Genomic DNA, 230,686 nt, shown 5'->3' on the forward strand with positions numbered 1-230,686 from the left:
GTGATCGCGCCCGATGGCGATGCGGTGACCCGCTGGTGGGCACAGCAGGGGCTGCACGCCGGTCTCTCCGACAGCATGGCATCCGGCGACGCGTCGAAGCGCGCGGTGATCTTCGAATGCGTCGGACGGCCGGGCATGCTCACCGCGCTGGCGGAGGGTGGTCCGGTGGGCGCGACGATCGTCGTCGTCGGCGTCTGCATGGAGGTGGACGCGATCGAACCCGCGCTGATGATCCAGAAGGCGATCCAGCTACGCTTCGTCTTCGCCTATTCGGCGGAGGAGTTCCAGACTGCGTTCGACATGATCGTCGCCGCACCCGATGCATTGACGCCGATGGTGACGGGGGAGGTGACGATCGCCCATATCGACGACGCCTTTGCCAGCCTGACGGCGGGCGGCGAACAGATCAAGATGATGGTCCGCCCCGCCTGACGGGAGCGGGACGCAAGAGGAGAGCGACATGCGCGAGGCATTGCAATTCTACATCGACGGCCGCTGGGTCGCCCCCAACGGATCGAGCGTCATCGACGTGATCGACCCCGCCGACGCCAGCGTCGCGGGCCGTGTCGCGCTGGGCGACGCCAGCGATGTCGACGCCGCGGTGATGGCGGCGCGGCGCGCGTTCGACAGCTTCTCGCGCACCAGCGTGCGCGAGCGTGCCGAGCTGCTGGATGCGATCATCGCCGCCTATACCAGGCGCGGTGGCGACCTGGCCGAGGCGGTGACCGCGGAAATGGGCGCGCCCGCCTGGCTGGCGAGCGGCGCGCAGGTGCCGATCGGCATCGCGCACCTTCAGGTCGCGCGGCAATTGCTCGACGATTACGACTTCACCGAGGTCCGCGGCGCCACGCTGCTGGCGAAGGAGCCGGTCGGCGTCTGCGGCTTCATCACGCCGTGGAACTGGCCGCTCAATCAGATCGCGTGCAAGGTCGCGCCCGCACTCGCGGTCGGCTGCACCATGGTGCTGAAACCGTCCGAGGTCGCGCCCTTCACCGGCCATATCTTCGCGGAGATCATGGCGGAGGCGGGCGTTCCCGCGGGCGTGTTCAACCTCGTTCACGGCGACGGCCCCGGCGTCGGTGCGGCGCTGTCGTCGCATCCGCAGGTCGACATGGTCAGCTTCACCGGGTCGACCCGCGCCGGTGTCGAGGTGGCGCGCGCCGCCGCGCCCACCGTCAAGCGCGTGCATCAGGAGCTGGGCGGCAAGTCCGCGAATATCGTGCTGCCGTCGGCCGACCTGCGCGCCGCGGTCGCGGGCGGGGTGGACGCGATGATGGTCAATTCCGGCCAGTCGTGCAACGCGCCCTCGCGTATGCTGCTCCCCGCCGCGCAGATGGCGGAGGCGAAGACGATCGCCGCGGAGGCCGCCGCCGGCAACACCGTCGGCACGCCGTCGAGCAACGCGAAGCTGGGGCCGGTGGTCAGCGAGCTGCAGTGGGACAAGATCCAGCGGTTGATCCAGGCAGGCATCGACGAGGGCGCGACATTGGTCGCGGGCGGCACCGGACGGCCCGAGGGGCTGGACGATGGCTATTACGTCAAGCCGACCGTCTTCGCCGACGTCACCAACGACATGACGATCGCGCGCGAGGAGATCTTCGGCCCCGTGCTGACGATGCTCGCCTATGACGATGTCGAACAGGCGATCACGGTCGCCAACGATACCGTTTATGGCCTTGCCGCTTATGTCCAGGGCGATCTGGAGGAGGCGCGGCAGGTCGCGTCGCGGCTGCGCGCCGGGCAGGTGTATCTCAACTATCCGGAGCTGGACATGACCGCGCCGTTCGGCGGCTACAAGCAATCGGGCAACGGCCGCGAATGGGGGGCGCACGCCTTCGGCGAGTTCCTGGAGGTGAAGGCGGTGATGGGCTACGCGCCCGCGGGGAAGTAACGCCATGGCCGCGACGCTGATCGACCTGTTGGCGTCCGCCGTCGCGGCCGATCCGGATGCGCCCGCGATCCTGTACCGCGACCAATGCCTGACCTTCGCCGATCTCGACCGGCGCAGCGCAAGGTTCGCGGGCGCGCTGCGCGGCGCCGGCATCGCGCCCGGCGAGCGCATGTTCCTGTGCCTTCAGAACGTGCCGGAGTTCGTCGTCGCACTGCTCGGCGCCGCGCGGGCGGGGGTGGTGACGGTGCCGCTCAACCCGATGTACCGGGCGGCGGAGATCGAGAAGCTCGCCGCCGACTGCACCCCGCGCGCGATCGTGTGCGAGGTGGGGCATGCGGAGGGCGTGCTGCCCGACCTGCACCGCTTCACGGTGGGGGAGGGCGGCACCTTCGACACGGACGGTGCCGCCGGTGCGGATACGCCCGCCGACCCGCTGATGCTGGTCTATACCTCGGGCACCACCGGCAAGCCCAAGGGCGCGGTGATCGAGCATCGCCACCTGCTGGCCGGCGCGGCCTTCTACCGCGAGGCGGCGGCGCTGCGTCCCGGCGCGCCGATCCTGGGCGCCGCGCCTTTGTTCCACGTCACCGGGATCAGCGGCCACATCGGCGCCGCGCTCGCCGCGCGCGCGCCGCTGATCCTGTGCCACCGTTTCCAGCCCGAGGTGGTCCTCGACGCGATCGAGCGGCACCGCCCCGTCTTCACCGTCGCCGCGATCACCGCGCTGTCGGCGCTGATCGACGCGCCCGCCTTCGCACCGGCGCGCGTGGCGAGCCTGACCACGATCTTCTCCGGCGGCGCGCCCGTCGCGCCCGCGATGCGCGAGCGCGTGCGTGCCGCGACCGGCGTGACCTTGCGCAACGTCTATGGCCTGACCGAGACCGTGGCGCCGGTCACCGCCTGCCCGCCCGAACCGCTCGCCCCGGTCGATGCGGGCACCGGTGCGCTGTCGGTCGGCCAGGCCGTGGCCGGCGTGCGACTGCGCGTGGTCGATGACGATGGTCGCGACTGCGCCGCCGGCGAACCCGGCGAAATCGTCGTCAGCGGCCCCAGCGTCGTCGCCGGTTACTGGCAGGCGCCGGACGCGACCGCGGAATCGATGCGCCCCGATGGCTTCCGCACCGGCGACGTCGGCGTGCTGGACGACGACGGCTGGCTGTTCCTGGTCGACCGCAAGAAGGACATGATCGTCGCATCGGGCTTCAAGGTCTGGCCGCGCGAGGTGGAGGACGTGCTCTACACCCACCCCGCAGTGCGCGAGGCGGCGGTGATCGGCGTGCCCGACGATTATCGCGGCGAGACGGTGAAGGCGGTGGTCAGCCTGCGCGCGGGTGCCACGCTGACCGGGGACGAACTGGTCGCCTTCTGCCGCGAACGACTGGCGGCGTACAAGGCGCCGCGGATCGTCCGGATCATGGACGCGCTGCCGACGACCGCGACCGGCAAGATCCTGCGCCGGGCCTTGCGCGACTGACGCGGGTTACGGGTTTCCGTCCATCGCCGTTCGGCGGCCACCCCCTTAGTCGTCGAGCATCGAACCGGATCATCGGTCATTCTTGGGAGGGGAAGGATGAAGTCGCACTATCTCGTCGGTGCCGCACTGACGCTCGTGCTGTCGGCCGCCACGTCGGCGCAGGCCCAGACCGCCACGGAGGCGAGCGCCACCGAGGCGACCGCCACCGGCGTCCCCACGCAGGCCGAACCCGCCCCGGAGCCGTCGTCGACGCAGGCCGGCGACATCATCGTCACCGCGCAGCGCCGCTCGGAATCGCTCCAGAAGGTGCCGATCGCGATCTCCGCCATCTCGCAGGACGATCTCGCCAAGCGCGGCATCGTCAACACCGCGCAGCTGACTGGCACCGTGCCGTCGCTGCAGGTCAACAGCCCCTATGGCGATGCGCAGCCGAACTTCACGATCCGCGGCATCGGCGTCGCCAACGAGCATAATCCCAACCAGGCCTCGCCGGTCGGCGTCTATTTCGACGATGCCTATATCGCCGCGCGTGCGGAACACGGACTGCAACTCTATGATCTGGAGCGGATCGAGGTGCTGCGCGGGCCGCAGGGCACGCTCTACGGGCGCAACACCACCGGCGGCACGATCAATTTCATCTCGCGGCGCCCCGATCTGTCGGGATCGAGCGGCAATATCCAGGCCGGCTACGCCAATTACAACACCTTCACCGCGCAGGGCGCGGCGGAAACCACGCTGAAGGAGGGCGTCGCGGGGCTGCGCGTGTCGTTCAACTATGCGCATGGCGACGGCTACATCAACAATCGCGCCGCGGGCGAACCCGACATGAACTCCACCGATATGCTGGCGGCGCGCGCGATCCTGCGCGTGCAGGCCAGCGACCGGCTGGAGGTGACGGTGAAGGGCACCTACGGCCGCTCCAACCCGACGCAGGCGGCGGTGTTCAACCTCGGCACCGGCACCAACGGCTACAATCCGGTGCTTCAGACCAGCCGCGCGGCCAAGAACCTCGGCTTCTTCGAGGCCGACAGCCAGCGCGTCGGGCGCAGCTTCGTCGAGGCATATGGCAGCGAGCTGATCCTGAAGTACGACCTGACCGACACGGTCCAGCTCACCTCGCTCACCTCCTACGATCACCTGAAGCAGGCGTTCACGCAGGAAGGGACCGGGCTGCAATCGCCGGTGTTCCGCCAGCCGCTCGACACGCTGTACGGCAACGTGTTCGACATGTTCAATCAGGAGCTGCGCGCCGCTTATTCGAACGACCGCACCAACGTGCAGGCGGGCGTCTATTACGGTTACGACAAGGATGCCTCGAACAGCTATTACTGGCTGCTCGACGGGGCCGCGATGGTGCGTCAGAAATACGACCAGATCCGCCGCTCCTACGCCGCCTTCGCGCAGGGCGACCAGAAGTTCGGCGATCATGTCTCGATCACGCTGGGCCTGCGCTACACCTCGGACAAGGGTCGCTACCAGAATTACGCCTCCTATGCGGTGCCGCAGAGCCTGTTCACCGGCACGCGCGACACCGGCAAGTTCCCGCCGGCGCAGGGCACCTATTTCCTGGGCGGCTATGATGCCGCCACCGGGCAGTTCGTGTCCGGCCCGACGCTGAAGCTGGACAGCAACGCGGTCACCGGGCGCGCCGCGATCAACTATACGTTCGACACCGGGCAGATCGTCTATGCCAGCTACAGCCGCGGCTATCGCGCCGCCGCCTTCTGCGGCCAATGCTTCTTCGGTCCGGTCAACACGACGCAGCCCGAAAAGGTCGACGCCTATGAGATCGGCGCCAAGGGGCGGACGCTGGACGACATGCTGTCGCTGTCGGTCGCGGCGTTCTGGATGAATTACCGCAACCAGCAGATCAACGAGACGATCGGCGCGCAGACCATCCTGCGCAACGTCGACAAGAGCCGCATCCGCGGCGTCGAGATCGAGGGCACGCTGACGCCGACGACCGACCTGCGCATCAACGCCTCGGCCTCGTTCCTCGACGCCAAATATCAGGCGTTGCAGCTCAGCGCGGGCGACCTGACCGGGCGGCGGCTGCCCTATGCGCCGCGCTTCTCCGCCACCGGATCGCTCGACTGGACGCTGGCGCGGTTCGGCGATGCGAAGGTCGTGTTCACGCCGTCGTTCGTCCACACCGGGCTGGTCTATTTCACCCCGTACAATCGCGTCGCGGGCAACGGCAATCTGCGGCAGGACGCCAATACGAAGGTCAACCTGCAACTCGGCTACGAGACGCCCAGATACACCGTGCGCGGCTGGGTGACCAACCTGACCAATCAGAAGACGTTCGCCGACGGCCTCGATCTGCGCGCCTCTTTCGGCTACGATTATCTCGTGCAGGCACCCCCGCGGACCTATGGCGGGACGGTGGCCTATCGCTTCTGAGGGGAGGGGGCATGACCGGCGCATTCCGGCATATCGCGACCAACGGCATCACCCTGCGCGCGCGGGTCGCGGGCGAGGGGCCGCTGGTGGTGCTGGTCCACGGCTTTCCCGAAAGCTGGGCGGCGTGGCGGCATCAGATCGCGCCGATCGCCGCGGCGGGGTTCAAGGTCTGCGCGATCGACTGCCGCGGCTATGGCGGCAGCGATCGGCCCCCGGAGGTGACCGATTACGACCTCGAACAGATGATGCGCGACATCGTCGGCGTCATCGATGCGGAGAATGGCGGCGAGCCGGCGATCCTGATCGGGCACGATTGGGGCGCGTACCTCGTCTGGCACACCGCGCTGGTCCATGCCGACAAGGTGCGCGCGGTCGCCACGCTGTCGGTGCCGTTCTTCGGCGTGTCCGAGGTCACGCTGCTTGATGCGGTGAAGCCGGTCTATGCCGATCAGGGCCGCTTCTTCTACCAGGATTATTTCCAGCCGGTCGGCGTTGCGGAGGCGGAGGCCGAGGCGGACCTGAACCAGTTCGTCCGCCGCTTCTATTTCTGGCTGGCGGGCGAGGCACCGGATGGGCTGGGCGAGGATCGGCTGGCGGGATCGCGGCTGCTCGACGGCCTGCCCAACCCCGATCCCTTTCCGGCGTGGATGGGCGAGGAGGACATCCGCTATCTGGTCGACGAGTTCGCGCGCAGCGGGCTGTACGGCCCGATCAACCGCTATCGCAACTGGCAGCGCGACATCGACTTCCTGACGCCGTGGCGCGGGCAGAGCATCCGGCAACCGGCGTTCTTCATCGGCGGCACGCGCGACATCGTGCTGACGATGCTGCCCGGCGTCGACATGCTGGCGGCGATGAAGGCGCTGGTGCCGAACCTGTCGGGTACGCTGATGCTGGAAGGCTGCGGCCACTGGACCCAGCAGGAGCGCCCGCACGAGGTGACCGGCGCGCTGGTCGGGTGGCTGAAGAGCCTGAGGGCAGGTGGGGTGATGTGATCTTTAAGCCCCTCCCCTTCAGGGGAGGGGTTTGGGGTGGGGGGAGCCTCGCAGAGAGGGGCGCCTTTGACTGCCCCACCCCTACCCCTCCCCTGAAGGGGAGGGGCTTCTCGTCAGGCCGTCAGAACTTCACCCCCACCGTCACGCCGTAGCTCCGCGGCGCACCCAGCGCGAGATAATCCTGATCGAAGCTCGCCCGCAGGTCCAGGCCATAGACGTAATACTTCTGCTGGAACAGGTTCTTGGCCCACAGGCTGCCATAGACGCCATTGTCCATCTGCACCGCCAGCGTCGCATTGGCGAGCCAATAGCCCTTCTGCTGCTGCCGCGCGTTGCCGAACGTGTCGGTGGTCGACGACGGCCCGCCGTTGAACGGTGAGAACCATTGCTGCCCGGTATAGGCGGCGGTCGGGCTGAAGGTGATCTTGCCGCGGTTCATCTGCGCCACGGTCCAGTCGAACCCGCCGGTGAAGGTGAAGTTGGGCGCAAACGGCAGGCGGTTGCCGTCCAGCCCCACGCCCGACAGCGTCAGCCCGTCATAGGAGGTGTGCAGCAGGCCGATCGACGCATTGGCGGTCAGGCGATCGCCGAGGACCGCGGTCCCCTCGACCTCCACCCCGTACAGCGTCGAGCGCGGCGCGTTGCGCAGCAGCGCGACCGCGCCGACCACTTCCTGCAACTGCTGGTTGCGATAGCGATAGTAGAAACCCGCCATGTTCAGCCGCAGCCGCCGGTCGAGCAGCTCGCTCTTGATGCCCGCTTCATAGGCGTCGACCGTCTCGGGTTCGACGATCGTGACCGTCGCATTGCCGAGATAACCGCCGCCGTTGACCGCGCCGGCGCGATAGCCGCGGCTGTACGAGGCATAGCCCAGCACGCGCGTGTCGAACTGGTAGTTCAGCCCGATCCGCCCGGTCAGCGCCTTGAAGTCGCGCGCGCGGCTCAGCTTCGAATTGGGATTGTACGGGCCGAAACCATCGGGCGCATCGGCCGGGTTGCCGACCGAATTGAGCACCGGGTTGCCGTCATAATCCAGGATGTTGGCATTGCCGTTATAGTAACGCAGCGAGTCCCAGGTGTAGCGCAGCCCTAGCGTGACCGACAGCTTCGACGTCAGGTCGTAGTCGCCCTGCCCGAACACCGCGATCGAGCGGCGCGTCTGGCTGAAGCGATTGTCGACGCCGAAGCCGCTGTTGGGGAAGTTGAACGGGACGGCGCTGCGCAGAAACTGGAACAGCGTGAAGGTGTTGAACACATCGACCCGGTCCCAGCCGTAATAGCCGCCGATGATCGCCTTCACCCCGCCGCCATCGTAATTGAGGCGGACTTCCTGGTTCACCTGCTTGAAATCGTCGCGATAGAAGACGTCGAGCGCGTCGACCGGGCTGTGCGTCCCCTCCTGATCGATGCGGCGCTTGCCGCTGTCATAGGTGGTGAGCGTCGACAGCGTCACGCGATCCGACAGTTCCTTCGCCACCGTCAGCAATACGCCGCGGGATTCGACCAGATAGCGGCCGATGTGGAAGGAATTGATCTCGTAGAAGCCCAGTTTGTCGTCGGCGCGCGAATAGCCGGTCACCTGGTTGCGCCCGCCCGGGCCGGTGCCGAAGGTGTTGATCCCGCCGGCATAGGGGTTGGCGCGGCCGTAATAGCCCTTCAGGAACACGGTCAGCGTCGAATCCGGCTTCCACAGCAGCGACACGCGACCGCCGATACTGTCCTCCGACTGCGCATCGGGCTGGCCGGGGAAGATGTTGCGGACATAGCCGTCCGAATTGACGTAGTCGAACGCGCCGCGGATCGCGAGCGTGCCCGGATCGACGACCAGGTTCACCACTGCCTGCGCGCTCTTGCGGTCGCGATTGCCATAGCCGACCTCGGCATAGCCGCCGTTGGCGTTCAGGTCGGGGCGCTTGGTGATGAAGTTGATCGCGCCCGCGGTGGTGTTGCGCCCGTACAGCGTGCCCTGCGGTCCGCGCAGCACCTCGACCCGCTCCAGATCGTACAGCTGCATGCCGTGGCTGGAGCGCGAGCTCATGTACGCGTCGTCGACATAGACGCCGATCGGCGAGGCGGTGTTGGCGTTATATTCGTTGGCGATCGAGATACCACGCAGCGCAAAATTGGGCTGCGCCTTGCCGAACGGGGCCGCGATCTGAAGGTTGGGAACCGCCTGCGCCAGGTCCGACGCCTCGAACACGCCACGATCCGCCAGCGCATCGCCGCCGATCGCGGTGATCGCCAGCGGGGTCGCCTGCGCGCTTTCGGAGCGGCGCTGCGCGGTGACGACGATGTCCTGCAACGTCGTGGTGCCCGCATCCTCCTGCGTCGGCGCCGCAGCGGTCTGTGCCATCGCCGGCGCGGCCACGAACAGGCAGCCGGCAGCACTGCCGGCGAGCAATATCGCCTTCATTCTCATCCTCCCCTGGACCCGGATCTGGCTCCGGTATCGCGCGACATGTGGTGCAGCAGGGCCGCCGCGGTCCAATCGGCGTTGACCGCGGATCGATAGCGCGCGGCGATGAATGCGCGGGCAACCTCGATTGGACGCTGTGCCGCCGCGCACTAGCGTTCGTGGCGATGGCGAGTTCGCGAAACGGACCGTCGGGAGAGGAACGAGCGATATGACCCAGACCATCACCGCCCTGCCGCGGCCCGACACGGTGACGCCGGAATGGTTGGCCGCGCGGCTCGGCCCCGGCGTCGCGATCGAGGCGCTGTCGATGCAGCCGGTCGGCACCGGGCAATTGGGCGACACCGCGCGCTTCACCCCCACCTACGCCGCCGGCTCCACACCCGGACCCGCGACGATCATCGGCAAGTTCGCCGCGGCCGATCCGGACAGCCGCGCGGTGGCGGCGGCATGGCGGCTGTACGAGCGCGAGGTCGGCTTCTATCGCCACCTCGCGGCAGATGCGGGCGTCACGACGCCGCGGTGCCACGGCGCGGAGTTCGATGCGGACAGCAACGAATTCGTGCTGCTGCTGGAGGATTGCGCGCCGGCGCGGGCCGGCGACCAGTTCGCGGGCCTCACCCCCAACGAGGCGTCACGCGTGATGCGCGAGGCGGCGCGGCTGCACGCCGCCTTCTGGGATCGCGGCGACGATCCTGCGCTGCAATGGCTCTACACGGGTCCGCTGGCGCAGCCCTTCTACGACGCGGGCGTGCTGCGCGGGGCGTGGCCCGCGTTCCGCGATCGTTATGCCGACCAATTGACCGACGACATGGTGACGGTCTGCGACCGCTTCGCCGAGCGCTACGAACGCTATAGTGCGCTGCTCGACCGGCCGCGCTGCGTCACCCATAACGACTATCGTCCCGACAACATGCTGTTCGGCGACGACGGCAGCCTGCGCGTGGTCGATTGGCAGTCGGCGGCGCTGGGGCACAATGCGGTCGACGTCGCCTATCTGATCGGCGGCGCCTTCTCGCCCGCGGATCGGCGTGCGGCGGAGGGGGCGTTGCTGGATACGTATATGGAGGCGCTGCGCGAGGCGGGGGTGACGGGCTATGGCCGCGCCGAGCTGGACGCGGACTATCGCCACTTCTCGTTTGCGGGGATCAACGTCGCGGTCGGCGCGGCGATGATGGTCAAGCGGACGGAGCGCGGCGACCGGATGTTCCTTACGATGCTGGATCGCCATGTGTCGCATGTGCTGGACACGAGGGCGCTGGGGATATTGTAGGACGGTTCAACCATCGCCTGTCACCCCGGCCTTGAGCCGGGGTCCCGCTTCTTCTGCCACGTTTCGATAGAAGCGGGACCCCGGATCAAGTCCGGGGTGACGCGGCGGGATCAGCGACAACGCTCCATCGCCTCCAGCGCCAGCGCCACCAGCCGCGGGTACGCCGCCGCGCGCTCGCGCGCATGGGCGGAATTGGCGGTGCCGCGGATCGCGCGGCCCTTGATGCCGTGGAAGATCGCCGCCAGCCGGAAGAAGTTGAACGCGATATAGAAATCCCAGTCCGGGATGCCGTCGCGCCCCGTCCGCGCGCAATAGGCGGCGACGTATTCGGTCTCGGTCGGCAACCCCAGCGCGACCGGATCCGCCCCGCCCAGCCCGGCGACGATATCGGGCGGCATCCGGTACATGGTGGCGTGATAGGCGAAGTCCGACAGCGGGTTGCCCAATGTCGACAATTCCCAGTCCAGCACCGCCAGCACCTGGGGGCGGCTGGGGTGGAAGATCATGTTGTCGCAGCGGAAATCGCCATGGACGATCGCGGTTTCGTCGCCGTCCGGGATCGCACCCGGCAGCCATGCGATCAGCGCGTCCATCCCCGCATCGCGCCCGGCGTCGGCGTCGTCCAGATATTGCCGCGTCCAGCGTGCGATCTGGCGGGCGAAGAAATTGCCCGGCTTGCCGTAATCCGAGAGGCCGACCGCGCCCGGATCGACCCGGTGCAACGCCGCGATCGTCGCATTCATCGCGTCGAAATAGGCGGCGCGCTCCTCGCGCGGTACGTCGCCGAACGTCGCGTCCCAAAAGATGCGCCCGTCGACCAGCGCCATCACGTAGAAGGCGGTGCCGATCACATCATCGTCGTCGCACACGCCCAGCACCGGCGGCACCGGGACCGGGGTGGGCGCCAGCGCGGTCAGTACGCGCGCCTCGCGCAGCACGTCGTGCGCGCCCTTCACCAGCTCGCCCGCGGGCTTGCGGCGCAGGACGTAGCGCGCGTGCGCTGTGGTCAGGCGATAGGTCGGGTTGCTCTGCCCGCCCTTGAACTGCTCGACGGTCAGCGGGCCGGAAAAGCCCGCGACGTTGTCGGTCATCCACCGCGCCAGCGCCGCCTCGTCGAAGCGGGTGCGGACCGCGGACGCGCCTTCGTTGGCGCCGGTGTCCGCCGTCATCGCGGCGCCATGCGGATCGCGCCGTCGAGGCGCACCGTCTCGCCGTTCAGCATCGGGTTGGTGACGATGCTTTCGACCATCTGCGCATATTCGTCGGGATCGCCCAGCCGGCTGGGGAAGGGCACCTGCTGGCCGAGCGAATCCTGCGCTTCCTGCGGCAGCGAGGCGAGCAGCGGGGTCAGGAACAGCCCCGGCGCGATCGTCATCACGCGGATGCCGTGGCGCGCGAACTCGCGCGCGATCGGCAGCGTCATGCCGACCACGCCGCCCTTGGACGCGGCATAGGCCGCCTGTCCGATCTGCCCGTCGAACGCCGCGACGCTGGCGGTGTTGACGATCACGCCGCGCTCCTCGCGCCCGATCACATCGGCATCGTGGATGCGCGCGGCGAATTTCGACAGCATGTTGAACGTGCCGATCAAATTGATCTTCACGATCTTCGTGAAATCGGCGAGCGGGATCGCCTTGCCGTCGCGCCCGATCACCTTGGCGGGCGGGCCGATGCCGGCGCAATTGACCAGGATGCGCGCCTTGCCGTTGACCGCCTCGGCCTCGCCGATCGCCTGCTCCACGGCGTTTTCATCGGTGACGTCGACGCGGAAGAAGCTGCCGCCGATCGCGGCGGCGTGCTGCGCGCCCAGTTCCGCGTTCAGGTCGAAGATCGCGACCTTCGCGCCCGCCGCCGCCAGCCGTGCGGCGGTGGCGCCGCCCAGTCCCGATGCGCCGCCGGTGACGATGGCGGCCAAACCTTCGATCTTCATGTTGTTCCTCTCTTGTGTTTCTTCATCTTCCGTTCGCCCTGAGGAGCCGTTGAGCGAAGTCGAAACGGCGTCTCGAAGGGCGCTTGTGCTTCGAGACGAAGCTCCGGCAAGGTCAGCCTCTCCTCAGCACGAACGGAGGTGGGGTTGTTGTCGATCGGCGTCACAGCGCCCGCGCGATCACCATCCGCTGGATGTCCGACGTGCCCTCATAGATCTGGCAGACGCGCACGTCGCGCGCGATCCGCGCCAGCCCATATTCCTCCAGATAGCCATAGCCGCCCAGCGTCTGGATCGCGCCGGAGACGATCGCCTCCGCGGCCTCCGACGCGAACAGCTTCGCCATCGACGCCTGCGTCAGACACGGCTCGCCCGCGTCCTTCATCGCCGCGGCGTGGAGCACCATCTGCCGCGCCGCCTCCAGCTTCGTCCACAGGTCCGCCAGGCGATGCCCGACCGCCTGATGCTCGATCAGCGGCTTGCCGAAGCTGTCGCGCTCCTTGGCATAGGCCGCGGCGATCTCCAGCGCGGCCTGCGCCATGCCGACCGCCTGCGCCGCGATGCCGATCCGCCCCGCCTCCAGATTGGACAGCGCCAGCTTGTAGCCGCCGCCCTCCGCGCCGAAGCGCAGGTCATCCTCCAGATACACGTCGTCGAAGCGGATCGCGCAGGTGTCCGACGCGGACTGCCCCATCTTGTGCTCGACCTTGTCGACCGAATAGCCGGGGCGGTCGGTGGGGACGATGAAACCGGTCAGCCCGCGCTTGCCCGACGCGGGATCGCTCACCGCATAGACGATCGCGAGGCTGGCGATCTTGCCCGAGGTGATGAACTGCTTGGCGCCCGTCAGCCGCCAGCCGGTCCCGTCGCGCACCGCGCGGGTGCGGATCGCCGACGCGTCCGACCCCGCATTCGCCTCGGTCAGTGCGAAGGCGCCGATCGCACGCCCCGCGATCAGGTCGGGCAGGAAGCGCGCCTGCTGCGCGTCCGTCCCGGTCTTCAGCAGCCCGCCGACGATCAGGCTGTTCTGGATGCTGACGATCGTCGACAGCGCGCCGTCCGCCGCCGCCAGCTCGATCAGCGCCAGCGCATAGGCGACATAGTCCATCCCCGCGCCACCGATCTCGGCCGGCGCAGTCATCCCCCACAGCCCCATCTCGCCCATTTCGGCGAACAATTCGGGCGGGAAACCCTTCGCCGCCTCATGCGCGGCGGCGTGCGGGCGGATGCGCTCCTGTGCAAAGGCGCGGATATGGTCGCGGATCGCGCTCTGGTCGTCGGTCAGTCTCATCGTGCCTCCCGGGCGGGCCAATAGGTGTCGCGGACCAGCCGCTTGAGCAGCTTGCCCGTGGGGTGACGCGGCAGTTCGCGCAGGAAATCGATCTGCCGCGGTTGCTTGATCCGCCCGATCCGCCCCTGCAGGAAGCGAGTCAACTCCTCCGCCAGCGCCGGCCCGGCATCGTCCCAGTCGGCGGGCTGGACCACCGCCACCACGCGCTCGCCCATCTCCGCGTCGGGCGCGCCGATCACCGCCACGTCCGCCACCTTGGGGTGGGTGATGATCGCATCCTCGATCTCCTGCGGGTAGATGTTCACCCCGCCGGATATGATCATGAAACTCTGCCGGTCGGTAAGGTACAGATATCCGTCATCGTCGACATGGCCGACATCGCCCAAGGTGGTCCAGCCGAGCGGATGGCGGCTGGCGGCGGTCTTCTCGGAATCGTTGTGATATTCGAAGGTCGGCCCGTCCGCGAAGTAGATCGCGCCGGTCTTCCCCGGGGGCAGCGGGGCGCCGCCCTCGTCGACGATGCGGATCGTACCCCATTTGGCGCGCCCGACCGATCCGGGGTGGGTCAGCCAGTCGTCGGGGCCGATCGCGGTCAGGCCGTTGCCCTCCGTCCCGGCGTAAAATTCGTGGATGATCGGGCCGAACCACGCCATCATCGCTTGTTTCACCTCGACCGGGCAGGGCGCGGCGGCGTGCCACACGGTCCGCAGCGACGACAGGTCGTAGCGCGCACGCACCTCCTCGGGCAGCTTCAGCATGCGGATGAAGTGCGTCGGGACGAATTGCGCGTGGGTGACGCGATGCCGCTCGATCAGCGCCAGCACCTCTTCCGCGTCGAACTTCTCCATTACGATCACGGTGCCGCCCAGCTTCTGCACCGCCATGCACCAGCGCAGCGGCGCGGAATGATAGAGCGGAGCCGGGGACAGGAAGACGCTGTCCGCGCCCAGGCCATAGCTGTCGCGCCCGAAATCGGTCAGCGGGTTGCTCTGGTCGAGCGACCCCTCGGGCAGCGCGGGGCGGATGCCCTTGGGGCGGCCGGTGGTGCCCGACGAATAGAGCATGTCGGTGCCCGGAGTCTCGTCCGCGATCGGCGTCGCGGGAAAGGCGCTGCGCTCGCCCACGAAGTCGCGCTCGCCCGGCGCGAAGATGGCGAGGCTGTCGCTCTTCAACGCGTCGGCGACCGGCGCGGAGGCGATCAGGACGCGCGACCCCGAATCCGCGACGATGAACGCCACCTCCGGCGGCGCGAGCCGGGTCGAGATACAGGTGAAATACAGCCCCGCGCGCTGCGCCGCCCATACGATCTCGAAGAAGCGCGCGTCATTTTTCAGCATCAGCGCGACACCGTCGCCGCGTGTCAGCCCAAGCGCGCGGAGCAGGTGCGCGCCCTGGTTGGCGCGTTCGTCGAGCTGGCGATAGGTGATCGCCTCGCCCGAGGTCGCCATCCGATAGGCGATCGTGTCCGGCGTGGTGCGGGCATGGATCGACGGATGCATCAGTGCTGCCGCCTGCAAGGATCGCGCTCGGCCGTCATCGTCGTTCCTCTCTCCACCGTCGGCGTCGTTCCACCGATGCCGTCCGCTAGAAAGTCGGGGGTGGGGAAGTCCAATCGAAGTTCGCGCCGGATTGATCGACGATGTTACTTAATGCCGCTCAGGCGGCGCACGCGGCCCCGGCGGCGCGTGCCGCCTGCCAGCGCTGCGCGAAGGCGAAGAACTGGCGCGCTGCGCGGTTGGCGCCGGTGCCCAGCACGACCGCGAAGTCGAGGAAGAAGTCCATCCCCTCGACCGGACGCGACACCAGTCCCGGGGGCAGCGGGAACCAGCCGATCCCGACCGCGCACATCGCGTGGCGGTCGGCATAGCGCTCGACCGCCAGCGCATTGCCCTCCGCCGGGATCACTGCGTCCGCACCGCATCCGGCGAAGAACGCCTCGATCGGATCGGTCACCGCGCTGCCATGCTCGTGGTTCAGCATCGCGATCCGCTCGCCATGCAGCGCGACGCGCGGGACGATGTCGAGCGCGGCGAGCGGCGACGCGCGCGGCACCAGCAGCGCCATCGGCTGGCGTCGCAGCACGACGCGCTCCAGCACCTCCGGATATTGCGTTTCGTTGTAGATCGTCGTCGCGCTCGCGTCCGGCCCCTGCCACGGCGCGCTGATGCCCAGCAGGACCGAGACGTCGAGCCGGTCGTGGAGCAGGTCGGGGATCTGCGCGCTCTGCAGCCGGTTGTCGAACGAGAAGTCGATCTGCGGATAGTCGGCGGAAAAGGCGTCGAGCAGCGCGATGCGTTCCGGGATGTCCATCGTGTACATCGCCGCGCCCAGCCGGAACTGCGTGCGCCCGGCCACCTGCATCGCCTCCACCTCGTGGCGCAGCACCTCCGATTGCGCCAGCAGCGTGTCGACCAGCGGCAGCAGCCGCGTGCCGCAGGCGGTCAGCGTGATGCTGCGCGTGGTGCGATGGAACAGCGGCTGGCCGATCGCCTGTTCCAGCTCCTTCAGCTGGCCCGACACGGTCGGTTGCGTCAGGTTCAGCCGTTCCGCCGCGCGCGTCACCGATCCCTCGGCGGCGATCGCGGCGAAGCTGCGCAACAGGCGCAGTTCCGGATGAAACATGGCTTCCCCTCCCGCCCGGCCGATGATCCGCCGTGCGACGGACGATAGCATAATGCCGCGCACCGTCCATTGCGCGCGCCGATCAATGGCGGCGGGGTTCCGATTGGTGGCCGCGCACGCGCCATGGCACGCTGCCCGATATCGCCGATGCAAAGCGGCGCGAGGGAGAGGTGAATGAACGCCATCGCGGATATCGCGACACGACCGCGGCTGCTGGATCGCCTGGATCAGATCGATGCCGGCTGGCTGACCGCGGTGCTGCACCAGTCCGGCCATGCCGATGCCGATGTCGTCGGTTTCGCGGTCACCCCGATCGGCGCGGGCAACGTCAGCGATACGGTGCGCGTCGACCTGACCCACCGCCATCCGGGCAGCGCACCGCGCTCGCTGGTGTGCAAGTTCCGCTGTTCGGGCGAGCAGGCGCATGCGCACGGCATCAGCAGCGGTTCCTATTATCGCGAGACCGGCAGCTTTCCGGTCATCGCGGGGTCGTGCCGCACCCCGCGGCTGCACTGGGTCGCGGGCGGGCACGACAATATCAACCTTGTCATGGAGGACCTGTCGCGCTCGACCCGGGCCGGTGACCAGATCGCGGGCTGCGGCCCGGACGATGCGCGCGCGGTGGTGACCGAACTGGCGAAGCTGCACCGCACCTTCTACCCGATGCCGATTGCCGCCGCGCCCGACTGGGCGATGACCATGGCGGCGACCGCGGATTACTGGTCGGACGCGATCGACCGCGCGCTGCCGCTGATCCGCGAACACGCAGGCGTGCAGCTGACCGCGCAGGAAATGGCGACCGTCGCGGCGATCGGTGCCGCGGCGCACCGCTGGTACACGCTGCCGGTGGCGCGCGCGACGCTGACCCATGGCGATCCGCGGGTCGACAACATCCTGTTCCTCGATCGCGAGGACCGCACGGTCGAGGCGGTGCTGATCGACTGGCAGATGACCGGATGGCGCAACCCGATGCACGACGTCGGCTATTTCCTGTCGGGCAGCGTCACGGTCGAGGATCGCCGTGCGCACGAACGCGACCTGCTGGCGCACTACGCCGCGGTGTTCGGCGATGGCTATCCGCCGGAGCAGATCACGCGCGACTATCGCGTCCAGTTGCTCAGCGGGCTGGTGACGACGACCGCCGCCTATGCGCTGCTGCCGCTGACCGATGCGGTGCAGGCGCTGCTGCTGGCGCTGATCCGGCGCAACCTGGCGGCTGCGATCGACTGGGATTCGATCGCCGCGATCGATGAATGACCCCGCAATACCGATTGGACGGTCGGCGGCCCGCCCCGCATCGTCGCGCACGGAGAGGAGAATAGCGTGAACCAGACGCTGACGACCAACATCGACGAGGTCATCGTCGATCCGAAGACCTATGGTGACGAGCACAGCTATCACGACGCCTTCCGCTGGCTGCGCGCGAACGATCCCGTCCATTACGCGACGCCCGAACATTACCGCCCGTTCTGGGCGGTGACGCGCCACGCCGACATCATGGCGGTGGAGATCAACGCAAAGAACTTCCTCAACGACCCGCGCCAGTTCCTGGTGACCGCGAAGGACGAGGACCTGCTGTTCGAACAGACCGGCAGCCGCAAGTTCGCCGAGAATCTGGTCGCGATGGACGATCCCAAGCACAAGGCGTTCCGTGCCCTGACCTCCGCCTGGTTCGGTGCCAAGAGCCTGAAGAGCCTGGAGGACGACATCACCGCGCTGGCGCGTGAGACGGTCGACAAGATGATCGACATGGGCGGCGAATGCGATTTCGCCGCCGAGATCGCGGCATGGTTCCCGCTGCGCACGATCATGATCGTGCTGGGCGTCCCGCGCGAGGATGAGCCGCTGATGCTGCATCTGTCGCAGAAGCTGTTCGGCGCGGTCGGCGGCGTGGAGGGAATGGCCGGGATGGTCGACGCCTTCAATGCGTTCAACGACTATTTCAGTAAGATCACCGATGATCGCCGCGCCAATCCGCGCAACGACGTCGCGTCGATCCTGGCCAATGCCACGATCGACGGCGCGCCGATCGGCGAGGCGGAGCGCAATGCCTATTACCTGATCGTCGCGGCGGCGGGGCACGACACCACTAGCTCCTCCATCTCGGGCGGGCTGCTGGCGCTGATCCAGAATCCGGCGGAGATGGCGAAGCTGCGCGCGGACCCTGCGCTTACGGCCAAGGCGGTGGACGAGTTCATCCGCTGGACCACGCCGGTGAAGCACTTCTTCCGCACCGCGGTGGAGGATTGCGAGGTCGGCGGGAAGCAGATCCGCGCCGGCGACAATCTGATGATGTGCTACCCCTCGGGCAATCGCGACGAGAGCGCGTTCGATGCGCCGTTCGACTTCCGCGTCGATCGCCCCGATGCGCGCAAGCATCTCGCCTTCGGCTATGGCCCGCACACCTGCCTCGGCAATGCGCTCGCCAAGCTGGAGATCCGCATCCTCTATACCGAGATGCTGCGCCGGATCGACGATTTCCAACTGGCGGGCGATCCCAAATGGGTCGAGGCGAGCTTCGTCTCGGGGCTGAAGAGCCTGCCGATCCGCTATCGCGCGACCGGCGCATGACGCCGGCGCGCCGCCTGGCCGAGCGGTTCGGCGATCCGGTCGCGATGCGCGCGCTCTATGCGCCCGACGTGGTGTGGCTGATCTCCGCCTCGCTCGGCGTGCCGCGGCTGGAGGGGGTGGAGGCGGTCGGCGCGTTCAACACGCAGGTGTGGACCGAGCATCATCGCCCCGACTGCACCGTCACCATCCTGGACGAGGCCGGTGACGAGGGGGCCAGCGCGGTGCGTTTCACCTATCGCGCCTGGTCGCATTTCGCGAACGACTGGTACGAGAATGACTATACGCTGTTCGTGCGCGCCGATGCGGGCGGCATCCGCCATGTCGCGGAGGGGTTCGACACCGCGCTGACGATCGACTTCCTCGCCGGCCGCGCGCCGGGCGCGGGCTGGGCCGCGATCGGCGGCGAGGCCGGCGACCGCGTCGGCGCGCTGGGACGTGAGGACTGACGCGGGGACGCCGGCGGTCGGTCGATCCTATGCGGAGGGACGCGCCGTCGGCACATGGCGGCGCAGTTCGTCCGACAGCGCGCGCAGCGACACCGGCTTGGCCAGGAAGCTGTCCGCGCCCGCCCTCAGCGTGGTGGTCACCGTCTGGTGGTCCGGCAGCGCGGAGATCGCGACGACGGGTATCTGCCGCGTGCGATCGTCGGTGCGCATCAGCGCGATGATCTCGCGCCCGTCGGCGTCGGGCAGGTAGATGTCGATAAGGACCAGCACCGGTTGCAGCGTGGCGAGCAGGTTCATCGCCTCGCGCCCCTTGCCGGTCGTCACCGCCCTGATCCCGTTGGCGCGGGCGATCTCCGCGAACAGCTTGGCGTGCAGCGGTTGATCCTCGACGATCAGGAGCAGCGCATCCGAGAATGGTGACATATCAACGATGTACCGCGACACATCGACCTTGTCACAAGGGGATCGCGTGATGCAGATCAGGTCCCCCGCGTCGTGCGCGATCGATCAGCACCCGCATCGTGCCCATGATGAGCCGGATGTTCACCGGCTTGCGGCATCGTTCCACCGCCGCGAAGCGATCCGGGATCGCGGCCTCGTCATAGCCGGTGGTGAACACGGTGGGCACGCCGCGGCGCACCAGCCGGTCGGCGACGGGGAAGGCCAGCTGCCCGCCCAGGTTCACGTCGAGGATCGCGCCGTCGATCGGCGCGTCGGAGCCGATCAGCGCGAGCGCGTCGGACACCGACCCCGCCGGCCCCACGACGATCGCGCCGACCTCTTCCAGTTCCATCCGCAGTTCGTCGGCGAGCAGATATTCGTCCTCGACGATCAGGATGTGTCGTTCGCGCAGCAAGGGGTCAGCCATGGTCGCTCGTCGCCTGCGGGGTGATCGATACCGGGATGGAGATGGTGCAATGCACGCCGTCGTGCCCCAGCGTGTAGGAGGTGACGGCGCCGAGCTGATAGGGTAGCGCGCGCTCGATCAGCTCGCGGCCCTGCCCGGTGCCCAGCGGCGCCGCGCCCGCCGCCGGCATCGCCACGCCGGTCTCGCGCCAGTCGATGTCGAGCCAGCGCCGCCCGTCGCGCTCGCGCGGGTCGAGCGACCAGCTGATCGCCAGCCGCCCTGCGGCCTGCCCCAGCGCGCCATATTTCATCGCATTGGTGGCCAGTTCGTGGATCGCCATCGCCAGCGTCTGGACCGTCGAGGAGCGCAGCCGCACGCCATCGGGGCCGTCGAGCGTCACGCGGTCGGCGCTGCCGTCCATCGCCGACAATTCGGTCCGGATCAGCTCGTCGAACGTCACCCGGTCATGCTCGCGCAGCCGCGAGAGCAGGCTCTGCACGCGCGACAAGGCCTCCAGCCGGTCGCGGAAGCGCGCGCGAAAGTCGACCAGATCGGCGCTCTGCCGCGCGGTCTTTTCCGCCATCGAGCGGACCACCCCCATCAGGTTCAGCGTGCGATGCTGAAGTTCGGCCACCAGCACCTTCTGCCGTTCTTCCGACTCCCGCCGGTCCGTCATGTCGGTCATCGCGCCGATCATGCGCAGCGGCTGCCCGTCCTCGTCGTAGAAGAAACGGCCGCGCCCGGCGAGCCAGCGGACGGCACCATCGGGATGGACGACGCGGAACTCGCAGCCATATTCCTCATGCCGGTCCATCGCATCGCGCAGCGCGGCGACCGTCCGCGCGCGATCGTCCGGATGCAGGCGCGCTTCCCATGTCTCGTAGCTGGGCGTCACCTCGTCGACGCGATACCCCTCCATGCGGAAATGTTCGTCCGACCAGTGCAATTCACCGGTCGCGACGTTCCAGTCCCACAGGCCGAGCTGCCCCACCTCCACCGCGCTGCGCAGCCGCTCCTCGCTCTGGGTGACGCGTTCCTCGGCGAGACGGTCGGCGGTGACGTCCTGACCGATCCCGCCGATCATCACCACCCGCCCGGTGGGATCGAGGATCGGGAAGTCGGTGTCGCGCAGCCAGCGGATCTGGCCGTCCGACGGCCGGCGGATGCGATAGTCGAACGTGCGGTGCTCGCCCGCGGCGACACGGCGGATGGCGTCGCTCGCCCGTGCGCGGTCCTCCGGGACGATCAGGTCGAGCCAGCTGCGATAATTGTCCCCCGACACCGCCTCCTCGCGCGTCAGGCCGTAGATGCGCTCGAATGCCGGGGTCAGATATTGCCATTGCAGCGTCGCGGGATCGCGCATCCACAGGATGTCGTGCGAGGCGTCGCCGAACTGGCGCAGCCGTTCCTCGCCCACGCGCAGCGCCTCCACGCTCCGCTTCAGTGCGTCGATGTCGCTGACGACGCCGACCTGGCCGATGACGGCACCCTGCGCGTCGCGGATCGGGGTGGCCGACACCACCGTCCAGACCTCGCGGCCCGTATCGTCGGTGTACAGCATCTCGATCCCGGGGACGACGGTGTCGCCGCGCAGCGCACGCGCGCCGGGAAAGTCGGACGGCGCGATCGGTGTTCCGTCCGCGTCCCAGGCGCGCCAGCGCCAGCGCCGGTTGGCGTCGCGCGACGGGATCACGCCGCTGGGCAGGAAGCGGGTCAGCTCCGCATTGGTCAGGATCGTGCGCCCGTTTTCGTCGGCGACATGCACGCCGACCGACAGCGCGGCGAACACCGCCTCCAGCCGCGCCTCGCTATCGCGCAGCGCGGCCAGCGTCATGTTGCGCTCGCGCGCCGCCATGACGAACGCGGTGGTCTCGAACGCGGTGCCGAGCACCCCCATGATCGCGCCGTCGTCGCCGCGCAGCGGACTGAACGCCAGGTCGAAGCAGGCGTCGGCGGTCGCGCCGCCGGGCAGCGCGCGCAGGGGCACGCCCTGGCAGACGCCCGCCTGCCCCGTCCATGCGCGGTCGACCTGTGCCGCGATGGCGTCGCTCCCGTCGAACCACGCAGCGGAATAGCGCCGGCCCAGCTCGTCCGACCGGCCGCGCAGCAGCGGCTCATAGGCATCGTTGTAGAGCGTCAGCAGGTCCGCGCCCCAGCTCAACGACATCGGCAGCGGATGGTCGAGCATCGTCGCCGTCGCGGTGCGCAGGACGGCGGGCCAGTCCGCGAGCGCGCCCAGCGGCGTCGCCGCCCAGTCGTGCGCACGAATCCGCGCTGCCATGGGCGTATCATGCGCCAGCCACGATGGGGGAGGCGATCGAACCATGCGCCATCATGACGCCGATAGGGCCGCCGCGTCTCTCACCCTTGTTACGAAGATCGATGCCATCGCACCCCCGGATCGGTCAGGGCCGCTATGGACGTATCGCGCGATCCGGGTCATTACGCTTAAGATCATGACAAAGAGGACGAATGTGGACGGGCAGGATGCCAGTGCCGGCGCCGCGCGCGCGATGGCGGAACGGCTCGCCGCGCACGACTGGCCGGCGACGCCGCTCGGGCCGCGCGACGGCTGGCCGCAGAGCCTGCGCACCGCCGTCGACCTGATGATGGCGTCTGGCCATGCGATGTGCCTGGCCTGGGGGGCGGAGCGCACCTTCCTCTACAACGACGCTTACGCCCCGATGCTGGGCGAGCGGCACCCGGCGGCGTTCGGGGCGCGCTTCGAGCATGTCTGGGCCGACATCTGGGCGGACATCGCCCCGCTGGTCGCGGCGACGTTCCGCGGCGAGACGTCCACGTTCCAGAACATGCCGCTGGAGATGACGCGCAACGGCTATCCCGAGGAAACCTGGTGGAGCTTCTCCTATTCGCCGGTGCGCGACGAGGCGGGCGCGGTCGCGGGCCTCCTCAACGTCACGCTGGAGACGACCGGCAGCGTGCTGGCGGAGCGCGAGCGCGACGCCGCGGTGCGGGCTCTCAGCCGAGCCGAGGCGAAGTGGCGCCGCGTGTTCGAGACGCTGGAGGAAGGCTTCATCCTGGGCGAGGTGGTCCGCGACGCCACCGGGCGGATCGTCGACTGGCGCTATGATGCGGTCAACGACGCCTGGTACGATCTGGTCGGCATCGCGCGGGGCGGCGCGATCGGGCGCACGATCCGCGAGGTCTTCCCCGGGATCGAGGAGGAATGGGTGCGCGAGGCCGCACAGGTCGTGGAGACGGGGGGCTCGGTCCGCTTCACGCGACAGGTGGGCGTGCTGGGACGCTGGTACGACGGGGTCGTGCAGGAGGCGGGCGAGGATCGCTTCACGATCATCTTCACCGAGGTGACCGAGCGCGTCCTGCGCGAGCGGCGTCAGGCCGCGATCATCGACCTCGCCGACCGGCTACAGGACGAGACATTGGTCGAGGGCATGACGCTCGCCGCCAGCGGGGCGCTGGGCCGCGCGCTGGAGGCGCAGCTGGTGGGCTATGGCGATGTCGATGGCGTGGCCGAAACCATCACGGTCGAGCGCGACTGGACCAGCGACGGGGGCGTGTCGCTGCGCGGCACGTTCCGCTTCCGCGACTTCGGCAGCTATGTCGACGATCTGGCGGCGGGCACGACCGTCGTCGTCGACGATTGCCGGCGCGACGCGCGGACCTGCGACCATGCCGTCGCGCTGGAGGCGCGCGGCGCGCGCGCCTTCGTCAACGTGCCGGTGATCGAGCGCGGCGCGTTCGTGGCGATGCTGTTCGTCTGCTGCGCGCAGCCGCGTGGCTGGAGCGAGGGGGAACTGCATTTCATCCGCGACGTCGCCTATCGGCTGCGCGCCGCGGTGGAGCGGCTGCGCGCGGTCGAGCAGCAGGAGATCCTCAACGGCGAACTGTCGCATCGCATCAAGAACACGCTGAGCGTGGTGCAGGCGATCGCGATCCAGACGCTGGCGGGCAAGGCATCCGACGCCGCGGTGGCGGAATTCGGCAGCCGGCTGAAGGCGCTGTCGTCGGCGCACGACGTGCTGCTGACGCGCAGCTGGTCCGCCGCGATGCTGCACGAGGTCGCGCGCGCGGCGCTGGCCAGCTTCGCCGGCGACCGCCTGCGGATCGACGGGCCGGACCTGTGGATCAGCTCGCGCGCGGCGATGTCGCTGTCGCTCCTGCTCCACGAACTCGCGACCAATGCGGTGAAATATGGCGCGCTGGGCGCGGCGCAGGGGCAGGTCGCGCTCACCTGGTCGGTGCGCGACGGCCGCCTCGACATACGCTGGGCGGAGCAGGGCGGCCCGGCGGCACACGAACCCACCGCACGCGGGTTCGGCTCCCGCATCATCCGCATGGGCCTGATCGGATCAGGAGACGTTAAGCAGCGTTATGCTAGCGAAGGACTGACGGTCGAGATGAGCGCTCCCCTGGATCAGCTGCAACAGGCCTGACGCGCTAGAGAACGACGGGATAATGGGTCAGTCACAACCGATAACACGCCTGCCGGTGCTGATCGTCGAGGACGAGCCGGTGCTGCGCATCGACGCGATCGACATGGTCGAGCGCGCCGGGTTCGAGGCGGTCGAGGCGATGGGCGTCGACGATGCGATCGCGATCCTGGAACGGCGCATCGACATCCGCATCGTCTATATGGACCTCGACATGCCGCGCGGCGTGAAGGGGATCGAGATCGCCGCCGCGATCCGCAACCGCTGGCCCCCGATCGAGATCGTCCTGACCGCGGCCAGCTTCGCCGCGGAGGACCTCGACCTGCCGGTGCGGTCGGAATTCTATGCCAAGCCGATCCGGCACGCGGAGGTGATCGCCGCGATGCGCCGGATGGCGGGGCATGTGCCGGGCTAAGTCCCCATCGTGCTCCTGCGCAGGCAGGAGCCCAGGGTTGTCGGCCCGATCAGACGTTGTCCTGGCGGACCCTGGGCTCCGGCCTTCGCCGGAGCACAAGGCAGTCGTGCACCGTCCGCCATCGTTGCAACGGTCCCTCGCTGAAGCCCCGGTGGTAACGACAGGTCGAGGCCCGCTATCCGGTCACCGCGCGATATCGATGCAGATCTTGCCGAAATGCGCGCCGCTCTCCTGATGGCGGAAGGCGTCGGCCAGCTGCTCCAGCGCGAAGCTGCGGTCGATCACGGGGCGCAGCCCGTTGGCGTCGATCGCGGCGATCAGGTCGATCTGGTCGCGGCGCGATCCGACGCTGACGCCCTGCAATCTTCCCTGCTTGCCCATCAGCTTGGCGGTGGGAATCTCCCCCGACACCCCGGTCAGCACGCCGATCAGCGCGATATGCCCGCCGATGCCGATCGCGTCGATCGACTGGGGCAGGGTGCCCGGCCCGCCGATTTCCACCACATGGTCGACCCCGCCGCATATCTGATAGGCAACGCGGCCCCAGTCGGGGGTGGTGCGATAGTTGATGACATGGTCGGCGCCCAAGTCGGTCAGCCGCTCCAGCTTCGCGTCGGAGGAGGAGGTGGCGATGACGCGTGCGCCCATCGCCTTGGCATATTGCAGCGCGAACACGGAGACGCCGCCGCTGCCCTGTACCAGCACGGTCTGCCCGGCGATGGTCGGGCCGTCGGGCACCAGCGCGCGCCACGCGGTGACCCCGGCGCAGGTGATCGTCGCCGCCTCCGCATGCGAATAGCCCCGGGGTGCGCGGGTGAACCAGTCCGCCGGGGTGACGACGACCTCGCGCGCATAGCCGTCGATCCCGTCGCCGGGGACGCGGCGGAAATTCGCCTCCGGCAGCGCGCCGGCCAGCCAGCGCGTGTGGAAGATCGACACCACCCGGTCGCCGGCCGCGAATTCCGTCACCCCGTCGCCGACCGCGATCACCTCGCCCGCGCCGTCCGACATGGGGATGCGGCCGTCCTCCACCGGGATGGTGCCGTTGACGACCAGATAGTCGTGGAAGTTGAGCGAGCTGGCGTGCAGGCGCACCGCGATCTCCCCCGCGGCGGGGGGCGGCGCCTCCGGCAGGTCGACCGGCGTCAGCGTGTCGAGCGTGGCGGGGGTACGAACGGTCATGGCGCGCATCGGTCGGGCATCCTCTCGCAAGCGGTCGACGGCAAACTCCGCCAGCCGATCCTCCCGCGCATCCTGCCACGGGGTTGGCGGTGGCGACAATGGACTCGGCACGGCGGCTCGGGTGATGTTACAATGTAACATAACTGGAGTATCGGATCGTTGACCATCGGGGATTGCGCATGACGCCGGTCGAGTGGGCGGGTGCGTCGCCGGAGGATCATCCTGCCATGGCCGGGCATGTCCGGGAGGGCCGGCGCCTCGACGTGTTGCACGGCATCGCCGTGGCGGGGGTGAACCTGGCGATCTGGCAACGGCCCGGCCGGCATCCCGCGATCGACCGCGCGATGCTGGAGGAGGTCGACGATGTCGCGATCGAGGCGGAAGTGGCGCATCTGGCCGCCGATCTGCCGCCGGCGCTGGCGGCGTGCGGCTATGCGGCGCGCGACGCGCAGGCGCTGGCGGCGGACATCGCGCTGCTGGCCCAGCCGCTGGCCTCCGCGGTGGCGGTGACGCGCGTGGCAATCCGGCTCGACGTCGTCGAGACCGATGCCTGCCGCCGCTTCCATGCCGATTACGTCCAGGCGCGGCTGATCTGCACCTATGTCGGGCCGGGTACGCAATGGCTCGACGACGCGGACGCGGTGCGGCTCGCCGCCGGGGCGGACCCGGCGGCGCTGGCGGTTCGGCACATCGCGACCGGCGACGCGGCGATTTTCAAGGGGCGGCTGTGGGCGCCCGACGCGCCGATCGTGCATCGCTCGCCGCCGATCGCCGCCAGCGGCGACCATCGTCTGTTGCTGGTCATCGATCCCGCACCGCCAGAGCCGATCGCGCACGCCTGACCCGCGGCCCCTCGGCGGTCCCCTCCTGCATTGCCCGATCATGCAACGTCATCGCATGACTGATGAAAAACATTCACACGCGAGAGAGTGAGTGTTGACAGGGCATCGGTTTGACGTCAGACAGCATCAGCGCCGACGCTCGATCGGCGGCATGCAGGAGGGGTTATGAAGGTCGGTCTGTTCGCGTCCGTGGCATCGGTGGCACTCGTGGCGGCCTGTCCCGCCCTCGCGCAGGACGTTTCCCGGCAGGCGCCGTCGGACGGCCCGCAGACGAATGTCGAGGATCTCGACCCCGCGTCCCAGTCGCAGGACATCCTGGTCACCGCCACCCGCCGCGCCGAGCGGATCCAGGACGTGCCGATCAGCGTCAGCGCCTTCCAGCAGGAGGAGCTGACCGAAAAGGGCATCGTCGGGTTCGAGGGGATCGCGCGCGAGACGCCGGGCGTCGTGCTCAACCGCCCGACGCAGAATTTCAACAACTTCACCGCGCGCGGTATCGCCACCAACGGCTATAACGCCAACCTGCAAAGCTCGGTCGCGGTCTATATCGACGAGCTGCCCGTCTCGACGATCGGCAACACGACCGTCGTCGACCCGAACCTGTTCGACGTCGAGCGTGTCGAGTTCCTGCGCGGGCCGCAGGGGACGCTGTTCGGCTCCGGCTCGCTGTCGGGCGCGATGCGCATCCTGACCAAGAGCCCGAACCTCACCAATTTCGACAGCTCGGCGCTGGTCGACCTGGGGCTGACGGGATCGGACAGCTTCCGCCAGCGCTACAATCTGATGCTCAACCTGCCGATCGTCAGCGACAAGCTCGCGGTGCGCGCGGTCGGTTTCTACCGCAACGAGGAAGGGTATCTCGACAACGTCGGCACGGGCGTGCGCAATTCCAACACGCTGGTCGACTGGGGCGGGCGCATCGTCGCGCTGTGGAAGCCGGTCGACCGCCTGTCGGTCAAGCTGCTCGCCAGCTACGAGGACAGCGATCCGAAGGATTCCTCGCTCACCAGCCCGTCGCTGGGACGCGAGAAGCGCATCTCCGACCAGCCCGACCGATTCACCGGCAAGCAGACGATCCTGAACGCGACGATCGATTATGAGTTCGACTTCGCGAAGCTGACCAGTTCCTCGACCTTCTCCGATTTCGACCAGCGCTTCTGGCTCGACCTCGCCGGCACGTTCGCGCCGGGCAGTTTCGCCGGCGCGCCGATCGCCTTCGGTCTGGATGCCAATGCCTATGACAAGGTCTTCGTGCAGGAGACGCGGCTGGTGTCGTCGCTCGACGGCCCGCTCCAGTTCGCGGTCGGCGGCTTCTATCTCCACCGCCGTCGCGACACCGATTTCCTGTATCGCTCGAATCCCGCCTTCCTGGCGGCGCGCAACATCACCGGGCTGCCCGACCAATATTACCAGAAGCAGTTCACCTATCAGATCAACGAGGAACTGGCCGCGTTCGGCGAGCTGACCTACCGCTTCTCCGATCGCTTCTGGCTGACCGGCGGGATGCGCTACGGCCGCATCTCGGCGCAGGGCTTCACCAAGCCGGGCGGCTATCTCGCGACCGCGCCGTCGTTCGCCAACCTCAACTATCTGCAGGTCGCGCTGGCCGGGCTGCGCGGGCCGACGGGTGCGTATTTGCCGGTCAACTTCACCCAGTTCACGCCCTATGCGGCGGTCACCGGGGTGAAGGCGACGGGGCAGAAGCCGCAGTGGAAGGCGAGCGCGTCGTTCAAGCCCAACGAGACGCTGACGACCTATGCCACCTTCTCCACCGGCTTCCGCGCGCCGATCGTCAATGCCTTCGCCGGGCGCGCCAGCGTGGTCGACCAGAACGACATCATCATCCCCAACGGCGCGTCGTCGGACGACCTGAAAAGCTACGAGATCGGCGCCAAGGGCCGCTGGCTCGACGGCTTGGTGACGATCAACCTGGCGGCGTATTACATCGACTGGAGCAACATCCAGGCGCAGGCCAACCGCGTCTCGGACTCGGTGCAGTTCGCGACCAACATCGGCGCCGCGGTCAGCAAGGGGTTCGAGGTCGAAATGGGGGTGATCCCCGCGCGCGACGTCTTCCTTGGCCTCAACGCCGCGTATAACGACAGCAAGATCACGCGCCTGACCGCGGCGGAGGCGGCGATTTCCGGCGCGGTGCCGGGCCACCGCCTGTCCGCGCCGCGGCTGCAGGGCTCGGTCTATGCCAGCTACGGCATGGATCTGGGCGGCGGTGCCAAGGGCAATCTGGCGGTCAACGCGCAATATATCGGATCGTACAACAGCTCGTTCCCGAACACGCCGGGGCTGCCGAACGTCCGCCTGTCGACCTTCGGCCAGACCGACGAATATGTGAACGTCAACACCACCTTCGGCGTCAAGAAGGGGCGCTGGAGCGGGCAGCTCTACGTCGAGAACGTGTTCGACGACCATTCGGTGATCTACATCCACCCGGAGGCGTTCCTGGTCAGCCGCTTCGGCACGCTGCGCCCGCGCACCATCGGCATCCGCCTCGGCTTCGGGATCTGACGATGGCCAGCGCTACCCCGCTCGACGCACCCGCCACACGGCGCCCCGGCGTCGTGCTGGCGGTGCTGACCTTCGTCTATATCCTCAACTTCCTCGACCGCCAGCTGATCGGGATCGTCGCCAAGCCGATCCAGGATTCGCTCGGCATCAGCGACGGGCAATTGGGGCTGATCGGCGGGCTGTATTTCGCGATGTTCTATTGCTTCATCGCGATCCCGGTCGGCTGGCTGGCGGACCGCACCAGCCGCGTCGGCGTGCTGTCGCTGGCGTGTGCGATCTGGAGCGGGGCGACGGTCGCGTGCGGGCTGGCGGGCAATTACGCGCAACTGGTCGTCGCGCGCATGACGGTGGGGTTCGGCGAGGCGGGCGGGGTGCCGCCCTCCTATGCGATCATCACCGATACCTATCCGCCGGGGCGGCGCGCGGCGGCGTTCGGCATCTTCAACCTGGGGCCGGCGGTGGGTGCCGCGATCGGGGTCGCGTTCGGCGCATTGATCGCGCAGCATTTCGGCTGGCGGATGCCGTTCATCGTCATCGGCGCGGTCGGCGTGGTCACCGCCGTGCTGCTGCGCCTGTTCCTGCGCGAACCGGCGCGTGGCGCCACCGATGACGGCGCGACCCTGCCGGTCGAGAAAGCGCGCTTCTGGCCCACCGTGGCGATGTTCTTCGCCAATCCGGTGCTGATGCTCGCCGCATTGGGCAGCGGGGCGACGCAATTCGTCACCTACGGCCTCGGCAATTTCGCGGTGCTGTTCCTGATGCGCGAGAAGGGGATGGTGCTGGGCCAGATCGCGGTCTGGTATGCATTGGTCCTCGCGATCGGGATGGGCGGGGGCATGATCGTCTCCGGCCGCGTCATCGACCGCATGACGCGGCGCTCGCGCACCGGCTATGCGACCGCGCCGGCCGCGTCGCTGGCGATCGCCATGCCCTTCTACCTCGCCTTCGTCTGGGCGCCGACATGGCCGCTGGCGCTGCTGCTGCTGTCGGTGGTGATGGTGTTCAACTATTTCTACCTCTCCGCCTCGGTCGCGCTGGTGCAGGAGGAGGTGCGCCCCGACCAGCGCGTGCTGTCGGGCGCGCTGCTGCTGCTGGTGATGAACTTCATCGGGCTGGGGCTGGGGCCGACCTGGGTCGGGTTCGCCAGCGACCTGTTCAAGGCGCAGGGCGACGCGCACGCGCTCCAGACCGCGCTCTACACCCTCACCCCCTTCTATCTGGTGGCGATCGCGCTGTTCCTGGTGCTGGCGCGCCGCCTTCGCCGTGAAACGCAGGTACTCGTATGACACTCCGTCTCCTCGCCGCGTTGATGCTCGCCACCCCCGCACTGGCCGAACCCGTCGTCGTGCGCGCGCCGGCCGGTGCGGTCGAGGGCCGTACCGAGGGCGCGTTGCGCGTCTTCCGCGGTATCCCCTATGCCCAGCCGCCGGTGGGGGCGCTGCGCTGGAAGCCGCCGGTGGCGTTGCCGGCGTGGCAGGGCGTGCGCGCCGCCACCGCCTTCGGCAATGCCTGCGTCCAGCCGCGCGGGCCGGCGGGGATCTATACCGATCCGCCCGCATCGATGGGCGAGGATTGCCTGACGCTCAACGTCTGGGCACCGCGCGACGCGCGCAAGCTGCCGGTGATCGTCTGGATCCACGGCGGCGCGCTGGTCAGCGGGTTCGGCCATGCCGCGATGTACGACGGTGCGAAGCTGGCGCAGCGCGGCGCGATCGTGGTGTCGATCAACTACCGCCTCGGCGTGCTCGGCTATCTCGCGCATCCGTCGCTCAGTGCCGAGGCACCCGATGGCGTGTCGGGCAATTACGGATTGCAGGATCAGGTCGCGGCGCTGCGCTGGGTGCGCGACAATGCCGCCGCGTTCGGCGGCGACCCCGCCAACGTCACGATCGCGGGCGAGTCCGCGGGGGCGCTCAGCGTCATGTACCTGATGGCCAGCCCGCCGGCGCGCGGGCTGTTCCACAAGGCGATCGCACAGAGCGCCTATATGGTGACCACGCCCGAGCTGAAGCAGCCGCGCCACGGCCTGCCGGCGGCCGAAGCCGCGGGCACGCAGGTGATGACCGCGCTGGGCGCGCGCGATCTGGCCGCCCTGCGCGCGATGGACGCGACCGCGCTGACCGAGGGCGCGGCGGGGAAGGGCTATGGCCCGTGGGGCAATGTCGACGGCAAATGGCTGACGCGCCAGCTGGTCGACACATGGGATCGCGGCGAGCAGGCGCCGGTCCCGGTGCTGGCCGGCTTCAACGCGGGCGAGATCCGCTCGCTGCGGATGCTGCTGCCGCCGAAACCCGCCAGCCGCGAGGCATATGAACAGGCGATCCGCGCGCGTTACCTCGATCTCGCCGATGCGTTCCTGCGGCTCTATCCCGCGCGCGACATGGGCGAATCCGCGCTCGCGACGACGCGTGACGCGCTCTACGGCTGGACCTCGACGCGGCTGGCGATCGGCCAGACCGCGATCGGGCGCCCGGCCTATCTCTACCTCTTCGACCACGGCTATCCGGCGGCCGACGACAATGGCCTCCACGCCTTCCACGCGTCGGAGATTCCCTATGTCTTCGGCACCGCCACGCGGCTGCCCGCGCTGTGGCCCAGGGTGCCGGATACGGTCGCCGAGCGCCGTCTCGCCACCGCGATGGGCGATTACTGGGTGTCGTTCGCGCGCGACGGCGCGCCGCGCGCCCCGGGGCAGCCCGACTGGCCTGTCTATGGCCGCGAGGCGCATCACATGACCTTCGCCGCCACGCCGCAGCCGGGCACGCGGCTGTTCCCTGGCATGTTCGCGCTGCACGAGGCGGCGATGTGCCGCCGCCGCGCCGCGGGCGACCAGCCGTGGAACTGGAACACCGGCACCGCCTCCCCGGTGCTCGCCAAGGCGGATGGCTGCCGATGATCGACGGGACGATGCAGGATTATCCGCTGACGCTGGACCGCTTCCTGCACCACGCCGCCACCTGGCATCCGCAGGCCGAGGTGGTGACCGCGCGCGACGGCGGGATCGACCGCATCGGCTATGCCGCGCTGGAACGGCGGGCGCGCCGCGTGTCGGGCGTCCTCGCCGACCTCGGCGTGCGCACCGGCGATCGCGTCGCGACGCTGGCATGGAACACGCAGGCGCATGTCGAGACATGGTATGCGGTGATGGGGATGGGCGCGGTCTGCCACACCCTCAACCCGCGGCTGACCGCGGCGCAACTCGGCGACATGGCGGTGCAGTCGGGCGCGGTCGTGCTGATCGCCAGCGCCGACCTGCTCCCGTTGGCGCGCGACGTTGCCGCCCGTGCGCCCGCCATCCGCCGCGTGCTGACGATCGACGGCGACGGAGCGGATGCGCTGGAGCCGCTGCTCGCCGAGGCGCGCAGCGACGTTGCATGGGGCGATGTTGCCGAAACCGCCCCCTCCGGCCTGTGCTTCACCTCCGGCACCACCGGCGCGCCCAAGGGCGTGACCTACACCCATCGCTCCAGCTTCCTCCACACGCTGCGCATCCTCCAGGCCGATGTGATGGCCTTCACCGCCGATGATGCGGTGCTGGCGGTGGTGCCGATGTTCCATGCCAACGCCTGGGGTCTTCCCTTCGCGATCCCCGCGGTCGGCGGGCGGCTGGTGCTGCCCGGGCGGCAGACCGATGGCGCCAGCCTCGCGCGGCTGATTGAGGCCGCGGGGGTCACCGTCGGCGTCGGCGTCCCCACCGTCTGGCTCGGGTTGGTCGAGCATCTGGAGGCGACCGGCGTGCACCTGCCGACGCTGCGGCGCATCATCGTCGGCGGTGCGCCGATGGCGCCCGCGCTGATGGCGCGGCTGGAGGAGCGGCTGGGCGTCACCGTCCAGACCAGCTGGGGCATGACCGAACTGTCGCCGTCGGGCACCGTCGCGCGTCCCGGCGACCCGGCGCGCCACGCCGCCTCCTCGGGCAAGCCCGCGATCGGCGTCGACCTGCTGCTGACTGATGCCGCGGGCGTGGCACTGCCCGAACAGCGCGGGCCGGAGGGACACCTCCGTGTCCGCGGCGCGGCGGTGGTGGAGCGCTACTTCGGGCAGGACGCGACCGCGCTCGATCCCGCCGGCTGGTTCGTCACCGGCGACCTCGCGCGGATCGACCGCGACGGCAACCTCGTCATCACCGGCCGCGCCAAGGATCTCATCAAGTCGGGCGGCGAGTGGATCAACCCGGCCGAGATCGAGGCGATCGTCGGCGCGCTGCCGCAGGTCGCGCAGGCCGCGGTGATCGGGCGCAGCGACGTCAAATGGGGCGAGCGTCCGATCCTGCTGGTCGAACTGCGCGATGGCGACGCGACCGACGACGACATCCTCGCGCCGCTGCGCGGGCGCGTCGCGCCGTGGTGGGTGCCCGATGCGGTGGTGCGCCTGCCCGCCATGCCGCTCGCCGCGACGGGCAAGATCGACAAGATTCGCTTGCGGGCCGATCATGGAGGCGCTTGACGTGGCGCGGGGCGACCTCGCGCCCCGTCAGAGGATCGTCGTGACCGCTACTCCTGCCCGCAAGCGCCGCACCTCCACCAAGGCCGAGCAGCGTGCCGAGACGATGGAGCAGATCCTGGACGAGGCGGAATATCTCTTCTCCAAGCACGGCCTCCACGGCGTCACGCTGAAGGACGTGGCCAAGCGCGTCGGCGTCCACCACACGCTGATGAACTATTATTTCACCGACAAGAAGACGCTGTTCGACGCCGTCTTCGCGCGCCGCGCGGTGGTCACCAGCGAGCGGCGGATGAAGGCGCTCGACGATTACGACGCCGCGACCGACGGCCGTCCCACGGTGGAGGGCGCGCTCCACGCCTTCCTCGATACCGACCTCGACCTGTATATCGAGGGGGGCGAGGGCTGGAAGAATTACGGCGCGCTCGGCGCGCTCGTCGCCAACACGCCCGAATGGGGCGCGGAGCTGATGGACGAGCATTTCGATCCGGTCGTGCTGCGGCTGATCGAGTTGCTCAAGAAGGCGCTGCCCGACTGCGTGCCGCAGGACATCTATTGGGGCTATCACTTCGTCACCGGCGCGCTGATGGTCACGCTGGCGCGCACCGGCCGGATCGACAAATTGTCGCACGGCCTGTGCCGCTCGGACGATTTCGCCGCGGTGAAGGCGCGGATGGCGACCTTCATGGCGGCCGGCTTCCGTCAGGTGTGCGGCGCTCCCTGACGTCCCTTTGTCCATTTAACTCACTCACTACATAGCGAATGAAAGGAAAGCGGCATGTCGGTTGAAGGGCGGATCGCGATCGTCACGGGGGCAGGCGGCGGGCTGGGGCGTGACCATGCGCTGTATCTTGCGGGCAAGGGCGCGCGCGTCGTCGTCAACGACCTCGATCTCGCCGCCGCCGAACGGGTGGCCGCCGAGATCGCGACGCGCGGCGGTCACGCGCTGGCGGTCGGCGGATCGGTGACCGAGGAGGACGCCGCCGCGGCGATGGTGCAGCAGGCACTCGACAGCTGGGGTCGCGTCGACATCCTGGTCAACAATGCCGACATCCTGCGCGACAAGAGCTTCGCCAAGATGACGATCGCCGACTTCCGGCTGGTCGTCGACGTCCACCTGATGGGCGCCGCGATCATGACCAAGGCGGTGTGGGACACGATGCGCGCGCAGAACCACGGCCGCATCGTGATGACGACCTCCTCCTCGGGGCTGTACGGCAATTTCGGGCAGGCGAACTATGGCGCGGCCAAGATGGCGCTCGTCGGGCTGATGCAGACGCTGGCGATCGAGGGCGAGAAATACGGCATCCGCGTCAACTGCCTCGCCCCCACCGCGGCGACGCAGATGACGCACGGCGTGCTGCCCGACGCCAGCCTCGCCGCGCTCGACCCCGCGCTGGTCAGCCCCGGGCTGCTCGCGCTGGTCGGCGAGGACGCGCCGACGCGCGCGATCCTGTGCGCGGGCGCGGGCCATTTCGCGGCCGCGCATGTGACGCTGACGGAAGGGGTGCAGATCGACGAGGGCGGCGACGCCGGCGAGGAGCTCGCCGCGCGCTGGGCGCAGGTGGTGGACCGGCGCGACGAGATCGTCCCCGCCTATGGCTTCGTTCAGGCCGAGCGCGAGGTGGCGAGCGCGCTCGCGCGGTCGACGCTGGCCGCCTGACCGCGCGTCCCCGCCCGCGCGGTATCGTCACGCGGGCAGGGGCGTCGCCCGCCGCCGGGTGACATGCAGCGCGACGACGATCGCGATCGCGGCCGCCATCAGCGTCATCGCGGTCGCCACCGCGCCGCGCATGTCGCCGTCCCCGACCGCCAGCGAGGCGAGGAACGGCCCCGTGCTGCACCCTAGCAACGCCGCGCCGGAGCCGAGCGCCGCCGCGCGCCGCGTCGGGTCCGCCGCGATCGCCAGCGGGGTGAAGAAGGGGGCGGCCAGCATCCACAGGAAGCCGAACAGCGTCGACACCCCCAGGAACAGCGGCGCGGGCGGGCGCATCGCATAGACCGCCATCAGCGCGACCATCGCCGCCAGCGCCGTCGCCAGCATCGGGAACCATCGCACCCTTCCGGCAAGCCATGTGGCGAGCGCCCCGCCCGCCACCTGCGCCGCCAGCGACAGCGAGAAAGCGAGGTCGGCGACGCCCGCTTCATGCCCCGCCTGCCGCGACACCGGCTCCAGATAGATCCATAGCGCGAGAATGCCGGCGTTGAAGCAGAAGGCGGCCCCCAGCGCCACCAGCCCGCGCGGCGCCGGCCATCCCGCCGGCGCGTCCGGTGCGACCGGCAGCGCGGCGAAGCGGCGCGGCACCATCGTTCCCGCCATCGCGGTCAGCCCTCCCAGCGTGGCGAGCGCCACGAAGCCGTCGTCTGCGCCGCGCGCGGCGATGCCCCAGGCGCCCAGCATCGCCAGCATCGTCAATTGTGCCGCCCCCTGCGTGGTCAGGTAGATCGCCGCCCAGCGCTCCGGCCGCGGCAGGCGCACGATCAGCGCGGTCATCAGCCACACGAGCGCGCCGCTGGGCAGGCCATTCGCCGCCCGCACCGCGACCAGCGACCATCCGGCCAGCATCGGCGTGGCGGCATTCAGCAGCGCCATCGCCACGCCGCAGCCGATCGCGAGCGGACGCAGGTGGCGACCGCCCATGATCGCCCCCGTCGCCCCCGCGCCGATCCCCATCGCCAGCAATTCGGCCGTTCCCGCCTGACCCAGTTGCGACGCGCTCAACCGCCCGGACTGGTGGAGCAGCCCCAGCAGGAGCGGCCCGACCCCCGCGAACATGATCCCCGCCACGCCGGCGAACAGCGTGGCGGCGACCTCGCGCCGCGTCGGTGCGGGCACGTAAGCGCGATCCATGATGGTCGACATCCCTCCCTTCGCGCGGGTCACCGGCCCACCGTCGCGACGATACGCGGCTTCCATCGCGAAATATAGCTATTACTATTATTGTGAACCGTTCCTCTCCGCCGCGTCGCGGTGCGGTCCTGCGACGGGCTGGTTGAAGCACGCGCTTGCCGATACAGGGCGGGTGTGAGGATCGCGATCATCGATACCAGTCGCACCCGCGCGGCGATCATCGCGGAGGGCCTGCGCGAGGCGGGTCTGGACGATCAGGTGGTGATCGATCCCGCCGGTCCGCTGGCCCGCCAGATCGAGGCGTGCGCGCCGGAAGTCGTTCTCATCAACCTGGAAAATCCCAGCCGCGACCTGCTGGAGGATTTCTTCGCCATGTCGCGCGCGCTCGACCGCCCGATCGCGATGTTCGTCGATCAGTCGGATGCCGAATCGGCGCTCGCCGCGGTAGATGCCGGCGTCTCCGCCTATGTCGTCGACGGGCTGGCGAAACAGCGGATCAAGCCGGTGCTGGACGTCGCGATCCGCCGCTTCCAGGCGTTCTCGCGGTTGCAGGCGGAGCTGGCGGAGGCGCGCACCGCATTGGTCGATCGCCAGACGATCGACAAGGCCAAGGCGATCCTGATGCGCCGCCGCGGCATCGACGAACCCGCCGCCTATGCGCTGCTGCGCGGCCATGCGATGCAGTCCAACCGCCGCATCGCCGAGGTGGCGGAGGCGATCGTGACCAGCGACGCGCTGATGGGGGACCTGCCATGAGCATCGAGACCATGCGCATCGGCTTCCTGCCGCTGGTCGACGCCGCGCTGCCGATCCTGGCGCGCGAACTGGGCTTCGCGGAGGAGCAGGGTCTGGCGCTCGATCTGGTGCGCGACGTCACCTGGGCGACGGTGCGCGACCGCCTGCTGTACGGCCATACCGATGCCGCGCACATGGTGGCGCCGCTCGCCATCGCCACCGCGCTGGGGCACGACCGGCCCGCGACCGCGATGGCGGTGCCGTTCGTGCTGGGGCTGAACGGCAATGCCATCACCTTCTCGATCGCGCTGGGCGAGGCGTGCGGGCTGGGCGATGCGCTGGGCGATCCTCACGCGGTCGGCGCGGCGCTGCGCGCGGTGGCGGTGGCGCGGCGCGACGCCGGGCGGCGGCTGCGCTTCGGCGTGGTGCATCGCTATTCCAGCCACAATTACATGCTGCGCTACTGGCTCGCCGGGGTCGGCATCCGCCCGGACGCGGATGTCGAGATCGTCGTCACCAGCCCGCCGTTCGCCGCCGATGCGCTGGCGGCGGGCGAGGTCGACGGCATCTGCGTGGGTGAGCCGTGGAATTCGATCGCGGTCGATCGCGGCGTGGGGCGCATCGCGCTCGCCACCGCGCAGATCTGGCGCCGCGGGGTGGAGAAGGTGCTGGCGATGCGCGCCGGGGTGGCCGACGAACGCCGCGACGCCACGCTGCGGCTGATCCGCGCGCTCCATGCCGCGGCGGCGCATTTCGTCCGTCCCGACACGGTCGAGGACAGCGCGGCGATCCTCGCGCGCCCGGCCTATCTGGATGCGCCGGTCGATGCGATCCTGCGCGCGATCACCGATCGCATCCGCGTGGTGCCGGGCGGCGATCCGGTTCATTATCCCGACTTCATGTTCCAGTATCGCGAGGCGGCGAACTTCCCGTGGCGCAGCCAGGCGGCGTGGCTCTACGCGCAGATGGCGCGCTGGGATGGTCGCGGCCATGACGCCGCGGCGGCGGCGGTCGCGGCGGCGACCTTCCGCCCCGACCTGTACCGCGCCGCGCTGGCCGGCTCGGGCGCGCCGCTGCCGGGCGCCAGCTCCAAGCTGGAGGGCGCGCTGGGCGAGCCGATCGGCGCCGGCTCGACGCAAGGGCGGCTGGTGCTGGGCAACGACCGCTTCTTCGACGGACGCGCCTTCGACCCGGACGATATCCCGGGGTATCTGGCGGGGCTGCCGTAACACGTCCTTTGTCCCGTTCACTTTCGTCATGCCGGACTTGTTCCGGGGTCCAGGGTTCCGCGCGCCGTTCGATAGTGAGGAGCGCGGAATCCTGGACCCCGGGACAAGCCCGGGGTGACGTCTCTTAGTCCACCCTGCCATGCTGCACCTGCGAAACCCTCTTGCGCTGCGGCGGCGAATCAGGCACCTTGATGATCGTCCGGCAATGGCGTCGGGCACGAGATAGCAGCGACACGCCTTTCCAGCGCCGGGAGGGTCCTCGCTGACGGAGCGCCGGCATCGCCGGCATCCGAACAGGCAACGAAGCCGCCAGGACGCACCCGTCGAGGGTCGCCGTCCTGGCGGCTTTTTTCATTTCCGGCTCCAGGGAGGCAGGAATGGCGACGGCATTCTGGGATGAGACCAAGGACAATTCCGACGGCTTCTGGCGTAGCGGGCACACGCCCACGCTGATCGCGGCCTTCCTCTATTTCGACCTCGCCTTCATGGTGTGGGTGCTGCTGGGGCCGCTGGCGCCGGAGATCGCGAAGACGCTGGCGCTCAGCCCCGCGCAAAAGGGGCTGATGGTCGCGGTGCCGACGCTGGCGGGCGCGGTGCTGCGCGTGGTCAACGGCCTGCTGGTCGACCGCATCGGCCCGAAGCGCGCCGGTGCGATCAGCCAGATCGTCGTCATCGCCGGCCTCGCCACCGCCTGGACCTTCGGGGTGACCAGCTTCGCGGGGACGCTGGTGCTGGGCGTGGTGCTGGGCTTCGCCGGGGCCAGCTTCGCGATCGCGCTGCCGCTCGCCAGCCGCTGGTATCCGCCGGAGCATCAGGGCAAGGCGATGGGGCTGGCGGGCATGGGCAATTCGGGCACCGTGCTGGCGGCGCTGTTCGCGCCCGCGCTGGCCAAGATGTTCGGCTGGAACGCGGTGCTCGGGCTCGCCTGCCTGCCGCTGACGGTCGTCTTCCTGGCCTATATGGCGATGGCGAAGGATGCGCCGAACGCGCCCGCGCCGAAGCGGCTGGCGGAATATCTCGCGCCGCTGCGGCAGGCGGATGCCTGGTGGCTGATGGCCTTCTACGCGGTTACCTTCGGCGGGTTCGTCGGGCTGGCGGCCAGCCTGCCGATCTATTTCACTGACCGCTTCGGGCTGTCGACGATCCACGCCGGCTATGCCACCGCGGCCTGCGTGTTCGCCGGGTCGCTGGTGCGCCCGATGGGCGGCGCGCTGGCCGACAAGGTGGGCGGGGTGAAGGCGCTGATGGCGGTGTTCCTGCTCGCCGCGGTCGCGCTCGCCGGGGTCGCCAGCGTCGGCACCATGCCCGCCGCGCTCGCCTTGTTCGTCATCGCGATGCTGGCGCTGGGCGTCGGCAACGGCTCGGTGTTCCAGCTCGTGCCGCAGCGGTTCGCCGCGGAGATCGGCGTGATGACCGGGCTGGTCGGCATGGCGGGCGGCGTCGGCGGTTTCTACCTCGCCTCGTCGCTGGGCCTCGCCAAGCAATGGACCGGCAGCTTCGCGCCGGGCTTCCTGATCTTCGCCGCCCTCGCGCTGGTCGCGCTGGCGGGGCTGACGCTGGTCAAGGCGGGCTGGCGGGCGCGCTGGGGCACCGCGGACGGCGTGCGGATCTGATCCTGGGGGATATGGCGATGAAGCACGAACTCATCGAAGCGCCCCGTGCCGACACGCGCGAGCATCTGGTCGTCATCGGCAATGGCATGGCCGGGTGCCGCGCGGTCGAGGAGCTGCTGGCGCGCGACGCGGGCCGCTACCGCATTACCATCGTCGGTGCGGAACCGCTGGTGAACTACAACCGCATCATGCTCTCGCCGGTGCTGGCGGGCGAGAAGACCTTCGCCGAGATCGTCATCAACGGCGAGGATTGGTACGCGGACAACGGCATCACGCTGCTGAGCGGCGATGCGGCGATCGCGATCGACCGCGCGGCGCGGACGGTGACCAGCCGCAGCGGGCTGGTGCTGGAGTACGACCGGCTGCTGATCGCGACCGGTTCCGATCCGTTCATCATCCCGGTGCCGGGCCGGGATCTGCCGGGCGTCATCAGCTTCCGCGACATGAAGGACGTCGATGCCATGCTCGCGGCCGCGGATCGCGGCGGCAGCGCGGTGGTGATCGGCGGCGGGCTGCTCGGGCTGGAGGCGGCGCATGGCCTGTCGCTGCGCGGCATGACGGTCACCGTGCTGCACATCATGCCGACGCTGATGGAGCGGCAGCTGGACGAAGCCGCCGGCTGGCTGCTCAAGACCGCGCTGGAGGCGCGCGGCCAGACGATCCTGACCGGCGCTGACACCGCGGCGATCGTCGGCGACGGCCGGGTGGAGGCGGTCCACCTGAAGGACGGCACCGTGATCCCCGCCGACCTCGTCGTGATGGCGGTCGGCATCCGCCCGTCGGTGGCGCTGGCGCGCGACGCGGGGCTGGACGTGGGGCGCGGCATCAAGGTCGACGATCACATGGTCACATCCGACCCGCGCGTGCTGGCGGTGGGCGAATGCGTCGAGCATGACGGGCAGGTCTATGGCCTCGTCGCGCCCTTGTGGGACATGTGCCGGTCGCTCGCCGACGGGCTGGTGGATGCGCCGAGCGGCTATCGCCCCGCGCCGACCTCGACCAAGCTGAAGGTCGCCGGGCTCGACGTCTTCTCCGCCGGCGATTTCTCCGGCGGCGAGGGGGCGGAGGACATCGTGCTGCGCGACGCCAGTCGCGGCATCTACAAGCGCGTCGTGGTCAGGGACGACCGCATCGTCGGCGCGGTGCTGTACGGCGATACCGCGGACGGCAACTGGTATTTCGACCTGCTGAAGAAGGGCGAGAGCGTCGCCGACATCCGCGATGCGCTGATCTTCGGCCAGGCGTTCGCCGCGGGAGACGCCCTCGCGGACCCTAAGGCGGCCGTTGCGGCGCTCTCGGACGATGCCGAGATCTGCGGCTGCAACGGCGTCAGCAAGGGCAAGGTGCTGGCCTGCATCGACGGCGGCGCGCACAGCCTCGACGCGGTGCGCAGCGGGTGCAAGGCATCGGCGAGCTGCGGGTCGTGCACCGGCATCGTCGAATCGCTGCTCGCGCTCCGCCTCGGCGCGGAGGTGGAGGCGGGGCCAAGGACGATGTGCCAATGCACCACCTTCGGTCACGACGACATCCGCCGCGAGATCGTCGCGCAAGGGATGCGCTCGATCCCCGAGGTGATGCAGAAGCTGCACTGGTCGACCCCGGACGGCTGTTCGTCGTGCCGGCCCGCGCTCAACTATTACCTGCTCTGCGCACTGCCCGGCGACTATAAGGACGACCAGCAGAGCCGCTTCGTCAACGAGCGGATGCACGCCAACATCCAGAAGGACGGCACCTATTCGGTCGTGCCGCGGATGTGGGGCGGGCTGACCAGCCCCAAGGAGCTGCGCGCGATCGCCGATGTGGTCGAGAAGTTCAACGCGCCGATGGTCAAGGTCACCGGTGGCCAGCGGCTCGACATCTTCGGCATCCGCAAGGAGGACCTGCCCGCGGTCTGGGCGGATCTCAACGCCGCCGGGATGGTCAGCGGCCACGCTTATGGCAAGTCGCTGCGCACCGTGAAGACCTGCGTCGGCAGCGAATGGTGCCGCTTCGGCACGCAGGATTCGACCGGGCTGGGCGTGAAGATCGAGCGCGCGACCTGGGGGTCGTGGATGCCGCACAAGTTCAAGATCGCGGTCAGCGGCTGCCCGCGCAATTGCGCGGAGGCGACGATCAAGGACTTCGGCGTGGTGTGCGTCGACTCGGGCTACGAACTGCACGTCGGCGGCAATGGCGGGATCAAGGTCCGCGCCACCGACCTGCTGTGCAAGGTCGCGACCGAGGCGGAGGCGATGGAGATGTGCGCCGCCTTCATCCAGCTCTACCGCGAGGAGGCGCGCTATCTGGAGCGCACCGCGCCGTGGATCGAGCGCGTCGGTCTTGCCTACGTCCAGTCGCGGCTGCTGCCCGACGCGGACGCGCGCGCAGACCTCGCGGCGCGCTTCTGGTTTTCGCAGCGCTTCATGCAGGACGATCCCTGGGCGGCGCGTGCCGCAGGCGACGAACGCGAGCATCACGCGCCGATGGCGCGGTTCACCCCGGTGGAGGAAATGGCATGATGGGAGAATGGCTCGATATCGGCTGGGTTGACGAGATCCCCGTCCGTGGCAGCCGCACGGTGCAGGTCGATGGCGGCGACGATATCGCGGTGTTCCGCACCGGCGAAGGCACGGTCTTCGCGCTGCGCGACCGCTGCCCGCACAAGCACGGGCGATTGTCGCAGGGCATCGTCCACGGCGGTGCGGTGGCGTGTCCGCTCCACAATTGGCGCATCTCGCTCTCGACCGGCGAGGCGCTGGGTGAGGATCGCGGCTGTACCCCGACGGTGCCGGTGAAGGTCAGCGGCGGGCGCGTGCTGATCTGCCGCGCCGGCGTGCTGAGGGCGGCGGCGTGAGGCGTGGTGGAAGCCCTCTCCCCTGTGGGGAGAGGGTTTGGGTGAGGGGCCGGTGTCTCACCGAGACCGACCTCTCTGCGAGCCCCCGACCCCTCACCCAACCCTCTCCCCAAGGGGGAGAGGGCTAAGTGGCGATCAAGACCACCTGCGCCTATTGCGGCGTCGGCTGCGGCATCCTCGCCATCCCCACCGGCGAGCGCAGCGTCCGCATCGAAGGCGATCCCGATCACCCCGCCAACCGCGGCCGGCTCTGTTCGAAGGGCACGCATCTGGGCGAAACGGTGGGGCTGGAGGGGCGCCTGCTCCACCCGATGATCGGCAAGCGCCGTGCCACCTGGGACAAGGCACTCGACCTCGTCGCCCGGCGCTTCCGCGACACGATCGCGCGGCATGGCCCGGGCAGCGTCGCCTTCTACGTCTCCGGCCAGTTGCTGACCGAGGATTATTACGTCGCCAACAAGCTGATGAAGGGCTTCATCGGCTCGGCCAATATCGACACCAATTCGCGGCTGTGCATGTCGAGCGCGGTCGCCGGCCATAATCGCGCGTTCGGCGAGGACGTGGTGCCCGCCAGCTACGACGATCTCGACGCCGCCGACCTGATCGTCCTCGTCGGATCGAACACCGCCTGGTGTCACCCGATCGTCTATCAGCGGATCCGCGCGCGCTGCGACGCCGGGGCGAAGCTGGTCGTGATCGACCCGCGCCGCACCGAAACCGCGGACGAAGCCGACCTCCATCTCGCGATCCGTCCCGGCAGCGACGTCGCGCTGATGAACGGCCTGCTCGCCTGGTGCCGCGATGCGGGCGTGCTCGACGCCGCCTTCCTCGCCGATCATGTGTCGGTGCCGCACGGCTTCTGGGATCTGGAGGGCTGCGATCTGTGGTCGGTCGCGCGCACCTGCGACGTGGCGGTGGCCGACCTGCGCCGCTTCTACGAATTGTTCGCCGCCACCCCGCGCACGGTCACGATGTTCAGTCAGGGCATCAATCAGTCGCTGGTGGGCACCGATCAGGTCAATGCGATCCTCAACGTCCATCTCGCCACCGGGCGCATCGGCAAGCGCGGCGCGCAGCCCTTCTCGATCACCGGACAGCCCAATGCGATGGGCGGGCGCGAGGTCGGCGGGCTTGCCTCCACCCTCGCCGCGCACATGGACTTCGCAGCCGAGCACCGCGCGCGCGTCCAGCGCTTCTGGGCCGCGCCCACGATCGCGGAGAAGCCGGGGCTGAAGGCGGTCGACCTGTTCCGCGAACTCGGCAACGGCCGCATCAAGGCGCTATGGGTGATGGCGACCAACCCCGCCGTCTCGATGCCCGACGCGGGCCGCGTGCGCGCGGCGCTGGCGGATTGCCCGTTCGTGGTGGTCAGCGACGTGATGGAGGCGACCGATACCGGCGCCTTCGCGCACGTCCGCCTGCCCGCCGCCGCCTGGGGCGAGAAGGACGGCACCGTTACCAATTCCGATCGCACGATCAGCCGCCAGCGCGCGATCTTCCCCCTGCCGGGCGAGGCGATGCCCGACTGGTGGATCGTCGCGCAGGTCGCGCGGCGCATGGGGTGGAAGGGCGCCTTCGCCTATGACCGACCCGCCGACATCTGGCGCGAGCATGTCCGCCTGTCCGCCTATCAGAACGATGGCGCGCGGCTGTTCTCGCTCGCCGGCCATGCGCGCGGCGGCAATGCCGATTATGACGCGATGGCGCCGTTCCGCTGGGGTGGGGAGGCCTTCGCCGACGGCCGCTTCCCGACCGCGGACGGCCGTGCGCGGCTGGTGCCGGTGGTGCAGAAGGCGTTGCCCGCACCGCTGCGCGACTGGCCGCTGACGCTCAACACCGGCCGCTATCGCGACCATTGGCACACGATGACCCGTACCGGCCTCGCGCCGAAGCTGGCACACCATCGCGAGGAGCCGCTGGTCGAGGTCCATCCCGACGATGCCGGGCGGCTCGGCATCGTCGACGGCGCGCTGGCGCGGGTGACGACGCCGCAGGGCGACAGCCTGTACCGCGCCCGCGTGACCGACGCGCAGCGCAGCGGCGAACTGTTCGTGCCGATCCACTGGACCGATCGTACCGCGTCGGGCGGACGCACCGGGCTGTTGCCGCGCCCGTTGGTCGATCCGATCTCCGGGCAGCCGGGGTTCAAGTCGACCCCCGCCGCGATCGCCGCGGTGGCGACGCGCTGGCGCGGATTCCTGATCGTCGCAGGCGAGCCGGCGCACCGCCCCGATTGCCTGTGGGCGACCCGCGTCGCGGTGCCCGCGGGCACCTTGTGGGAACTGGCCGGCGACGGCGATGCCGCGGCGCTGGAAGCGGCGCTGCCCGCCGGCGAGCGCGTCGAGGCGATTGATCGCGCGCGCGGCACGCGGCGCATCGCGGTGCTGGCGGACGGACGCCTCGTTGCGGCGTTGTTCGTGACCGAAAGCGGAGAACTGCCGACGCGTGACTGGCTGATCGCCCAATTGAGCGAGGCGCAGGCCGCACCGACCGTCCTCGCCGGCCGCGCCCCGGGAGTGCAGGCCGATCGTGGCGCGATCGTCTGCGTGTGCTTCGATCTGGGCGTGCGCACGATCGTCGCCGCGATCCGCGACCGCCGGCTGGCCGATGTGGCCGCGATCGGCGCGGCGATCGGCGCCGGCACCAATTGCGGCTCCTGCCGCCCCGCGCTCGCGCGCCTGCTTGCCGAGGAGAAGAACGATGCCGCATGACGATTTTCCCGCCGGCACGGTGTGGCTGGTCGGCGCAGGGCCGGGCGATCCCGAGCTGCTGACGCGCAAGGCGGCGCGGCTGATCGAGAGCGCCGACGTGGTCTTCTACGACGCGTTGGTCGGTCCCGGCGTGCTCGACCTGATCCCGCCAGGCATTGAGCGCGTCAGCGTCGGCAAGCGTTCGGGCCGGCACTCGAAGGATCAGGGCACGATCGACGCGCTGATCGTCGCCGCTGCGCTGGAGGGGCGGCGGGTGGTCCGGCTGAAGGGCGGCGACCCCGCGATCTTCGGGCGCACCGCGGAGGAGGTCGCCGCCTGCCGCACGGTGGGGGTGCCCGTGCGCATCTGCGCCGGGGTCACCGCCGCGACCGCCGCCGCGGCGTCGGCGGGCACCGCGCTGACGTTGCGCGGCGCGGCGCGGCGGCTGGTGCTGATGACCGCGCATGCCCGCGACGATCAGCCGCTCGACCTCGATGCGGCGATGCTGGCGGACGCGGACGCGACGGTGGCGATCTACATGGGCCGCACCGCGGCGGCATCGGTCGCGCAGCAATTGATCGCGGCGGGGCGTGCGTCCGATACGCCGGTGCTGGTCGTGGTCAACGCCTCGCTGCCCAACGAACGGCTGATCCGGGGCCGGCTGTCGGCGCTCGCCTTCCTCGTGGAAACCGTGGGCGATCGCGACCCGACGCTGCTGCTGATCGGCGAGGCGGTGCGCCAGCGCGATCCGCACGTCGTGCGTGCGCTGCCGCACCGGGCGGTGTCGCCGGCCTGACATAGGCCAACCTAACATAGGATTGCCTCGCGCCGCGGCGGGCGCCACCATTGCCGGCCGTCATCTGCCGAGGTGCCTTCATGTCCGCTCCGATCGATTCCATCCTCATCGTCGGCGGCGGCACCGCGGGCTGGATGACGGCGGCGGCGCTCGCCCATGCGCTGCCGCGCGGCTGTACGATCACGCTGATCGAATCGGAGGAGATCGGCACCGTCGGCGTCGGCGAGGCGACGATCCCGCCGATCCGGTTGTTCAACGACACGCTTGGCATCGCCGAGGCGGATTTCCTGCGCGCCACCCGGGGCAGCTACAAGCTGGGGATCGAGTTCGTCGGCTGGGGACGTCCCGACGCGCGCTACTTCCACCCGTTCGGCACGTTCGGACGGCCGTTCGATCTGGTGGCGGTGCATCAGCACTGGCTGGCGGCGCGCGCGCAGGGCAGCGCGGTGCCGCTCGACGATCTGTCGATGGCCTGGGGGGCGGCGAAGCGCGGACGGTTCGCCGCCCCGCTCGCCGATCCGCGCAGCGTCGCCTCCACCTTCGACTATGCCTATCATTTCGACGCCGGCCTCTATGCGCGGTTCTTGCGCGACTATGCCGAGGCACGCGGCGTCATCCGGGTCGAGGGGCGCATCGCCGGGGCGGAACGCGACGCGCAGGGCGGCGATGTCGCGGACGTGGTGCTGGTCGACGGGCGGCGGTTCGGCGCCGATCTGTTCGTCGATTGCTCCGGGTTCCGCGGGCTGCTGATCGAGGGCGCGCTCGCCACCGGCTATGAGGACTGGACGCACTGGCTGCCGTGCGACCGCGCCGTGGCGGCGCCCAGCGAAACCGACGATGACGGGCTGACGCCGTTCACGCGCTCGACCGTGCGCGCGGCGGGCTGGCAATGGCGCATCCCGCTCCAGCACCGCACCGGCAACGGCTATGTCTATTCCAGCGCTCATGTGTCCGATGACGAGGCTTCCGCCACGCTTGTCGCCAACATCCGCGGGGTACGGTTGGGCGATCCGCGCGTGCTGCGCTTCGTCACCGGGCGGCGGCGGCTGTTCTGGAACCGCAACGTGGTCGCGATCGGGCTGGCGAGCGGGTTCATGGAGCCGCTCGAATCCACCTCGATCCACCTGATCCAGGCCGGCATCGCCAAATTGCTGGCCTTCTTCCCCTCGAAGACGCCCGATCCGCTCGCCGTGGCGGAGTATAATCGCGTCGCCACCGCGGAATTCGAGCGGATCCGCGACTTCCTGATCCTGCACTACAAGCTGAACGCGGGGCGCGAGGAACCGATGTGGCGCGCCTGCGCGGCGATGGACGTGCCTGACTCGCTGGCGGTGAAGATCGAGCATTTCCGCCGCGCCGGCCGCCTGATCCAGCGCGAGAACGATCTGTTCGGCGCGGCGAGCTGGCTCGCGGTGCATGTGGGGCAGGGCAACCTGCCGCAGGACGGGGATCCGCTGCTGGCGCACAACGGCGACACGGGCGCGAGTCGCCAGTTCGTCGAGCGGCTGGCCGCGGCGATCGCCGGCATGGCCGATTCGATGCCGCGCCATGCCGAATGGATCGCGCAGATCGGCGGCGTGCACCGCTGAGACACACCGTGGCGCTCAATTACAATCGTTTGCAATTGGTGTTGCAAACGATTGCGAAGGGGCGTAGGTGGCGGCTCGGGCATCCCTTCGACCGGGAGCCGGGAGGAGAGGATGATGAGGGTGAATTCGATCCATATGCGCGCTTCGGTGTCGGTGCTGGCCATGGCACTGGCGGCGCTGCCCGCTGCGGCGCAGACCAGCGATCCGGCGGCGCAGGCATCCACCGCGCAGCCGGCGGCGACCGGCGCCGACACCACGTCGCAGCCGGGCGACATTCCCGATGCGGCGCAGCAGTCCGACGACATCGTCGTGACCGCGACCTCGGGCGAGCGCTCGCGCTTCCGCAGCTCGATCTCGGTCAGCCAGATCAGCCAGGAATCAATCCAGAACTTCACCCCGCGGTCCGAGGCGGAAGTGCTGCGCAACATCCCCGGCCTCCAGCCCAGCGACACCGCGGGGCCGGGCGGCAACGCCAATATCGGCGTGCGCGGTATCCCGGTGTCGACCGGCGGTTCCGAATATGTCGCGTTGCAGGAGGACGGCCTGCCGACCGTGCTGTTCGGCGACATCAACTTCGGCAACAACGATTACTGGCTGCGCTTCGACCAGAACGTGCAGCGGGTCGAGGCGGTGCGCGGCGGTTCCGCCTCCACCTTCGCCAGCCAGGCGCCGGGCGCGGTCATCAACTATATCAGCAAGACCGGCGACCAGGAAGGCGGGCAGGTCGCCTATTCCAACGGCCTGGGCTATCGCGAGCATCGCGTCGACTTCGACTATGGCGCGCCGATCAGTGACACGCTGCGCTTCCACGTCGGCGGCTATGCGCGCAACGGCGGCGGGTTGACCAACGAGCGCTTCAACATCCTGCGCGGTTACCAGATCAAGGCGAACATCACGAAGGACTTCGCCGACAATCGCGGTTTCGTGCGGCTCTATTTCAAGCGGCTGGACGAACAGGCGCCGACCAACACGACGACGCCGTCGCTGGCGACGCTGGACGGCAACAAGGTGACCGGCTTCGCGCCGCTGCCGACCTTCGACGGCCGCGACGGTTCGGCCTATTCGATCTACAATCGCGCGTTCCAGTATCTGGGCTTCGATGGCAATGTGCGCAGCGCCGAGGTGCAGGGCATCCATCCGCGCGTCACCGGCCTGGGCGCGCAGGTCCATTACGAACTGGGCGACTCGCTGACGATCGACGATGTCGCGCGCTATCAGTGGATCAGCGGCAACTTCACGACGCAGTTCATCAACGTCCTGCCGCTGAACGGCACCGGCGGGCTGATCGGATCGACCGTGAACGGGCAGACGGTCGGTTCCGTCCGCTACGCCGCCGGTCCGAAGCTGGGGCAGGCGTACACCGGCACCTATGTGAACAACAATCCGAACATCAATACGTTGATGAAGAACATGGACAATTTCGCGAACAACCTGTCGCTGACGGGCAAGTTCGACGCGGCTGGCGGGCGTGCCACGGTGACCGCGGGCTGGTTCGTGATGCGCCAGAACATCGTCCAGGACTGGCACGTCAACCGCCAGTTCAGCGAGCTGAGCGGCGAGAATGCTGCACCGCTCGACCTGTTCTCCACCACCGGCACGCAGCTGACCGCGGCGGGGCAGGCGGGGTTCAACGACAATTGGGGCAGCTGCTGCGCACGCCGCGTCGACCTGACCTACACCGACAATGCGCCGTTCCTTCAGGTCGGCTATGAAACCGGCGGGCTGAACCTCGACGCGTCGGTGCGCTACGACATCGTCCATGGCGAGGGCACTGCGCAGGGCGGCGTCGCTGGGCCGAACACCGTCGTGCGCGACGCGCTGGGCAGCGCGTCGATCCCGTCGCTGGTGCTCAACCCCACGGTCGAGCGGATCGACTATACCGATCGCTACGTCAGCTGGTCGGCGGGCGCGCTCTATGCCTTCAGCAACAGCACCAGCGCGTTCGCCCGCGTCAGCCGCGGTGGCCGTTTCAACGCCGACCGGCGCGTCCTGTCGGGCAATTTCAACGCCGACGGTTCGCTCAACAGCCAGGGGCAGGCGACCTCGGTCAACTATCTCAACCAGCAGGAAGTCGGGCTGAAGCAGCGCGGCGGCGTGTTCGGCGGGTCCTATTCGGTCGAGATCACCGGCTTCCGCTCAACGTTGACGGAAAACAACTACGACTTCACCCGGATCAACAATCCGGCGCCGAACAACAACCCGAACATCTCCAACGGCTATCGCTCGCTGGGTATCGAGTTTTCGGCGCGGGTGACCGCGGGCAACTTCCACCTTGCGGCCGACGCCACCTATGCCGACTCGAAGATCACCAGCAGCGCGACCTCGGCGCTGGTGGGCAAGAAGCCGGGCGGGCTGCCCGATTTCCTGTTCGTGGTGTCGCCGTCCTACGACGCGGGCGTGGCCGCGTTCGGCGTCAGCGTGAACGGGCAGACCAGCACCAAGACCGACGACTTCAACCTCTACACGGTGAAGGGCTCGACCTTCGTCAACGGCTTCGTGACGGTGCGCCCGATGGAGCGGCTGGAGCTGGGGCTGAACGTCAACAACCTGTTCGACAAGCTGGGCTTCCGTGGCGGCGGGTCGCTGAACCCGATCCTGTCGTCGACCAGCGCGGTGTTCAACAACACGGCATTGTACGGGCGGACGGTGACCGGCTCGATCCGGTATCGCTTCTAGGTTCCTCCCCGGGGGGCGGGGCGGACGGGGTCGCGGGAAACCGCGGCCTCGTTTTTTTTGTGTGTTGGGCAGGGGAGCAGACACAAAAAAAGCCCCTCCCCTTCAGGGGAGGGGTTGGGGGGTGGAGGGAGCCTCGCAGAGAGTAACGCCTTTGACTGCCCCACCCCAACCCCTCCCCTGAAGGGGAGGGGCTTCTTCTCTTTTGCCCTACTTCACCGCCTCAAACACGAACGCCGTCCCCACGTAATCGCCCTTCAACGGCGCGCGCAGTCCGCGTTCCATCCAATATGCCCCGCTCGCCTGCACCGGGACGCCGTCGGGCAGCTTGCCGCCGCCCAGCACCGAAACGCGATACGTCCGCTTCGCATCCAACCCCTCCGCGCGGATCGCGGCGGGATTGTCGCGCCACATCGACGCGTGCAGCATCTGGAACAGCACGCCCTGCGCGCCGTCCTGCGCCACGTACATCGTCGCGGCGGTGGCGTCGTCGCCCTGCGGCGGCGCGATGCGGTACAGCCGGCCGCGCTGCACGGTCCGGCGGATCGTCTTGTACGCCGCGACCCATTTGCGCGCGGTCGCAACATCCGCGTCGCCCCAATGGTCGAGGTTGGCACCGATCCCCAGGCTGCCCTGCATCGACGACAGGAAGCGATAGTCGAGCGAGGTGACGCGCGTGTTCGCCCAATTGGGGCTGTCGGTCACCCACGCCATCATCACCGCGGGCGCGTAGGCGCGGGTGAAGCCGTCCTGGATGATGAGCCGGTCGGCGGGATCGGTATTGTCCGACGGCCACACCTGATCGCTGTAGCGCAGGATGCCCAGATCGATGCGCCCGCCGCCGCCCGAGCACGCCTCGATCTCCAGCGTCGGATGGCGTCGCCGCAACTCGGCGAGAATATGGTACAGGTTGCGGACGTAATCGACATAGACGCGCTGCTGGTCCTCGACCGGCATCTCCGGCCAGCCCGCCTCGGTCCAGTTGCGGTTATAGTCCCACTTCAGGAAGGCGATGTCGTTCTCGCTCACCAGCTTGTCGAGCACGGTCAGCAGATGGTCGCGCACGTCGGTGCGCGCGAGGTTCAGCACCATCTGGTTGCGCCCCTCGGTCCGCGGGCGATCGGGGAAGTTGAGGACCCAGTCGGGGTGCGCGCGGTACAGGTCGCTGTCGGCGTTGACCATCTCGGGCTCGACCCACAGGCCGAAATCCATCCCCAGCGCCTTTACGCGATCGATCAGCGGCTTGAGGCCATTGGGGAATTTGCGCGGGTTGACGGTCCAGTCGCCCAGCCCCGCCTTGTCGCTGTCGCGCGCGCCGAACCAGCCGTCGTCGACCACGAAGCGTTCGACGCCGATCGCCGCCGCCTTCTGCGCCAGCGCGGCCTGTCCGGCCTCGGTCACGTTGAACGCGGTCGCTTCCCAGCTGTTGTAGAGCACCGGGCGCAGCTTCGCGCGCTCGCCGTCCGGCAGGATGCGGCGCATCTGGAAGTCGTGGAACCGGCGCGATGCGCCGCCTATCCCGTCGCCGGCGAATCCGGCGTAGAACACCGGCGTGTCGAGCGTCTCACCGGGTTTGAGCGACCAGGAGAAGTCGTAGCTGTTGTACCCGCCCGCGATGCGCACGCGGCCGAGGTTGTCCTGCCCCACGCTGATCCGGAACGATCCCGACCAGGCGAGCGCGCCGTACCAGACCGGGCCGGATTCCTCGCTCGTCTTGCCCTCGCGCGCGATCGCGAACCAGGGATTGTTGCCGTGCCCGGTCGAGCCGCGGCGGCTTTCCAGCACCGTCAGCGCGGGCGTGACCGGCACGTCCTTCTGCGTCCATTCCGCGGCGTGGCGGCCGGTCAGATAGTGGAGCCGGTAATCGTCGCCGACCGGCAGCGTGAAGACCGCGGCGGCGATCTGGTCGACGCGCACCGGGCGCGTGTCGCCGTTGCGCACCGTGGCGGAGCGGCCGATCACGCCCGTCTCCGGGTCCATCGTATAGCGCAGCGTCACCGTCAGCGGGCGGCGGATATCGGCCAGTTCGACCACCAGCGTCTCGCCCTCGACGTGGTGCGCGCGATATTTCAGCACCAGGTCGCGGTTGCCGTCGGCGAAGACGGTCTTGATACCGGGTTCGCTGACCAGCCCTTCGCCCTGGCCGGGATATTCCTGTGGCGTGACCGATCCGGCAGGATCGAAGCCGGACAGTTCGCCCGGTGCCTTCACCATCACCGGTTCGTTCGCCCGGGCCGGATCGACCGCGACCAGCGCATCGTCGGCGCCGAGCGGGGCGCCCCAGTAGAGCGGCTGGAGATAGCCCTTGTCGTCGACGCCCAGCGCATAGGTCACGCCGTTGCCGTCGAGGCGGAAGACCTTCGACCCCGCGGGGGCGGTCACCTTTGCGTCCACGATACTACTCCACGAAGCGCCGGCCAGCGCGGCGGCGATGATCCAGTTGCGGGGCATGTCGGGCCTTTCAGGCGGCGCGGGTCAGGGTATCCGTCGCTGCTACGATCGTCGCACGGTCGCCGTCCAGTTCGACGCGGAACAGTGGTGCCGCGGTGCCGCCGAAATGCGCGCGGCGATAGGGTGCGCCCGTGGCGGGATCCCCGCCCTGCAACCCCCAGTAATCGACGAAGCTGATGACCTCGCCCTCGCCGGTGACCCACCAGCAATAGGCCTGGAACGGCTCGCCCGCCGGATTGCCCGCGACCAGCCCGCTGCCGTTGAGCGGGCGCCACGGGCCGTCGATCGTCTCCGCGACCATGCCGTACAGGCCGGTCGGCGCGCCGATGCCGGGGGCGAAGCGCTTCGCCTGGGTCGACCAGAAGAGATAGAGGAGCCCGCCGTGTGCGACGATGTGCGGGCGTTCCAGCTCGCTGTTGACGCCGGTGGCGTCGATCACGCGCGCGCCGATGTGCCATTCGTTGCCGTCGCGCGTCGCGATGCCGATCACGCCGTCATGGATATCGGCAACGTCGCCGCCCGATCCGGTGAACAGGATATGCTCGCGCCCGGTCGCGGGATCGTACCAATAGCCGGGGTCGCGGAACCCCTTGATGCGGTCGTCGACCGGCGCGGGCTGATCGGCGTGGCGATAGAGGGCGCCATCCGCGCGCGCGGTCTCGACCGGCGGGGTCCAGTCGCCGACGCGGCCGTCCGCGAAGCGGCCGGTGGTGACGAACAGCCGCTGCTCGAAGGTGCGCGGCTGCCCCGCGCGCCCGGCGGCGGTGAAGTGCATCGTCAGCGTGGTGCCGTCCGCGTCAAGCACTGCCGTGCCCGACCATTCGCGGCTGCCCGGTGCGAAACCATCGGGGAAGGCGGCGCCATGGTGCCGCCAACCGTCGCTGCCACGGCTGTAGAGGTGGATGCGCGCGGCATCGTGGCGCCATTCGGGATCGTCGCGGCGGTCGACCGCCAGGAAGAACCAATATTGCCGCCCGTCCACGACGACGGTGCGGCCGGCGCGATCGGCGATCGGCCACATGTCCCACACGTCGCGCTGCGGATCGATCGCGACGACGTCGGCAGGGGCGAATTCCGGTAGATGGGCCTCGGCCTGTCGTGCCGCACCGCGTGCGTCGTCGATGGTCCAGAATGTCACGCGTTCACCTCCATCGGCCCCGCGCCTGCGGCGGCCCGTGCGATCATATGGTCGGGGGCACCGCCGTCGGGGGTGCGATAGTCGCGCGCGATCGCGGCGGCGATCGCCGCCACCCGGTCGGCGGGGGGCGACCGCGACGATCGCACCGCCGAAGCCGCCGCCGGTCATCCGCGCACCGCCGCGCCCGTCCGCCAGCGTCGCGATCGCGGACTGCGCGATCGCCACCAGCGCGTCGATCGCGGGGACGGTGATGCGGAAATCGTCGCGCATCGACGCATGGCTCTGCGCCATCAACCTGCCCAGCTCGATCAGGTCGCCGCGCCGTAGCGCCTCGGCCGCGGCCAGCACGCGCGCATTTTCGGTGACGACGTGGCGTGCGCGCGCCGCGACCTCGTCCGGCATCGCGGTGGCACGGACGCGGTCCGCGTCGGCATCGCGCAGCTTGGCGACCCCGATCGCGGCGGCGGCCTCCTCGCATTCCGCGCGGCGGCGGTTGTAATGCCCCTCCACCAGCCCGCGCGACACGCCCGAATGGACGATCAGGATCGCGGCATCGGCGGGCAGGGGAACCGGCGTGGTCGACAGGTCGCGGCAGTCGATCAGCAGCGCCGCGTCCGCCACGCTGGCGGCCGACGCGAGCTGATCCATCACCCCGCACTTCATGCCGACGAAGTCGTTCTCCGCGCGCTGTGCCTGTACCGCGACGGTCGCGGCATCGACGGGCAGTCCCGCCGCCGCCAGCATCGCATGGCCCACCGCCACCTCCAGCGAGGCGGAGGAGGACAGCCCCGCGCCACGCGGAATGTCGCCGACGATCGCCATGTCGACGCCGGTCAGCGCGACGCCGTCGCCCGCCAGCGTCGCGATCATGCCGCGGACATAGTCGCGCCACCCGCCCTCGGCATGATGCGCGATGTCGGACAGCGCGAAGGCATCGTGTTCGGCGCCATATTCCAGCGCCACCGCGCGCACCTGCGCATCGTCGCGGCGCGCCCAGGCGATCCGCGTCTCCACGTCGAGCGCGCAGGGCAGCACGAAGCCGTCGTTGTAATCGGTATGCTCGCCGATCAGGTTGACGCGGCCGGGGGCGCGCACCACGCCATCGGGGTCGCGGTCGAACGCGGCGCGGAAACCCGCCAGCAGCCGCCGGGTCATGTCGTTCATGCTCTCACCGCTTTCGCTGCGCGCAGCCGTTCGGCGGCCTGTTCCGGGGTCAGGTCGCGCTGCGGCTCGCCCAGCATCTCGAACCCCACCATAAACTTGCGCACCGTCGCGGAGCGCAGCAGCGGGGGATAGACGTGCGCGTGGAGCCGCCAGCCGGTCGTATCGGCGCTGCCGTGCGGCGCACCGTGCCAACCGAACGAATAGGGGAAGCTGGTGTCGAACAGATCGTCGTAGCGCGTCATCAACCGTCCCAGCAGTTGCGCCAGCGCGGTCCGCGCCGCGTCCGACAGATCTTCCATCCGCGTGACGGGATCGCGTGCGATGATCAGCGTCTCGAACGGCCAGGCCGCCCACCACGGCACGATCGCCAGCCAGTGATCGTTCGCCTCCACCTGCCGCGGGCCGTCCGCTTCCGCCGCGGCGACCGCGTCGAGCAATGTCGCGCCCCGCGCCGCCTGCCACGCGCGCTGGTGCCTATCCTCGCGCGCGACATGGTCGGGGACGAAGTCGCCGGCCCATATTTGTCCGTGCGGATGCGGGCTGGAACAGCCCATCATCTCGCCCTTGTTCTCGAAGATCGCGACATGCGCCCAGCGCGCGCCCAGTTCCGCCGATTGCGCGCACCAGGTGTCGATCACGGCGCGCCGTTCCGCATCGCTCAGTTCGGGCAGAGTGCGCGCGTGGTCGGGCGAGAAGCAGATCACGCGCGCCTCGCCGCGTGCCGGCGCCGCGGGGAACAGCGTGGCGTCGTCGGGCGCGGGCGTTTCCGGCAGCAGCGCGGCGAAATCGTTCGCGAAGACGAAGGTGCCGTCGTAATCGGGGTTGCGCACGCCATTGGCGCGGACGTTGCCGGGGCACAGGTAGCAGCCCGGATCGTGCGCCAGCCGCGTCGGGGCGGCCAGCGTGGCCTGCGCGCCCTGCCACGGTCGCCTGGCGCGGTGCGGCGACACCAGCACCCATTCGCCGGTCAGCAAATTCTGGCGGCGGTGCGGATGGTCCGCGGCGTCGAACGCCATCGCCTCAGCCGTCATCGCGCGTCGCACCCACCGGCAGCCCCGCGGCATTGCGCTCGCGCACCCAGAAGACCGCGGCCGCGGCGCCGAACATCAGCACCCCGCACAGAGTCAGCACGTTGCGCGGGTCGCCCCCCATCAGCGACGTGTAGGCGAGCGGCAGGGTGGCCGCGAACAACAGCATCGGGATGACGATCATCATGTTGAAAATGCCCATGTACACTCCGGTCCGCTCGGGCGGGATCGCGCCGGCGAGGATGACATAGGGATTTCCCATGATGCTCGCCCAGCCGATGCCGATGCCGGCCGCTGGAAGGAACAACATCCACTTTTCCGTCACATGCGGCAGGATCAGCATGCCGGTGCCGGCCAGGACGAGGCAGGCGGCGTGGAGCGGGGCGGCGCCGATGCGCCGGGCCAGCGGCACCATCGCGAAGGCGGCGACGAACGCGACCGCATTGTACCAGGCCGCCATCTCGCCATTGGTCAGCACCGCCGAGTGGAAGCCGGACGAGGTCGCGTCCGCGGTGCCGTACACCGACCGCCCGATGGCGTAGATGACATAGGCCCAATAGGCCGCCATCGCATACCATTGGAACAGGCTCATCAACGCCAGCTTGCGCATGGCCAGCGGCATGTCGCGGATTGCGGACGCGATCTCGCGCACCGCCGCGCCCAGCCCCTTGGGCTCGCCCGCGATGCGGGTGCGCTCCTCCAGTGTCAGCGGCAGTTCGGGAACGCGCAGGATCGAATAGAGGATCGTCCCGAACGACAGCACCGCGCCGACCATGAACGCGACGCGGGCGGTATAGGGGATGTTGTGCGCGTCGACCCAATCCTGGTTCATCCCCGCCCAGACCAGCAGCGAAGGGGTGAGGAAGGCGAGCATCTGCGCCAGCCCGGTGAACGCCGATTGCGTCAGGAAGCCGATCTGGTGCTGGTCCTCGTTGAGCCGGTCGGAGACATAGGCGCGATACGGCTCCATCGTGATGTTGTTGCCCGCGTCGAGCAACCACAGCAGCGATACCGCCATCAGGATCGAATGGCTGAGCGGCATGAAGAACAGCCCCAGCGCGCACAGCACCGCACCGGCGAGGAAATAGGGCGTGCGCCGCCCGAACCGCGAGTCCGTGCGGTCGGACCAGGCGCCGATCAGCGGCTGTACCAGCAGCCCGGTCATCGGCCCCGCCAGCTGGAGCAGCGGCAGCGATGCCTCCGACGCGCCGAGATAGCTGTAGATCGGGGTCATGTTCCCCTGTTGCAGCCCGAAACTGAACTGCAGGCCGAGGAAGCCGAGGTTCATTTCCAGAATGCGGATGGTCGACAGGCGAGGCTTGGACTCCGGAAACCGCATCGAACGCCCTCTCCGATGGCCCGATGTGCATTCGATCGCAGGCCTTTCACGACCTGTACAATCGATTGCAAAGACAGGCAAGGGGGCGCGGCGCACGCGTTCGACGTGTCGCTTCGGCACCATGCGCACCGATGTTACAGTGATGACGGCGGGCATTGCGCAAGATCATCGGTGTGGCGCACAAGTCCTGCGGCGCTCGCGATGGCAAGATGAAGCGAAGATGAAATCCCGGTGCCGCGCGATGTCACCGAAGTGTCACCGCCACGCCGCCGAATCGCTTTAACGGCCCCCTCACAGCCATACGGCCACCAAGGGGACCATCTGAAATGACTTTCCGTTCGAGCGTGCGCGCGCGCCTTCTCGCGGGCTTCGCGGCGACTCTCGTACCCGTCGCCGCGCACGCCGCGCCGACGTCGCCCGACGCGACGCCGGTCGCCGCCGCCGATGCGCCTGCCGCAACCCCGGCCGATGCCCCCGCGGCCGAGGGCGAGCAGATGGCCGACATCGTCGTCACCGCGACGCGCCGCGAAACGAACCTGCAGCAGACCCCGGTCGCGATCAGCGTGCTCGGCGCGCCCGCGCTGGTCGATCGCCACGTCCAGAGCCTGTACGATCTCGCTGACGGCGGCGTGCCCAGCTTGCGTGTCGCCACGTTCGAGGCGCGCCAGAGCGCGCTGACGGTCGGTATCCGCGGTATCGTGCCGCTCGACGCGAACCAGCCGGCGCGCGAACAGGGCGTCGGCATCTATGTCGACGGCGTCTATCTCGGCCGCCAGCACGGCCTGAACGCCGCGCTGTTCGACGTCGAGCGGATCGAGGTGCTGAAGGGGCCGCAGGGCACGCTGTTCGGCCGCAATACCGAGGGCGGCGCGCTCAACATCGTCACCAAGGCGCCGTCGGGCAAGTTCGAGGGCCGCGTGCGCGCCGGGATCGGCAATTACGGCGCGTACAATGGCGAGCTGCACCTCGACCTGCCGGAATATCATAACTTCAGCGTCAAGCTGGACGGCGTGATCCAGTATCAGGGCGCGACCACCAAGAACCCGCTCGCGGGCCAGACCGGCTGGAACTATTTCGACCGCCAGGGCGGTCGCGCCGCGGTGCGCTGGGCGCCGACCGACGCGCTGACGAACGACTTCTCCTACGATTACGGGCAGGACAAGAACTCGCCGTTCTACAGCCAGTTGCTCAACTACAATCCCAATGGCTGCGTCGCGGGTGCGCAATCGGCCGCGCCCGCCTGCTACCTGCCGGGCAGCGCGTACACCACGCTGACCGGCAATGTGAAGGCGCTGATGCCCGGCGTCGTCGTCAACGGCAACAGCCGCATGAAGGTCGCCGACATCGGCGTGCCGCAGCAGCCCAGCATTGACCAGACGCACGGCTTCACCAACATCCTGAAGTACAAGCTGTCGCCCGAGGTCGAGCTGCGCTCGATCACTGCATGGCGCGGCGTGGATGCGACGCAATGGGACAATTCGGGCGGTGCGCACCGCGTGCCGGTCTATAACCCGGGCAATGTCGTCATCAACGGTACGCCTTATAACGGCGCGCTGTTCAGCCGCTACTCGCTCGCCGACCTGCGCCAGCGCCAGTTCAGCCAGGAATTCCAGGCGGTCGGCACCGTCGACCGGCTGGATTATGTCGCCGGCCTGTTCTACTTCAACGAACACGTCAGCGACGATGCGGCGACGCCCAACTCCAACTTCTACAATGCGGCGACCGGCCAGATCAGCGTGGTCGATCCGTGCGCGACCATCACCACCGGCTTCACCGTCGTGAATGGGCTGCCGGTCGGCGGCACCACCTCGCCCGCCGGGTCGCAGCCAGGCTGCCGCTCGATCGACCGCGCCTCCGCGGTCGTGTCGAAGAGCTACGCCGCCTATGGCCAGGTGACGTGGAACGCGACCGACGCGCTCCACCTGACCGCCGGGGGCCGCTATACCCATGACAAGAAGCGCGGCGCACTGCTGTTCTCGCGCAACGTCAATTACGTGACCAATCCCACCGCGGCGGCGGCGAACGGGTACAAGCCGCTCGACGCCAGCTGGGATCGCTTCAACCCGATGGTGACGCTGGCCTATGACTTCACCAGCGATGTCCACGGCTATGTGAAGTACGCCACCGGCTATCGCGCTGGCGGCGCCAGCTCGCGCACGTCCAACTATCAGGCGTTCAACCCGGAGGACGTGAAGTCCTACGAAGTCGGGCTGAAGACGCAATTCTGGGATCGCCGCGTGCGGCTGAACCTGGCGGGCTATATCATGGACCGCAAGGACAGCCAGGTCGACATCAGCTCGATCCAGACGACCGCGACCGGCAATTTCAACAATCTGGTCACGATCAATGCGCCGGGCACCACCAAGATCCGCGGGATCGAGGCCGAGCTGACCGTACAGCCGGTCGAGAACCTGACGCTCAACGCCTCCTACGCCTATACCTACACCCGCATCCCGCCGGTGCTCATCACCAACAGCGTCACCAGCGCGGCGGGCGTGACCACCAGCACGCAGGTGCTGCAGAACTTCTACATCGTCTTCACGCCGCGCAACGCGGCGACCGGATCGGTCGATTACGCGCTGCCGGTGGGCAACGACAGCAAGCTGCGCTTCCACCTCGACGCCAATTACGCGCAGGCGACGCAGGCGTTCGACCAGTTCGCGACCAAGGCGGACGCGTCGTTCATCGTCAACGGCCGCATCGCGCTGGGCGATATCGCGCTGGGTGACGGCGTGCAGAAGATGACGGTCGCGCTGTGGGGCCGCAACCTGTTCGACACGCAGTATATCTTCCGCCGCGATCCGTCGAACAGCCTGCCCGGTGCGCCGACCACCAACGTGACCTCGGGCAGCATCAACAACGTGCTGGGCGATTACGGCAACTTCAACGCGCCGCGTACCTACGGCGTCGAGGCGCTGGTCAACTTCTAAGAGGAAGGACGAGCGCGGCCGACAGCCCCGGCCGCGCATCGTCCAGGTCGAGCGTGCCGCCGTGCAGCGCGGCGATCGCGTCGACCAGTGGCAGGCCCAGCCCGTGCCCCGGGCGGTTGCGACTGACGTCGAGCCGCCCGAACCGGCGCCGCGCGGTGGCATGATGCTCCGGCGCGATGCCGGGGCCGGTATCGCGCACGCACAGCCGCACGCGGTCGGCGGTGCGCTCCACCGACAGCGTCACCCGCGTGCCGGGCGGGGTGTGGTGGAGCGCGTTCTCGACCAGATTGAGCGCGGCCTGGCTCAGCAGCTGGCGATCGCCGGCGATGGTCGCCGGTTCGGTCCGCTCCAGCGTCAGGCGATGACCGCTGTCGCGCGCCACCTCGCCCAGCGTCTCGACCACCTCCGCCGCGAGCGCGGCGAGATCGACGGCGCGGAAAGCGGCGCGGCGGTCGCCGGTGTCGATCTCCGCGATGCGCAGGATCGCGGTGAAGATCGCCAGCAGCTCGTCGCACTGCGCCAGCGCCGCCTCCAGCTCCGCGCCCGGCGTCCGCGCGGCGGCCACCGCCAGCCGGCTGCGCAACCGGGCGAGCGGGGTGCGCAGGTCGTGCGCGACGTCGCTGCCGACATGGCGCAACCCCTCCACCAGCGTCGCGATCCGGTCGAGCATCCGGTTGAACGTGGCGGCCTGTTCCGCGAACACGCCGCCGTGCGGCGCCACCGGCACGCGGCGCGACAGGTCGCCGTCGATGATCGCCAGCGCGGTGGTGCGCACCTCCTCGATCCGGCGGCGCACGACGAGGCCGAAGGCGGCGATGCCCGCCAGCGCGATCGCGGCGATCACCCCGAAACCCATGAGGTAGTTGCGTACCCGGATCGCGGCGAAGCCGTCGATCGGCTCCGTCTCCGCGACGATCACCAGCGACATGCCGCCGCCGACGTCGCGCGACTGCGCGCGGCCTGCGCTCAGCCCGGCGATGCGATCGGTGCGCGTGATGGCGGAAAAGCCGGTCGGGACCGGGCGCGACAGCGCGACGTTGCCGCCGAGCCGCCGCCCGCGCGCATCGCGCAACTCGAACCCGATGTCGCCGCTGTCGCGCTGGCGCGAGAACGCCGCGATCCGCGTCAGGATGGTCGCGGCGTCGCCCGGGCGCACCTCCTCCAGCAGCGCATCGCCGACGCCGTCAATGCGGCGATCGACCAAGGTCGCGATCGCGCGGCGCGACGCATCGAACATGGCATAGCCGGTCAGCGCGGTGACCAGCGCGAACGCCGCCAGGAACAGCGCGGTCAGCGTCCGCAGCCGCATCGCGTCACCCGGCCAGCATATAGCCGACGCCGCGCTTGGTCGTGATCGGATCCGCCTCGCCCCCGGCGGTCAGCTTGCGGCGCAGCAGCCGGACCTGCACGTCGACGATATTGGTCGCCGGTTCGAAGTCATAGCCCCAGACCCGCTCGATCAGCATGGCGCGGGTGACGAAGCTGCCGGCGTGGCGCGCCAGTTCCGCCAGCAGCTTGAATTCCAGATTGGCGAGGTCGAGCGGGCGCTGCCCGCGCCACGCGCGATATTGCCCCGGACTGACCACGATATCGCCCGCACGCACCGTATCGCCGTCCGCCCCGGTCCAGCCGCGCGCGCGGATCAACGCGCGCAGCCGGGCGTCGATCTCGATCGCGGCGGCCGGCTTGACGACATAATCGTCCGCGCCGGCATCCAGCCCGCCCACCTTGTCGGTGGCCAGCCCCAGCGCGGTCAGCATCAGCACCGGCAGGTGATGCCCGCGCTCGCGCAGCCGGCGCACCACGGTGGGGCCGTCGAGCACCGGCAGCATCGAGTCGAGCACCACCGCATCGAATGCGCGCGCATCGACCGCGGTCAGCGCCTCCGGTCCGGAGGCGGCGACGGTGACGTCGTGCGACAGCGCGGCCAGTTCCACCTGCAAGGCGGTGGCATAGTCGCGGTCGTCCTCCACGATCAGCAGGTCCATCGGCCGCTCCGTCCTCGATCGATGCGCGTGTCGGTTACAGGATGAAATGGTCGCCCGCGGCGCGCACCGTCACCTCGCCGATCGATACGCCCCATGGCTGGTCGATCGCATGGAGTACGGCGTCCGCGATATGCTCCGGGGCGAGCGACTGATAGTCCATCTGTTCGGCATCCAGCTTTTCGGGCGCGACCGATCCGTCGCCCATCGCCCCGGCCAGCTCGCCATAGGCCTGCATGTTATAGCCCAGGATGCCGACCACCGCGGCGGGGTTGATGACGCCGGCGCCCAGCCCGGTGGCGGGCACGCCGGTGGGCTTCACCGTCGTCACCTTGATCTTGCCGCGCGTCTCCAGCCGGAACGATTCCGACAGGAAGTTCACCGCCGCCTTGCTGGCGCCATAGGCCGCGGCGCCGATGACGGGGAAATTGCCGTAGATCGAGGAGATGTTGACGATCTGCCCGCGCCCCGCCGCGATCATCGGGTCATAGGCGGCGACCATGCCGTTCAGCACGCCCTTGATGTTGATGTCGATGCACTTCAGCCACGCGGCATGCGCGGTCGGATGGTCGGAGAAGAAGGCCAGCGGCATGATGCCGGCATTGTTGACCATCACGTCGATGCGGCCGTGTGCGGCGACGCTGGCCTGCACCAGTGCCGCGACCTGCTCCGGCTGGGTTACGTCCGCCGCCAGCGCCTGTGCGGTGCCGCCCGCCGCGACGATCGCATCTGCGGTCGCCTGCGCCGCCGCCGCGTCGATATCGCCGCAAGTGACCAGCGCGCCGCGCGCCGCCGCCTTCTGCGCCACCAGCCGGCCGAAGCCGCCGCCCGCACCCGTGATGACGATGGCCTTGCCGCTAACGTGATCGGTCATTCCGTCTCTCCTCTTTCGGCGCCAGCGTTGCCGCGCGGGGGCGGGCAGGGCAAGCGCGATCAGCCGGCGGTCACCTCGAACGCCCCGGTCGCGATCGCATCGGTGCCGGCGCTCACCCGCACGTCGAATGCACCCGGTTCGATCGCCCAGCGTCCGTCCGCCGCGACCAGCGCGAGATCGTCGCCGGCGATCGTCAGCGTCAGCAGCGCCTCCGCGCCCGGCGCCAGCGTGACGCGATCGAACGCCTTCATCTGCGTCACCGGGCGCGTGCGGCTGGCGACGCGATCGTGCAGGTCGACGCGGACCAGCGCGGTGCCGCGGCGCGCGCCGATGTTGGTCACGCGCACCGTCACCGGCACCACCGCGCCGCTCGCGACGCGCGCCGGCACGCTGAGGTCGGACAGGCGGAAGCGGGTGTAGCCCAGCCCCGATCCGAACGGATAGAGCGCGGCGTCAGGCGCGTCGCGCCAGTGGCTGCGCCCCGGTGCCATCGGCGCGTCCGCCGGGGCGGGGCGGCCCGTCGCGCGATGGTCGTAGGACCAGGGTTGCTGCCCGGTGGCGAACGGGAAGCTGACCGGCAGCCGCCCGGTCGGCTCGACGCGTCCGAACAGGATGTCGGCGACGGCATGGCCGGTCTGTTCACCCAGGAACCAGGTGGCGAGCAGCGCCGGCGCGTCGCGCACCGCCCCCTCCAGCGCCAGTGCACGGCCGTGGCGCAGCAGCACCACGACCGGCCTGCCTGCTGCCGTCACCGCTTCCGCCAGCCGCTGTTGCGCCGCCGGCACCGTGATCGACACGCGGCTGTTGCCCTCGCCCGACATGTCACCGCCCTCGCCGATCGCGAGCAGGACGACGTCCGCGCGCCGCGCCGCGGCGACCGCGCGGTCGATACCGCCGGGCAGGTCGGCGTCGACCGCGCATCCCGGCTCCACCTCCAGCGATCGCGCGTCCGCCATCGCGGCGCGCAGCCCGGTGGCGAGGTCGACGCCGGCTCGCGCATCGCCCGCGAACGACCATGGCCCGTTGAGGTGCGCGGTGTCGGCGCCGAACGGCCCGATCAGCGCGATGCGCCGCCCCGCGCGCGGCAGCGGCAGCAGGTCGCCATCGTTGCGCAGCAGCACGATCGCGCGCGTCGCGACCTCGCGCGCCAGTGCCTTGATCGACGGGGTGGCGGTGGCGCGCGTCTCCATCCGCGGATCGAGCGAGCGATACGGATCGTCGAACAGCCCGAGTGCGTCCTTCAGCGCGAGGACGCGGCGCACCGCCTGGTCGACGGCCTCGATCGGGACGCGCCCGTCGCGCACCAGCGCGGGCAGGTGGCGGACGTACAGTCCGCTCTGCATCGACATGTCGATCCCGGCGAGCAGGGCGAGCCGCGCGGCATCCGCCTCGTCCGCCGCGACACCGTGCGCGATCAGCTCGCGATCGGCGTCGTAATCGGACACGCACACCCCCGCGAACCCCAGGTCGCCGCGCAGCACGTCGGTCAGCAGGTGGCGGTTGGCGGTGACCGGCACGCCGTTGAAATCGGTGAACGAGGCGATCGTCGCACCCGCCCCCGCGGCGAAGGCGGCGCTGAACGGCGGCAGGAACGTCTCGCGCAATTCCGCGTCGCTCATGTCGACCGCGGCATATTCCATGCCGCCGCGCACCGCGCCATAGCCGGCGAAATGCTTCGGCGTGGCGAGCAGCGCGTCGGCACGGCGCAGGTCGGCGCCCTGGAACCCGCGCACCCGCGCCGCGGCGAGGCGGCGGTTGAGCAGCACGTCCTCGCCCGCGCCCTCCGCCACGCGGCCCCAGCGCTGGTCGCGCGCCACGTCGACCACCGGCGCGAAGGTCCAGTGGATGCCGCCCGCGGTCGTCTCGCGCGCCACGGCGCGCGCGGCGCGTTCCGACAGAGCGGGGTCGAAGGCCGCCGCCTCCGCCAGCGGGATCGGGAAGATGGTACGACAGCCGTGGATGACGTCCGCGGCGAAGACCAGCGGGATGCGCAGCCGGCTCGCCAGCGCGGCCTCCTGCGCCCGGCGCGCGCCCGCGACGCCATAGCCGTTGAACAGCATGCCGATGCGCCCGGCGCGGATATCGTCCAGCATCGTCGCCGCGCCGCGCGCATCGACGACCGGATTGAACACCGCGCCGACCGGGCGCACCTCGTCGTTGAAGCAGCTGAGCTGCCCGGCCTTCTCCTCCAGCGTCATCGCCGCGACCAGCGCGTCGATCCGCACCGTCGCCGCCGCGGTCCGGGGCAGCGCGACCCCCGCCGACAACCATGCGGCGGCGCGGAGGAGGTCGCGGCGCCGTAGCGTCTGTTGCGCGTCAGTCACACTGTGTCCTCATCCGCACGCGTCCTCCGAATGATATATTGCGATAACCATCTTCATTGGTCTAGCGCGCCGCCATTCGCCCCAGGGGAAATGCGGGGTCGAGAGTCGTGAGTAACAGGGAGAGGACCATGTCGATCGTCAACCGCTTCAGCGCGCGTGCGCTGCTGCTGACCGGGGCGGCGCTGCTGCCGACGATGGCCGTCGCACAGACCGTCGCCAGCGATGCCGATGCCGGACAGAATGCGCCATCGGCGCAGACCGACGAGTCGCAGGACGTCATCGTCGTGACCGGGCAGACCACGCGCGACCGTCCGCTGATCACCTCGTCCGCCGACATCACCTATGCCACGCGCGAGGATATCGACCGCCGCGCGCCGCGCTCGACCGCGGACATGCTGGAGCTGGTGCCCGGCATCTTCGTCGAGGCGACCGCGGGCGAGGCGTCGAACAACTATTCCGTGCGCGGCCTTCAGGGCGGCGGGCAGCGCTTCGTCCAGCTCGAAGAGGACGGCATGCCGATCCTGTACGGCGGCGGCGGTGCGGACTTCTTCTTCCAGCAGGACCTGACGATCGACCGGCTGGAAGCGGTGAAGGGGGGTTCGTCGGGCGTGCTGACCGTCAACGGCGCGGGCGCGACGATCAACTTCATCTCCAAGCGGCCGAACTTCAAGGAATTCGAGGGCGCGGTGCGCCTGACCGGGATGAATTACGGGCTGAAGCGCGCCGATTTCTACTATTCGGCCCCGCTCAGCGAGAACCTGGCGTTCAACTTCGGCGGCTATGTGCAGAGCAGCCCCGGGGTGCGCCGCAATCCGTTCGATTACGCCGGCTATCGTATAAAGGGCTCGCTGGAATATCGCCTTCCGTCGGGCGGCTCGATCCGCCTGTCCGGCCGCCGCGGCGATATCGAGACGGCCTATTACGCCTCCTCGCCCTATCGTTTCCAGAACGGCGAGCCGACCAGCATCCCCGGTTTCGACATCCAGCGCGACAATATCGGCGGCGACGCGTTCAGCTCGATCAACGTGCCGGTGTCGACCTATGTCTCGCCCACCGGCTATCGCCCGTTCCGCTATCGCGACGGCATCCGCTCCTTCTACAATCAGGCGCGGCTCGACATCGACCTGCCGGTGTCGGACGCGATCACGTTGTTCGCGCGTGGCCGCTACATCGACTATACCTATGACTTCAACGGCCTGTTCCCCGGATCGGGCACCGGCAACGCAGGGCTGGCCAGCGCGGTCAACTACCTGACGCCGGGGGCGAATTCGCCGATAAACAGCCTGTTGACGCTGGGCCAGGCGGCGTTCCCGACCGCGACGCGCTTCGGCATCCGCAACATCCGCACCGGGCAGGTCATCGGGTCGAACGAGACCGCCACGCTCAACGCGCTGAACGGCAACGGCTTCCTTCAGCGTACCACGCTGAACCACGATCGTGTCGACGGGCGCGATCTGGGAATCAACGCGGGCGGCCGCTGGGAGTTCGAATCGGGTTCGATCAAGAACTCGCTGACGCTCGGCGCGATGTATTACAATGTGAAGCGCAACCAGGACCAGTCGGCCACCGCCAGCGTCGTCAACGACGTGCGCAACAACAGCGATGTCTATGACATCGTGGCGCTGAACGGTGCCAATGGTGTCATCGGTTCGCTGACCGACAGCGGGCTGGTGTCCTATGGCGACTGGGGCAACGGCATCCGCGAGCGCAAGGACGAGACGATCTCGCTCTATGCCAACGACGAAATCGCGTTCGGCAACCTGCGCATCGACGGCGGCATCCGCTGGGAGCAGGACAGCGCGGTCGCGCTCGACGGCCGCAATGCGGCGGCGGCCGATGCGTCGCGTCGCATCGTCGCGGCGAACGGCGGGTTTGAGCAGCTGGTGCCGGTCGGGCAGGGCGGCGTGCTGACCACGGTCGGCTCGACTTTCGCCGGTCAGTTCGACGTGCGGCGTCGCAAGCAGGACAAGATCGCCTGGACGGTCGGTGCCAACTATCTGATCACCCCCAGCCTGTCGGTCTATGGCCGTTATGCGGACGGGTTCCAGACGAACAACGTCGACCCGATCACCACGATCAAGCTGTACGAAGCGGGCGTGCGCTATCAATATGCGCGCATCTTCAGCGGGTCGGTGACGGTGTTCCGCACCAACTTCGACGATCAGAACTACAATTTCGCCAATCCCGACAATCCGACGCAGCAGCAGAACATCAACGCCGACCTGCGCACCAAGGGTATCGAGATCGACGTCATGGTGCGGCCGATCCGCTGGTTCTCGGTCGATTTCCAGGGCGTGTTCCAGGATCCGAAGCTGGTCAACCTGCAGATCGACGGCACCACCCAGTCGCGCTACGCGGGCAATCGTCCGGAGCGTACCCCGGCGCAGCTGTGGACGGTCACCCCGGCGATCACGTTGCCCAACGGACTGGGCGAGATCTTCGGCCGGTACAAGTTCATCGGCCAGATCTTCGCCGATGCCGGCAACGGCGTCGCGCTGCCCAGCTATGGCGTGACGAGCGCGGGCGTGAACCTGAACATCACGCCGACGCTGCAGGTCAGCTTCAATGCGGAGAACATCTTCAACGTCGTCGGCCTGACCGAGGGCAATCCGCGGCAGGGGCAGACGCAGGCGATCACCGACGGCTATTTCTACGCCCGTGGCATCGTCGGCCCGACCTATGGCGGATCGGTGACCTTCCGCTTCTGATCGGATCGGCTACAGTAAGGACAGGGGGCGTCGTGACCGGGAACGGTCGCGGCGCCCCCGTTCGTTAACGGCACTTCGTCGAAGGAGACGGCAATGACGAACATGGCGCGCATGATGCTGGGCGCGGCGCTGGTGACGGCGGCCGGCGTGGCGGTGGCGCAACGCGCGGTTCCCGCACCCGCGCCCGAGCTGGCGTACCAGCTGACCGAGGGGCAGAATCTCAACGCCTTCGTGCGCGACGGCACAGTGGCGGCGCACCTGCTGCTGCGCAACGGCACCGATCCGCGCATCCTGGTCGCCTTCCCCGCGGGCAACAGTGGCGCGGGCGAGTGGTTCGAGAGGCTCGATCGCCCCGCGACATGGCGGCTGGAACAGGCGCCGCGCGCGCTGACGCTGCCCGAGCCGGATGGTGCGGCGGGCCGCATGCTCCATGGCATCGTCGCGGAAGCGAGCATCGACGCGCCCGCGCTGCGGCTGCACAAGACGGTGCTGTCTTCGATCCGCTTCCTGCGCGACTATCAATCGGTCGGGCGCGTGCCGGAGGGGATCGAGCCGACGCTGGTCGTCGCCAGCCGGACGATCGGCGCGTATCGCAAGCGGCTGGACGGCGCACCGGGCTATTATCTCAAGCTGGAGGTGACCGGCGGCACGTTCGACGGAGTGACGATCCGCCCCGGGGCGGACGGGCGCATCCGGCTGCGCATCACCGCGGCGACCGGCGAGACCCCGCTGACCGGCCTGGCGACGCGCGACCTGCTCAACGATCGCGCCGCGAACGATCCCGCGGCGCGCGATGCGCTGCGCTTCCTCAGCTATCGTGAGAAATTCCTGGCGGGGTCGTGGCGGTTCCAGACCTATTTCGGGCGCGACACGCTGATGTCGGTGCGGCTGCTGATGCCGGTGTTGCAGCCGCGCGCGATCGAGGCGGGGCTGGGATCGGTGCTGGCGCGGCTCGATCATCGGGGCGATGTCGCGCATGAGGAAGGCATCGGCGAATTCGCGGTAGTCGACCGGCGCCAGCATGGCGGCAGCGGCGATGCGGCGGTGCTCGATTATGCGATGATCGACGACGATTACATGCTGGCGCCGGTCGCCGCGACCTATCTGCTCGACCATGCGGATCGCGCCACGGCGCGCCGCTTCCTGGCGCAGACGATGACGAGCGAGGGCATGCCCGGCACCGTCGAACCCGCGGGCAGGGCATTGGTGCGCAACCTGCGCTATGTCGTCGCCACCGCGCAGCCGTTCGCCCAAGCGCCCGCATTCGATCGGCTGGTCGCGATCAAGTCCGGCCGGCTGACCGGTCAGTGGCGCGACAGCGAGGAGGGGTTGGGGCGCGGACGATACGCCTATGACGTCAATGCGGTGTTCGTTCCGGCGGCGCTCGACGCCGCGGCACGGATGCTGCGCGCCGGGCTGCTCGACGCCTATCTGACGCCGCAGGACCGCGCGACGCTGGCGCAGGCGGGGGGGATGGCGCGGGTGTGGCGCGAGCGGGCGCCGGCGCTGTTCCGCGTCGACATCCCCGCCGCGCAGGCGAGCGCGCGGGTGCGCGACTATGCCCGCACGCTGAAGATCCCCGCGGAGCCGGCGCTGGCGTCGCTGGGCACGGCGCCGCTTACCTTCCATGCGCTGTCGCTCGATGCGCGCGGCATGGCGGTGCCGATCGTCAATTCGGACGAGGGCTTCGCGCTGATGTTTGCCGATCCGTCGCCCGCGGAACTGGAAACCTATGTCACCGCGGCGATGCGGCCGTTTCCCGCGGGGCTGATGACCGGCATCGGGATGCTGGTGGCCAATGCGGCGCAGGCGGATGCGACCGCGCAAGGCCGCTTCACCCCGGCGGCCTATCACGGCGCGGTGGTCTGGTCATGGCAGCAGGCGCTGTTCGCCGCGGGGCTGGAGCGCCAGCTGGCGCGGCGCGATCTGCCTGCCTCGACCCGCACGGTGCTGACGCGCGCGCAGGCGACGCTGTGGCGCGCGATCCAGGCGACCCGCGCGACGCAGAGTTCCGAACTGTGGTCCTGGGCGTTCGAGGGCGGTCGCTACAAGGTCGTCGCCTTCGGTGCGGGCAAGCAGGACGTGGACGAATCCAATGCGGCACAGCTGTGGAGCACGGTGTATCTGGCGGTGCAGCCGCCCAAATGAGGTGGCCTCGCCGATCGTCATGCCGGATCTGATCCGGCATCCATCGTTCCGCGCACGCTGACTCGGTTGCGGGCGCGGTGAGATGGACCCCGGGTCAAGCCCGGGGTGACGGGATGAGGTGGCACTTCAATCCAGCGACAGAAACGCCGTCACCGTCAGCCGCCCGCGCGCGGGATCGTCGCTCAGCACCGCATCCGGCGCGATCGCGCCGCTGTGGAGCAGCGCGCTGCGGTAGATGACGGCCCGGTTGGGGCGTGCCGCCACCAGCGCGATCCGCTCGAACAGCGGTGTCGAATCCGCGACATAGGTCGCGGGCGGATCCCCGTCGCGGCGCAGTTCGGCGTTGAGCGTCGCCAGATAGGCGGGCGCGCGCGCCGCATCGACCGTCTCATAGCCCGTCGCGCGATGGCGGAAGAAGGCGGTGCCGTCGCCCTCGCCCAGATAATGGACCAGCGCGATGCGCGCCGGGTCGGTCGCGTCGACATGCGGCAGGCGCTGGGTGACGCTCAGCCGGTCCGGCGGCGTCGTCACGATCGAGAAGCTGGCGTCGAGCAGCGACACGCCGCCGCGCTGGTCGAACACGCCCGCCAGTACCGCGGTCAGCGCCGGGCGCACCGCCGCGAAATAGTCGGGCGGCAGCGCGGCGCGCAGGCCGGGATAATGGTGGCGCCCCGGTGCGAAGCGCGCGGTCGCGGCGGCCGCCCGCAGCGCGGCGGGATCGGGGTGGAAGCCGTCGACGATCGCGATCGGCTGCGCCTCCGCACCGATGCGGCGCGCCGACAGATCGGGCGCGGTCACCCCCCGCCCCGTCACCCTGCGCCGATCAGCTGTGCCAGCGCATCGTCGTGCATCGGCAGCGTGGGGGCGGCGCGTGCGATGACGTCGGCGATCTGCTGCACCTGCGCGCGGTTGGTGTCGGCGTCGAGCGCGTCGGCGAGCGGGTTGTAGCCGCTGGCGACGACGCCCTGGCCGTTGAGCACCGCCAGCCAGCTCGCCTCGCGGAACAGTTCGTCGCCATCGAGGATCAGCCGGCCCGACCGGCGATACTGCGCCTCGCGCGCGACCAGCGTTTCCGGCAGCGGCATCGTGCGGCAATGCCGCCACAACGGCTCCTCGCGCCCGCTGGTGGCGTGATAATGGAGGATCAGGAAGTCCTTCACCCCGTCCATGTCGCGCGCGAACAGCTGGTTGAAGCGGTCGGCCAGCGCGGGATCGACGTCGCGATCGGGGAATAGCGTCAGCAGCTTCGCGATCCCGCTCTGGATCAGGTGGATGCTGGTCGATTCCAGCGGCTCCAGGAATCCGGACGACAGCCCGATCGCGACCACGTTGCCGCGCCACGGCCGCCGCCGGGTGCCCGCGACGAAGCGCAGGGTGCGCGGTTCCGCCAGCGTCTCGCCATCCAGATTGGCGAGCAGCGTCGCGGTCGCCTCGTCCTCGCTCAGATAGGCGCTGGAGAAGACATAGCCGTTGCCGGTGCGGTGCTGCAGCGGGATACGCCACTGCCACCCCGCGGCGCGTGCGGTCGATCGCGTATAGGGCGTGGTCGCCGCCACGCGCGCGCACGGCACCGCCACCGCGCGGTCGCACGGCAGCCAGTGCGACCAGTCCTCCAGCGCCTCGCCCATCGCGCCGTCGATCAGCAGCGCGCGGAACCCGGAGCAGTCGACGAACAACTCGCCGGCCAGCCGCTCGCCCCGCTCGGTGGTCAGCGCGGTGACCCGGCCGCTTTCGCCGTCGCGCTCGACATCGCGCAATCTCCCCTCGACCCGGATGACGCCATTGGCCTCCGCCAGCCGCCGCAGGTAGCGCGCGTAGAGCCCGGCATCGAAATGATAGGCATAGCCCAGCGTCGACAGGATCGAGCGCGCATCGCCGACCGGCTTGGCGAAGCGCCCCTCGGCCGCCAGCCGCGCCGCAAGCGACAGCGCCGACAGCGCGACGTCGCTGCCCTCCGCCTGCGCCTTCAGCCAGCGATGGTGGAAGGCGACGCCGGGCAAGGCCGCGCCATAGTGGCCGAAGGGGTGGAAGTAGCGGTGGCCGGGCCGCGTCCAGTCGACGAACTCGATCCCCAGCTTGAACGTCGCCTTCGTCTCGCGCAGGAAGTCGCGCTCGTCGAGGCCGATCAGCTCGTTGAACCAGTGGATCGTGGGGATCGTCGCCTCGCCCACGCCGACGGTGCCGATCTCGTCCGATTCCAGCAGCGTGATCGCCACCGTGCGGCCGAAGCTGCGCGACAGCGCCGCCGCGGTCATCCAGCCCGCGGTGCCCCCTCCCAGGATGACGATGCGCTCGACGCGTCCGTTGCGGTCCATGCCCGTCCCATAGCGTGCGCCGCGCGGGGCCGCCACCCGCGGATCGGGCCGCAGCCTCTGCCGGGGCGATCCGCGCAATCGGCAGGATATGTCCCACGGATCGCCGCATCCATCGTATCGCATCGGGCGAAGCGGTTATTCCTATGCGTGTCCACTCTTGTCGCGGAGCTACCGATGGCGGGTCTCAGGCCGAAATACATCTCGTTCGATTGCTACGGCACGCTCATCAACTTCGAAATGGCTCCCGCGGCCGAGCGGGTCTATGGCGGCGAGCGTGTCGGCGCGGAGCTGATGCCCGCGTTCAAGGCGAGCTTCTCCGCCTATCGGCTGGACGAGGTGCTGGGCGCGTGGAAGCCGTATCGCGACGTGGTGGAGGGCGCGCTGCGCCGCACCTGCGCCAAGCATGGCGTCGAATATCGCGACAGCGACGTCGAGCGCATCTATGCCGAGGTGCCGACGTGGAACCCGCACCCGGACGTGGTCGAACCGCTGAAGCGCGTCGCGGCGGAATATCCGCTGGTCATCCTGTCCAATTCGATGGTCGACCTGATCCCGCACAGCGTCGCGCGGCTGGAGGCGCCATTCCACGCCGTCTATACCGCCGACGAAGCGCAGGCGTACAAGCCGCGGATGCAGGCGTTCGAATATATGCTCGACCGGCTGGGCGCCGCCCCGGAGGACATGCTCCACGTCTCCTCCAGCTTCCGCTACGACCAGATGACCGCGCATGACATGGGCATCCGCAAGAAGGCGTTCGTCAACCGCGGGCACGAGCCGCTGAACGCGTATTACGAGGTGCACGAGATCCCCAGCATCGCGGGTCTGCCGGGGCTGGTCGGGCTGTGAGCGCGGTCGCGGAGGCGGTGCGCGTCACGGGCGAGACGCTGCGCTCGGTCATCGACCTGCGCGCCTTCGCGGCGGATGCCGATGCGGGCGTGGCGACGGCCGAGGGCGGCGATGCATGGTTCGCGGCACGGCGCGTGCTGCCGTTCGACGGCGCGGTCACCGTCGCGGTGATGACGCTGGAGGGGCAGGGGCGGGCGACCGTCCCGGCCGACGAGTTCGTCTTCGTCCTGTCGGGGGCGCTGGCGCTGGACGGCGTGACGCTCGCCGCGGATCGCGGCGCGATGGTGCCGCAGGGCGTGACGGTCGACTGGACCGCCGCGGCGGGCACGTGCGCGATCGTGGTGCGCTACAATGGTCCGGGCGGCGGTGCCGACCGGATCGTGCCGGTCGATCTCGACGCGGACCTGTCGCCGTCCAACCCGCCGGCGGCGAACGTGCTGCAATCCGCGGTGCCGTCGTGCCGCAACCACACCGATTACCGGACGCCCAATGGCGAGTTTTCGTGCGGCGTGTGGGATTCGACGCCCTATCGGCGTTGCCACATCGACTATCCGCATGCCGAGATGATGCACCTGATCGCGGGATCGGTGACGTTCGAGGACGATGAAGGCGCGCGTCGTACCTATCGTCAGGGCGACCTGTTCCTCGTCCTGCCGGGCGCGCGCTGCTCCTGGCTGTCGGAGGAGGATTGCGCGAAGCTGTGGGTGATCTACCGCCCGGTGGGGTGATCGGCGCGGCATTCGCTCGATACACCCCGTCATGCCGGAGTTGATCCGGCATCCAGGGTTCCGCGCCCGTACCACGGTTACTCTTGCTTGGACCTGGACCCCGGATCAAGTCCGGGGTGACGGCGACTGTGGGGCTCGTGCTGCCCGCACCGATCGTTCCTACGCCTGGACCAATTCATCCTCCGTGCGGTGGCACAGCACGCTGTTGCCCGCCGCCAGCGTGCGCAGCGGCGGCGGAAGGGTGTCGCAGCGGCCCGCGATCGCGACCGGGCAGCGCGGCAGGAAGCGGCACAGCTCCGTTCCGGGCGCGCTGGCGGCAAGGGGGGCGTCGCGCCGCGCGGTCTCGTCCGCCAGCCAGCCGCGGCGCATCTCCGGCACCGAGGCGATCAGCAGGTCGGTATAGGGGTGATAGGGCGCGGCGGCATAGGTCGCGCACGCGCCATGTTCGACGCGCGTGCCCTTGTAGAGGACCACGATCTCGTCGCACAGCGCCTTCACCGTCGCGATGTCGTGGCTGATGAAGAGATAGGCCAGCCCCAGGTCGCGGCGCAGCTCCGCCAGCAGGTCCAGGATCGCGCCGCGCACCACCGTGTCGAGCGCGGAGGTGACCTCGTCGCACAGGATCACGTCCGGTTCGGCGGCCAGCGCGCGCGCCAGATTGACGCGCTGCTTCTGCCCGCCCGACAGTTCGTCGCAGCGGCGGTGCGCGGCGGCGGCGGGCAGGCGCGTCAGGTCCAGCAGTTCGGCGACGCGGCGATCGACGGCCGCGCCGCGCATCCCGTGGTAGAAGCGCAGCACGCGCCCCAATATGTCGTGGACGCTATGCGCGGGGTTCAACGCGACATCGGCGTTCTGGAACACGATCTGGACGCGACGCAGCTGGTCGCGCGTGCGACCCGCGATCGTGGGTGCCAGCGTCTCCCCGTCCAGCGCGACGCGGCCCGCGGTCGGCGCCAGCAGCCCGGCGACGACCCGCGCGACGGTCGACTTGCCCGATCCCGACTCGCCGATCACCCCGACAGCCGCGCCGCGCGCGATCGACAGCGTCACGTCGCTCAGCACCGGGTTGGCGGGGCGACCCGTGCGATCGACCGGGCCATAGCCGGCGACGACGCCCTCGATCGTCAGCAGCGGCGCGGCGCCGGGCGGCGGCTTGGCGGCGGAGACGACCGGGTGCGCGGCGGACATCAGCATCCGCGTATAATCGTCGGTCGGGGCGGCGATCAGCGTTTTGGCGCTGTTCTGCTCGCGCACGCGGCCGCGTTGCAGCACCAGGATATGGTCCGCCACCTGCGCCACCACCGCCAGATCGTGCGACACATAGACGCCGGTCGCGCCCTCCTGTCGGAAGACGCGGCGGAACGCCTGTAACACCTCCACCTGCGTCGTGACGTCGAGCGCGGTGGTGGGTTCGTCGAAGATGACGAGGTCGGGGCGGGTGATGAGCGCCATCGCCGCCATCAACCGCTGGAGCTGCCCGCCCGACAGTTCGTGCGGGTAGCGCGCGCCGATCGTCTCCGGCGTGGGCAGCGCCAGCGCGCGGAACAGCGCGATGGCCCGCTCGCGTGCGGCCTCCGCACTGGCGGTGCGGTGGATCAGCGCCGGCTCGATCACCTGATCGATGATGCGCCGCGACGGGTTGAACGCCGCCGCGGCGCTTTGCGCGACATAGGCGATGCGGTGGCCGCGCTGGCTGGCCAGCGTCGGGGCGCCGTCCAGCGTGGCGTCACCGACGCGGACCCTTCCCGACAGGGCCGCCCCGCCGCGGGCATAGCCCATCAGCGACAATGCGATCGTGGTCTTGCCCGATCCGGACTCGCCGATCAGCGCCAGCACCTCGCCGCGCGGGATGGCGAAGGACACGTCGTCGACGATGCGCAGCGGCTGGCCGTCGGGGCCGCGCACGGTGACGCACAGGCCCGCCACCTCGACATGGGGGGCGGCGGTCATCGCGCCTTCCCCTGCGTCGCGGCGTCGATCAGCAGGTTGACCCCCACCGTCAGGCTGGCGATCGCGATCGCGGGCACCAGGATCGCCGGCGCGCCCTCGCCCAGCCCTGAGACATTCTCGCGTACCAGTGAGCCGAGATCGGCATCGGGCGGCTGGAGCCCGAGGCCGAGGAAGCTGAGCCCCGACAGCAGCAGCACGATGAAGACGAAGCGCAGCCCGATATCCGCCATCAGCGGGCGGATCATGTTGGGCAGCATCTCCACCAGCGCCAGATGCACGCGGCCCTCGCCGCGCGCGCGCGCCACCTCGACATAGTCGAGCCGCGCCAGCCCCACCGCCAGCGAGCGCGCGATGCGGAAATTGCCGGGAACATAGGTGATCGCGACGATCATCGTCAGCAGCACGAGCGAGGAGCCGAACGCGGCGACCAGCACCAGCGCGAAGATCTTCGACGGGATCGAGATCAGCGTGTCCATCGCGCGCGACAGCAGTTCGTCCAGCCAGCGCGGGGCGACCGCGGCGGTCAGCGCCAGCCCGGTGCCCAGCGACGCCGCGATCGCGACCGCGACCGCGGACAGGCCGACGGTGAAGCGCGCGCCCATCAGCAGCCGGCTGAGCACGTCGCGGCCCAGAAAGTCGCTGCCGAACCAGAAACGCGCGCTCATCCCCGCGAACACCTCCTCGCTGACGAAGGCGCCGGGCGCATAAGGCGCGAGCAGCGGCCCGACGAGCGCGATCGCGATCCAGAAAAGGACGAGCGCCAGCCCGACCTTGCCTGATACCGGCAGGCGGCGCGCGGCGCGCAGAAGCGTCGTGGCCCTCATCCGTGGCGCAGCCGGGGGTTGGCGAGGATCGCGATCGTGTCCGCGGCCAGCACCAGCAGCAGATAGGTCGCGCAGAAGATCATCGCGCACGCCTGCAGCAGCGGCATGTCGCGCGACGTGACGGCATTGACCATCAGGCTGGCGAGACCGGGATAGCTGAAGATCGTCTCCACGATGATCGCACCTCCGAACAGGTTGGACAGGCTGAGCGCCATCGCGTTGACGATGGGGCCGATGGCGTTGGGCAGGACGTGGCGGACGATCAGCCGCGCCGGGCGCACGCCCTTCAGCCGCGCCATCTCGACATAGGGGCGGTCCAGCTCGGCGATGATCGCGGCGCGGATCATCCGGCCCAGTTGCGCGATCACGCCGATGCCCAGCACCAGCACCGGCATCGCATAGGCGCGCAGGAACTCGGCCGGGGTGGGATCCTGCGGCACCAGCGCGATCGAGGGCAGCCACAGCAGCTTCACCGACAGCACCAGCACCGCGATCGTCGCGACCAGGAATTCCGGCAGCGCGACCATCGACAGCGTCAGCACATTGAGCGCACGGTCCAGCCGGCGCCCGCGCGCGATCGCCGAGGCGACCCCGATCAGGAAGGCAAACGGCACCGCGAACAGCGTCGCCAGCGCGGCGAGCGTCAGCGTGTTGGGCAGGCGCTCGGAGATGATCGCGGCCACCGGCTTGTTCGCGACCATCGACACGCCCGGATCGCCCGTCACGATCCCGCCTAGCCAGCGGACGTAGCGGACCGGCCCGGGTTGATCCAACCCCATCTGGTGGCGCAGCGCCGCGACCTGATCCGCGGTGGCGCCCTGGCCCAGCGCCTCCTGCGCCGCATCGCCCGGCAGCAGCCCGCTGATCGTGAAGATGACGACCGACACCAGCAGCAGCGTGACGAACGCCAGCCCGACTCGCTTCGCGATCAGCCGCACCGCGCCGTTCATGCGTCCCACCAGGCGTATTCGCCGAAATTGTACGCCATCAGCCCGCCCAGCGGGATCGAGAACATGCCCCGCAACCGGCGGTCGAACCCGTCCAGCAGGCTGATGAAGACGGGGATGCCGACCCCGCCATGCTGGTGGACCAGCCATTGCATGTCGCCGTAGATCGCCTTGCGCCGCGCCATGTCGGTGGTGTGCCGCGCTTCCAGCAGCAGCCGGTCGAAGCGCGCGTCCTTCCACCCGCTTTCGTTCTGCACCGCGCCGGACTGGAAGAAGAGGCTGAACATCAGGTCGGTGGTCGGGCGCTGGTTCAGATTGCCGAAGGTCAGCGGGTGGCGCATCCAGTGCGTCGACCAATAGCCGTCGCTGGGCACGCGGTTGATCGCGAGGTTCAGCCCGATGCGCGCGGCATGTTCCTGCAGGATCGATCCCATGTCGACCGATCCGTTGGCGGCGGGCGAGACATAGACCGGCAGGCGCGCGTTAAGCAGCCCCGACCGCTTCAGCAGGAAGCGCGCGCGGTCGGGATCGAACTTGCGCTGCGGAATGTCGGGATTGTGGTTGGGATCGTAGGGCGAGATCGGCTGGTCGTTGGCGACGGTGGCAAAGCCGCGGAACAGCGCGCGCTTGATCAGCTCGCGATCGAGCAGATACTTCATCGCCAACGCGAAATCGGCGTTGCCGGTGGTCGGATGGTCGCGGCGCATCACCAGATCGGTGAACAGCCCCGATTTCGTTTCCATGACGGCGTGCCGGGGAGAGGCGCGCACGCGCTTGACCGAGCCGGGGTTGACCGCCAGCACCGCCTGCACGTCCCCCGACAGCAGCGCGTTGACGCGCGACAGCTCGTCGGGGATCGCGATCAACTCGATCTCGTCGAGATAGGGGCGGCCCGGCTTCCAGTAATCGGGGTTGCGGCGCACCACGGTGCGGATGCCCGGCGCGAAGGCGCGCAGCGTGAACGGGCCGGTGCCGTTGGCGGTGGAGAAGTCGCGCCGCCCGTTCTCCACGATCAGGAAATGCGAGTCCGCCAGGATGACCGGCAGGTCGGGATTGGCGCCGGTCAGCCGCAGCTCCAGGTCGAGCGGGCCGGTACGACGTGCCGCGGCGAACTGTTCCGCCACCGCCTTCACCTTCGATCCGGTGGCGGCGTCGCGGTGGCGCATCAGCGAATAGACGACGTCGCCGGCATCCAGCGCCTTGCCGTTATGGAAATGGACGCCGCGGCGCAGCCGGATGTGCCACGTCACATTGTCGCGCGTCGCGATCCGCTCCGCGAGGCCGGGACGCGCGTGCAATTGCGCGTCATATTGCGTCAGCCCGCTATAGAGCATGAAATGCCGCATATAGTCGGTCGAGGTGTTGCCCTTGGCCGGGTCCAGCGTGTCGGCGGTGGAGGCGGTGACGCCCGCGACGCGGATCCGCCCGCCGGTGCGCGGGCGCGCGACGATGGCGTCCGCCGCACCCGCGCCGAATCCCGCCGCCAGCCCGCCCAGCAGGGTGCGTCTGGAGATGTCGGCGGAAATCACATCGATCATCGCGGCCCCTTCGTCCTCCCGATCGAGATTACCGCACCATGACACACCTGCCTGCCAATTCGATGCACCGCCACGGAAGACTGCGGTGGTTGCGTCGTCGTTGCCCGGCAGATTCTGCGGTGGCCGTGCCGGGCGGGTGCCTCAGCGCACCCAATCCTGATATTTGTAGTAGGCGCCGACGAACGGCAGGAACCACGGCGTGCCGAAATAGCCCGGTATCGCGTTCCAGTCGCCGCGATCGGCGAGCGGGTTCAGGTCGGCCCGCCCGTCCAGCACCTCCGCCATGATCGATCCCATATAGGTCGCCATCTGCGTGCCGTGGCCGCTATAGCCCATCGAATAGAAGACGCCGTCGCGCTCGCCCGCGTGCGGCAGCCGGTCCTGCGTCATGTCGACCAGGCCACCCCAGCAATAATCGATGCGGGTATCGGCCAGTTCGGGGAAGACCGAGATCATCGACTGGCGCAGGATCGCGCCGCTCTTCGCGTCCGAACGCGGGTCGGTGGAGGAGGAGAAGCGCGCGCGCCCGCCGAACAACAGGCGGTTGCCGGGCAGGGTACGGAAATAGGTGACGAAGTTGCGCGTGTCGGTGGTGTTGCGGCGATGCGGCGTCAGCCGGTCGAGCAGCTCCTGCGGCAACGGCTCGGTCGCGATCAGGAAGGCGCCGACCGGGATCAGCCGGCGGCGGAACCAGCCGAGCGGGCCGACCCGCGACGTGCCGGTGGCGAGCAGCACCTGGTTGGCGCGCACGCTGCCGTGCGGGGTCGTCACCTCGTGCACGGTGCCGCCGACGCGCGTCAGCTTGGTCAGCGGATTGTCCTGATAGATGCGCGCGCCATGGCGGGCGGCGGCCTCCGCCAGCCCTTGACCGTACTGGCCCATGTGCATGCTGGCGCTGCGCGGATAGATCATGCCGCCGAAATAGCGGTCGGACCCGATCTCCGTGCGCAGTTCCGATCGCGGTAGCATCCGCGTTTCCGGGTCGACGCTCTTCGCCAGCAGGGCCTGCGAGCGCGCGATCTTGTCGTAATGTTCGGGCCTGGCGGCGACCTTCAGCTTGCCGACGCGCTGGAAGTGGCAGTCGATCCCTTCCTCGGTGACGATCGATTCGACCTTGTCGACCGCGGCGTTGAAGGCGCGGTACAGCGTCGCCGCGCGCGCCTCGCCCATCGCGGCGACCATGCCGTGATAATCCTGCGCGAAGCCGTTGTTGCACATGCCGCCGTTGCGCCCGGATGCGGCACCCGCGACGCGATCGGCCTCCAGCAGGACGACGCTGGCGCCCTTCTTCGCCAGTGCCAGCGCCGCCGACAGCCCGGTGAAGCCGCCGCCGACGATGGCGACGTCGGCCACCCCCTCCGGTCCGCCGGGCATCGCGTTGGCAAAGGGCGTCGCGGTGTCGAGCCAGTAGGAGTGCATCTTCATCGGATCAGCCTTCGTCGGTCGGTGCGGCGGCGATCGCGTCGATCTCGACCAGATAGCCGTAATGGAGTTCGGGCACCGGAACGACGGTGCGCGCGGGGCGATGGTCGCCCATCACCTCGGCATAGACGGCGTTGAACCGCGGCCAGTTCTCGACGCCGACGATATAGGCGGTGACCTTGACGATCCCCTCCGGCCCGGCACCGCCGGCGCGGACGGCGGCGAGCATGTTGGCCAGCGCCTGGCGCACCTGATCCTCGAACGGCCGCTCGGCGGTGTGCGAGCCGTCGGGGCGGATGCCCAATTGGCCCGCGGTGAAGATCAGGCCGCCGCCGCGCGCGACATGGCGATAGTGGCCGCCGGGCGGCGAGAGATCGTGCGCCATGCCGTTCACCACCCCCGGATACGCGGCAGGATCGCGGCGACGCGCGTGCCGCCGTCGTCCAGCACATGATAGCGGTCGTGCTGCGCGCTGGTGGCGCAGGCGTGATTGGGCAGGATGCGCACGCGCGACCCCACCGGCAGGTCGGGCAGGGTGGCGCCGCTGCCCGGACGCACCGTCAGGATGCCATGTTCCTGGCTGGCATCGCCGACGATCAGGTCGGGAAAGGGCGTGCCGTCCATCGCACAGACCAGGCCATAGCCCTGATCGACGGGATGCTTCTGCGTCCCCCGGTCGCGCGACATCGCCATCCAGCCGGCGTCGGTCAGGATCCAGCCCTTGTCGGCGCGATGCCCGATCACGGTCGCCAGCACCGACACCGCGATATCGTCCAGCGTGCAGACGCCGATGCCGCGCATGACGAGGTCGAAGAACATGAACACGCCCGCGCGCACCTCGGTCACGCCGGTCAGGTCGCGCGCGAAATGCGCGGTCGGGGTGGAGCCGACGCTGACCACGGGGCAGGCATGGCCGGCATCGCGCAACAGCCCGGCCGCGGCGACCGCGGCGGCACGCTCCGCCTCCGCCATCTCCGGCAGGCCGACGCCGCCGCGCGCGTTGTACGATTCGCCGGCATGGGTCAGCACGCCCAGCAGCGCGACGCCGCCGGCGCGGAGCCGGTCGGCGATCGCGACGATCGTCGCGTCATGCGGCAGCAGCCCGCCGCGATGCCCGTCGCAGTCGATCTCGATCAGCACGCCGGGCATCGCCGCCCCGTCCGCCGCCGCATCGGCCAGCGCGTGCGCCTGCTCGATCGAGTCGATCAGCACCCCCAGCGACACGCCGCGCGCCACGAGCGCGCGGGCGCGCGCGATCTTCTCCGGCGCGAGGCCGACCGCATAGGTGATGTCGGTGATGCCGCCGTCGGCGAAATATTCCGCCTCCGCCAGCGTGGATACCGTGATCGGGCCGGTGCCGTCCGGGAACAGCCGGCGCGCGAGGTCGATCGACTTGGCGGTCTTCACATGCGGGCGGAACGACACCCCCAGCGCGTCGAGATGACGGCGCAGCCGCGCGACGTTGCGGTCGAACGTCGCCAGGTCCAGCAGCAGCGCCGGCGTCTCGATGCCGGTCAGCGGGGTGGCGGCGGTCATCAGAAATACTTCAGCCAGGCGATGTCGCGGCGGCGGCGCTTCAGCCGCGAGAACCAGGCGGTCGGCACGTACAGCGGCACCAGCAATGCCACGTACCAGACGAAGATCCAGTTGTAATTGTCGATGCCGACATAGGTGCCGTGGTTCGGCCCCCAGATGGCGAGCGCGCTGTGATAGAAGACGCGCAGCACCGCGAGGTGGAAGATGTAGAAGAACATCGGTGCCCCGCCGAACACCGCCAGCGCGGCGATCAGCCGCGAGCGGTCGATCCGCTCGAACAGCGCCAGCAGCAGCGCGCCACCCCCCAATGTCGGCATCAGGAACAGCAGCGAGGCGGGATATTTGGTCAGCGAGATGAAGCTGAGCAGCGTGCGGACGGGATCGCCCGCGACCACGAACCACGGCTTGTCGCCATAGACGTTCAGCAGCCGCAGCGCGACGAACCCGGCGATCAGCGCGACGCCCAGCGTCACCAGCCGCCGCTCGCGCACCGCGGCGTCGACGTCGGCGCGGAACCACGCGCCGATGCCATAGCCCAGCATCATCACCCCCATCCAGGGCAGGATCGGATAGGTCGTCTTCGCCACGAAGCCGAGCGGCAGCGCGAACGTGTCGCGCTGATGCAGCATCGCCCAGAGCGGGAACAGCGTGTCGTCGGACGTCAGCCGGATCGGATCGAGCAGGTTGTGCAGGCACACCAGCGCCAGCCCGACCGCGATCAGCGCGGGGCGCGGCAGGTGGCGCAACCCCGCCAGCGCGATCATGCACAGCCCGATGCACCAGATCACCTGCAGCCAGAAGGTCGGCTGCGGCACGATCCCCCAATAGAGCGGCGACAGCAGGAACAGCTCCATCGCCATCAGGATCAGCCCGCGCTTCACCAGGAAGGCGGTGGTCTCTTCCGCCGAATGGCTGACGCTGAACAGATAGGCGCCGAGGCCGGTGAGCGCGACGAAGATCGGCGCGCAGAAGCTGGCGGCGAAGCGCGCGAAGCCCAGCGCGGGCAGGATCGTGCGCGCATCGACCGGATCGGCCACGGGGACGTACACGAACCACGTCTCGCGCAGATGGTCGAGCAGCATCAGCACCATGACGAAGCCGCGCAGCGCGTCGATATTCTGCAACCGGGTGCGCGCCGCGGGTGTCGCGCGCGGCGGTGCGACGCCGGCCGCGATCGGCCCGGATGCGATCGAGACACTTCCCCCCATATGGCCCTCGCTTGTTGTCGGTATGCTGGTATCGGTCATCTTGATCCCATCGATCCAGCGACATGTATCGACTTTGAATCGGATCGTGCGCCGCCGTGCCGTGTCATCCACGCGTCACGGAACAAGATTCCGCTTCCTCCGCGGCGGCATGATCGGCGCTGTCCGTACACGCAAACGGCATCATCCGCGCCTGCCAACCCGTTCTTCGCAACGGTCTTTCGATGGGCTGGGCTAGACAGGCAGGACGACATGCCCGCACGCCCGTGCCGGTGTCGAACAGGGGGGTGCGATGCGCGTCGACGGCATGACCTGCGTCTATATCGACGGCCGGTGGGAGGAGCGCGCCGGTGCGGCGATGCTGCCCGTGGTCGATCCGGCGACCGAGGCGACGATCGGCGCGATCGCCGCCGGCACCGCGGCGGACGTCGATCAGGCGGTGATGGCGGCGCGGCGCGCGTTCGAGCCGTTCGCGGCCACGCCGGTGGCGGAGCGGCGCGCGCTGCTGGTGCGGATGCTGGACCTGCTGGAGGCGCGGGCGGAGGTGTTCGCGCAGGCACTGTCGGTCGAGATGGGGGCGCCGATCGCGTTCGCGCGCGCGTCGCAGGTGCCGTTCGCGATCGCGCACGTCCGCGCCGCGATCGAGGTGCTGGAACGTTACGACTTCGTGCGCGAGGAGGCCGGCTATGCGGTGGCGAAGGAGCCGATCGGCGTCTGCGCGCTGATCACGCCATGGAACTGGCCATTGTACCAGATCACCGCCAAGGTCGGTCCGGCGATCGCCGCCGGCTGCACCGTCGTGTTGAAGCCGAGCGAGCTGTCGCCGCTCAGCGGTCTGCTGTTCGCGCAGCTGATGCACGATGCCGGCACGCCCGCGGGCGTGTTCAACCTGGTCAACGGCACGGGCGAGGTGGTCGGCGCGGCGCTGTCGTCGCACCCGGAGGTCGACATGATCTCGATCACCGGATCGACCCGCGCCGGTGTGCTGGTGGCGCAGGCCGGCGCGGTCACGGTCAAGCGCGTGGTGCAGGAACTGGGCGGCAAATCGCCCAACGTCTTCCTCGACGATGCCGATTTCGCGACCGCGGTGGCGAAGGGGGTGCAGTCCGGCATGCGCAACACCGGCCAGTCGTGCAGTGCGCCGACGCGGATGCTGGTGCCGGCGCACCGGCTGGCGGAGGTCGAGGAGCTGGCGGCGGCGGCGGCGACCGCCTTCGTCGTCGGCGATCCGCGCGACGAGGCGACGACGATGGGGCCGATCGCCAATGCTGCGCAACATACCCGCGTGCTCGCGATGATCGCCGCGGGCGCGGCGGACGGTGCGAAGCTGGTGTGCGGCGGCGCGACCCGGCCCGACGGCGTCGATCGCGGGTTCTACGTCCGCCCGACGATCTTCTCCGCGGTGACGCCCGAGATGCGCATCGCGCGCGAGGAGATCTTCGGCCCGGTCCTCTGCATCATGCCCTATCGCGACGAGGAGGAGGCGATCGCGATCGCCAACGACACGCCTTATGGGCTGGGCGCGCACGTCCAGTCGGGCGATCTGGCGCGCGCGCGCCGCGTGGCGCGCCGCATCCGCGCGGGCCAGGTGCACATCAACTATCCCGCCTGGACCGCGCACGCGCCGTTCGGGGGATACAAGACGTCGGGCAACGGGCGCGAATACGGCGTCCACGGTTTCGAGGAGTATCTCGAAACCAAGGCCATCCTCGGTTACTGACCCTCTTCGTCCCGGAGCGCTGATCCATGCCCGCACCCCTCGACCGCATCACGTCGTCGCCGCTGCTGCCGCATGCGGCGGATGTCGTCGTCGTGGGGGGCGGCATCATCGGCTGCTTCACCGCTTATTATCTGGCGAAGCGCGGGCTGACGGTCGCGCTGCTGGAAAAGGGCGTGATCGCGGGTGAGCAATCGAGCCGCAACTGGGGCTGGTGCCGCCAGCAGAACCGCGACGCGCGCGAGCTGCCGATGGCGACCAAGGCGATCGAATTGTGGGAGCAGTTCGCCGCCGACACCGGCGAGGATACCGGGTTCAACCGCTGCGGCCTCGTCTATTTCAGCAACGACGAGGCGGAGCTGGATACATGGGCGCGCTGGGGCGAGTTCGCGCGGGGCGAGGGGGGTGACGACGTTCATGCTCTCCGCGGCGGAAGCGGCGGAGAAGGGCCGCTCGACCGGGCGCCAGTGGAAGGGCGGGGTGCATTCGCCGACCGACGGCACCGCCGATCCGTCGCGCGCCGCGCCCGCGGTGGCGCGCGCGATCATGAAGCTGGGCGGCACCGTGATGCAGAATTGCGCGGTGCGCGGGCTGGAAACGGAAGGCGGGCGCGTATCCGGCGTGGTGACCGAGCGCGGCACGATCCGGACCCCCGTCGTGGTGCTGGCGAACGGTGCCTGGGCGTCGTCCTTCTGCCACCAATATGGCATCCGCTTCCCGCAGGCGACGATCCGCCAGACCGCGATTCAGGTCGGATCGGGCGACAATAGCGCGATCCCGCCCGCGCTCTACACCTCCAACGTGGCGATGACGCGCCGCGCCAACGGCCAGTATGCGCTGGCGATCAGCGGGTCGGGCAAGGTCGATCCGACCCCGCAATTCCTGCGCTTCTCGCCGCAATTCCTGCCGATGTTCCTGCGGCGCTGGCGCAAGCTGTCGCCGGGCGGGTTGCAGGGGCTGACCAGCGGGCACGAGACGCTGTCGCGCTGGCGGCTCGACCGGCCGACCCCGATGGAGCGCACCCGTATCCTCGACCCGCAACCGGATGCGGCGGCGGTCAAGCGCACGTTCGCCCGCGCGGCGGAACTGATCCCGGAACTGGGGCGCCGTCCGATCGTGGCGAGCTGGGCCGGGTTCGTCGACAGCACACCCGATGGCGTGCCCGGGATCGGCGCGATCGACAGCCTGCCCGGACTGATCCTGGCGGCGGGGTTCAGCGGGCACGGCTTCGGCATCGGCCCGGGGGCGGGGCATCTGATCGCCGACCTGGCGAGCGGGGCCACGCCGATCTTCGACCCCAAGCCCTATCACCCCGACCGGTTCCGCGCCTCCGCCTGGGGCAAGGTGGCGGAATTCTGACCGCGGCGGCGACAACCGATTGTTCACGGCCTTGCCGTATAAGTACCGGATCATGAACGGAAACCCCGCATTTCCGCACGCGATCGACCTCGCCGTGGCGGCCCCCACGCGGCTGGTGGCGCGCCATGTGAGCGAGATGCTGTCCGACCGCCACCGGCGCTGGAAGGACCTGCTCGGGACCGATCCGCTGACCGCCTTCATCATGGGCGTCGTGATCGGTGCGGGGATGCAGCATCATCCCTATCGCGCGCCCGGCGGCGGCCGCTGGATCCCGATCGAGGCGGGCGCGACGCTCGGCCGGGCGGTCAGCGGCAGCGCGGTGGCGCAATCGATGCATGTTCCGCTCACCACGGTGCGGCGCCACGCCGCCGACCTGATCGCGGCGGGGCTGCTGGAGCGGCGCCCCGGTGGCTTCGTCGCGGCGCCGGCGTTCTTTCGCGATCCGCGGGTGCCGGCGTTCGCGTGCGATGGCGTCGCCACGCTGGCGCGGATGCTGGAGGCGCTGGCGGCGGCGGGCTATGCGCCGGCACGGCGCTGGCCGCGCGAGGTGCTGGACGTCGTGCCCGCGGGCGTGGTCGAGCGCCTGCTCCTGACCTTCGCCTTGCGCGCGCTGGAGACGTTCACCACGCAATATGACGGCTTCCAGTCCGGGCTGATCGTCGCCATGATCGTGGAGATGAACGTCCGCCCCGTCACCCGCGACTCGCTGCTGTCGGCGCGCTACGCCGATGTGCCGCCGCCCGATGCGCTGCGCGTGCCGGTGTCGATCCGCGCCCTGGCGCAGGCGCTGGATCTGCCGTTCGAGACCGCGCGGCGCCGCGTCGCGATGCTGATGCAGGCGGGGGACGGTGGTGCGCAGCGCGCGCGGCGTGATCGTGCCCGCGTCGGTGTTGTCGAGCGACCTGTATGCCGCGAACAACCGCCGCATGATGGCGCATTTCGAGCATCTGCTGCACCAATTGTCCGCGCTCGCGCGCCCGACATCGCGCGCTGCGTGAGGCCGGCGGCGGGCGACGACGCGCCGGTCACGCGGATCGGCGGGCAGCGCACGTTGTTCGTGATGGCGACCGAGCATGAATATGGCGCACATCTGCGGGCGCGATGCCGCCCGCTGGTGACCGGCGTCGGCCCGATCGAGGCGGCGGCGGCCACCGCAATGTGCCTCGCGCGGCTGGAGGGTCAGGGTGCGCTGCCCGATCGCATCGTGTCGCTGGGCTCCGCCGGATCGCGCCGCTGCCGTCTGGGTGAGGTCTATCAGGTCGCGAGCGTGTCGTGGCGCGATATGGACGCGTCCGCGCTGGGTTTCGCGAAGGGCGTGACGCCGTTTTCGGACCATCCCGCGCGCCTGCCGCTGGCGACGCCGCTGCCCGACGTGCCGATCGCGACGCTGTCGACCGGCGCCGACATCGTCACGGGCGCGCGATACGATGCGATCGACGCCGATCTGGTCGATATGGAGACGTTCGCGGTGGTGCGCGCGGCGGCGCGCTTCGGCGTCCCCGTCATCGGATGGCGCGGCGTGTCGGACGGCCCGGACGAGCTGGACGGTCTGTCGGGCTGGACCGCGCTGCTGGCGGTGCTGGACGAGCGGCTGGCGGCGGCGGTGGATGCGCTGGCGACGTTGTGACGCTGCCTCCTTGACGCCACGCGGGACGCGGACCACGCTTCCGGCCATGACGATCCTCTCCCGGCTGGCGCGCCTCGCGCCGATCCCGCTCGCACTCGCCGCCCCCGTCGCCGCGCAGCAGACGCCCACCATGCTCAACGAGCAGGTGAACGAATATGACTGGGTGCGCCCGCAGGCGGATTTCGTCCGCCGCACGGTCATGATCCCGATGCGCGACGGCAAGAAGCTGTACACCGTCATCGTCTTCAGGAAGGGGACGCACGACGCGCCGATCCTGCTGACGCGCACCCCTTATGATGCCGATGCCAATACCAGCCGCAAGCGCAGCCAGAGACTAAGCGAGATCGTCCGCGTCGGCGACGTGCCCTTCGTCGAGGACGGCTATATCCGCGTCTATCAGGACGTGCGCGGGCAGCATAAGTCGGAGGGCGATTACGTCATGAACCGCCCGCTGCGCGGGCCGCTCAATGCGACGAAGGTCGATCACGCCACCGATGCCTATGACACGATCGACTGGCTGGTGAAGAACGTGAAGGAGAGCAACGGCCGCGTCGGCGTGACCGGTGTGTCCTATGACGGCTTCACCACGCTGATGGCGATGATCGACCCGCATCCCGCGCTGAAGGCGGCGGTGCCGTCCAGCCCGATGGTCGACGGCTGGATCGGCGACGACTGGTTCCACAATGGCGCGTTCCGTACCTTCGGCTTCGACTATGACGTGGAGCAGACGGTGGAGAAGGGCGCGGGCGAGGTGCCCAAGGGGACGGGCGACGATTACGCCGCCTATCTCGCCGGCGGATCGGCCTATGATTATGCCAATGCCTATGGGCTGACCGCGCTGCCGGTGGTGCGCAAGGTGCTGGAGCACCCCGCCTATGATAGCTGGTGGCAGGGTCAGGCGGTCGACAAATTGCTGGGCGCGCGCACGCTGACGGTGCCGACGATGCTGGTGGTCGGGCAATGGGACCAGGAGGACAGCTATGGCGCGCCCGCGGTCTATCGCGCGCTGACGCAGTCCAAGCGCGACAATGCGCCGGTCAGCCTGGTGATCGGCCCCTGGTTCCACGGCCAGAACATGAGCGACGGACGCCAGCTGGGCTCGCTGAAGTTCGAGGGCGATACCGGCGCGCAGTTCCGCGACCGGCTGATGAAACCGTTCCTCGATTGCCGGCTGAAGACGATCGCACCGCCGCCGTGCGCGCCTGCGGGCGTGTTCACCTATGCGACCGGCGCCAACCGCTGGGAAACGTCGTCGACCTGGCCCGCGGGCACGCCGACGCCGCTGTACCTGGCGGGCGGATCGTCGCTGACGTGGACGAAGCCCGCAGCGGGCAGCGACAGCTATGTCGCCGATCCCGCCAAGCCGGTGCCGATGCTGCCGCGCCCGATCAAGATGTCGGGCGACGAATGGCGCACCTGGCTGGTGCGCGACCAGCGCTTCGTCGACGGGCGCACCGACGTGCTGAGCTATACCACCCCGGTGCTGGACAAGGCGGTCCACATCAAGGGCGCGCCGCGGGTCGACCTGCACGCCGCGACGACGGGGCGCGACGGCGATTTCGTGGTCAAGCTGATCGACGTCTATCCGGAGGAAAATACCGCCGATCCGGCGATGGCGGGGTATCAGCTGGGAGTGGGGATCGAGATCTTCCGCGGGCGCTACGTCAACGGTTTCGCGACTCCGGCACCGCTGGAGCCGGGCAAGACCTATGCCTTCGGCTGGTCGCTGCCCAATGCGGACCATGTGTTCAAGCCGGGGCACCGCATCATGGTGCAGGTGCAGTCGTCGCTGTTCCCGCTGTACGACCGCAATCCGCAATCATGGGTGCCCTCGATCATGTCGGCTAGGCCGGGGGATTATGTGAAGGCGACGCAGACGGTGCGCTGGGGCGGCGATGCGGCGAGCGCGGTGTGGCTGCCGGTGGTGGGGGATTGAGGGTGATGTAAAAAGCCCCTCCCCTTCAGGGGAGGGGTTGGGGTGGGGCAGTCAAAGGCCACGAACGCTGGTCTCGGTGAGACCTCCCCCACCCCCAACCCCTCCCCTGAAGGGGAGGGGCTTGATCGCTCACACCGGCGCTTCGATCTCGAACCGCACTCCTTCCGGCGGGTAGGCGATCGCGGCGCTGCCATCGACATGGTGCGCCAGCACGCGCGCGATCATCCGCGTGCCGAAGCCGGTGCGCGTCGGTGCGGTGACGGCGGGGCCGCCGCTTTCGACCCAGACGAAGCGGAAGCGGCGTTCCGCCTCGCTGCCGGTCAGCGACCAGCGGATCGTCACCCGCCCCTCCGCCACCGACAGCGCGCCATATTTGATCGCGTTGGTGGCCAGTTCGTACAGCGCCATCGACAGCGCCAGCGTCAGGTCCGGTGACAGCCGTACCGACGGGCCTTCGCTGGTGAAGCGGCGGCCGTTGCGGTCGATGAAGGGGGCCAGCACGCGATCGACGATGTCGCCGATCGCCGCGCCCTCCAGTTCGTCCTGCACCAGCAGTTCGTGCGCGGTGCCCAGGCTGGCGATCCGTCCGGCCACCGTGCGGCGCGCGTCGTCGATCGAGGCGGCGTCGCGCAGCGTCTGCCCCACCACCGCGCCGACCGTCGCCAGCGTGTTCTTCACCCGATGCGTCAGCTCGCGTGCCAGCACCGCGCGATGCTCCTCGGCGAACTTGCGGCCGGAGATATCGGCGGAAAAGCCCGACATCATCAGCGGCGTGCCATCGGCGCGATATTGCATCCCGCCCTGCACATGGACCCAGCGCTGCTCGCCCGACGTGGTCAGGATGCGATATTCGATGTCATAGGGCGCGCCGCCGTCCAGCGTCGCCGCGACCGCCGCCTGCTGGCGCGGCAGGTCGTCGGGATGGATGCACCCGATCAGCTCGGCATAGGTGAACGGCCGGTCGTGCGGGCGGCCGAAGATCGCCTTGCATCCTTCCGATGCGGTCAGCGTCTGTGCCGCCGGATCGAACGACCAGGTGCCCAGCCCGCCCGCGGCCAGCGCCATGGCCAGCCGTGCCTCGCGTTCCATCAGCGCGGCCTCGCGATCGGCCAGCTCCGCCTCCAGCGTGGCGCGATCCTGCTGCAGCTTCGCCACACGATGCCGCTCGATCGTGACGTCCAGCTGCGACGCGACGAACCAGCGCAGCGCGCCCGCGGGATCGAACACCGGCGCCACCATCAGCCGGTTCCAGAACGGCGTGCCGTCGCGGCGGTGGTTGAGCAGGTCGATCTCGATCCGCTCGCGCCGCCGGATCGCCTCGCGCAACTGGGCGACATCCGCCGCCGCCGTCAGCGGCCCCTGCATGAAGCGGCAGTTGCGCCCCAGCACCTCGGCCGCGGCGAACCCGGTCAGCCGCTCGAACGCGGCATTGACGTAGATCAGCGGATTGTCCGGCAGCGTCGGATCGCTGACCACCATCGGCGTGATGCTGCGGTCGAACGCGGCCAGGATCGGATCGCTGGCGTCCAGCCGGGCGGCGAAGCCCGCGATCGCCGCGCGCACGGCGGCGGGCGGTTCGATCGGCCGTATCGGCGCATCGGGAAGCGGCTGGCGGTCCAAGGCAGCGCCAGCCTAGCCTGCGCCGCCCGGCCCGACAATGTACCGGAAGCGTACCGAACGCCTAGCCGGCATTGGCCTCGCGGAAGCGTGCGGTGCGTGCGGCGCGGTCCGCCATCGCGAGCCATGCGGCCTCCGACCGGCGGCAGCGTTCGCGGACATGGGTCAAGGTCGCGGCATCAGCATCGCGCGCGCACGACGCGGCCTGTTCGCGGTAATAATCTTCCATCACCAGTCTCCCCTCTTGATGTCAGCCGATCCGGTCGACCATCCGCTGCGCCGCGGTGGCGGGATCGGCGCGGCATTGAAATGTCGGGATCGGCTCGAATGGCGCGCGGCGCACATCGATGCGCCCGGCATCGCCGCTGGATGTCTCGCTGATGTCGTCGGGCATGAAGGTCCGGGCGCTGGAGTGAGGCGTCAGCTGCAAAGCCCCGGCCGATGGTCGTAACGGATGTTAAAGGAATAGGTTCCGGCGCATGGCCACGTCACATCGTTGTCACATCGTTCCGGGCGGAGGCGCCATGTCGTAGGCGTGCCCCACCTCCGCCGCGACGAAGCGCGCGGGCGCCACCCCCGCCGCCGCGAGTGCCGCGGCCAGCGCCTCGCGCGGCGCCTCGCGCGCCTCGTCGGTCAGCTGGAACGTGCCCCAGTGGATGCCCAGCGCGCGCGCCGCGCCGACATCGCGGAAGAGGCGCACCGCCTCCTCGGGATTGACGTGCTGCGCCTTCATCAGCGCGCGCGGTTCATAGGCGCCGATCGGGATCAGCGCGACGTCGGGCGCGCCCAGCCGCTCGCGCACCGCGGCGAAGATGCGCCCGTCGCCATAGCCGGTGTCGCCGACGAACCAGACCGATCCCGCCGGCGTCTCCAGCCAATGCCCGCCCCACAGCATCATCCGCGCGTCGCTGGGCCAGCGGTTGGACCAGTGGTACGCCGGGGTCAGCGTCGTCGCGACCCCGTCCGCCAACACGATACGATCCCACCAGTCGCCCGCGATGCAGCGTGCGCCCGGCACGCCCGTGCGCACGATCGTGTCGTTGCCCAGCGGCATGACCATCAACGGCGCGTCGCGCGCATGGAGACGGCGCAGCGTCGCGATGTCGAGATGGTCGTAATGGCCGTGGCTCAGCACCACCGCGTCGATCGGCGGCAGGTCGTCGAACACGATGCCCGGCGCGGTCGCGCGTTTCGGACCGGCTAGGCGGAACGGGCTGGCGCGCGGCGACCAGACCGGATCCGTCAGGATGTTGACGCCGGCCGCCTGCACCAGCAGCGACGCATGGCCCACCATCGTGACGCGGACCCCCGCCACCCGCGCTTCCGGCGTCGCGGGCACGACGGGCACCGACGCCGGCCAGCGCGCCGCATCGCCCGACAGCTTCCACTTCAGCACCGCGCCCAGCGACAGGTTGCCCGCGGGCGGCAGGCCGGGGTTGAAGAAGCGGGTCCCGTCGAAATGGTCGCTCGCTGGCCCCTGATAGTAACGGTTGCGCGTCATCCGCTATCTTTCGCGCCCGATCGCGACAGCGGCAAGTCCGCGCACGTCGACCCGCGCCTTCAATCGCGCCGCCAGCAGTGCGGTACCGCTCACCTTGCGCTGAACGAACAGCGTCTCGACATGCGGGACGTGCCAGGTCGCGCGGTCGGCGATCATCGCCTTCGCCTCCTCGCGCACCACCGGCACGAAGGCGCGGTCGCCGAAGTCGAACGGTCCGGGGCGGTGGAGCGCAGCGTCGATCGCGGCGACGATGCGGTCGATCGCGGGGCGATGCGCCGCCGCGGCGGCGGCGCCGAGGAAGCCCGTTTCCACCGCGATGTTGCGGATGCGGTCGCGGTCGCGCGCCAGCCCGGCCTCGATCAGCCGGCGATAGGCGGCGGCGGTGTCCGCCGGCACCGCACGCGTCGCGCCGAAATCGAGCAGCACCAGCGCGCCCGTATCCGGTTGCCAGCGGTAGTTGGCGAAATTGGGATCGGTCTGCATCACGCCGAAGTCGAACAGTTCGCGCAGGACCAGCGTCACCAAGGCGGTGATCGCGGTATCGCGCGTCTCCTGCCCGGCGTCCGCCAGCGTCTCGATCGGCCGGCCGGGGACGAATTCCATCGCCAGCACGCGGCGGGTGGTCAGCGCCTCCTCCAGCGCGGGGACGACATAGCGCGCATCGCCCGCCAGCCGCGCGCGATAGCCGCGCAATTGCTCGCCCTCGCGGACGTAATCCGCCTCCTCCGCCAGCTGGCGCTTCGCCTCGGCGAGCAGCGGCGCGAGGTCGAGCGACGGCGGCACTACGCCGGAGACGCGCAGCAGCGTCGCGACATTGTCGACGTCGGACGCGATGCTGTCGGCGACGCCGGGATATTGCACCTTGATCGCCAGCACGCGTCCGTCGGGTAGGGTGGCGCGATGCACCTGCCCGATCGAGGCGGCGGCGATCGGCGATGCCTCGAAATGGCGGAAGCGGCGGCGCCAGTCGCTGCCCCATTCCTGCCGCAGCACGCGGTCCAGCTGCTGCGGCGGCATCCGATACGCCTGGTCGCGCAGCCGCGCGAGGATCGCGGACAGATCGGCGGGCAGCATGTCGCCGGCATCCATCGAGATCATCTGACCCAGTTTCATCGCGGCGCCGCGCAGGTGCGACAGCCGATCGGCGACGCGCGCGGCATTAGCCGGCGTCAGCACCAGATCGCCGATCCGCGGGCGCTCCCCGGCGGCCAGCCGGCGCGCGCCCTCCGCCAGCATCCCGCCCGCCACGCCGCCCGCCAGCCGCCCGAACCCGCCCAGCCGCGCCAGCCGCCCGCTGGGCACCGCACGGTGGCGGACGCCGCGGTCGGGCGGGGCGGGATCGTCGTCGTCGTGCATGACCGCGACAGCGCGGCAGCGCCGCCGCGGTTCCCGCACCGGGGGGGGCTGCATCGTTGCGGCGCGGGCCGATTTTCGCCACGCTGGCGCGATGAGCCGGCGCAGGACGATCCAGGCGACGCTGATCGTCATCGCGGCGCTGGTGGTGCTGGGGGCGGCGCTGTACGGCGCGCAGCGCGTCGCCACCGCGCGTGCGATCGACGGCGTGTCGCAGCGCGCGCGCGCGTCCGCGATCCTGCTCGCCTCCAGCTTCCGGCGCGAGCTGGACAAGTTCCGGCTGGTGCCGGTCGTGCTGGCCGACGATCGCGAGGCGCGCGATGCGCTGGCGACGCGCGATCCGGCGCGGCTGGCGGCGCTGAACCGCAAGCTGGAGGTGCTGAGCACGCAGACCGGCGCCGCCAACGTCTATCTGCTCGATGCGCAGGGGCGCGCGGTGGCGACCAGCAACTGGCGCCGGCCGGAAAGCTTCCTGGGCGACGATTACGCCTATCGCGGCTATTATCGCGATGCGATCCGCACCGGCGTGGCGCAGCAGTTCGCGCTGGGGCAGCGCAGCCGCATGCCGGGGCTGTATATCAGCAAGCGCGTCGACGACGGCGCCGGGCGCGCGCTGGGCGTCTTCGTGGTCAAGGTGGATTTCCGGTCGCTGGAGCGCGAATGGCGGCGGACCGCCGATGCCGCCTTCGTCACCGATGCGCGCGGCATCATCCTGGTGACCGCACAGCCGGCGTGGCGCTTCCAGACGATCCGCCCGCTGTCGTCGCGCGAGCGCGAGCAGGCGCGCCGCTCGCTGGAATATGGCGCGGTGGCGCTGGCGGAAAATCCGCTGTTCGCCCATGGTGCGGTGGCGGCGACAGGACGCGCCGCTTTCGTCGAGGCGGTGGAGCCGATCCGCGGCTGGCGCGTGCATGTGCTGGTGCCGACCGCGGCGGCGGTCGCGGGCGCGCTGGCGGTGGCGCGGCTGGCGCTGGCGATCCTGGCGATGGCCGCGGTGGGCCTGTACCTGCTGTGGCGCTGGCGGCGGCGGCGCGAGGCGGCGCGGGTCGCCGCGGCGGCGAATGCGCGGCTTGCCGCGCTGCGCCACCAATTGGTGCAGGCCAACAAGCTGGCGACGCTGGGGCAGGTGACCTCGGGCGTGGGGCATGAGATCAACCAGCCGGTCGCCGCGATCGCCGCCTATGCGCACAATGCGCGCCTGTTGATCGAGCGCGGCCGCGCAGAGGAGGCGACCGAGGCGATCGCGCATATCGTCGCGCTGACGCAGCGGATCGGCGTCATCACGCGCGAGCTGCGCGGGTTCGCGCGGCGCGCCTCCGGCACGGTCGAGCCGGTCGCGGTGGCGGAGGTGTTCGACGGCGTGCGCCTGCTGCTGCGCGACCGGTTGCAGGCGCTGAGGGCGACGTTCATGACCGCGGGCGCGGAGGCCGCGGTGCGCGGCGAGCGGGTGCGATTGGAGCAGGTGATGGTCAATCTGGTGCAGAATGCGCTCGACGCGGGCGCGCGCACCGTCACCGCCACGGTGGATGCGCGCGGGGATCGCGTGCGCATCACCGTCGCGGACGATGGCCCCGGGATCGATCCGGCGATGCGCGACGCGCTGTTCCAGCCGTTCCGCACGTCGAAGGCGGACGGACTGGGGCTGGGGCTGGTCATCGCGCACGATATCGTCGCGGATCTGGGCGGGACATTGTCGCTGGGTGAGGCTGCAATGGGAGCGACGTTCGTCATCGACCTGGAGCGTGCGGCATGAGCGACGTGCTGCTGGTCGACGACGACGACGACCTGCGCCGCGCGACCGCGCAGAGCCTGGACCTCGCCGGCCATGCGGTGATCGCGGTCCCCAACGCAGCGGCGGCGCTGCGCGAGGTGGAGAAGGGGTTCGACGGCGTCGTCGTCACCGACATCCGCATGCCGGGTATGGACGGGCTGGCGCTGCTGGCGCGGCTGAGCGCGAGCGATCCCGACCTGCCGGTCATCCTGATCTCCGGCCATGCCGACGTGCGCACCGCGGTGGCCGCGCTGCGGCAGGGGGCGTGCGACGTGCTGGAAAAGCCGTTCGTGGTCGATCAGCTGATCGCCTCGATCGATCGCGCGTTGGAGCGTCGCCGGCTGATCGCGGAGAACCAGCGGCTGCGCGCGGTGCCGTCCGATCCCGACGACGGGCCGCTTCTGGGCCGCTCCCCCGCGATCGAGCAGCTGCGCCGCGCGATCGCGCAGGTCGCGCCGCTTGCCGTCGACGTGCTGGTCCAGGGGGAGACGGGAACGGGCAAGGGGGTGGTGGCGCAGATGCTGCACGCGCGCTCGCGGCGGCGCGGTGCGCTGGTGACGATCGACGGCGGCGTCTTGCCGGCGGGATTGTCGGGGGGACTGGCGGAGGCGGAGCTGCTGGGCGCGGTGGCGGGCGCATTGCCGGGCGGCGCGATGCCGCGCACCGGCCGCATCGAGCAGGCGCACCGCGGCACGCTGTTCCTCGACGATGTCGATGCGATGGCGGAGCCGGTCCAGCTGACGCTCCAGCGCGTGCTGGAACGGCGCGAGGTGGTGCCGCTGGGCGCGAGCGCGGCGCGCGCGGTCGACCTGCGCGTGGTGGCGGCGGCAACCGCGGACGTCGAGCAGCTGGCCGCGGCAGGCCGGTTCCGCGCCTCGCTCTATTACCGGCTGAACGGCGTGACGCTGCGCCTGCCGCCGCTGCGCGAGCGGCGCGAGGATGTGGTGCCGCTGTTCCGCGCCTTCGTGCTGCGCGCGGCGGCGCGGATGGGGGTGGCGCCGCCGCCGCTCCATCCCGCCGCGTTCCGCCGGCTGGAGCGGCACGACTGGCCCGGCAACGTGCGCGAGCTGATGCGCTTTGCGGAGAACGTCACTTTGGGGCTGGTCGGCGACGATCCGCAGCAGGGGGCGGAGGGGGGCACGACCGACCTGAAGCAGCGCGTCGACGCGTTCGAGGCGCAGGCGATTGAGGAGGCGCTGGCCGCCGCCGGCGGCGACGCGACGCGCGCCTGCGCGGCACTGGGGCTGCCGCGCAAGACCTTCTATTACAAGGTACAGCGGCTGGGGATCGACCTGGGACGGTTTCGCACCTGAAAAGCCCCTCCCCTTCAGGGGAGGGGTTGGGGTGGGGCAGTCAAAGGCGGCACTCTCTGCGAGGCATCCCCCACCCCCAACCCCTCCCCTGAAGGGGAGGGGCTTATATATACCGCCGCCGCCTTACATTACGGAATCAGCACCACCTTCACGCAATCGCCGCGCGCTTGCGCCGCGATCGCGGCGTTGATGTCCGCCAGCGGGAAGGTCTGCACCAGCCGGTCGAACGGAAACCGCCCGGCGCGGTGCGCGGCGATCAGTTCGGGGATGAACGCCTGCGGGTCGCTGTCGCCTTCCATGATCCCGATCACGCGCTGGCCATAGGTGATCATGCCGGCGATGTTGATCGACAGCGTCTCGTCCGCACGATGCGGGACGCCGACCAGCCCCAGCATCCCGCGCGGCGCCAGCGCGGCGAGCGCGGCCTCGATCGCGGGGACGCGCCCGCTGGTGTCGAACGCATAATCGGTGCCGCCGGGCAGGATCGCGCGGATCGCCTCCGTGACGTTACCGGCGTTGGGATCGATCACATGCGTCGCGCCCAGTTCCATCGCCAGCGCGCGCCGCGCCGCGACCGGCTCGACCAGGATGATCGTGGCGCAGTCGCGCAGCACCGCGCCCATCACCGCCGCCAGTCCGACCGGGCCGCCGCCCAGGATCGCGATCGAGGAACCGGCGTGGCACGCCAGCGAGCGCATCACCCCGCCCGCGCCGGTCTGAAACCCGCAGCCCAGCGGCCCGAGGATCGCCAGCGGCGCGTCCTCGTCGGTCACCTTCACGACATTGCGCGCGCGCACGATCGTGTGCGCCGCGAAGCTGGATTGGCCGAAGAAATGCGACGAAATCGCCTCGTCGCCGTTGGCAAACGCCTTCGATCCGTCCTCCAGCCGCATCCCGGCATAGTTGAGCGGCGGGAAATCGCGGCAATAGCTCGGCAGATGCTCGGCACAGCGCTCGCAATGGCCGCAGCTGGAGAAGCCCAGCACGACGCGGTCGCCCACCGCCAGCCTCTCGACACCCTCGCCGACCGCCTCGATCGTGCCGGCGCCCTCATGCCCCAGCACCGCGGGCAGCGGATAGGGCGCGAACTGGTCGCGGAAGATGAGGTCGGTGTGGCACAGCCCCACGCCCGCGATCCGCACGCGCACCTCGCCCGCGCGCGGCGCGTCCACCTCCACCGTCTCGATCGAAAAGTCGCCTTCGGGCTGACGGGCGACGGCGGCGGTGGTCTGCATGATCGGGATTCTCCTATTGGATCGTCTGGCGCCAGCCGCTCGGCGTCTGGCCGGTGTATTGGCGGAACGCGCGGGTGAAATGGCTCTGGCTGGTGAAGCCCATCTGGTCGGCGATCGCGGCGATCGACATGTCCGACGCGCCCAGCAGCTCCTGCGCGCGGTCCAGCCGCGCCTTCATCACATATTGGTGCGGGGTGGTGCCGGTCGCCTTCTTGAACACGCGGCAGAAGTGCGACGGGGTCAGCTCCGCCTGCCGCGCCAGCGCGTCCAGGCTGTGGTCGTCCTCCGGATGCGCCAGGATCTCGTTCATGATCTGGTGGATGCGATAGGCGGAGGTGTCGGCGCTGGGGATCGCGGTCTCCGCCACCGGCACGCTGCCCCGCAGCGTATGCGCGCGCAGCGCGTCGAGCAGCGTGCCGATGTACGACACCCGCTCGTCGGTCGGCGCGGCATACAGCTCGCCCAGGATCTGACGGGTGAGCGCGATGCCCAGCGGATCGGCGAAGGCGAAGCGCATCGCGCGGAACTGGTCGACCGCGCTCTGTTGCGTCAGCTCGGCGAGCGGCACGGACACGGTCACGACGTCCAGCTCGCCCTCGATCCGCCAACCGGTGCTGACGTCCGCGGGCACGATCGTGGCGCAGCCGGGGACCGAGCGCACGCTGCTCCAGTGATCGGCCTGCCACAATCGCGTGTCCGGCTTGCCGCCGACATGGACGACGAAGACCGGGTCGACCAGCGCGGGCAGTTCGTAGCTGCCGATGAACTGGCGCCAGCGCGCGAACTGCCATGCGCCGATGTTGACGCTGCGATCCGGCCCGCGTCCCAGCGTGCGGGTGATGATCGTCTCGTTCGTGGGCACGGCGTGCACCTCCCTCTCCTCAGGCAGGTGTATCACGCCGCGCGGACAAGTCGAACGCGCGCATCCTCAGAATGCCACGCGGATCGACCCGCCATAGGTGCGTGGGGTGGAGGGCACCAGGAAGTTGTAGGGGAAGCCTGCGCCGCGCAGATCGAGGCCATAGGCATAGGTGCGCGCGTTGAAGAGGTTGTTGGCGAACGCCTTGAAGGTGAAGCGCCCCGTCGTCAGCGCCGCGGTCAGGTTCACCTTGGCATAGCCTTCCTGTTGCAGCTCGCTGTTCTGCTGCGCCGATCCGGCGACATTGGTGGTGTTGAAGGGCGAGAAATACTGGCGCGAGAAATAGGCGACGCTGGGCGAGACGGTGAGGCCGTTGCTGCCGTCCCTGAACAGGGTCAGGTCCACGCCGCCCTGCGCGGTGAAGCGCGGCGCGAAGGGCAGGTCGTTGCCGTTCAGCACCGTATTCTGGAGCGTCAGTTCCTTGTACGTGGCGTGGAGATAGCCCGCCGCCGCGGTCAGTGTGATCGCCGGCGCCACGCGCAGCCGCGCCTCGCCCTCCGCGCCATAGACCTCCGCCTTGGGCGCATTGACCAGGAACGACACCGGGCCGGGGCGCGTGTCCTGCACCTGCTGGTTGGTATAGTCGTAGTAGAAGCCCGCGGCGGTCAGCGTCAGCGCATTGTCGAAATAGCGGCCCTTCAGCCCGACCTCATAGGCGTTGACCCGTTCCGGCGCGATATAGTTGATCCCGGCCGACGAGGTATAGCCGCCGCCGTTGAACGCGCCCGAGCGATAGCCGCGGTTGTAGCTGGCATAGACCAACGTCCCGCCATCGAACGTATAGCTGAGCGACACCCGGCCGGTCAGCGCATTGTTGCGCCCGTCGAGCGCGAAGCGCGCATTGGGATCGTAGGCGCAGGTGCCCGGCACGCCCGCGCACGGCACGGTGGTGGCGAGCGGGGTCTGCGCACCGCCGACGTCGCCCGCGAACAGATAGGCATAGCCATCGCTATACCGGCTGCGATCCCAGGTGTAGCGCGCGCCGAGCGTCAGCGTGAGCTTGTCGGTGAGGCTGTAGTCGCCCTGTGCGAAGACCGCATAGGAGCGCCGCGTCTGGCGATAATGCTGGAAGAAGCCGCCGTTGACGCCCGCCCCCAGTGCCGAGCCGATGTTGAAGGTGTTGTCGGTGGTGACCTGGTCCCAGCCGTAGAAGCCGCCGCCGACCAGCTTCAGCCGGTCGCCGTCATAGTTGAAGCGCGCTTCCTCGCTGAACTGCTGGAAGCTGGATCGCCAGTTGATGTCGAGCACGTCGAGCGGGGAGCCGTCCGCGGCCTGTTGCAGGTTCTGCGCCCCGCCGTCGCGCGAGGTGATCGAGGTGAAGGTCAGCGTCGGCGACAGCTCGTAGGCGATCGTAGCGGAGGCGCCATAGGCCTCGGTACGGTTCAGCCCGACGCGATTCTCGTTGGTCTGGAAGAAGTCGAGCCCGGTGCGGAACGGCTGGAGCCCGTGGACCGCCGCCTGCGTGCCGCGGTCGCGCCCGCCATAGACCTTCAGCTTGACGTCGAGCGGGCCGTCGTTGGGGCGGATGCGCAGCACCGCGCGGCCTTGCAGCGTGTCCTGCGAATTGGGGTCGCGTCCGCCCGCGAAGACATTGTCGATCTGCCCGTCGCCATGCGCGTAATTGCCCGAGATCCGCAGCCCGAGCTGGTTCTCGACCATCGTCGTCTCGATCGCGGCCTGTGCGGTCCAGGTGTTGAAATTGCCGTAGCCGCCCTCGGCATAGCCGCTGTTGCCGCTGAGCGTCGGCGACTTGGTGATGAAGTTGATCGCGCCGCCGGTGGTGTTGCGGCCGAACAGCGTCCCCTGCGGCCCGCGCAACACCTCGACCCGCTCCAGGTCGAACAGGCCCATGCCGTGCGCGGTGCGGCTGGCGAGGTAGATGTCGTCGATATAGACGCCGACCGGCGACGCCTGGTTGGAATTATATTCGTTCGCCACGGAGATGCCGCGCAGCGAGAAATTGGGCTGCGTGTTGCCATAGGGGCTGCTGATCTGGAGGTTGGGCACCGCGGCGGCGAGGTTCGCCGAATTGGTGATGCCCTTCGTCGCCAGCGTGTTGCCCGCGATCGCGGACACCGCGATCGGCACCGACAGCACCGATTGCTCGCGCCGCTGCGCGGTGACGACGATGTCGCCGTCCACATTGCCGCCGGTTGCGGTGTCCTGCGCCTGCGCGGTGGCGGTCACGGGCGCGACGGTGGCGTCGGGGGAGCGGGCCGTAGCGGGGCGTGGATCCGCGGACTGGGCACGGGCCAGCGCAGGACATGTCAACGAAACCCCTGCCAGCAGGACGGCGGTGATCCTGGCGCTCATGGCCCTCTCCTTTGTTCAGAGGCGCTGTCCGGCCTCTTTCACGATCGCTCTAGACCAGCGGTCCGCGTCCACCCTTGCATCGCCTTGCCCCGCTTTTTGTCATTTCTTGCGCTGGATCCGCCGTGCGCGCCGCGGCGTGACGACGCGGTGCGCGGGGTAAGTCGTTGTTTGTTCGGTGATCGGCCCATAATGCGGCGAACCGTTGGCAAAGGACGGGAAGTCGTGCCGCGATCGACACCGATGTCATGGAAGATGTCATCGTCACACGTCATAACAATGTTGGCGGTGACCTTGCCGCCCGGGGGTGGGGACCTTTTCCGATGATCGCTTTGCTCGCGGCGCAGGCTGTTGCCGCGTCCGTTCCGATGACCATCGTGCCGAAACATGCGGCCACGTTCAGCGAGAATTTCGTCACTTGGGACGCCGGGCCGGACCGCGATGCGAAGACATGGCCGCTGCACCGCTGGCGCACGATCGAGAAGGCCGGGTCGACCACCATGTTCGGCAATGCGACGCTGGCGACCGAGGGCGCATTCCGTCGCCTGCCGCACTATCTGGCGATCACCGCCTTCAAGGGTGCCGATGGCGCGTGGCGCAGCGGCTATGCCTCGACCCGGTTCAGCTTCGCGCAGCTGCGCGGCTATTTCGAGTTCGACGCCAACGTGCCGGTCTGTACCAAGGGCGCCTGGCCCGCGCTGTGGCTGTTGCCTGCCGAGGCGGCGACGATGTGGCCCTATCACGGCGAGATCGACGTGCTGGAGGCGGTGGGCGACGGCAAGGTGTATCAGAGCCTGCACAGCGGCACGTATCGCAAGGGCGGCATGAGCTATCCGACGCGCGTCGCCTGCCAGCGCGGGTGGCACACCTATGGCGTGCTGTGGCGCAAGGACACGATCAGCTTCTACATCGACCGCAAGCTGACCAAGTCGGTCGTCACCCCGCCCGATTACACGCGGCCGATGTACATCATCTTCAACCTCGCTATGGGCGGCAGCTGGGCCGGGCAGCCCAAGGTCACCCGCGAGCAGATGTTCGTCCGCCGCATCACGGCGTGGCCGGAGCAGTAAGGGAATACCACCCCGGCCGCGGGGTCAGCCGGTGACGTCCACCGGCCGGGTCGCGACGATCGTCGGCCGTCCGGCGGCGAGGTCGCGCGCGGCGAGGCCGAATGCCTTGAAATGATCGGACGTCATGTGCGCCTGCACCGCAGCCTGATCGGCATATAGTTCGTTGAAGACGTAGCGGCGTTCGCCGTCGGTCTCGCGCCACAGGTCGTAGTGGAGCACGCCCGGATCCGCGCGCGACGCCGCGACGCAGGTGCGCGCCGCTGCCTCGAAGGCCTCTTCCTGGCCCTCCTTGACCGTCACAAAGGCGATGACTTTCACGGACATATGGCTCTCCTCGTCGTTTGCTCCGCTGTGATCGGTCGCGCGGGCCGACGCAAGCGTGCGAGATAGTTTCATTTCATACTATCTTGCGCTATCCTCGATGCATGGCCTCCGACCTCACCACGCCGCCTGAAGGCGCCGCTGCCGACTGGACGATCCCGCAGGGCTGGGACCGCTACACGCCCGAGGAGCACGCGACCTGGGACACGTTGTTCGAGCGGCAGGCACGGCTGCTGCCCGGCCGCGTCACGCCCGAGTTCCTGGAGGGGCTGGACGTGCTGCGGCTGTCGAAGCCGGGCATCCCCGATTTCGCGGAATTGTCCGACCGGCTGATGGCGGCGACCGGGTGGCAGGTGGTGGCGGTGCCGGGGCTGGTGCCGGACGAGGTGTTCTTCGACCATCTCGCCAACCGCCGCTTCGTGTCGGGCAATTTCATCCGCCGCCCCGACCAGCTCGACTATCTGGAGGAGCCGGACGTCTTCCACGACGTGTTCGGCCATGTCCCGCTGCTGACCAACCCGGTGTTCGCTGATTACATGCAGGCCTATGGCCGCGGCGGGCAGCGGGCGGCGGCGATGGGCGCGATCGAGCGATTGTCGCGGCTTTACTGGTACACGGTCGAATTCGGGCTGGTGCGCTCGGGCGACGCGCTGAAGCTGTACGGCGCGGGGATCGTGTCGTCCTATACCGAATCCGTCTTCGCGCTGGAGGATCCGTCGCCCAACCGGCTGGGGTTCGACCTGCAACGCGTGATGCGGACGAAGTACCGGATCGACGATTTCCAGCAGAATTATTTCGTCATCGACAGTTTCGACGACCTGCTCGACCAGACGCTCAACACCGATTTCGCGCCGCTCTATGCGGCGATGGCGGATCAGTCCGATATCGAGATCGAGACGATCCTGCCCGACGACCGCGTCTATACCCGCGGCACGCAGGCGCGGGTCAGGGCGTAATCCCCGTCACCCCGGCGCCGGGCCGGGTGACGGACGCCCCCCTTGTGCAACCCCGCCGCACCGATCATCGTCGGACATAGAAAAGAGGGGATCTTCCATGACACGCCGCCTGCTCCTGCTGCCGTCGCTGCTCGCGCTCGCCGCCGCGCAAGCGCCCGCCCCCGCACCCGCGACCGACAAGATGCTCGCCACCACCGCGCTGACGCCGGCCGATCCCGCCGCGGTCAACGCCCTGTGCGACGCCTATCTGTCGCGCGTCGCCGCGCTGCGCACCGCGCTGGAGAAGGAGACGGGCAAGGCGACGCTCGCCGACTTCCGCCGGTTCGACGATATCGCCGCGCTGCTGGGTGCGGCGCAGGGCGACAGCAATCTGATCGCGGAGGTCGCCGCGGACGAGCCGCGGCGCGAGGCGGGGCGCACCTGCCAGACCCGCGCGACCGAGGCGGCGACCGGCGTGCAGCTGTCGCGCCCTGTCTATGATCGATTGAAGGCGGTGCCGCTTGCCGGGGCGGATGCGGAGACGGTCCATGTCGTCCGCCGCACGCTCGCCGATTTCGATCGCGCCGGCGTGTCGCGCGACGCGGCGACGCGCACGCAGGTCGCCGCGCTCAACAAGCGCATCTCCGAACTGGAGGTGCGGCTGGAGGCGAACATCGCCAACGGCCGCCGCACGGTGAAGGCGGACCCGGGCGAGCTGGGCGGGCTGCCCGCCGACTTCGTCGCCGCGCACAAGCCCGGCGCGGACGGAAAGGTGGAGCTGTCGACCGACTATCCCGATTACATGCCGGTGATGAGCTATGCGACCAGCGACGCGCTGCGCCGCCGGCTGTTCGAGGCGTTCCAGAACCGCGCCTGGCCGCAGAACGATGTGGTGATGACCGAGCTGTTCACCACGCGCGACCGGCTGGCGAAGCTGCTGGGGCGCCCGAACTACGCCACCGTCGCACTGGAGAACAAGATGGTGGACACGCCCGCGAAGGCGGCGGCGTTCATCGACCGGGGCGTGACCGCGGGTGACCGCTACGCCCGGCGCGACCTGGGCAAGCTGGTCGACCGGCTGCGCAAGGATCAGCCCGGCGCCACCGATATCGCGCAATGGCAGACCGGCTATTACGGGCAGCTGGTCCGCAAGGAGCAATATGCGGTCGACCCGCAGCAGGTGCGCCAGTATTTCGCCTATGACGACGTGCGCGACGGGGTGCTCCAGCTCACCCGCGACCTGATGCAGGTGGAGATCCGGCCGTGGAAGACCGCGACCTGGGATCCCTCGGTCGAGGCCTATGAGATGCTGGACGGCGGGCAGGTGATCGGCCGCTTCTATTTCGACACGCATCCGCGCCCGGGCAAGTACAGCCATGCCAATGTCGTGCCGCTGCGTGCCGGGGTGGCGGGGCGCGTCATCCCCATGGCGGCGCTGGTCACCAACTTCCCCGCGGGCGACCACAGCACCGGCCTGATGGAGCATCGCGACGTGGAGACGTTCCTCCACGAATACGGCCACCTGATCCATGTCCTGCTGTCGGGCAAGGTGCAGTACGCCTCGTCCAACATGGGCAATATCGAATGGGACTTCATCGAGGCCCCGTCGCAGATGCTGGAGAATTTCGTCTGGGATTACGACACGCTGGCGCGGTTCGCGAAGGACGCGAAGGGTAACGTCATCCCGCGCGATCTGGTCGCGCGGATGAACCGCGCGCGCTATTTCGGCGAGGCCTTGGGCGACCGGCGCCAGTTCGGCTTCTCCAATGCGTCGCTCGGCTTCCATCTCGGCCCGCCGCAGCCCGATCTGACCGCGCAATATGTGACGCTGGTGGACCGCTACGCGCTGCCGCCGACGCCCGCTGGCGTGCATCCGCAGGCGGGGTTCGGGCATCTCGGCGGTTATTCGGCCTATTATCACACCTATATGTGGTCGAAGACGATCGCGCTGGACCTGTGGACGCGGTTCGAGCGCGAGGGGCTGCGCAACCCCGCGGTGGCACGCGCCTATCGCGAGGAGGTGCTGGCGCCCGGCGCGTCGAAGCCCGCGGCGACGCTGGTGCAGGATTTCCTGGGCCGTCCGCTGTCGCTCGACGCCTATACCGCACGCCTCGCCAAGGGGCAGTAGGAACGCGCGCGCCGGCGATGCGTCCCCTCCGTCCAGTTCGATGGGAGCATGACATGACCTATCCCGATACCCGGCTGTTCATCGCCGGGGTGTGGCGTGACGCCACCGACGGCCGCACGATCGCGGTGCGCAATCCCGCGACCGGCGAGGAGATCGGCCGCGTCGCGCATGCCGGGCGCGACGACCTCGACGCCGCGCTGGCGGCGAGCGAGCGCGGCTTCGCGACGTGGCGCGACATGACGCCGGCGGCGCGCAGCAAGGTCATGCGCGGGGCCGCCGCGCTGATGCGCGAGCGCGCGGGCGACATCGCCGGGCTGCTGACGCGCGAACAGGGCAAGCCGCTGGCGGAGGCGAAGGGTGAGGCGATGGCCGCCGCCGACATCATCGAATGGTTCGCGGAGGAAGGCTTCCGCGTCTATGGCCGGCTGGTCCCGCACCGTAGCAATCCGGCGGTGCGGCAGATGGTGGTGAAGGACCCGGTCGGTCCCACCGCCGCGTTCACGCCGTGGAACTTCCCGATCAACCAGGTGGTGCGCAAGATCGGCGCCGGGCTGGCGGCGGGCTGCTCGATGATCGTCAAGGCGCCCGAGGAGACGCCGGCCAGCCCGGCCGAGCTGATCCGCGCGTTTCAGGATGCCGGGCTGCCAGAGGGGGTGCTGGGCCTCGTCTATGGCGATCCGGCGGAGATTTCGGAATATCTGATCGCCAGCCCGATCATCCGCAAGATCACCTTCACCGGCTCCACGCCCGTAGGCAAATTGCTCGCCGCGCAGGCGGGCAAGTATATGAAGCGCGTGTCGATGGAGCTGGGCGGGCACGCGCCGGTGATCGTGTGCGAGGATGCCGATATCGAGCTGGCGGTGAAGAGCGTCGGCGGCGCCAAGTTCCGCAATGCCGGACAGGTGTGCATCTCGCCCACCCGCTTCCTGGTCCACAACAGCGTCAAAGCGCGCTTCGCCGAGGCGTTCGCGGCGCTGGCGCAGGGATTGAAGGTGGGCGACGGCAGCGCGGAGGGCACGCAGATGGGGCCGCTCGCCAACCCCCGCCGGCTCGACGCGATGAAGGCGTTCCACGAAGACGCCGTGGCGCAGGGCGCGACCGTGCTGACCGGCGGCGCGCGGATCGGCGAGGCGGGCAATTTCTGGCAGCCGACCGTGCTGACCGACGTGCCCTTGTCGGCGAAGCTGTTCAACGAGGAGCCGTTCGGCCCGGTCGCGGGCATCCGCGGGTTCGACGTGCTGGACGAAGCGATCGCGGAGGCGAACCGGCTGTCCTACGGGCTGGCGGCCTATGCCTTCACCGCCTCGCTGAAGAATGCGGACCTGCTGGCGCGGCGGGTCGAGGCGGGGATGCTGTGGGTCAACACACCCGCGGCGGGCAGCGCGGAGCTGCCGTTCGGAGGGATCAAGGATTCCGGCTATGGCACCGAAGGCGGGCCGGAGGCGCTGGAGGCGTATCTGAATACGAGAGCAGTGGTGGTGGCGAACGTGTGAGACGAACAAAGCCCCTCCCCTTCAGGGGAGGGGTTGGGGTGGGGGGTGTCTCATCGAGACCGGCACATGCGGCTCTTGACTGCCCCACCCCCAACCCCTCCCCTGAAGGGGAGGGGCTATTAGTCCGCCGCCACCGCTCCCTGCGGCGCGCTCGGCCGGCGGCAGATCCACACCAGCACGATCAGCCCTGCCGACAGCCATGCCGACAGCCGGAACAGGTCGGTCGACGCCAGCAGATACGCCTGCCCGACCATCTGCCGCGTCACCGCGCCCGCCGCCTGCGTCGCGTTCAGCCCCAGCCGCTGCATCTGCTCCGTTGCCATCTGATATGGCACGCCCTGTCCCACCGCATCCGCCAGCCGCGTCTGGTGCAGCGCCTCGCGCCGGTCCCAGGCGGTGGTGATGATCGACGCGGCGAAGCTGCCCGCAACGATGCGGCAGAAGTTGGAGATGCCCGTCGCCGAGGGCAGCCGCTCCGGCGGGAGCTTGTCGAGCGAGATGGTGAGCATCGACAGGAAGAAGGTGCTCATCGACACGCCCTGCACCAGGAGCGGCAGCACGAAGTCGGAGAAGCTCGCCTGCGTCGTATAGCCCGACCGCATCCAATAGCTGATCGCGAAGCCCGCGAACGCGATCGTCGCCAGGATGCGCGCGTCGATCTTCCCCGACAGCCGCGCCACGAACGGTGTCAGCACCACCGCCACCAGCCCGCTGGGCGCGGCGACCAGCCCTGCCCAGGTCGCGGTATAGCCGAGCTGCGTCTGCAGCCACAGAGGCAGGATCAGGATGTTGGCGAAGAACACCGCATAGCCGAGCGAGAAGGCGAGGTTGCCGATCACGAAATTGCGCCGCGCGAACAAGGTGAGGTCGACCGTCGGATTGGCGTCGGTCAATTCCCAGATCACCCAGGCGACGAACCCGACCAGCGCGACGAGCGCCAGCACGACGATCGTGGGATCGTTGAACCAGTCGGCGTTCTTCCCGAGATCGAGCATGATCTGGAGCGCCCCGATCCAGACGACCAGCAATCCGAGCCCGATCGTGTCGATCGGCAGCTTCATCGTCGGCGTCTCGCGATCCGACAGGTTCGTCCAGCACACGAACGCGGTCAGGATGCCGAAGGGCACGTTGATCAGGAAGATCCACGACCAATGGTAGTTGTCGGAGATATAGCCGCCCAGGATCGGCCCCATGATCGGCGCGACCAGCGTCGTCATCGACCAGATGCCCAGCGCCGTGCCGCGCTTGTCGGGCGGGAAGATCGCGATCAGCAGCGCCTGGCTGCCGGGCATCATCGGCCCCGATACCGCGCCCTGCAATACGCGGAAGGCGATCAGCGACGGCAGGTTCCACGCCACGCCGCACAGGAACGAGGCGAGCGTGAACAGCGCGACGGACGTGCAGAACACGCGCACCACCCCGAACCGCCGCATCAGCCACCCGGTCAGCGGCACCGCGACGCCGTTGGCGACCGCGAAGGCGGTGATGATCCACGTCGAATTGTCGCTGGAGACACCCAGATTGCCCGCGATCGTCGGCAGCGACACGTTGGCGATCGTGGTGTCGAGCACCATCATGAACGTGCCGAGCGCGAGCGCGAACGCGGTGAGGCCGAGCTTCGCGCCGGAAAGCGGGGGCGGGGCGGGGGGAGCGGCCACTTACCTGGTCCCGTCACCCCGGACTTGATCCGGGGTCCCGCTCTTACGCACGGGTCGAGAGGAAGCGGGACCCCGGCTCAAGGCCGGGGTGACGGGAAGGGAACACCCCCTCACCGGTTCGCCGCCACGATCTGGCGGATGCGCGCCTCCACCTCCGGCGTCGTCCCCACCGTCGCGTCGCCGCGGTAGGGCGCTGCCGCGATCTGCGCCAGCCGACCGCCGTTCAGGTCCGCGGTGTCCACCGTCGCCTTCACCGACAGCCCGACGCGCAGCGGGTTGGTGCGCAGCTCCTGCGGGTTCAGCGCGATGCGCACCGGCACGCGCTGGACGATCTTGATCCAGTTGCCGCTGGCGTTCTGCGGCGGCAGCAGCGCGAAGGCATTGCCGCTGCCCGCGCCGACGCCCACCACGCGTCCGTGATAGACGACGTCGTCGCCATAGACGTCCGCCACCACCGTCGCGGCCTGGCCGATGCGCAGATCCTTCAGTTGCGTCTCGCGGAAGTTGGCGTCCACCCACAGCCGGTCGAGCGGCACGATCGCCATCAGCGGGGTGCCGGCGGCGATCTGCTGTCCGACCTGCACCGTGCGCTGCGCCACCACGCCCGCGATCGGCGCGATGACGTGCATGTGCCCGCGCACGATCGCGGCGCGCCGATACGCCGCCTTGGCTGCCATCACCGCGGGGTTGGTGTCGACATCGGTGCCCTGCACCGTCGCCTGCGCCTGGCGGCGCTGCTCCTGCGCCAGCCGCAGGTTGGCGGTCGCGACCTTCACCGCGTCGGCGGCGTGATCGAGTTCCTCGCCCGAGACGGCGCCCTGCGCGGCGGCGCCGCGGCGGCGCGCATAATCGTCGCGCGCGCGCGCCAGTTCGGCCTGCGCCTGGACGATGCCGGCATCCGACTGGCCGACCCGCGTGAAGTCCGCGCGCGTCGCGCGCACCGCACGCGCCAGCTCCGCCTCCGCCGAGGCCAGGTTGACGTCGGCGGTGGTGGGGTCGAGGTCGATCAGCGGCTGACCCGCCTTCACCGCCTGCGTATTGTCGGCATGGAGCGCCAGCACCGTGCCCGGATCGCGCGCGGTGATCGCCACCACGTCACCCGCGACATAGGCGTCGTCGGTCTCCTCCTCCGGCTTGGCCAGCAGGAAGTGGAACACCGCCCAGACGATCAGCGCGACCACGACGACCAGGCCCAGCACCAGCAGCGCGCGCTTGCGCGTCTGCGGCTTGCCCGTCGGCGCGGGGGTGGGGGAAGGAGCGGGCTCGGCAGCGGTATCGGTCATCGGGCGGGTTCCTGAACGGGAGCGAAGCCGCCGCCCAAGGCGGTCGCGAGTTGGGCGCGCGCGGTCAGCGCGTCGATCGAGAGGCTGGCGGCGGCAAGCTCCGCGTCGAGCAGCCGGACGTCGTTGTCGACCAGATCGAGCCGGCTGTTGAGCCCGGCGGCGACGCGCACGCCGTTCAGCCGGTTGGTCTCCGCGAAGCCGCGCACCACCGCGGCCTGCTGCGTGCGGGCGGCGTCGGCGGCACGCACGCGCGCGATGCCGTCCGCTGCCTCGCGCGCGGCGCCCACCACGGCCTCGTTATAGCTGGCGGTGGCGACGTCGAGCGCGGCGGTGGCGCCGGCCAGATCGGCCTTGCGCCGGCCGGCGTCGAACAGCGGCAGATGGATCGCCGCGCCGCCGCCCGCGGTGCCGGAGTCGAGATCGAGGAAATTGCCGATCCCGACCGCCTGCAGCCCGATCAGCGCCGACAGGTTGATGTTGGGATAGAAAGCGCGCCGCGCCACCTGCCGCCCCGCCGCCGCCGCCGCGACCCGGGCCTGCGCCGCGGCCACGTCGGCGCGGCGCGCGAGCAGGTCGGCGGGCAGCACCGCGGGCACCGGCAGCGCGGCGTCGACCGGCAGCCGCGTCGGCCGGATCGCGGCGGCATAGTCGCTGCCACGCCCGGCGAGCGCCGCCAGCGCATTGACCGCCAGCGCGCGTGCCGCCTGCGCCTGGATCAGCGCCCCCTTCGCCTGCGCCAGCAGCGTGTTCGCCGCCTCGACGTCGATACGGCTCGCCAGCCGGTTGCGCTCGCGCACCCGCACCAGCCCCAGCGACTGTTCGCGCGTCGCGATCGTGCGCGTCGCGATTGCCGCGCGGCGCTCGGCGCGTGCCACCTCGGCATAGCTCTGCACCACCGCGCCCGCGAGCATCAGCCGCGCCGCCGCGGCATCATATTCCGCCGCGCGCGCCTGCGCCGCCGCGCTGGCGATCGCCGCCTTCTGCCGGCCGAACAGGTCGAGGTTCCACGCCAGCCCGGCCTGCCCGGTGCCCAGTACGCGGACGGTGCCGCCGAAGGGGGGCGGGATGGTGTAATTGCCCGACAGCCGCGCCGCCTGCACCTGCGCATCCAGCGCCACATCGGGCGACAGTTCCGCATCCTGTCGCGCCAGCGCCGCCTGCGCCTGCCGCACGCGCGCCGCGGCCATGTCGAGCGAGGGATTGCCCGCCAGCGCATCCGCCACCACGCGGTCGAGCTGCGGATCGCCGATCGCGGTCCACCAATCGGGCGCCAGCGCGACCGACGGCCCCGCCAGCGCCAGATCGGCCGCGCCCTTCGACGCGACCGACGGCGGGGAAGCGGGGATCGCGCACGCGCCGACCAGCAGCGCGGCGGCCAGCGACGGGATCGCGCGCGACGACATCGCAGGGATCATGCGCATGCGGGGCTCGCCTCCAGCGTGGTGCGCAGCCGTTGCAGCTGCGTGATGAACGTCGCGATCTCCTCGTGCGGCCAATCCGCGAACCAGCCGTTCCAGCAGTCGATCACCTTCAGGCGGCAGCGCATCGCCACCGCCTCGCCCTCTTCGGTCAGCGACAGGTTGATGACGCGGCGGTCGCTGTCGTCGCGGTCGCGGCGCACCAGCCCGCGCGCCTCCAGCACGTCGATCATCCGCGTCATCGCACCCTTGTCGTGCGCCATGTCGCGCGCCAGCGCGGCGCAGGTGGGCGCGCGGCCGAAATAGATGCTGACCAGCGCCGACCATTGCACGCAGGTCAGCCCCTCGTCCGCAAAGGCGCGATCCAGCTGGGCATGGCACAACTGGTTGCACGCGCGGATCAGATAGCCCGCGGATGTGTCCGGATAGAGGTTGGTCGAGTCGTAGAAGCCCATATATCGTTGCATTGGCAATCATTGCATCGGCAGTCAATCGGGCTTTCCGTTCAGCTTGCGGGCGGGGTGGCGCCCGCTATGCTCGCGCGCATCACATGTTTTCGGAGTATCCCCGCTTGGCGTATCGTTCGTTTCTGGCGACCGGCTCCGCGCTGGCCGTGCTGACCGCGCTCGTTCCCGCAACGCCCGCCGCGGCCGAGGCGAGCAGAGCCGCGCTGCCCGCGGCCGCCCCGGTCGCCGACCTCGTAAAGGCGGTCGACATCCCGTATCAGCAATTCACGCTGGCGAACGGCCTGCGCGTGATCGTCCACACCGACCGCAAGGCGCCGATCGTCGCGGTCAGCGTGTGGTACGACGTCGGGTCGAAGCACGAACCGAAGGGCAAGACCGGCTTCGCGCACCTGTTCGAGCATCTGATGTTCAACGGCAGCGAGAATGCGCCCGGCGACTTCTTCGAACCGCTGGAGCAGGTCGGCGCGACCGATTCCAACGGCACCACCAGCTTCGACCGCACCAACTATTTCGAGACGGTGCCGACCGCGGCGCTCGACCGTGCGCTGTTCCTCGAATCCGATCGCATGGGCTATCTGACCGGCGCGATCACGCAGCGCACGCTCGACGTCCAGCGCGGCGTCGTCCAGAACGAGAAGCGTCAGGGCGATAACCAGCCCTATGGCCTGCGCCGCTACAAGCTGGTCGAGGGGCTGTTCCCTGCCGACCATCCCTATGGCCACACCACGATCGGCTCGATGGCGGACCTCGACGCAGCCAGCCTGGCGGACGTGAAGGACTGGTTCCGCAGCCACTACGGCCCGAACAATGCGGTGCTGGTGCTGGCGGGCGACATCGATCTGGCCACCGCGCGCGCCAAGGTGGAGCAATATTTCGGCGCCATCCCCGCCGGGCCGAAGAGCGTGGCGCCGCCCGCGCCGATCCCTGCATCGCTGCCCGGTGCGGCGAGCGAGGTGATGAAGGACCGCGTCGCCGCCACCATGGTGATGAAGGCGTGGACGGTGCCGGGGATCAACGACAAGGATGCCGCCGCGCTGGACGTCGCCGCCGGCGTGCTGGGCGGGCTCGCCAGTTCGCGCTTCGACAATGTGCTGGTGAAGGGCGAGAAGCTGGCGGTGCAGGCGTCCGCCGCCAACCAGTCGATGGCGCAGCTGGGCATGTTCCAGATCCTGGCGATCGTGCGCCCGGGGGTCGATCCGGCCATGGTGTCGAAGAAGATCGACGCGATGATCGCCGATTTCGTGCGCACCGGCCCGACCGCGGACGAGGTGAAACGCTATGTCACCAGCAGCGTCGCGGACCGCATCCAGGGGCTGGAATCGGTCGGCGGCTTCGGTGGCAAGGCGGTCGCGCTGGCGGAGGGCGCGCTCTATTCGGACGATCCCGCGCATTACAAGAAGGAGCTGACCGCGCTCGCCGCGCAGACGCCCGCCAGCGTCAGGGCCGCCGCGGCGAAGTGGCTGACGCGTCCCGCCTATCAGCTGTCGATCGTCCCCGGCGCGCGCGACGCCTATGCCGAGGCGCAGGTGCCGCCGCAGAAGGACGTGCCCGCCGAGGAGGCGCCCGCGGCGAAGGGCACGCGCGGCGCGATCCCCGGTGTCGATCAGGTCGCCGATCTGGCGTTTCCCGCGGTGCAGCGCGCGCAGCTGTCGAACGGGATCGAGCTGGTCTATGCGCAGCGCACCACCGTGCCGGTGACGCAGGCGGTGCTGAGCTTCGACGCGGGCATCGCCGCCGACGTCGACGGCCGGCTGGGCACCGAGCAGCTGACGCTGGCGATGCTGGACGAAGGGACCGCGACGCTGACGTCGATCGCGCTGGCCGAGGCGAAGGAGCGGCTGGGCGCGGAGATCGACACCGGCAACAGCCAGGACCGCACCACGCTGTCGCTGCGCGTGCCCAGCGCCAACCTCGCCGCAGGGGTCGCGCTCTGGTCCGACATCGCCCGCAACCCCGCCTTCCCGGAGGCCGAGCTGGCGCGCGTCAAGACGCAGCAGTTGACCCAGATCGCGCAGGAGCTGACCAACCCCAACGGCCTGGCGCAGCGCGTGCTGCCGCGGCTGATCTCGCCGGGAACGCCCTATGCCAAGGCGCAGGGGTCGGGCGATCCGAAGGCGGTGGCGGCGTTGAACCGCGCCGATCTGGTCGCGTTCCAGCGGGCGTGGCTGCGCCCCGACAAGGCGAAGGTGTTCGTCGTCTCCGACCGTCCGCTCGCCGAGGTGCGCGCGGTGCTCGACCGGCAGCTGGGCGACTGGCGCGCGACCGGCGCGCCGGGGGTGAAGTCCTTCCCCGCGACGGTCGCCTCGGCGTCGCCGCGGATCGTCCTGATCGACCGTCCCGACAGCCCGCAGTCGCTGATCCAGGGCGGGATGCAGACCGGACTGAAGGGCACCGACGACCTCCTGCCGGTGCAGGTGGCGAACGACGCGCTGGGGCAGAGCTTCCTTGGCCGGCTCAACATGGACCTGCGCGAGCAGAAGCACTGGTCCTATGGCGTCGGCGGCAATTTCAGCCGCAACGCCTTTGCCGCGCCCTATGTCGTCTCCGCACCGGTGCAGGCCGACCAGACCGGGCCGAGCCTGACCGCACTGCGCAGCGGGATCGCCGATTACCTGACGACGAAGCCGATGACGCAGGCGGAGTTCGACCGCGCGGTCAATGCCGGCACGCGCTCGCTGTCGGGCAATTTCGAGACCTCGGGCGATGTCCTGTCGGCGATGCAGGCCAACGACCTCTATCGCCGTCCGGACGATTATTACGCCACGATCACCACGCGCTATCGCGCGCTGACGTTGCCGCAGGTGCAGGCCGCGCTCGACCGCGCGATCGATCCCGCCAAAATGGCCTGGGTGGTGGTCGGCGAGGCGGCGAAGGTGAAGCCGCAGCTTGACTCGCTGGGGCTGCCGGTCGAGGTCATTCCCGCCGCCCAGGTGGCCGGCGCGCCCGCGGCATCGACCACGGGCGCCCGGTGAAGGGCACAGCGAAGGAGAGCAGCATGGCCGGAGTGGACGGAAGCTACGATTGCACGGTGAAGTCGCCGCTGGGCGACCAGAACCTGAAGCTGACGGTGACGTCGAACGGCGACGCGTTCACCGGCCAGGCGTCGGGTGCGATGGGCGCCAGTGACGTATCGGGCAAGGTCGACGGCAACACGCTGTCGTGGAAGCAGCAGATGACCTCGCCGATGCCGATGACGCTGGACATCACCGCGACGGTGGACGGCGACAGCATCAGCGGCAACGTCGGTGCCGGCGCCTTCGGCAGCTTCCCGCTGACGGGCACGCGCACCGCCTGATCGGCGCGGCTGCGGGCCGGGAGATACGGCGCGGGTGGCGGACGTCACCCGCGCCGTTCTTGTGAGCAGGATGTGGCCACCTCGCCCAGCAGCGAAGGTTACGCGCGCTGAGCAATGACGAAGCGGAGCACTGGAAAAAAGGTTGTTCGCGCGAACCTCTGCGACGGGTGGAGGAATGTCGACTCCGCCTACCGCCCCAGCCGCGTCACATGCCCCATCTTGCGGCCGTCGCGCGTCTCACGCTTGCCGTAGAGGTGGAGGTAGGCGCCGGGTTCCGCGACGATCTCCGGCCAGCGCTCCCATTCGGCACCGATCAGATTCTCCATCTCGACCCGCGGCGCGGTCAGCGCGGTGTCGCCCAGCGGCAGGCCGCAGATGGCGCGGACGTGGTTGGCGAATTGCGAGGTCGCCGCGCCCTCGATCGTCCAATGGCCCGAATTGTGGACGCGCGGCGCCATCTCGTTGAACACGGGACCGTCGGCACCCGCGAAATACTCGCACGTCAGCACGCCGACATGGCCCAGCGCGTCGGCGATGCGGCCGGTCAGCGCCGCCGCCTCGGTCCATTGCGCGGCGATCTCCGCGGGCGCAGGCAGCGTCGAACGGTGGAGGATCGCGTCGCGATGCTCGTTCCACGGCGGCGGATAGCTGGTCATCGTGCCGTCGCGACCCCGGACCAGCACGATCGAGAATTCGTGGCTGAAGTCGACGAACGCCTCCAGCACCGCGGGCGTGCCGATCGCCTCGAATGCGGCATCCGCATCGGCCGCGCTCGCCAGCCGCATCTGCCCCTTGCCGTCATAGCCGAAGCGCGTCGTCTTGAGCACCGCCGGGCAGCCGATCGCGGCCACCGCCGCGTCCAGTTCCGCGCGCGTGTTCACCGCCCGCCAGCGCGCCGGACGCCCGCCGACCTGCTCGACGAAGGCCTTCTCACGCACGCGATCCTGCGCCACCTCTAGGCTGAGCGGGGAGGGGTGGACGGGCACGCGCTCCGCCAGCCAGCGCACCGGCGCCGCGTCGATATTCTCGAATTCGTAGGTGACGACGTCGCATTGCGCGGCGAAATCCGCCAGCACGACCTTGTTGTGGTAATCGGCCCGCGTCAGCGAGGAAGCGGTCTGCGCCGCAACGCTCTCGCGATCGGGCGCCAGCACATGCGTGCGATAGCCCAGGTCCGCCGCCGCGCTGGCGATCATCCGGCCCAGTTGCCCGCCGCCCAGGATGCCGATCGTGCTGCCCGGCGCCAGCATCGTCGTCATGCCGGCTCGGTCGCGACGCCGTCGGTCTGGCGTGCGCGCCACGCCTGCACGCGCTGCGACAGATCGGCATCGCCCAGCGCCAGGATCGCGGCGGCGAGCAGCGCGGCGTTGATCGCCCCCGCCTTGCCGATCGCCAGTGTGCCGACCGGGATGCCGCCGGGCATCTGCACGATCGACAACAGGCTATCCATGCCCTTCAGCGCCTTGGATTCGACTGGCACGCCCAGCACCGGCAGGTGCGTCATCGACGCGGTCATCCCGGGCAGGTGCGCCGCCCCGCCCGCGCCCGCGATGATGACCTGGAGGCCGCGCTCAGCCGCACCCGCCGCATAATCGTACAGCCGCTGCGGGGTGCGGTGCGCGGACACCACCTTCGTCTCGTGCGCGACGTCGAGCGCGTCGAGCGTCTCGGCGGCATGGCGCATCGTTTCCCAGTCGGAGGTGGACCCCATGATGATGCCGACGCGCGCCATCGCGTGCGGTTAGCGGGGCCGGCGGGGCAGGGCAACAGGCTTTACGGCGCTATCGATAGCCGTCCCACACCCTGACCGAGCGCACCCGCATCGTCGCCGATGTGGTCGTGGCGGGTGGCTCCCCCGGCCAGGAGCCGCCGACGGTCAGGTTCAGGATCATGAACATCGGCTCGGTATAGTCCGCTGGCGTCGCGGCTTGCCCTACCAGCGCGCGGTCGTAGTAGAAGCCGATCCGGTCGGGCCGCCACAGGATGCCATAGGCGTGGAAGCCGCGCTCGCACGACGGTTTTGTGATGGCGTGGGTTTCCTCCTTTCGGCCGGACGCCTTGCTGACCGTGCTCCAGTAGAGCTTGCCGTCGCCGATCGCCTCGGGCGCATCGATCTCGCCATGCAGCGGCCATCCCAGCGTCGTTGGCAGCAGCCAGAAGGCGGGCCACATCCCCTTTTCGCAGACGGGGATGTCCATCACCGCCTCGAAATAGCCGTGGCGCTGCGCGAAGCTGAACTTCGTGGTCAGCAATCCGCTGGTCCAGCTGCGCCCGAACAACGCGGGTGCCAGTGCAGCGGGTGCCTTGCGCGCGGTGATCGTCAAACCGTCTGCGGACGTGCTGAACGGATCGATCCCGAGCGGTTTCTTGCCGCCGACGCCCGCATAGTTGCGGTCGACGGCCAGCGTGGTGCGGCTGAGCGCGCGATTGTCCGCCGCGTCCGGTCCGCCATATCCGTTGACGGTGCGCCAGCGATGCGGTCGCGCCGGGCGCGTCTGGTCGGTGCCCGCGTCCAGCGACCGGAACTCCTCCTCGAACGTCATCTTGCCGAGCGACGCGGCGGCGATCCGGGGCGGCAGCGCGCCACTCGGCAGCGGGCGGGCCGCGGCGGCCTGCGGGTGATCGGCCGGCGGGACGAGCGCCAGCAGCGCTGCCGCGACGGGAAGCGCCAGCGCCGCGGTGCCGATCAGGAGGGTGGGGCGTCCCGGGAACATGGCCATATCCTTCCGTTTGAGGGGGACGGGCGCCATGGCGCTTTAAAGGGCGACAGATCGCGCGCCCGATGGTGAGGCCTCATCTGGAAACGTCGGTGAAACGTACCGGCGCCGCCACCGTGTCGGCTGCACATCCGCATCATGCGGCTTGATGGCGTAGCATAACAGCGCGAACGTGATCGGTCCATAAGCGTAGAACGGCCCGAATAGCGTCTCCCCGAAGGCACGGATGATGAGGCTTAGCAACAGCGTCGCGGCGAAAGCGGTCGCGATCCCGCCGTCGAACAGTGCGCGCCACAGCGATGCGACCGTCCCGATCGCGATCGTCGCGACCAGCAGCGCCAGTCCGACATAGCCGGTGTCGACCTGTGCCTCCAGGAACGATTGGTGCAGGCTGAAGGTGCGCGCGTCGACAAGTTGCTGGCTGCGCAACATGCCGATTGCGCCGGGCGAGTAGCTCATCCACTGGTATTTGTAGCCCCAGCCGAACCAGGGCCGCTCCTGTGCCCATTCGCGCGCGACCTCCCACAGATAGGTGCGCCCGGTCAGCGTCTGGTCCTTGCCGAAGGTCGTGAACACCTCGTCCTGCGCGTAGGCGATGATGGCGGGTGCCGCGACGATCCCCGCGGCGGCGATCAGCAGGATCAGCAGGATGATCGGCAGCCGCGCCCGGACCGGCAGCCAGTTGATAGTCAGGAACGCCAGCAGGAACAGCGGCATGACGCCCGATAGAAGTATAAAAGTCGCGGCACGGGTGGTGGAGATGATGAACAATGCCATGGGGATTGTTGCCAGCGCCACCAAGCGCGAAGGCCAAGCCTGCTCGCGAGCGAAGAGAACGGCAATGCCAGCGAACAGAGCTAAATTCGCACACGCGGCCATGGCGTTCTTGCTTCCTGTCAGGCCGACCAGCACCGGCCCCTTCGTCGACGGCCCCATCTTGCCAGACAGGATGGAGAACATGCAGATCGCGGCAGAGGAGAGAAGCAGTACCACGAGAAAACGCCGCAGGTCCACGGCAAGATAGACAAGATAGGCACTTAATACGGTAATGATGAGCTGGATTGAATAGTAGAACGTAATTCTTGATCCGTCGGACCACAGCGTCGACAGAAGGCAAAATACCGGGAAGATGGTGAGCCAGATCGTGCGACCTGCGGTGGCAAGTTTCTCACGCATCAGGACCATCATGAGCACGCAGCAACCGAGTACGCCCACCGGCACCACCGCTCCCAGCGCCTGCGCGAGCTCCAGCCCCAGAATGACGGTCGACAGGCAGAACAGGATCGCTGCGGACAGATCCGAGCCGATGGGTGCCACGCGCCGATACGATGCCGTGTGGTGCAAATCCCCGGAGTTGATGGCCATGATACCTTGTCTGCTATGAGCGCGACGCTCAAGTCCATGTCGAAGGATCGCATGCCCGGCCGAGCGGTTCAAGGGCGGTCCAAGTTTGTGTGGGGCTTGCAAAGAGTACCATCTCGCTACGCACAGAACGCACTTTCGCCCTATGCCCCCTCTGCCGTCGGGCCACGCCGCCTATTTCAGGACCCCGGCGTTCATCGCCATACCGTCCATATATCCGGCTGATGAGTCGTCGGCAGTTACGTCATCGACATCCGCCGATGCTGCCAGCCTACGCCTCCGGTAGGAGGTCTGTGGTTGGCCGGGGATTAACTAGTACCGTCCATATGTCCTTTAATTGCCACGGATAAAAGCTCCCCAAGCAATCCTCGGGAGTTCGTCGTGGCAGTCAATTACGTTAACGCTCTGGGCGTCACGCTTGCCCAGTCCGGCAAGACCGTCAAAGGATTCATGGGTACGTCGGGCAGCGACAACCTGATCGGCACGGTCGGCAACGACGCCTTCCGCAGCTTGGGCGGCGGCGACACCCTCACCGGTGGTAAGGGGGACGACACCTATTACCTTTCGAGCAGCAACGACGTCGTTGTCGAGAAGTCGGGTGAGGGCATCGACACCGTCTATGCCGAGCAGAAGTATGTGCTGGGCGCGCATGTCGAGAACCTCGTCCTGTCGAGCCAGACCGCCTGGTACGGCGGCGGCAACGACCTCGACAACATCATGACCGCCAAGTTCGACAACCAGCAGCTGGACGGCGGCAAGGGCAACGACGTCTTGGTCAGCGAGGCCAAGTACACGACCTTCATCGTCGGCAAGGGCAACGGCAGCGACGTCATCTATGGCTTCGACAGCACCGACAAGATCCGCCTCGACGGCTACGGCTTCTCCAGCTTCGACGCCGTTCGCAAGGTCGCGTCGCAGGTGGGCAGCGACACCGTCCTGTCGCTCGGCGGTGGCGAGACGCTGACGCTGCGCGACACCAAGGTCGCCAGCCTGGCCGCGGCGAACTTCGTCACGACCAAGGACATGTCGGGGCTGAAAGCGACGTTCAGCGACGAATTCGATGCGCTGAGCCTCTACAACAAGGGCGGCACCTGGCGGACCGAATATGGTCACGGTGGTGCGGGTTCGCTCGCCAGCCGCACGAACAACGACGAAATCCAGATCTACATGGATGCCGACTATGCCGGCACCGGCAAGAAGGCGCTGGGCGTCAACCCCTTCTCGATCGACAACGGCATCCTGACGATCACCGCCGCGCCAACGACGGAAGCCGCGAAGGCGGCGCTGGGTGGCGCGCAATACACTTCGGGCCTGCTGACGACCAAATTCTCGTTCACGCAGCAGTACGGCTATTTCGAGATCAAGGCGCAGATGCCCGAGCAGAAGGGTTTCTGGCCGGCGTTCTGGCTGCTGCCCAACGACAACAGCTGGCCGCCCGAGCTCGACGTCTTCGAACAGCTGAGCAAGGATCCGACGACCCTGTTCATGTCCAACCACGGCGTGGACGCGAACGGCAAGCACGTCACGACCAGCGACAAGATCAACGTCGATACCACCCAGTGGCACACCTATGGTGTCGATTGGGGTCCCGACAAGCTGACCTATTACATCGACGGCATCGCCGTCGCGACCCAGGACACGCCCCTCGCGATGAAGGGCAAGGACATGTACATGCTCGTCAACCTGGCGGTGGGCGGTGCATGGGGCGGCAACCCCGATGCCGGCACGGTCGAGGAGATGAAGGTCGACTATGTCCGCGCCTTCGCGACGGAGAACACGCTGTCCAGCACCGTCAACGGTGTGAAGACCGTGTACACGCCGGGTTCGTCCGCGCCGTCGGTAACGCCGACCACGACGACCCCCGTGACCACGACGCCGACCACGACGACGCCTGTGACCACGACGCCGACCACCACGACGCCTGTGACCACGACGCCGACCACCACGACGCCTGTGACGACCCCCGTCGTCACCACGCCGACCACCACCGTGTCCACCCCGACGCCCAGCGCGCCGGTCACGCCCGTGTCGAAGCTGACCGGGACGGCCGCGGTCGACTTCCTGACGGCGAAGGCGGACAATTCGGAGCTGTACGGCTTGGGTGGCGACGACGTGCTGCGCGGCGGCAGCTATGCCGTCAAGATGTACGGCGGGGCGGGCAACGACACCTATTACGTTACCTCTGCGTCGCAGATCGTCGTGGAGAATGCCAATGAGGGCACTGACAAGGTCGTGTCGACGATCAGCTATACGCTGGGCGCGAACCTGGAGACGCTGGTGCTGGACGGTTCGGCCAACATCAACGGCACCGGCAACAACCTGGGCAACAAGCTGATCGGCAACACCGGCGACAACGTCCTGACCGGCGGTACCGGGGCGGACTGGCTGGATGGTGGCGCCGGCGGACGCGACACGCTGATCGGTGGGGCGGGCAACGACACCTATATCGTCAATCGCGCCGGCACCATCCTGATCGAGAAGGCGGGTGAGGGCTACGACAGCGTCCGTTCGACGATCAGCTGGACGCTGGGCGACAATTTCGAGGCACTGGCGCTGGACGGCAACGCCAACATCGACGCCACCGGCAACGCGCTCGACAATCGCCTGGTCGGCAACGCCGGCAACAACGTCATCTCCGGTGGCGCGGGCAACGATGTGCTCGATGGCGGTAGCGGCGGGCTGGACGTGCTGATCGGCGGGACCGGCAACGACCTCTATATTGTCACCCGTACCAATATCCTGCTGGTCGAGAAGGCGGGTGAGGGCACGGATTCGGTGCAGAGCACGGTCAGCTGGACGCTGGGGGACAATTTCGAGAACCTGTCGCTTGCCGGCACCGCCAATATCAACGGCACCGGCAACGCGCTCGACAACCGTATCATGGGCAATGCCGGCAACAACGTCATCACCGGTGGCGCGGGCAACGACACGCTGATCGGCGGCGGCGGCACCGACACGTTCGTGTTCGGTCGCAACTTCGGCAAGGACATCATCACCGACTACAACACCAACGACGTGCTGCAGTTCTCGGGCTTCAGCAAGGCGGCGATGAAGATCGTGCAGAGCGGCGCCAATACCGTGATCGACTTCGGCGGTGCCGACACGATCACGCTGTGGAACACGCAGGCCAGCGACGTGCAGGCGCACGGCCACTTCATCTTCTGATCGCGGCCATCGCGCGATCGACCGATCAGGGAGGCGGCACCGGGAACGGTGCCGCCTTTCCTGCTTTGGGTGGGACGGGGATCGGGGCGGGGACTGGCCTTGCGATCGGCGCTCGCCTAAGGCGCGCATGGCTCGGGGGAATGTCGGCGATGTCGGGACTAGCGGAAGACGCGGCCGTGGTGCGGCCGGCAGTGTCGATCCTGATCGTGGCCCGCAACACCGGGCCGTATATCGGCGACGCGATCCTCTCCGCGCGGCGGCAGACGCGGCGCGATATCGAGATCGTCGTGGTCGACGATGCCTCCACCGACGATACGCGCGCGATCGCGGAGCGCCATGCCGCGGAGGATGCGCGCGTCCGTGTGCTGGACGGACCGCGCGCGGGGCTCGCCGCGATCCGCAACGCCAGCCTGGCCGCGGCGCGCGGCCGCTGGGCGGCGATCCTCGACAGCGACGACCTGCTCCATCCCTCGCATGTCGAGCGGCTGGTCGCCGCGGCGGAGCGGACCGGGGCCGAACTCGTCGCCGCCAACATGGTCTCCTTCTCGATCGAGGAGGGCGTCACCCGCACATCGCTGTTCGCGGATACCCCGGACTGGCGGCAGGAGCGCGGCATCGATCTGGCGGCGTTCGTGCGCAGCAACGGGGTGGCGGCCGGCGGGGTGTCGACCGGCTATCTGAAGCCACTGTTCGCGATGGATTTCCTGCGCACGCACGGGCTGGAATACGACCTGCGGCTGCGCATCGGGGAGGATTACGATCTGGTCGCGCGCGCGCTGGCGAAGGGCGCGCGCTACATCTTCCTGCCGCGGCCGACCTATTTCTATCGCCGCCATGCGGCATCCACGTCGCATCGCACCAGCCTCCGCGATCTGGACGCGCTGATGGCGGCGTCCGATGCGCTGCCGCGGCTGACGCGCGATCCGGACGTGCTGGCGGCGGTGGCGCGGCGCACCGCGGGCATCGCCAGCGCGCAGGCGCACGGGCGCGCGGTGGAGGCGCTCAAGGCGCGCGCGCCGCTTGCGGCCTTGCGCGCGCTGGGGGCGGATGTCGGCGGCTGGACGCTGCTGGCGCGCTCGATCGTCGAGGGCGGAACGCGCCGGCTGTCGCGCGGCGCCGGCGGCCACGGCACGGTCGATGCGACCCCCGCGGTGCTGGCGATCGGCGACGGTGCGCCGGACCTGCCGGGGCAGCGCGTGATCGCGCGCGCCGCGCCGGCCGACGATGCCGCCCGCGCGGCGCTGGCGGACGGGCTGCCGCCGCTGGAGCGGATCGTCGTCACCGCGCCGGCGACGCTCGACGATGCCGGCTATGCGATGGCGCCCGCGGTCGATCGCGTCGCGGGATCGGACCGCTGATGGCGACCGTCCCGGCCTCGCCCGCTCCCGGCGCGCGCGGCGCGGTTTTCTGGTCCACGGTCAACGGCGGTGCCTCGGTGCTGTTGCCGTTCATCGTCTTCGCGCTGTTCGCACGGCTGATGTCGCCCGCCGACCTGTCGCTGGCAATGGTCGCGGTGGCGATGCTGGAACTGCTGAAGGTCATCGGGCCGCAGGGCGTGTACGACGTCGTGCTGGCCTATCCGGAGGAGGACCGGCGACATTATCGTACTGCTGGCGCGCTGTTCCTGCTGGGCGGCATCGTCACCGCTATGGTCTTCGCGGGCGCGGTGCTGGCGTCGGGACGGTTCCTCGACCATCCGCTGCCCCCGGTGCTGTTGATCCTGATCGGCAAGGTCGTGTTCGACTATGCCATCCTCCAGCCGCAGGCGATCCTGGTCCGGCGCGGCGCGATGCGGCGGCTGGGGTCGCGCGGGCTGGCGGCGGGCGTCGTCGCGGGCGCGATCGGGCTGGGCGTCGCGCTGGTCGCGACGCCGATGACGGGGCTGGCGATCTATTATGTCGCGCAATCGTTCGTGCTGTTCGCGATGACCGCAATGGGGACGGGCGCGTGGCTGGCGCCCGCGTTCGACGCGACCGCCGCGCGCGAGATGGCGTCGCAGGCGACCCGCGCCTCGGGCGTGCGGCTGTCGGCGGGGGTCAGCAACTATTTCGACCAGATCCTGCTGAGCGCGATGGCCGCCCCGGCGCAGGTCGGGCCGTACAATCTGGGCAAGCGGCTGGAGGTGGTGGTCATCACCATGTCCAGCTCGTTCAGCCAGTTGTTGTTCCAGCCCACCTTTGCGCGCGCCGGGCATGACGAGCGGCTGCATCTGGTGGCGCGCGGCCTGTCGACGATCACGCTGATCTGCGGTTTGCCGGTGGCGCTGTTCGCGGCCTTCCACCGCGACCTCGTGCCGCTGCTGTTCGGTCCGCAGTGGCGCGCCGCGGCGGGGGTGGTCGCGCTGCTCGCCGTCAACGGGTTCATCCGTGCGCTGGGCGGGGTGGCGGGCGCGCTGATGACGGTGACGCAGCGTAACGGGCGGCTGCTGGCGCTGTCCGCCTTCGCCGCGGTGAGCAACATGGCGCTGATCGCGCTGTTCGCCGCATGGGGCGTCATCTGGGCCGCGGCGGCGATCGTGCTGCGCAACCTGATGCAGACGATCGCGACGCTGGCCCTGACCAGCGAGCTGGCGGGGCATGTCCCCGCGCTGCTGATCCGGCGCGTGCTGCTGCCGATCGCGGTGACGACGGCGGTCGCGCTGGGGGCGGAGGCGGTCGCGCGCCTGCTGGTGAGCGATCCGGTGCCGCTGGTACGCCTCGCGATCATCGCGATCAGCGGCGCGCTGGGCGGCGTCGCGGGGCTGCTGATCGTGCGGCGGCAGATGTGACTGCGGCCATGTCCTGATCCGGCACATCGTATCTTTTTGCGTAGGTTCAGGATTTGTTGCGACTCTTCGGGCATCGGCACATGACGATCGCAAGGGGGTAAGGGCGATGGACGAATCGTTCGGTGGTTGGCAGCAGCGCCAGATTCGCGGCGTCGTCACCGCCGCACCGACCGGCAGTCCGCTGTCGGTCCGCATCGCCGACCGCCTCCTCGCCGCGCTGCTGCTGGTCTTCTTCCTGCCGCTGATGGTCGCGGTGGCGCTGGTGGTGATGGTGACCGATCCCGGCCCGGTGATCTTCGGCCATGTCCGCGTCGGGCGCAGCGGCCGGTCGTTCCGCTGCCTGAAGTTCCGCTCGATGGTGGTCGATGCGGAGTCGCGGTTGCAGGCGGTGCTGGCCAGCGACCCCGCGTTGCAGGCAGCGTGGGATCGCGACCACAAGCTGCCCAGCGATCCGCGCATCACGCCGATCGGCCGCTTCCTGCGCGCCTCCAGCCTCGATGAGCTGCCGCAGCTGATCAACGTGCTGCGCGGCGAGATGAGCCTGGTGGGGCCGCGCCCGATCTCCTCCTCGGAGGTGCCGCGCTACGGCCGCTATATCGTCGATTACTATCACACCACGCCGGGGCTGACCGGATTGTGGCAGATCAGCGGGCGCAACGACGTCAGCTATCGCCGCCGCGTCGCGCTCGACGTCGCGTTCAGCCGCTCGCAGAGCCTGTCGCTCTACCTGCGCATCCTGGTGATGACCGTGCCGGCGGTGTTGCTGGCGCGCGGTTCCTATTGAGCATGACGACACGCGTCGCGGTGATCGGCCGATAGACGCGGACGAACCGGCGGATGGCCGCGCGGGACGTCGACCTGTATCAGGGCACCGGGACGCACCATCGGGGAAATGGCGTGAAGATCGCATATCTGGTCCATGACGTGAACGACGCCGCGGTGCGCCGGCGCGTGGCGCTGTTCGAGGGCGCGGGCCATGACGTGACCGTGGGCGGGTTCCACCGCGATGCGCAGGTGCCCGCGCGGATCGGCGACGCGCCGGTCACCGCGCTGGGCCGGACCCAGGACGGTGCGCTCGCCAAGCGTGCGCTGAGCGTACTGCGTCACGCCGCGCTGACGGGGCGGGTCGCGCGGCTGACGCGCGATGCCGACACGATCGTCGCGCGCAACCTGGAAACGCTGGTGCTGGCGCAACGCGCGCGGCGACGCGGGCAGCGCGTGGTGTACGAATGCCTCGACATCCACCGCCTGCTGCTGGGCAACGGCCGGGCCAGCGCCGCGCTGCACGCGATCGAGCGCTGGGCGCTGCGCGACGTGGCGCTGACCGTGGTCAGCGCGCCGGCGTTTCGCGACGCCTATTTCCGCGACCGGCTGGGCTATGACGGCGAGGTCATGCTGGTCGAGAACCTCGTGCCCCGTGGTGAGGATGCGGCCACGGCGGTGATCGACCCGCCACCGCCGCCGCCCTGGGTGATCGGCTGGTTCGGGATGCTGCGCTGCCGCCGCAGCTTCGACCTGCTGAGCGAGCTGGCGCGGCGCGCCGACGGGCGGATCGAGGTGGTGATCGCCGGTCGCCCCTCGACTGATCTGTTCGAGGATTTCGCGGCGATGGCGCAGGCCGCGCCGCACGTCACCTTCCTGGGCGGCTATACCGCCGACGACCTGCCGCGGCTGTTCGGCCAGATCCACTTCATCTGGGCGATCGATTATTTCGAGGAGGGGCTGAACTCCACCTGGCTGCTGCCCAACCGTTTGTACGAGGGCGTCGCGCATGGTGCGGTGCCGCTGGCGCTGCGCCACGTGGCGACCGGCGAGTGGCTTGCCGCGCACGACGCGGGGGTGTTGCTCGACGATCCCGCGCGCGACCTGCCGGCGCTGATCGCCGGGCTGGACCGCGCGGGGTATCAGCGGCTGCGCGACAAGGTGGCGGCAATCCCGGCGGAGGCGATGACGATGACCCCGTCACAGGCGCGCGCGATCGCCGACCAGATCGTGGGCGCGGCCGGGAGGGCGCGCGCATGAACGACGTGCTGATCGTGATCCCGTGCCTGAACGAGGAAGCGCATCTGCCCGACCTGGTCGCCGGGCTGGTGGCCGATAGTGGAGGCGCGCTGATCGTCGTCGCCGATGGCGGCAGCACCGATCGCAGCCGGCAGATCGTCGCCGATATCGCCGCGCGCCACCCGCAGGTCGTGCTGCTCGACAATCCGAAGCGGATTCAGAGCGCGGGCGTCAATCTGGCGGTGCGGACGCATGGCGCGGGGCGGCGCTGGCTGGTGCGGGTCGATGCGCATTGCGGCTATCCGCGCGACTATGTCGCCGGGCTGCTGGCGGCGGCACGCGCGCAGGATGCGACATCGGTCGTGGTGCCCATGGTCACCGCGGCGCAGGGATGTTTCCAGCAGGCCGCCGCGGCGGCGCAGAATTCGGTGCTGGGCAATGGCGGATCGGCGCATCGCCGGCTGACCTCGGGGCAATGGGTCGACCATGGCCACCACGCGCTGTTCGACCTCGCGCTCTACACGCGCGTCGGCGGCTATGACGAAGGCTTCTCGCATAACGAGGATGCGGAACTCGACCAGCGTCTGATGGCGGCGGGCGGGCGCATCTGGCTGGAGCCGTCGCTGGCGCTCACCTACTGGCCGCGCACCGCGGCGGGGCCGCTGTTCCGCCAGTATCGCGGCTATGGCCGCGGGCGCGCGCTCAACCTGCTACGCCATCGCACGCGCATCAAGCTGCGCCAGGCGGTGCCGATCGTCGTGGCACCCGCGGTGGCGGCGGCGGCGCTGGGCGTGGTGCTGGCGATCGTCGCAACGCCCTGGGCGCTGCTGCTGGCCTTGCCCGCACTGGGCTGGGCTGGTCTGTGCCTCGCTTATGGCGCTTTGCTGGGGTGGCGCGCGAAATCGGCGTGCGTCGCAGGTGCCGGCTGGGCGGCGATGGTGATGCACGTCGCCTGGTCGCTGGGGTTCGTCGGCGTCCATCTGACCGGCACGAAGCCGGGGGCGCCGCCACAGGGCTGGGGCACATGATTCGACAATTGCACGGCATCCAGTATCTGCGCGCGGTCGCCGCCGGCGCGGTCGTCGTCTATCATGCCGCGCAGCGGACCGGCACGCGGTTCACCGTGGGGGAGGCGGGGGTCGACCTGTTCTTCGTCATCAGCGGGTTCCTGATGATCGCGATCACCAGCCCGCAGACGCGACCGCTCGGCTTCCTGCGCGACCGCATCAAGCGGATCGTGCCGGCCTATTGGATCGCCACCTCGGTGTTCCTGGCGGGCGCGTTGCTGGGCCTGTTTCCCCATGCGCGGCCGGACTGGATGCACATCGTTGCCTCCTATCTCTTCATCCCGCATCGCGCGGCCGGCAGCGAGGCGATCTGGCCGCTGCTGGTGCCGGGCTGGACGCTGAATTTCGAGATGTTCTTCTACGCCCTGTTCGCGATGACGCTCGCGGTGCCGCGAGTGTGGCAATTGCCCGTGCTCACCGTGCTGCTGGCGGGATGCGGGCTGATCGGCGGGCTGGTCCGGCCGCAGGACGCGTTCGGCGCCTTCTACACCCAGCCGATCCTGCTGGAGTTCGTCGCGGGCGCATGGCTCGGCTGGTATTGGAAGCGGTACGGCGCACCGCCCGGCGGAGCGGCGGCGATCGCGCTGGCGATCGTGCTGTACGTGGCGGCGTGGTGGATCGACGACCACGGCCTGCGCGTGCTGACCTATGGCGTGCCCGCATTGCTGCTGTTCGCCGGCATGCTGGGGCTGGAACATCGCGAGGGCGGCATCCGGCATATCCCCGTGCTGCATCGGCTGGGCGACGCCAGCTACGCCATCTATCTGTGGCACACGATGATCCTGGCGGTGGTCGTGAAGGCGGGGCGCATCCTGGGAGTGCCGGTGCCCGCGATCTTCGTACTGGGTGTGGCGGCCAGCCTCGCCGGCGGGGTCGCCGCCTGGTGGCTGGTCGAGCGCCCGATCAACGCGCTGTTCAAGCGCCGCCGCACGCGGCTGGGGGTGCCGATCCCGGGGATGTAGGGGCATCTGGCCGGCAGGCGGCGCGAGAGCGCCGCCGCGCACCCTTACGGCTTGGTCACCGGATCGGGTGCGGGCAGCGGCATGGTCGCGCCGATCGCCTGCTGCGCGCCGGCATCGCGCACCGGGCGGTCGCGGGTCAGATTGCCGGTGGTGACGTTGTCGAGCGCCACCAGCACCGGGGTCAGGAGCGGGATATCCCCCTTGCGCCGCACGCGGTCGTAATGATCCTGATCGTCATAGCCGGTCAGCCCCGGCACGATCTGCGGCCCTTCCAGCAGCCCCGCCGCCGCCAGCAGCCCGGCGCGCGCCAGATACTCGCTCGCGATCGTCAGATTGTAGCTGTTGCGCACCGTCAGCAGGTCGCGCGCCAAGTTGAGGACGTCCAGCGTGCTGCGGTCGCCCGCCTTCTGCTGGATCAGCGCACCGTCATAGGCGCGCTGCGCGGCGTCGATCGCGATGCGATAATTGGCGAGCGAGGTGCGCGTCGCGGCCAGCTGCTCCCATGCCGCGCCCACCGCCTGACGCGTGTCGCGATAGGTCTGGTCCAGCAGGCGCCAGTCGGCCTGGTTCGCCTCCTCCGCCTGGCCCACCCGCGAGCGGCGCAGCCCGGAATCGATGATCGGCTGCGTCACCACCACCTGGCCGATCAGCTGCGTGGTGCGCAGCTGGTCGGTATAGGGCGACACGCTGCCATAGCTGGCGGTGCCGCGCAGGTCGACGCGCGGCCCCATCTCCGCGCGGGCCGCCGCGACCGCGGCGCGCGAGATCTTCTCGCGCGATTGCGCGGCGCGGACGAGGCCGCTGTTCGCCTCCGCAAAGGCATAGGCGCCGTCGAGCGAGTTGAACGTGATGTTGAGCAGGTCGGGCTGTTGCAGCTCCCCCGGGGGGGCACCGACGCGCTGCAGGAACAGCTTCTGCGAGATGCCCAGCTGCCCCTCGGCCTGCAGCAGGTCGGCCTGGCCCAGCTGGACGCGGGTGCGCGTCTGGTCGAGATCGGTCAGCGTCAGGTCGCGCACCTCGAACCGGGTCTGGTTCTCGTCCAGCTGGCGGTTGAGCAGCGCCAGATTCTCGCGCGCGATCGTCACCGATGCGGCATCGCGCAGCACCGCGACATAGGCGGTGACGACGTCGTTCATCACCTGCGCCTCGGTCACGCGCAGCGCGTCGCGCTGGAATTGCGCGGTGGCGACCGCGCCGGCGGCGGCGGCGGCGTTGCGGCCGAAGGTCCAGACCGGCTGCGACAGCACCGCCTGCGCCGTGCTGGCCCAGCCGTCGATGCCCAGGAAGGTGCCGGGGATCACCTCCTGCCGGGTGCGGGTGAAGGTATAGGCGCCGGTCGCGCCCAGCGACGGCCCGAACGCGGAGCGTGCGGCGGGCACGCCGAAGTCGCTGGACCGCGCCTGCGCCCGTGCCTGGAGCAGCTCCGGATTGGTACGATAGGCGAGCGTGATCGCCTCTGTCAGCGTGCGCACCGGGGCGATCGCGGGGGCGGGGAGCGGCGCCTTTTTGTCATAGGGCAGGCCGGAGATGCGGCCGCCGAAATCGGGCGCGTAGCTGGGCGCAGGCCGCCCCGGCAGCCCGGTGACCGGCGGACCGACGACGACGGGAACCGCCGCGGTGCTGCGCGCGGTGACGGCGGGGGTGGTCGCGGTATCGGCCGGCGCGGCGGCGGGCTGTTGCGCGGCGCGCGTGCCGGGCGTCGGCCGCGTGACCTGCGCCGCGATCGGCGTCATCGCGCCCGCGGCGCTCCCCAGCAGCAATGCCGCCTTCACCCACACCCGTGTCATCGTGTCTTGTCCCCCTGCCGATTCTCGCCGGCGTTTGAGAGCGGCCATACCATGACGATCGGGTAGTCGGACATGGTTAATGCTCCCCTACCAGCCGCGCGCGATGCGTCGTCACCAGCGCGGTCAGCCACTCGCGAAAGGCGCGCACCCGGCGCAGCCGGCGCGTGTCGCGGTGCGTCACCAGCCAGAAGGCGCGCGTGATCGCGACCTCCGGCATCACGCGGACCAGCGCCGCATCCGCGCCGGCGATGAAGTGCGGCAGCACGCCGACCCCGGCCCCTGACGCCACCAGCCGCGCCTGCGCATGGATGCTGGAACTGCGCAGCGTCGGCGCCAGCGCGGGGTCGACCTCGTGCAGATAGCGCAGCTCGGGCGCGTAGAGCAGGTCGGGGATATAGCCGATCAGGCGATGGTCGCGCGCCAGCGTCGCGCGGGTCGGCTCGCCATGGCGCGCGACATAGTCGCGGCTGGCATAGAGGTGGAGGCGGCGAGCTTGGCGGCGACGACCGGCCCCTGCCGCGGGCGGGCGAGCAGTACCGCGCAATCCGCCTCGCGCTTCGACGGGCTGAGGAAGCCGTTGCTGGCGACCAGATCCACCGTCACCGCGGGGTGACGGGTGGCGAAATCGTGCAGATGCTCGGCGATCAGCCAGGTGCCGAACCCTTCGGACACGCTGACCCGCAGCAGCCCGGACACTTCCTCGCGGTCGCCTGCGGGATCGGCGATCCGTTCGGCGGCGCGCCCCATCGCCTCGACCTGCGCCAGCAGCGCCTCGCCCGCCTCGGTCAGCACCTGCCCCTCGCGCGTCTGCTCGAACAGGGTGCGTCCCAGCCGCGCCTCCAGCCGGCGCAGGCGCCGCCCGATCGTGGTCGCGTCCACCCCCATCGTCGCGGCGGCGCGCGCGAGCTGTCCCGCCCGCGCGACGGCGAGGAAATCCTGCAGGTCGTTCCAGGGCAAGGGTTGCATCATCGCAGGCAACGGTTGCAGATTCGCCGCTTGCGGGCAATCGATCCAGCGCGCAGAGCCGCTGTAACCATTGGAGAGCGATGCGATGCGGACGATCGAGCATGTCGTGGCGGGCGGAGCGGCCGGCGCGGGGACGCGCCACGGCGACGTCTATGATCCCAACAGCGGACAGGTGCAGGCGCGCGTGACGCTGGGCACGCAGGCCGATCTCGACCGCGCGGTCGCCGCGGCACAGGCGGCGCAGCCGGCCTGGGCGGCGACCAACCCGCAGCGGCGCGCGCGCGTCATGTTCCGCTTCAAGGAACTGGTCGAGGCGAACATGGAGGAGCTGGCGCACACGCTCTCCTCCGAACATGGCAAGGTGATCGCCGATGCGAAGGGCGACATCCAGCGCGGGCTGGAGGTGATCGAATTCGCCTGCGGCATCCCGCATGTGCTGAAGGGCGAATATACGCAGGGCGCCGGGCCGGGGATCGACGTCTATTCGATGCGCCAGCCGATCGGCATCGGTGCGGGCATCACCCCGTTCAACTTCCCCGCGATGATCCCGATGTGGATGTTCGGCGTCGCGATCGCGTGCGGCAACGCCTTCATCCTGAAGCCCAGCGAGCGCGACCCCTCGGTCCCGGTGCGCCTCGCCGAACTGATGCGCGAGGCGGGGCTGCCCGAGGGCGTGTTGCAGGTCGTCCATGGCGACAAGGAGATGGTGGACGCGATCCTCGACCATCCTGCCATCGCCGGCGTCAGCTTCGTCGGTTCCTCCGACATCGCGCATTACGTCTATCGCCGCGGCGTCGAGGCGGGGAAGCGCGTGCAGGCGATGGGCGGGGCGAAGAACCACGGCATCGTCATGCCCGACGCCGATCTGGATCAGGTGGTCGCCGATCTGTCGGGCGCGGCCTTCGGTTCGGCGGGCGAGCGCTGCATGGCGCTGCCGGTGGTCGTGCCGGTCGGCGAACAGACCGCGGACCGGCTGCGCGAGAAGCTGATCCCCGCGATCGCCGCATTGCGCGTCGGCGTGTCGACCGATGCGGAGGCGCATTACGGCCCGGTGGTCAACGCCGCGCACAAGCAGCGGGTGGAGAACTGGATCCAGACCGGGGTGGACGAGGGCGCCGAGCTGGTCGTCGACGGTCGCGGTTTCACGTTGCAGGGGCATGAGCAGGGCTTCTTCATCGGCCCGACGCTGTTCGATCGCGTCACGCCGGCGATGAGCGCGTACAAGGAGGAGATCTTCGGCCCCGTGCTCCAGATCGTCCGCGCGCCCGATTTCGAAACCGCGCTGCGGCTGCCGAGCGAGCATCAATATGGCAATGGCGTCGCCATCTTCACCCGCAACGGCCATGCCGCGCGCGAGTTCGCGGCGCGCGTCAACGTCGGCATGGTCGGCATCAACGTGCCGATCCCGGTGCCGGTCGCCTATCACACCTTCGGCGGGTGGAAGCGCAGCGCGTTCGGCGACACCAACCAGCACGGCATGGAGGGCGTGAAGTTCTGGACCAAGGTGAAGACCGTTACGCAGCGCTGGCCCGATGGCGCCGCGGGCGGTGAGGCCGCCAACGCCTTCGTCATCCCGACCATGGGGTAGGCCGGTCGTGCGACACGTCACCCCGGACTTGATCCGGGGTCCATGGTTCCGCACACGCGGCTGCGCGAAGCGTCTGCGGAACGATGGATGCCGGGTCCAGCCCGGCATGACGGAGTGAGAAGGATGACGATGACCCTGCGCCGCCTGATCCTGGCCATCGCGATGCTCCTCGCCGCGTCATCCGCCACGGCGGAGGGAAAGCGCATCGCGCTCACCTTCGACGACGTGCCGCGGGCGCGCGGCCCGCTGTTCACCCCGGACGAGCGCACCCGCCGGCTGATCGCGCAATTGCGGCGCGCGAAGGTCGCGCAGGCGGCGTTCTTCGTGAACCCCGGCTCGCTCGCGAGGCCCGACGGCGTCGGCGGCGAGCGGCGCATCGCCGCCTATGTCGCCGCGGGGCACGTCATCGGCGACCACAGCTTCTCGCACCCCGCGCTCGGCAAGATCGGCGCTACGGCCTTTCTCGCCGATATCGACCGCAGCGAGGCGTGGCTGAAGGGGCGGCCCGGCTATCGCCCGTGGTTCCGCTTCCCGTTCCTCGATGAAGGCGGGCAGGACCGCGCGATGCGCGATACGGTGCGCGCGGGGCTGGCGCGGCGCGGGCTGGCCAACGCCTATGTCACGGTCGACGGCGCCGACTGGAACATGGAGGACCAGCTGCGTCAGGCGGTGCAGGCGGGCAAGTCCGTCGACCGTCGCGCGCTGCGCGACCTCTATGTCGAGACGATGGTCCGCTCGGCCGATTTCAGCGACGCGCTGGCGCGGCGCGTGACGGGGCGCTCGCCCGCGCATGTCGTGCTGCTCCACGAAACCGATCTCGCCGCGCTGTACGTCGCCGATCTGGTGGCGGCGCTGCGCCGCGACGGCTGGACGATCGTGACCGCCGATGCCGCCTATCGCGATGCGCTCGCCACCGCGCCCGCACCCGATGCGCCCGATGCGAGGGGCAGCCGCATCGAAATGATCGCGCTGGAGAAAGGCGTGCCGCCCCCACGTTCCTATGAGCGCAACGACACGCGGCTGGCGAACCGGTTGTTCGCCACGCGCGTCCTGCACGAGAAGGAGGCGCCATGACGCGCGTGATGATGGTGGCGGTCGCTGCTGCGATGCTGGCGGCCTGTTCGGGCAGCGACCCGGCCGATTACAACCGCGTCGACGTGCCGGAGAAGGAGGCGCGCGCGCAGGCTGCGATCGATGCCGCGGCGGCGCAGAACGGCACCGCGACCACCGCGCGGCTGGGCGTGCCGGTGGCGACGCCGACGCCCACCGCGGCGCGCGACCGCGCCTTCCCGGTCGATTTCCGCGGCTATTGGGGCGCCATCGACGATGATTGCGAGCTGGCGAACACCGCCGCCACCGGGCGCATCGACGTCGACGGCGACACCGTCCGCTTCTACGAATCGAAGGCGCGCGTGCAGTCGCTGCGCCTGTCCTCCCCCGCCGCGCTGACCGTCGACCTGCGCTTCAGCGGCGAGGGGCAGACGTGGCGCGCGACCGAGGCCTGGCTGCTGGAGAATGGCGGTACCACGCTGCTGCGCACCCGGCCCGCGGCGGGAACGCAGCCCGCCGTCGCCACCCGCTACAAGCGCTGCTGAGCGCCGACACAGGACCATGGAATGACCGACCAGTTCGATTTGACCGACGATCAGCGCGAGATTCAGGAGCTGGCGCGCCGCTTCACCGCGGATCGCATCACGCCCTTCGCCGCGGAATGGGACGAGAAGCACATCTTCCCGCGCGACACGATCAAGGCCGCGGCCGAGCTGGGTTTCGCCGCGATCTACGTCAGCGAGGAGAGCGGCGGCATCAATCTCGGCCGGCTGGAGGCGGCGCTGATCATGGAGGCGATGGCCTATGGTTGCCCCACGACCAGCGCGTTCATCTCGATCCACAATATGGCGAGCTGGATGATTGACCGCTTCGGCAGCGCGGAGCTGAAGGCGCGCTACCTGCCCGATCTGGTCACGATGGAGCGGATCGCGAGCTATTGCCTGACCGAGCCGGGCAGCGGGTCGGACGCCGCGGCGCTGAAGACCAGCGCGCGGCTGGATGGCGACCATTATGTCGTCAACGGCACCAAGCAGTTCATCTCCGGTGCGGGCGAGAACGAGGTCTATGTCACGATGGTGCGCACCGGGGCGGAGGGACCGAAGGGCATCTCCTGCCTGGTGATCGACAAGGACATGCCCGGCGTGTCGTTCGGCGCGAACGAGCGCAAGCTGGGCTGGCACGCGCAGCCGACGCGGCAGGTGATCTTCGACAACGTCCGCGTGCCGGTGGCCAACCGGGTGGGGCAGGAGGGCGAGGGCTTCCGCTTCGCGATGATGGGGCTGGACGGCGGGCGACTCAATATCGGCGCGTGCTCGCTGGGCGGCGCGCAGCGCTGCCTGGACGAGGCGATCGTCTATACCAAGGACCGCCAGCAGTTCGGCAAGCCGGTGGCCGATTTCCAGAACACGCAGTTCATGCTGGCCGATATGGACACCGAGCTACAGGCGGCGCGCTATCTGTTGTACGTCGCCGCGGCCAAGGTGACCGCGAACGCGCCAGACAAGACGCGCTTCGCCGCAATGGCGAAGCGGCTGGCGACCGATACGGGGAGCAGCGTGGTCGACCGCGCGCTCCAGCTGCACGGCGGCTACGGCTATCTGATGGACTATCCGGTCGAACGCTTCTGGCGCGACCTGCGCGTGCATTCGATCCTGGAGGGGACGAACCAGGTGATGCGGATGATCGTCGGCCGCGAACTGGTGCGGCAGTGACGAACACGGCTCCCTCTCCCCTGCTGGCAGGGGAGAGGGTTGCGCAGACTTGGCAGCCTGCTGCCTAGTCGTAGCTGGGTGAGGGGTGAGCGATCGCATCGCGATCGCGCGAGCCTTCGGCTCGCTCCACCCCTCACCCAACCTTCGCTAGGCGGCGGTGCCGCCAAGCTGCGGTATCCCTCTCCCCTCCGTGCGGAGGGGAGAGGGCGGGAGAGAATATGGAAGACCTCATCATCACCACGGACGGCGCGGTCGGGCGCATCCGGCTGAACCGCCCCAAGGCGATCCACGCGCTCAACACCGCGATGTGCGCGGGCGTGCTCGACGCGCTGGAGGCTTGGCGCGAGGATGCGGCGATCCGCTGCGTCGTGATCGATCATGCCGAGGGCCGGGGCTTCTGCGCCGGCGGCGACATCCGCATGCTGGCCGACAGCGGCGCGACGGACGGGGCGGAGGCGCGCGCCTTCTTCCACACCGAATATCGCATGAACCACCGGCTGTTCACCTATGCCAAGGACACGGTCGCGTTCATGGACGGGATCACGATGGGCGGCGGCGTCGGGATCAGCCAGCCGTGCCGCTATCGCGTCGCGACCGAAAACACGAAGCTGGCGATGCCGGAGACGGGGATCGGGCTGTTCCCCGATGTCGGCGGCGGCTGGTATCTGTCGCGGCTGCCGGGGCGGATCGGCCAGTATCTGGCGCTGACCGGGCACCGGCTGGACGGTGCGGAGACGCATGCGCTGGGGCTGGCGACGCATTATTTGCCCGCCGACCGGGTCGAGGAAGCGAAGACGCGGCTGGCGCAGACGCCCGACGATGTCGCGGGCGTGCTGGACGCGCTGGCGGTCGCGCCCGGGGCGGCGGCGCTGCTGGCGCATCGTGCGGACATCGACCGGCTGTTCGCCTCCGACCGGCTGGAGGAGGTGTTCGCCGCGCTGGAGGCGGACGCGTCCGACTTCGCGCGCGACACGCTGTCGACGCTGAAGACCAAGTCGCCGCAGACGATGAAGGTCAGCCTGAAGCTGCTGCTCGACGGGCGCACCATGCCGACGTTCGAGGACGAGATGCGGCAGGAATATGCGGTCGGCGCGCGCGTGGTGCAGCGCCACGATTTCCTGGAGGGCGTGCGCGCGGTGATCGTCGACAAGGACAATGCCCCGCGCTGGGATCCCGCGACCCCCGAGGGGGTGAGCGATCATGTGATCGACCAGATCTTCGCGCCGCTGCCCGATGCGGAGGCGTGGACGCCTTACTAACCGTCACCCCAGCGAACGCTGGGGTCTGGTGCCACGAGGGTCGCGCTCGCGGCCGGAGACCCCAGCCTTCGCTGGGGTGACAACAGGGGAGAACACGATGGCCGAATACGAAACGATCCTGGTCGAACAGCGCGGCGCGGTCACGCTGGTGACGCTCAACCGCCCGCAGGCGCTCAACGCGCTCAATTCGCAGGTGCTCGCCGACCTGCTCGCCGCCTTCGCCGCGTTCGATGCCGACGCGTCGCAGGGCTGCGCGGTGCTGACCGGCAGCGAGAAGGCGTTCGCGGCGGGCGCGGACATCAAGGAGATGTCGGCGCAGGGCTTCGCCGACATGTACGGCAGCAACTTCTTCGGCGGGTATGAGACGCTGACGCGCACGCGCAAGCCGATCATCGCCGCCGTCGCGGGCTATGCGCTGGGCGGCGGGTGCGAGCTGGCGATGATGTGCGACTTCATCCTGGCGGCGGACACGGCCAAGTTCGGCCAGCCGGAGATCAAGCTGGCGGTATCGCCCGGGATGGGCGGGTCGCAGCGGCTGGCGCGCGCGGTCGGCAAGGCCAAGGCGATGGAGATGTGCCTGACCGGCCGCATGATGGACGCCGCCGAGGCGGAGCGCGCCGGCCTCGTCAGCCGCGTGATCCCCGCCGCGAATCTGATCGAGGAGGCGGTGACGACCGCGGCGACGATCGCAGGCATGGCGCCGCTGGCGACGATCGCGAACAAGGAGATGGTCAACGTCGCGTTCGAGACGGGCCTCGCACAGGGCGTCCAGTTCGAGCGCCGGCTGTTCAACGGCCTGTTCGGCACCGCCGACCAGAAGGAGGGCATGGCCGCCTTCGTCGAGAAGCGCGCCGGGCAGTGGACGGGGAAATAGCCCTCGTCGCCCCTGCGCAGGCAGGAGCCTATGTCTGTTGACAGGGCCGCGGCGCCTGACACGAACGCGCCGTGGTCGAGGCGGCGTCCGGGTGGACGATACAGCAATAGGCTCCTGCCTTCGCAGGAGCGACAGGAGAGCATCATGGCACGCGTCGGGTTCATCGGGCTGGGCAACATGGGCGGCGGGATGGCCGCCAACCTCGCGAAGAAGGGGCATGACGTCCGTGCCTTCGACCTGTCGGCGGACGCGCTGGAGCGGGCGAAGGCGGCCGGCTGCCTGACCGTCGCCTCCGCGGCGGAGGCGGTGGAGGGGGCGGAAGCGGTCGTCACGATGCTGCCGGCGGGGCGCCATGTGGAGCAGGTCTATGCCGAGAGTCTCGGCGGTGCGGCGCCGTCCACCATCCTGATCGACTGTTCGACGATCGACGTCGCCACCGCGCGGCGGCTGGCGGACGATGCCGCCGCGCGCGGGGTGGCGGCGGTCGACGCGCCGGTCAGCGGCGGGATCGCGGCGGCGGAGGCGGGTACGCTGACCTTCATGGTCGGCGGCAGCGCGGAATCGTTCGAGCGCGCGAAGCCGTTCCTGGAGGACATGGGCAAGGCGGTGATCCATGCCGGCGCCAGCGGTGCGGGACAGGCGGCCAAATTGTGCAACAACCTGATCCTCGGCTCCACCATGATCGCGACGTGCGAGGCGTTCGTGCTGGCGCAGCGGCTGGGGCTCGATCCGCAGACCTTCTTCGACATCTCGGGCCAGGCGACCGGACAGAGCTGGTCGATGACCAGCTATTGCCCGGTGCCCGGCGTCGGCCCGGCCTCGCCCGCCGATCGCGACTATCAGGGCGGGTTCGCCGGCGCGCTGATGCTCAAGGACCTGAACCTCGCGCTGGCCGCGGCGCAGGACGTCGATGCGCAGGTGCCGATGGGGACGCGCGCACGCGAGCTGTACCAGGCGTTCGCGGATGCCGGGCAGGGCGGGCTGGATTTCTCGGGCATCATCCGGATGCTGGACGGAAAGGCCGGCTGACAGGACATCCGTTCGCTCTGAGAGGCTGAGCCTGTCGAAGCCTTGTCTCGAAGGGGAGGCGCATGTGCTTCGAGATGGCGCTTCGACAGGCTCAGCGCCTCCTCAGCATGAACGGGGGTCAAGGATGCCCCGTTCACCCCTTGCCACCCGTCCCGAACCGGCCTTATCCTGATCAACAGGAGAGGGCATCGTCACAGCGAGCCCCGGAAAAGGGATGAGACGGATGCCCAGCCTGACAGCGGGAACCACGGCGCGTGGCCCGGGCAAGCCGCGCAAGCGCGACGGGCGGCATTCGGGCGACGTGCTGCTCGACACCGCCAGCGCGCTGATGATCGAGCGCAATTCGATCAACTTCACCTTCGCCGAGATCGCCGCGCGCGCCGGGCTCAACTCCGCGCTGATCCACTATCGCTTCGGCGGCAAGGCGGGGTTGTTCCGCGCGCTGATCGACCGCGACGTCGGTGGCACCTTTCCGACGTTGGACGAACTGGTCGCCGCCGACCTGCCCGCGGAGGAGAAGCTGACGCGGCATATCCAGGCGATCATCAAGGTCTATTTCGAACATCCCTATCTCAACCGCCTGATCGCAGCGCTGTCGCAGGAGGTGGACGGGGAGGGTGCGCGCTTCATCTCCGAGCGCGTGGTGCAGCCGCTGGCGCGCGCGCAAGGCGCCATCCTGGCGCAGGGCGAGGCGGAGGGGGTGTTCCGCCGCATCGACCCGATGCTGTTCTATTTCTCGCTGATCGGCGCGTGCGACCATCTGTTCCAGGCGCGCTATGCGCTGAAATGGGCGTTCGGGGTGGCGGACATCGACGATGCGTTGCGCCGCGACTATGCTCGCCACGTCATCGCGCTGCTGCTCGACAGCGTGCGGGCAACCCGCTGAGCGAAAGGGAAATGGTGGGTCCGCCGGGGCTCGAACCCGGGACCTCTCGATTAAAAGTCGCTTGCTCTACCGACTGAGCTACGGACCCTCACCACGTCCAGCGCGGCCTATTGATCGGGCGGGCGCGGGTCAACCGGGCATGGAGGTGGCGCACGCGCAACCCGGTCACCGGATCGCGCCAGCCGGGCGCCACCGCGACCAGCGGCGACAGCACGAACGCGCGGGTGCGGAACGCTGCGTGCGGGACGGTCAGTACCCGCGACTCGATCCGCCCGCCGCTCCACAACACGATGTCGAGGTCGATCACCCGCGTCCCCCAGCGCCGCCCGGCGCGTCGCCCGAACGCGCGTTCGATCGCCTTCAGCCGCGCCAGCAGTGCGCGCGGGCGTTCGTCGCTCTCGACGATCGCGACCGCATTGGCGAAGCGGCGGATCGACGGGCCGAGCGGCGGCGTGTCGAGGATCGGCGAGGCGCGTCCCCCCAGCAGGGCAAGCGCGGCGCGCACCTCGTCGCGCGGGGCGCCATGCCGCCCGCGCCGGTTGCCGCCGACCGCGACCGCATAGGTTGAAATGGCCATCGCGCGCCCGAATATCGCAGCCCCATGGATTTCGCACCCTCCCCTATCCCCGATACCGAACCGCCGCGCGACTGCCCGTTGTGCCCGCGGCTGGTCGGTGTCCGTCACGCGCTGCGCGCCGAGCATCCCGACTGGTGGAACGCGCCGGTCAACGCCTTCGGCGACCCCGATGCCTGGCTCGCGATTGTCGGCCTCGCACCGGGCAAGCACGGCGCCAACCGCACCGGGCGGCCGTTCACCGGCGACTATTCGGGCGACCTGCTGTTCGGCACATTGGCCAAATACGGGCTGGCGGAGGGGGCGTATGACGCGCGACCGGAGGATTCGCTGCGGCTGACCGGTGCAGTCATCATCAACGCGGTCAAATGCCTGCCGCCGGAGAACAAGCCGACGACCGAGGAGATCCACCATTGCCGTCCCTTCCTGGCGGGGCAGGCGGCGGCGCTGCCCAACGCGCGCGTGTTCGTGGCGCTGGGACAGATCGCACACCAGTCGATCGTCAAGGTACTGGGCGGGCGGCTGCCCAAGGCGCGGTTCGGGCATCTGGCGGAGCATCGCATGCCCGACGGGCGGGTGCTGATCGATAGCTATCATTGCAGCCGCTACAACCAGAACACCGGCCGGCTGACGCAGGAGATGTTCGAGGCGGTCTTCGCGCGGGCGTTGGAGGTACGGGGGGAGGTGCGCGACCCGTCACCCCGGACCTGATCCGGGGTCCCGCTTCTTTCGGGACGTGGGGAGTAAGCGGGACCCCGGGTCAAGCCCGGGGTGACGACCGAGGTATCAGATATCCTGGACCAGTCGGCCGTAGAGTTCAGGACGGCGATCCCGGAAGAAGCCGAAGGCGGCGCGGTGGCGCTTGACGCGGTCCAGGTCGAGCGTGGCGGTGATGACGCCTTCCTCCTCGCGGTCCAGCTCCGCCAGCACGTCGCCGCGTTCGTCGACGATGAAGCTGGTGCCGTAGAAGGTCTGGCCGTGCTCGGTGCCGACGCGATTGGCGGCGATCACCGGCACCACGTTCGACACCGCATGCCCCACCATCGCGCGCCGCCACAGCCGCGCGGTGTCGAGCGAGGTGTCGTGCGGCTCGCTGCCGATCGCGGTGGGATAGAACAGCAGTTCCGCCCCCATCAGCATCATCGCGCGCGCGGTTTCCGGATACCATTGGTCCCAGCAGACGCCGACGCCCAGCGGGATGCGGTCCGGCCCCTTCCACACCTTGAACCCGGTATTGCCGGGGCGGAAGTAGAATTTCTCCTCGTAACCGGGGCCGTCGGGGATGTGGCTCTTGCGATAGATGCCCTGGATCTCGCCATCGGGGCCGATCATCGCCAGCGAATTGTAATGATGCGGCCCGTCCAGCTCGAAGAAGCTGGTGGGGATCCACACCTTCAGCGCCTCCGCCAGCGCCTGCATCGCCAGCACCGCCTTGTGCTCGCCCGCCGGCGCGGCGTTGGCGAACAGCGATTCGTCCTCGACGCGGCAGAAATATTCGCCCTCGAACAATTCGGGCGGCAGGATCACCTGCGCGCCGCGCGCATGCGCCTCGCGCACGGCGTCGGACACCTTGGCGATGTTCGCGTCGATGTCGGCGGAAAAGGCGAGCTGGAGCGCGGCGACGGTGATCTGGGTCATGCGCGCGCAGATAGAGGGGGGACGGCGTGGGGGGAAGGGGCCGTATCCCAAACCTCCGTTCGTGCTGAGGAGGCATTGAGCTTGTCGAAATGCCGTCTCGAAGCACATGCCCTTCGAGACGAGGCTTCGACGAGCTCAGCCTCTCCTCAGGGCGAACGGATGCTGGATCAGAACGCCCGCCCCGGCAGCGTCGGCACCACCAGCGGTGGGCGCACGCGGCGCGCCAGCTGGAACGACACCCCGATCACCGCGGCATGGTTCATGTTCGCGCGCCCGTTCACCGCGCGCTGGCGCTGGTTGAGATAGCCGAATTCCATCGCCACGTCCTCGCGCAGCGGCACCTGGAGCCCCAGGAAGGTCCACAGATCGTCATAGCCCTTGCGCGCGCCCCAATCGGCCTTGCTCAGGTTCCAGTACAATTCGGTCGAGGCGACCGCGGTCGGGCCGGCGCCCGGTTCCTTGCCCAGCGGCAGCGCGAACAGGATCTGCTGCGCGACGCGGACGTTCCATTGCTGCCCGGTCGAGCGCTTGCGCTCCTCCAGCCGGGTCTGCATCCGCACGCCGACCTTGCCGAGATTGCCGATGCGATAGCCGAATTGCTGAAAGAAACGGTCCTCGTGCAGCCCGAAGATGCGCGCGCCGTCGATATAGGCGTAGAGATAGCCGCCCGACGCGATCAGATTGTCGTTGACGCGATAGGAGATGACCGGCGGGATGATCGTGATCGGGGCGGTCGCGGCATTGGGGGTCGACCATCGCGGTTGGATATCCATCGTCGCGAACACATTGTCGCCCAGCGGCGCGGTGACCTGGACACTGCCCCAGATCTGTCCGCCGTGATTGATCTCGTCGGCATGTGCCGCGACCGGAAAAAGCAGCGCGGCGAGGAGGGCATAACGCAACATACAGGTCATCCGATCAGCAGCCCGGCCAGCGCCGCGGACATCAAATTGGCGAGGCTCCCCGCCGCCAGCGCGCGCAGTCCCAGCCGCGCGATCGTCGGGCGCTGATTGGGGGCGAGGCTGCCGGTGACCGCCATCTGGATCGCGATCGAGGAGAAATTGGCGAAGCCGCAGAGCGCAAACGTGACGACCGCGATCGTGCGCGGCGACAGGTTCGCCGCCTGCTTGCCGAGGTCGATATAGGCGACGAATTCGTTGAGCACGATCTTCTCGCCGAACAGCCCGCCGGCGATCCCCGCCTCGTTCCACGGCACGTTGAGCAGGAACATGACCGGCTGGAAGAGATAGCCCAGCAGCCCCTGGAAGCTGAGCCCGGGCAGACCGACCAGCCCGCCCAGCCCGCCCAGCAGCCCGTTGGCGAGCGCCACCAGCGCGACGAACGCCAGCACCATCGCGCCGACCGCGACCGCCAGCTTCACGCCGGTCTGCGCACCTTGCGCCGCGGCCATGATGAGATTGGCGGGCTTCTCCTCGTCATGCGTCGCCTCCGGCAACGGCTCGCCGGGTGTGCCCTCCGGCAGCAAGGCGGCGGGGCCGCGCCCGCTGACGCGCGATTCGGCCAGTGCGATCTGGCGCTCCTCGTCGGGCAGGTCGCCGAGCGGCAGTTCGCCCTCGGGCGGCAGGACGCGATCGGGCATGACGATCTTCGCCATCAGGATGCCGCCGGGCGCCGCCATGAAGCTGGCCGCGAGCAGATAGTCGATGCTGATCCCCATCGAGGCATAGGCCGCCAGGATCGTGCCGGCGACCCCCGCCATCCCGCTGGTCATCACCGTGAACAGCTGCGCCGGGGTCAGCCCCGCCAGATACGGCCGGATGACGAGCGGCGATTCGCTCTGCCCGACGAAGATGTTGGCGGCGGCGCACAGGCTCTCCACCTTCGATACGCCGATCACCTTCTCGATCGCGCCGCCGACCCAGCGCACGACGCGCTGCATCACGCCCAGATAATAGAGGATCGACACCAGGCTGGCGAAGAAGATGATGACCGGCAGCGCCGCGATCGCGAAGCTCTGCCCGCCGACGTCGGGCGCGGCGAGGCGGCCGAACAGGAACTCGGTCCCGCGCTGCGAATAGCCCAGCAATGCCGCGACCCCCGCCCGACGCACCCGCGAGCGCCGCACGCCCCGGCCCCCAATAGAGGACGATGACCGCGATCAGGATCTGCAACGCAAAGGCGCTGCCGACCACGCGCAGGCGGATCGCACGCCGATCGGCGGACAGCAGCACCGCGAGCAGCAGGATGACGACGATGCCCGCCAGGCCGATGAGGATTCTCTGCATTCTTCCGTGCGTTCCGCGTGGTGCCTGTCACGCGGCCCCCCGCGCGGAGGCGCACCTTTACACGCGTGTACGGGGCTGGCCAGCCCCTGTGCGGTTCCACTTGCGCGGCCTTGCTCGTCGCGACCGTCCGTCACCCCGGCCTTGAGCCGGGGTCCCGCTTCTTCTCCACCGTCACCGGAAAAAGCGGGATCCCGGGTCAAGCCCGGGGTGACGGGCGTGACGGACATGGCGCACCTTGCCCGCCGCGCCCGCGTTCCGCTATCGAAGCGCATGGAAACGACCCCGTCCGCCCCGCTCATCCCGCGTTCGCTGTTCGCGTTCGCGATCTTTTATGGCGGGATGGTGTGCATCGCGGGCGTGCTGGGCAACAAGCAGGTGTCGCTGGGGCCGATCTCCGCGCTGGGGCCGCTGGTGGGGTTGCCGCCGCTGGCGGTGGAGGCGGGGATCTTCGCCTTCCTGCTGCTGGTGGTCACGTCCAGCGCGGTCGCGGAACTGCACGGGCCTAGGGTGGCGGGGCGACTGGTGCTGATCGGGTTCGTGCCGCTGCTGATCTCGATGGCGCTGACGCTGATCGTGCTGGTGCTGCCGCCCGCGGCGGAGATGAGCGCGGTCCATCTCGCCGCCTTCAACCAGATGATGGGGGCGACGCCGTGGATCTGGGCCGGCGGGATCGTCGCCTATGGCGTGTCGCAGACGCTGAACGTCACGATCTTCTCGTGGTTGAAGGGGCGCGAGGGCGGGCGCCTGCTGTGGTTTCGTGCCGCGACCGCCAGCGCGCTCAGCCAGATCGTCGATTCGGTGCTGTTCATCTCGATCGCGTTCGGCCTGTCGGCGGTGGGATGGCTGATGGCGGGGCAGATGCTGGCCAAGGTGGTGCTGTCGATCGCGCTGGTGCCGCCGCTGATCTACGTGATGGTCGCGCTCGGGCGACGACTGGACGCCTGACCGCCCACGTCGCTATGGCGCAGGCCATGAGCGATCCTACCGTGACCCCCGCGCTGAAGGCCGAGACGCTGGTCGAGGCGCTGCCGTATCTCCAACGCTACGCCGGGGCGACCTTCGTCGTGAAATACGGCGGCCATGCGATGGGCGATCCCGAGGCGCAGGCCGATTTCGCCGAGGACGTCGTGCTGCTCAAGGCGGTCGGGATCAACCCGGTCGTGGTCCATGGCGGCGGGCCGCAGATCGGGCGGATGCTGAAGCGGCTGGGCGTCGAGTCGCGCTTCGTCGACGGGCTGCGCGTGACGGATGCGGAAACCGCACAGATCGCGGAGATGGTCCTCGCCGGTTCGATCAACAAGGAGATCGTCAGCTGGATCGGGCGCGCGGGCGGGCGGGCGGTCGGCATCTCGGGCAAGGACGGCGGGCTGGTGCAGGCGGAGAAGGTCGGGCGGTCCGACCCCGATCCGCTGCAGGGCATCGAGCGCAAGGTCGACCTGGGCTTCGTCGGCGAGCCGGTCGCGGTCGACCGCCGCATCATCGACACGCTGAGCGCGGACGGCATCATCCCGGTGATCGCGCCGATCGGGATCGGCGCGGACGGCCATACCTACAACATCAACGCCGATACCATGGCGGGCGCGATCGCCGCCGCGCTGGGGGCCAAGCGCTTCTTCCTGCTCACCGACGTGGCCGGCGTGCTCGACAAGCAGGGACAGTTGATGAGCGACCTGAACCCCGCCGCGGTGAAGGCGCTGCGCGAGGACGGCACGATCAGCGGGGGCATGATCCCCAAGCTGGAGACGTGCGTCGCCGCGGTGGAGGCGGGGGTGGACGCCGCGGTGGTGCTGGACGGCCGCGTGCCGCATGCGATGCTGCTGGAGATCTTCACGAAGCGCGGTGCGGGGACGCTGATCCGGCGGGGGTGACGTCGCGACCGTCATCCCAGCGAAAGCTGGGATCTCGCGATGGGACACGCACCGACAGCCGCGGGAAGACCCCAGCCTTCGCTGGGGTGACGGATGTGGGTGGCGAGGCGGTTCCCTCCTGGTCCAAGGTGCCCTATATCCACCACACACCCTTTCGGAGACGCGCCGCGTGCTGTTGCTGACCATCATCCAGATCCTGCAGGTGATCTTTCAGGTCGTCCGCTGGGTCATCCTGATCCAGTTCGTGCTGTCGCTGCTGATCGTGTTCAACATCATCAACACGTCCAGCCCCTTCATCCGCTCGCTGCACGACGGGCTGGATCGGCTGACGGAGCCGCTCTACCGCCCGATCCGCCGCTTCCTGCCCACCAGCAACGGGATCGACTTCGCGCCGATGGTGGTCCTGCTGCTGCTGGTGATCTTCAACATCATCCTGAACAATATCGCCGCGAGCATCATGGCGGGCGGCGCGCTCTGACCGCGTGGCGGGAAACCGCCGACGGGCTGACGATCGCGGTGCGCGCGACGCCGCGCGGCGGGCGTGACGCGCTGCTGGCGGGGACGGACGAGCATTTCCTCGCCCGCCTTTCCGCCGCGCCGGTCGACGGGGCCGCGAACGAAGCGCTGGTGGCGCTGATCGCCCGCCATTTCGGGGTGCCCAGGCGCGCGGTGACGCTGATCGCGGGGCAGCGCGCGCGCACGAAGCGGCTGACGATCGCGGGCGACGCCGCAACGCTGGCGAATATCGCCGCTTCGCTCTATGGCGCAGCGCCATGACGGCAGCGATCATCGACGGAAAGGCCTTCGCGGCCGGGTTGCGCACGCGCGTGGGTGCGGCGGCGGCAGGATTCACGGCGCAGACCGGGCGCAAGCCGGGGCTGGCGGTGGTGCTGGTGGGGGAGGATCCCGCCAGCGCGGTCTATGTCCGCTCCAAGGGCAAGGCGACCGTCGCGGCGGGGATGGAGAGCATCGAGCATCGCCTGCCCGCCGACACGACGCAGGATGCGCTGGTCGCACTGGTCGATCGCCTGAACGAGGATGACGCGGTCGACGGCATCCTGGTCCAGCTGCCGCTGCCCAGGCATATCGACGAACAGGCGGTGCTGATCCGCATCGATCCCGACAAGGACGTCGACGGCTTTCACCCGGTCAACGCCGGGCGGCTGGCGACGGGGATGGACGGGCTGGTGCCGTGCACCCCGCTGGGCTGCGTGATGCTGCTGAAGGACCGTCACCCCTCGCTGTCGGGGATGGAAGCCGTGGTGATCGGCCGTTCCAACATCGTCGGCAAGCCGATGGCGCAGCTGCTGCTGAAGGAAAGCTGCACCGTCACCACGGTGCACAGCCGCACCCGCGACGTCGCCGGTCACGTGCGGCGCGCCGATATCGTTGTGGCGGCGGTCGGTATTCCCGAGTTCGTGAGACCGGATTGGATCAAGCCGGGAGCCACCGTTATCGATGTCGGTATCAACCGCACGGAAGACGGGCTGGTCGGCGACGTTCATCCGGGAGCCGCCGAGGTCGCGGGCGCGATCACCCCGGTGCCGGGCGGCGTCGGGCCGATGACAATCGCGGTGCTGATGCGCAATACGCTGGTCGCCGCGCATCGCCGCGCGGGATTGCCGGCGCCGGAGGGGCTGTGATCGAACTGTTCGTCTCGGCCTTCGTCACCTTCTTCGTGGTGATCGACCCGCCGGGCTGCGCGCCGATCTTCGCCGGGCTGACCGCGGGCGCCAGCGCCGCGCACCGCCGCGCGATGGCGATCCGCGCGGTGATGGTCGCGGCCGGCATCCTGCTGACCTTCGCCTTCATCGGCGAGCCGCTACTGCACGGGCTGGGGATCGAGCTGGCCAGCTTCCGCATCGCGGGTGGCATCATGCTGTTCGTGATCGCGCTGGAGATGGTGTTCGAGAAGCGCACCCAGCGGCGCGAGGATCGCGCATCGAAGATCTCGCCGGAGGAGGCGGACGACGTCTCGATCTTCCCGATGGCGATGCCGATGATCGCAGGACCGGGATCGATCGCGACGGTCATGCTGCTGATGGCGCGCGCGCACGGCATCACCAATTCGGCGGTGGTGATGGCGGCGCTGGGCGCGAACCTGCTGCTGATGCTGGTCGCGCTGCTGGCGGCGGGGCCGCTGATGCGCGTGCTAGGCGCGAAGATCGAGGCGGTCATCACGCGGCTGCTCGGCGTGCTGCTGGCGGCGCTGGCGGTGCAGTTCGTGATCGACGGCGTGGTCGAGCAGTTGAAGTAGGGGTGTCACCCTCACCCTTCCGGCGCTGCGCGCCTCCCTCCCTCTCCCGCCGGGAGAGGGAAGGGGCCCATCGGCAAAGCCGATGGGAAGGGTGAGGGCGACTTTCTACTCCACCCGAAACGCCCGGAACGGCGACCCCTTCACCAGCGGCACCGGCACCAGCCAGTCGAACGTCTTCCCCCGCGCCAGCTGGCTGTAGAATCCCGCCGGTGCCTTGGCGCGGTAATTGGTCGATTCCGCCATATTGGGGCACACCAGCAGGATCGTCGCGCCGTGCCGCTTCATGATCGCGCGCGCCTCCGCCGGAGAGCGTTCGAACGCGTGATGCACGTCCAGGATCGCATCGCCGTTGCGGTGATACGGCCCCGCGATCGCATCGTGGTGCGTCAGCGTGATGAGCCGGGGGCCGAGGTCGACGAAGGTGAACATCGTCTGCGCCGGCAGGCGGTTGAGCGGCGCCATCGCCGGGATCGTCAGGCAGCGCCCGGTGGCGCGGTTGACGCGCTGCACATAGGGTTTGGGCGAGTCGATCCGGAACCAGTCGATCGCCAGTTGCGCGAACGATCCCGACAGCACGACGAAGGCGGCGATCGCGGCGAACCCCTTGGCGAAGCGGTGGCGCGGCGCGAGCAGCCACGGCACCAGCATCCACGCCAGCGCCGCCGCACCGGGGATCGCGAGCAGCTGCGCCGCCGGCCCCGCGCGCGCCTGCCACAACAGCATCAACCCCGCGAACGCGCCGAACAGCGCGACGCACGCCCAGCCCAGCACGCGCTGGTCGGCGCGCGCGCGCCACGTCGCCAGCATCGCGCCGATGAGGCCGATCAGCGGCAGCGTGACGATCGGCAGCGCGACGCGCAGCGGGTGTTTGTAGATCGGCTTCGCCTCGCGCACGTTCGCGAGCCAGGTCGCATAGAGTTCGGGCGAGACCTGTTCCGGCCGCCCGAGGCATTGCGGGAAGGCGAGCGCGAAGAACGCCGCCAGCGCGGCGCCCGCCGCCACGGTCAGCGCCAGCCGCACCCCGGCGTGCCGCGGCGACCACAAGGCCAGCGCCAGCAGCAGCGCGCCCGCCAGCACCATCGTCGACAGCCACACCGGCGTCAGCGCGTCGCACCGCAGCACGCGGTTGGCGTAGGAGGTGAAGCCGGCATAGCCCGCCGCGGTGCCGCCGCCCAGCGCCAGCGCATAGGCCATCAGCCGCGGGCGCTCCGCCACGTCCCACACCCAGGACAGCGCGATGATCCCCCCCGCCATCGCGGCATAGGGCAGCATCTCCAGCCCGATCGTGAACGACACCGCGGTCGCCACGCCGACCAGCGCGCCGCCACGCGCACGCGCCGGGTCGCACAATCCCGCCACCGTCACCGCCAGCATCGCCAGCTGCCACCCGTGGTGGTCGATCCGGTCGGGCATGAACATGCCCAGGCACACGGTGGTGGCGAGGAACAGCGCGATGCCCAACGGCCAGGCGAGCGGCGCGACCAGCCGGCGGATCGTCGCCCCCAGCGCCACCAGCGCGACCGCCATCGGCAGCATCGGCGCGATGCCGCACGCCAGCCGCTCCGCCTGCGCCACCCCGACGATCGGGCGCAGCAGCACGATCAGCGCGGCGATCGGCAGGTCGACCAGCCGCGACCAGTGGATGTCGAACCCCGCGGGCGGGTTCAGCCGGTAATTGCGCAGGTCGAACCAGCCCTGTCCCGCCAGCCACGCGCGCACCTGCATCAGCCGCATATTGTCGTCGGTATCGCCCAGCGACAGCCATTGGATCGCGGTCCACCGCTTCCACAGATACCAGACCATGATGACCGCCCAGGCGTAGAGCGTCAGGCGGATCCAGCGGCGGTCGAGCATCTGCGCCGCGCGCGTCAGCAGGGGGTCGGTCAAAAGGCTTCCTTCACCGGCGCCGCCCTATTAGAGGCGCCTTCGCGGCGGCGTGCTTACGCCTCGCCACGCAAAGGGCAAGGTCTTGGCAGCGGCACGTTTCCCCTCCTTCGTCAGCGCGGCGCGTCGGGAGACGTTCTGGCAATTGGTCCGCTTCGGCGTGACCGGAGGGGCGATGACCGCTTTCTATGCCGCGATCTACTGGCCGCTCGCCACCTATGTCATGAACCCCAATCTGGCGGTGGTGATCGCGTTCCTGGCCGCGACCACGCTGGGGCGGTTCGCGCACGGCGCGGTCAGTTTCCGCGGCTATGGCACGCGCAATGCGCGGACCGCGCGCCGATTCTTCCTTGTCCAGCTGTTCGGGTTCGTGCTTCAGCAGGGTTTCACCTGGGTGCTGGTCACCGGCCCCTTCTTTCACGGCCCGACATGGTGGCCGCTGGTCCCCGCCGTCTCGGTGGTGCCGCTGCTCACCTTCTGGCTGCAACGCAATTGGGTTTTTCGATAGATTATGGACCGCCGCGTCTATGACCGCATGGCCGAGCATGATTTCACCCATTGGTGGTATCGCGCGCGCCGCGACATCCTGTCCGACTATCTGACGCGCTATGCCGCGCTGCCCGCGGACGCCTCGATCCTGGAGATCGGGTGCGGCACCGGGCACAATCTGCCGATGCTGGCGCAGTTCGGCACCGTCGACGCGATCGAGATCGATCCCGCGGCGCGTGCCATCGCCGGCCAGCGGCTGGGGCGCCCGGTGGGCGAGGCGCCGCTGCCCGCGCTGCCCGGCGTGCCGCGCGGCAGCTACGACCTGATCGCGGTCCTCGACGTGGTGGAGCATATCGAGGACGATGTCGCCGCACTGGCGGCGATGCGCGACTGCCTGGCGCCGGGCGGCAAGGTGCTGATCGCGGTGCCCGCGCATCAGTGGATGTGGAGCGCGCACGACGTCGTCAACCACCACCACCGGCGCTATTCGAAGGCCGGGCTGGTGAAGGCGATCCGCGCCGCCGGGCTGAAGGAGCGCGAGCTGACCTACTTCAACTCGCTGCTGTTCCCGCTGGCCGCCGCGGCGCGCGTGGCGGGGCGCGTGACGGGCCGCGACGACAGCGACGATTCGCCCCCGGCCGCGCCGGTCAACGCGCTGTTCGAGCGCATCTTCCGCGTGGAGCGGCATCTGGTCGGGCGCGTGCCGATGCCGATCGGCGTGTCGATCCTGACGCTGGCGGAGCGGGCCTGATCTTTTCAAGCCCCTCCCCTTCAGGGGAGGGGTTGGGGGTGGGGGGTGGGGGTGCCTCGCAGAGAGTGCCGCCTTTGACTGCCCCACCCCAACCCCTCCCCTGAGGGGGAGGGGCTTTTTTGAGCTATTCCCCGATCAGATGCAGCACCACCTGCCGCCGGTGCGGCGCGGCACGGTGTTCGAACAGGTACACGCCCTGCCACGTCCCCAGCACCATTCGCGCGTCCGCCACAGGGATCGACAGCGACACGGCGGTCAGTGCGGTCTTCAGATGCGCGGGCATATCGTCAGGCCCTTCGTCATCATGTTCGTAATCGCGCGACTCGGGGGCAAGCCGCGCGAAATAGCGCTCCAGATCGCGGCGCACCGCCGGCGCGGCATTCTCGTTGATGAGGAGCGAGGCGGAGGTGTGGCGGCAGAAGACCGTCAGCAGCCCCGTGGCGATCCCCTGCGCCGCCAGCCAGCGTGCCGTCTCGTCGGTGATCTCGACCAGCCCCGCCCCATGCGTCGCGATCGTCAGCACGGTCTGCGCCTGCCGCATCAGAACAGCCGCCCGCCGTTCGGCACCGCGACGCCGGGCGTCACCAGCACCACCTTGCCGTCCATGTCGGGAAAGCCGAGCGTCAACACCTGCGACATGAACCGGCCGATCTGGCGCGGGGGGAAGTTGACCACCGCCGCCACCTGCCGCCCGACCAGATCCGCGCAGGTGTAATGTTCGGTGATCTGCGCCGACGACCGCTTCATGCCCAGCGTCGCGCCGAAGTCGATCGTCAGCTTGTAGGCGGGCTTGCGCGCCTCCGGGAACGGCTCCGCGGCGACGATCGTGCCGACACGCACGTCGACCTTCAGGAAATCGTCGAACGCGATCTCCGGCGCGGCGCCCGAGTCTGCCTCGTGCGTGACGTGCATCAGAAGTCCGGATTCTCGTAGTAATTGGGCGGTTCGATCCCGCTGATCCGCTCGGCCAGCAGCGGGCGGAAGCTGCGCCGGCTCTTGAACGCCGAATACCACGCCTTGGTATGCGTATGTCCGGTCCAGTCGATCCCGCCCAGATAGTCCGCGACCGAAATCTGCGCCGCCGCGGCGAGGTCGGCGAGGCTGATCGTCGGCCCGGCGATCCATTTGCGATGATCGAGCAGGAAATCGATATAGTCGAGGTGCCCGACCGCGCTCTTCATCGCCTCGCGCAGCCGCGACGCGTCGGGGGTGGTGCGGTGGACGATGCGCTTCATCATCCGCTCGTCGAGCAGCGGCTGCGTCACGTCGCGGTGGAAATGCGTGTCGAACCACGCCACCAGCCGGCGGATCTCGGCGCGATTGGCGGCGGTGCCGTTGATCATCGCCGCGCGCTCGACCGTCTCCTCGAAATATTCGCAGATCGCCATCGAATCGACCAGCACCACGCCGCGCTCGTGATCGGTCATCACCGGGGTCTGCCCGGCGGGATTCATGTCGACGAAGGCGTCGCGGCGTTCCCATGGATTCTCGCGAACCAGTTGATAGCCCACGTCCTTTTCATTGAGGAGCGTGCGCAGCTTGCGCGTGAAGGGACACAGCGGGAACTGATAGAGCTGCCACATAAGCCGACGCTGTTAGGCGCAAAGGGCAGGGTGGGGGAAGCGGCTTCGTCGGGCGGGTGCCACTTCCCGGCTCTCGACTTTCCAGCCAGTTGCTGTATTAAGGCAGCATGGCAGCGCTCAGCAGCGACGACTCCCCCGTCTATCTCCGTCTGCGCGGAACCATCGCGGCGGCGATCCTGCGCGGCGACTATGGCGCGGGCGACCAGCTGCCCTCGGTCCGCGCGCTCGCCGCGGAGCATGGCGCCAACCCGCTGACCGTCGCCAAGGCGTATCAGAGCTTTCAGGACGACGGCTATGTCGAGGTCCGGCGCGGCGTCGGCATGTTCGTGCTGGCGGGTGCGGCGGAGCGGCTGCGTGATGCGGAGCGGGCGGATTTCGTGGCACAGCAATGGCCGCGCATCCGCGAGCGGATCGACCTGCTGGGGCTCGATGCGGCGGACCTGCTGGAACGCCGCCCCGCCTGACGCTATGCTGCGGCGGATGATGCGCCGTCTGTTCCCGCTCGCCCCCGTTCTCGCGCTGGCCGCCTGCCAGCAGCAGCCCCAGGCACCGGCGGCCACGCCGACCCCCACACCCGCCGCCTCGCCCTCGCCGACCGCCACGCCGGCCCCCGTGCTGGCGCGCTACGTCGGCAGCTATCCCAGCGACACGGTGGGCGCGACCAGCTTCCTCGCCGATCCGGCGGTGCGCGACGCGGTGGCCTCTGCGGTGTCCGACCCGGCGGTGCGCGAGCGCGTGCTGGATGCGGAGGCGACCGCCACCCCGGTCGCGCTGGTCGAGGGGCGGGTGCTGTCCTACGCCTGCGAACCGCACAATTGCGGCCCGCACAATTGGGCGATCTCGGTCACGCCGGACGCGAAGACCGCGGCGGTCTGCTATTACGATCAGGATGCGCAGGTGGCGCGCTGGTATCCGGAGGGTGCAGGCCCGAACCCGGAGGGCGGCTGCCCGTCGGGGGACTGAATTCCTGCGCGTCACCCCGCGCTTGACCCGGGGTGACGGAGGGAGGCTCGACAACCGCCTCGGCAAACCCGACACTCCGCGCGACCAACGGGAGAGGGCGTTCATGATCCGCGTGCATCATCTGGAACAGTCGCGGTCGTTCCGCGTGCTGTGGCTGCTGGAGGAACTCGGCCTCCCCTACGAACTGGTCGAATACAGCCGCGACCCCAAAACCCGGCTCGCCCCGCCCGAACTGGAACGCGTCAACGCGCTCGGCAAGTCGCCGGTAATCGAGGATGGCGCGGTCACGCTGATCGAATCCGGCGCGATCATCGATTATCTGATCCGGCGGCGCGGCGGCGGGCGGTTCGCGCCGGACCCCGCCACCGCCGACTATGACCGCTACCAGATGTGGCTGCATTATGCGGAAGGCTCAGCGATGCTGCCGGTGATGCTCAACCTCTACGTCACCACCCGCGGCGGGGAGACGCCGCCGCTGCGCGCGCGGATCAACGACGAACTGGTGCGCCATCGCGACTATATCGCCGCCGCGCTGGCCGATGGCGGTTATCTGGTCGGGCCGGCGCCGACCGGTGCCGACGTCAATCTGGCATTCGTCGCGGAGCTGCTCGACGCGGCCGCGCCGGGCGCGGCGACGCCCGCGATCCAGGACTGGCTGACGCGGCTGAAGGCGCGCCCGGCGTATCGCGCGGCGATCGAACGCGGCGGCGATCCCGCGTTGCGCCGCGGGTGAATTGACCCGCGATCATGGCGCTGTAGCGTGGCGCGGATGATCGATCCGACCGCTCTCACCCGCCGCGCCACGCTGGCCACCCTCGCGACCGGCGCCGCCCTCGCGGTGGCTCCCGTTCGTGCCGCCGCCACGTCCGTCACGCCGGCCGCCGCCCTGCTCGACCGGCTCGCGTGGCAGCTGCTGGAACTCGACCCGACACAGGCGACGCGGCTCGGCGTCGACACCGGCGCGCATGCCGCGTTGCGCGGCGCGGCGGAGGATCGCACCCCGGCGGGGGTGGAGAAGCGCCGCCGCTTCCTGGTCGACGCGCGGGCGCGACTGGCGCGCGTGTCGCGCACCGGCGTGGACGATGCGACGCGCACCAGCCTCGCGGTCGCGGACAGCGCGTTCGGCACCGCGCTGGACGGCATGGCGCTGCCCTATGGCGATGCCACGATCGGCCAGTGGCGCAACACGCCCTATGTCGTCGTGCAGAATGTCGGCGCGTGGCTCGACGTGCCGCAGCAGCTGGACGGCGACCAGCCGGTGCGCACCCGCGCCGATGCCGAGGCGTATCTGGCGCGGATGGCGGCGATGGCGGCGCAGCTGGATGGCGAGACGGTGCGCATCCGCGCCGCACGGGCGCAGGGCCTCGTCCCGCCCGCCTTCCTGCTCGACACGACCATCGCCGGCATGACGCGCACGATCGCGGAGGCGGCGAAGGAGGACGGTCCGCTGATCGGCCCGTTGCGCCGCAAGGGCGCCGCCGTCCCCGGCGACTGGGCCGCGCGTGCGCAGCGCATCGTGCGCGGCGCGATCGTCCCCGCGCTGGAGCGCCAGCTCGCCGAGCTGCGCGCCGAACGTGCGGTTGCCACCGATGCGGCGGGGATGGGCACCCGGCCGCACGGTCCCGAATGGTATGCCTGGGGGCTGCGCGCCAGCACCACGACGCGGCGCACGCCCGCGGAGATCCACGAACTCGGCCGCACCCTGCTGGTGGAGCTGGGCGCGCAGATGGACACGATCCTGCGCGGCTTCGGGCTGACGCAGGGCAGCGTCGCGGAACGTGCCACCGCGCTCCAGCGGCGCCCCGACATCGCCTTCCTCGATAATGACGACGGCCGGCGCCAGATCGTCGCCTATATGCAGGCGCGGATCGACGCGATCCGCCCGCAGCTGCCGCGCGCCTTCCGCACGCTCGTCCCCGGCAAGCTGGAGATCCGCCGCATGCCGGCGGCGCAGGAGGCCGGCGCGCCCGCCGCCTATGGCGGGCCGGGGTCGCTCGACGGCTCGATCCCGGGCAAGGTGTGGGTCAATCTGGGCGATCCGACGATCCACAATCGCGTGACGATCCCCGACCTCGTCTATCACGAGGGGATTCCCGGCCATGTCTGGCAGGGCGATTATGCGCAGCAGCTGCCGCTGATCCGCTCGATCCTCGCCTTCAACGCCTATTCGGAGGGCTGGGCGCTCTATGCCGAGCAGCTGGCCGACGAACTGGGCATGTATGCCGACGATCCCGCCGGACGGCTCGGCTATCTGATGGGGCTGTCGTGGCGCGCGGTGCGGCTGGTGGTCGACACCGGCATTCATGCGATGGGCTGGTCGCGGCAACAGGCGCGCGAGACGTTCATCGCCGCCACCGGCCTGCCACGCAGCAACGCCTATAGCGAGGTCGACCGTTACTGTGCGTGGCCGGGGCAGGCATGCGGCTACATGCTCGGCCGGGTGGAGATCGTGGCGCTGCGCGACCGTGCGAAGGCGGCACTGGGACCGCGCTACGACCTGCGCGATTTCGATCAGGCGGTGGTGGGCGGCGGCAACGTGCCGCTCGACGTGCTGGGGGCGAATGTGGACCGGTACATCGCAGCGGCGCGGGGATAGGTCGTCATGCCGGACGTGATCCGGCATCCATGGTTCCGCAGGCGCTGGCGTCCGCGGCGAGATGGACCCCGGGTCAAGCCCGGGGTGACGATCGCGATCCCTGCATGTGCGGCAGTGCCATCCTATAGCGCCCGCGCGTCACCCTGCGCATACAGATGCGTGCACAATTGCGCCTCCGGCGTGTCGCCCGGTTCCAGCGCGGCGACCGTGACCCAGCCCTGTGCGCGCATCGCCGCCCCCGCCTCGGCCGGGGTGCCGTGCGGCAGGAACAGCCGCCGCCGCACCGCTGCGGGCGGATCGCCCAGCAGGCGGTCGGCATAGAGCGAGAAGCCGGTCGCCGCCTCCTCCGCGCCGCCCTCGTGCACCACCATATAGGTGCCGCCACGCCCCAGTTCCGCGGTCGCGGTGCCGCCGAACAGCGAGAAGCCGAGCCAGGTCTGATATTCGAACCCGTGCCGCTCGGTCGGGTCCAGCGTCATCGCCACCCGGTCCCCCAGTGCCGCGGCGATCGCGGCCAGTCCGTCGAGCCGCGAGGCGAGCGTGCCGTCGCGATCGAACGCGCGCAGCCGCTCCATCGCCGGCGCGAACGGCCCCGCCGCCTCGACCAGCGGGAGATAGGCGGGCGCCAGCGCGGCGACCCCGCCGGCGTCCTTCGCGTCCAGCCGCTCGCGCAGCCGTTCCAGCACGTCGGCCGCGACCGGCAGCGGCCCCGCCGCGAGCGCGTCGACCAGATCGGGCAGCGTGAAGTCGATCGACGGCTGCGGCACGCCCGCCGCCGCCAGCGCCTCGATCGCGACGGTCGCGACTTCCTGTGCCGCGGCGACCGAATCCAGCCCGAACAGCTCGGCGCCGATCTGCCGCGTCTCGCGCGCGGGCGACAGTTGCGACGCGCGCAGCTTCAGCACCGATCCGGCGTAGCTGAGCCGCACCGGGCGCGGATGATGCGCCATCCGCGTCGCGGCGATCCGCGCCGCCTGCGCGGTCAGGTCGGGCCGGATCGCCAGCGTGCGCTGCGACACCGGATCGACGTAGCGCACCGCATCGTGCAGCGCGCCGGCCTTCAACCGCGACCCCAGCCCCTCGGCGAATTCAGCGAGCGGCGGGTCGACGCGCTCATAGCCATGCGCATGGATCGCCGCGAGCACGCGCGCCTCGACCGCGGCGGCGCCGTCGGCGAACGGGGGCAGGCGGTCGCGCAGACCTTCGGGCAGCAGGGCGGTCATAGGAAGTCGTCCGATAGCCCTCTCCCCTGTGGGGAGAGGGTTGGGTGAGGGGCCGCCGCAAGCGCAGCGCCGATGCAGTGCAGGACGCCATCCACGTTCGTCATCACATCGGCATTGGTGAAGCGCATCACGCTATAGCCCTGAGCCTCTAGCCACGATGTGCGGCGTCCGTCCCGCGCTTGATCGACGTGGGTATCGCCGTCAACCTCGATGATGAGGCGCTGCGACCGTGCGCAGAAATCGGCGATATAGGGTCCGATCGCGACCTGTCGGCTGAACTTGACCCCGTGGAACCGTCGTCCGCGCAGCGCGAGCCAGAGGCGGGTCTCCGGTTCGCTCATCTCTCTCCGCATGCGGCGCGCACGGTCGCGGAGGACGGGGTCGTGTTGCATCGGTGGAGATCATCACGGGCGTTTTCACCCGCGGCAACCCCTCACCCAACCCTCTCCCCAGAGGGGAGAGGGCTAAGCAGAAGAAAAGCCCTCTCCCCCTCGGGGAGAGGGTTGGGTGAGGGGTAGATGTCTCACCGAGAACAACCCGCCCGGATCAGAACGACAACCCCATCGCCGTCTTCACCCCCGGCAGCGCCTTCACCTGCGCCAGCAGCTCCGGCGACACGTCGCCATCCACCGACAGCAGCAGCACCGCCTCGCCGCCGGCCTGCCGCCGCCCGAGGTGGAAGGTGCCGATATTGACCCCCGCCTCGCCCAGCAGCGTGCCGAGCCGTCCGATGAACCCCGGCGCGTCCTCGTTGACCACGTACAGCATCGGTCCGGCGAGATCGGCCTCGACCTTGATCCCGAACAGCTCGACCAGCCGCGGCGCGGCATCGCCGAACAGCGTGCCGACCACCGATCGCTCGCCGTCCGCGGTGCGCACCGCGACGCGCAGCAGCGTGTGGTAATCGCCCTCGCGTTCGGTGCGGATCTCGCGCACCTCCATGCCGCGGTCGCGCGCCAGCACCGGCGCGTTGACCATGTTGACCGTGTCGGTCTGCGTGCGCAGGAAGCCGGTCAGCACCGCGCTGGTCAGCGGCTTCGGATTGAGGTCCGCCGCCGCGCCCTCGCGGTGGATCGACACGCGGTCGATCGCGCCGGTCGCCAGCTGCCCGACCAGCGAGCCCAGCTTCTCCGCCAGCCCCATATACGGACGCAGCTTCGGCGCTTCCTCCGCCGACAGGCTGGGCATGTTGAGCGCGTTGGTGACGCCGCCGTTGACCAGATAGTCCGCCATCTGCTCGGCCACCTGGATCGCGACGTTCACCTGCGCCTCGTTGGTCGAGGCGCCCAGATGCGGCGTGGAGATGAAGTTGGGCGTCCCGAACAGCGGCGATTCCTTCGCCGGCTCGGTCACGAACACGTCCAGCGCCGCGCCCGCGATATGCCCGCTGTCCAGCCCCGCCTTCAGCGCCGCCTCGTCGATCAGCCCGCCACGCGCGCAATTGACGATGCGCACGCCCTTCTTGGTCTTGGCTAGATTTTCCGCCGACAGGATGTTGCGCGTCTGGTCGGTCAGCGGCGTGTGCAGCGTGATGAAGTCGGCGCGCGCCAGCAACTCGTCCAGCGTGACCTTGGTCACGCCCAGCTCGACCGCGCGCTCCTCGGTCAGGAACGGGTCGAACGCGACGACCTTCATCTTCAGCCCCAGCGCACGATCGGCGACGATCGAGCCGATGTTGCCCGCACCGATCAGCCCCAGCGTCTTGGCGGTCATCTCGACCCCCATGAAGCGGTTCTTCTCCCACTTGCCCGCCTGCGTCGAGGCGTCCGCCTCCGGCAGCTGGCGCGCGAGCGCGAACATCAGCGCGATCGCGTGCTCGGCGGTGGTGATGGAGTTGCCGAACGGGGTGTTCATGACGACCACGCCCTTCGCGGACGCCGCGGGGATGTCGACATTGTCGACGCCGATCCCGGCGCGGCCGACCACCTTCAGGTTGGTGGCATGGTCGAGGATGTCCTTGGTGACCTTGGTCGAGCTGCGGATCGCAAGACCGTCATACTGGCCGATGATCGCCTTGAGTTCGTCCGGGGTCTTGCCGGTGATCTCGTCCACCTCGACCCCGCGCTCGCGGAAGATCTCGGCGGCGCGCGGGTCCATCTTGTCGGAAATCAGTACCTTGGGCATGATGAATTGCTCCTTTGTGCAATTCGTCATCCTGACGAAAGTCAGGATCTCGGGCGGCAGGGGTGTCCTTGCGGCGGGAGATCCCAGCCTTCGCTGGGATGACGTATGATCAGAAATCTCCCTCTCCCCGGCGGGGAGAGGGTCGGGGTGAGGGGTAGGGGCCTCGCAGAGGGCAGCGCTCGCGGCGGCCCCTCACCCAACCCTCTCCCCGCAGGGGAGAGGGCTAGAGGAAATCAGCCGCGCGCCTCGGCATAGGCCCAGTCGAGCCACGGCCCGAGCGCCTCGATGTCGGCGGTGTCGACGGTCGCGCCGCACCAGATGCGCAGTCCCGGCGGCGCATCGCGATAGCCGCCGATGTCGAGCGCGGCGCCCTCCGCCTCCAGCAGCGACACCATCTTCTTGATGACCGCTTCGTCGGCATCCACCGTCAGGCAGACGCTGGTCTTCGACCGCGACGCTTCGTCCTGCGCCAGATGCCCCAGCCAGTCGCGCTCCGCGACGATCCGGTCCAGCGCCGCGGCATTGGCGTCGGAGCGCGCGATGAGGCCGCCGGCGCCCAGCGACTTGGCCCATTCCAGCGACCAGATCGCATCCTCGACCGCCAGCATCGACGGCGTGTTGATCGTCTCGCCCTTGAACACGCCCTCGGTCAGCTTGCCCTTGGAGACGAGGCGGAACACCTTGGGCAGCGGCCACGCCGGCGTATAGCTCTCCAGCCGCTCGACCGCGCGCGGACCCAGGATCAGGACGCCGTGCGCGCCTTCGCCGCCCAGCACCTTCTGCCAGCTGAAGGTCGCGACGTCGATCTTGTCCCATGGCAGGTCGTAGGCGAACACGCCGCTGGTCGCGTCGGCGAAGGACAGCCCCTCGCGGTCGTCGGCGATCCAGTCGCCGTCGGGGACGCGCACGCCGCTGGTGGTGCCGTTCCAGGTAAAGAGAACGTCGTTCGACCAGTCGACCGCCTTCAGGTCCGGCAGCTGGCCGTAATCGGCGCGCAGCACATGGGGATCGATCTTCAGCTGCTTGACCGCATCGGTCACCCAGCCCTCGCCGAAGCTCTCCCACGCCAGCGCGGTGACCGGGCGCGCGCCCAGCATCGTCCACATCGCCATCTCATAGGCGCCGGTGTCGGAGCCGGGGACGATGCCGATGCGGTGCGTGTCGGGCAGGTTGAGCAGTTCGCGCATCAGGTCGATGCAATATTGCAGCCGCGCCTTGCCCAGCTTGGAGCGGTGCGAGCGGCCCAGCACCTCGGTCGCGAGCTTCGCGGCATCATAGCCAGGCGGCTTCGCACAGGGGCCGGACGAGAAATGGGGGCGTGCCGGCTTGGCGGCGGGCTTCTCGCCGCGCACAAGGGTGGCGTCGGCGGCAGTCGAATCAGTCATGTCAGACTCTCCTCACAGAGAGCACGCGCGGCGTTGGGACCGCGTGGCCCGTCGACGGCCCTAGCGGCGGTAACGCAGGTTGGCAACCACCTGTCGCGCCGATGAGTCGGTCCGTCACCCCGGACTTGTTCCGGGGTCCACGGTGCCGCAAGACGAGCGCATGTGGGGTAAGCGGATGGGTGGATGCCGGAACAGGTCCGGCATGACGGTAGTGTCGTTGGCCCTGACCCTCGCCGCCTGCGGCCGTTCCGACCGACCCGCTCCCGTCGCGCCGCCGCGTCCCGAGGTGCAGGCGCCGTCCGACCGCGAGACCGCGCAATGCCTTGCCGACCTGCGCGCGCTAGGCGTCGACTATCAGCGGCTGCCCGATCGCCCCGCAATGGGGCCGGGCTGCGGACTGGTCGGCACGGTCAAGCTGCTCGACATCGGCGTGCCGACCGCCAATCTGGGCGCGGTCCGGTGCGGCGAGGCGCGCGCCTATGCCGCCTGGGCGCGCAACGGCGTCGCCCCGGCGGCATACCAGATTCTCGGCTCGGAGCTGACGCGCGTCATCAGCATGGGCAGCTATGCCTGCCGCGACACGGTGGGCACCAGCGGTCCGGCGCGCCGCTCCGGCCATGCCATCGCCAATGCGATCGACATCGGTGCGTTCGAGCTGAAGGACGGGCGCCGCATCTCGGTGCTGCGCGACTGGAACTCGCCCGATCCCGACATCCGCCGCTTCTTCGAGACGATCCGCACCTCCGCCTGCCGCCGCTTCGGCACCGTGCTCACCCCCAATTTCAACGCCGCGCACCGCGATCACTTCCACCTGGAGGATGACGGCAAGAGCTTTTGCCGCTGATTCAGCCGACTTGCAGCCGTCACACCGCGTGACTACACCCCGCGGATGACAGAAACCCGCGTTCCCAGCCGCGTCTTCCCGCGCGCGAAACAGGATGCCGAGGTCGCGAAGACCGGCATCTCCACCCCCCAGACCGAAAGCCCGGCGTACACGCTCGCCTTTCAGGACATGGATTTCCTGCTGCGCGAGGATCTGCGCCCGGTCCGCTTCCAGCTCGAACTGCTCAAGACGCAACTGATCTTCGAGGAAGCGCATATCGGCTCCACCTTCGTCTTCTACGGTTCGGCGCGCATCCCGGAACCGTCGAAGGCGCAGGCGCTGCTCGACCTCGCCACCGACGAGAAGAGCCGCCGCATCGCCGAGCGGCTGGTGGCGAAGAGCAAATATTACGATATGGCGCGCGAACTGGCGCAATTATGCTCCAATTTCCCGCGCGACGAGGCGGGGAAGCGGCATTTCGTCGTCTGCTCGGGCGGCGGCCCCTCGATCATGGAGGCGGCGAACCGCGGCGCGGCCGACGTCCATGCCGAATCGATCGGGCTGAACATCGTATTGCCGCATGAACAGGCGCCCAATCCCTACGTCACCCCGGCGCTCAGCACGCAATTCCACTATTTCGCGCTGCGCAAGATGCACTTCCTGCTCCATGCGCGCGCGCTGGCGGCGTTCCCGGGCGGGTTCGGCACGTTCGACGAATTGTTCGAGCTGCTCACCCTGATCCAGACCGGCAAGGTGGAGCCGATGCCGGTGCTGCTGTTCGGGCGCGAGTTCTGGGAACGCGTCGTCAATTTCGAGGCGCTGGTCGAGGAAGGCGTGGTGTCGGAGCGCGACCTGGGCATCTTCCGCTATGTCGAAAGCGCAGCGGAGGGCTGGGCCGTGGTGCAGCAATTCTATCAGGATCGCGCCGCACGGACGGGGCGCTGACCAGCCCCGCTTGGCACGCGCGTAGCTAAGGTTGCTGTCAGCCCGCGCGATTTCGTGGAGAGTGGCGCGATGCGAGCGATCGAGAACGACATGGTGGCGAGCGACTGGCCCGTGGAGGCGATCGCGACGGAACTGGGCGCGGCGCGCGACGACTGGCGCGCCGCGCATCCGCGCCACGCCGATGTCGGCGCCGCGGGCTTCCCCTCGCGCCGCGTGATGCGCGGGGTGGTGGAGGATCTGTCCGCCGCCTTGTTTCCCGCGCGGCTGGGGCATGACGGCGCGCCGCCGCGCGACGAGGACGGGTTCGTCCGCCGCATGCTGGCGTCCGCGCTGGAACGGCTGGAGCAGCAGGTGCGGCTGGAGCTGGTCCACCAGCGCGTCGACCCGGCGCGGGCGCGCGGCATCGTGCTGTCCTTCGCCGCGCGGCTGCCCGCGATCCGCCGCGCGCTCGACAGCGACGTCGAGGCCGCCTTCGCGGGCGATCCGGCGGCACGCAGCGTGGACGAGATCCTGTTGTGCTATCCGTGCGTCACCGCGATCCTGTGCCACCGGCTGGCGCACGAACTCTATCGGCTGGACGTCACCTTGGTGGCGCGAATGATCGCGGAGATCGCGCATTCCGACACCGCGATCGACATCCACCCCGGCGCGACGATCGGCCGCGGTTTCTTCATCGACCATGGCAGCGGGGTGGTGATCGGCGAAACCGCGGTGATCGGCGAGCGCGTGCGCTTGTACCAGGCGGTGACGCTGGGCGCGCGCAGCTTCCCCGCGGACGAGGACGGCACGCTGATCAAGGGCATCGCGCGCCACCCGGTAATCGAGGACGATGTCGTGATCTACGCCGGCGCCACCATCCTGGGGCGGGTGACGATCGGCGCCGGGTCGGTGATCGGCGGCAACGTCTGGCTGACCGAAGGCGTCCCGCCCGGCAGCGTCATCCACCAGGCCTGCGCGGAACGCGCGACGGTGGCGGCGACGCTGCCTGCCGGCCATGTCGTGGCGGAGGAAGTGCGGGGGTGATGCTCGCGTCACCCCGGGCCTGACCCGGGGTGACGCTTCTTTTTCGACGTGGGTGGGAGAAGCGGGGCCGCGGATCGAGTCGCTGCGCGTCGTCACCGCGACCTTCCCGATGGGACCCCGGCCTTCGCCGGGGTGGCGTACTTGTCTGAATGCGACAAGCACCGATCAAGTCCGGGGTGACAGAGGGCGCGCGACGGACCTTCTTCCACAAAGCGACGTTGCCGCCGCGATCGATCCCCGCGATGGAGCGTCCATGATCCTCTCCACCACCGCCACCTGGGGCATTTGCGCGCTCTCCACCGCGGGCGTCATCGTGCGGCCGTTCCGCTGGCCGGAGGCGATCTGGGCGGTGCTGGGCGCGATGCTGCTTCTGGTCGCCGGGCTGCTGCCGCCGTCCGCCGCCTGGGCGGCGGTGGGGAAGGGGAGCGACGTCTATCTCTTCCTGATCGGGATGATGCTGCTGAGCGAGACGGCGCGGCGCCACGGCCTGTTCGACTGGGTCGCGGCGACCGCGGTGCGCCATGCGCGCGGATCGACGCCGCGGCTGTTCGCTCTGGTCTATGCTGCCGGGGTCGTCACCACCACCTTCCTGTCGAACGATGCGACCGCGGTGGTGCTGACGCCCGCGGTCTATGCCGCCGCGCGCCATGCACGCGCCGATCCGCTGCCGCTGCTGTTCGCCTGCGCGCTGATCGCCAACGCCGCCAGCTTCGTGCTGCCGATCTCCAACCCGGCGAACCTCGTCCTTTACGGCGGGACGATGCCGCCGCTGGGGCAGTGGTTCGCGTCCTTCGCATTGCCCTCGCTGGGCGCGATCGTGGTGACGTTCGTCGCGTTGCGCTGGGCCGAGCGCGCGCGGATCGCGGGGGCGTGCGCGCGCGATGTCGAGCGTTCCGCGCTATCGGCCGGCGGCAAGGCCGCGCTGGCGGGGATCGTCGCCACCGCCGGGGTGCTGCTCGCGGCGTCGGCGTTCGATCGCGAACTGGGGCTGCCGACGTGCATCGCGGGGGTCGCCACCACCGCGTTCGTCGCGGCGATGGCGCGCACCTCCCCGATCGGCGTCGCGCGCGACGTGTCGTGGAGCGTGCTGCCGCTGGTGGCGGGATTGTTCGTGCTGGTCGAGGCGCTGGACCGCAGCGGGGTGATCGCCGCGATCGCCGCCTGGCTGCGCGCGCTGTCGGCCGATCCGGCGCGCGCCGCGACGGTGGCGGGCGGCGCGCTGGCGCTGGGATCGAATCTCATCAACAACCTGCCCGCGGGTCTGATCGCCAGCGAGGCCGTGGCGCAGGCGCATCCGCCACGGCTGGTGATCGACGCGCTGCTGATCGCGGTCGACCTCGGCCCCAATCTGTCGATCACCGGATCGCTGGCGACGATCTTGTGGCTGCAGGCGATCCGGCGCGAGGGCGAGGATGTCGGCTTCTGGCGCTTCCTGAAGGTGGGCGCGGTGACGATGATCCCCGCGCTGGCGGCGGCGCTGGGGGCACGGTTGCTGATCGGATAGGGCGAATCACCCGGCGTCGAGCGACCCCTCGGCGCGCGCCGCGCGCAGTTCGTCGAGCCGCGCCAGCAGCATCGTGCGGCGTTCCTCCACCGCGCCCGCCGGGCTCAGCTGCGGCGTCACGTTCGCCGCGATCGAGCGGAGCGCGGCCGCAGTCTGCCGGGGCGACACGCCGCCGATCCGCTCGGCCAGCCGCGTCGCCACCGCCCGCGCGATCCGCGCCGGTGTGAAGCGGCTGGGCGACGGTGCGGCATCCTCCATCCCCCAGCGCGCGAAATGGCCGAACGCCTGCTCCTCGCCGATCGGCACCGGGCGAGCCAGCGCGCCGATCCCCGGCCGCCCGAACCGCGCCAGCGCATCGGGCGAGGGCGGGCGGATCGCGACGAAGTTCAGCGGGGTGCGGACCGATGCGGTCCAGTCGAACCACTTGAACAGCGGCAGGTTGGCGGTGGTGACGATCGCGATCCACGGGATGCGCAGCACGTCCGCCATGATCGCGCCGTGGAGCGATTCGGTGATGACCAGCGGCGCGGTGGCGATCTGTGCGATGACGGTCGCGGGTTCCTGCATCGGATCGACCAACGTGTGGCCGGCGATCTCGCACGCCTCCGCCCAGCCGCCGACCAGCAGCGATTCCCAATGCGGCACCACGATCGGCTTCGCCGATGGCGTGGCCGCACGCGCGATGCCCAGCAGTTCGGGCGTCATGATGCCGCCGTCGACGATCGCGCGGTCGGCGGGCAGCCCCAGCGCGCGCGCGCTCAGCGGGCCGCGCACGCACCAGAAGCGATAGTCGCGCTGACGCTCACCGATCCGGTCGTAGCCGACGCCGCTGCTGAACACATGGATGCGGCGCACGCCGGGGAAGGGGCGGCCGATCAGCGTGCCCGTCCCCAGGAAGCCGTGCTCCGCTTCCTCCGCGGGATGGCCGAACAGATCGGGCGCCAGCCGCGGCCAGACGATCTCGTTCAGGTCGTCGCCGAAATTGGGGTGGGTGCCCCGAAAATACAGTAGTTTCATCGCACTCGTCCGGTCGAACCGCCACACGTGTCGGCGCAGCGACGACGATCACGCATGATGACAGGCGCGGCAGAATAGGGGGATACCGTCGCCGCCTGACTAGCGGCCTGGTGCACGATCATCAAGGGTTTGGCTACATCCGCGGATAGAGCAGCGCGGCGGCCACGGCGGCGCCGGCCAGCCCGGCGGCTGCCAGCACCGCAAAGATGGCGAGCGCGCTGGACAGGCCCAGCACCGCCACCGCCACGGTGGAGGCGAGATAGGAGGCCGCGCCGGCGGCGGCGAGCGGAATGAAGCAGTTCCACAGGAAGAGCGACGCGAGATGCCCGCGTGCATCGCCGGCGGCCACGAACTCCACCCCCGCGAAGACGATGTTGCGCACCAGGACACCGATGGCCACGACCAGCACCCCGAACTTGGCCAGCCCCAGGATCACCACGACGCTGATCGCCGCGGCCCAGAAACCGATCCGCAGCAGCAGCGCGTTACGTCCGGTCGCGGTCAGCAGCGCGCCGGCCACGCCTCCCAAGGCGCGCGCCAGCCCGCTGAGCCCGAGCAGCGCGACGATGGGCGCGGCTGCGGCCCAATGCCATCCGAAGATGAACGGCACCGCAATGTGCGCATGGAGCGCCAGCACGACCAGCGGCGCCCCGCACACCAGCGAGATCGCGGCGATGCCGCGCCCGATATGGTGCGTGCGATGGGCGGCGTCGGCGGTGGAGAAGATGGGCTGGAACAACATCTGGCCGAACGACGACATCAGCGAGATCGCGAACATCTCTATCCGCTTGCCGAGATTGTAGAGCCCCAGTTGCGAGGGCATGATCATCGTGCCCAGCAGGAGCTGGTCGAAATAGTTGAAGCCGACGGCGGTGAGCCGCACGCCCGTCGCGCGGGCGCTTTCCACGGCCATCTCGCGCATCGCATGCGGGTGCCAGCGCGGCATGACGGCAGCGCCGGTGCCGGCGGCGGTCATAACATAGACCGTCAGTGACTGAAGGACGTAATAGCTGATGAGGCCCAGCGGCGGGGTGGCGACGAATGCGATCGCCAGTCCGCCGGCGCCCGCGATCAGCCCCGCGGCCAGCCCACGTGCGCCAAGCCGCTTGAACGCCATGCGACGCGCCAGAACCGCCTGCGGCTGCATGACGAGATAGTCGAGCAGGATCTTCAGTCCGAGCAGGATCGACACCGTCGGCGGCGCCGCGCGCATGACCAGCGGCGACGCCACCACCAGCACCGCGAAGACCGATGCCAGTCCGATCCCCGACAGCGCGAACACCGCCGCCGCGCTTTCATAATACACATGGTCGCTTTCGGGATGCCGGATGACGACGTCGTACACGCCTTGCGGTCCCAGCGCCTTGATCACCTCCAGCGCGGCGACCGCGATGATGATGGGCGAAATCTCGCTGGGACTCATCATCCGCGCGAAGAGCACGAAGACGCCTAGCGGGATCAGGACGGTCGCCCCGCCGTTGAGCGCCGACCAAACCGCCCCCGAGCGTGTGGCGCCGGGGCCGGACAGCCCGATGACGACGGACGCAGGCATGGTGTTCACCGAACCCGGTGGTGGTGAGATGTCGGCCGACAAGAACAGTTCCCCCGAGTACTGATCGTACTGCCTTTTCGCGCGCCCGAATCGCGGGGCACGCTTGATGGCGTCTGGCGGATTTCAGCTATGGCGGCGAGTCTAATCTTCGCCTCGCGCCGCCAAAACCGTACACTTGGCGCAATGTCGCCAATAAACGGGGCTCGACGTAGAGCGACAGCTTGTCAGGTCGTGGCGGTAACTTGTGATTGTAAGTTAAATGCGCATTTTATCAGATATATAGAGGCAAGGGCGCAATCGTTGGTCTAGCGCTCGCGATCGACGGGACGGCGAGGGGCGTCGTTTCGACAGCGATCGGAACAATATCGCACCTGTTCCCAGTCGCGCGCCCATTTCTTCCGCCATGCGAACGGGCGCTGGCACACCACGCACGTCTTCGTCGGCAGGTGCGGCTTGCGGTGCGTCATGGCGTCGCGCGTCGCAGCGGGGCGCGATCGGCAAGGTCGTTGCGGATCGTCGTCGCCGCCACGCCGCCTTCGCCCATCGCATGGCTGATCTGGTCCAGCCCGAGCACGACATCGCCCGCGGCATACAGGCCGGGCACGGCGGTGCGCTGGTGCGCGTCGACGATCATGCAGCCGTCGGGGCTGGTCGCGGCACCCAGCATCGCCGCCAGCCCGGAATGGATCGCGGACCCGAGCGCCGGATAGGCGGTGTCGAAGCGCCGTCCGCCGATCACGATCGCCGCGTCCGCCAGCGCGATCGCACCGCACGGCTCGCCGGCGAGCGTCACGCCCGCCTCCGCCAGCGTCGCGCGGGCCGTATCGTCCAGGTCGTGCCCGCGCTCGGGCGCGATCAGCGTGACGTCGGCGGTATAGCCGCGCAGGAACAGCGCTTCCCGCACCCCCCGCTCGCCGGTGCCGATCACCGCGACGCGCCGGTCGGTCACCTCATAGCCGTCGCAGATCGGACAATAGCGCAGCAGCCCGCGCGCCAGCGCCGCGTCGTGCATCGCCTCGTCCATCGCCGGGCGATGGTTGGTGACCCCCGTCGCCAGCAGCACCGCGCGCGCGGTGACGGCGTGCGCGCCCGCGGTGGCGATGAACCGGTCGGCGACGCGCGCCAGCGCGGTCACCTCGGCAGCGATCGTGCGCGCGCCATAGCGTTCGGCCTGGTCGCGCATCCGCCGCACCAGCTCAGCGCCGGCGATGCCCTCGGGAAAGCCGGCATGGTTGCGCGTCTTCGGGATCAGCGTCGCGCGCCCACCGCCGCGATCGACCACCGTCACGCGCAGGTGGAAGCGTGCGAGATAGATCGCCGCGGTCAGCCCCGCCGGGCCGCCGCCGACGATCAGCACGTCCGTTTCGTCCTCGCTCGCCATCGGCGCGGCAACGGCGCGGCCGCGGCGCGGTTCCGCGTCAGGCGGTCCAGGGCGTCAGGTCGTCCTCCGCCCCGATCAGCGCGAGGCCGTGCGCGATCGAGGTTAGCTCGCCCCCGGTCGCGATCCGCGCCTCGCCGAACAGGCGCCGGAACATCGCGCGGATCGCGGGGATCAGCGACGACCCGCCGGTCAGGAACACGCGGTCGATCGCCGCGGCTGGTAGAGCGGCCTTCGCCAGCGCGGCGTCCATCGCCGCCTCGATCCGGTGCAGGTCGTTCGCGATCCACCCCTCGAACGCGTCGCGGCGCACCTCCGTCTCGATCGTCACGCCGCCGCCGTCGAAGCGGAACGGCGCGACCTCCGCGTCCGACAGCGCGCGCTTCACGCGGCCCACCGCGTCGTAGAGCGGGAAGCCCTGCTCATTCTCGATCAGCGCGATCATTCGCCCGAGCGCGGCGGGGTCGAGCGCGTCGCGCTGAAGCCGGCGCAACTCCTCCAGCGTCCGCCGGTTGCGCATCATCGCGAGGCGCGACCAATCGGCCACGTCGCTGAAATAGCCGCCGGGAATCTCCAGCAGCTTGCCCATCGAGCGATATTGCCCGCCCTTGCCGAGCAGCGGCAGCACCAGCTGCGTCACGATGCGCTGGTCGAAGCGGTCGCCCGCGATCCCCACGCCCGCGCTGGCGAGCGGCACGCATCGCCGCGCCGCGCCCGGCTCCGCCACGCGCACGATCGAGAAATCGGTGGTGCCGCCGCCGAAGTCCGCGACCAGGATCGTCGCCGGCTCGGTCAGCCGCGTGGCATAGCTGTGCGCCGCGCCGAGCGGTTCATAGACATAATGTATCTCCGCCCCGAACTCCTTGAGCATCAGGTCGTAGCGGTTGCGCGCCAGCGCCGCGTCCGCCCGCGCCCCGGCATATTCGACCGGCCGCCCGACGACGACGCGCGCCGGGCGATCGGCGAGCTGCCCGCCGGCATGCGCCACCAGTTTCTGAAGCAGCAGCCGGCCCATATCCTCGAACCGGAACGGCTTGTTGAAGATCAGCGCGCGCTCGAACAGCGGGCTGGCGGCGACGCTCTTGAACGACTGGATGAAGCGGCTGTCGAGCGGCGACTGGAGATATTCCTCGATCGCCCACGGTCCGCCCTCGCTGGCGATGCCGTTCCACCCGCGCTCGTCCTCCCAGAAGCACAGCGCGGAGCGGAACACCGCGCCGGTCGCGGCCTCGCCCGCGAAGTCGATCAGGTGCGACCCGCCGGCGCCGTCGGCCGCGGCGACGACGGTGTTGGTGGTGCCGAAGTCGAGCCCGAGCGCAACGTGATCCTTGGTCACGCGGATGCTCCCGATGGTGCGAAAGGGCGGCGCCTATCGCACGCCGCGGCGATGCGCGCAACGATGGACGCGCGGCGCAAACCGGCTACACATCCGCCCCCATAAAAGGGGAGCAATTCCATGATGTTTCGTACCGCGTCCGCGATCGGCCTGTGCCTGTTCGCCGCCCATGTCGCCGCCGCCGCCTCCGGGCAGGTGGCACCGCCTGCGCCGACCCCGGTCGAACAGACGCAGGCGCCCGAGAACGAGGTGACGCCCGCGGCGCCGACACCGGCCCCGTCGCCGGCCGCAGCCGCGACGCCGGCCGCCACGCCCGACAAGCCCGCGAAATGGGACGTCAACGCACCGCGCGGCCTGTCGCTGAAGGAGGTGCGGATCGACACCGACGAAGGCAGCTGGATGAACGTCGACGTGTCGCCGGACGGCCGCACGATCGCGTTCGACCTGCTGGGCGACATCTATACGATGCCGGTCGCGGGCGGCACGCCGACGCGGATCGCGTCGGGCCTCGCGTTCGAGCATCAGCCGCGCTTCTCCCCCGACGGGCGCCGCATCGCCTTCACCTCCGATCGCGGCGGGGGCGACAACATCTGGATCATGAACGTCGACGGCAGCGACAAGAGGCAGGTGACGAAGGAGGACTTCCGCCTGCTCAACCAGCCGACGTGGAGCCCGGACGGCCGCTTCATCGCCGCCAAGAAGCATTTCACCACCGGCCGCTCGCTCGGCACCGGGGAGGTCTGGCTCTACCACGTCTCCGGCGGCAGCGGGGTGCAACTGGTCAAGCGCGCCAGCGAGGTGTTGCAGAAAGAACTGGGCGAGCCGGTCTATGCGCCCGACGGCAAGAGCCTCTATTACACCCGCAACGTCTCGCCCGGGCCGATCTTCGAATATGCGCAGAACTCGCGCACCGATCTGTTCGATATCGAACGCTACGACATCGACACCGGCGAGGTGGAGACCGCGGTCAGCGGGGTCGGTGGGTCGGTGCGCCCGACGCCCAGCCGCGACGGCAAGCGGATCGCGTTCGTCCGGCGCGAGGACAATCGCTCGAAACTATGGGTGAAGGATCTCGCCACCGGCGTCGAGCGGATCGTCTATGACGCGCTCGACCGCGATGTGCAGGAGACATGGGCGGTCACCGGCGTCTATCCGAACATGGCGTGGACGCCGGACGATCGCGCGATCGTCTTCTGGGCCGGCGGGAAGCTGCGCCGCGTCGGTGCGGACGGCAGCGGCGCGGCGGTGATCCCGTTCCGCGTCGCCGATACCCGCGTCGTGGCGAACGCGACCCACCCGGCGGTCGAGGTCGCGCCCGACCGCATCGTCACGAAGATGCCGCGCTGGGCCAGCGTCTCGCCGGATGGACGGCAGGTGGTGTTCGAGACGCTGGGGCATCTGTGGGTGAAGCCGATGGCGGGCGGCGCGGCGCGCCGGCTGACGCGCGGCGGCACCGAAGAGATGGAGCTGTTCCCCAGCTGGTCGCGCGACGGGCGGCAGATCGTCTTCGTCGGTTGGACCGACGCCGGTCTGGGACAGGTGAAGACCGTCGCCGCGGCCGGCGGCACGCCGCGTACCGTGACGACGGTGGCGGGCCATTACAGCCGCCCGCGCTTCTCCCCCGATGGCGCCACGATCGTGTTCGAGCAGGGACAGGGCGGCGGGCTGACCGCGGCGCGCGGCAACCCCGGCACGGGCGCGTATCGCGTCGCCGCATCGGGCGGCGCGCCGGTCAGGATCGCGCGCGATGCCGCCGCGCCGCAGTTCGGCGCCGGCAACGACCGGGTCTTCCTGCTGACCAGCGACAAGGGCAAGCGCCGGCTGGTCAGCACCGACCTGAACGGCCGCGACGAGCGCATCCATGCCACCGGCGAACTGGTCAACGATTACCAGCTGTCGCCGCGCGGCGATTATGTCGCCTTCCGCCAGAATTACGAGGCGTTCGTGATGCCGCTGCTGCCCGGGCGGCAGGCGGTCGAGGTCGATATGAAGGGCGGGGCGCTGCCGGTGACGCGCGTCAGCGCGGAGGGGGCGGACTTCCTCCACTGGTCCGACGACGGGCGCCGCGTCCACTGGAGCATGGGGCCGACGCTCTACTCCGCCGATACCGCCGCGCTGTTCGCCACTGCGCCGAAGGGGGAGTGGGCGCCGACCTTCGCGACCCCGCGCACCGGCCTGTCGCTGTCGATGGAGGTGCCGGCCGCGAAGCCGGCCGCGACGGTCGCGCTGACCGGCGCGCGCGTCGTGACGATGTCCCGCGACGACGGCGGCATCATCGACGATGCGACGATCCTGATCCGCGGCGACCGCATCGTCGCGGTCGGGCCGCGTGCCTCGGTCGCGATCCCGGCGGGCGCGATCACGGTCGATGCCGCGGGCAAGACGATCATCCCAGGGCTGGTCGACGCCCATGCCCACGGGCCGCAGGGCGAGGACGGGCTGGTGCCGCAGCAGAACTGGAACGCGATGGCCAATCTCGCCTTCGGCACCACGACGGTCCACGATCCGTCGTCGCGCTCGGCGGAGATCTTCCCCGCCGCCGAGATGCAGCGCGCCGGGCTGCGCCTCCAGCCGCGCACCTTCTCCACCGGCGAGGTGATCTATGGCGCGAAGTCGCCCGACGTCTATGCGCAGATCGACCGATATGAGGACGCGCTGGCCGACGTCCGCCGGCTGAAGGCGCAGGGCGCCAACAGCGTCAAGAACTACAACCAGCCGCGCCGCGAGCAGCGCCAGATGGTGGTCGCCGCGGCGCAGGCGGAGGGGATGACGGTGGTGCCGGAGGGCGGGTCGCTGTTCACGCAGGACGTGACGCTGGTGCAGGACGGCAACTCGACCGTCGAGCACAATGTCCCGCTGGAGCATTTCTACGCCGACCTGATCCAGCTCTGGGCGCAGACGACGGTGCGCTACACGCCGACGCTGGTGGTCGCCTATGGCGGTCCCGCGGGCGACCCCTATTGGCGCGCGCATATGGACGTGTGGCGCCACCCGCTGCTCACCCGCCATGCACCGCCCGCCGCGCTCGCCGCGCAGAACGCGCGCCGCGAGATCGCGCCGGAGGAGGATTATGTCGACGGCGCCACCGCGCGCGAGGCGAGGAAGCTGGCCGACAAGGGTGTGCTGGTGTCGATCGGCGCGCACGGGCAGCAGCCGGGACTGGGCGCGCATTGGGAGATGTGGAGCTTCGTGCGCGGCGGGTTCACGCCGGTGCAGGCCTTGCGCGCCGCGACGATCGCCCCCGCGACCGCGCTGGGTTACGCGCGCGACATCGGCTCGATCGAGGTCGGCAAGCTCGCCGATCTGGTAGTGCTCGACGCCGATCCCACGGTGGACATTCGCAACAGCGACAAGGTGGCGCGCGTGATGCTGGGCGGGCGGCTGTACGATGCCGCGACGCTCAACGAGGTCGCGACGGGGAACTGGCGGCGGCAGCCCTATTGGTGGGAAGGGGCGGCGGGCGGCCGCGGCGCCGGCGCGAGCGTCACGACGACGCACGGACATGGCGACTGGGGGCGGGACTGACGCACCTTCCTCACCCCTCCCCTTCAGGGGAGGGGCAGGGGTGGGGAGGGCCTCGCAGAGACCTTCGCCCGTGACCGCCCCACCCCAACCCAGTGTCAGGTAAACGATGCCCCGCATCGTTTACCTGACACTCCTGAAGGGGAGGGGCTTTTGGCTGGCGCGTTCGACCCATGTTTACTGTTCTACCGCCCTTTATACGCTATGGCAGGTCCGAACCCTTACGGAATCGCAACGATGCGTCTCGCTACCGCCTGCCTCCTCCTCGCCGTCACCACCCCCGCCGCCGCACAGACGCTGAAACCCCTCGCCGAGGTCCGCCTGCGCGAGGAGCATGTCGCGCAGGACGGGCTGCCGCAGGAGTCGGACGCCGTCACCATGCGCGTCCGCACCGGGGTGGAGGCGACGCAGGGCCGCTGGTCGGCGCTGGCGGAGGCACAGGGCAATCTCGCGATCGTCGGCGATTATTACGACGGGATCGAAGGGGCGGCGATGGTCCGCCCGCTGATCGGCGATCCGCAGAGCGTCGCACTGTATCGCGCGCAGCTCCAGTATCGCGCGCCCGGTGCCACCATCACCGCCGGGCGGCAGCGGATCATGCTGGACGACGAGCGCTTCGTCGGCGCCGCCGCGATCCGCAACAACGGCCAGACCTTCGACGCCGTGCGCGCGCAGCTGGAGCCGGTGAAGGGGGTCAAGGCCGACGTCAGCTATGTCTGGAACGTGCGCACGGTCTGGGGGATCGACGGCGCGGGGGTGCGGCCGCGCTCGATCGACGGCGACACCGTCCTCGCGAGGCTGGGGGTCGCCACCCCGATCGGCACCGTGACCGCGTTCGCCTATCTGCTCGACTTGGACGAGGCGGCGTTGCAGGGCTTCCGCCTGTCGAGCCAGACCTATGGCGCGCGGCTGGCGGGATCGCGCGCGATCGGCCGCGCGAAACTGGCGTGGCAGGCAAGCCACGCGCGCCAGTCCGATTACGCGCGCAACCCCAATCGCTACAGCGCCGACTATTGGCTGGCGGATGTCGCGCTCGACCTGAATGGGCCGCGGGTCGGCGCGGGCTATGAGGTGCTGGGCGCCGATGATGGCCGCGCGCTGACCAGCTTCCAGACCCCGCTCGCCGCGATCTTCAAGTTCCAGGGCTGGGCCGACAAGTTCACCACCACGCCTGCGGACGGCATCCGCGACCTGTATGCCAGCACCGGCTGGGGCTGGAAGCAGGTCGGGCGCTGGAGCGGCGTGTCGGTGCAGGCGGTGTATCACCGTTTCGACAGCGACCGCGCGGTGCGCCGCTATGGCGACGAGGTCGACCTGCTGGCGACCGGCAAGCTGGGCCATACGCTCGCCACCATCCGCTACGCCGATTATCAGGCGAAGGGGTTCGGCGCGGATACGCAGAAGCTGTGGTTGCAGCTGGACTGGGTGCTTTAGACTTCATCTTAAGCCCCTTCCCTTCAGGGGAGGGGTGGGGGGTGGGGCAGTCAAGGGCGATGGTCTCTGCGAGGCTCACCCCACCCCAACCCCTCCCCTGAAGGGGAGGGGCTTAGAGGAAGTCTTTCCACCATCGCCCCGCATTCCTATCCTGTCGCGATCACGATAGGACGACCCGATGACCTCGACCCTGCTCGACCCGCTGGCGCTGCCGGACTTCACCGCGCTCACCCCCGACGCCATCGCCCCCGCGCTCGACGCCGCGATCGCGCGCCATGCCGACGCGGTCGCCGCCGTCACCCGCGACCGGCCGACGACGTTCGATCAGGCATGGCTGCCGCTGGAGCGCGCCGAGGCGGCGATCGATGCCTTGTGGTCCGCGGTGTCGCACCTGCGCGGCGTGGCGGACACGCCGGAACTGCGCGCCGCGCACGCCGCGGGGCAGGAGAAACTCGTCCAGCATTCGATGGCGGTGGCACAGAATCGCGATTTGTACGAGGTGCTGACCGCGCTTCAGGCCTCGCCCGCCTTTGCCGATCTGCCGCAGGCGGATCGCGTCGCGGTGGAACATGCGATCCGCGACTTCACGCTGGCCGGCGTCGCGCTGGAGGAGGCGGAGCGCGACCGCTTCGCCGCGATCTCGGTCGAATTGTCGACGCTCTCGACCGATTTCGGCAGCGCGCTGCTGGATGCGACCGACGCCTGGGGCGAGCATATCACCGACGAGGCGCGGCTCGCCGGCCTGTCGGACGCGGACAAGGCGATGTTCGCCGCCGCGGCGCAGGCCAAGGGGCGCGACGGCTGGCTGGTCACGCTCCAGATGCCCAGCGTCAATGCGGTGCTGACCTTCGCAGAGGATCGCGACCTGCGCGCCGCCGTCTATCGCGCCTATGGCACGCGCGCGTCGGATCAGGGGCCGAACGCGGGCGAGTATGACAACGGCCCGCGCATCGCGCGCATCCTCGACCTGCGGCGCGAGGCGGCGAAGCTGCTGGGCTTTCCCGATCCGGTCGCGCTGTCGCTGGAAACCAAGATGGCGCCCAATGCGGGTGAGGTGCTGGCCTTCCTGCGCGATCTCGGCAAGCGCGCGCGTCCGGCGGCGGAGCGCGACCTGGCGCAATTGCGCGCCTTCGCCGCGGAGACGCTGGGGATCGACGATTTCCAGCCATGGGACGCGGGGTTCGCCGCCAACCGCCTGCGGCAGGCGCGCTACGCGGTCGACGAGCAGGAGGTGCGCGGATACTTTCCGGTCGCGCGCGTCACCGCCGGGTGGCAGGCGCTGCTGGGGCGGCTGTTCGGGATCAGGCTGGTGGAGCGCGACGACGTGCCGCTCTACCATCCCGACGCACGCTATTTCGACGTGGTGGACGATGCCGGCGAGGTCTTCTCCGGCCTGTACTTCGATCTCCACGCCCGCCCGGGCAAGCGCGGCGGCGCGTGGATGGCGCAGGCGCGCCCGCGGCTGCGCGACGGCAATATGGTGCGCGTGCCGGTCGCCTATCTGGTGTGCAATTTCGCGCCGGTCAGCGACGCCGCGCCGTCGCTGCTGAGCCATAACGATGTCGTCACGCTGCTGCACGAGACGGGGCATTGCCTCCACCATCTGTTCACGCGCGTCGATCGCCCGTCGATCGCGGGCACCAGCGGGTTCGAATGGGACGCGGTCGAACTTCCCAGCCAGCTGATGGAGGATTTCGCCTGGGACCGCGACGTGCTGACCGGCATGTCCGGCCACCATGCCACCGGCGCGCCGCTGCCGCCGGAGCTGTTCGAGAAGATGGTCGCCGCGCGTCGCTTCCAGTCGGGCATGTTCATCGTGCGCCAGCTGGAATTCGCGTTGTTCGACCTGCTGCTCCATCTCGGCACGCTGGGCAGCGACCCGATGGAGGTGATCGACGCGGTGCGCGACGAGGTGGCGGTGATCCGCCCGCCCGAATGGCACCGCTTCCCGCACGGCTTCGCGCATATCTTCGCGGGCGGCTATGCGTCCGGCTATTACAGCTATCTGTGGGCGGAGGTGCTGGCCGCGGACGGCTTCCTGCGCTTCGCCGAGGCGGGGCTGGTCGATCGCGCGACGGGCACCGCCTTTCGTGAGGAAGTTCTGGCGAAGGGCGCGACGCGGCCCGCGGCTGACAGCTTCCGCGCGTTCCGCGGGCGCGATGCCGATCCCACCGCGATGCTCGCACGGCACGGTCTGCTGGACGTCGCCGAGCAATGAGCATCCTGATCCTCACCACCGGCGGCACGATCGACAAGCTCTATTTCGACGCGCTGAGCGAATATCAGATCGGCGACAGCGTGGTGGAGCGGCTGCTGCGCACCGCGCGCGTCGCGCCGGCGTTCCGCGTGCAGGAGCTGATGCGCAAGGACAGCCTGGAACTGACCGACGACAACCGCGCCGCGATCGCGGCCGCGGTGCGGGACGCGCCGGAGGAGCGCGTCATCATCACCCATGGCACCGATACGATGACCGATACCGCGCATGCGCTGGCGGCTGGCGAGGGCAAGACGGTGGTGCTGGTCGGCGCGCTGGCCCCGGCGCGCTTCGCGGAGAGCGACGCGACGTTCAACCTGGGCATGGCCTTCGCCGCGGTGCAGGTGGCGGGGCCGGGGGTGTGGATCGCGATGAACGGCACGATCTTCGACGGCGCGAAGGTGCGCAAGGACCGCTCGATCAACAGCTTCGTGGCGGTATGACGACGCGTCACCGTCGCGCCAAAGCGGGACCCCGGGTCAAGCCCGGGGTGACGGTCGTGGCGAGCGCTTCGCTACCCAAACCCTCACCGTCATGCCGGGCTCGTCCCGGCATCCAGGGTTTCTCGCGCCTCACAGCGGTTAGGGCGCGCCGCCCTGGACCCCGGAACAAGTCCGGGGTGACGTAGTTTGGGGAGCTACCCCGCGCACCTTACCGCGCGCACGTATCCCCGGCCCCGGCGTCCAGATCGAGGCACCGCCCGTCCAGCCCCGACACCGGCAGTCCGATCGTCGCCGCCAGTGTCGGCGCGATGTCGACCGTCTCGACCGACAGCGGCTGTTCGAACCCGGTCATCCCCTTGCGCCAGAACAGGATCGGCACGCGGCGGTCGTAGTCCCACGGGCTGCCGTGCGTCTCGACATAATAAGGCGCGGGCGCGATGATCGAGGTGACGCGCGGGCGGGTCAGCACGATCAGGTCGCCCGAGCGCCCCGCCATGTACGACGCGCGCGTGCGTTCCAGCAGCGTCCAGCTCTCCGGCGGGGTGGTCGCCATCGGCGTCGCCATGATCTCCGCGCCGGTATAGGCGGCGGCGATCTGCGGCATCGCCTGGTAGCGGCGCTTGGCGGCGGCGAGCACCGCGTCGCGCCGCGCCGCGGGCACGGTATCGGCGACATAGATGTCGCCCTCCGCGCCGCCCAGCAGGACCGCGCCGCTCACCCCCAGTTCCTGCCCGATCGCCGCGCCGACGCCCTTCGCCACGGCGGCGGGATCGAGGTGCGTCTCCATCGGCATCGCGCGCTGCTGCTGTCGCTCGGTCATGTCGTGCGCGCCGTGATCGGCGGTCAGCATCACCTCGTAATCGATGTTCCACGCGTCGAGCTGCGCCAGGAACGCGCCGATCGTCTGGTCGAGCTGGTCCATCTGGATGCACATCTCGGACCCCTGCGTGCCACGCGAATGACCGATATAGTCGGTCGCCGACGCGCCGATCGCGATCAGATCGGTGGCCGGGCCCTGCCCCAGCTTCATGTCCTGGATCAGCCCGGCGGCCAGCGCGAAGACCGCGCCGTCCAGCGCGGGCGAGGCGCGGAACGCCTTGGCGTCGCCCGCCGCGCGTTCGAACCGGCCGGTGCCCAGCGTCTGCTCGCCGACCGCGATCGGCTGCGACAGCGCCTTGCAATAGCCCGGCAGCGGCAGTGCCGCCTGCGGTGCGGCGAGCAGCGCGGCGACCGCGGCATTGGCGCGGGTGACGACCGGCGTCTCCTTGCGCCCGGCGAGCGAGATGAAGCGCTGGCCGCCCCAGAACCACATCTGGTCGGTATTGTGCCCGCCCATCATGATCGCGGCGCGGTCCTTCCCCGCCACCGCGACGACGCGCGCCTGCGGATTGGCGCGCTTCATCATGTCGCCCAGCGTCGGCACCTTCAGGTGCAGGTCGCTCGGCATGTAATTGTCGTGGTCGCTGCCCGCGACGCGCTCGTCCTCCGCGCAATAGACGGTCTTGTCGGCGCGCCCGGCCTTCTGGTCGATCCAGCTATTGGCGATGATCCCGGTATGCGCGGGGCGCATGCCGGTCAGGATCGTCGAATGGCCCGGGCACGTCTCGGTCGCGGCATGGCTCTGATAGCCGGCGGGGAACACCACGCCGCCGGCCAGCCGCGCCATGCCGTCGCTGAAGCGATTACGATATTGCGCGAACAGGTCGGCCGAGAATTGATCGACCGAGATCGCGACGATCAGCTTCGGCGGAGTACGCGGTGCCACCGGAGCGGCAGGTGCGGGTGCCGTCTGCGCCAGCGCGGGGGCGGCTACGCTGGTCAGCAAAGGAGGGGTCAGCAGGGCGGCGGCGAGAAGCGCTTTCATGGGGCGGGCCTGATGCAAGAGGAAGCGGTTGCGGCTATGAGCCGTGGATGATGGTCAGGCAAGCTGTGCGCGCGGCGCTTTTCATCCTCATGACAGCCTGTCTGGCGCTGCCCGCGGCCGCGCAGCAGTCGCGCCATGTCGCGATCGAGCTGGTCGCCGAAAGCACGACCCCCGCCGCGGGGCGCGAGGTGGCGCTGGCGTTCGCCGCGACGCCGCAGCCGGGCTGGCACGGCTATTGGAAGAACCCCGGCGACGCGGGTGTCGAGACGCGCGTCGCCTGGACGCTGCCTGCCGGCGTCACCGCCGCGCCGCTCGACTATCCGGTGCCGCAGCGGCTGATCGTCGCGGGGTTGATGAACCATGTCTATGAAAAGCCGTGGGCGCTGCTGACGCGGCTCGCGCTGCCCGCTGGCCTCGCGCCCGGCACGCGGCTGCCGATCAGCGCCAGACTCGACTATCTCGTCTGCACCACCGAGATCTGCGTGCCCGAGACGCGGACGCTGTCGACCGTGCTGACCGTGGGCGACGGCGCGGTGGCGCCCGCCACGCGCGCGCGTTTCGACGCATGGCGCACCGCGCTGCCGCGCCCGCTCGATGCCGCCGCGACATGGCAGCGCGCGGGCGACCGTTTCCGCCTGTCGGTGCCCTATCCGCGCGATGCGGCGCTGGGCGAGGCGTATTTCTATCCCGCCGCCGCGGGCGCGACCGATTACCCCGCGCCGCAGACGGTGACGCGCGACGGCGACCGCCTCGTCATCGAGACGAAGGGCGCGGCCACACCCGCGACCGGCACGATCGCGGGCGTGCTGGCGACGGGCGGGGGGCGCGGCCTCTCGATCGTCGCGCAGCCGGGCGAGGTGGCGCCGCCGCGTACCGGCACCGACTGGCAGGCGGCGCTGCTGGCGTTCGCGGGCGCGGTGCTGGGCGGCGTGCTGCTCAACGTCATGCCGTGCGTCTTCCCGATCCTCAGCCTCAAGGCGCTCGGCCTCGCGCGCTCGGGTGAGAGCGAGCGCCATGCGCGGGGCGAGGCGCTGGCCTATGCCGCGGGCGTCATCGCGGTATGTGTCGCGCTCGGCGCGCTGCTGCTGGGGCTGCGCGCGGGCGGGGCGAGCGTCGGCTGGGCGTTCCAGTTGCAGGATCCGCGCGTCATCGGCGTGCTGCTGCTGGTCACGGTCGCGATCGCGCTCAACCTCGCCGGGCTGTTCGAGCTGCCGACGCCGCAGTTCGCGGGGAAGGGCGGGGCGACCGGCGCGTTCATGACCGGCGCGCTCGCCGCCTTCGTCGCGACGCCGTGTACCGGGCCGTTCATGGCCGGCGCAATGGGGGCGGCGCTGGTGCTGCCCGCCGCCGCGGCGATGCTGGTGTTCGCGGGGCTGGGGCTGGGGATCGCATTGCCGTTCCTCGCCATCGGCTTCGTCCCCGCGCTGCGCCGGCGGCTGCCCAAACCGGGGGCATGGATGGGGCGCGTGCGGCGCATCCTGTCGGTGCCGATGTTCCTGACCGCGCTGGCGCTCGCCTGGGTATTGGGGCGGCAGGCCGGGGTGGACGGGATGACGCTGGGCCTCGCCGCCGCGCTGCTGCTGGCGCTGGCGCTGTGGATCGCGGGGCGGCGGCAGCTGGCGGGCGTGGCACGGGCTGGCTGGGTCGCGCTGGCAGGCGCGGCGCTGGCGACCGCCGCCGTCGCGACGATCCGCCCCGCCGCCAAGGAAACGGTCGCGCTCGCCGGGACCGAGCCGTTCGGCGAGGCGCGGCTTGCCGCGCTCCGCGCGCAGGGTCGCCCGGTCCTCGCCTATTTCACTGCCGACTGGTGCCTGACGTGCAAGGTGAACGAGAAGGCCGCGATCGAGACCGCCACCGCCGCCGACGCCTTCCGCCGCAACAAGGTGGCGGTGCTGGTCGGCGACTGGACCGACGGCGACCCGGTGCTGGGCCGCTTCATCGAGCGCCATAACCGCGCGGGCGTGCCGCTGTACCTCTTCTATCCCCCCGGCGCGGCCGAGCCGCGCGTGCTGCCGCAGGTCCTCACCCCGGCGATGCTCGCCGATCTTCGTTAATCGCGCTTGTGCAGCGCAGCAATGTGACGCAGCATGCGGCGGAATCGCAACATGAGCGTTACGGGGACCGATGGGGACACAGGCGTTCGACGAGGTCATGGGGGCGCCGGACGGCGGTGGCACCCGATCGCAACTGGCGGAGCTGCACCGCTGGCTGAGCGAAACGCCGCCCGACGAACTGCGACGACGACAGCATTCGGCCGAAACCACCTTCCGCCAGCTCGGCATCACCTTCGCCGTCTATGGCGAGAGCGAGGCGGGCGAGCGCATCATCCCGTTCGACATCGTGCCGCGCGTGTTCCTGGCCGACGAATGGTCGCGATTGTCGCAAGGGCTGATCCAGCGGGTCGAGGCGATCAACGCCTTCCTGGTCGACATCTATGGCGAGCGCCGCATCCTGAAGGAAGGCATCCTGCCGCCCGACCTGATCCTGGGCAATGCGCAGTTCCGTCCGGAGATCGCAGGCATCCGCCCGCCGCACGACGTGTGGGCGCATATCTGCGGGATCGATCTGGTCCGCACCGGGCCGGACGAATTCTACGTGCTGGAGGACAATGCCCGCACGCCCAGCGGCGTCAGCTACATGCTGGAAAACCGCGAGGCGATGGTGCGGCTGTGCCCGGAGCTGTTCTCCAAGTTCCGCGTCGCCGCGGTCGACAGCTACCCCGACATGCTGCTGGAGACGATGCGCTCGGTCGCGCCGCGCGGCGCGGTGCAGAACCCGACCTGCGTCGTGCTGACGCCCGGACATTATAACTCTGCCTATTACGAGCACAGTTTCCTCGCCGATTCGATGGGGATCGAGCTGGTCGAGGCGGCGGACCTCGTGGTCGACGACGACGTCGTCTATATGCGCACCATCGCCGGGCGCGTGAAGGTGGACGTGATCTATCGCCGCGTCGACGACGACTTCCTCGATCCGCTGGTCTTTCGCCCGGATTCGCTGCTGGGCGTGCCGGGGCTGATCGCGGCCTATGCCGCGGGCAATGTCGCGATCATCAACGCGCCGGGCAACGGCATCGCCGACGACAAGGCGATCTACAGCTACATGCCGGAGATCGTGAAATTCTACTCGGGTGGCGAGCCCCGGCTGCCCAATGTCGAGACCTATCGCTGCCGCGAGCCGCAGGCGCTCAAATACGTGCTCGATCACCTCGACCAATTGGTGGTCAAGCTGGTCGACGGGTCGGGCGGCTATGGCATGCTGGTCGGCCCCACCGCATCCAAGGCGGAGGTGGAGGTATTCCGCGCCGCGCTGATCGCCGAGCCGCAGCGTTATATCGCGCAGCCGACGCTGGCGCTGTCGACCGTCCCGACGCTCGCCGACAGCGGGCTGTGCCCACGCCATGTCGATTTCCGCCCGTTCGTGCTGACGGGGTCGCAGGGCGTGCGTGTGGTGCCCGGCGGGCTGACCCGCGTGGCGCTGCGCGAAGGGTCGCTGGTGGTCAATTCGTCGCAGGGTGGCGGGACCAAGGACAGTTTCGTGCTGATGGAGCCCTGTTCGGGCATGACCCAGACCATGCCCGGCATGACGCAGGGGATGGCGGGGATCGGCGGTCTGTCGGCGATGTCCCAGACGATCGGCGAAGGGGGGGCTTCCTGATGCTCAGCCGCACCGCCTCCTCGCTCTACTGGTTGGGCCGGTATATCGAGCGCGCCGATTTCATCGCGCGGCTGGTGGAGGCGACGCTGCGCCTCGACGTGCTGTCGACGCGCTCCGCCGGCGAGGATGCGTGGCGCTCCGCGCTGACCGTCACCGACACCGATGCCGGCTTCGCCGCGCGCGGGACGGACCTGTCGCGGGAGACGGTCGCGCGATTCCTGATCGGCGATGCGACCAACCCCGGTTCGATCCTGCGCAGCCTGGCGATGGCGCGCGACAATGCGCGTGCGGTGCGCACCGCGCTTAGCCGGGAGGCGTGGCAGGCGATCAACAGCGCCTGGCTGATCTTCGATCAGCGGATGAGCCGGCTCGATCCCACCGCGACGCTGGCGATCATGGATGCGGTGAAGGCGGAAACGCGCGGGTTCGAGGGCGCGCTGCACCGCATGCTGCGCAACCAGACGACGCTGTTCATCCGGCTGGGACAGGCGCTGGAGCGGACCGACAATACCGCCCGCCTGCTGGACGTGAAGTATCACATCCTGCTACCCGAAGGGGAGCGCGTCGGCGGCACCGTCGATCGCGACCAATGGACCACGATCCTGCAGACGGTGTCCGCCGTCACCGCCTATCGCTGGTTGTACAACGAGGGGTTGAAGCCCGCGAACGTGATCGACCTGCTGCTCAGCCGCGCCGAACTGCCGCGCAGCCTGGCCGCCTCCACCGAGGAGACGGTGGCGGTGCTGACCGCGCTGGCGCGCTCCAGCGGGATGCAGGGCGAGGCGGACCGGATGGCGCGCACGCGGCAGGCGCGCGTGGTGAAGACGCGCACCGGCGACGTCATCGCCGCCGGGCTGCACCAGCATCTCCAGGCGCTGATCGCGGAGAATGCGCTGCTCCACGAGGCGATCGGTCGCCAGTTCAAGTTCCATCACTAATGATCAAGTTCCGTAACTGATGCGCCTGTCGATCGATCATCGCACCACCTATCGCTTCACCGCGCCGCAGGGCCGCATCGTCCAGCTGCTGCGGATGACGCCGCCCAACACCCACGACCAGACGGTGGCGGAATGGCACATCTCGGTCGATTGCGACGCGCGGCTGCGCCAGCATCGCGACGGCTTCGGCAATTTGACCACGATGCTCTACGCCGAAGGGCCGCTGGAGCGGATCGAGATCGCGGTGACCGGAGAGGTGGTGACCAGCCATTCCGACGGCATCCTCCACGGCACGTTCGAGCCGCTGCCCCCCGCCTTGTACCTGCGCACCACCCCGGCGACGCTGGCGGACGAGGCGCTGGAACGGTTCGCGGGAGACATCATGGGTGCGCGCGTCCCGCTGGCCGGGCTGCACGCGATCAACGACGCGCTGCGCCGTCGCTTCGCGCGTTCGACCGCGCGGCCCGAAGCGGGGCTGACCGCGGCGCAGGCGTTCGCGCGCGAGGAGGCGACCGCGCGCGACCTCGCCCAGATGTTCGTCGCCTGCGCGCGCGTGCTGGGCGTGCCGGCGCGCTACGTCACCGGCTATTGCGATCTGGAGGACGGCCGCCGCGCCACTGCGCACGGCTGGGCCGATGCCTGGGTCGACGGGCTGGGCTGGGTCGGGTTCGATCCGATGCTGGGCCTGTCGCCGGAGGAACATCACGTCCGCGTCGCGGTCGCGCTCGACGCCGCCGGTTCGTCGCCGGTGGCGGGATCGCGGCTCGGCGAAGGCGAGGAAGAACTGGACGTCGAGGTGCAGGTCAGCGCGCAATAGCGCGTGGGCGGGCACGACCGATCTTGCGTCACCCCGGGCTCGACCCGGGGTCCCGCTTCTCTCGACGGTTGCCGGAAAGCTTGACCCCGGCTCAAGGCGGGATCTTCGAAGCCCTCTCCGTCATGCCGGACCTGTTCCGGCATCCACCCTTCCGCACACCCACGGGCGCTTGGGTCCGCGGAACAGTGGACCCCGGAACAAGTCAGTGCTTGTCCCCTTCAGACAAGTACGCCTCCCCGGCGAAGGCCGGGGTCCAGTCGCGAAGGTCGCGGTGACGACGTACAGCGTTCGCCAATTCCTGTTCCCCGACTGGACCCCGGCCTTCGCCGGGGTGGTAGGAAGAATCCTTGTTCGAAGGGAACAAGCACCGAACTAGTCCGGGGTGGCGGCCAAGAAATGTGCGCTGGCGTGTCGCGCAAAAGAGGCGCGTTATCTTCGCCTTAACCTTTCCCCGTCATAAGGATCGGGTGTTCTCCTTGGGCACGTTTTCTCCCTGCTTGACTGGTCAAGCGAACTGGCGGGATGCCCGACGGGGCGTCCCGCCGCTTTTCGTTGCGGCGCCTGCGGGTTGCGCCGTCGCGCGACAAGGCCTAGCTGCGCGCCATCATGACACGCCTCACTCCCGCGGTCGCGCTGGTCTCCGGCGGGCTCGATTCGATGGTGTCCGCCGCGCTGGCACGCGAGGCCGGGCATCCGCTGCTCGCCTTGTCGGTCGACTATAACCAGCGCCACCATATCGAACTCGCCGCCGCGCGCCGCGTCGCGCATGCGCTGGGGGCCGAGCGGCACGTCGTGCTGCCGATCGACCTGTCCGCGTTCGGCGGCTCCGCGCTGACCGATGCGACGATCGCGGTGCCCAAGGAGGGCGTCGGCGCGGCCATCCCGGTCACCTATGTGCCCGCGCGCAATACGATCTTCCTCAGCCTGGCGCTGGGCTGGGCGGAGGCGGCGGGCGCGCGCGACCTGTACCTGGGCGTCAACGCGCTCGATTATTCCGGTTATCCCGATTGCCGGCCCGAGTTCATCGCCGCGTTCGAGGGGCTGGCGGAGCTGGCCACCAAGGCCGGGGTCGAAGGCGAGCCGTTCCGCCTGCGCGCGCCGCTCCAGCACATGACCAAGGCCGATATCGTGCGCGAGGGCACGCGGCTGGGCCTGAACCTCGGGCTGAGCTGGTCGTGCTACGATCCGGCGCCCGGCGCGAAGCATTGCGGGCTATGCGACAGCTGCCGCCTGCGCCACAAGGGCTTCGTCGAGGCGGGCGTCGCGGACCCCACCGATTACGCGGTCGCCCCGCCCGCGCCATGACCTATGCCGTCAAGGAGATGTTCCTGACGCTCCAGGGGGAGGGCGCGCAGGCCGGGCGGCGGGCGGTGTTCGTGCGGTTCGCGGGATGCAACCTGTGGTCGGGACGCGAACAGGACCGCGCGACCGCGATGTGCCGCTTCTGCGACACCGATTTCGTCGGCACCGACGGGCTGGGCGGCGGCAAGTTCGCCGATGCCGGTGCGCTGGCGGCGGCGGCGGCGGCCTTCTGGGGCGCCGGGGTCGAGCGGCGCTTCGTCGTGCTGACCGGGGGCGAGCCGATGCTCCAGGTCGACGATGCGCTGGTCGATGCGCTCCATGCCGCCGGCTTCACGATCGCGATCGAGAGCAACGGGACGCTGCCGGTGCATCACGGGATCGACTGGGTTTGCATCAGCCCCAAGGCGGGCAGCGAGGTGGTGCAGCGCCGCGGCGACGAACTGAAGCTGGTCTGGCCGCAGCCGGGCACCGACCTCGACGCGATCGAGGGGTGGGAGTTTGCCAACTTCCTGCTGCAACCGATGGACGATGCGCGGGGACAGGCCAATGTCGACGCGGCGATGGCGCTGGTGATGGAGCGGCCGCGGTGGCGCCTGTCGCTCCAGACGCACAAGATGCTGGGGTTGCGGTAGTCGGTGCATAAAGCCCCTCCCCTTCAGGGGAGGGGTCGGGGGTGGGGAGTGTCTCACCGAGACCGGCGCCTGTGGCTCGTGACTGCCCCACCCCAACCCCTCCCCTGAAGGGGAGGGGCTTCTCAGAAAATCACCGCGCCGCGTAGACGATCGGGACGATCGGCTCGCCGCACTTGCGCGTGTCGAACTCGTCCTTCTTCCAGCATGCCTTGTCGAACCGCGGCAGCGCGGCGGGCATGATCTGGGCGCGCGGGAATTGCTGCTCGCCCCATGGCGTCAGGCTGTTGCGCAGCTCGCGCATCCGCCCCAGCGCCAGATCGCCGAAGCCGCCGCGCGACGCATACAGCGCCTCGCGCCCGATCCGCCCCGCGGTGGTGCAGAAGCCATATTGCGCCGCGACCGTGGCAAAGCCCGAATAGGTGCGCGTGCCGAACTGGTCGAGCGCCATCTGTCCGTCGCGCTTGGTCTTGGCCATGCGCAGGAAATATTTGGTCAGCGTGTCGAACGACGACGCCAGCTCCGCCTTGTGATCGGTCAGGATCGCATTGTAATTGGTGACGGTCAGCAGCGTCGGCTCGAACTGGCATTGCAGCGCCGCGACGTTCAGCGCCGCGCGCATGTTCCACACCACGCCCGCGCGCAGCTCCGCCGGCGTCGCGCCGGGCAGCGGCTGGCCGATGCCGGGTTCGGCCCCCGTCACCACGTCGCCGCTCAGGTCCTTGGACTTGAAGAAGAATTGCGCCGACGCCGGAACCGCCGCCACCATCGTCGCGCCTGCCAGCAGGACGCCCGCCACCCGCCGGCCCATCATGCCGACGTACCCCGTTGTACGCATTCCCCGAAACTCCTCGCCGCGGCACCGCCGCCCCGTCTCTCCCACGGGACGCCTCCTTACGGCAAAAGGCGCCCCGCCACCACGCAATTCTGTCGCGTCACGGACTCGGTTCGCCGCGCCAACCTCGCGGAAAACGGTGGGTTTCCGTAACGATCGCGGTGTGCGCAGCGCCAAAGAGAAGGGGCCGCCCGGTCGCCCGGACGGCCCCTTCGGATACAATCGCCGTGCGGCAGATTACATCGCGTTCGACATGTTCGACATCATCATGTCGTTGCCCATCATGGTGTCGTTGGCCATCATGCCGCCGTTCATGCTGCCGTCGACGGCGGTCATGTTGTCGGTCATGGTGTCCATGCCCTCGGTGGCGTTCATGTCGGTGATCATGGTGTTCTCGCTGGTTTCGGTCTTCGAACCGCACGCCGACACGGCGAGCGCCGCCGCTGCGAGTGCCGAGCTAGCCAGGACCTTGGTGATGACTGCACGCATGAAATTGCTCCCTAGACTGTGGATTTGGTGACCCGTTGCGGCCCTTCAGCCCAAATCGACGTGAACGTTAATCGTAGATGACCGGACCCTCAAGCCTCGATTTCACCTGCACAAGTCAGGCTATCGAGGAATGCCGAGGCGGTGAACGCCAGCGCCGCGTCGAAGGTTGCATGGTCGCACGGTTTTCCAATCGCTTGCGCGCTGGTGACGGGATATTCGGCGATCCCGCACGGCACGATCCCGCCAAAGTCAGCGAGGTTGGGCGACAGGTTGACCGAGAAGCCGTGCAGCGTCACCCAGCGCCGCACGCGGATGCCGATCGCGCCGATCTTCGCCTCCTGCCCGGCGGCGTCGATCGTCCAGATGCCGATCCGGCCGGGGGCGCGGAACGCCGCGATGCCGATCCGCGCCAATGCTGCGATCACCCAGCCTTCCACCGCATGGACGAAGCAGCGCACGTCGCGCCCGCGGCGATTGAGGTCGAGCACCAGATAGCCGACGCGCTGCCCCGGCCCATGATAGGTGTATTTGCCGCCGCGCCCCGCCGGCACCACCGGGAAGCGCGCGTCGACCAGTTCGCTCGGGTCCGCGCTGGTGCCCGCGGTATAGACGGGGGGATGTTCCAGCAGCCAGATCAGCTCGCGCGCATCACCCGCCGCGACCGCGCCGGCGCGCGCCTCCATCTCCTGGAGCGCCGCCGCATAATCGGTCAGCCCCGGCGACACGCGCCACTCGATCCCGTCCGGTCCCTGCACGGGGCATCAGATGCGACCGCCGGCGGCGATTGGCAAGCGCGGCGGGGAAGGCTAGGCGCCACACGGTGACGGAGAGACGGACATGAGCGCGCGACGGGTGCGGATCGGGGCGGTGTGGGATTCCTCCGTCGAGGTGCTGCGCGGACGCGCCGGCATCCTGGCGACGCTGGCAGCGATCTATCTCATCCTGCCCGCGGTGGTGCCGGCCGTGCTGGCGCTGGCGAACGGCGGCGCGCTGCCCGCGGGGCTCGGCGCGCTGCTCTCGCTGGCGCAGCTGGCGCTGGTGGTCGTCGCGCTGCTCGGCATCGCCGCGGTGGCGAGCGACCCGGCGACCGACCGTTCGCACGCGCAGGCGATCGGCTGGCGCCGGCTGGGCGCCGGCCTGCTGGCGACGATCGCGATCGGGCTGCTGTTCGCGGTCGCGCTGATCCCGCTGGCGTTCGCGGCGGCGGCGTCGGGGCTGCGCATCGACGAGGCGAGCGGCGCGCTCGACCTGCGCGCGGCGTCCACCGCGGGGCTGGGGGGCGTGACGCTGCTGTCGCTCCTGCTCGGCGTGGTGGCGCTGTGGGCGAGTGCGCGCTTGCTGCTGGTCATCCCCGTGATCGCCAACGAGCCACTGTCGCTCGGCGCGCTGCGACGCAGCGTCGCGCTGACGCGCGGCGCCGGGTTGCGACTGGTCGGCGTGGCGCTGCTCTACGTCATCGTCGTCGGGGTGGCGAGCGCGGCGGCCACGTCGGTGACCGGCGTCGTCGCGCGGCTGCTGCTGGGGCAGGGGGCGGCCACGGTCGCCATCGCGATCGTCGGCGGGCTGGTCAGCGCGGGCACCGCGGTGTTGCAGGGCGTGTTCGCGGCGCGCTTCTACGTCGCCGCGCGCGACATGGCGGCATGACCTTCGCCACATTGCTCGCCGCCGCTTGGCGGATGTTCCGGCGCAGCGCCGACACCGTCACCGCATTGGGCGGGGCGCTGGTGTTCCTGCCGTCCTTCGCCGCGCTGCTGCTGTGCGATCCGATCCCCGCGCTGCCCGCGACGCGCGACGAGGCGACGATGACCGCGTGGATCGACGCGGTCAGCGCCTGGGGACAGAGCTATGGCCTGTGGTTCCTCGCCGCGGACCTGATCGGCATCTATGGCGCGGCGGCGATCGCGCTGCTGCTGCTCGCGCCCGATCGCCCGACGACGCAGGGGGCGTTGCGGCTGGCGGCGGTGCGGCTGTGGCCGTTCCTGCTCGCCAGCCTGATCGTCGCGCTGCCGGTCGGGCTGGGGCTGTGGCTGTTCGTGCTGCCCGGCCTCTATATCCAGGCGCGGCTGGTCGCGAGCGTCCCGGTGCTGGCGCGCCGCCACGACATCGGCGCGTGGCAGGCGATCCGCGTCAGCGCGGCGATGACGCGCGGTCACGGCTGGGCGATCACCGGTGCGCTGGTCACGCTGTTCCTGCTGCAATGGATCGTCGTCGTGCCGTTGATGTCGGCGGACGAATGGCTGCGCGCACCGGCGCACGGCAACCCGCTGCTGCTCGCGCTGGTCGACGCGGGCGTGGCGGGGGTGGGCGCCGCCTATGCGATCGCCACCTTGCTGGTCGGCGCGGTCTTCTACCGGCTGCGCGTCAGCAGCGGCACCTGAGGCGCGGCATCCCCGGGCAGCAGGCCCAGCAGGCGCGGGTCGGGGAAGGTCTCCACCGTCCGCTTCGTCGCGACGAACCCCTGCGCGCGATAGAAATTGAGCGCGGACGGATGGTCGAGCGTGCAGGTGTGCAGCCACACCCGCGACACCTCCTTCGTCCAGCCATGCGCCAGCGCCTGCGCCATCAGCCAGCGTCCATGGCCGCGCCCGGCCAGTTCCGGCACCAGCGCGAAATAGCCGATCTCGCACGCGCCGGGGGTGCGGAAGTCCAGCTCCAGCATCCCCACCTCGACCCCGGCGCGATCCACCGCCGCGAACACCTGGACGCGGGCGTCGTGGATGATCGCGGTCAGCGCCGCCTCGTCCATCGCCAACCGCGAGAACCACAGCCACGGCGCGCCGACGCGTGCGAACAGGGCGCGATACTTGCCCGGCTTGGGCAGCGGCCAGCGCACCAGCCGCAGCGGTGCCTCCGGCATCGCGCGCAGCGCCGGACGCTGCGTCATCTCCAGCGTGGTGACGATCGTCGCGACATGATCGTCGGGGACGCCTGTCAGGCCCATGGGCTCAGTCCCCCCATCATGTCACTCCCACGTCGCCACCGGCGGCAGGCTCATCAGGATCGCGTCGATATTGCCTCCGGTCTTCAGCCCGAACAGCGTGCCGCGGTCATAGACGAGGTTGAACTCGGCATAGCGCCCGCGCCACGCGCGCTGCTGCGCCACGTCGGCGTCGGTGAACGGCCGGTCCATCCGCCGCCGCACGATGCGGGGGTACACGTCCAGGAAGGCGCGCCCGACATCCTGCGTGAAGGCGAAATCGGCGTCGAAATCGCCCTCCAGATGATCGTAGAAGATGCCGCCGACGCCGCGATGCACCTGCCGGTGCGGGATGTAGAAATAGTCGTCGGCCCATTGCTTGAACCGCGGATAATGGCCGGCGTCATGCGCGTCGCACGCCTGCTTCAGCACGGCATGGAACTCGTCGGTGTCCGTCGCGACCGGCAGCGGCGGGTTGAGGTCCGCACCGCCGCCGAACCACCGTTTCGTCGTCACCAGGAAGCGCGTGTTCATGTGCACCGCGGGGACATGCGGATTGGCCATGTGCGCGACCAGGCTGATCCCGGTGGCGAAGAAGCGGGGATCGTCGCCCGCGCCGTGGATCGTCTTGGCGAACTCCCCCTCGAACGCGCCGCCGACGGTGGAGACGTTGACGCCGACCTTCTCGAACACGCGCCCCTTCATCACGCCGCGCACGCCGCCGCCGCCATCGCCCGAGGCGTCGGCCCGGTCCCACGGGGTATAGACGAAGGCGGCGTCCGATCCCGCCTCGCGTTCGATCGCCTCGAACTCGGCGCAGATCCGGTCGCGCAGTTCCTCGAACCAGGCGCGTGCGCGGGCTTGTTGGGTGTCCAGCTCCATGCGCGCCGCCATCGCGCCCCGGCGCGGGCGGGTCAATCGGTCAGATCGTCCCACCCGCCCGTCTGGCGCAGCGCCTCGCCCAGCATCATCGCGCCCGCCACCGCAACGTTGAGCGAGCGCAGCCCGCTGCGCATCGGGACGCGCACGCGCAGGTCGGCGCGGGCATGGACGTGATCGGGCACCCCCGCCCCCTCGCTGCCCAGCAGCAGCACGTCGTCCGCGGCAAAGCGCGCCGCGGGCAGGGGGATCGCGCCCGTCGTCGTCCCCAGCACGATTCGCCCGCGGCTCGCCGCCACGAACGCGTCCCAGTCGGCGTGCCGCGTCACCTCGACCCGCCCGGCATAGTCCATCCCGGCGCGCGCCAGTGCCCGCTCGCTCCAGGCGAAGCCCATCGGTTCGATCAGGTCGACGGCCACCCCCATGCAGGCGCCCAGCCGCAGCAGCGTGCCGACATTGCCGGCGATATCGGGCTGGTACAGGGCGATCCGCATGGCACCGCGCCTTACCCGCCGCCGGGCCTGCGCGCAAAATGCAGTTGGCAAACGCGCAATCGCACGGCTATCAGGCCGCGGAGCCGCCGTGGGGACGGGCAGGCTTGCGGCGGGGGCCATCATGTCATCACGGCATCGGCACCACCCCGGCGGTGATGGGAACGGGTAGAGGTTTGACGCGAATGGCGACGGCAGAAAATACGATTCCCCCGGGCGAGAATCCCGCGCCCTATCATGAGGAACCGCACGATCCGCGTCGCCGCGACTTCATCAACATCGCCGCCGTGTCCTTCGCGGGCGTCGGCGCGGTCGCGATCGTGCTGCCGCTGGTCAACCAGATGAACCCGTCCGCGGACGTGCTGGCGCTGTCGACCACCGAGATCGACATCTCGAAGATTCAGCCCGGCCAGGCGATCAAGGCCAGCTTCCGCAAGCAGCCGCTGTTCGTGCGCAACCTGACGCCCAAGGAGATTTCGGAGGCCGATGCGGTCAACGTCTCCTCGCTGCGCGATCCGCAGACGCTGGAGGAGCGCACCAAGGTGGGCAAGAAGAACTGGCTGATCACGCTGGGCGTCTGCACCCATCTGGGCTGCGTGCCGCTGGGCGCGGGCGAGGGCGAGAACAAGGGGCCGTTCGGCGGCTATTTCTGCCCGTGCCACGGCTCGGCCTATGACACCGCGGGGCGCATCCGCCAGGGACCGGCGCCGCAGAACCTGCACGTGCCCGAGTATAATTTCAATTCCGACACCGTCGTGACGGTCGGCTGAGGGAGATAGAGACGTGAGCTTTCCCTGGGCCAAGCATTATGAGCCGAAGCAGCCGCTGATGCGGTGGATGGACGAGAAGCTGCCGCTGCCGCGCCTCGTCTATAACGCCATCGGCGCGGGCTATCCGGTGCCGCGCAACCTCAACTATTTCTGGAACTTCGGCGTGCTGGCCGGGCTGGCGCTGGTGTGCCAGATCGTGACCGGCGTCGTATTGGCGATGCATTTCGCCGCCAATGCCGGGGTCGCGTTCGGCTCGGTCGAGAGCATCATGCGCGACGTCAACGCGGGCTGGTTCCTGCGCTATGCGCACGCCAATGGCGCATCGATGTTCCTGCTGGTGGTCTATATCCACATCGGCCGCGGCCTCTATTACGGCTCGTACAAGGCGCCGCGCGAGATGGTGTGGCTGCTCGGCGTGGTCATCTTCCTGCTGATGATGGCGACGGCGTTCATGGGCTACGTCCTGCCCTGGGGGCAGATGTCGTTCTGGGGCGCGCAGGTCATCACCGGCTTCTTCTCGGCGATCCCGCTGGTCGGCGACACCATCCGCGTGTGGCTGCTGGGCGGGTTCGCGCCGGACAATGCCGCGCTGAACCGCTTCTTCTCGCTCCACTATCTGCTGCCGTTCGTGATCGCGGGCGTCATCATCCTGCACATCTGGGCGCTGCACATCCCCGGCTCGAACAACCCGACCGGCGTCGACGTGAAGGGCGAGCAGGACACGGTGCCGTTCCACCCGTATTACACGGCCAAGGACGGCGTCGGCGTCGCGGTGTTCTTCCTGGTGTTCGCGCTGCTGATCTTCTTCTCGCCGAACCTGCTGGGTCACCCGGACAATTATATCGAGGCGAACCCGCTCTCGACGCCCGCGCACATCGTGCCGGAATGGTACTTCCTGCCGTTCTACGCGATCCTGAAGAGCTTCACCGCGGACTTCATCCTGCCGGCGAAGCTGTGGGGCGTGCTGGCGATGTTCGGCTCGATCCTGCTGCTGTTCTTCCTGCCGTGGCTCGACAATTCGCCGGTGCGCTCGGCCAATTACCGCCCGACCTATCGCTGGTTCCTGCTCGCCCTGCTCTTCGACGTGCTGGTGCTGGGCTATGTCGGCGGGGCGGAGGCGACCGCACGCAACGTGATGCTGGGGCAGATCGCCGCGGGCTATTATTTCGCGCACTTCCTCATCATCCTGCCGCTGGTATCGGCGTCGGAGCGCCCGCGCGCGCTGCCGAATTCGATCACCGAGGCGGTGCTGGCGAAGCACGGCGGCACCAGCCCCGCGCAGACCGCGCTGGCGCACTGAGCGAAACGAGACGAATAGGGGACTGATAGAACAATGGCTCGTCTCATTTCACTGGTGATCGGTGCGGGGTTCGTCTTCGTCCTCGCACTGGCGCTGTTCTTCACCGCGAAGGACGCGATCCAGAACCCGGCGCCCGAAACCGCGGAGCATGAGTTCCACCTGCATCCCGAGAACATCGGGCTGTCGTCGAACGGCTTCTTCGGCAAGTTCGATCGCGCGCAGCTGCAGCGCGGCTTCCAGGTGTACAAGGAAGTCTGCGCCGCCTGCCACTCGCTGAAATATGTGTCGTTCCGCGACCTCCAGCAGATCGGCTATTCCGAGGCCGAGGTGAAGGCGATCGCCAACCAGTGGGTGATCGAGCAGCCGAGCGTGAACCCGGAGACGGGCGAGGCCGCGACGCGCAAGAACCTGCCGTCGGATCGCTTCCCGCTGCCCTTCGCCAACGAGGTCGCCGCACGCGCCGCGAACAACAACGCGCTGCCGCCCGACCTGTCGCTGATGACCAAGGCGCGTCATGACGGCACCAACTACGTCCATGCGCTCATCACCGGCTATCGCAACCAGCCGGCCGAGCTGCTGCGCAAGTTCCCGGACGCAAAGACGCCCAACGGGCTGCACTACAACCCGTATTTCGCGAACCTCAACATCGCGATGCCGCCGCCGCTGACCGCGGACGGTCAGGTGACCTATGGCGACGGGACGAAGGCCACCAAGGACCAGATGGCGCGCGACGTCGCCGCCTTCCTGACCTGGACCGCCGAGCCGAACCTGGAGGCGCGCCACGCGGCCGGCTTCGCGGCGGTGATCTTCCTGCTGATCTTCGTCTATCTGACCTGGGGCGCGTACCAGAACGTCTGGCGGAACGTGAAGCACTGAGCGGGCAGCCTCGCCTTGCGTCGGCAAGGTGAGGACTTGCCACGTCGGGCGGCGGATCCGGCAGCGCCGGACCCGTCCGACGACATGGCTGACCGGATATGAAGCGGCGATCGGGATCCTGTCCCGGTCGCCGTTTTCGTGTACTCGCGCGACATGAACGACGATCTGAAGGCGCTGATCCGCACCATCCCGGACTTCCCCAAGCCCGGCATCCAGTTCCGCGACATCACCACCCTGCTGCTGTCCCCGCACGGGCTGGCGACCACGGTCGAGCGGATGGTGGCGGCAACGCACGGTCCCGTCGATCTGGTCGCCGGGATCGAGGCGCGCGGCTTCCTGTTCGCCGCCGCGCTGGCGGTGCCGCTGCGCGCGGGCGTGCTGCTGATCCGCAAGGACGGCAAGCTGCCCGGCGCCACGATCGCGGAGGATTACGCGCTGGAATATGGCACCGACCGTATCGCGATGCACGCCGATGCGCTGGCGCCGGGCGCGCGCGTCCTGCTGATCGACGACCTGATCGCCACCGGCGGCACCGCGCGCGCCGCGGTGCGCCTGTTGCGCAAGGCGGGCGCGATGGTCACGCAGGCGCAGTTCCTGGTCGACCTGCCGGACCTGGGCGGCGCCGACCTGCTGCGCGGCGAGGGGATCGCGGTCGACGCGCTGGTGGCGTTCGAGGGGCATTGAACGAAGCCGCTCCCCTTCAGGTGAGGGGGCTCCTCCCGAAAACCCCTCCCCTGAAGGGGAGGGGCAGGGGTGGGGTGAGCCTCGCAGAGAGGATCGCGCGGGCAACCTATGGAAAGGCAAACGATGCTCGGCGGGGCGCGGGAGTCGCGCGCCACGAATGGCCGTCTCTGCGAGGCTCCCCCACCCCAACCCCTCCCCTGAAGGGGAGGGGCTTGCAGAGCCTCCCGGAACTTCCCCAACCTCCCGTCGTTCGCCACATCACCGGCGGTGCGTAACCCCCGCCGTTCCTCCGGCGTACAGGAGAGTGGCGATGTTCCCCCATCGATGGGCGATGTTCGGGCTGGGCGCGCTGGCATTGGCCACCACGTCATGCACCGATGGCTATGGCTATAGCGGCGTCAACGTCGGCTACGGCAGCGCAGGCTATTATGGCGATCCCTATTACGGTGGTCCCTATGGCGGCGTCGGTTATGCCGGGGTGCCGAGCTATTATGGCTGGTATGGCGACTATTATTATCCTGGCACCGGCGCCGTCGTGTACGACCGCTATCGCCGCGCCTATCCGTGGAACGCCGACCAGCGCCGCTATTGGCAGGGGCGGCGCGGTGGATGGGGCAATCGCGACGTGCGCGCCAACTGGCAGGAGTTCGGCCGCGACGTGCGGCGCGAACGGCGCGACTATCGCGGCGACGTGCGGGCGCAGCGCGAGGCCTATCGCAACGGCACGATCACGCGCGACCAGTTCCGCGACGGCCGTCGCGACGCCGCGCGCGACTATCGCCGCGACGTGCGGCAGGACTATCGCGACCTGCGCCGCGCCAACCGCGCCGAAGGCTATCGCACCCCGCGCCCCGACCGCGCCTTCCGGCCCCGGCGCGAGCGATAGGGTCGACAGCGGGATTCCGGCCTAGGTGGGGCCGATGCAAACTCTTCACCGTCATGCCGGACTTGTTCCGGCATCCACCGCTCCGCATCGTCACAAGCTGCTGATTTGCGGAAGCGTGGACCCCGGAACAAGTCCGGGGTGACGGCCGCTTTGGTGCAGGCGAAACGCTTCTCTCACCCCCGGGGTGACGACCGGCGTCGCGCTCACCCCGCCGGGCGGCAGGCGATCATCCCGTTGGAGATCATCGAAAGCACCGCGACGTCGTCCTGATTGAACACGACGATCCGGCTCTTGTAGAGGCCCATGTCCGGGCGCGACTGCGATACGCGCTTTTCCAGCAGCTCGGTTTCGCAGCGCAGCGTGTCACCGGGATAGACGGGCTTGAGCCAGCGCAATTCGTCGACCCCCGGCGATCCCAGCCCCGCCTGCCGGTGCGTCTTCAGATTCTCGACCAGCATCGCCATCACCATGGCGCATGTATGCCATCCGCTCGCCGACAGCCGTCCGAAATGCGTCTGTGCCGCCGCTTCGTCGGACAGATGGAACGGCTGCGGATCATAGGCACGCGCGAAGCTGATGACTTCGTCGCGCGTCACCTCGTACCGGCCGAAGCGCGAAACCGTGCCGACCGCCAGATCCTCGAAATACTGCATCCTCTCGCCCCTCGTCGTTATCGTTTCAGCACGTCGCGGAACGCGCCATCGTCGCCGTCCAGCCCGGTGCCCGCGGGCAGCCCGAGCAGGTCGCGCAGCAACGGCGCCACCGCAACATTGTCGAACGTGCCGATGCGCCGTCCGGCCACGAACGCCGGCCCGTTGGCGATGAACAAGGCGCGCATGTCCGCGGCATCATTGTCATAGCCGTGGTTGCCCCCGATGCTGGGCCTGGTCGGCGCGGTCTTGGCGATCACCCATGCGCCGCCGGTGCCGCGATCGTCGGCCAGGCAAAGGAACGGCGGGATGCGCGGGTTGGTGCCGTAGCGGAAGCGTGTCGGGATGTGCGCCTTGCGCCAGCAGGTCATGTGCGGATGCGGCCGCAGCAGCGCCGCCGCCACCGCCGCCTCGCGCCCCGGTGCGGGTTCCAGCGTCGCATAGGGACCGGCCTCCACCACGCGCGCATCCGCGGGGGGTACGATCGTGTCGAGCGCGATCGTCCGCGCGGACGAGGTCGCCGCCATGCCGTGATCGGCCAGGATGACGAGGTTGGCGGGCTGCTCCAGCCCGGCCAGCCCCGTCACCAGCGCGCCGATCTGCGCATCCACCCCGGCCACCGCCTGGGTGGTGCGCGGGTCATACGGCCCGAACTGATGCCCCGCCGTGTCGACCGCGTCGAAATAGAGCGTGACGAAGCGCGGCCGCGTTGCCGCCGGGCGCCGCAGCCAGTCGATCACCGCGGCGACGCGCTGCGCGCTCGTCAGATCCTCGTTGAACTGCTGCCAGTCGGACGGGCGCGTCGCGCCGGTGACGACGTGCGGCCATTCCTTCGCCCGCGTGCCGCCCCAGCCCACGTTGCTGCCGGGCCAGAACATCGTCGCGGTGCGGATCCCGGCCTTTTCCGCGGTGACCCAGATCGGCTCGGCCGCATTCCACCACGCGGGATCGTCGTTCGCCATCGTGAAGGCATCGCCCGGCAGCGCGGGGTCGTCGATGTTGTTGGCGGTGATGCCATGGTGATCGGGCACCTTGCCGGTGACGATCGTCCAGTGGTTGGGAAAGGTCTTCGACGGGAAGGACGGCCGCATCGGCCCGGTGACCCCGCCCGCCGCCAGCCGCGACAGATGCGGGGTGACGCCGCGGTCGAGATAATCCGGGCGGAAGCCGTCGATCGACACCAGGATCGTCACCGGCGCGCGCAGCTCCACCGGCGCGCCCGCGCGGGGAAGGGAGACGCCGGCCGGCGCCGGCTGCGTCACCGGCGACAGCGCCGGCGGACGATAGGGGTAGGCGCATCCCGATAGGAGCGCGAGAGTGGCGGCGAGAAGGGCGACGGCGGGGGCACCCGGCGACGCGATGGGCTTCACGGTCATGATGTCCGCTTACGCCGCTGACATGACGCGCGAAAGTCCCCGATGAAGGGCGCGGTGGAACGCGCAGGCGCCATCGCGCTTTGACCCGCCATGACGAAGCTCGCCACCGCGCTGGTACCGCTGCTGCTGCTCGCTGGCTGCGGGGGGTGGCGAGGGGGAGGGGAACGGCGCCGCCGCCGCCCAGCCGACGCCGGCCTCGACGCTGCCGCCGCCACGTACACCGGTGATGCAGGTGACCCCGGCGCCCGGCGGTACGCCGACGTGGCTGGAGCCGCGCGCGGAACCGTCCACGCCACCACAGGCGCCTTACGGCAACCTGCTGGACCAGACGGTGGTGAAGTGATCAGGCCCCTCCCCCTCGGGGGAGGGGTTGGGGTGGGGGCGTCCGCCGGAGGCAGCCTATTCGCATGCCGCTCGTGACTGCCCCACCCCCGACCCCGTATCGAGCGCCCCGGATGCGCCTGAAGGAGAGGGGCTTGGATGCGGATCAGACGTTGAAGCGGAACAGCATCACGTCGCCGTCGTGGACGACATATTCCTTGCCTTCCTGCCGCAGCTTGCCCGCCTCGCGCGCGCCGGCCTCGCCGTTGCAGGCGACATAATCGTCGAACGCGATCGTCTCGGCGCGGATGAAGCCGCGCTCGAAATCGGAGTGGATCGCGCCTGCCGCCTGCGGCGCCTTCGACCCCGCCTCGACCGTCCAGGCGCGCGCCTCCTTCGGCCCGACCGTGAAGAAGGTCAGCAGGTGCAGCAGCGCATAGCCGGCGCGGATCACGCGCCCCAGCCCGGTCTCCTCCAGCCCCAGCTCGGCGAGGAATTCGGCGCGGTCCTCGACCGGCATGGTCGCGATGTCGGCCTCGATCGCGGCAGAGACGACCACCGCCTGCGCGCCCTCCGCCGCCGCCTTGTCGAACACCTTCTGCGACAGCGCGTTGCCGTTCGCGGCATCCTCCTCGTTCACGTTGCAGACGTAGAGGACGGGCTTGGCGGTCAAGAGCTGCGCCTGGTCGAGCACGCGCTTCTCCTCGGCATCGCCGGTCGCGGTCAGCCGCGCGGGCTTGCCGTCGCGCAGCAGGTCGAGCGCGCGGCCCAGCACGACGGCGGCCAGCTTCGCCTCCTTGTCGCCCTGCTGCCCCTTCTTGGCGAGGTTGGGGACGCGCTTCTCCAGGCTGTCGAGGTCGGACAGCATCAGCTCGGTCTCGACCGTCTCCGCGTCCGCGATCGGATCGACGCGGTTGTCGACATGCTGGATGTCGTCATTCTCGAAGCAGCGCAGGACGTGGACGATCGCGTCCACCTCGCGGATATTGCCCAGGAACTGGTTGCCCAGCCCCTCGCCCTTGCTGGCGCCGCGCACCAGACCGGCGATGTCGACGAAGCCCAGCTGCGTCTCGATGATCTTCCCCGATCCCGCGATCGCGGCGAGCTTGGCCAGCCGCGGATCGGGGACGCCGACGTTGCCGACGTTCGGCTCGATCGTGCAGAAGGGATAATTGGCCGCCTGCGCCGCGGCCGTCTCGGTCAGCGCGTTGAAGAGAGTGGACTTGCCGACGTTGGGCAGGCCCACGATGCCGCAGCGGAAACCCATGGGGAAAACCTGTGTGATGTGGAAAGCGCCGCCGATAGGCGATGCGGGCGGGATTGGCGAGGGGTTAAGCGCAATCAAGCCCCTCCCCTTCAGGGGAGGGGTTGGGGTGGGGCAGTCAAGAGCCACAAACGCCGCGCTCGGTGAGACCTCCCCCACCCCCACCCCTCCCCTGAAGGGGAGGGGCTTAGGTCCGCACCGCTCCCGCCTCGCGCACCGCCTTCAGCGTCGGCATCCCGTTGACCGCCATCAGCAAATCCGCCTCCGCCAGCAGGCAGCGCAGCACATGCGCGCACCCGTCGGCACCGCCCAGCGCGAGGCCATAGCTGTACGGCCGCCCCACGCCGACCATATCCGCCCCCAGCGCCACCGCCTTGACCACGTCCGACCCGGACCGGACGCCGCTGTCGAACAGCACCGGCACCCGCCGCGCCACCGCCGCCGCCACGCCGGGCAGCATGTCGATCGCCGCGATCCCGCCGTTCGCCTGCCGCCCGCCATGGTTGGAGACGTAGATCGCATCCGCACCCGTATCGATCGCGCGCCGCGCGTCGTCGGGGTGGCAGATGCCCTTCAGCACGATCGGCAGCGTCGTCAGCGAGCGTAGCCACGCCATATCGTCCCATGTCAGCACCTTGCCGAAGGTCGCCCCCCATGTCCCGATCGCCGCCCGCAGATCCTCCTCCGGCGGCTTCGCCAGCAGCGCGCGGAACGCCGGATCGGTGAAATAATTGGTCAGCACATGCCCGCGCAGCTGCGGGAAGTTGGACACGTTCAGGTCGCGCGGCCGCCACCCCGTCACCCAGGTGTCCAGCGTCACGACGATCGCGTCATAGCCGGCGGCCTCGGCACGCGACACCAGGCTGGCGGCGACGTCCTTGTCGCGCGGGGTATAGAGCTGGAACAGCGCCGGCGTGTCGCCGCATGCGCGTTTCACCTCCTCCAGCGGATCGTTGGACAGCGTCGACGCGGTCAGCGGCACGCCCGTCATCGCCGAGGCGCGCGCCGCCGCCAGATCGCCATGCTGGTCCTGCGTCACGATCCCGGTCACCCCGATCGGCGCCATGAACAAGGGCGAGGGCAGCGCGCGCCCGAACAGGGTGGTGGACAGGTCGCGCTGGGTGCAATCCACCATCATCCGCGGCACCATGCCCCAGTGGCGGAAGGCGCGTGCATTCTCGTCCTGCGTCCATTCGTCGCCGCACCCGCCCTGGACGTAATTGAGCACGGCCGGCGGCATCGCCGCCTCCGCGCGTGCCTTCAGCGTGGCGAAATCGACCGGCCAGGTCGGCTGCACGCCCATCAGCCCGGCGCCATAGATCGCGTTCTGCAGGTCGCCGTAATGCGGCATGTTTCCTCTCCCGTCGCGCCGCAGAGTGGCGCCCCGCCGCGCGCTTGTCGAGGGATCGGCCCTACACCGCTTGGGGTATGTCGCAATTCGCCGACGGCGCTAACGCGTCCCTCCTGCGCGACGGAGGGATCGTGCGAGCACAGGGGTAACGATGATGAAGAAGTTGATCTGGACGGCGGCCGCGGTCGCCTCGACGCTGTTCGCGGGGGCTGCGGCGGCGCAGGATGCGGCGGATGTGCAGGGCGCCTATGTCGAGCTGCGCGGCGGGATCGCCTCGGTCAAGAACGTCGATGTCGGCTATTTCGACGCCGGTGGCACGTTCGGCGGCACCGGCACGCGCGACACCGCGACCTTCGATGTGGATTTCAAGGACGCTTTCGCGTTCGGCGGCACGATCGGCTATGATTTCGGCATGATCCGCGCCGATGTGCAGGTCGATTATGCGCGCAACCGCACCAAGCAGTTCACGCTGCGCGCGATCAACAACCAGGCGGTGACGATCACCCCGGCGATCCGCCAGGACGTGTGCGACTATCTGGACACCACCGCGTGCGGCGGCAGCGGCAACAGCTTCACCTATGAGGACGACCATCTGCGCCAGCTGAGCGCGCTGGCGAACCTGTGGCTCGACATCCCGACCGGCTCGATCGTGACGCCCTATGTCGGCGGTGGTGCCGGCCTTGCGGGCTACGAGCTGGGCGGCGAGGGCAAGGCGCGCTTCGCGTGGCAGCTGGGCGCGGGCGTCTCGGTCGACCTCAACCGCTCGGTCGCGCTGGCGATCGACTATCGCCGCCGCCAGACCAACGGCGCGACCATCACCGACGAGGATTCGTCCAACGCGGGCGTGACGATCGGCAAGGTGAAGACCGACACCATCTCGGCCGGGCTGCGCTTCCGCTTCTGATCGCCCTCCCGCCGTCACCCCGGCCTTGAGCCGGGGTCCCGCTTCCTCTCCGACGTGGTGAAGAAGCGGGACCCCGGATCAGGTCCGGGGTGACGAAGGAAGAGGCATCCACCTCTCACGCCGCCGCCGCGCTCGGCGGGATATAGCGCGACTGCGGCCGGATCAGCCGCCCGGTCAGCGCCTGCTCGCGCGCATGTGCGATCCACCCCGCCACGCGCCCCATCGCGAACACGCCCGTGAACGCCTCGCGCGGGAAGCCGACCGCCTCCAGCAGCAGCGCGGTGTAGAATTCCACGTTCGTCTCCAGCACGCGCCCGGGCCGATGCGCGCGCAGCACGTCGAGCGCGATCGCCTCGATCGCCTGCGCCTCGTCCAGCCGCCCCGCGGTCTGCGGCAGCCGCGCCACCGCGGCCTTCAGCGCATCCGCGCGCGGATCGCGCACGCGGTAGATACGATGCCCGAACCCCATCAGCCGCTCGCCGCGTGCCACTTCGTGGCTCAGCCAGGCGCGCGCGTCGCCGGCCTGCGCGATCGCGTCGAGCATGTCGAGCACCGGCCCCGGCGCGCCGCCGTGGAGCGGTCCCTTCAGCGCGCCCAGCCCGGCGAGCACCGCCGACGTCAGCCCCGCCGCGGTCGAGGCGACGACGCGCGCGGCGAAGGTGGAGGCGTTGAGGCCATGGTCGCACACCGTCACCAGATAGGTGTCGAGCGCGGCGGCGCGCGCGCCATCCGCGCCATGCCCCAGCATCCGCACGACATCGGCGGCATGTCCGGTGGCGGCATCGGGCGCGATCGGCGCTGCGCCCCCCGCCTGCCGCAGCAACGCCGGGATCAGCACCGCGGGCGCCGCCACCAGCCGCAGTGCATCGGCGGTCGTCGTCCCGTCGGGCAGCATCGCCATGACCGCGCGCATCGCGTCATAGACCGGCCGGTCGCGCACCAGCGGCAGCAACGGGCGCGCCATCGCGAACGCCTCGATCCGCGCCGCGCCCAGCGCGACCGGCACGTCGGCGGGCAGCGGCAGGAAACCGTCGAACAGCAGCGCCACCACCTCCTCGAACGTCGTCCGCCCGGCCAGATCGTCCAGCCGGTGGCCGCGGATCACCAGCTGCCCGCGCGCGCCGTCCACGTCCGACAACACCGTCTCCGCCGCCACCACCTCGTCCAGTCCGATCGCCATCACGTCCTCCTGCCTTGCGCAATGTGCCAAGGATGTGGACGATGCGGATATGGATCAATCTTGATAAAGCGGATCAATGGATAGCTGGTATTCGCGCGAGCAGGCGCTGGCCGAACTGGGCGTCGCGGCGCAGACGCTCTACGCCTATGTCAGCCGCGGTCTGATCGCGCGCCGTGCCGATCCGGCCGATCCACGGCGCAGCCAGTATCGCAGCGACGATATCGCCGCGCTCACCCAGCGCCGCGCGCGCGGCCGCCGCCCCGCCGCGATCGCCGCCAGTGCGATCGCCTGGGGCGAGCCGGTGATCGACACCGCGATCTCCACCGTCGTCCACGGCGGGCTGATCTATCGCGGGCAGGATGCCGCAGTGCTGGCCGAACATGCGACCGTCGAGGAGGTCGCGCGGCTGCTGTGGGACGCGCCCGACCGGCCCGTCTTCCCGCCGGTCGAGGCCGCGCCCGATCCGTTCGCCGCGCTCGCCGGGATGGTGGCGGCGGCGCGCGCGCTGCCGGGACGATCGCGCGACCGGCTCTGCGCGGATGCCGCCGGTGCGGTGGCCACGCTGGCGACGGCGCTGGGCGCGACGGGGGAGGGGGCGCTCCACCAGCGGCTGTCGCGCGGCTGGGGGCTCGACTGCGGTGCGGCGGAGGTCGTGCGACGCGCGCTGGTGCTGCTGGCGGACCACGAACTGAACGCCTCCACCTTTGCGGCGCGGGTCGCGGCTTCGACGGGGGCGTCGATGCCGGCCTGCCTGCTGGCGGGGCTGTCGGCGCTGTCGGGGCCGCGGCACGGGCGCGCGGGCGCGGCCACCGCAGCGCTGGCGCAGGAGGCGGTGACGCGCGGGGCGGAGGCCGCGGTCGCGCGCTGGCTGGCGGATCATCACGCGCTGCCGGGGTTCGGCCACCCGCTCTACCCGCTGGGTGACCCGCGCGCGACGGCGCTGCTGGCGGTAGTGACGTTGGACGATGCGCTGGCGCGCCTGCGCGATGCGGCGGCGGAGGCGTGCGACGCCGCGCCCAATGTCGATCTCGCCTTGCTGGCGATGACGCGCGCGCTGGCGCTTCCCGACGACGCCAGCTTCCGCCTGTTCGCGCTGGGACGCAGCATCGGCTGGGCCGCGCATGTCATGGAACAGGCGCAGACTGGGGCGATCATCCGGCCGCGGGCGCGGTATTCGGGACGGGGTTCTCGGTGAGACATCGGCCCCTCACCCAACCCTCTCCCCGGAGGGGAGAGGGCTTATGTCTTTGCTCCTAGCCCTCTCCCCCTGGGGAGAGGCGCTTCGGGTCGCCCATGCCCCCGGCATGGACTGAACAGCGCGGGGCGCTGTTCACCCGAAGCGGGTGAGGGGCCGATGTCTCACCGAGAACCCCGTCCGGAAAACAAGAAAGGGGCCGGCGGAACGATCCGCCGACCCCTCTTTATCGTTCAGGCCGGGACCGGAGTGAATCCGGTCCCTCACGTCGGTCGCGGCGTGCCGCCGCGCCGGCCGGGCCTGTCCGTCTCGCGGATAGCTCGCGCTATCCGCGTGCGAATCAGGCCGCCGACACCTCGGCCACGTCCACCTTGATCCCCGGACCCATGGTCGAGGACACCGCGATCTTGCGGACATACTTGCCCTTCGCGCCCGACGGCTTGGCCTTCACCACCGCGTCGACCAGCGCGTCGAAGTTGCGGCGCAGGTCTTCCTGCGCGAACGACGCCTTGCCGATGCCGGAGTGGATGATGCCGGCCTTCTCGACGCGATACTCGACCTGGCCGCCCTTGGCCGCCTTCACCGCCTCGGCGACGTTCATCGTCACGGTGCCCAGCTTCGGGTTCGGCATCAGGCCCTTGGGACCCAGCACCTTGCCCAGCCGGCCGACGATGCCCATCATGTCCGGGGTCGCGATGCAGCGGTCGAAATCGATCGTGCCGCCCTGGATCGTCTCCATCAGGTCCTCGGCACCGACGACGTCCGCACCCGCCTCGCGGGCCTCGTCCGCCTTCGCGCCGCGTGCGAACACGCCGACGCGCACCGTCTTGCCGGTGCCGGCCGGCAGCGTGACGACGCCGCGCACCATCTGGTCGGCGTGACGCGGGTCGACGCCCAGGTTCAGCGCGACCTCGATCGTCTCGTCGAACTTCGACGTGGCGCCCGACTTCGCCAGGCTGATCGCCTCGTCGACGCCGTGCAGCTTCTCACGGTCGATCGTCACGGCCTTCTGCTTCTTGGTCAGCTTCGCCACGGCCTCAGCCCTCCACCACTTCGAGGCCCATCGCGCGGGCCGAGCCTTCGATGATCTTGGTCGCCGCGTCGATGTCGTTCGCGTTCAGATCCTTCATCTTGGTCTGCGCGATCTCGGCCAGCTGCGAGCGCTTGATCTTCCCCGCGGACACCTTGCCCGGCTCCTTCGAGCCCGACTTCAGGTTCGCCGCCTTCTTGATGAGGAAGGTCGCCGGCGGCGTCTTCGTCACGAAGGAGAAGGAGCGGTCGGCATAGACGGTGATGACGGTGGGCAGCGGTGCGCCCTTCTCCATCTCGCCGGTCTGTGCGTTGAACGCCTTGCAGAATTCCATGATGTTGACGCCGCGCTGACCCAGCGCGGGGCCGATCGGAGGCGAGGGGTTGGCGGCGCCCGCAGGCACCTGCAGCTTGATATAGCCGGTGATCTTCTTTGCCATGTCACTCTCTGTTCCGGGCGGACGCCGAAGGCGCCGGCCCTGCTTCAAGTCGAGCGGTCGAACGGGCGCGTCGCCGCACCCTCCCGCAAGCTTTCCTCTGCGTCTCTGCGTTGGAAGCGCGCGCCCCTAGCCGATGTGGCGGTACAATGCAACCGGCAGCGGCGGGCGCATGGTTGGCAACCCCTTCATAACGGTTCGCCACTACGTCCCGATTCGATGAAATCTGGATGATGGAACCGTGACAAATTTGAAGATCAGCGCGAAGCTGTCGCTCGTATTCGGTATTCTGGTGGTCGCGCTCGTGGTCATGGCGGCTGCGTCGGTGGTCAGCCAGCAGCGGTTGAACGCCGCCGCCAGCGAACTGGGGCGGGATCGCCGTGACAAGCTGATCGCGATCGCCGCGATCAATACCGCCACGTCCGACTATCGGATCGGCGTGATGACGAGCATCCTGTCGAGCGACGCTGCGGACATCGCCGCCGCGGAGAAGGTCACGGTCGATCAGGCGGCATCGATCGATCGGCACATCGCCTATCTCGATCGCACCCTCAAGGCCCCGAAGGCGATCGCGGCGACGGCGCGGTTCAAGCAGGAATGGGCCGCCTATCTGGCGCGTGCGCGCACCACGCTGCAACTGGCGCATGTCAACCGCAACGACGAGGCGTTCGCCAGCTTCCGCGCGGCACGGCCGTTCTTCCGGCGCGCGAATGCCACCGCGGCGGAGATGAAGGCGGTGCAGATCCAGGTCATGGACGAGGTGATGGCGGCGGCGGACGCCACCCATATCTGGTCGCGCAACATCTCGATCGCGCTCGCGCTCGGGGTCGTCGCGCTGGCGATCGTGCTGCTGCTGTCGCTGATCCGCGGCATCGCGACGCCGCTGACCGCCATGACCGCGACCATGGGCAGGCTGGCTGCGGGTGACCTGCGCGCGGAGGTCGCGATCGACGATCGCCGCGACGAGGTCGGCGCGCTGGCGCGTTCGATGGTGGCCGACCAGCTGTCGGCGGCCGAGGCGGCGAAGCAGGAGCAGACCCGGCTGATCGTCGACAGCATCGGGTCGGGCCTCGATTCGCTGGCCCGCGGCGATCTGACCGCGCGGGTCGAGGTCGAACTGGTCGGGCCGTTCGCGAAGCTGAAGACCGACTTCAACCATGCGATGACCGCGGTCTCCACCACGCTGTCCGCGGTGGTGGACAGCGCGAAGGGGATCGAGAACGGCGCGGTCGACATCCGCCAGGCGTCCGACGACCTCTCGCGCCGGACCGAGCAGCAGGCCGCAAGCCTGGAGGAAACCGCCGCCGCGATGCACGAGATCACGGAGACGGTGCGCGAAACCGCGTCCAACGCCACCCGCGCCAACACCGTCGTCGTCGAGGCGCGACATGACGTGGAGGTGTCCGGCGAGGTGGTGCGCAAGGCGGTGGCGGCAATGAACGGGATCGAGCGCTCCTCCGCGGAGATCACCGAGATCATCGCCGTGATCGACGGCATCGCGTTCCAGACCAACCTGCTGGCGCTCAACGCCGGGGTCGAGGCGGCGCGCGCGGGCGACGCGGGCAAGGGCTTCGCGGTGGTGGCGAGCGAGGTGCGCGCGCTGGCGCAACGTTCCGCCGATGCGGCGAAGGACGTCAAGGCCCGGATCACCGCGTCCGGCGAGCAGGTGGAGATCGGCGTGCGGCTGGTGGGCGAGACGGGCGATGCGCTGGGGCGCATCACCGGGCGTATCGGCGAGATCAGCCGTCTGGTCGGCGACATCGCCGCCGCCGCGGATCAGCAGGCGACCGGGCTGACCCAGGTCAACACCGCCGTGGCCGAGATGGACGGCGTGACGCAGCAGAATGCCGCGATGGTGGAGGAAACCACCGCCGCCGCGCGCAGCCTGGCCGAGGAAACGCAGAACATGACGCGCGAAGTGGCCCGGTTCGAGCTGGGTCGCAGCCCCGCCGAGGCGCGCAGCGCATCCCCGGTCCACCAGTTGCAGGCGCGCGCCGCGACGGCGATCGCCAGCCGGCCGACGCCCGAGCCGCGCGCGCATCGCAGCATGGGCAATGCCGCGGTGGCGGAGGACTGGTCGGAGTTCTGAGACGATCCGCGGGGCTGCGGCGGGGACATTGCCCGTCTGCTCCCCGGCGGAGGCCGGACCTTTGCAAACGTCCTTGCCGTCATGCCGGAACAAGTCCGGGGTGACGGTTTCTTCAAGGCAGGCGAGGCGACGTCTGAAGGTGCCGCCGAGCGTACAAGCGAAGCTCCGCACGCGCGACAATGTCGCATGCGAAAAGGGCCGGAACCTCCACGGAGGTTCCGGCCCTTTTCCTGTTGCGCGTCCGGCGCGCGTTACTTGCTGCGCTCGACCTGCTCGAAGTCCAGCTCGACCGGGGTGGCGCGACCGAAGATGCTGACCGACACCTTGACCTTGCTCTTGTCGAAATCGAGTTCCTCGACGGTGCCGTTGAAGCTGGCGAACGGGCCTTCCAGCACCTTCACCGCGTCGCCGATCTCGTAATCCACCTTGACCTTGGTCTTCGGCGCGGCGGCGGTCTCTTCCTTGCTGTTCAGCATCCGCGCGGCTTCGGCGTCGCTGATCGGCTGCGGTTTGCCCGAGGAGCCGAGGAATCCCGTCACCTTGGGCGTGTTCTTGACCAGGTGATAGACGTCGTCGTTCATCGCCAGCTTGGCCAGCACATAGCCCGGCATGAACTTGCGCTCGACCGAAATCTTCTTGCCGCGGCGCGCCTCGGTCACCGTCTCGGTCGGCACCTCGATCTGCTCGACCAGTTGCTCCAGCCCCATGCGGGCCGCCTCCGACATGATCGAATCGCGGACCTTGCCCTCGAAGCCCGAGTAGGCGTGGATGATGTACCAGCGCGCCATCGCGTCTCTGTTCCCGTCTGTTCTTATCGTGCCAGGCTGAGCAGCAGCTTGACCACCGCATTGAAGAAGCTGTCGACGCCGAGGAAGAAGACCGCCAGCACCGTCGTCATGATGACGACCATCACGCCCGTCATCACCGTCTCGCGGCCCGTGGGCCAGACGACCTTGGCGGTCTCGGTGCGGACCTGCTTGATGAATTCGAGCGGTGTCGTCTTCGCCACGTCGGTAAAGCCTTGCTTCGTGTGTCGTCCCGGCATGGGGCCGCCACCGCTTCCCGGATGAAGGAAGCGGTGATGGCCGTCCGCGCTGTGGGATGGGGGCGGGACATAGGCCGCGTGCCGCGAAAAGGCAAGCATGACCCGGACGCGCGCTCACGCAAACGGGGCGGGCGCCGCCCGGCACCCGCCCCGTCGTCGCGCACCGCCATCCGGCGGCGATCAGTTGCTGTCGGAATTGTCGTCGTTGACGATCGCGATCACGCCGATCGCGGCGACACCCGCCAGGATCACCGCGCCCAGCAGGCCCGCGCCGGCCAGCTCGCTGTTCTTCGCGGTCGAGGTGCCGGCGCGCGCCTTGCCCACCGACAGGCTGGCGGCGGGATTGGTCGCGGCGGGGGCCGCGGCGGCGAGGGTGGGGGTGGCAAGAAGGCCGATCGCGGCGGCGCCGGCGAGGATGGATCGCATGAGGAGACTCCCGTTGTCGCATGTCCGGGCTGCGGACACGGGAACTGCAACACATGGGTCACGCGTTTGATCCAGAGCAAGCGGCGGTTCGCGGCAGGCATGCGACGACTTGGGTGTTGCAAGCCGGCGCGGACGCGCGCAACCCGGAGCGATGTCGATGTTCTGCGTATTGGGATGGCATAGCTGGCAGGCGCGCGACACCGCGCGGCCCGGCACCACGGTCTATCGCTGCCGCCATTGCGACCGACGGCTGGTGATGCACGGCGGGCGCAGCCGGCAGCTGCGGCGCTATTATCTGATCGCGGGGGGAATGGCCTGCGCGGTCGCGTGGTTCGCGATCATCAACCTGGGTCTCCATGGCCGTACCAAGGTGATCCATACCGCCAACCAGGCGGTGCAGACGATGGACAAGGCACGCAAGAAAGCGACGCGCACGCTGCACCGGGTGCAGGGTGACAGCGGCGCCTATGTCGAGGACAAGGAATAGCCGGTCCGCGTAGCCGTGCGACGCCGCGGACCGGCCGGTGTCCTGTGTCAGTCGCGCACCTGGAGCGCGTAGATCGCCTGGATGCGGCGCTGGCGATCGGCATTGGCGGCGCGCTGGCGCTCGCGCTGCGCCTCGTTGCGCGCCACCAGCGTCTGCAATTCGGTGACGCGCGCGGTATTGCCGCTGGCGCGCGCTTCCTTCAGCTGCGCCTGAAGGCGTTCCTGGCTGGCGTAGAATTCCTTCTCGCGCTCGGCCAGCCGCTGGTTCTCCGCCTTGGCCTCGTCGATCAGCCGCTGCTTTTCCGCGGCGGTCACGGTGCGCGTCTGCGCCGCGGCGGCCAGCGGCGCGGCCATCACGGTGGCGGCGAGCGACAGGGCAATGATACGCTTCATGACGAATACTCCCGTTGTTGCGGCGTCATGCCGGACGGAAGCAACAATGCCCGTGGGCACCCGCGCGTTGCATGAACGCGAAACAACATCTAGATGCCGCAGGTTCAGATTGGCGACAAAAGCAGGGATGTTGCAACTAGGGTAGCGACGCTGCCGCTTTGCAGCACTTTTGTCACAGCGATGTCATGTTCGTATTAGCTTCGTGCAATGTCTGTTGCACCTGCGCACGGGCCGTGCAGAAAAACCCCATCGGTCCCTCACTGGGGAAGTGTGGGTCCGTAGGGTCATATTGGGGGTTTTCCATGACAGGCACGTTTCGCCAGTATTTGCTGGCGTCCACTCTCTTTGCGGGCGTGATCGGCACGCCTGCCTTCGCGCAGGTCGCGGAGCCGGTACAGACGTCGCCGGACGCGCAGGCCGATGCCGCGCAGACGGACACCGGCGTTGACATCGTCGTCACCGGATCGCGCATCGCGCGGACCGATCTCGAACTGGCCAGCCCGGTCAACGTGATCGGCCAGCAGGAAATCCAGTTCCGCCAGCCGGGCACCGCCGACGATCTGCTGCGCAACCTGCCGGCGATCCGGCCGTCGATCGGCGCGGGCGTCAACAACGGCTCCGACGGTTCGTCGACGCTCAACCTGCGCGGCATCGGCGAGCAGCGCACGCTGGTCCTGCTCGATGGTCGCCGCCTGACGCCATATGGCCTCGACGGCCTGACCGACACCAACAACATCCCGGTCGCGCTGATCCAGCGCGTCGAGGTGCTGACCGGCGGTGCGTCGGCGACTTATGGCGCGGATGCCGTCGCGGGCGTCGTCAACTTCATCACCCGTCGCGACTTCTCCGGCGTCGATGCGACCACCAGCTATCGCATTTCCGAGCGCGGCGATGCGGCGCGCTTCAAGGCGGATCTGGTGCTCGGCGCGAACTTCGCCGACGGCCGCGGTAACGTGGTCATCAGCGGCGGCTACACCCAGGCCAAGCCGCTGCTGCACACCGCCCGCTCGATCGCGGCCTTCCCGGTCAGCTCGACCACCGGCCTGTTCCAGGGCGCGACGGCGGCCCAGGTGACGATCTTCGCCTCGCCGACCAACGCGGCGCTCGGCCTTCCGGCGAGCAGCTTCGGCGCGGTCGTGAACCCGACCACGGGGCTGCTCCAGGCGGCGACCGCGGCGGACACGTACAATACCAACAACGGCACCTACTTCCAGACGCCGCTGGACCGCATCAACGTCTATGCCGCGGGTCATTACGAGGTGACCGACGGTGTGGAATTCTACACTAGCGCGATGTTCACGCGGAACCGGATCGCGACGCAGCTCGCGCCGTCGGGCACGTTCAGCAACACCTACCAGCTCGCGCTGAACAACCCGTACCTGCCGGTCGGCGTCCGTAACCAGCTGTGCGCCGGTTTCGACACCAACACGACCGTGTCGGGCATCCAGCCGATCTCGCCCGCCAATTGCGCCGCCGCAGCGGCGGTGCAGGGCGGGCCGGGCACCGCGGGCTATATCGAGATCCCCGTGGTCGCGCAGCGCCGCTTCACCGAATATGGTCCGCGCGGCAACATCTTCGAATCGCAGATGTTCCAGCTTCAGGGCGGGTTCCGTGGTCAGATCGTCGAGGGCGTGAAGTACGACCTGTCGGCGCAATACGGCGAGACGACTCAGAACCAGACGCGTCTGAACTGGGGTTCGTACAGCAAGGTGCAGCAGTCGCTGCGCGCCTATCGCGACGCCAGCGGCAACATCCGTTGCGCGGACACCAGCAACAATTGCGTCCCGCTCAACCTGTTCGGCGCCAATGGCTCGATCACGCCGGAGCAGCTGGCGTTCATCGATCTGGACGCGATCATCAACCGCAAGGTGCGCCAGACGGTCATCACCGGCAACGTGTCGGCCGATCTGTTCACCTCGCCGCTCGCGTCCAGCAAGATCGCGGTCGCGGTCGGTGGCGAGTATCGCAAGATCTCCGCCAGCACGCAGCCCGATGGCCCGTCGCAGATCCAGGGCGAGGTGCTCGGCACCGGCGCGCGGACGCCGTCGGACGTGGGTGAGTACAGCGTCAAGGAAGTCTTCGGCGAGATCAACATCCCGCTGATCGAGGATCGTCCGTTCTTCCATCGCCTGTCGGCCGAGGCCGGCATCCGCTACTCCGACTATACCACGACGGGCGGCAGCACGACGTGGAAGGCGGGCGGCACCTGGGAGCCGTATGAGGGCTTCAAGTTCCGCGGCACCTACACGGTCGCGGTGCGCTCGCCCAACATCCAGGAGCTGTACCAGTCGCCGGTGCAGGGCCTGGGCAACCTGACGGTCGATCCGTGCCAGGGTTCGGGTCTGTCGAGCGGTCTTGCCGCGCTCTGCGTCGCCACTGGCGCGCCGGCCGGCACGATCGGATCGATCCCGTCGCCGACCTCCGGGCAGATCAACAACACCACGTCGGGCAACCGCGATCTGGATGTCGAGCGGGCGAAGACCTACACGCTGGGCGGCGTCATCTCGCCGCGCTTCCTGCCGGGCTTCTCGCTGACGGTCGATTACTTCAACATCCGGGTGCGCAACGCGATCACCCAGCCGGCGCAGTCGGACATCCTGAACGGCTGCTATTCGGCGACGCTGAACCCCAGCTTCACGTACAACGCCTTCTGCCAGCTGATCGGTCGCAACCCGCTGACCGGCAGCCTGAACGGTGCCGGCGAAACGCCGGGCGTGATCCTGACCTACTCGAACCTGGGCGTGATCGAAACCGCAGGCATCGACGTGGGCGTCACGCAGCGCGTTCCGCTGCAGGACGTGGGCGTCAACGATGCCGGTATCGTGACGATGGGCTTCAACGCCACGTGGCTGGACTATTACCACTTCCAGGCGACGCCGAACGCGATCAATCGTGATTGCACCGGCTATTACAGCGCCGGCGGGTGTCAGAACCCGCGTGCGGAGTGGCGCTGGAACGGTCGCCTGACCTATAGCCAGCCGACGTTCGACGTCTCGCTGCTTTGGAGCCATGTCAGCAGCGTGTCGCTGGAGCCGTTCCTCGCGACCCGTCTGACCGGCAACGTGCCGCAGCCGGGTGGTCCGAACCCGTCGACCATCCTGTCGGCGTTCCGTCGTATCCCGGCTTATGACTATTTCGATCTGGCGTTCCGCGTGATCCCGACCGAAAACGTCGAGGTGAGCCTGACGGTCGACAATCTGTTCGACAAGCAGCCGCCGCTCGTCGGCGCGGGCGTGGGTGGTACGTCGTACAACAGCGGCAACACCTTCCCGACGATCTACGATCCGATCGGCCGGTCGTTCACGATCGGTGCGCGTCTGAAGTTCTGATCGCGCGCATCAGGTGCCAGGGGAAGGGCGGTCGCGGCAACGCGGCCGCCCTTTTCCGTTGCGATCCGGCGCGGAGCCATGCGCCGACGCGCGACGCATGCGGCAACGGCGGCGCGCCCCGTGGGACGCCCGCCGATCGATTCAGTGATGATGAAGAATGGCAGGAGTGCACGGACTCGAACCGTGGGCCCTCGGTTTTGGAGACCGATGCTCTACCAACTGAGCTACACTCCTGTGTACCCGACCCCCTAGCTTCCCCGTCGCATCCGCGTCAAGCGGGTGGAATCAGGCCGCGCGGGTCGCGGTGCGCATCGCCAGCGTGCGGGCTTCCTCCACCGGCAGCGGGCGGCCGAAATAATGGCCCTGGACATGGGAGCAGCCGAGCGTGCGCACGGTGTGCAGCTCGTCGTCGGTCTCCACCCCTTCCGCGACCGTCGCCATCCCCAGGCTGCCGGCGAGCGCGACGACCGCGCGCACGATCGCGATCGCCTCGGCCGCGCCCTCGGACGCCTTGCACACGAAGCTGCGGTCGATCTTGATCGCGGAGAAGCGGGCAGTGCCCAGATAGCCGAGTGCCGACGGCCCGGTCCCGAAATCGTCGAGGCACAGTCCCACGCCCAGATGGCGCACCCCGTCGAGCACGCGCGCGGTGCCGGTGCCCTCGGTGCGATAGACGCTCTCGGTCACTTCCAGGTCGAGCCGCGCCGGCGCCAGCCCGCTGTTCGACAACGCGGAGGCGAGGACCGCGACGAATTGCGGATGGTGGAGCTGTTCGGCGGAGACGTTGATCGACAGCCGCAACGCCGCCGGCCAGCGCGCCGCCTCCGCACAGGCGGTGCGCACCACCCATTCGCCGATGGGCCCGATCAGCCGCGTCTCCTGCGCGATCGGGATGAACTTGGCGGGCGGGACGAGGCCCAGCGTGGGATGCTGCCAGCGCAACAGCGCCTCGAACCCGCACAGCGCGCCGGTCGCGGCCTCCACCACCGGCTGGTAATGGAGGTGCAGCTCGCCCTTCTCCAGCGCCTCGCGCAGCGCCAGTTCCAGCAGGCGGCGCTCCTCCGCCTGGGCATGCAGTTGCGGTTCGTATGCCTGCACCACGCCGCCGCCGCGATCCTTCGACCGGTACAGCGCGAGGTCGGCGGAGCGCACCAGCGCATCGGCGGTGCGCCCGTCGCGGGGCGAGGTGGCGATGCCGACCGACGCGCCGATATAGAGCATGTGCTCGTCCAGCTCATAGGGCTGCGACAGCGTGTGGATGATGGTGTGGGCGAGGCGCTCGGTCCGCACCGCCTGGTCGCCGTCGCGCACCACGACCGCGAATTCGTCGCCGCCCAGCCGCCCGACCAGCTCGTTCTCGCTCATCAGCGCGCCCAGCCGCTGCGACACCATCCCCAGCAGCCGGTCGCCCACGGGATGGCCGAGCGTGTCGTTGATCGCCTTGAAGCGGTCGAGGTCGATCATCATGAAGGTGCAGCGCGCCTTCCACTTCTCCGCCGCCGCCAGCGCCTCGGTCAGCGTCTCGGTGACGTGTTGGCGGTTGGGCAGCCCGGTCAGCGCGTCGAAGCGCGCCATGCGATGGATCCGGTCGGCCGAGGCGCGCTGTTCGGTGATGTCGGTGCCGACGCCGCGAAAGCCGCAGAAATGCCCGTCCGCATCGATGCGCGGCGAGGCGGTGAGCGTCCACCAGCGCTCCTGCCTCTGCACGACGATGGGCAGCGCGATGTCGCGGAATCCCTGCCGGTTCTTCATCCGCTCCGCCACCTGGCGCAGCCCGGAGGAGAAGGCGCCGCTGTCCCAGGCGGGGCCGGCGAGCAGCTGGAGGAAGGGCTGGCCGTCGATCGCGGCGGGATCGATCCCGCACGCCAGCGCGAACCGCGGCGAGGCACGGACGATGCGGCGCGCGGCGTCGGTCTCCCACAGCCAGCCCGCGCCGTCACTCGCGCCGTCGCCCGTGCCGTCCTCGGCGAACTCGCCCAGCAGCAGGCTGACGGTCGCGTCGCGGTCGCTGAGCGACAATGCGGCGGCGCGTACCTGCGCCAGCGTGCGGGCGCGGGTGATCGCGGCGACCGCCAGCAGCATGGCGAACAGCGTCGCGGCGGCGGCGGCGACATGGCCGTCGCGCAACGCCAGCGGCACGACCGTCGCGATCGTCACCGCACCCAGCAGCGACAAGGTGGAGAGCAGCAGCGGCGCCATCGCCATCGCCGCGCCGGTCATCAGCACCGCCAGCACGCCCCACAGGCCCAGCGTCGCGATCAGGTCGCCCGTATCGCCGAACAGCAACGGCGCCGCACTCCAGGCGAGCGCCAGCACCAGTCCTTCCCAGGCGGTGCCGCGCAGCTCCTCCACCGTGGCATAGCCATCGAGCCGCGCGGTGCCGCGCAGCCGGCGCACCGCGATGCCGACCGCGATTGCGGCGGTCGCACCGGCCCAGCCGCCGAGCAGCGGCAGCGGCACGAGGTGCGCGAACAACATGGTGACGATCGCGGCGCCGATCAGGTTGGCGGCGAGCAGGAACAGCGCGAACTGCCGCCCCGCGAAGATCAGCCCGGCGCGGATCCGCGCCCATGCCGCCGCATCCGGCCCGTCACGCAGGCCGAGAAGGGCGGCGGTGGGGATGGCGGGCAGCGAGGGCGAGGACGCATCGGGCACGTCCCGAGGCTACCACCCGCGGGCTTGTCCAACCGTTAAGGCGGACGGCGAAGGGCGTGTTAACCCTTCGGAGCGGCCAGCCGTCACGCGGTTGGTTGCGTCACGCCGGAGTGAACCTCGGCACATTCTGTTCCCCGGCGAAGGCCGGGGTCCAGTCGCGAGCGGTTTCCGTATTTCACGGGCCGACCGTCACTGGACCCCGGCCTCCGCCGGGGAACAGGGTGGTGCCATCGGATGATTCCGGATCGTCATTGCGAGCGGAGCGAAGCAATCCAGGGCAACGCGCGGAACACTGGATTGCGTCGCTTCACTCGCAATGACGGACCGATGTCGCCTCAACTGAATTGCGCCAACGTCATTGCCGTCGCCCCACCACCCCCGCGGTTCAGGCCGCCAGATCGTAGGGCTTGATCTCGCCCGCCAGATACAGGTTGCGCGCCTTGGCGCGGCTCAGCTTGCCGGAGCTGGTGCGCGGCAGCGTGCGCGGGGGGATCAGTTCGACGACGCAGTTCATGCCCGTCACCGACCGCACCCGGTCGCGGATCTCGTCGCGCAGGCGGACGCGCTCCGCCTCGTCGGAGCTGCGGCACTGCACCAGCACCGCCGGCGTCTCCTCGCCGCCCGGCGTGGTGATCGCGAAGGCGGCGATGTCGCCCGCCTTGAACCCGGGGAGCTGCTCGACCGCCCATTCGATATCCTGCGGCCAGTGGTTGCGGCCATTGATGATGATCATGTCCTTGGCGCGGCCGACGATGAAGATATAGCCGTCCGACATGTACCCCATGTCGCCGGTGTCGAGCCAGCCGTCGACCAGACAGGCGTCGGTGGACGCCTGATCGCGGAAATAGCCGACCATGACGCTCGGCCCGCGGCACCACACCTTGCCGATCGCGCCGTCGGGCAGCGGGGTGCCGTCCTCCTCGCGGACCTGGATCTCCATGTCGCGCACCGCCTTGCCGCAGTTCACGATCGCGCGATAGCGCTGCGGACGGTCCTCGCCATGCTGCCCGCCCGACAGCTCGGTCTCCTCGACCAGCTCGACGCGGATGCCCTCGCCCGGCGGCATCAGCGACACCGCCAGCGTCGCCTCGGCGAGGCCATAGGAGGGCAGGAAGGCGGTCGCCTGGAAGCCGGCATCGGCGAAGGCATCGACGAACGCCTGCATCACGTCGGGGCGGATCATGTCCGCGCCATTGCCCGCCACGCGCCAGCGCGACAGGTCGAAGCGGTCCGACGCCTTGGTCTGGCTGGAGATGCGGCGCGCGCAGATGTCATAGCCGAAGGTCGGCGAATAGCTGAGCGAGGTGCCCGGATTGCGGCTGATCAGGTCCAGCCACGACAGCGGGCGGCGCGCGAAATCCTCGGTCTTCAGATAATCGGTCGACACCTGGTTGGCGACCGGCGACAGGAAGCAGCCGACCAGCCCCATGTCGTGATACCACGGCAGCCACGAGACGCAGCGGTCGCTGTCCTGGATGCGCACGCCATGCGCATGCGCGGCCAGGTTGCTGAGCAAGGCGCGATGCGTGATCGCGACGCCGTGCGGGAAGCGCGTCGAGCCGCTGGAATATTGCAGGTAGCAGACGTCGTCGCCCGACGCCTGCGGCAGCGCCGCTTCGGGGGCGGGGCGGGTGGCGAGATCGGCCCAGTCGAGCCCGGTCACCCCGGCCGCCTCCGCCGCGGCGCCCGCCAGCGCGCCCAGCTCGGGCGGGTAGATCAGCATCGTCGGATCGCAGCTCGACAGCTGCACGCGCAACTGGTCGATATAGCTTTCACGCCCGCCGAACGAGGTCGGCAGCGGCAGCGGCACCGGCCAGGCGCCCGCCAGCACGGTGCCGAAGAACAAGGCGCCGAATTCCGCGCTCGTCTCCGCCACGATCGCGATCCGCTCGCCCGGCGTCACGCCCATCGCGATCAGCCGCAGCGCCATGGCGCGCGCATCGTCGCGCATCGTCGCAAAGGGATAGCCGCGCACCAGCGTGCCGCGCGCGTCGTGGAAGTTCAGCCCGCGCTGTCCGCGCGCGGCATAGTCCAGCGCCTCGCCCAGCGTCGCGAAGTCGGACAACCGGCGCGGCAGCGTGTCCGCGATCGGCGTCTGGACGGGGGCGTCCGCGGTGGCGATGAAGGCGGTATCGGTCGTCATTCTGTGTCCCTGTGGCGGCCGGTGCCGCGGTCGGGGCGGCGCATCCGCGCGCCCTCGCCGTGGCGAAACGTTAAAAATCCATTCCCAACATCCCGCTTCACTGTGGCACAAACATGGCGTGCGACCGCCACGCGCCCTTTCTCCGCTCGACCGGCCCGCGCTGGAGCGGCTGGCGCTGCGCTATGTCGAGCGGTTCGCGACCACGCGCGGCAAGCTCGCCGGCTATCTCGCGCGCAAGGTACGCGAGCGCGGCTGGGCCGATGCCCTGCCGGCGGACCCGGCGGAGGTCGCGGAGCGGATGGCGGCGCTGGGCTATGTCGACGATCGCGGGTTCGCCGACCAGAAGGGCGCGGCGCTGGCGCGGCGCGGCTATGGCGTGCGCCGCGTGGCGGACAGCCTGCGCGCCGCGGGCGTCGCCGCGGACGATGCCGCGGCCGCGCTGGAGCAGGCGCGCACCGACGCCTGGGACAGCGCGCTGCGGCTGGCACGGCGGCGGCGGATCGGTCCGTTCGCGACCCAGGCGACGCAGGATCCGAAGGTGCGCGAGCGGCATCTGGCCGCGCTGCTGCGCGCCGGCCACGACATGGCGACCGCACGGCGCATCGTTTCCGCGCCGCCGGGCAAAATTCCGTCCCCGGAATGACGTTTACCGTCTTGCCTTGTGACATGGTGCAGTGCACCCATGACGCCGTCTCTAACAGGGGGGACGGGAAGGCACACCGTGCGCGACGACGGCTCCGCACTCACCGGCGATCAGGGGGTTGACGCCGGCCCGACGCACGCTGCCGCCGACGAGGCGGCGGTGGCGGTGGCCGGCGTCCTCAAATGGTTCGACGCGACACGCGGCTTCGGCTTCATGGTGGCGGATGCGCGCGACGCGGCCGACGACCAGATGGGCGATGTCCTGATCCACTTCACGGTGCTCCAGGCGTTCGGGCGCCGCACGCTGCCCGAAGGCGCGCGGGTGGAGGGGCGCGCCATCCTGGGGCCGCGCGGATGGCAGGCGGTGGAGATCACCCGGATCGACACCGGCCCCGCCGCGGACGTGGTGCGCGACCGCGACCGCGAGCGGGTCGACCCCGCGCTGCTGGCCGATGGTGGCGATGGCGGCGCGTGGGAGGACGTGACCGTCAAATGGTTCAACCGGCTGAAGGGCTATGGCTTCCTGGTGGCGACGGCGCGGCCGGGCGACATCTTCGTCCATATGGAGACGCTGCGACGCGCCGGCATCGTCGAGGTGGAGCCGGACCAGCGGCTGCGCGCGCGCATCGTGCCGGGGCGCAAGGGGCCGCTGGCGGTGGGCGTGGGGCTGCCGGAATGAGGTGGCTTGCGGTCGCGCTGTTCGTGGTGCTGGCGGGCTGCCGCGGCGGCGCGGGCGCGCCGGACGCATCGGCCACCGCCCGCGCGACGATCCCGCTGACGATCGTGTCGGGGGGCAAGCGCCACGCCTTCGCGGTCGAGGTGGCGAAGACGCCCGAGGCGCAGCAGCGCGGCCTGATGTTCCGCACGACCATCCCCGCGGATGGCGGGATGCTGTTCGCGCCCTATCCCGCGGCCGGCGGCGGCGCGCAGGTCGCCAGCTTCTGGATGAAGAACACGCCCAGCGCGCTCGACATCATCTTCATCCGTTCCGACCGCACGATCGCCAACATCGAGGCGGATACCATCCCCTTTTCCGAAGCGCCGGTGTCCTCTTCCGAGCCGGTATCGGCGGTGCTGGAACTGCGCGGCGGCCGCGCGGCGGAACTGGGCATCGGCGAGGGCGACCGCGTCGAGTGGTAGATGCGGCCATCATGAGCACTGCATCGTCACCCCGGACTTGATCCGGGGTCCCGCTGTATTCCGACGTTGCAGAAAGAAGCGGGACCCCGGATCAAGTCCGGGGTGACGAACGGGAAGCGTCCGCGCAATCCGCCATTGAAGCCCGCGGCGCGGGCGGGTAAGCGGTCGGGCACGATGGGCATCAACCTCAACCCCTTCACCTGGTGGAACGGCGCCACCGTGGGCACGATCCTCTACGGGCTGCGCGGCAAGCGTCAGGTCGGCGAGGATTCGCTCGGCAACACCTATTGGATCGGCGGCCGCGACACCGCGGGCGAGCCGCGCCGCTGGGTGATCTACAGCGGCGCCAACGACGTCAGCCGCGTGCCCCCCGAATGGTACAGCTGGCTGCACCGCCAGATCGACGACGTGCCCGATCGGGCGATGCCCGCCCCGCGTGCGTGGCAGAAGCCGGCGGTGCCCAACATGACCGGCACCGCGCTCGCCTATCGCCCCTCCGGCGCGCTGGAGAAGGGCGGCGCGCGCGCCTCGGCGACCGGCGATTACGAGGCGTGGAACCCCGACGCATGAACCGCCCGCTCGCGGTCGGCGGGCTGATGGTGGTGGCATTGGCAGGCGCGGGCTTCGCGGCCACGAACCTGCTGGGGATACGGCTGACCGGCGGATCGCCGGCGAATACCCGCATGGTCAGCAAGGCGGTGCCCGACGCGGCGCGCGATGCCCCCGCGGCGGCGGATGCGGGACGCGACGTGGTACAGGTCGCGGGCGACGAGGCGCCGGTCGATGCGGGCGCCACCCCGATGGCGCAGCGCGTCGCGACGATCGGCCTGCTCAACAAGCGCAACGGCGTCAGCCGCGACGTGACGATGAAGCCGGGACAGGCGATGCGCGTCGGCGACGTCGTCATCCGCCTGCGCGCCTGCGAGCGCACCGCGCCGTGGGAGCCGGAGCAGCTGACCGGCGGCTTCGTCCAGCTCGACGTGCGCGGCATCGACGGGCACTGGCGGCGCGCCTTCTCCGGCTGGCTCTACAAGGAGCGGCCGGCGTACAATGTCGTGCTCCACCCGGTCTATGATGTCTGGGTCAGGGCCTGCACGATGACCTTCCCCGGCACCGCGCCATCGGCCCCTGCCGCGGCGTCGAGCGCGCGGAAGTCGGCCGCACCGGCCGCCACCGCGGCCGAGAGCGACGAGGCGCCCGCCGCCGACGAGCCGGTGGCGGAAAGCGCGGCGCCCAGCAACGCCATATAGTCGCTGCGGTCGATCTCGCATGCGCCCAGCGTGGCGAGGTGCTCCGTCATGAACTGGCAATCGAGCAGCGCGAACCCGCCGATGCGCAGCCGCGCCACCAGCGCGGCGATCGCGACCTTCGACGCATCGGTCGCGCGGCTGACCATGCTTTCGCCGAAGAAGGCGCGCCCCAGCGCCAGCCCATAGAGCCCGCCCACCAGCCGCTCGCCGTCCCAGCACTCGACCGAATGTGCGAGGCCCAGCGCGTGGAGCCGACGAAAAGCCTCCTCGATCGAGGCGTTGATCCATGTCTCCGGCCGGTTGTCGACCGATTCGGCGCACAGCGCGATGATGCGGTCGAACGCGCGGTCGACGGTGACGCGGAAGCGGTCCGCCGCGATCGTCTTCTTCAGCGAGCGCGACAGGTGGAATCCGTCGAGCGGCAGGATCGCGCGCCGCCGCGGCTCCACCCAATAGACGCTGTCGGCATCGCGGCTGTCCGCCATCGGGAAGACCCCGACCGCATAGGCACCGAGCAGCAGCGACGGGTCCAGCGGCTCCGCCACTATCCGGCCCCCATTATCCTGCGGCCCGCTCGATCTTGCGCCACAGGTGCGTGAACGCCGCCGTCACCGGGCTGCGCGGGGCCGCCACGCCCACCGGCAGGCGGCGGGCGGTGGCATTCTCGACCGCGCTTGCCATCGGGATCGCGGGCCAGTCGGGATGACGCTGCATCGCTTCGACATGCAATGCGCGGCGGCGATCGACCATCACATGGACGGGTAACATCGGTACCTGCCCGCCGAAATGCCGCTCCACGGTGGCGAAGGCGCGCTGCGACAGCGGGGAGGGGATGACGGGGACCACGATCAGGTCGGCGGCGCGCGCCACCTGGTCCGCGGTCTCGGTCAGCCCGGGCGGGCAGTCGAGGATGACATAGTCATGGTCGCCCAAGTCCGCCACCAGCTTCTGCAAGCGGCGCTTCTTGTCGATTTCGCGGAACAGGTGGTTGAGGTCGCGCAGCGAGGCGTCGGCAGGGAGCAGGTCGAGCCGCTCCACCTTGGTCGCGGTGATCATCCGCGCCGGCGCGACATCGCGCGAGAACAGCGCCTGCGCGCGGTCGTGCTGCCCGCCGTCGCCCAGGATCCAGCTCGACGCCGCCTGCGGATCGAGATCCCACAGCAAGGTGCGCCGCGCCGACAGCGTCGCCGCGCACCAGGCGAGGTTGACCGCCAGCGTCGACTTTCCGACGCCCCCCTTCAGGCTGTAGATCGCGACCGTCGTCATGCCGCGCGGATGGTACGGGCGCGGCCCGGGGGCGGCAAGCGCGTCACGCGATGGCGCGGCGTTCCTTCAGGAAATCCGCCATCGCCGCGCCCAGTTCGCGCTGCGCGCGGCGATAGGCGACCGGCTCGCGGATGCCCAGCCGCGCGCGCGCGGCCTCCATCGGCTCGTGCAGCAGCGTCAGATAATCCTCGCCCTGCAGCCACTTGGCGGCGCGGCCGTGGCGATAGCCCTCCCACACCGCATCGGCGAACAGCCTGTTCTTGGCGACGCGCAGGCTCTTGAGTGCGGCGGCGGTGGCGATCAGCGCCCAGCCGAGCCCGCCGACCTGCGCGAAGCTGAACGCGACCAGCGCCGCCTCGCCCATTGGTTCGTCCGCCTGATAGCCGGTCATGACGTGCCAGATGTCGTGCGTGTCGCGGATGCGCCGCCCCATCCAGGCATAGGGATGGTCGACCGCCTCGGGATCGCCCTCCAGCTTGCTCACCTCGACCAGTCCGTCGGCGGAATAGCCGGTCGTCTCCAGGAACTGGCGATAGGCCGCGCCGACCGTGCCCGGCGCGAACGACGCGACGAAGGCGGGGTCGGAGAAGCGCTGCGCCAGCTCGGCGCGCTCATAGGCGATGCGCCCGCCTTCCTCGGTCGCGATCAGCCGCGCGTAATTCTGCGGCGCATTGCCGACGTTGAGCGCGCGCATGATGCGGAACACCTGCTGCGTGTCGTCGCCGTTCGCCATGAGCTTGCCGACCGCATCGAACGCGGTCCGCCAATCGCGACGGCCGCTGGTGCCAGGAAAGGGAGGAAGCTGTGCCATGACTCGTGCTCCTACTGACAGATGTGTCAATAAGTGATGAAGGGGCGGGGAGTCAATGCTATCTCCATCACCCTCACCCTTCCGGCGCTTCGGGGCACCCATGAAAGTAATACTTTCATGGGACCCCTGCGCGCCTCCCTCCCTCTCCCACAGGGAGAGGGAGGGACCTGCTCGCCGCAGGCGCGTGGGAAGGGTGAGGGTGACGGCGGCGGATCAGAGCCGCACCATCTTCAACTGCGCCTCGCGATAGCGCGGTCCGGCGGTCTGCCCGCGCGGGGCGGCGGCATCCAGCCGCTCCAGATCCTCCGCGGTCAGCGTCAGTTCCGCCGCCTTCACGCTGTCCTCCATCGTCACCCGGCGCTTGGACCCGGGGATCGGCACGATCGCCTCGTCCTGCGCCAGCAGCCAGGCGAGCGCGACCTGCGCCGCGCTGGCGTCGTGCGCGGCGGCCACGTCCTTCACCACGGCGACCAGCGCCAGGTTCGCCTCGAAATTGCCGGGGGCATAGCGAGGATCGTTGCGGCGATAGTCGCCCTCCTCCATGTCCTCGGGCCGGGTGACCTGCCCGGTCAGGAAGCCGCGGCCGAGCGGGCTGTAGGGGACGAAGCCGACGCCCAGTTCGCGCGCGGTCGGCAGGATCTCCGCCTCCACGTCGCGCTCCCACAGCGAATATTCGGATTGCAGCGCGGCGATCGGATGGACCGCGCAGGCGCGCCGCAGCGTCGTGGCGGCGGCTTCCGACAGGCCGATATGACGGATCTTGCCCGCCTGCTTCAGCTCCGCCAGCGTGCCGATCACCTCCTCGATCGGTACGTCGGGATCGACGCGATGCTGATAATAGAGGTCGATCGTCTCGATGCCGAGCCGCTCCAGCGACCCGTCGCACGCGCGGCGGATGTTGTCCGGCGTGCTGTCGGGCACGAACGGCCCCTTGCTGCCGACCAGCCCGAACTTGGTGGCGATGACCAGGCGCTCACGCTTCCCCTTGATCGCGCGGCCGACGATGCGTTCGTTCTCCTCCGGGCCATAGACTTCGGCAGTGTCGAAGAAGGTGATGCCCAGCTCGATCGCGCGGTGGATCGTGGCGATCGATTCGTCCAGGTCGGGCGCGCCGTAGTTGAGGCGCCCCGCGGCCATCGGCATGCAGCCGATGCCCAGCGCGCTGACGGTCAGGCCGTCGCCCAGTTGGCGGGTCTTCATGGCAGATGTTCCTCCGGTTGGTCGTCGTCGTCGTCGCGGGCGGCGCCGCGGCCCAGCAGCGCGGTGGTGGCGAGGTCCATGGTGACGTTGCCGACGGTACGCACGATGTCGGGGATGGTTTCCACCGCCACCAGCAGGCCCAGCGGCGCGACCGGCGCGCCGATCGTGCCCGCGATCGGCGCGATCGCGCTGACATAGCTGACGGTGCCGGGCAGGCTGACCGAGCCGAGCGAGGTCAGCGTCGCGACGACGACGCCCAGCGCCAGCGTCGCCGGCGACAGATGCACCCCGAACCAGGTCGCGACATAGATCGCCACCGCCAGGTTCATCGCCGGCCCGGTGGCGCGGAAGATCGCGACCGCCAGCGGCAGCGTGACGCCCGCGACGCGCACCGGCACGCCCAGCGCGCGCGCGCCCTCCAGCATCGCGGGCAGCGAGGCGAGCGAGCTTTGCGTGCTGATCGCCACCGCCTGCGCCGGCAGCGCGGCGCGCACGAACGCGCCCGGGCGTACGCGGGCGGCGATCAGCGCCAGCGGATAGGCCATCGCCGCCACCGCGACGCCGACGGCGGACACGGTCAGGATATAATGGATCAGCGCGCCGAACGCGCCGCTGCCCGCGCGCGCGCCGACCACCAGCGCCAGCGCGAAAACCCCCGCCGGCGCCACCCACAGCACCCATTCGATGACCACCAGCATCGTGTCGCGCAGTGCGGTGAAGAAGCGCACCATCAGCGCGCGCTCCTCCGCCCCGATCCGCGCGATCGCAAAGGCGAAGACGAGCGTGAAGATGATCAGCGACAGGAAGGCGTCGGCGGCGGCCGCCTTGACGATGTTGGTCGGCACGATCCCGGCGAAGAACTCGCCCAGCGGGGCGACCGGCGGGATCGCCTCCGCCCCCGACAGCGCGGCGCGCAGCGCGGTGGCCGAGGCGGCGGGTAGCGGCGCGATCGACAGGAACAGCGGCGTCAGCACCGCCGCCAGCGTCGCGGAGAGGAACAGCAATGTGACGTAAAGCGCGATCGCACGCCCCGCCAGCCGCCCGGCGCGCGCCGCCTCCGCGGTGGCGGCGACCCCGGTGACGAGCAGCGACACGACCAGCGGCACGATCGTCATCTGCAACGCGTGCAGCCAGGCGGTGCCGATCGGCTCCGCCACCGCCGTCGCGCGGGCACCGCGCCCGGTGCGAGCGCGGCGAGCGCGATCCCAGCGCCCAGCCCGGCCACCAGCGAAAGGAGGATACGTGTCGCTTGTGTCATGTCCCGGTAGTCGCCCTTTCATCCGCGCTTCGCTATGCGATGCCCATCAAGCGGAGCGAACGGACGGCGACATGGCAAGGAAATATTTCGGCACCGACGGTATTCGCGGCCTGACCAACAGCGGCGCGATGACCGCGGAGATGGCGATGAAGGTGGGGATGGCGGCGGGCCGCCACTTCCTGCGCGGCGACCATCGCCACCGCGTCGTCATCGGCAAGGATACGCGGCTGTCGGGCTATATGATCGAATCGGCGTTGCAGGCCGGTTTCACCAGCGTCGGCATGGACGTGACGTTGGTCGGGCCGATGCCGACGCCCGCGGTGGCGATGCTGACCAAGTCGATGCGCGCCGACATGGGCGTGATGATCTCCGCCAGCCATAACCCTTATGCCGACAACGGCAT

190 protein-coding genes, 2 tRNA genes and 4 pseudogenes (2 of these 196 running past the window's edge) are annotated in these 230,686 nt (G+C 69.5%); 104 read left to right on the forward strand and 92 right to left on the reverse strand.

What is annotated here, in order from left to right:
* The 5 genes from PGN14_RS04110 to PGN14_RS04130 all read left to right on the forward strand — a co-directional run.
* Nucleotides 1-432: the final stretch of a zinc-binding dehydrogenase gene (locus PGN14_RS04110; RefSeq protein ID WP_335298163.1), read on the forward strand. 621 nt of this gene lie to the left of the window's left edge; the window shows 432 of its 1,053 coding nt (coding positions 622-1,053); its start codon lies off the left edge, out of view; it ends in the stop codon at nt 430-432.
* Between the two features lie 28 nt (nt 433-460).
* Complete coding sequence (locus PGN14_RS04115; RefSeq protein WP_335298164.1) at nt 461-1,891, forward strand: aldehyde dehydrogenase family protein; 1,431 nt, start codon at nt 461-463, stop codon at nt 1,889-1,891.
* Nucleotides 1,892-1,895: 4 nt separating this feature from the next.
* Entirely contained in the window at nt 1,896-3,365 is a 1,470-nt protein-coding gene (locus tag PGN14_RS04120; protein ID WP_335298165.1) for a class I adenylate-forming enzyme family protein, read from the forward strand.
* Nucleotides 3,366-3,461: 96 nt separating this feature from the next.
* Nucleotides 3,462-5,768 (forward strand): TonB-dependent receptor, encoded by a 2,307-nt coding sequence (locus PGN14_RS04125; RefSeq protein ID WP_335298166.1) that lies wholly within the window; start codon nt 3,462-3,464, stop codon nt 5,766-5,768.
* Nucleotides 5,769-5,779: 11 nt separating this feature from the next.
* Nucleotides 5,780-6,763, forward strand: a complete 984-nt coding sequence (locus PGN14_RS04130) for an alpha/beta fold hydrolase (protein ID WP_335298167.1) — start codon at nt 5,780-5,782, stop codon at nt 6,761-6,763.
* Between the two features lie 121 nt (nt 6,764-6,884).
* Here PGN14_RS04130 and PGN14_RS04135 read toward each other — a convergent pair whose 3' ends face one another.
* Nucleotides 6,885-9,176, reverse strand: a complete 2,292-nt coding sequence (locus PGN14_RS04135) for a TonB-dependent receptor (protein ID WP_335298168.1) — start codon at nt 9,174-9,176, stop codon at nt 6,885-6,887.
* Between the two features lie 211 nt (nt 9,177-9,387).
* On the opposite strand from PGN14_RS04135, the gene PGN14_RS04140 reads away from it, so the two are divergent.
* On the forward strand, nt 9,388-10,449 hold the full coding sequence (locus PGN14_RS04140) for a phosphotransferase (RefSeq protein ID WP_335298169.1): 1,062 nt from the start codon (nt 9,388-9,390) through the stop codon (nt 10,447-10,449).
* 110 nt (nt 10,450-10,559) lie between these two features.
* Here PGN14_RS04140 and PGN14_RS04145 read toward each other — a convergent pair whose 3' ends face one another.
* The 5 genes from PGN14_RS04145 to PGN14_RS04165 form a co-directional block, all read right to left on the reverse strand.
* Nucleotides 10,560-11,618, reverse strand: a complete 1,059-nt coding sequence (locus PGN14_RS04145) for a phosphotransferase family protein (protein ID WP_335298170.1) — start codon at nt 11,616-11,618, stop codon at nt 10,560-10,562.
* Complete coding sequence (locus PGN14_RS04150; RefSeq protein WP_335298171.1) at nt 11,615-12,379, reverse strand: SDR family NAD(P)-dependent oxidoreductase; 765 nt, start codon at nt 12,377-12,379, stop codon at nt 11,615-11,617. The genes PGN14_RS04145 and PGN14_RS04150 overlap by 4 nt, the downstream gene beginning before the upstream one ends.
* Before the next feature lie 160 nt (nt 12,380-12,539).
* Nucleotides 12,540-13,667, reverse strand: a complete 1,128-nt coding sequence (locus tag PGN14_RS04155; RefSeq protein WP_335298172.1) for an acyl-CoA dehydrogenase family protein — start codon at nt 13,665-13,667, stop codon at nt 12,540-12,542.
* Entirely contained in the window at nt 13,664-15,166 is a 1,503-nt protein-coding gene (locus PGN14_RS04160) for an acyl-CoA synthetase (RefSeq protein ID WP_335298173.1), read from the reverse strand. Before PGN14_RS04160 ends, PGN14_RS04155 begins: the two co-directional genes overlap by 4 nt.
* Nucleotides 15,167-15,323: 157 nt before the next feature.
* Nucleotides 15,324-16,289, reverse strand: coding sequence for a LysR family transcriptional regulator (locus tag PGN14_RS04165; RefSeq protein ID WP_335298174.1), 966 nt, complete (start codon nt 16,287-16,289; stop codon nt 15,324-15,326).
* 174 nt (nt 16,290-16,463) lie between these two features.
* On the opposite strand from PGN14_RS04165, the gene PGN14_RS04170 reads away from it, so the two are divergent.
* The 3 genes from PGN14_RS04170 (at nt 16,464) to PGN14_RS04180 (ending at nt 19,306) form a co-directional block, all read left to right on the forward strand.
* Nucleotides 16,464-17,546, forward strand: a complete 1,083-nt coding sequence (locus PGN14_RS04170) for an aminoglycoside phosphotransferase family protein (protein WP_335298175.1) — start codon at nt 16,464-16,466, stop codon at nt 17,544-17,546.
* Nucleotides 17,547-17,612: 66 nt separating this feature from the next.
* Nucleotides 17,613-18,860, forward strand: a complete 1,248-nt coding sequence (locus PGN14_RS04175) for a cytochrome P450 (RefSeq protein WP_335298176.1) — start codon at nt 17,613-17,615, stop codon at nt 18,858-18,860.
* Nucleotides 18,857-19,306 (forward strand): nuclear transport factor 2 family protein, encoded by a 450-nt coding sequence (locus tag PGN14_RS04180; protein WP_335298177.1) that lies wholly within the window; start codon nt 18,857-18,859, stop codon nt 19,304-19,306. Before PGN14_RS04175 ends, PGN14_RS04180 begins: the two co-directional genes overlap by 4 nt.
* Nucleotides 19,307-19,333: 27 nt before the next feature.
* On the opposite strand, the gene PGN14_RS04185 is transcribed toward PGN14_RS04180, so the two are convergent.
* From PGN14_RS04185 to PGN14_RS04195, 3 genes are read right to left on the reverse strand one after another with little or no spacing between them, the layout of a single operon-like run.
* A complete protein-coding gene (locus tag PGN14_RS04185) occupies nt 19,334-19,729 on the reverse strand; it encodes a response regulator (protein WP_335298178.1) in 396 nt (131 codons plus the stop codon).
* Nucleotides 19,730-19,760: 31 nt separating this feature from the next.
* A complete protein-coding gene (locus tag PGN14_RS04190; protein WP_335298179.1) occupies nt 19,761-20,174 on the reverse strand; it encodes a response regulator in 414 nt (137 codons plus the stop codon).
* Nucleotides 20,167-22,434 (reverse strand): PAS domain-containing sensor histidine kinase, encoded by a 2,268-nt coding sequence (locus tag PGN14_RS04195; RefSeq protein ID WP_335298180.1) that lies wholly within the window; start codon nt 22,432-22,434, stop codon nt 20,167-20,169. Before PGN14_RS04195 ends, PGN14_RS04190 begins: the two co-directional genes overlap by 8 nt.
* Before the next feature lie 175 nt (nt 22,435-22,609).
* Between PGN14_RS04195 and PGN14_RS04200 the strand changes: the two genes are divergently transcribed.
* Together PGN14_RS04200 and PGN14_RS04205 are read left to right on the forward strand one after the other, a co-directional pair.
* Nucleotides 22,610-24,568 (forward strand): PAS domain-containing sensor histidine kinase, encoded by a 1,959-nt coding sequence (locus PGN14_RS04200; protein ID WP_335298181.1) that lies wholly within the window; start codon nt 22,610-22,612, stop codon nt 24,566-24,568.
* A 22-nt stretch (nt 24,569-24,590) separates the two neighbouring features.
* Nucleotides 24,591-24,980, forward strand: a complete 390-nt coding sequence (locus PGN14_RS04205) for a response regulator (protein ID WP_335298182.1) — start codon at nt 24,591-24,593, stop codon at nt 24,978-24,980.
* Nucleotides 24,981-25,163: 183 nt separating this feature from the next.
* On the opposite strand, the gene PGN14_RS04210 is transcribed toward PGN14_RS04205, so the two are convergent.
* A complete protein-coding gene (locus tag PGN14_RS04210) occupies nt 25,164-26,171 on the reverse strand; it encodes a zinc-dependent alcohol dehydrogenase family protein (protein WP_335298183.1) in 1,008 nt (335 codons plus the stop codon).
* A gap of 170 nt (nt 26,172-26,341) precedes the next feature.
* Between PGN14_RS04210 and PGN14_RS04215 the strand changes: the two genes are divergently transcribed.
* The 7 genes from PGN14_RS04215 to PGN14_RS04245 all read left to right on the forward strand — a co-directional run bounded on the left by PGN14_RS04215 (nt 26,342) and on the right by PGN14_RS04245 (nt 35,633).
* Entirely contained in the window at nt 26,342-27,004 is a 663-nt protein-coding gene (locus tag PGN14_RS04215; RefSeq protein ID WP_335298184.1) for a DUF1826 domain-containing protein, read from the forward strand.
* A gap of 165 nt (nt 27,005-27,169) precedes the next feature.
* Entirely contained in the window at nt 27,170-29,527 is a 2,358-nt protein-coding gene (locus tag PGN14_RS04220; RefSeq protein ID WP_335298185.1) for a TonB-dependent receptor, read from the forward strand.
* 2 nt (nt 29,528-29,529) lie between these two features.
* Nucleotides 29,530-30,813, forward strand: a complete 1,284-nt coding sequence (locus PGN14_RS04225) for a spinster family MFS transporter (RefSeq protein WP_335298186.1) — start codon at nt 29,530-29,532, stop codon at nt 30,811-30,813.
* Nucleotides 30,810-32,423, forward strand: a complete 1,614-nt coding sequence (locus tag PGN14_RS04230) for a carboxylesterase/lipase family protein (RefSeq protein WP_335298187.1) — start codon at nt 30,810-30,812, stop codon at nt 32,421-32,423. Before PGN14_RS04225 ends, PGN14_RS04230 begins: the two co-directional genes overlap by 4 nt.
* A complete protein-coding gene (locus tag PGN14_RS04235; RefSeq protein ID WP_335298188.1) occupies nt 32,420-33,973 on the forward strand; it encodes an AMP-binding protein in 1,554 nt (517 codons plus the stop codon). The genes PGN14_RS04230 and PGN14_RS04235 overlap by 4 nt, the downstream gene beginning before the upstream one ends.
* Before the next feature lie 40 nt (nt 33,974-34,013).
* The gene (locus PGN14_RS04240) at nt 34,014-34,694 is read left to right on the forward strand and encodes a TetR/AcrR family transcriptional regulator (RefSeq protein ID WP_443019448.1); all 681 of its coding nucleotides are present in this window, start codon (nt 34,014-34,016) and stop codon (nt 34,692-34,694) included.
* A gap of 54 nt (nt 34,695-34,748) precedes the next feature.
* The gene (locus tag PGN14_RS04245) at nt 34,749-35,633 is read left to right on the forward strand and encodes an SDR family NAD(P)-dependent oxidoreductase (RefSeq protein WP_335298189.1); all 885 of its coding nucleotides are present in this window, start codon (nt 34,749-34,751) and stop codon (nt 35,631-35,633) included.
* A gap of 27 nt (nt 35,634-35,660) precedes the next feature.
* On the opposite strand, the gene PGN14_RS04250 is transcribed toward PGN14_RS04245, so the two are convergent.
* Nucleotides 35,661-36,821: a hypothetical protein gene (locus PGN14_RS04250; protein WP_335298190.1), complete on the reverse strand. Its 1,161-nt coding sequence runs from the start codon at nt 36,819-36,821 to the stop codon at nt 35,661-35,663.
* A gap of 174 nt (nt 36,822-36,995) precedes the next feature.
* On the opposite strand from PGN14_RS04250, the gene PGN14_RS04255 reads away from it, so the two are divergent.
* The 9 genes from PGN14_RS04255 (at nt 36,996) to PGN14_RS04295 (ending at nt 50,982) form a co-directional block, all read left to right on the forward strand.
* On the forward strand, nt 36,996-37,577 hold the full coding sequence (locus tag PGN14_RS04255) for an ANTAR domain-containing response regulator (RefSeq protein ID WP_335298191.1): 582 nt from the start codon (nt 36,996-36,998) through the stop codon (nt 37,575-37,577).
* Complete coding sequence (locus PGN14_RS04260; protein ID WP_335298192.1) at nt 37,574-38,785, forward strand: CmpA/NrtA family ABC transporter substrate-binding protein; 1,212 nt, start codon at nt 37,574-37,576, stop codon at nt 38,783-38,785. The genes PGN14_RS04255 and PGN14_RS04260 overlap by 4 nt, the downstream gene beginning before the upstream one ends.
* Before the next feature lie 377 nt (nt 38,786-39,162).
* Nucleotides 39,163-40,398, forward strand: coding sequence for a nitrate/nitrite transporter (locus PGN14_RS04265; RefSeq protein WP_335298193.1), 1,236 nt, complete (start codon nt 39,163-39,165; stop codon nt 40,396-40,398).
* Nucleotides 40,399-40,415: 17 nt separating this feature from the next.
* The gene (gene nirB, locus PGN14_RS04270) at nt 40,416-42,896 is read left to right on the forward strand and encodes a nitrite reductase large subunit NirB (RefSeq protein ID WP_335298194.1); all 2,481 of its coding nucleotides are present in this window, start codon (nt 40,416-40,418) and stop codon (nt 42,894-42,896) included.
* A complete protein-coding gene (gene nirD, locus PGN14_RS04275; protein WP_335298195.1) occupies nt 42,893-43,231 on the forward strand; it encodes a nitrite reductase small subunit NirD in 339 nt (112 codons plus the stop codon). The genes nirB and nirD overlap by 4 nt, the downstream gene beginning before the upstream one ends.
* A gap of 128 nt (nt 43,232-43,359) precedes the next feature.
* Complete coding sequence (locus PGN14_RS04280) at nt 43,360-45,942, forward strand: molybdopterin-dependent oxidoreductase (protein ID WP_335298196.1); 2,583 nt, start codon at nt 43,360-43,362, stop codon at nt 45,940-45,942.
* Nucleotides 45,932-46,717: a uroporphyrinogen-III C-methyltransferase gene (gene cobA, locus PGN14_RS04285; RefSeq protein WP_335298197.1), complete on the forward strand. Its 786-nt coding sequence runs from the start codon at nt 45,932-45,934 to the stop codon at nt 46,715-46,717. Before PGN14_RS04280 ends, cobA begins: the two co-directional genes overlap by 11 nt.
* An 80-nt stretch (nt 46,718-46,797) precedes the next feature.
* On the forward strand, nt 46,798-48,306 hold the full coding sequence (locus PGN14_RS04290) for a tryptophan halogenase family protein (protein WP_335298198.1): 1,509 nt from the start codon (nt 46,798-46,800) through the stop codon (nt 48,304-48,306).
* 111 nt (nt 48,307-48,417) lie between these two features.
* Nucleotides 48,418-50,982 (forward strand): TonB-dependent receptor domain-containing protein, encoded by a 2,565-nt coding sequence (locus tag PGN14_RS04295; RefSeq protein WP_335298199.1) that lies wholly within the window; start codon nt 48,418-48,420, stop codon nt 50,980-50,982.
* Between the two features lie 207 nt (nt 50,983-51,189).
* On the opposite strand, the gene PGN14_RS04300 is transcribed toward PGN14_RS04295, so the two are convergent.
* The 4 genes from PGN14_RS04300 to PGN14_RS04315 are packed head-to-tail and all read right to left on the reverse strand — an operon-like array spanning nt 51,190 to nt 58,099.
* Entirely contained in the window at nt 51,190-53,430 is a 2,241-nt protein-coding gene (locus PGN14_RS04300) for an alpha-galactosidase (protein WP_335298200.1), read from the reverse strand.
* Nucleotides 53,431-53,440: 10 nt separating this feature from the next.
* Nucleotides 53,441-55,732, reverse strand: coding sequence for a galactokinase (gene galK / locus PGN14_RS04305; RefSeq protein ID WP_335298201.1), 2,292 nt, complete (start codon nt 55,730-55,732; stop codon nt 53,441-53,443).
* Nucleotides 55,729-56,763 (reverse strand): UDP-glucose--hexose-1-phosphate uridylyltransferase, encoded by a 1,035-nt coding sequence (locus PGN14_RS04310; protein WP_335298202.1) that lies wholly within the window; start codon nt 56,761-56,763, stop codon nt 55,729-55,731. Before PGN14_RS04310 ends, galK begins: the two co-directional genes overlap by 4 nt.
* On the reverse strand, nt 56,753-58,099 hold the full coding sequence (locus PGN14_RS04315) for an MFS transporter (RefSeq protein ID WP_335298203.1): 1,347 nt from the start codon (nt 58,097-58,099) through the stop codon (nt 56,753-56,755). The genes PGN14_RS04310 and PGN14_RS04315 overlap by 11 nt, the downstream gene beginning before the upstream one ends.
* Nucleotides 58,100-58,425: 326 nt before the next feature.
* Between PGN14_RS04315 and PGN14_RS04320 the strand changes: the two genes are divergently transcribed.
* Nucleotides 58,426-61,029, forward strand: coding sequence for a TonB-dependent receptor (locus tag PGN14_RS04320; RefSeq protein WP_335298204.1), 2,604 nt, complete (start codon nt 58,426-58,428; stop codon nt 61,027-61,029).
* On the opposite strand, the gene PGN14_RS04325 is transcribed toward PGN14_RS04320, so the two are convergent.
* From PGN14_RS04325 to PGN14_RS04340, 4 genes are read right to left on the reverse strand one after another with little or no spacing between them, the layout of a single operon-like run.
* A complete protein-coding gene (locus PGN14_RS04325) occupies nt 61,019-62,338 on the reverse strand; it encodes a sensor histidine kinase (protein WP_335298205.1) in 1,320 nt (439 codons plus the stop codon). The genes PGN14_RS04320 and PGN14_RS04325 overlap by 11 nt on opposite strands.
* Nucleotides 62,339-62,342: 4 nt before the next feature.
* Nucleotides 62,343-63,017 carry a response regulator transcription factor gene (locus PGN14_RS04330; protein WP_335298206.1) on the reverse strand — a complete coding sequence of 225 codons (675 nt, stop codon included), beginning with the start codon at nt 63,015-63,017 and terminating at the stop codon, nt 62,343-62,345.
* Nucleotides 63,018-63,051: 34 nt separating this feature from the next.
* Nucleotides 63,052-63,888, reverse strand: coding sequence for an SDR family oxidoreductase (locus PGN14_RS04335; RefSeq protein WP_335298207.1), 837 nt, complete (start codon nt 63,886-63,888; stop codon nt 63,052-63,054).
* 59 nt (nt 63,889-63,947) lie between these two features.
* Entirely contained in the window at nt 63,948-66,212 is a 2,265-nt protein-coding gene (locus tag PGN14_RS04340; protein WP_335298208.1) for a glycoside hydrolase family 3 N-terminal domain-containing protein, read from the reverse strand.
* A gap of 128 nt (nt 66,213-66,340) precedes the next feature.
* On the opposite strand from PGN14_RS04340, the gene PGN14_RS04345 reads away from it, so the two are divergent.
* Nucleotides 66,341-68,920 carry a TonB-dependent siderophore receptor gene (locus PGN14_RS04345; protein ID WP_335298209.1) on the forward strand — a complete coding sequence of 860 codons (2,580 nt, stop codon included), beginning with the start codon at nt 66,341-66,343 and terminating at the stop codon, nt 68,918-68,920.
* Between the two features lie 93 nt (nt 68,921-69,013).
* Complete coding sequence (locus tag PGN14_RS04350) at nt 69,014-71,068, forward strand: hypothetical protein (protein ID WP_335298210.1); 2,055 nt, start codon at nt 69,014-69,016, stop codon at nt 71,066-71,068.
* Nucleotides 71,069-71,194: 126 nt separating this feature from the next.
* Here the strand turns inward: PGN14_RS04350 and PGN14_RS04355 are convergent, their stop codons facing one another.
* Entirely contained in the window at nt 71,195-71,866 is a 672-nt protein-coding gene (locus PGN14_RS04355) for a DUF6445 family protein (protein ID WP_335298211.1), read from the reverse strand.
* A gap of 11 nt (nt 71,867-71,877) precedes the next feature.
* On the reverse strand, nt 71,878-73,383 hold the full coding sequence (locus tag PGN14_RS04360; protein WP_335298212.1) for a tryptophan halogenase family protein: 1,506 nt from the start codon (nt 73,381-73,383) through the stop codon (nt 71,878-71,880).
* A 174-nt stretch (nt 73,384-73,557) separates the two neighbouring features.
* Between PGN14_RS04360 and PGN14_RS04365 the strand changes: the two genes are divergently transcribed.
* Nucleotides 73,558-74,229 carry a haloacid dehalogenase type II gene (locus PGN14_RS04365; RefSeq protein ID WP_335298213.1) on the forward strand — a complete coding sequence of 224 codons (672 nt, stop codon included), beginning with the start codon at nt 73,558-73,560 and terminating at the stop codon, nt 74,227-74,229.
* The gene (locus PGN14_RS04370) at nt 74,226-74,957 is read left to right on the forward strand and encodes a cupin domain-containing protein (protein ID WP_335298214.1); all 732 of its coding nucleotides are present in this window, start codon (nt 74,226-74,228) and stop codon (nt 74,955-74,957) included. The genes PGN14_RS04365 and PGN14_RS04370 overlap by 4 nt, the downstream gene beginning before the upstream one ends.
* Nucleotides 74,958-75,116: 159 nt before the next feature.
* Here PGN14_RS04370 and PGN14_RS04375 read toward each other — a convergent pair whose 3' ends face one another.
* The 8 genes from PGN14_RS04375 to PGN14_RS04410 form a co-directional block, all read right to left on the reverse strand.
* The gene (locus tag PGN14_RS04375; protein WP_335298215.1) at nt 75,117-76,907 is read right to left on the reverse strand and encodes an ABC transporter ATP-binding protein; all 1,791 of its coding nucleotides are present in this window, start codon (nt 76,905-76,907) and stop codon (nt 75,117-75,119) included.
* A complete protein-coding gene (locus PGN14_RS04380; protein WP_335298216.1) occupies nt 76,904-77,731 on the reverse strand; it encodes an ABC transporter permease in 828 nt (275 codons plus the stop codon). Before PGN14_RS04380 ends, PGN14_RS04375 begins: the two co-directional genes overlap by 4 nt.
* Complete coding sequence (locus PGN14_RS04385; protein ID WP_335298574.1) at nt 77,728-78,681, reverse strand: ABC transporter permease; 954 nt, start codon at nt 78,679-78,681, stop codon at nt 77,728-77,730. Before PGN14_RS04385 ends, PGN14_RS04380 begins: the two co-directional genes overlap by 4 nt.
* Nucleotides 78,678-80,216, reverse strand: a complete 1,539-nt coding sequence (locus PGN14_RS04390; RefSeq protein ID WP_335298217.1) for an ABC transporter substrate-binding protein — start codon at nt 80,214-80,216, stop codon at nt 78,678-78,680. Before PGN14_RS04390 ends, PGN14_RS04385 begins: the two co-directional genes overlap by 4 nt.
* 141 nt (nt 80,217-80,357) lie before the next feature.
* Complete coding sequence (locus tag PGN14_RS04395; RefSeq protein WP_335298218.1) at nt 80,358-81,641, reverse strand: NAD(P)/FAD-dependent oxidoreductase; 1,284 nt, start codon at nt 81,639-81,641, stop codon at nt 80,358-80,360.
* 4 nt (nt 81,642-81,645) lie between these two features.
* Entirely contained in the window at nt 81,646-82,023 is a 378-nt protein-coding gene (locus PGN14_RS04400) for a RidA family protein (RefSeq protein ID WP_335298219.1), read from the reverse strand.
* A gap of 5 nt (nt 82,024-82,028) precedes the next feature.
* Entirely contained in the window at nt 82,029-83,174 is a 1,146-nt protein-coding gene (locus tag PGN14_RS04405; RefSeq protein WP_335298220.1) for an alanine racemase, read from the reverse strand.
* Nucleotides 83,174-84,382 carry a DUF1624 domain-containing protein gene (locus PGN14_RS04410; protein WP_443019466.1) on the reverse strand — a complete coding sequence of 403 codons (1,209 nt, stop codon included), beginning with the start codon at nt 84,380-84,382 and terminating at the stop codon, nt 83,174-83,176. Before PGN14_RS04410 ends, PGN14_RS04405 begins: the two co-directional genes overlap by 1 nt.
* 289 nt (nt 84,383-84,671) lie before the next feature.
* On the opposite strand from PGN14_RS04410, the gene PGN14_RS04415 reads away from it, so the two are divergent.
* The 4 genes and pseudogenes from PGN14_RS04415 (at nt 84,672) to PGN14_RS04430 (ending at nt 91,018) form a co-directional block, all read left to right on the forward strand.
* The gene (locus PGN14_RS04415) at nt 84,672-86,099 is read left to right on the forward strand and encodes an aldehyde dehydrogenase family protein (protein WP_443019449.1); all 1,428 of its coding nucleotides are present in this window, start codon (nt 84,672-84,674) and stop codon (nt 86,097-86,099) included.
* 26 nt (nt 86,100-86,125) lie between these two features.
* Nucleotides 86,126-87,455 (forward strand): annotated as a pseudogene (locus tag PGN14_RS04420) (NAD(P)/FAD-dependent oxidoreductase).
* 1,033 nt (nt 87,456-88,488) lie between these two features.
* Nucleotides 88,489-89,082 carry a 5'-methylthioadenosine/S-adenosylhomocysteine nucleosidase gene (locus tag PGN14_RS04425; protein WP_335298576.1) on the forward strand — a complete coding sequence of 198 codons (594 nt, stop codon included), beginning with the start codon at nt 88,489-88,491 and terminating at the stop codon, nt 89,080-89,082.
* A 46-nt stretch (nt 89,083-89,128) separates the two neighbouring features.
* The gene (locus tag PGN14_RS04430; protein ID WP_335298222.1) at nt 89,129-91,018 is read left to right on the forward strand and encodes a CocE/NonD family hydrolase; all 1,890 of its coding nucleotides are present in this window, start codon (nt 89,129-89,131) and stop codon (nt 91,016-91,018) included.
* A gap of 129 nt (nt 91,019-91,147) precedes the next feature.
* On the opposite strand, the gene PGN14_RS04435 is transcribed toward PGN14_RS04430, so the two are convergent.
* The 5 genes from PGN14_RS04435 to PGN14_RS04455 form a co-directional block, all read right to left on the reverse strand.
* Nucleotides 91,148-92,638 (reverse strand): HWE histidine kinase domain-containing protein, encoded by a 1,491-nt coding sequence (locus PGN14_RS04435; protein ID WP_335298223.1) that lies wholly within the window; start codon nt 92,636-92,638, stop codon nt 91,148-91,150.
* A gap of 61 nt (nt 92,639-92,699) precedes the next feature.
* Nucleotides 92,700-92,867 carry a hypothetical protein gene (locus PGN14_RS04440; protein WP_335298598.1) on the reverse strand — a complete coding sequence of 56 codons (168 nt, stop codon included), beginning with the start codon at nt 92,865-92,867 and terminating at the stop codon, nt 92,700-92,702.
* An 18-nt stretch (nt 92,868-92,885) separates the two neighbouring features.
* Entirely contained in the window at nt 92,886-93,029 is a 144-nt protein-coding gene (locus PGN14_RS04445) for a hypothetical protein (RefSeq protein ID WP_335298224.1), read from the reverse strand.
* A gap of 105 nt (nt 93,030-93,134) precedes the next feature.
* Entirely contained in the window at nt 93,135-94,136 is a 1,002-nt protein-coding gene (locus tag PGN14_RS04450) for an MBL fold metallo-hydrolase (protein ID WP_335298225.1), read from the reverse strand.
* Nucleotides 94,137-94,139: 3 nt separating this feature from the next.
* Complete coding sequence (locus tag PGN14_RS04455; RefSeq protein ID WP_335298226.1) at nt 94,140-95,492, reverse strand: ABC1 kinase family protein; 1,353 nt, start codon at nt 95,490-95,492, stop codon at nt 94,140-94,142.
* Nucleotides 95,493-95,583: 91 nt separating this feature from the next.
* Between PGN14_RS04455 and PGN14_RS04460 the strand changes: the two genes are divergently transcribed.
* Together PGN14_RS04460 and PGN14_RS04465 are read left to right on the forward strand one after the other, a co-directional pair.
* Complete coding sequence (locus PGN14_RS04460) at nt 95,584-97,242, forward strand: sensor histidine kinase (RefSeq protein ID WP_335298227.1); 1,659 nt, start codon at nt 95,584-95,586, stop codon at nt 97,240-97,242.
* Nucleotides 97,239-98,573: a sigma-54-dependent transcriptional regulator gene (locus tag PGN14_RS04465; RefSeq protein ID WP_335298228.1), complete on the forward strand. Its 1,335-nt coding sequence runs from the start codon at nt 97,239-97,241 to the stop codon at nt 98,571-98,573. The genes PGN14_RS04460 and PGN14_RS04465 overlap by 4 nt, the downstream gene beginning before the upstream one ends.
* Nucleotides 98,574-98,701: 128 nt before the next feature.
* Here the strand turns inward: PGN14_RS04465 and PGN14_RS04470 are convergent, their stop codons facing one another.
* From PGN14_RS04470 to PGN14_RS04480, 3 genes are read right to left on the reverse strand one after another with little or no spacing between them, the layout of a single operon-like run.
* Nucleotides 98,702-99,808, reverse strand: a complete 1,107-nt coding sequence (locus PGN14_RS04470; RefSeq protein ID WP_335298229.1) for an NAD(P)-dependent alcohol dehydrogenase — start codon at nt 99,806-99,808, stop codon at nt 98,702-98,704.
* Nucleotides 99,809-99,821: 13 nt separating this feature from the next.
* Nucleotides 99,822-100,679, reverse strand: coding sequence for an AraC family transcriptional regulator (locus PGN14_RS04475; RefSeq protein WP_335298230.1), 858 nt, complete (start codon nt 100,677-100,679; stop codon nt 99,822-99,824).
* A gap of 57 nt (nt 100,680-100,736) precedes the next feature.
* Complete coding sequence (locus tag PGN14_RS04480) at nt 100,737-102,914, reverse strand: TonB-dependent receptor (protein ID WP_335298231.1); 2,178 nt, start codon at nt 102,912-102,914, stop codon at nt 100,737-100,739.
* Nucleotides 102,915-103,360: 446 nt separating this feature from the next.
* On the opposite strand from PGN14_RS04480, the gene PGN14_RS04485 reads away from it, so the two are divergent.
* Nucleotides 103,361-104,107 (forward strand): glycoside hydrolase family 16 protein, encoded by a 747-nt coding sequence (locus tag PGN14_RS04485; RefSeq protein ID WP_335298232.1) that lies wholly within the window; start codon nt 103,361-103,363, stop codon nt 104,105-104,107.
* A 24-nt stretch (nt 104,108-104,131) separates the two neighbouring features.
* Here the strand turns inward: PGN14_RS04485 and PGN14_RS04490 are convergent, their stop codons facing one another.
* Nucleotides 104,132-104,431, reverse strand: a complete 300-nt coding sequence (locus tag PGN14_RS04490) for a putative quinol monooxygenase (protein WP_335298233.1) — start codon at nt 104,429-104,431, stop codon at nt 104,132-104,134.
* A gap of 101 nt (nt 104,432-104,532) precedes the next feature.
* On the opposite strand from PGN14_RS04490, the gene phhA reads away from it, so the two are divergent.
* The 3 genes from phhA to PGN14_RS04505 all read left to right on the forward strand — a co-directional run bounded on the left by phhA (nt 104,533) and on the right by PGN14_RS04505 (nt 108,984).
* Nucleotides 104,533-105,384 (forward strand): phenylalanine 4-monooxygenase, encoded by an 852-nt coding sequence (phhA, locus tag PGN14_RS04495; protein ID WP_335298234.1) that lies wholly within the window; start codon nt 104,533-104,535, stop codon nt 105,382-105,384.
* A gap of 97 nt (nt 105,385-105,481) precedes the next feature.
* Nucleotides 105,482-107,491 carry a M3 family metallopeptidase gene (locus PGN14_RS04500; RefSeq protein ID WP_335298235.1) on the forward strand — a complete coding sequence of 670 codons (2,010 nt, stop codon included), beginning with the start codon at nt 105,482-105,484 and terminating at the stop codon, nt 107,489-107,491.
* Between the two features lie 53 nt (nt 107,492-107,544).
* Nucleotides 107,545-108,984 carry an NAD-dependent succinate-semialdehyde dehydrogenase gene (locus PGN14_RS04505; protein ID WP_335298236.1) on the forward strand — a complete coding sequence of 480 codons (1,440 nt, stop codon included), beginning with the start codon at nt 107,545-107,547 and terminating at the stop codon, nt 108,982-108,984.
* A 119-nt stretch (nt 108,985-109,103) separates the two neighbouring features.
* On the opposite strand, the gene PGN14_RS04510 is transcribed toward PGN14_RS04505, so the two are convergent.
* The 4 genes from PGN14_RS04510 to PGN14_RS04525 all read right to left on the reverse strand — a co-directional run bounded on the left by PGN14_RS04510 (nt 109,104) and on the right by PGN14_RS04525 (nt 113,810).
* Nucleotides 109,104-110,642 (reverse strand): DHA2 family efflux MFS transporter permease subunit, encoded by a 1,539-nt coding sequence (locus tag PGN14_RS04510; protein ID WP_335298237.1) that lies wholly within the window; start codon nt 110,640-110,642, stop codon nt 109,104-109,106.
* Between the two features lie 110 nt (nt 110,643-110,752).
* Nucleotides 110,753-111,925: an HlyD family secretion protein gene (locus PGN14_RS04515; protein WP_335298238.1), complete on the reverse strand. Its 1,173-nt coding sequence runs from the start codon at nt 111,923-111,925 to the stop codon at nt 110,753-110,755.
* Nucleotides 111,922-113,346 carry an efflux transporter outer membrane subunit gene (locus tag PGN14_RS04520; RefSeq protein WP_335298239.1) on the reverse strand — a complete coding sequence of 475 codons (1,425 nt, stop codon included), beginning with the start codon at nt 113,344-113,346 and terminating at the stop codon, nt 111,922-111,924. Before PGN14_RS04520 ends, PGN14_RS04515 begins: the two co-directional genes overlap by 4 nt.
* Nucleotides 113,337-113,810, reverse strand: a complete 474-nt coding sequence (locus tag PGN14_RS04525) for a MarR family winged helix-turn-helix transcriptional regulator (RefSeq protein WP_335298240.1) — start codon at nt 113,808-113,810, stop codon at nt 113,337-113,339. The genes PGN14_RS04520 and PGN14_RS04525 overlap by 10 nt, the downstream gene beginning before the upstream one ends.
* An 83-nt stretch (nt 113,811-113,893) precedes the next feature.
* Here PGN14_RS04525 and PGN14_RS04530 point away from each other — a divergent pair, with 83 nt between their 5' ends.
* Both PGN14_RS04530 and PGN14_RS04535 read left to right on the forward strand, forming a co-directional pair.
* On the forward strand, nt 113,894-116,782 hold the full coding sequence (locus PGN14_RS04530; RefSeq protein ID WP_443019451.1) for a M16 family metallopeptidase: 2,889 nt from the start codon (nt 113,894-113,896) through the stop codon (nt 116,780-116,782).
* Nucleotides 116,783-116,805: 23 nt separating this feature from the next.
* Entirely contained in the window at nt 116,806-117,105 is a 300-nt protein-coding gene (locus PGN14_RS04535; protein WP_335298242.1) for a hypothetical protein, read from the forward strand.
* Between the two features lie 188 nt (nt 117,106-117,293).
* Here PGN14_RS04535 and PGN14_RS04540 read toward each other — a convergent pair whose 3' ends face one another.
* From PGN14_RS04540 to PGN14_RS04555, 4 genes are read right to left on the reverse strand one after another with little or no spacing between them, the layout of a single operon-like run.
* Nucleotides 117,294-118,364 carry a 5-(carboxyamino)imidazole ribonucleotide synthase gene (locus PGN14_RS04540; RefSeq protein ID WP_335298243.1) on the reverse strand — a complete coding sequence of 357 codons (1,071 nt, stop codon included), beginning with the start codon at nt 118,362-118,364 and terminating at the stop codon, nt 117,294-117,296.
* Complete coding sequence (purE, locus tag PGN14_RS04545; RefSeq protein ID WP_335298244.1) at nt 118,361-118,837, reverse strand: 5-(carboxyamino)imidazole ribonucleotide mutase; 477 nt, start codon at nt 118,835-118,837, stop codon at nt 118,361-118,363. The genes PGN14_RS04540 and purE overlap by 4 nt, the downstream gene beginning before the upstream one ends.
* A 49-nt stretch (nt 118,838-118,886) precedes the next feature.
* A complete protein-coding gene (locus PGN14_RS04550; protein WP_335298245.1) occupies nt 118,887-119,825 on the reverse strand; it encodes a glycoside hydrolase family 16 protein in 939 nt (312 codons plus the stop codon).
* Nucleotides 119,826-119,861: 36 nt separating this feature from the next.
* Nucleotides 119,862-121,187 carry an O-antigen ligase family protein gene (locus PGN14_RS04555; RefSeq protein WP_335298246.1) on the reverse strand — a complete coding sequence of 442 codons (1,326 nt, stop codon included), beginning with the start codon at nt 121,185-121,187 and terminating at the stop codon, nt 119,862-119,864.
* A 447-nt stretch (nt 121,188-121,634) separates the two neighbouring features.
* Here PGN14_RS04555 and PGN14_RS04560 point away from each other — a divergent pair, with 447 nt between their 5' ends.
* The 7 genes from PGN14_RS04560 to PGN14_RS04590 all read left to right on the forward strand — a co-directional run bounded on the left by PGN14_RS04560 (nt 121,635) and on the right by PGN14_RS04590 (nt 131,146).
* Entirely contained in the window at nt 121,635-124,349 is a 2,715-nt protein-coding gene (locus tag PGN14_RS04560; protein WP_335298247.1) for a family 16 glycosylhydrolase, read from the forward strand.
* A gap of 176 nt (nt 124,350-124,525) precedes the next feature.
* Complete coding sequence (locus tag PGN14_RS04565; protein WP_335298248.1) at nt 124,526-125,707, forward strand: glycosyltransferase family 2 protein; 1,182 nt, start codon at nt 124,526-124,528, stop codon at nt 125,705-125,707.
* The gene (locus PGN14_RS04570; RefSeq protein ID WP_335298249.1) at nt 125,707-127,116 is read left to right on the forward strand and encodes an oligosaccharide flippase family protein; all 1,410 of its coding nucleotides are present in this window, start codon (nt 125,707-125,709) and stop codon (nt 127,114-127,116) included. Before PGN14_RS04565 ends, PGN14_RS04570 begins: the two co-directional genes overlap by 1 nt.
* Nucleotides 127,117-127,222: 106 nt before the next feature.
* Nucleotides 127,223-127,900: a sugar transferase gene (locus tag PGN14_RS04575; protein ID WP_335298250.1), complete on the forward strand. Its 678-nt coding sequence runs from the start codon at nt 127,223-127,225 to the stop codon at nt 127,898-127,900.
* A 53-nt stretch (nt 127,901-127,953) separates the two neighbouring features.
* Nucleotides 127,954-129,138 carry a glycosyltransferase gene (locus PGN14_RS04580; protein ID WP_335298251.1) on the forward strand — a complete coding sequence of 395 codons (1,185 nt, stop codon included), beginning with the start codon at nt 127,954-127,956 and terminating at the stop codon, nt 129,136-129,138.
* Nucleotides 129,135-130,145 carry a glycosyltransferase family 2 protein gene (locus PGN14_RS04585; protein ID WP_335298252.1) on the forward strand — a complete coding sequence of 337 codons (1,011 nt, stop codon included), beginning with the start codon at nt 129,135-129,137 and terminating at the stop codon, nt 130,143-130,145. The genes PGN14_RS04580 and PGN14_RS04585 overlap by 4 nt, the downstream gene beginning before the upstream one ends.
* Nucleotides 130,142-131,146, forward strand: coding sequence for an acyltransferase family protein (locus PGN14_RS04590; protein ID WP_335298253.1), 1,005 nt, complete (start codon nt 130,142-130,144; stop codon nt 131,144-131,146). The genes PGN14_RS04585 and PGN14_RS04590 overlap by 4 nt, the downstream gene beginning before the upstream one ends.
* A 44-nt stretch (nt 131,147-131,190) precedes the next feature.
* Here PGN14_RS04590 and PGN14_RS04595 read toward each other — a convergent pair whose 3' ends face one another.
* Nucleotides 131,191-132,933, reverse strand: coding sequence for a TolC family protein (locus PGN14_RS04595; protein ID WP_335298254.1), 1,743 nt, complete (start codon nt 132,931-132,933; stop codon nt 131,191-131,193).
* A 76-nt stretch (nt 132,934-133,009) separates the two neighbouring features.
* Nucleotides 133,010-133,902: pseudogene (locus tag PGN14_RS04600) on the reverse strand (LysR family transcriptional regulator).
* A gap of 82 nt (nt 133,903-133,984) precedes the next feature.
* On the opposite strand from PGN14_RS04600, the gene PGN14_RS04605 reads away from it, so the two are divergent.
* The 8 genes from PGN14_RS04605 (at nt 133,985) to PGN14_RS04640 (ending at nt 142,297) form a co-directional block, all read left to right on the forward strand.
* Nucleotides 133,985-135,487: a CoA-acylating methylmalonate-semialdehyde dehydrogenase gene (locus PGN14_RS04605; protein ID WP_335298255.1), complete on the forward strand. Its 1,503-nt coding sequence runs from the start codon at nt 133,985-133,987 to the stop codon at nt 135,485-135,487.
* A gap of 123 nt (nt 135,488-135,610) precedes the next feature.
* Nucleotides 135,611-136,561, forward strand: a complete 951-nt coding sequence (locus tag PGN14_RS04610; protein ID WP_335298256.1) for a polysaccharide deacetylase family protein — start codon at nt 135,611-135,613, stop codon at nt 136,559-136,561.
* Entirely contained in the window at nt 136,558-137,082 is a 525-nt protein-coding gene (locus tag PGN14_RS04615) for a hypothetical protein (protein ID WP_335298257.1), read from the forward strand. The genes PGN14_RS04610 and PGN14_RS04615 overlap by 4 nt, the downstream gene beginning before the upstream one ends.
* Nucleotides 137,083-137,103: 21 nt before the next feature.
* Nucleotides 137,104-138,249, forward strand: coding sequence for an acyl-CoA dehydrogenase family protein (locus PGN14_RS04620; protein ID WP_335298258.1), 1,146 nt, complete (start codon nt 137,104-137,106; stop codon nt 138,247-138,249).
* A 218-nt stretch (nt 138,250-138,467) separates the two neighbouring features.
* Nucleotides 138,468-139,508, forward strand: a complete 1,041-nt coding sequence (locus PGN14_RS04625; protein ID WP_335298259.1) for an enoyl-CoA hydratase/isomerase family protein — start codon at nt 138,468-138,470, stop codon at nt 139,506-139,508.
* Between the two features lie 97 nt (nt 139,509-139,605).
* Nucleotides 139,606-140,382 (forward strand): enoyl-CoA hydratase, encoded by a 777-nt coding sequence (locus PGN14_RS04630; protein ID WP_335298260.1) that lies wholly within the window; start codon nt 139,606-139,608, stop codon nt 140,380-140,382.
* Between the two features lie 144 nt (nt 140,383-140,526).
* Complete coding sequence (gene mmsB / locus PGN14_RS04635; RefSeq protein ID WP_335298261.1) at nt 140,527-141,411, forward strand: 3-hydroxyisobutyrate dehydrogenase; 885 nt, start codon at nt 140,527-140,529, stop codon at nt 141,409-141,411.
* Nucleotides 141,412-141,634: 223 nt separating this feature from the next.
* Complete coding sequence (locus tag PGN14_RS04640; RefSeq protein ID WP_335298262.1) at nt 141,635-142,297, forward strand: TetR family transcriptional regulator; 663 nt, start codon at nt 141,635-141,637, stop codon at nt 142,295-142,297.
* 12 nt (nt 142,298-142,309) lie between these two features.
* Here the strand turns inward: PGN14_RS04640 and PGN14_RS04645 are convergent.
* Together PGN14_RS04645 and folK are read right to left on the reverse strand one after the other, a co-directional pair.
* Nucleotides 142,310-142,385 (reverse strand) — tRNA-Lys (locus PGN14_RS04645).
* Nucleotides 142,386-142,874, reverse strand: a complete 489-nt coding sequence (gene folK, locus PGN14_RS04650) for a 2-amino-4-hydroxy-6-hydroxymethyldihydropteridine diphosphokinase (protein ID WP_335298263.1) — start codon at nt 142,872-142,874, stop codon at nt 142,386-142,388.
* Between the two features lie 24 nt (nt 142,875-142,898).
* Here folK and PGN14_RS04655 point away from each other — a divergent pair, with 24 nt between their 5' ends.
* Nucleotides 142,899-143,582, forward strand: a complete 684-nt coding sequence (locus PGN14_RS04655) for a uracil-DNA glycosylase (RefSeq protein ID WP_335298264.1) — start codon at nt 142,899-142,901, stop codon at nt 143,580-143,582.
* Nucleotides 143,583-143,657: 75 nt separating this feature from the next.
* On the opposite strand, the gene aguB is transcribed toward PGN14_RS04655, so the two are convergent.
* The 3 genes and pseudogenes from aguB to PGN14_RS04670 form a co-directional block, all read right to left on the reverse strand.
* Nucleotides 143,658-144,509 (reverse strand): N-carbamoylputrescine amidase, encoded by an 852-nt coding sequence (gene aguB, locus PGN14_RS04660; RefSeq protein ID WP_335298265.1) that lies wholly within the window; start codon nt 144,507-144,509, stop codon nt 143,658-143,660.
* 167 nt (nt 144,510-144,676) lie between these two features.
* Nucleotides 144,677-145,414: a DUF2490 domain-containing protein gene (locus PGN14_RS04665; RefSeq protein WP_335298266.1), complete on the reverse strand. Its 738-nt coding sequence runs from the start codon at nt 145,412-145,414 to the stop codon at nt 144,677-144,679.
* Nucleotides 145,415-145,419: 5 nt separating this feature from the next.
* Nucleotides 145,420-146,755, reverse strand: a pseudogene (locus tag PGN14_RS04670) (NupC/NupG family nucleoside CNT transporter).
* 270 nt (nt 146,756-147,025) lie between these two features.
* On the opposite strand from PGN14_RS04670, the gene PGN14_RS04675 reads away from it, so the two are divergent.
* From PGN14_RS04675 to PGN14_RS04700, 6 genes are all read left to right on the forward strand, one after another.
* Nucleotides 147,026-147,700 carry a queuosine precursor transporter gene (locus PGN14_RS04675; RefSeq protein ID WP_335298267.1) on the forward strand — a complete coding sequence of 225 codons (675 nt, stop codon included), beginning with the start codon at nt 147,026-147,028 and terminating at the stop codon, nt 147,698-147,700.
* Nucleotides 147,701-147,726: 26 nt separating this feature from the next.
* Nucleotides 147,727-148,623, forward strand: coding sequence for an acetylglutamate kinase (argB, locus tag PGN14_RS04680; RefSeq protein ID WP_335298268.1), 897 nt, complete (start codon nt 147,727-147,729; stop codon nt 148,621-148,623).
* A 169-nt stretch (nt 148,624-148,792) separates the two neighbouring features.
* Complete coding sequence (locus tag PGN14_RS04685) at nt 148,793-149,101, forward strand: YggT family protein (protein WP_335298269.1); 309 nt, start codon at nt 148,793-148,795, stop codon at nt 149,099-149,101.
* A 26-nt stretch (nt 149,102-149,127) separates the two neighbouring features.
* The gene (locus PGN14_RS04690; protein ID WP_335298577.1) at nt 149,128-149,400 is read left to right on the forward strand and encodes a DUF167 domain-containing protein; all 273 of its coding nucleotides are present in this window, start codon (nt 149,128-149,130) and stop codon (nt 149,398-149,400) included.
* The gene (gene folD / locus PGN14_RS04695; RefSeq protein ID WP_335298270.1) at nt 149,397-150,266 is read left to right on the forward strand and encodes a bifunctional methylenetetrahydrofolate dehydrogenase/methenyltetrahydrofolate cyclohydrolase FolD; all 870 of its coding nucleotides are present in this window, start codon (nt 149,397-149,399) and stop codon (nt 150,264-150,266) included. The genes PGN14_RS04690 and folD overlap by 4 nt, the downstream gene beginning before the upstream one ends.
* On the forward strand, nt 150,263-150,880 hold the full coding sequence (locus PGN14_RS04700; RefSeq protein ID WP_335298271.1) for a MarC family protein: 618 nt from the start codon (nt 150,263-150,265) through the stop codon (nt 150,878-150,880). Before folD ends, PGN14_RS04700 begins: the two co-directional genes overlap by 4 nt.
* Before the next feature lie 105 nt (nt 150,881-150,985).
* Here PGN14_RS04700 and PGN14_RS04705 read toward each other — a convergent pair whose 3' ends face one another.
* On the reverse strand, nt 150,986-152,734 hold the full coding sequence (locus PGN14_RS04705; RefSeq protein WP_335298578.1) for an AcrB/AcrD/AcrF family protein: 1,749 nt from the start codon (nt 152,732-152,734) through the stop codon (nt 150,986-150,988).
* Nucleotides 152,735-152,849: 115 nt separating this feature from the next.
* Here PGN14_RS04705 and PGN14_RS04710 point away from each other — a divergent pair, with 115 nt between their 5' ends.
* Both PGN14_RS04710 and PGN14_RS04715 read left to right on the forward strand, forming a co-directional pair.
* Complete coding sequence (locus PGN14_RS04710; protein ID WP_335298272.1) at nt 152,850-153,272, forward strand: GtrA family protein; 423 nt, start codon at nt 152,850-152,852, stop codon at nt 153,270-153,272.
* A 3-nt stretch (nt 153,273-153,275) separates the two neighbouring features.
* Nucleotides 153,276-154,004, forward strand: coding sequence for a class I SAM-dependent methyltransferase (locus tag PGN14_RS04715; RefSeq protein WP_335298273.1), 729 nt, complete (start codon nt 153,276-153,278; stop codon nt 154,002-154,004).
* A gap of 124 nt (nt 154,005-154,128) precedes the next feature.
* On the opposite strand, the gene PGN14_RS04720 is transcribed toward PGN14_RS04715, so the two are convergent.
* Genes PGN14_RS04720 through PGN14_RS04730 form a run of 3 tightly spaced genes read right to left on the reverse strand, consistent with a single transcriptional unit; the run spans nt 154,129 to nt 155,587 of the window.
* Nucleotides 154,129-154,545 (reverse strand): secondary thiamine-phosphate synthase enzyme YjbQ, encoded by a 417-nt coding sequence (locus PGN14_RS04720; RefSeq protein ID WP_335298274.1) that lies wholly within the window; start codon nt 154,543-154,545, stop codon nt 154,129-154,131.
* Complete coding sequence (locus PGN14_RS04725) at nt 154,545-154,916, reverse strand: tRNA-binding protein (RefSeq protein WP_335298275.1); 372 nt, start codon at nt 154,914-154,916, stop codon at nt 154,545-154,547. Before PGN14_RS04725 ends, PGN14_RS04720 begins: the two co-directional genes overlap by 1 nt.
* Nucleotides 154,916-155,587: a glutathione S-transferase family protein gene (locus tag PGN14_RS04730; protein WP_335298276.1), complete on the reverse strand. Its 672-nt coding sequence runs from the start codon at nt 155,585-155,587 to the stop codon at nt 154,916-154,918. Before PGN14_RS04730 ends, PGN14_RS04725 begins: the two co-directional genes overlap by 1 nt.
* Nucleotides 155,588-155,694: 107 nt before the next feature.
* Here PGN14_RS04730 and PGN14_RS04735 point away from each other — a divergent pair, with 107 nt between their 5' ends.
* The 4 genes from PGN14_RS04735 to PGN14_RS04750 all read left to right on the forward strand — a co-directional run bounded on the left by PGN14_RS04735 (nt 155,695) and on the right by PGN14_RS04750 (nt 159,146).
* Complete coding sequence (locus PGN14_RS04735) at nt 155,695-156,051, forward strand: GntR family transcriptional regulator (RefSeq protein ID WP_335298277.1); 357 nt, start codon at nt 155,695-155,697, stop codon at nt 156,049-156,051.
* 16 nt (nt 156,052-156,067) lie between these two features.
* Complete coding sequence (locus tag PGN14_RS04740) at nt 156,068-156,550, forward strand: hypothetical protein (protein ID WP_335298278.1); 483 nt, start codon at nt 156,068-156,070, stop codon at nt 156,548-156,550.
* A 103-nt stretch (nt 156,551-156,653) separates the two neighbouring features.
* The gene (locus tag PGN14_RS04745; protein ID WP_335298279.1) at nt 156,654-157,283 is read left to right on the forward strand and encodes a glutathione S-transferase family protein; all 630 of its coding nucleotides are present in this window, start codon (nt 156,654-156,656) and stop codon (nt 157,281-157,283) included.
* A 36-nt stretch (nt 157,284-157,319) separates the two neighbouring features.
* Nucleotides 157,320-159,146 carry a DUF885 domain-containing protein gene (locus PGN14_RS04750; RefSeq protein WP_335298280.1) on the forward strand — a complete coding sequence of 609 codons (1,827 nt, stop codon included), beginning with the start codon at nt 157,320-157,322 and terminating at the stop codon, nt 159,144-159,146.
* Nucleotides 159,147-159,268: 122 nt separating this feature from the next.
* Here the strand turns inward: PGN14_RS04750 and PGN14_RS04755 are convergent, their stop codons facing one another.
* The 4 genes from PGN14_RS04755 to PGN14_RS04770 all read right to left on the reverse strand — a co-directional run bounded on the left by PGN14_RS04755 (nt 159,269) and on the right by PGN14_RS04770 (nt 163,878).
* Nucleotides 159,269-160,369 carry an ATP phosphoribosyltransferase regulatory subunit gene (locus PGN14_RS04755; protein ID WP_335298281.1) on the reverse strand — a complete coding sequence of 367 codons (1,101 nt, stop codon included), beginning with the start codon at nt 160,367-160,369 and terminating at the stop codon, nt 159,269-159,271.
* Nucleotides 160,366-160,710 carry an endonuclease domain-containing protein gene (locus PGN14_RS04760; RefSeq protein WP_335298282.1) on the reverse strand — a complete coding sequence of 115 codons (345 nt, stop codon included), beginning with the start codon at nt 160,708-160,710 and terminating at the stop codon, nt 160,366-160,368. Before PGN14_RS04760 ends, PGN14_RS04755 begins: the two co-directional genes overlap by 4 nt.
* 205 nt (nt 160,711-160,915) lie before the next feature.
* Nucleotides 160,916-162,493, reverse strand: coding sequence for a phosphoglycerate dehydrogenase (serA, locus tag PGN14_RS04765; protein WP_335298283.1), 1,578 nt, complete (start codon nt 162,491-162,493; stop codon nt 160,916-160,918).
* Nucleotides 162,494-162,726: 233 nt separating this feature from the next.
* On the reverse strand, nt 162,727-163,878 hold the full coding sequence (locus tag PGN14_RS04770) for a phosphoserine transaminase (RefSeq protein ID WP_335298284.1): 1,152 nt from the start codon (nt 163,876-163,878) through the stop codon (nt 162,727-162,729).
* A 202-nt stretch (nt 163,879-164,080) separates the two neighbouring features.
* On the opposite strand from PGN14_RS04770, the gene PGN14_RS04775 reads away from it, so the two are divergent.
* From PGN14_RS04775 to PGN14_RS04790, 4 genes are all read left to right on the forward strand, one after another.
* Complete coding sequence (locus PGN14_RS04775) at nt 164,081-164,722, forward strand: extensin family protein (RefSeq protein WP_443019453.1); 642 nt, start codon at nt 164,081-164,083, stop codon at nt 164,720-164,722.
* Between the two features lie 45 nt (nt 164,723-164,767).
* Nucleotides 164,768-165,646: an LOG family protein gene (locus tag PGN14_RS04780; protein WP_335298285.1), complete on the forward strand. Its 879-nt coding sequence runs from the start codon at nt 164,768-164,770 to the stop codon at nt 165,644-165,646.
* 69 nt (nt 165,647-165,715) lie between these two features.
* Nucleotides 165,716-166,669: a serine O-acetyltransferase EpsC gene (gene epsC / locus PGN14_RS04785; protein ID WP_335298286.1), complete on the forward strand. Its 954-nt coding sequence runs from the start codon at nt 165,716-165,718 to the stop codon at nt 166,667-166,669.
* A gap of 253 nt (nt 166,670-166,922) precedes the next feature.
* Entirely contained in the window at nt 166,923-168,173 is a 1,251-nt protein-coding gene (locus tag PGN14_RS04790; RefSeq protein WP_335298287.1) for an arsenic transporter, read from the forward strand.
* A gap of 6 nt (nt 168,174-168,179) precedes the next feature.
* Here the strand turns inward: PGN14_RS04790 and PGN14_RS04795 are convergent, their stop codons facing one another.
* The 5 genes from PGN14_RS04795 to PGN14_RS04815 form a co-directional block, all read right to left on the reverse strand.
* Nucleotides 168,180-169,190, reverse strand: coding sequence for a polysaccharide pyruvyl transferase family protein (locus PGN14_RS04795; protein ID WP_335298288.1), 1,011 nt, complete (start codon nt 169,188-169,190; stop codon nt 168,180-168,182).
* A gap of 133 nt (nt 169,191-169,323) precedes the next feature.
* Nucleotides 169,324-170,742 carry an oligosaccharide flippase family protein gene (locus tag PGN14_RS04800; protein ID WP_335298289.1) on the reverse strand — a complete coding sequence of 473 codons (1,419 nt, stop codon included), beginning with the start codon at nt 170,740-170,742 and terminating at the stop codon, nt 169,324-169,326.
* A 305-nt stretch (nt 170,743-171,047) separates the two neighbouring features.
* On the reverse strand, nt 171,048-171,209 hold the full coding sequence (locus tag PGN14_RS04805) for a DUF2256 domain-containing protein (RefSeq protein WP_335298290.1): 162 nt from the start codon (nt 171,207-171,209) through the stop codon (nt 171,048-171,050).
* Nucleotides 171,206-172,123: an NAD(P)/FAD-dependent oxidoreductase gene (locus PGN14_RS04810; RefSeq protein WP_335298291.1), complete on the reverse strand. Its 918-nt coding sequence runs from the start codon at nt 172,121-172,123 to the stop codon at nt 171,206-171,208. Before PGN14_RS04810 ends, PGN14_RS04805 begins: the two co-directional genes overlap by 4 nt.
* 37 nt (nt 172,124-172,160) lie before the next feature.
* Entirely contained in the window at nt 172,161-173,456 is a 1,296-nt protein-coding gene (locus tag PGN14_RS04815) for an Hsp70 family protein (RefSeq protein ID WP_335298292.1), read from the reverse strand.
* 120 nt (nt 173,457-173,576) lie between these two features.
* On the opposite strand from PGN14_RS04815, the gene PGN14_RS04820 reads away from it, so the two are divergent.
* From PGN14_RS04820 to PGN14_RS04835, 4 genes are all read left to right on the forward strand, one after another.
* On the forward strand, nt 173,577-176,981 hold the full coding sequence (locus PGN14_RS04820; RefSeq protein ID WP_335298293.1) for an amidohydrolase family protein: 3,405 nt from the start codon (nt 173,577-173,579) through the stop codon (nt 176,979-176,981).
* A 234-nt stretch (nt 176,982-177,215) separates the two neighbouring features.
* Nucleotides 177,216-178,412, forward strand: a complete 1,197-nt coding sequence (locus PGN14_RS04825; RefSeq protein ID WP_335298294.1) for an alginate export family protein — start codon at nt 177,216-177,218, stop codon at nt 178,410-178,412.
* 178 nt (nt 178,413-178,590) lie between these two features.
* Nucleotides 178,591-180,630 (forward strand): M3 family metallopeptidase, encoded by a 2,040-nt coding sequence (locus tag PGN14_RS04830; protein WP_335298295.1) that lies wholly within the window; start codon nt 178,591-178,593, stop codon nt 180,628-180,630.
* A complete protein-coding gene (locus tag PGN14_RS04835; protein WP_335298296.1) occupies nt 180,627-181,109 on the forward strand; it encodes an asparaginase domain-containing protein in 483 nt (160 codons plus the stop codon). The genes PGN14_RS04830 and PGN14_RS04835 overlap by 4 nt, the downstream gene beginning before the upstream one ends.
* A 208-nt stretch (nt 181,110-181,317) precedes the next feature.
* Here PGN14_RS04835 and PGN14_RS04840 read toward each other — a convergent pair whose 3' ends face one another.
* Complete coding sequence (locus PGN14_RS04840) at nt 181,318-182,973, reverse strand: alkaline phosphatase family protein (RefSeq protein ID WP_335298297.1); 1,656 nt, start codon at nt 182,971-182,973, stop codon at nt 181,318-181,320.
* Between the two features lie 89 nt (nt 182,974-183,062).
* On the opposite strand from PGN14_RS04840, the gene PGN14_RS04845 reads away from it, so the two are divergent.
* The 6 genes from PGN14_RS04845 (at nt 183,063) to queE (ending at nt 190,319) form a co-directional block, all read left to right on the forward strand.
* Nucleotides 183,063-185,027: a protein-disulfide reductase DsbD family protein gene (locus PGN14_RS04845; RefSeq protein WP_335298298.1), complete on the forward strand. Its 1,965-nt coding sequence runs from the start codon at nt 183,063-183,065 to the stop codon at nt 185,025-185,027.
* A gap of 70 nt (nt 185,028-185,097) precedes the next feature.
* Complete coding sequence (locus tag PGN14_RS04850; protein ID WP_335298299.1) at nt 185,098-186,630, forward strand: circularly permuted type 2 ATP-grasp protein; 1,533 nt, start codon at nt 185,098-185,100, stop codon at nt 186,628-186,630.
* Nucleotides 186,630-187,568, forward strand: coding sequence for an alpha-E domain-containing protein (locus PGN14_RS04855; protein ID WP_335298300.1), 939 nt, complete (start codon nt 186,630-186,632; stop codon nt 187,566-187,568). Before PGN14_RS04850 ends, PGN14_RS04855 begins: the two co-directional genes overlap by 1 nt.
* A 19-nt stretch (nt 187,569-187,587) precedes the next feature.
* Nucleotides 187,588-188,385 carry a transglutaminase family protein gene (locus PGN14_RS04860; protein WP_335298301.1) on the forward strand — a complete coding sequence of 266 codons (798 nt, stop codon included), beginning with the start codon at nt 187,588-187,590 and terminating at the stop codon, nt 188,383-188,385.
* Between the two features lie 606 nt (nt 188,386-188,991).
* The gene (gene queC / locus PGN14_RS04865; protein WP_335298302.1) at nt 188,992-189,690 is read left to right on the forward strand and encodes a 7-cyano-7-deazaguanine synthase QueC; all 699 of its coding nucleotides are present in this window, start codon (nt 188,992-188,994) and stop codon (nt 189,688-189,690) included.
* Nucleotides 189,687-190,319, forward strand: a complete 633-nt coding sequence (gene queE, locus PGN14_RS04870; RefSeq protein WP_335298303.1) for a 7-carboxy-7-deazaguanine synthase — start codon at nt 189,687-189,689, stop codon at nt 190,317-190,319. The genes queC and queE overlap by 4 nt, the downstream gene beginning before the upstream one ends.
* A gap of 130 nt (nt 190,320-190,449) precedes the next feature.
* Here queE and PGN14_RS04875 read toward each other — a convergent pair whose 3' ends face one another.
* From PGN14_RS04875 to lipB, 3 genes are all read right to left on the reverse strand, one after another.
* Nucleotides 190,450-191,154: a hypothetical protein gene (locus tag PGN14_RS04875; protein ID WP_443019455.1), complete on the reverse strand. Its 705-nt coding sequence runs from the start codon at nt 191,152-191,154 to the stop codon at nt 190,450-190,452.
* A gap of 234 nt (nt 191,155-191,388) precedes the next feature.
* Entirely contained in the window at nt 191,389-191,640 is a 252-nt protein-coding gene (locus PGN14_RS04880) for a hypothetical protein (protein WP_335298304.1), read from the reverse strand.
* A gap of 89 nt (nt 191,641-191,729) precedes the next feature.
* Nucleotides 191,730-192,395, reverse strand: a complete 666-nt coding sequence (gene lipB / locus PGN14_RS04885; protein WP_335298305.1) for a lipoyl(octanoyl) transferase LipB — start codon at nt 192,393-192,395, stop codon at nt 191,730-191,732.
* A gap of 82 nt (nt 192,396-192,477) precedes the next feature.
* On the opposite strand from lipB, the gene PGN14_RS04890 reads away from it, so the two are divergent.
* On the forward strand, nt 192,478-193,284 hold the full coding sequence (locus PGN14_RS04890; protein ID WP_335298306.1) for a hypothetical protein: 807 nt from the start codon (nt 192,478-192,480) through the stop codon (nt 193,282-193,284).
* The gene (locus PGN14_RS04895) at nt 193,281-194,018 is read left to right on the forward strand and encodes a hypothetical protein (RefSeq protein ID WP_335298307.1); all 738 of its coding nucleotides are present in this window, start codon (nt 193,281-193,283) and stop codon (nt 194,016-194,018) included. Before PGN14_RS04890 ends, PGN14_RS04895 begins: the two co-directional genes overlap by 4 nt.
* Here the strand turns inward: PGN14_RS04895 and PGN14_RS04900 are convergent.
* Genes PGN14_RS04900 through PGN14_RS04910 form a run of 3 tightly spaced genes read right to left on the reverse strand, consistent with a single transcriptional unit; the run spans nt 193,988 to nt 195,930 of the window.
* Nucleotides 193,988-194,581 (reverse strand): GNAT family N-acetyltransferase, encoded by a 594-nt coding sequence (locus PGN14_RS04900; protein ID WP_335298308.1) that lies wholly within the window; start codon nt 194,579-194,581, stop codon nt 193,988-193,990. The genes PGN14_RS04895 and PGN14_RS04900 overlap by 31 nt on opposite strands.
* A 21-nt stretch (nt 194,582-194,602) precedes the next feature.
* The gene (gene hemF / locus PGN14_RS04905; RefSeq protein ID WP_335298309.1) at nt 194,603-195,439 is read right to left on the reverse strand and encodes an oxygen-dependent coproporphyrinogen oxidase; all 837 of its coding nucleotides are present in this window, start codon (nt 195,437-195,439) and stop codon (nt 194,603-194,605) included.
* 32 nt (nt 195,440-195,471) lie between these two features.
* On the reverse strand, nt 195,472-195,930 hold the full coding sequence (locus PGN14_RS04910) for a tRNA (cytidine(34)-2'-O)-methyltransferase (RefSeq protein WP_335298310.1): 459 nt from the start codon (nt 195,928-195,930) through the stop codon (nt 195,472-195,474).
* 182 nt (nt 195,931-196,112) lie between these two features.
* On the opposite strand from PGN14_RS04910, the gene petA reads away from it, so the two are divergent.
* The 5 genes from petA (at nt 196,113) to PGN14_RS04935 (ending at nt 200,443) form a co-directional block, all read left to right on the forward strand.
* A complete protein-coding gene (petA, locus tag PGN14_RS04915) occupies nt 196,113-196,697 on the forward strand; it encodes a ubiquinol-cytochrome c reductase iron-sulfur subunit (RefSeq protein WP_335298311.1) in 585 nt (194 codons plus the stop codon).
* Between the two features lie 13 nt (nt 196,698-196,710).
* Entirely contained in the window at nt 196,711-197,997 is a 1,287-nt protein-coding gene (locus PGN14_RS04920; RefSeq protein WP_335298312.1) for a cytochrome b, read from the forward strand.
* Nucleotides 197,998-198,030: 33 nt separating this feature from the next.
* Entirely contained in the window at nt 198,031-198,873 is an 843-nt protein-coding gene (locus PGN14_RS04925) for a cytochrome c1 (RefSeq protein ID WP_335298313.1), read from the forward strand.
* A gap of 153 nt (nt 198,874-199,026) precedes the next feature.
* Nucleotides 199,027-199,557, forward strand: a complete 531-nt coding sequence (locus tag PGN14_RS04930) for an adenine phosphoribosyltransferase (protein ID WP_335298314.1) — start codon at nt 199,027-199,029, stop codon at nt 199,555-199,557.
* Nucleotides 199,558-199,867: 310 nt separating this feature from the next.
* A complete protein-coding gene (locus tag PGN14_RS04935; RefSeq protein ID WP_335298315.1) occupies nt 199,868-200,443 on the forward strand; it encodes a hypothetical protein in 576 nt (191 codons plus the stop codon).
* A gap of 203 nt (nt 200,444-200,646) precedes the next feature.
* Here the strand turns inward: PGN14_RS04935 and PGN14_RS04940 are convergent, their stop codons facing one another.
* From PGN14_RS04940 to PGN14_RS04955, 4 genes are all read right to left on the reverse strand, one after another.
* On the reverse strand, nt 200,647-201,096 hold the full coding sequence (locus PGN14_RS04940; protein ID WP_335298316.1) for a MaoC family dehydratase: 450 nt from the start codon (nt 201,094-201,096) through the stop codon (nt 200,647-200,649).
* A 17-nt stretch (nt 201,097-201,113) separates the two neighbouring features.
* Nucleotides 201,114-202,469: an alkaline phosphatase family protein gene (locus PGN14_RS04945; RefSeq protein WP_335298317.1), complete on the reverse strand. Its 1,356-nt coding sequence runs from the start codon at nt 202,467-202,469 to the stop codon at nt 201,114-201,116.
* A gap of 487 nt (nt 202,470-202,956) precedes the next feature.
* Nucleotides 202,957-204,057 (reverse strand): redox-regulated ATPase YchF, encoded by a 1,101-nt coding sequence (gene ychF / locus PGN14_RS04950; RefSeq protein WP_335298318.1) that lies wholly within the window; start codon nt 204,055-204,057, stop codon nt 202,957-202,959.
* Nucleotides 204,058-204,241: 184 nt separating this feature from the next.
* On the reverse strand, nt 204,242-205,405 hold the full coding sequence (locus PGN14_RS04955; protein WP_335298319.1) for an alpha-hydroxy-acid oxidizing protein: 1,164 nt from the start codon (nt 205,403-205,405) through the stop codon (nt 204,242-204,244).
* 151 nt (nt 205,406-205,556) lie between these two features.
* Here PGN14_RS04955 and PGN14_RS04960 point away from each other — a divergent pair, with 151 nt between their 5' ends.
* Nucleotides 205,557-206,309: an outer membrane protein gene (locus PGN14_RS04960; protein WP_335298320.1), complete on the forward strand. Its 753-nt coding sequence runs from the start codon at nt 205,557-205,559 to the stop codon at nt 206,307-206,309.
* A 115-nt stretch (nt 206,310-206,424) separates the two neighbouring features.
* Here the strand turns inward: PGN14_RS04960 and PGN14_RS04965 are convergent, their stop codons facing one another.
* Entirely contained in the window at nt 206,425-207,489 is a 1,065-nt protein-coding gene (locus PGN14_RS04965; protein WP_335298321.1) for a citrate synthase/methylcitrate synthase, read from the reverse strand.
* Nucleotides 207,490-207,565: 76 nt separating this feature from the next.
* On the opposite strand from PGN14_RS04965, the gene PGN14_RS04970 reads away from it, so the two are divergent.
* Nucleotides 207,566-208,684 (forward strand): citrate synthase, encoded by a 1,119-nt coding sequence (locus PGN14_RS04970; RefSeq protein WP_335298322.1) that lies wholly within the window; start codon nt 207,566-207,568, stop codon nt 208,682-208,684.
* A 340-nt stretch (nt 208,685-209,024) separates the two neighbouring features.
* Here PGN14_RS04970 and rplA read toward each other — a convergent pair whose 3' ends face one another.
* Together rplA and rplK are read right to left on the reverse strand one after the other, a co-directional pair.
* Complete coding sequence (gene rplA, locus PGN14_RS04975; RefSeq protein ID WP_335298323.1) at nt 209,025-209,717, reverse strand: 50S ribosomal protein L1; 693 nt, start codon at nt 209,715-209,717, stop codon at nt 209,025-209,027.
* A 4-nt stretch (nt 209,718-209,721) separates the two neighbouring features.
* Nucleotides 209,722-210,153: a 50S ribosomal protein L11 gene (gene rplK / locus PGN14_RS04980; RefSeq protein WP_335298324.1), complete on the reverse strand. Its 432-nt coding sequence runs from the start codon at nt 210,151-210,153 to the stop codon at nt 209,722-209,724.
* Between the two features lie 238 nt (nt 210,154-210,391).
* Between rplK and PGN14_RS04985 the strand changes: the two genes are divergently transcribed.
* A complete protein-coding gene (locus PGN14_RS04985) occupies nt 210,392-212,239 on the forward strand; it encodes a methyl-accepting chemotaxis protein (protein WP_335298325.1) in 1,848 nt (615 codons plus the stop codon).
* A gap of 251 nt (nt 212,240-212,490) precedes the next feature.
* On the opposite strand, the gene nusG is transcribed toward PGN14_RS04985, so the two are convergent.
* The 3 genes from nusG to PGN14_RS05000 form a co-directional block, all read right to left on the reverse strand.
* Nucleotides 212,491-213,027 carry a transcription termination/antitermination protein NusG gene (gene nusG / locus PGN14_RS04990; RefSeq protein WP_335298326.1) on the reverse strand — a complete coding sequence of 179 codons (537 nt, stop codon included), beginning with the start codon at nt 213,025-213,027 and terminating at the stop codon, nt 212,491-212,493.
* A gap of 23 nt (nt 213,028-213,050) precedes the next feature.
* Nucleotides 213,051-213,248: a preprotein translocase subunit SecE gene (secE, locus tag PGN14_RS04995; protein ID WP_335298582.1), complete on the reverse strand. Its 198-nt coding sequence runs from the start codon at nt 213,246-213,248 to the stop codon at nt 213,051-213,053.
* A 216-nt stretch (nt 213,249-213,464) separates the two neighbouring features.
* Nucleotides 213,465-213,710 carry a hypothetical protein gene (locus PGN14_RS05000; RefSeq protein WP_335298327.1) on the reverse strand — a complete coding sequence of 82 codons (246 nt, stop codon included), beginning with the start codon at nt 213,708-213,710 and terminating at the stop codon, nt 213,465-213,467.
* Nucleotides 213,711-213,861: 151 nt separating this feature from the next.
* On the opposite strand from PGN14_RS05000, the gene PGN14_RS05005 reads away from it, so the two are divergent.
* Nucleotides 213,862-214,197: a hypothetical protein gene (locus tag PGN14_RS05005; protein WP_335298328.1), complete on the forward strand. Its 336-nt coding sequence runs from the start codon at nt 213,862-213,864 to the stop codon at nt 214,195-214,197.
* A gap of 47 nt (nt 214,198-214,244) precedes the next feature.
* Here the strand turns inward: PGN14_RS05005 and PGN14_RS05010 are convergent, their stop codons facing one another.
* Nucleotides 214,245-214,589, reverse strand: a complete 345-nt coding sequence (locus tag PGN14_RS05010) for a hypothetical protein (protein ID WP_335298329.1) — start codon at nt 214,587-214,589, stop codon at nt 214,245-214,247.
* A gap of 302 nt (nt 214,590-214,891) precedes the next feature.
* Here PGN14_RS05010 and PGN14_RS05015 point away from each other — a divergent pair, with 302 nt between their 5' ends.
* Nucleotides 214,892-217,918, forward strand: coding sequence for a TonB-dependent receptor plug domain-containing protein (locus PGN14_RS05015; protein ID WP_335298330.1), 3,027 nt, complete (start codon nt 214,892-214,894; stop codon nt 217,916-217,918).
* 158 nt (nt 217,919-218,076) lie between these two features.
* Here the strand turns inward: PGN14_RS05015 and PGN14_RS05020 are convergent.
* The 3 genes from PGN14_RS05020 to PGN14_RS05030 form a co-directional block, all read right to left on the reverse strand.
* Nucleotides 218,077-218,152, reverse strand: a tRNA-Trp gene (locus tag PGN14_RS05020).
* A gap of 51 nt (nt 218,153-218,203) precedes the next feature.
* Nucleotides 218,204-220,573 (reverse strand): putative bifunctional diguanylate cyclase/phosphodiesterase, encoded by a 2,370-nt coding sequence (locus PGN14_RS05025; protein WP_335298331.1) that lies wholly within the window; start codon nt 220,571-220,573, stop codon nt 218,204-218,206.
* 385 nt (nt 220,574-220,958) lie between these two features.
* Nucleotides 220,959-222,716 carry a fatty acyl-AMP ligase gene (locus PGN14_RS05030; protein ID WP_335298332.1) on the reverse strand — a complete coding sequence of 586 codons (1,758 nt, stop codon included), beginning with the start codon at nt 222,714-222,716 and terminating at the stop codon, nt 220,959-220,961.
* A gap of 118 nt (nt 222,717-222,834) precedes the next feature.
* On the opposite strand from PGN14_RS05030, the gene PGN14_RS05035 reads away from it, so the two are divergent.
* The 5 genes and pseudogenes from PGN14_RS05035 to PGN14_RS05055 form a co-directional block, all read left to right on the forward strand.
* Nucleotides 222,835-223,359 (forward strand): RecX family transcriptional regulator, encoded by a 525-nt coding sequence (locus PGN14_RS05035; RefSeq protein WP_335298333.1) that lies wholly within the window; start codon nt 222,835-222,837, stop codon nt 223,357-223,359.
* A gap of 78 nt (nt 223,360-223,437) precedes the next feature.
* Nucleotides 223,438-224,037, forward strand: a complete 600-nt coding sequence (locus tag PGN14_RS05040) for a cold shock domain-containing protein (RefSeq protein ID WP_335298334.1) — start codon at nt 223,438-223,440, stop codon at nt 224,035-224,037.
* Nucleotides 224,034-224,498 (forward strand): DUF192 domain-containing protein, encoded by a 465-nt coding sequence (locus PGN14_RS05045; protein ID WP_335298335.1) that lies wholly within the window; start codon nt 224,034-224,036, stop codon nt 224,496-224,498. The genes PGN14_RS05040 and PGN14_RS05045 overlap by 4 nt, the downstream gene beginning before the upstream one ends.
* A gap of 174 nt (nt 224,499-224,672) precedes the next feature.
* On the forward strand, nt 224,673-225,068 hold the full coding sequence (locus tag PGN14_RS05050; protein ID WP_335298336.1) for an NADH:ubiquinone oxidoreductase subunit NDUFA12: 396 nt from the start codon (nt 224,673-224,675) through the stop codon (nt 225,066-225,068).
* 296 nt (nt 225,069-225,364) lie between these two features.
* Nucleotides 225,365-225,532 (forward strand): annotated as a pseudogene (locus tag PGN14_RS05055) (DUF2155 domain-containing protein); the annotation flags it as partial.
* 35 nt (nt 225,533-225,567) lie between these two features.
* Here PGN14_RS05055 and aat read toward each other — a convergent pair.
* The 5 genes from aat to PGN14_RS05080 form a co-directional block, all read right to left on the reverse strand.
* Entirely contained in the window at nt 225,568-226,233 is a 666-nt protein-coding gene (aat, locus tag PGN14_RS05060) for a leucyl/phenylalanyl-tRNA--protein transferase (RefSeq protein WP_443019467.1), read from the reverse strand.
* Between the two features lie 73 nt (nt 226,234-226,306).
* Nucleotides 226,307-227,014, reverse strand: a complete 708-nt coding sequence (locus PGN14_RS05065; RefSeq protein ID WP_335298338.1) for a ParA family protein — start codon at nt 227,012-227,014, stop codon at nt 226,307-226,309.
* 43 nt (nt 227,015-227,057) lie between these two features.
* Complete coding sequence (locus tag PGN14_RS05070) at nt 227,058-227,825, reverse strand: Coq4 family protein (RefSeq protein WP_335298339.1); 768 nt, start codon at nt 227,823-227,825, stop codon at nt 227,058-227,060.
* Between the two features lie 213 nt (nt 227,826-228,038).
* Nucleotides 228,039-229,025, reverse strand: a complete 987-nt coding sequence (locus PGN14_RS05075; protein WP_335298340.1) for an aldo/keto reductase — start codon at nt 229,023-229,025, stop codon at nt 228,039-228,041.
* On the reverse strand, nt 229,022-230,182 hold the full coding sequence (locus tag PGN14_RS05080; protein WP_335298341.1) for a dicarboxylate/amino acid:cation symporter: 1,161 nt from the start codon (nt 230,180-230,182) through the stop codon (nt 229,022-229,024). Before PGN14_RS05080 ends, PGN14_RS05075 begins: the two co-directional genes overlap by 4 nt.
* Nucleotides 230,183-230,354: 172 nt before the next feature.
* Here PGN14_RS05080 and glmM point away from each other — a divergent pair, with 172 nt between their 5' ends.
* A protein-coding gene (glmM, locus tag PGN14_RS05085; RefSeq protein ID WP_335298342.1) for a phosphoglucosamine mutase crosses the window boundary here: on the forward strand, nt 230,355-230,686 show its start. The gene runs 1,006 nt beyond the window's last position; 332 of the gene's 1,338 nt are visible here — the first part of the coding sequence; the start codon lies at nt 230,355-230,357; its stop codon lies off the right edge, out of view.

This window comes from Sphingomonas adhaesiva (assembly GCF_036946305.1).
Lineage (GTDB): Bacteria > Pseudomonadota > Alphaproteobacteria > Sphingomonadales > Sphingomonadaceae > Sphingomonas > Sphingomonas adhaesiva_B.

Coding starts and splice junctions, on each gene's coding strand:
- PGN14_RS04850 (WP_335298299.1), top strand. CDS start 185,098: ATGGGGACACAGGCGTTCGACGAGGTCATGGGGGCGCCGGACGGCGGT.
- PGN14_RS04375 (WP_335298215.1), bottom strand. CDS start 76,907: ATGACCGCCGCCCCCCATGTCGAGGTGGCGGGCCTGTGCGTCACCGTG.
- PGN14_RS04610 (WP_335298256.1), top strand. CDS start 135,611: ATGACGATGACCCTGCGCCGCCTGATCCTGGCCATCGCGATGCTCCTC.
- PGN14_RS04570 (WP_335298249.1), top strand. CDS start 125,707: ATGGCGACCGTCCCGGCCTCGCCCGCTCCCGGCGCGCGCGGCGCGGTT.
- PGN14_RS04490 (WP_335298233.1), bottom strand. CDS start 104,431: ATGTCCGTGAAAGTCATCGCCTTTGTGACGGTCAAGGAGGGCCAGGAA.
- nirB (WP_335298194.1), top strand. CDS start 40,416: ATGAAGCACGAACTCATCGAAGCGCCCCGTGCCGACACGCGCGAGCAT.
- PGN14_RS05065 (WP_335298338.1), bottom strand. CDS start 227,014: ATGACGACGGTCGCGATCTACAGCCTGAAGGGGGGCGTCGGAAAGTCG.
- PGN14_RS04455 (WP_335298226.1), bottom strand. CDS start 95,492: ATGCACGACGACGACGATCCCGCCCCGCCCGACCGCGGCGTCCGCCAC.
- PGN14_RS04550 (WP_335298245.1), bottom strand. CDS start 119,825: ATGGCCATGTTCCCGGGACGCCCCACCCTCCTGATCGGCACCGCGGCG.
- PGN14_RS04290 (WP_335298198.1), top strand. CDS start 46,798: ATGTCCGCTCCGATCGATTCCATCCTCATCGTCGGCGGCGGCACCGCG.
- PGN14_RS04220 (WP_335298185.1), top strand. CDS start 27,170: ATGAAGGTCGGTCTGTTCGCGTCCGTGGCATCGGTGGCACTCGTGGCG.
- PGN14_RS04855 (WP_335298300.1), top strand. CDS start 186,630: ATGCTCAGCCGCACCGCCTCCTCGCTCTACTGGTTGGGCCGGTATATC.
- PGN14_RS04620 (WP_335298258.1), top strand. CDS start 137,104: ATGACCGACCAGTTCGATTTGACCGACGATCAGCGCGAGATTCAGGAG.
- PGN14_RS04360 (WP_335298212.1), bottom strand. CDS start 73,383: ATGGACCGCAACGGACGCGTCGAGCGCATCGTCATCCTGGGAGGGGGC.
- PGN14_RS05010 (WP_335298329.1), bottom strand. CDS start 214,589: ATGAAGCGTATCATTGCCCTGTCGCTCGCCGCCACCGTGATGGCCGCG.
- PGN14_RS04910 (WP_335298310.1), bottom strand. CDS start 195,930: ATGCGGATCGCCCTGTACCAGCCCGATATCGCCGGCAATGTCGGCACG.
- cobA (WP_335298197.1), top strand. CDS start 45,932: ATGCCGCATGACGATTTTCCCGCCGGCACGGTGTGGCTGGTCGGCGCA.
- PGN14_RS04470 (WP_335298229.1), bottom strand. CDS start 99,808: ATGCAGACCACCGCCGCCGTCGCCCGTCAGCCCGAAGGCGACTTTTCG.
- PGN14_RS04940 (WP_335298316.1), bottom strand. CDS start 201,096: ATGCAGTATTTCGAGGATCTGGCGGTCGGCACGGTTTCGCGCTTCGGC.
- PGN14_RS04630 (WP_335298260.1), top strand. CDS start 139,606: ATGGCCGAATACGAAACGATCCTGGTCGAACAGCGCGGCGCGGTCACG.
- PGN14_RS04810 (WP_335298291.1), bottom strand. CDS start 172,123: ATGGCGAGCGAGGACGAAACGGACGTGCTGATCGTCGGCGGCGGCCCG.
- PGN14_RS04115 (WP_335298164.1), top strand. CDS start 461: ATGCGCGAGGCATTGCAATTCTACATCGACGGCCGCTGGGTCGCCCCC.
- purE (WP_335298244.1), bottom strand. CDS start 118,837: ATGGCGCGCGTCGGCATCATCATGGGGTCCACCTCCGACTGGGAAACG.
- PGN14_RS04780 (WP_335298285.1), top strand. CDS start 164,768: ATGACAGAAACCCGCGTTCCCAGCCGCGTCTTCCCGCGCGCGAAACAG.
- rplK (WP_335298324.1), bottom strand. CDS start 210,153: ATGGCAAAGAAGATCACCGGCTATATCAAGCTGCAGGTGCCTGCGGGC.
- PGN14_RS04415 (WP_443019449.1), top strand. CDS start 84,672: ATGCGCGTCGACGGCATGACCTGCGTCTATATCGACGGCCGGTGGGAG.
- PGN14_RS04155 (WP_335298172.1), bottom strand. CDS start 13,667: ATGAGACTGACCGACGACCAGAGCGCGATCCGCGACCATATCCGCGCC.
- hemF (WP_335298309.1), bottom strand. CDS start 195,439: ATGGAGCTGGACACCCAACAAGCCCGCGCACGCGCCTGGTTCGAGGAA.
- PGN14_RS04555 (WP_335298246.1), bottom strand. CDS start 121,187: ATGGCCATCAACTCCGGGGATTTGCACCACACGGCATCGTATCGGCGC.
- PGN14_RS04365 (WP_335298213.1), top strand. CDS start 73,558: ATGGCGGGTCTCAGGCCGAAATACATCTCGTTCGATTGCTACGGCACG.
- PGN14_RS04840 (WP_335298297.1), bottom strand. CDS start 182,973: ATGAAAGCGCTTCTCGCCGCCGCCCTGCTGACCCCTCCTTTGCTGACC.
- PGN14_RS04190 (WP_335298179.1), bottom strand. CDS start 20,174: ATGGCTGACCCCTTGCTGCGCGAACGACACATCCTGATCGTCGAGGAC.
- PGN14_RS04515 (WP_335298238.1), bottom strand. CDS start 111,925: ATGACCGATACCGCTGCCGAGCCCGCTCCTTCCCCCACCCCCGCGCCG.
- PGN14_RS04800 (WP_335298289.1), bottom strand. CDS start 170,742: ATGCCTGCGTCCGTCGTCATCGGGCTGTCCGGCCCCGGCGCCACACGC.
- PGN14_RS04450 (WP_335298225.1), bottom strand. CDS start 94,136: ATGACGCGCAACCGTTACTATCAGGGGCCAGCGAGCGACCATTTCGAC.
- PGN14_RS04215 (WP_335298184.1), top strand. CDS start 26,342: ATGACGCCGGTCGAGTGGGCGGGTGCGTCGCCGGAGGATCATCCTGCC.
- PGN14_RS04895 (WP_335298307.1), top strand. CDS start 193,281: ATGACCTTCGCCACATTGCTCGCCGCCGCTTGGCGGATGTTCCGGCGC.
- aat (WP_443019467.1), bottom strand. CDS start 226,233: ATGGCGGACAGCCGCGATGCCGACAGCGTCTATTGGGTGGAGCCGCGG.
- PGN14_RS04260 (WP_335298192.1), top strand. CDS start 37,574: ATGAGCATCGAGACCATGCGCATCGGCTTCCTGCCGCTGGTCGACGCC.
- PGN14_RS04265 (WP_335298193.1), top strand. CDS start 39,163: ATGGCGACGGCATTCTGGGATGAGACCAAGGACAATTCCGACGGCTTC.
- PGN14_RS04530 (WP_443019451.1), top strand. CDS start 113,894: ATGTTTTCGGAGTATCCCCGCTTGGCGTATCGTTCGTTTCTGGCGACC.
- PGN14_RS04655 (WP_335298264.1), top strand. CDS start 142,899: ATGGATTTCGCACCCTCCCCTATCCCCGATACCGAACCGCCGCGCGAC.
- PGN14_RS04395 (WP_335298218.1), bottom strand. CDS start 81,641: ATGAAGATGCACTCCTACTGGCTCGACACCGCGACGCCCTTTGCCAAC.
- PGN14_RS04590 (WP_335298253.1), top strand. CDS start 130,142: ATGATTCGACAATTGCACGGCATCCAGTATCTGCGCGCGGTCGCCGCC.
- PGN14_RS04325 (WP_335298205.1), bottom strand. CDS start 62,338: ATGCGGCTGCGGACGCTGACCGCGCTGTTCCTGGCGGCGTTCGCGCTG.
- PGN14_RS04165 (WP_335298174.1), bottom strand. CDS start 16,289: ATGTTTCATCCGGAACTGCGCCTGTTGCGCAGCTTCGCCGCGATCGCC.
- PGN14_RS04225 (WP_335298186.1), top strand. CDS start 29,530: ATGGCCAGCGCTACCCCGCTCGACGCACCCGCCACACGGCGCCCCGGC.
- PGN14_RS04665 (WP_335298266.1), bottom strand. CDS start 145,414: ATGTTGCGTTATGCCCTCCTCGCCGCGCTGCTTTTTCCGGTCGCGGCA.
- PGN14_RS04945 (WP_335298317.1), bottom strand. CDS start 202,469: ATGACCGTGAAGCCCATCGCGTCGCCGGGTGCCCCCGCCGTCGCCCTT.
- PGN14_RS05015 (WP_335298330.1), top strand. CDS start 214,892: ATGACAGGCACGTTTCGCCAGTATTTGCTGGCGTCCACTCTCTTTGCG.
- PGN14_RS04295 (WP_335298199.1), top strand. CDS start 48,418: ATGATGAGGGTGAATTCGATCCATATGCGCGCTTCGGTGTCGGTGCTG.
- PGN14_RS04605 (WP_335298255.1), top strand. CDS start 133,985: ATGCGGACGATCGAGCATGTCGTGGCGGGCGGAGCGGCCGGCGCGGGG.
- PGN14_RS04390 (WP_335298217.1), bottom strand. CDS start 80,216: ATGATCGATGTGATTTCCGCCGACATCTCCAGACGCACCCTGCTGGGC.
- phhA (WP_335298234.1), top strand. CDS start 104,533: ATGGCCTCCGACCTCACCACGCCGCCTGAAGGCGCCGCTGCCGACTGG.
- PGN14_RS04300 (WP_335298200.1), bottom strand. CDS start 53,430: ATGCCCCGCAACTGGATCATCGCCGCCGCGCTGGCCGGCGCTTCGTGG.
- PGN14_RS04925 (WP_335298313.1), top strand. CDS start 198,031: ATGGCTCGTCTCATTTCACTGGTGATCGGTGCGGGGTTCGTCTTCGTC.
- PGN14_RS04315 (WP_335298203.1), bottom strand. CDS start 58,099: ATGCGGTTTCCGGAGTCCAAGCCTCGCCTGTCGACCATCCGCATTCTG.
- PGN14_RS04770 (WP_335298284.1), bottom strand. CDS start 163,878: ATGACTGATTCGACTGCCGCCGACGCCACCCTTGTGCGCGGCGAGAAG.
- PGN14_RS04725 (WP_335298275.1), bottom strand. CDS start 154,916: ATGCACGTCACGCACGAGGCAGACTCGGGCGCCGCGCCGGAGATCGCG.
- PGN14_RS05030 (WP_335298332.1), bottom strand. CDS start 222,716: ATGACGACCGATACCGCCTTCATCGCCACCGCGGACGCCCCCGTCCAG.
- folK (WP_335298263.1), bottom strand. CDS start 142,874: ATGGCCATTTCAACCTATGCGGTCGCGGTCGGCGGCAACCGGCGCGGG.
- PGN14_RS05075 (WP_335298340.1), bottom strand. CDS start 229,025: ATGAAGACCCGCCAACTGGGCGACGGCCTGACCGTCAGCGCGCTGGGC.
- PGN14_RS04210 (WP_335298183.1), bottom strand. CDS start 26,171: ATGCGCGCCATGACCGTTCGTACCCCCGCCACGCTCGACACGCTGACG.
- PGN14_RS04575 (WP_335298250.1), top strand. CDS start 127,223: ATGGACGAATCGTTCGGTGGTTGGCAGCAGCGCCAGATTCGCGGCGTC.
- petA (WP_335298311.1), top strand. CDS start 196,113: ATGGCGACGGCAGAAAATACGATTCCCCCGGGCGAGAATCCCGCGCCC.
- PGN14_RS04860 (WP_335298301.1), top strand. CDS start 187,588: ATGCGCCTGTCGATCGATCATCGCACCACCTATCGCTTCACCGCGCCG.
- PGN14_RS04790 (WP_335298287.1), top strand. CDS start 166,923: ATGATCCTCTCCACCACCGCCACCTGGGGCATTTGCGCGCTCTCCACC.
- PGN14_RS04640 (WP_335298262.1), top strand. CDS start 141,635: ATGCCCAGCCTGACAGCGGGAACCACGGCGCGTGGCCCGGGCAAGCCG.
- PGN14_RS04400 (WP_335298219.1), bottom strand. CDS start 82,023: ATGGCGCACGATCTCTCGCCGCCCGGCGGCCACTATCGCCATGTCGCG.
- PGN14_RS04200 (WP_335298181.1), top strand. CDS start 22,610: ATGACAAAGAGGACGAATGTGGACGGGCAGGATGCCAGTGCCGGCGCC.
- PGN14_RS04160 (WP_335298173.1), bottom strand. CDS start 15,166: ATGCATCCGTCGATCCATGCCCGCACCACGCCGGACACGATCGCCTAT.
- PGN14_RS04385 (WP_335298574.1), bottom strand. CDS start 78,681: ATGAACGGCGCGGTGCGGCTGATCGCGAAGCGAGTCGGGCTGGCGTTC.
- PGN14_RS04525 (WP_335298240.1), bottom strand. CDS start 113,810: ATGCAACGATATATGGGCTTCTACGACTCGACCAACCTCTATCCGGAC.
- PGN14_RS04140 (WP_335298169.1), top strand. CDS start 9,388: ATGACCCAGACCATCACCGCCCTGCCGCGGCCCGACACGGTGACGCCG.
- PGN14_RS04720 (WP_335298274.1), bottom strand. CDS start 154,545: ATGCGGCAGGCGCAGACCGTGCTGACGATCGCGACGCATGGGGCGGGG.
- PGN14_RS04170 (WP_335298175.1), top strand. CDS start 16,464: ATGAACGCCATCGCGGATATCGCGACACGACCGCGGCTGCTGGATCGC.
- PGN14_RS04500 (WP_335298235.1), top strand. CDS start 105,482: ATGACACGCCGCCTGCTCCTGCTGCCGTCGCTGCTCGCGCTCGCCGCC.
- PGN14_RS04465 (WP_335298228.1), top strand. CDS start 97,239: ATGAGCGACGTGCTGCTGGTCGACGACGACGACGACCTGCGCCGCGCG.
- queC (WP_335298302.1), top strand. CDS start 188,992: ATGACACGCCTCACTCCCGCGGTCGCGCTGGTCTCCGGCGGGCTCGAT.
- nusG (WP_335298326.1), bottom strand. CDS start 213,027: ATGGCGCGCTGGTACATCATCCACGCCTACTCGGGCTTCGAGGGCAAG.
- PGN14_RS04245 (WP_335298189.1), top strand. CDS start 34,749: ATGTCGGTTGAAGGGCGGATCGCGATCGTCACGGGGGCAGGCGGCGGG.
- PGN14_RS04625 (WP_335298259.1), top strand. CDS start 138,468: ATGGAAGACCTCATCATCACCACGGACGGCGCGGTCGGGCGCATCCGG.
- PGN14_RS04430 (WP_335298222.1), top strand. CDS start 89,129: ATGACGATCCTCTCCCGGCTGGCGCGCCTCGCGCCGATCCCGCTCGCA.
- ychF (WP_335298318.1), bottom strand. CDS start 204,057: ATGGGTTTCCGCTGCGGCATCGTGGGCCTGCCCAACGTCGGCAAGTCC.
- PGN14_RS04935 (WP_335298315.1), top strand. CDS start 199,868: ATGTTCCCCCATCGATGGGCGATGTTCGGGCTGGGCGCGCTGGCATTG.
- aguB (WP_335298265.1), bottom strand. CDS start 144,509: ATGACCCAGATCACCGTCGCCGCGCTCCAGCTCGCCTTTTCCGCCGAC.
- PGN14_RS04335 (WP_335298207.1), bottom strand. CDS start 63,888: ATGACCGATCACGTTAGCGGCAAGGCCATCGTCATCACGGGTGCGGGC.
- queE (WP_335298303.1), top strand. CDS start 189,687: ATGACCTATGCCGTCAAGGAGATGTTCCTGACGCTCCAGGGGGAGGGC.
- PGN14_RS04775 (WP_443019453.1), top strand. CDS start 164,081: ATGACGGTAGTGTCGTTGGCCCTGACCCTCGCCGCCTGCGGCCGTTCC.
- PGN14_RS04740 (WP_335298278.1), top strand. CDS start 156,068: ATGATGCGCCGTCTGTTCCCGCTCGCCCCCGTTCTCGCGCTGGCCGCC.
- PGN14_RS04890 (WP_335298306.1), top strand. CDS start 192,478: ATGAGCGCGCGACGGGTGCGGATCGGGGCGGTGTGGGATTCCTCCGTC.
- PGN14_RS04965 (WP_335298321.1), bottom strand. CDS start 207,489: ATGGCGATCGGACTGGACGAGGTGGTGGCGGCGGAGACGGTGTTGTCG.
- PGN14_RS04505 (WP_335298236.1), top strand. CDS start 107,545: ATGACCTATCCCGATACCCGGCTGTTCATCGCCGGGGTGTGGCGTGAC.
- PGN14_RS05005 (WP_335298328.1), top strand. CDS start 213,862: ATGTCGATGTTCTGCGTATTGGGATGGCATAGCTGGCAGGCGCGCGAC.
- PGN14_RS04235 (WP_335298188.1), top strand. CDS start 32,420: ATGATCGACGGGACGATGCAGGATTATCCGCTGACGCTGGACCGCTTC.
- nirD (WP_335298195.1), top strand. CDS start 42,893: ATGATGGGAGAATGGCTCGATATCGGCTGGGTTGACGAGATCCCCGTC.
- PGN14_RS04345 (WP_335298209.1), top strand. CDS start 66,341: ATGTCGATCGTCAACCGCTTCAGCGCGCGTGCGCTGCTGCTGACCGGG.
- PGN14_RS04900 (WP_335298308.1), bottom strand. CDS start 194,581: ATGGGCCTGACAGGCGTCCCCGACGATCATGTCGCGACGATCGTCACC.
- PGN14_RS04705 (WP_335298578.1), bottom strand. CDS start 152,734: ATGCTCGACCGCCGCTGGATCCGCCTGACGCTCTACGCCTGGGCGGTC.
- PGN14_RS05050 (WP_335298336.1), top strand. CDS start 224,673: ATGGGCATCAACCTCAACCCCTTCACCTGGTGGAACGGCGCCACCGTG.
- folD (WP_335298270.1), top strand. CDS start 149,397: ATGACGGCAGCGATCATCGACGGAAAGGCCTTCGCGGCCGGGTTGCGC.
- PGN14_RS04580 (WP_335298251.1), top strand. CDS start 127,954: ATGGCCGCGCGGGACGTCGACCTGTATCAGGGCACCGGGACGCACCAT.
- PGN14_RS04350 (WP_335298210.1), top strand. CDS start 69,014: ATGACGAACATGGCGCGCATGATGCTGGGCGCGGCGCTGGTGACGGCG.
- PGN14_RS04585 (WP_335298252.1), top strand. CDS start 129,135: ATGAACGACGTGCTGATCGTGATCCCGTGCCTGAACGAGGAAGCGCAT.
- PGN14_RS04125 (WP_335298166.1), top strand. CDS start 3,462: ATGAAGTCGCACTATCTCGTCGGTGCCGCACTGACGCTCGTGCTGTCG.
- PGN14_RS04180 (WP_335298177.1), top strand. CDS start 18,857: ATGACGCCGGCGCGCCGCCTGGCCGAGCGGTTCGGCGATCCGGTCGCG.
- PGN14_RS04835 (WP_335298296.1), top strand. CDS start 180,627: ATGAGCATCCTGATCCTCACCACCGGCGGCACGATCGACAAGCTCTAT.
- mmsB (WP_335298261.1), top strand. CDS start 140,527: ATGGCACGCGTCGGGTTCATCGGGCTGGGCAACATGGGCGGCGGGATG.
- PGN14_RS04970 (WP_335298322.1), top strand. CDS start 207,566: ATGGATAGCTGGTATTCGCGCGAGCAGGCGCTGGCCGAACTGGGCGTC.
- PGN14_RS04380 (WP_335298216.1), bottom strand. CDS start 77,731: ATGAGGGCCACGACGCTTCTGCGCGCCGCGCGCCGCCTGCCGGTATCA.
- PGN14_RS04830 (WP_335298295.1), top strand. CDS start 178,591: ATGACCTCGACCCTGCTCGACCCGCTGGCGCTGCCGGACTTCACCGCG.
- epsC (WP_335298286.1), top strand. CDS start 165,716: ATGCGAGCGATCGAGAACGACATGGTGGCGAGCGACTGGCCCGTGGAG.
- PGN14_RS04795 (WP_335298288.1), bottom strand. CDS start 169,190: ATGAAACTACTGTATTTTCGGGGCACCCACCCCAATTTCGGCGACGAC.
- PGN14_RS04715 (WP_335298273.1), top strand. CDS start 153,276: ATGGACCGCCGCGTCTATGACCGCATGGCCGAGCATGATTTCACCCAT.
- PGN14_RS04520 (WP_335298239.1), bottom strand. CDS start 113,346: ATGCGCATGATCCCTGCGATGTCGTCGCGCGCGATCCCGTCGCTGGCC.
- PGN14_RS04845 (WP_335298298.1), top strand. CDS start 183,063: ATGACAGCCTGTCTGGCGCTGCCCGCGGCCGCGCAGCAGTCGCGCCAT.
- PGN14_RS04755 (WP_335298281.1), bottom strand. CDS start 160,369: ATGACCGCCCTGCTGCCCGAAGGTCTGCGCGACCGCCTGCCCCCGTTC.
- PGN14_RS04460 (WP_335298227.1), top strand. CDS start 95,584: ATGAGCCGGCGCAGGACGATCCAGGCGACGCTGATCGTCATCGCGGCG.
- PGN14_RS04135 (WP_335298168.1), bottom strand. CDS start 9,176: ATGAAGGCGATATTGCTCGCCGGCAGTGCTGCCGGCTGCCTGTTCGTG.
- PGN14_RS04880 (WP_335298304.1), bottom strand. CDS start 191,640: ATGCGTGCAGTCATCACCAAGGTCCTGGCTAGCTCGGCACTCGCAGCG.
- PGN14_RS04735 (WP_335298277.1), top strand. CDS start 155,695: ATGGCAGCGCTCAGCAGCGACGACTCCCCCGTCTATCTCCGTCTGCGC.
- PGN14_RS04535 (WP_335298242.1), top strand. CDS start 116,806: ATGGCCGGAGTGGACGGAAGCTACGATTGCACGGTGAAGTCGCCGCTG.
- PGN14_RS04185 (WP_335298178.1), bottom strand. CDS start 19,729: ATGTCACCATTCTCGGATGCGCTGCTCCTGATCGTCGAGGATCAACCG.
- PGN14_RS04205 (WP_335298182.1), top strand. CDS start 24,591: ATGGGTCAGTCACAACCGATAACACGCCTGCCGGTGCTGATCGTCGAG.
- PGN14_RS04145 (WP_335298170.1), bottom strand. CDS start 11,618: ATGACGGCGGACACCGGCGCCAACGAAGGCGCGTCCGCGGTCCGCACC.
- PGN14_RS04615 (WP_335298257.1), top strand. CDS start 136,558: ATGACGCGCGTGATGATGGTGGCGGTCGCTGCTGCGATGCTGGCGGCC.
- PGN14_RS04130 (WP_335298167.1), top strand. CDS start 5,780: ATGACCGGCGCATTCCGGCATATCGCGACCAACGGCATCACCCTGCGC.
- PGN14_RS04760 (WP_335298282.1), bottom strand. CDS start 160,710: ATGAGCGAACCGGAGACCCGCCTCTGGCTCGCGCTGCGCGGACGACGG.
- PGN14_RS04230 (WP_335298187.1), top strand. CDS start 30,810: ATGACACTCCGTCTCCTCGCCGCGTTGATGCTCGCCACCCCCGCACTG.
- PGN14_RS04195 (WP_335298180.1), bottom strand. CDS start 22,434: ATGGCAGCGCGGATTCGTGCGCACGACTGGGCGGCGACGCCGCTGGGC.
- PGN14_RS04825 (WP_335298294.1), top strand. CDS start 177,216: ATGCGTCTCGCTACCGCCTGCCTCCTCCTCGCCGTCACCACCCCCGCC.
- PGN14_RS04310 (WP_335298202.1), bottom strand. CDS start 56,763: ATGACGGCTGAGGCGATGGCGTTCGACGCCGCGGACCATCCGCACCGC.
- PGN14_RS04485 (WP_335298232.1), top strand. CDS start 103,361: ATGATCGCTTTGCTCGCGGCGCAGGCTGTTGCCGCGTCCGTTCCGATG.
- PGN14_RS04730 (WP_335298276.1), bottom strand. CDS start 155,587: ATGTGGCAGCTCTATCAGTTCCCGCTGTGTCCCTTCACGCGCAAGCTG.
- PGN14_RS04320 (WP_335298204.1), top strand. CDS start 58,426: ATGACTTTCCGTTCGAGCGTGCGCGCGCGCCTTCTCGCGGGCTTCGCG.
- PGN14_RS04930 (WP_335298314.1), top strand. CDS start 199,027: ATGAACGACGATCTGAAGGCGCTGATCCGCACCATCCCGGACTTCCCC.
- PGN14_RS04445 (WP_335298224.1), bottom strand. CDS start 93,029: ATGCCCGACGACATCAGCGAGACATCCAGCGGCGATGCCGGGCGCATC.
- PGN14_RS04805 (WP_335298290.1), bottom strand. CDS start 171,209: ATGACGCACCGCAAGCCGCACCTGCCGACGAAGACGTGCGTGGTGTGC.
- PGN14_RS05045 (WP_335298335.1), top strand. CDS start 224,034: ATGAGGTGGCTTGCGGTCGCGCTGTTCGTGGTGCTGGCGGGCTGCCGC.
- PGN14_RS04675 (WP_335298267.1), top strand. CDS start 147,026: ATGGAAACGACCCCGTCCGCCCCGCTCATCCCGCGTTCGCTGTTCGCG.
- PGN14_RS04750 (WP_335298280.1), top strand. CDS start 157,320: ATGATCGATCCGACCGCTCTCACCCGCCGCGCCACGCTGGCCACCCTC.
- PGN14_RS04820 (WP_335298293.1), top strand. CDS start 173,577: ATGATGTTTCGTACCGCGTCCGCGATCGGCCTGTGCCTGTTCGCCGCC.
- PGN14_RS04745 (WP_335298279.1), top strand. CDS start 156,654: ATGATCCGCGTGCATCATCTGGAACAGTCGCGGTCGTTCCGCGTGCTG.
- PGN14_RS04150 (WP_335298171.1), bottom strand. CDS start 12,379: ATGAAGATCGAAGGTTTGGCCGCCATCGTCACCGGCGGCGCATCGGGA.
- PGN14_RS04540 (WP_335298243.1), bottom strand. CDS start 118,364: ATGACGACGATGCTGGCGCCGGGCAGCACGATCGGCATCCTGGGCGGC.
- PGN14_RS04960 (WP_335298320.1), top strand. CDS start 205,557: ATGATGAAGAAGTTGATCTGGACGGCGGCCGCGGTCGCCTCGACGCTG.
- PGN14_RS05070 (WP_335298339.1), bottom strand. CDS start 227,825: ATGGCACAGCTTCCTCCCTTTCCTGGCACCAGCGGCCGTCGCGATTGG.
- serA (WP_335298283.1), bottom strand. CDS start 162,493: ATGCCCAAGGTACTGATTTCCGACAAGATGGACCCGCGCGCCGCCGAG.
- PGN14_RS04955 (WP_335298319.1), bottom strand. CDS start 205,405: ATGCCGCATTACGGCGACCTGCAGAACGCGATCTATGGCGCCGGGCTG.
- PGN14_RS05000 (WP_335298327.1), bottom strand. CDS start 213,710: ATGCGATCCATCCTCGCCGGCGCCGCCGCGATCGGCCTTCTTGCCACC.
- PGN14_RS04875 (WP_443019455.1), bottom strand. CDS start 191,154: ATGCGTACAACGGGGTACGTCGGCATGATGGGCCGGCGGGTGGCGGGC.
- PGN14_RS04595 (WP_335298254.1), bottom strand. CDS start 132,933: ATGACACGGGTGTGGGTGAAGGCGGCATTGCTGCTGGGGAGCGCCGCG.
- PGN14_RS04250 (WP_335298190.1), bottom strand. CDS start 36,821: ATGGATCGCGCTTACGTGCCCGCACCGACGCGGCGCGAGGTCGCCGCC.
- PGN14_RS04120 (WP_335298165.1), top strand. CDS start 1,896: ATGGCCGCGACGCTGATCGACCTGTTGGCGTCCGCCGTCGCGGCCGAT.
- PGN14_RS04410 (WP_443019466.1), bottom strand. CDS start 84,382: ATGGGGGGAAGTGTCTCGATCGCATCCGGGCCGATCGCGGCCGGCGTC.
- galK (WP_335298201.1), bottom strand. CDS start 55,732: ATGAACGACATGACCCGGCGGCTGCTGGCGGGTTTCCGCGCCGCGTTC.
- PGN14_RS04405 (WP_335298220.1), bottom strand. CDS start 83,174: ATGACCGCCGCCACCCCGCTGACCGGCATCGAGACGCCGGCGCTGCTG.
- PGN14_RS04330 (WP_335298206.1), bottom strand. CDS start 63,017: ATGGACCTGCTGATCGTGGAGGACGACCGCGACTATGCCACCGCCTTG.
- PGN14_RS04560 (WP_335298247.1), top strand. CDS start 121,635: ATGGGTACGTCGGGCAGCGACAACCTGATCGGCACGGTCGGCAACGAC.
- argB (WP_335298268.1), top strand. CDS start 147,727: ATGAGCGATCCTACCGTGACCCCCGCGCTGAAGGCCGAGACGCTGGTC.